The 219299-nt window shown below is 72.4% G+C and carries 204 protein-coding genes, 3 tRNA genes and 1 pseudogene (2 of these 208 running past the window's edge); 86 read left to right on the top strand and 122 right to left on the bottom strand.

Translation table 11 applies throughout. The features are described 5' to 3' along the window. Positions 1-1183, bottom strand: partial view of an alpha/beta hydrolase domain-containing protein gene (locus Q7A36_RS01800; protein WP_305101920.1) — the 5' portion only. 716 nt of this gene lie to the left of the window's left edge; only the first 1183 of its 1899 coding nucleotides appear in the window; the start codon lies at positions 1181-1183; its stop codon lies off the left edge, out of view. Between the two features lie 157 nt (positions 1184-1340). Between Q7A36_RS01800 and Q7A36_RS01795 the strand changes: the two genes are divergently transcribed. Next, positions 1341-2516 carry a M20 aminoacylase family protein gene (locus Q7A36_RS01795; protein ID WP_305101919.1) on the top strand — a complete coding sequence of 392 codons (1176 nt, stop codon included), beginning with the start codon at positions 1341-1343 and terminating at the stop codon, positions 2514-2516. Positions 2517-2727: 211 nt separating this feature from the next. On the opposite strand, the gene Q7A36_RS01790 is transcribed toward Q7A36_RS01795, so the two are convergent. Both Q7A36_RS01790 and Q7A36_RS01785 read right to left on the bottom strand, forming a co-directional pair. Continuing rightward, positions 2728-3843, bottom strand: a complete 1116-nt coding sequence (locus tag Q7A36_RS01790) for an MFS transporter (protein WP_305101918.1) — start codon at positions 3841-3843, stop codon at positions 2728-2730. Positions 3844-3864: 21 nt separating this feature from the next. Further along, entirely contained in the window at positions 3865-4677 is an 813-nt protein-coding gene (locus tag Q7A36_RS01785; RefSeq protein ID WP_305101917.1) for an aspartate dehydrogenase, read from the bottom strand. 150 nt (positions 4678-4827) lie between these two features. Here Q7A36_RS01785 and Q7A36_RS01780 point away from each other — a divergent pair, with 150 nt between their 5' ends. Beyond that, positions 4828-5181 (top strand): hypothetical protein, encoded by a 354-nt coding sequence (locus Q7A36_RS01780; protein ID WP_305101916.1) that lies wholly within the window; start codon positions 4828-4830, stop codon positions 5179-5181. A 57-nt stretch (positions 5182-5238) separates the two neighbouring features. Here Q7A36_RS01780 and Q7A36_RS01775 read toward each other — a convergent pair whose 3' ends face one another. The 3 genes from Q7A36_RS01775 to Q7A36_RS01765 all read right to left on the bottom strand — a co-directional run bounded on the left by Q7A36_RS01775 (position 5239) and on the right by Q7A36_RS01765 (position 7404). Then, entirely contained in the window at positions 5239-6024 is a 786-nt protein-coding gene (locus Q7A36_RS01775) for an SDR family oxidoreductase (RefSeq protein ID WP_305101915.1), read from the bottom strand. A 64-nt stretch (positions 6025-6088) separates the two neighbouring features. Further along, positions 6089-6164 (bottom strand) — tRNA-His (locus Q7A36_RS01770). A 43-nt stretch (positions 6165-6207) separates the two neighbouring features. Next, positions 6208-7404 (bottom strand): aminotransferase, encoded by a 1197-nt coding sequence (locus tag Q7A36_RS01765; RefSeq protein WP_305101914.1) that lies wholly within the window; start codon positions 7402-7404, stop codon positions 6208-6210. Positions 7405-7751: 347 nt separating this feature from the next. Here Q7A36_RS01765 and Q7A36_RS01760 point away from each other — a divergent pair, with 347 nt between their 5' ends. The 4 genes from Q7A36_RS01760 (at position 7752) to Q7A36_RS01745 (ending at position 10979) form a co-directional block, all read left to right on the top strand. Next, positions 7752-8090: a P-II family nitrogen regulator gene (locus Q7A36_RS01760; protein ID WP_305101913.1), complete on the top strand. Its 339-nt coding sequence runs from the start codon at positions 7752-7754 to the stop codon at positions 8088-8090. Positions 8091-8293: 203 nt separating this feature from the next. Next, positions 8294-9715, top strand: coding sequence for a type I glutamate--ammonia ligase (gene glnA, locus Q7A36_RS01755; RefSeq protein ID WP_305101912.1), 1422 nt, complete (start codon positions 8294-8296; stop codon positions 9713-9715). A 762-nt stretch (positions 9716-10477) separates the two neighbouring features. Next, positions 10478-10777: a hypothetical protein gene (locus Q7A36_RS01750; protein ID WP_305101911.1), complete on the top strand. Its 300-nt coding sequence runs from the start codon at positions 10478-10480 to the stop codon at positions 10775-10777. Between the two features lies 1 nt (position 10778). After that, the gene (locus Q7A36_RS01745) at positions 10779-10979 is read left to right on the top strand and encodes a hypothetical protein (protein ID WP_305101910.1); all 201 of its coding nucleotides are present in this window, start codon (positions 10779-10781) and stop codon (positions 10977-10979) included. 7 nt (positions 10980-10986) lie between these two features. Here Q7A36_RS01745 and dinB read toward each other — a convergent pair whose 3' ends face one another. The 3 genes from dinB to Q7A36_RS01730 all read right to left on the bottom strand — a co-directional run bounded on the left by dinB (position 10987) and on the right by Q7A36_RS01730 (position 14980). Beyond that, entirely contained in the window at positions 10987-12240 is a 1254-nt protein-coding gene (dinB, locus tag Q7A36_RS01740; RefSeq protein ID WP_305101953.1) for a DNA polymerase IV, read from the bottom strand. Positions 12241-12745: 505 nt separating this feature from the next. Then, entirely contained in the window at positions 12746-13765 is a 1020-nt protein-coding gene (locus tag Q7A36_RS01735) for a phosphotransferase (protein WP_305101909.1), read from the bottom strand. 9 nt (positions 13766-13774) lie between these two features. After that, on the bottom strand, positions 13775-14980 hold the full coding sequence (locus tag Q7A36_RS01730; protein WP_305101908.1) for an acyl-CoA dehydrogenase family protein: 1206 nt from the start codon (positions 14978-14980) through the stop codon (positions 13775-13777). A 200-nt stretch (positions 14981-15180) separates the two neighbouring features. On the opposite strand from Q7A36_RS01730, the gene Q7A36_RS01725 reads away from it, so the two are divergent. Then, positions 15181-16107 carry a polysaccharide deacetylase family protein gene (locus Q7A36_RS01725; RefSeq protein WP_305101907.1) on the top strand — a complete coding sequence of 309 codons (927 nt, stop codon included), beginning with the start codon at positions 15181-15183 and terminating at the stop codon, positions 16105-16107. Here the strand turns inward: Q7A36_RS01725 and Q7A36_RS01720 are convergent. Beyond that, positions 16040-17374: a cytochrome P450 gene (locus Q7A36_RS01720; protein ID WP_305101906.1), complete on the bottom strand. Its 1335-nt coding sequence runs from the start codon at positions 17372-17374 to the stop codon at positions 16040-16042. The two genes, Q7A36_RS01725 and Q7A36_RS01720, sit on opposite strands and share 68 nt — an antisense overlap. 108 nt (positions 17375-17482) lie before the next feature. Between Q7A36_RS01720 and Q7A36_RS01715 the strand changes: the two genes are divergently transcribed. The 6 genes from Q7A36_RS01715 (at position 17483) to Q7A36_RS01690 (ending at position 24063) form a co-directional block, all read left to right on the top strand. Further along, positions 17483-18949, top strand: coding sequence for an FAD-dependent oxidoreductase (locus tag Q7A36_RS01715; protein ID WP_305101905.1), 1467 nt, complete (start codon positions 17483-17485; stop codon positions 18947-18949). A 61-nt stretch (positions 18950-19010) separates the two neighbouring features. Further along, complete coding sequence (locus Q7A36_RS01710) at positions 19011-19925, top strand: DMT family transporter (protein WP_370655622.1); 915 nt, start codon at positions 19011-19013, stop codon at positions 19923-19925. Positions 19926-20071: 146 nt separating this feature from the next. Then, a complete protein-coding gene (locus Q7A36_RS01705; RefSeq protein WP_305101903.1) occupies positions 20072-20863 on the top strand; it encodes an SDR family NAD(P)-dependent oxidoreductase in 792 nt (263 codons plus the stop codon). Beyond that, positions 20856-21620: an SDR family NAD(P)-dependent oxidoreductase gene (locus Q7A36_RS01700; RefSeq protein WP_305101902.1), complete on the top strand. Its 765-nt coding sequence runs from the start codon at positions 20856-20858 to the stop codon at positions 21618-21620. Before Q7A36_RS01705 ends, Q7A36_RS01700 begins: the two co-directional genes overlap by 8 nt. A gap of 4 nt (positions 21621-21624) precedes the next feature. Beyond that, complete coding sequence (locus tag Q7A36_RS01695) at positions 21625-22455, top strand: polysaccharide deacetylase family protein (protein ID WP_305101901.1); 831 nt, start codon at positions 21625-21627, stop codon at positions 22453-22455. A 12-nt stretch (positions 22456-22467) separates the two neighbouring features. Next, the gene (locus Q7A36_RS01690) at positions 22468-24063 is read left to right on the top strand and encodes an ABC transporter substrate-binding protein (protein ID WP_305101900.1); all 1596 of its coding nucleotides are present in this window, start codon (positions 22468-22470) and stop codon (positions 24061-24063) included. Positions 24064-24112: 49 nt separating this feature from the next. On the opposite strand, the gene Q7A36_RS01685 is transcribed toward Q7A36_RS01690, so the two are convergent. The 3 genes and pseudogenes from Q7A36_RS01685 to Q7A36_RS01675 form a co-directional block, all read right to left on the bottom strand. Then, on the bottom strand, positions 24113-24577 hold the full coding sequence (locus Q7A36_RS01685; RefSeq protein WP_305101899.1) for a cupin domain-containing protein: 465 nt from the start codon (positions 24575-24577) through the stop codon (positions 24113-24115). 128 nt (positions 24578-24705) lie between these two features. Continuing rightward, positions 24706-25575, bottom strand: a complete 870-nt coding sequence (locus Q7A36_RS01680) for a metal ABC transporter permease (protein WP_305101952.1) — start codon at positions 25573-25575, stop codon at positions 24706-24708. Further along, positions 25572-26243: pseudogene (locus Q7A36_RS01675) on the bottom strand (metal ABC transporter ATP-binding protein); the annotation flags it as partial. The pseudogene Q7A36_RS01675 and the gene Q7A36_RS01680, both read right to left, overlap by 4 nt. Before the next feature lie 366 nt (positions 26244-26609). Between Q7A36_RS01675 and Q7A36_RS01670 the strand changes: the two are divergent. Further along, positions 26610-29012: a hybrid sensor histidine kinase/response regulator gene (locus tag Q7A36_RS01670; protein WP_305101897.1), complete on the top strand. Its 2403-nt coding sequence runs from the start codon at positions 26610-26612 to the stop codon at positions 29010-29012. A gap of 3 nt (positions 29013-29015) precedes the next feature. On the opposite strand, the gene Q7A36_RS01665 is transcribed toward Q7A36_RS01670, so the two are convergent. Further along, a complete protein-coding gene (locus Q7A36_RS01665; protein ID WP_305101896.1) occupies positions 29016-29960 on the bottom strand; it encodes a DMT family transporter in 945 nt (314 codons plus the stop codon). Between the two features lie 51 nt (positions 29961-30011). On the opposite strand from Q7A36_RS01665, the gene Q7A36_RS01660 reads away from it, so the two are divergent. The 4 genes from Q7A36_RS01660 to metC are packed head-to-tail and all read left to right on the top strand — an operon-like array spanning position 30012 to position 33450. Next, on the top strand, positions 30012-30650 hold the full coding sequence (locus Q7A36_RS01660; protein WP_305101895.1) for an NUDIX domain-containing protein: 639 nt from the start codon (positions 30012-30014) through the stop codon (positions 30648-30650). Continuing rightward, positions 30650-31372 (top strand): alanyl-tRNA editing protein, encoded by a 723-nt coding sequence (locus Q7A36_RS01655; RefSeq protein ID WP_305101894.1) that lies wholly within the window; start codon positions 30650-30652, stop codon positions 31370-31372. Before Q7A36_RS01660 ends, Q7A36_RS01655 begins: the two co-directional genes overlap by 1 nt. Before the next feature lie 6 nt (positions 31373-31378). Continuing rightward, positions 31379-32224 (top strand): sulfurtransferase, encoded by an 846-nt coding sequence (locus Q7A36_RS01650; RefSeq protein ID WP_305101893.1) that lies wholly within the window; start codon positions 31379-31381, stop codon positions 32222-32224. After that, entirely contained in the window at positions 32224-33450 is a 1227-nt protein-coding gene (gene metC, locus Q7A36_RS01645) for a cystathionine beta-lyase (protein WP_370655621.1), read from the top strand. The genes Q7A36_RS01650 and metC overlap by 1 nt, the downstream gene beginning before the upstream one ends. Positions 33451-33479: 29 nt before the next feature. On the opposite strand, the gene Q7A36_RS01640 is transcribed toward metC, so the two are convergent. From Q7A36_RS01640 to Q7A36_RS01630, 3 genes are read right to left on the bottom strand one after another with little or no spacing between them, the layout of a single operon-like run. Further along, entirely contained in the window at positions 33480-34001 is a 522-nt protein-coding gene (locus Q7A36_RS01640; RefSeq protein ID WP_305101892.1) for a GNAT family N-acetyltransferase, read from the bottom strand. Continuing rightward, a complete protein-coding gene (locus tag Q7A36_RS01635) occupies positions 33998-34273 on the bottom strand; it encodes a glycine zipper domain-containing protein (RefSeq protein WP_305101891.1) in 276 nt (91 codons plus the stop codon). Before Q7A36_RS01635 ends, Q7A36_RS01640 begins: the two co-directional genes overlap by 4 nt. A gap of 14 nt (positions 34274-34287) precedes the next feature. Further along, positions 34288-34689, bottom strand: a complete 402-nt coding sequence (locus Q7A36_RS01630) for a Rap1a/Tai family immunity protein (protein WP_305101890.1) — start codon at positions 34687-34689, stop codon at positions 34288-34290. 166 nt (positions 34690-34855) lie between these two features. On the opposite strand from Q7A36_RS01630, the gene Q7A36_RS01625 reads away from it, so the two are divergent. Further along, positions 34856-35122, top strand: coding sequence for a type II toxin-antitoxin system ParD family antitoxin (locus Q7A36_RS01625; protein WP_305101889.1), 267 nt, complete (start codon positions 34856-34858; stop codon positions 35120-35122). Further along, positions 35119-35424, top strand: coding sequence for a type II toxin-antitoxin system RelE/ParE family toxin (locus Q7A36_RS01620; RefSeq protein WP_305101888.1), 306 nt, complete (start codon positions 35119-35121; stop codon positions 35422-35424). Before Q7A36_RS01625 ends, Q7A36_RS01620 begins: the two co-directional genes overlap by 4 nt. Before the next feature lie 12 nt (positions 35425-35436). Here Q7A36_RS01620 and Q7A36_RS01615 read toward each other — a convergent pair whose 3' ends face one another. After that, on the bottom strand, positions 35437-35943 hold the full coding sequence (locus tag Q7A36_RS01615) for a Fur family transcriptional regulator (RefSeq protein WP_305101887.1): 507 nt from the start codon (positions 35941-35943) through the stop codon (positions 35437-35439). 18 nt (positions 35944-35961) lie between these two features. On the opposite strand from Q7A36_RS01615, the gene hisI reads away from it, so the two are divergent. Continuing rightward, positions 35962-36390 carry a phosphoribosyl-AMP cyclohydrolase gene (hisI, locus tag Q7A36_RS01610; protein WP_305101886.1) on the top strand — a complete coding sequence of 143 codons (429 nt, stop codon included), beginning with the start codon at positions 35962-35964 and terminating at the stop codon, positions 36388-36390. Further along, a complete protein-coding gene (locus tag Q7A36_RS01605) occupies positions 36387-37469 on the top strand; it encodes a CobW family GTP-binding protein (RefSeq protein ID WP_305101885.1) in 1083 nt (360 codons plus the stop codon). The genes hisI and Q7A36_RS01605 overlap by 4 nt, the downstream gene beginning before the upstream one ends. Before the next feature lie 24 nt (positions 37470-37493). Here the strand turns inward: Q7A36_RS01605 and Q7A36_RS01600 are convergent, their stop codons facing one another. Continuing rightward, positions 37494-37742 carry a DUF3072 domain-containing protein gene (locus tag Q7A36_RS01600; RefSeq protein WP_305101884.1) on the bottom strand — a complete coding sequence of 83 codons (249 nt, stop codon included), beginning with the start codon at positions 37740-37742 and terminating at the stop codon, positions 37494-37496. Between the two features lie 162 nt (positions 37743-37904). On the opposite strand from Q7A36_RS01600, the gene Q7A36_RS01595 reads away from it, so the two are divergent. The 5 genes from Q7A36_RS01595 (at position 37905) to chrA (ending at position 43333) form a co-directional block, all read left to right on the top strand. Continuing rightward, positions 37905-39206, top strand: a complete 1302-nt coding sequence (locus Q7A36_RS01595; RefSeq protein ID WP_305101883.1) for an extracellular catalytic domain type 1 short-chain-length polyhydroxyalkanoate depolymerase — start codon at positions 37905-37907, stop codon at positions 39204-39206. A gap of 44 nt (positions 39207-39250) precedes the next feature. Further along, complete coding sequence (locus tag Q7A36_RS01590) at positions 39251-40228, top strand: aldo/keto reductase (protein WP_305101882.1); 978 nt, start codon at positions 39251-39253, stop codon at positions 40226-40228. A gap of 103 nt (positions 40229-40331) precedes the next feature. After that, positions 40332-40874 carry a YciE/YciF ferroxidase family protein gene (locus Q7A36_RS01585; RefSeq protein ID WP_305101881.1) on the top strand — a complete coding sequence of 181 codons (543 nt, stop codon included), beginning with the start codon at positions 40332-40334 and terminating at the stop codon, positions 40872-40874. Positions 40875-40995: 121 nt separating this feature from the next. Continuing rightward, complete coding sequence (locus Q7A36_RS01580; protein ID WP_305101880.1) at positions 40996-41883, top strand: manganese catalase family protein; 888 nt, start codon at positions 40996-40998, stop codon at positions 41881-41883. A gap of 100 nt (positions 41884-41983) precedes the next feature. After that, positions 41984-43333 carry a chromate efflux transporter gene (gene chrA, locus Q7A36_RS01575; RefSeq protein WP_305101879.1) on the top strand — a complete coding sequence of 450 codons (1350 nt, stop codon included), beginning with the start codon at positions 41984-41986 and terminating at the stop codon, positions 43331-43333. A gap of 118 nt (positions 43334-43451) precedes the next feature. Here the strand turns inward: chrA and Q7A36_RS01570 are convergent, their stop codons facing one another. Further along, positions 43452-44669 carry an ABC transporter substrate-binding protein gene (locus Q7A36_RS01570; RefSeq protein WP_305101878.1) on the bottom strand — a complete coding sequence of 406 codons (1218 nt, stop codon included), beginning with the start codon at positions 44667-44669 and terminating at the stop codon, positions 43452-43454. A gap of 161 nt (positions 44670-44830) precedes the next feature. Between Q7A36_RS01570 and Q7A36_RS01565 the strand changes: the two genes are divergently transcribed. From Q7A36_RS01565 to Q7A36_RS01550, 4 genes are read left to right on the top strand one after another with little or no spacing between them, the layout of a single operon-like run. Next, positions 44831-45619, top strand: a complete 789-nt coding sequence (locus Q7A36_RS01565; RefSeq protein WP_305101877.1) for an alpha/beta fold hydrolase — start codon at positions 44831-44833, stop codon at positions 45617-45619. Between the two features lie 14 nt (positions 45620-45633). Continuing rightward, a complete protein-coding gene (locus Q7A36_RS01560) occupies positions 45634-46875 on the top strand; it encodes an LLM class flavin-dependent oxidoreductase (RefSeq protein WP_305101876.1) in 1242 nt (413 codons plus the stop codon). A 60-nt stretch (positions 46876-46935) separates the two neighbouring features. Then, positions 46936-47175, top strand: a complete 240-nt coding sequence (locus Q7A36_RS01555; RefSeq protein WP_305101875.1) for a FitA-like ribbon-helix-helix domain-containing protein — start codon at positions 46936-46938, stop codon at positions 47173-47175. Continuing rightward, positions 47172-47588, top strand: coding sequence for a type II toxin-antitoxin system VapC family toxin (locus tag Q7A36_RS01550; RefSeq protein WP_305101874.1), 417 nt, complete (start codon positions 47172-47174; stop codon positions 47586-47588). The genes Q7A36_RS01555 and Q7A36_RS01550 overlap by 4 nt, the downstream gene beginning before the upstream one ends. Here Q7A36_RS01550 and der read toward each other — a convergent pair. The 3 genes from der to Q7A36_RS01535 form a co-directional block, all read right to left on the bottom strand. After that, positions 47567-48910 (bottom strand): ribosome biogenesis GTPase Der, encoded by a 1344-nt coding sequence (der, locus tag Q7A36_RS01545; RefSeq protein WP_305101873.1) that lies wholly within the window; start codon positions 48908-48910, stop codon positions 47567-47569. The genes Q7A36_RS01550 and der overlap by 22 nt on opposite strands. Before the next feature lie 147 nt (positions 48911-49057). After that, positions 49058-50410: an outer membrane protein assembly factor BamB family protein gene (locus Q7A36_RS01540; protein ID WP_305101872.1), complete on the bottom strand. Its 1353-nt coding sequence runs from the start codon at positions 50408-50410 to the stop codon at positions 49058-49060. A gap of 14 nt (positions 50411-50424) precedes the next feature. After that, complete coding sequence (locus Q7A36_RS01535; RefSeq protein ID WP_305101871.1) at positions 50425-51069, bottom strand: tetratricopeptide repeat protein; 645 nt, start codon at positions 51067-51069, stop codon at positions 50425-50427. A gap of 78 nt (positions 51070-51147) precedes the next feature. Here Q7A36_RS01535 and Q7A36_RS01530 point away from each other — a divergent pair, with 78 nt between their 5' ends. The 4 genes from Q7A36_RS01530 (at position 51148) to Q7A36_RS01515 (ending at position 54180) form a co-directional block, all read left to right on the top strand. Beyond that, positions 51148-51528, top strand: a complete 381-nt coding sequence (locus Q7A36_RS01530; protein ID WP_305101870.1) for a hypothetical protein — start codon at positions 51148-51150, stop codon at positions 51526-51528. 49 nt (positions 51529-51577) lie between these two features. Beyond that, positions 51578-51949, top strand: coding sequence for an SPW repeat domain-containing protein (locus Q7A36_RS01525; protein ID WP_305101869.1), 372 nt, complete (start codon positions 51578-51580; stop codon positions 51947-51949). Positions 51950-52040: 91 nt separating this feature from the next. Further along, on the top strand, positions 52041-53114 hold the full coding sequence (locus tag Q7A36_RS01520; RefSeq protein WP_305101868.1) for an amidohydrolase family protein: 1074 nt from the start codon (positions 52041-52043) through the stop codon (positions 53112-53114). A 196-nt stretch (positions 53115-53310) separates the two neighbouring features. Beyond that, positions 53311-54180: an oxygenase MpaB family protein gene (locus Q7A36_RS01515; RefSeq protein WP_305101867.1), complete on the top strand. Its 870-nt coding sequence runs from the start codon at positions 53311-53313 to the stop codon at positions 54178-54180. Here Q7A36_RS01515 and Q7A36_RS01510 read toward each other — a convergent pair. Continuing rightward, entirely contained in the window at positions 54173-55945 is a 1773-nt protein-coding gene (locus Q7A36_RS01510; protein WP_305101866.1) for an aminopeptidase P family protein, read from the bottom strand. The two genes, Q7A36_RS01515 and Q7A36_RS01510, sit on opposite strands and share 8 nt — an antisense overlap. Before the next feature lie 249 nt (positions 55946-56194). On the opposite strand from Q7A36_RS01510, the gene Q7A36_RS01505 reads away from it, so the two are divergent. Beyond that, on the top strand, positions 56195-56491 hold the full coding sequence (locus Q7A36_RS01505; protein ID WP_305101865.1) for a DUF1127 domain-containing protein: 297 nt from the start codon (positions 56195-56197) through the stop codon (positions 56489-56491). Positions 56492-56656: 165 nt separating this feature from the next. On the opposite strand, the gene Q7A36_RS01500 is transcribed toward Q7A36_RS01505, so the two are convergent. Further along, positions 56657-56803: a hypothetical protein gene (locus Q7A36_RS01500; RefSeq protein ID WP_305101864.1), complete on the bottom strand. Its 147-nt coding sequence runs from the start codon at positions 56801-56803 to the stop codon at positions 56657-56659. Between the two features lie 161 nt (positions 56804-56964). Between Q7A36_RS01500 and Q7A36_RS01495 the strand changes: the two genes are divergently transcribed. Next, positions 56965-58158, top strand: a complete 1194-nt coding sequence (locus Q7A36_RS01495; RefSeq protein ID WP_305101863.1) for an MFS transporter — start codon at positions 56965-56967, stop codon at positions 58156-58158. A 30-nt stretch (positions 58159-58188) separates the two neighbouring features. Here Q7A36_RS01495 and Q7A36_RS01490 read toward each other — a convergent pair whose 3' ends face one another. The 11 genes from Q7A36_RS01490 to Q7A36_RS01440 form a co-directional block, all read right to left on the bottom strand. Further along, positions 58189-60153: an acetyl/propionyl/methylcrotonyl-CoA carboxylase subunit alpha gene (locus Q7A36_RS01490; protein WP_305101862.1), complete on the bottom strand. Its 1965-nt coding sequence runs from the start codon at positions 60151-60153 to the stop codon at positions 58189-58191. Between the two features lie 5 nt (positions 60154-60158). Further along, entirely contained in the window at positions 60159-61766 is a 1608-nt protein-coding gene (locus Q7A36_RS01485; protein ID WP_305101861.1) for a carboxyl transferase domain-containing protein, read from the bottom strand. Then, positions 61763-62938 carry an isovaleryl-CoA dehydrogenase gene (locus tag Q7A36_RS01480; RefSeq protein WP_370655620.1) on the bottom strand — a complete coding sequence of 392 codons (1176 nt, stop codon included), beginning with the start codon at positions 62936-62938 and terminating at the stop codon, positions 61763-61765. The genes Q7A36_RS01485 and Q7A36_RS01480 overlap by 4 nt, the downstream gene beginning before the upstream one ends. Further along, complete coding sequence (locus Q7A36_RS01475) at positions 62938-64563, bottom strand: acyl-CoA synthetase (RefSeq protein WP_305101859.1); 1626 nt, start codon at positions 64561-64563, stop codon at positions 62938-62940. Before Q7A36_RS01475 ends, Q7A36_RS01480 begins: the two co-directional genes overlap by 1 nt. Then, the gene (locus Q7A36_RS01470; RefSeq protein WP_305101858.1) at positions 64563-65807 is read right to left on the bottom strand and encodes a phenylacetate--CoA ligase family protein; all 1245 of its coding nucleotides are present in this window, start codon (positions 65805-65807) and stop codon (positions 64563-64565) included. The genes Q7A36_RS01475 and Q7A36_RS01470 overlap by 1 nt, the downstream gene beginning before the upstream one ends. Then, on the bottom strand, positions 65798-66571 hold the full coding sequence (locus tag Q7A36_RS01465) for an ABC transporter ATP-binding protein (RefSeq protein ID WP_370655619.1): 774 nt from the start codon (positions 66569-66571) through the stop codon (positions 65798-65800). The genes Q7A36_RS01470 and Q7A36_RS01465 overlap by 10 nt, the downstream gene beginning before the upstream one ends. 106 nt (positions 66572-66677) lie before the next feature. Next, complete coding sequence (locus Q7A36_RS01460) at positions 66678-67964, bottom strand: ABC transporter substrate-binding protein (RefSeq protein ID WP_305101857.1); 1287 nt, start codon at positions 67962-67964, stop codon at positions 66678-66680. Positions 67965-67984: 20 nt separating this feature from the next. Then, the gene (locus Q7A36_RS01455) at positions 67985-69052 is read right to left on the bottom strand and encodes a branched-chain amino acid ABC transporter permease (protein WP_305101856.1); all 1068 of its coding nucleotides are present in this window, start codon (positions 69050-69052) and stop codon (positions 67985-67987) included. After that, the gene (locus Q7A36_RS01450; protein ID WP_305101855.1) at positions 69052-69945 is read right to left on the bottom strand and encodes a branched-chain amino acid ABC transporter permease; all 894 of its coding nucleotides are present in this window, start codon (positions 69943-69945) and stop codon (positions 69052-69054) included. The genes Q7A36_RS01455 and Q7A36_RS01450 overlap by 1 nt, the downstream gene beginning before the upstream one ends. A 5-nt stretch (positions 69946-69950) precedes the next feature. After that, positions 69951-71852 (bottom strand): long-chain fatty acid--CoA ligase, encoded by a 1902-nt coding sequence (locus Q7A36_RS01445; protein ID WP_305101854.1) that lies wholly within the window; start codon positions 71850-71852, stop codon positions 69951-69953. After that, the gene (locus Q7A36_RS01440) at positions 71849-72697 is read right to left on the bottom strand and encodes an ABC transporter ATP-binding protein (protein WP_370655618.1); all 849 of its coding nucleotides are present in this window, start codon (positions 72695-72697) and stop codon (positions 71849-71851) included. The genes Q7A36_RS01445 and Q7A36_RS01440 overlap by 4 nt, the downstream gene beginning before the upstream one ends. 202 nt (positions 72698-72899) lie before the next feature. On the opposite strand from Q7A36_RS01440, the gene Q7A36_RS01435 reads away from it, so the two are divergent. Continuing rightward, entirely contained in the window at positions 72900-73496 is a 597-nt protein-coding gene (locus Q7A36_RS01435; protein WP_305101853.1) for a TetR/AcrR family transcriptional regulator, read from the top strand. Here the strand turns inward: Q7A36_RS01435 and Q7A36_RS01430 are convergent. From Q7A36_RS01430 to ltnD, 17 genes are all read right to left on the bottom strand, one after another. Beyond that, positions 73493-74380 (bottom strand): NAD-dependent epimerase/dehydratase family protein, encoded by an 888-nt coding sequence (locus tag Q7A36_RS01430; protein ID WP_305101852.1) that lies wholly within the window; start codon positions 74378-74380, stop codon positions 73493-73495. The two genes, Q7A36_RS01435 and Q7A36_RS01430, sit on opposite strands and share 4 nt — an antisense overlap. Then, on the bottom strand, positions 74373-74900 hold the full coding sequence (locus tag Q7A36_RS01425) for a dTDP-4-dehydrorhamnose 3,5-epimerase family protein (RefSeq protein ID WP_305101851.1): 528 nt from the start codon (positions 74898-74900) through the stop codon (positions 74373-74375). Before Q7A36_RS01425 ends, Q7A36_RS01430 begins: the two co-directional genes overlap by 8 nt. After that, a complete protein-coding gene (locus tag Q7A36_RS01420) occupies positions 74897-76144 on the bottom strand; it encodes a class I SAM-dependent methyltransferase (protein ID WP_305101850.1) in 1248 nt (415 codons plus the stop codon). Before Q7A36_RS01420 ends, Q7A36_RS01425 begins: the two co-directional genes overlap by 4 nt. Then, the gene (gene rfbG, locus Q7A36_RS01415) at positions 76141-77199 is read right to left on the bottom strand and encodes a CDP-glucose 4,6-dehydratase (RefSeq protein WP_305101948.1); all 1059 of its coding nucleotides are present in this window, start codon (positions 77197-77199) and stop codon (positions 76141-76143) included. Before rfbG ends, Q7A36_RS01420 begins: the two co-directional genes overlap by 4 nt. A gap of 5 nt (positions 77200-77204) precedes the next feature. Next, a complete protein-coding gene (gene rfbF, locus Q7A36_RS01410) occupies positions 77205-77975 on the bottom strand; it encodes a glucose-1-phosphate cytidylyltransferase (protein ID WP_305101849.1) in 771 nt (256 codons plus the stop codon). Further along, a complete protein-coding gene (locus Q7A36_RS01405; RefSeq protein WP_305101848.1) occupies positions 77972-80353 on the bottom strand; it encodes a tetratricopeptide repeat protein in 2382 nt (793 codons plus the stop codon). The genes rfbF and Q7A36_RS01405 overlap by 4 nt, the downstream gene beginning before the upstream one ends. 197 nt (positions 80354-80550) lie before the next feature. Continuing rightward, the gene (locus Q7A36_RS01400) at positions 80551-81285 is read right to left on the bottom strand and encodes a glycerophosphodiester phosphodiesterase (protein ID WP_305101847.1); all 735 of its coding nucleotides are present in this window, start codon (positions 81283-81285) and stop codon (positions 80551-80553) included. A gap of 144 nt (positions 81286-81429) precedes the next feature. Further along, positions 81430-82374, bottom strand: coding sequence for an L-histidine N(alpha)-methyltransferase (egtD, locus tag Q7A36_RS01395; RefSeq protein WP_305101846.1), 945 nt, complete (start codon positions 82372-82374; stop codon positions 81430-81432). Further along, entirely contained in the window at positions 82371-83576 is a 1206-nt protein-coding gene (egtB, locus tag Q7A36_RS01390; protein ID WP_305101845.1) for an ergothioneine biosynthesis protein EgtB, read from the bottom strand. Before egtB ends, egtD begins: the two co-directional genes overlap by 4 nt. Positions 83577-83713: 137 nt before the next feature. Further along, entirely contained in the window at positions 83714-84859 is a 1146-nt protein-coding gene (locus Q7A36_RS01385; RefSeq protein ID WP_305101844.1) for a hypothetical protein, read from the bottom strand. Positions 84860-84919: 60 nt separating this feature from the next. After that, positions 84920-87250: an O-linked N-acetylglucosamine transferase, SPINDLY family protein gene (locus tag Q7A36_RS01380; protein WP_305101843.1), complete on the bottom strand. Its 2331-nt coding sequence runs from the start codon at positions 87248-87250 to the stop codon at positions 84920-84922. After that, positions 87234-88682 carry a tetratricopeptide repeat protein gene (locus Q7A36_RS01375; protein ID WP_305101842.1) on the bottom strand — a complete coding sequence of 483 codons (1449 nt, stop codon included), beginning with the start codon at positions 88680-88682 and terminating at the stop codon, positions 87234-87236. Before Q7A36_RS01375 ends, Q7A36_RS01380 begins: the two co-directional genes overlap by 17 nt. A gap of 5 nt (positions 88683-88687) precedes the next feature. After that, positions 88688-89050 carry a flagellar biosynthesis regulator FlaF gene (locus Q7A36_RS01370; protein ID WP_305101841.1) on the bottom strand — a complete coding sequence of 121 codons (363 nt, stop codon included), beginning with the start codon at positions 89048-89050 and terminating at the stop codon, positions 88688-88690. 124 nt (positions 89051-89174) lie between these two features. Continuing rightward, positions 89175-90011 (bottom strand): flagellin, encoded by an 837-nt coding sequence (locus Q7A36_RS01365; RefSeq protein ID WP_305101840.1) that lies wholly within the window; start codon positions 90009-90011, stop codon positions 89175-89177. Positions 90012-90179: 168 nt separating this feature from the next. Next, entirely contained in the window at positions 90180-91580 is a 1401-nt protein-coding gene (locus Q7A36_RS01360) for a hypothetical protein (protein WP_305101839.1), read from the bottom strand. A gap of 151 nt (positions 91581-91731) precedes the next feature. Next, entirely contained in the window at positions 91732-91953 is a 222-nt protein-coding gene (locus tag Q7A36_RS01355; RefSeq protein WP_305101838.1) for a hypothetical protein, read from the bottom strand. Positions 91954-92139: 186 nt separating this feature from the next. After that, positions 92140-93033, bottom strand: coding sequence for an L-threonate dehydrogenase (ltnD, locus tag Q7A36_RS01350; protein ID WP_305101837.1), 894 nt, complete (start codon positions 93031-93033; stop codon positions 92140-92142). Positions 93034-93150: 117 nt separating this feature from the next. On the opposite strand from ltnD, the gene Q7A36_RS01345 reads away from it, so the two are divergent. Beyond that, entirely contained in the window at positions 93151-94482 is a 1332-nt protein-coding gene (locus Q7A36_RS01345) for an NAD(P)H-dependent oxidoreductase (protein ID WP_305101836.1), read from the top strand. Positions 94483-94546: 64 nt separating this feature from the next. Here Q7A36_RS01345 and Q7A36_RS01340 read toward each other — a convergent pair whose 3' ends face one another. Continuing rightward, positions 94547-95824, bottom strand: coding sequence for an MmgE/PrpD family protein (locus Q7A36_RS01340; RefSeq protein ID WP_305101835.1), 1278 nt, complete (start codon positions 95822-95824; stop codon positions 94547-94549). An 85-nt stretch (positions 95825-95909) separates the two neighbouring features. Then, positions 95910-97775 (bottom strand): bifunctional sugar phosphate isomerase/epimerase/4-hydroxyphenylpyruvate dioxygenase family protein, encoded by a 1866-nt coding sequence (locus Q7A36_RS01335; RefSeq protein ID WP_305101834.1) that lies wholly within the window; start codon positions 97773-97775, stop codon positions 95910-95912. Between the two features lie 192 nt (positions 97776-97967). Between Q7A36_RS01335 and Q7A36_RS01330 the strand changes: the two genes are divergently transcribed. Then, entirely contained in the window at positions 97968-98984 is a 1017-nt protein-coding gene (locus Q7A36_RS01330) for a glycosyltransferase family 2 protein (protein WP_305101833.1), read from the top strand. A 43-nt stretch (positions 98985-99027) separates the two neighbouring features. Here Q7A36_RS01330 and Q7A36_RS01325 read toward each other — a convergent pair whose 3' ends face one another. The 4 genes from Q7A36_RS01325 to Q7A36_RS01310 all read right to left on the bottom strand — a co-directional run bounded on the left by Q7A36_RS01325 (position 99028) and on the right by Q7A36_RS01310 (position 104204). Further along, on the bottom strand, positions 99028-100449 hold the full coding sequence (locus Q7A36_RS01325; RefSeq protein ID WP_305101832.1) for an oligosaccharide flippase family protein: 1422 nt from the start codon (positions 100447-100449) through the stop codon (positions 99028-99030). 146 nt (positions 100450-100595) lie between these two features. After that, the gene (locus Q7A36_RS01320; protein WP_305101831.1) at positions 100596-101360 is read right to left on the bottom strand and encodes an SDR family NAD(P)-dependent oxidoreductase; all 765 of its coding nucleotides are present in this window, start codon (positions 101358-101360) and stop codon (positions 100596-100598) included. After that, complete coding sequence (locus Q7A36_RS01315; RefSeq protein WP_305101830.1) at positions 101357-102733, bottom strand: FAD-binding oxidoreductase; 1377 nt, start codon at positions 102731-102733, stop codon at positions 101357-101359. Before Q7A36_RS01315 ends, Q7A36_RS01320 begins: the two co-directional genes overlap by 4 nt. Positions 102734-102740: 7 nt before the next feature. Beyond that, complete coding sequence (locus Q7A36_RS01310) at positions 102741-104204, bottom strand: UbiA family prenyltransferase (RefSeq protein WP_305101829.1); 1464 nt, start codon at positions 104202-104204, stop codon at positions 102741-102743. A gap of 267 nt (positions 104205-104471) precedes the next feature. Here Q7A36_RS01310 and Q7A36_RS01305 point away from each other — a divergent pair, with 267 nt between their 5' ends. Further along, on the top strand, positions 104472-105608 hold the full coding sequence (locus tag Q7A36_RS01305) for a glycosyltransferase family 2 protein (RefSeq protein ID WP_305101828.1): 1137 nt from the start codon (positions 104472-104474) through the stop codon (positions 105606-105608). Positions 105609-105614: 6 nt separating this feature from the next. Here the strand turns inward: Q7A36_RS01305 and Q7A36_RS01300 are convergent, their stop codons facing one another. Next, positions 105615-105911, bottom strand: a complete 297-nt coding sequence (locus Q7A36_RS01300; RefSeq protein ID WP_305101827.1) for a hypothetical protein — start codon at positions 105909-105911, stop codon at positions 105615-105617. A 311-nt stretch (positions 105912-106222) separates the two neighbouring features. Here Q7A36_RS01300 and Q7A36_RS01295 point away from each other — a divergent pair, with 311 nt between their 5' ends. Both Q7A36_RS01295 and Q7A36_RS01290 read left to right on the top strand, forming a co-directional pair. Further along, positions 106223-107053, top strand: coding sequence for a TauD/TfdA dioxygenase family protein (locus Q7A36_RS01295; RefSeq protein ID WP_305101826.1), 831 nt, complete (start codon positions 106223-106225; stop codon positions 107051-107053). Between the two features lie 84 nt (positions 107054-107137). Continuing rightward, positions 107138-107725 carry an NAD(P)H-dependent oxidoreductase gene (locus Q7A36_RS01290; RefSeq protein ID WP_305101825.1) on the top strand — a complete coding sequence of 196 codons (588 nt, stop codon included), beginning with the start codon at positions 107138-107140 and terminating at the stop codon, positions 107723-107725. On the opposite strand, the gene Q7A36_RS01285 is transcribed toward Q7A36_RS01290, so the two are convergent. The 8 genes from Q7A36_RS01285 to Q7A36_RS01250 form a co-directional block, all read right to left on the bottom strand. Next, on the bottom strand, positions 107722-108867 hold the full coding sequence (locus Q7A36_RS01285) for an aminotransferase class V-fold PLP-dependent enzyme (RefSeq protein ID WP_305101824.1): 1146 nt from the start codon (positions 108865-108867) through the stop codon (positions 107722-107724). The genes Q7A36_RS01290 and Q7A36_RS01285 overlap by 4 nt on opposite strands. A 26-nt stretch (positions 108868-108893) precedes the next feature. Next, positions 108894-110246: a cytosine deaminase gene (locus Q7A36_RS01280; RefSeq protein ID WP_305101823.1), complete on the bottom strand. Its 1353-nt coding sequence runs from the start codon at positions 110244-110246 to the stop codon at positions 108894-108896. After that, the gene (locus Q7A36_RS01275) at positions 110243-111097 is read right to left on the bottom strand and encodes an ABC transporter permease (RefSeq protein ID WP_305101822.1); all 855 of its coding nucleotides are present in this window, start codon (positions 111095-111097) and stop codon (positions 110243-110245) included. The genes Q7A36_RS01280 and Q7A36_RS01275 overlap by 4 nt, the downstream gene beginning before the upstream one ends. Continuing rightward, positions 111094-111855 carry an ABC transporter ATP-binding protein gene (locus Q7A36_RS01270; protein WP_305101821.1) on the bottom strand — a complete coding sequence of 254 codons (762 nt, stop codon included), beginning with the start codon at positions 111853-111855 and terminating at the stop codon, positions 111094-111096. Before Q7A36_RS01270 ends, Q7A36_RS01275 begins: the two co-directional genes overlap by 4 nt. A 117-nt stretch (positions 111856-111972) precedes the next feature. After that, positions 111973-113997: a glycogen debranching protein GlgX gene (gene glgX / locus Q7A36_RS01265; protein WP_305101820.1), complete on the bottom strand. Its 2025-nt coding sequence runs from the start codon at positions 113995-113997 to the stop codon at positions 111973-111975. After that, on the bottom strand, positions 113990-115420 hold the full coding sequence (gene glgA / locus Q7A36_RS01260; RefSeq protein WP_305101947.1) for a glycogen synthase GlgA: 1431 nt from the start codon (positions 115418-115420) through the stop codon (positions 113990-113992). The genes glgX and glgA overlap by 8 nt, the downstream gene beginning before the upstream one ends. Before the next feature lie 2 nt (positions 115421-115422). After that, a complete protein-coding gene (glgC, locus tag Q7A36_RS01255) occupies positions 115423-116688 on the bottom strand; it encodes a glucose-1-phosphate adenylyltransferase (RefSeq protein ID WP_305101819.1) in 1266 nt (421 codons plus the stop codon). Positions 116689-116723: 35 nt separating this feature from the next. Then, entirely contained in the window at positions 116724-119168 is a 2445-nt protein-coding gene (locus tag Q7A36_RS01250) for a glycogen/starch/alpha-glucan phosphorylase (RefSeq protein ID WP_305101818.1), read from the bottom strand. 310 nt (positions 119169-119478) lie between these two features. Here Q7A36_RS01250 and Q7A36_RS01245 point away from each other — a divergent pair, with 310 nt between their 5' ends. From Q7A36_RS01245 to Q7A36_RS01235, 3 genes are all read left to right on the top strand, one after another. Continuing rightward, a complete protein-coding gene (locus Q7A36_RS01245) occupies positions 119479-120549 on the top strand; it encodes a sensor histidine kinase (protein ID WP_305101817.1) in 1071 nt (356 codons plus the stop codon). A gap of 245 nt (positions 120550-120794) precedes the next feature. Beyond that, positions 120795-122000: a CaiB/BaiF CoA transferase family protein gene (locus tag Q7A36_RS01240; protein WP_305101816.1), complete on the top strand. Its 1206-nt coding sequence runs from the start codon at positions 120795-120797 to the stop codon at positions 121998-122000. A gap of 83 nt (positions 122001-122083) precedes the next feature. Continuing rightward, positions 122084-123043 carry a Bug family tripartite tricarboxylate transporter substrate binding protein gene (locus Q7A36_RS01235; protein WP_305101815.1) on the top strand — a complete coding sequence of 320 codons (960 nt, stop codon included), beginning with the start codon at positions 122084-122086 and terminating at the stop codon, positions 123041-123043. Positions 123044-123129: 86 nt separating this feature from the next. Here the strand turns inward: Q7A36_RS01235 and Q7A36_RS01230 are convergent, their stop codons facing one another. From Q7A36_RS01230 to Q7A36_RS01195, 8 genes are all read right to left on the bottom strand, one after another. After that, the gene (locus Q7A36_RS01230) at positions 123130-123504 is read right to left on the bottom strand and encodes a response regulator (protein ID WP_305101814.1); all 375 of its coding nucleotides are present in this window, start codon (positions 123502-123504) and stop codon (positions 123130-123132) included. Positions 123505-123610: 106 nt separating this feature from the next. Beyond that, positions 123611-124078, bottom strand: a complete 468-nt coding sequence (locus Q7A36_RS01225) for a surface-adhesin E family protein (protein ID WP_305101813.1) — start codon at positions 124076-124078, stop codon at positions 123611-123613. Positions 124079-124097: 19 nt separating this feature from the next. Next, positions 124098-124652, bottom strand: coding sequence for a DUF882 domain-containing protein (locus Q7A36_RS01220; protein WP_305101812.1), 555 nt, complete (start codon positions 124650-124652; stop codon positions 124098-124100). A 22-nt stretch (positions 124653-124674) separates the two neighbouring features. Continuing rightward, complete coding sequence (locus Q7A36_RS01215; RefSeq protein ID WP_305101811.1) at positions 124675-126204, bottom strand: L,D-transpeptidase family protein; 1530 nt, start codon at positions 126202-126204, stop codon at positions 124675-124677. Between the two features lie 301 nt (positions 126205-126505). Then, the gene (locus tag Q7A36_RS01210; RefSeq protein ID WP_305101810.1) at positions 126506-127852 is read right to left on the bottom strand and encodes a (2Fe-2S)-binding protein; all 1347 of its coding nucleotides are present in this window, start codon (positions 127850-127852) and stop codon (positions 126506-126508) included. Further along, positions 127849-128208 (bottom strand): (2Fe-2S)-binding protein, encoded by a 360-nt coding sequence (locus tag Q7A36_RS01205; protein ID WP_305101809.1) that lies wholly within the window; start codon positions 128206-128208, stop codon positions 127849-127851. Before Q7A36_RS01205 ends, Q7A36_RS01210 begins: the two co-directional genes overlap by 4 nt. Beyond that, on the bottom strand, positions 128195-129316 hold the full coding sequence (locus Q7A36_RS01200) for an NAD(P)/FAD-dependent oxidoreductase (protein WP_305101808.1): 1122 nt from the start codon (positions 129314-129316) through the stop codon (positions 128195-128197). The genes Q7A36_RS01205 and Q7A36_RS01200 overlap by 14 nt, the downstream gene beginning before the upstream one ends. Positions 129317-129503: 187 nt before the next feature. Beyond that, positions 129504-130103, bottom strand: coding sequence for a DNA-3-methyladenine glycosylase I (locus Q7A36_RS01195; protein WP_305101807.1), 600 nt, complete (start codon positions 130101-130103; stop codon positions 129504-129506). An 82-nt stretch (positions 130104-130185) separates the two neighbouring features. Between Q7A36_RS01195 and Q7A36_RS01190 the strand changes: the two genes are divergently transcribed. Next, positions 130186-131517 carry an aspartate aminotransferase family protein gene (locus Q7A36_RS01190; RefSeq protein WP_305101806.1) on the top strand — a complete coding sequence of 444 codons (1332 nt, stop codon included), beginning with the start codon at positions 130186-130188 and terminating at the stop codon, positions 131515-131517. Between the two features lie 41 nt (positions 131518-131558). Next, positions 131559-132338: an SDR family NAD(P)-dependent oxidoreductase gene (locus Q7A36_RS01185; RefSeq protein ID WP_305101805.1), complete on the top strand. Its 780-nt coding sequence runs from the start codon at positions 131559-131561 to the stop codon at positions 132336-132338. Between the two features lie 51 nt (positions 132339-132389). Here the strand turns inward: Q7A36_RS01185 and Q7A36_RS01180 are convergent, their stop codons facing one another. Then, positions 132390-133127 carry an SDR family oxidoreductase gene (locus tag Q7A36_RS01180; protein ID WP_305101804.1) on the bottom strand — a complete coding sequence of 246 codons (738 nt, stop codon included), beginning with the start codon at positions 133125-133127 and terminating at the stop codon, positions 132390-132392. A gap of 257 nt (positions 133128-133384) precedes the next feature. Here Q7A36_RS01180 and Q7A36_RS01175 point away from each other — a divergent pair, with 257 nt between their 5' ends. The 3 genes from Q7A36_RS01175 (at position 133385) to Q7A36_RS01165 (ending at position 136749) form a co-directional block, all read left to right on the top strand. Continuing rightward, a complete protein-coding gene (locus Q7A36_RS01175; RefSeq protein ID WP_305101803.1) occupies positions 133385-134341 on the top strand; it encodes a Bug family tripartite tricarboxylate transporter substrate binding protein in 957 nt (318 codons plus the stop codon). Beyond that, entirely contained in the window at positions 134338-135483 is a 1146-nt protein-coding gene (locus tag Q7A36_RS01170) for an iron-containing alcohol dehydrogenase (protein WP_305101802.1), read from the top strand. Before Q7A36_RS01175 ends, Q7A36_RS01170 begins: the two co-directional genes overlap by 4 nt. 150 nt (positions 135484-135633) lie before the next feature. Then, positions 135634-136749, top strand: a complete 1116-nt coding sequence (locus Q7A36_RS01165; protein ID WP_305101801.1) for an LLM class flavin-dependent oxidoreductase — start codon at positions 135634-135636, stop codon at positions 136747-136749. Between the two features lie 25 nt (positions 136750-136774). Here the strand turns inward: Q7A36_RS01165 and Q7A36_RS01160 are convergent, their stop codons facing one another. Then, positions 136775-137305, bottom strand: a complete 531-nt coding sequence (locus Q7A36_RS01160) for a DUF4188 domain-containing protein (RefSeq protein ID WP_305101800.1) — start codon at positions 137303-137305, stop codon at positions 136775-136777. Between the two features lie 102 nt (positions 137306-137407). Between Q7A36_RS01160 and Q7A36_RS01155 the strand changes: the two genes are divergently transcribed. Beyond that, positions 137408-137617, top strand: coding sequence for a hypothetical protein (locus Q7A36_RS01155; RefSeq protein ID WP_305101799.1), 210 nt, complete (start codon positions 137408-137410; stop codon positions 137615-137617). Here the strand turns inward: Q7A36_RS01155 and Q7A36_RS01150 are convergent, their stop codons facing one another. Genes Q7A36_RS01150 through Q7A36_RS01135 form a run of 4 tightly spaced genes read right to left on the bottom strand, consistent with a single transcriptional unit; the run spans position 137618 to position 140557 of the window. Then, a complete protein-coding gene (locus tag Q7A36_RS01150) occupies positions 137618-138016 on the bottom strand; it encodes a type II toxin-antitoxin system VapC family toxin (protein ID WP_305101798.1) in 399 nt (132 codons plus the stop codon). Next, positions 138013-138264 carry a type II toxin-antitoxin system Phd/YefM family antitoxin gene (locus Q7A36_RS01145; protein WP_305101797.1) on the bottom strand — a complete coding sequence of 84 codons (252 nt, stop codon included), beginning with the start codon at positions 138262-138264 and terminating at the stop codon, positions 138013-138015. The genes Q7A36_RS01150 and Q7A36_RS01145 overlap by 4 nt, the downstream gene beginning before the upstream one ends. Before the next feature lie 32 nt (positions 138265-138296). Beyond that, positions 138297-139604 carry an NAD(P)/FAD-dependent oxidoreductase gene (locus Q7A36_RS01140; protein ID WP_305101796.1) on the bottom strand — a complete coding sequence of 436 codons (1308 nt, stop codon included), beginning with the start codon at positions 139602-139604 and terminating at the stop codon, positions 138297-138299. Further along, a complete protein-coding gene (locus tag Q7A36_RS01135) occupies positions 139601-140557 on the bottom strand; it encodes a Bug family tripartite tricarboxylate transporter substrate binding protein (protein WP_305101795.1) in 957 nt (318 codons plus the stop codon). The genes Q7A36_RS01140 and Q7A36_RS01135 overlap by 4 nt, the downstream gene beginning before the upstream one ends. Positions 140558-140664: 107 nt before the next feature. Here Q7A36_RS01135 and Q7A36_RS01130 point away from each other — a divergent pair, with 107 nt between their 5' ends. The 4 genes from Q7A36_RS01130 to Q7A36_RS01115 all read left to right on the top strand — a co-directional run bounded on the left by Q7A36_RS01130 (position 140665) and on the right by Q7A36_RS01115 (position 144621). Continuing rightward, positions 140665-141546 carry a TauD/TfdA dioxygenase family protein gene (locus Q7A36_RS01130; protein ID WP_305101794.1) on the top strand — a complete coding sequence of 294 codons (882 nt, stop codon included), beginning with the start codon at positions 140665-140667 and terminating at the stop codon, positions 141544-141546. Between the two features lies 1 nt (position 141547). Further along, complete coding sequence (locus Q7A36_RS01125; RefSeq protein ID WP_305101793.1) at positions 141548-142459, top strand: fumarylacetoacetate hydrolase family protein; 912 nt, start codon at positions 141548-141550, stop codon at positions 142457-142459. Beyond that, complete coding sequence (locus Q7A36_RS01120; RefSeq protein ID WP_305101792.1) at positions 142456-143436, top strand: Bug family tripartite tricarboxylate transporter substrate binding protein; 981 nt, start codon at positions 142456-142458, stop codon at positions 143434-143436. Before Q7A36_RS01125 ends, Q7A36_RS01120 begins: the two co-directional genes overlap by 4 nt. A 69-nt stretch (positions 143437-143505) precedes the next feature. Beyond that, positions 143506-144621, top strand: coding sequence for an Ldh family oxidoreductase (locus tag Q7A36_RS01115; protein ID WP_305101791.1), 1116 nt, complete (start codon positions 143506-143508; stop codon positions 144619-144621). A gap of 33 nt (positions 144622-144654) precedes the next feature. On the opposite strand, the gene Q7A36_RS01110 is transcribed toward Q7A36_RS01115, so the two are convergent. The 3 genes from Q7A36_RS01110 to Q7A36_RS01100 form a co-directional block, all read right to left on the bottom strand. Beyond that, on the bottom strand, positions 144655-145638 hold the full coding sequence (locus Q7A36_RS01110) for a Bug family tripartite tricarboxylate transporter substrate binding protein (RefSeq protein WP_305101790.1): 984 nt from the start codon (positions 145636-145638) through the stop codon (positions 144655-144657). Positions 145639-145830: 192 nt separating this feature from the next. Next, positions 145831-146385: a carboxymuconolactone decarboxylase family protein gene (locus Q7A36_RS01105; protein ID WP_305101789.1), complete on the bottom strand. Its 555-nt coding sequence runs from the start codon at positions 146383-146385 to the stop codon at positions 145831-145833. Positions 146386-146457: 72 nt separating this feature from the next. Next, positions 146458-147447: an LLM class flavin-dependent oxidoreductase gene (locus tag Q7A36_RS01100; RefSeq protein ID WP_305101788.1), complete on the bottom strand. Its 990-nt coding sequence runs from the start codon at positions 147445-147447 to the stop codon at positions 146458-146460. A gap of 242 nt (positions 147448-147689) precedes the next feature. Between Q7A36_RS01100 and Q7A36_RS01095 the strand changes: the two genes are divergently transcribed. From Q7A36_RS01095 to Q7A36_RS01085, 3 genes are read left to right on the top strand one after another with little or no spacing between them, the layout of a single operon-like run. Next, entirely contained in the window at positions 147690-148475 is a 786-nt protein-coding gene (locus Q7A36_RS01095) for an alpha/beta fold hydrolase (protein ID WP_305101787.1), read from the top strand. A gap of 12 nt (positions 148476-148487) precedes the next feature. After that, complete coding sequence (locus Q7A36_RS01090; protein ID WP_305101786.1) at positions 148488-149462, top strand: Bug family tripartite tricarboxylate transporter substrate binding protein; 975 nt, start codon at positions 148488-148490, stop codon at positions 149460-149462. Next, on the top strand, positions 149459-150205 hold the full coding sequence (locus Q7A36_RS01085) for an SDR family NAD(P)-dependent oxidoreductase (RefSeq protein ID WP_305101785.1): 747 nt from the start codon (positions 149459-149461) through the stop codon (positions 150203-150205). The genes Q7A36_RS01090 and Q7A36_RS01085 overlap by 4 nt, the downstream gene beginning before the upstream one ends. A 42-nt stretch (positions 150206-150247) precedes the next feature. Here the strand turns inward: Q7A36_RS01085 and Q7A36_RS01080 are convergent, their stop codons facing one another. After that, on the bottom strand, positions 150248-150637 hold the full coding sequence (locus Q7A36_RS01080) for a lipocalin-like domain-containing protein (RefSeq protein ID WP_305101784.1): 390 nt from the start codon (positions 150635-150637) through the stop codon (positions 150248-150250). A 192-nt stretch (positions 150638-150829) separates the two neighbouring features. Between Q7A36_RS01080 and Q7A36_RS01075 the strand changes: the two genes are divergently transcribed. Beyond that, the gene (locus Q7A36_RS01075; RefSeq protein ID WP_305101783.1) at positions 150830-152491 is read left to right on the top strand and encodes a flavin-containing monooxygenase; all 1662 of its coding nucleotides are present in this window, start codon (positions 150830-150832) and stop codon (positions 152489-152491) included. 62 nt (positions 152492-152553) lie between these two features. Then, on the top strand, positions 152554-154143 hold the full coding sequence (locus tag Q7A36_RS01070) for an ABC transporter substrate-binding protein (protein WP_305101782.1): 1590 nt from the start codon (positions 152554-152556) through the stop codon (positions 154141-154143). On the opposite strand, the gene trhA is transcribed toward Q7A36_RS01070, so the two are convergent. After that, positions 154127-154843, bottom strand: coding sequence for a PAQR family membrane homeostasis protein TrhA (gene trhA / locus Q7A36_RS01065; protein WP_305101781.1), 717 nt, complete (start codon positions 154841-154843; stop codon positions 154127-154129). The genes Q7A36_RS01070 and trhA overlap by 17 nt on opposite strands. Positions 154844-154982: 139 nt before the next feature. Here trhA and Q7A36_RS01060 point away from each other — a divergent pair, with 139 nt between their 5' ends. Further along, positions 154983-155516 (top strand): metallophosphoesterase family protein, encoded by a 534-nt coding sequence (locus Q7A36_RS01060; RefSeq protein ID WP_305101780.1) that lies wholly within the window; start codon positions 154983-154985, stop codon positions 155514-155516. 6 nt (positions 155517-155522) lie between these two features. Here the strand turns inward: Q7A36_RS01060 and Q7A36_RS01055 are convergent. After that, a tRNA-Ile gene (locus Q7A36_RS01055) sits at positions 155523-155595 on the bottom strand. Between the two features lie 124 nt (positions 155596-155719). On the opposite strand from Q7A36_RS01055, the gene Q7A36_RS01050 reads away from it, so the two are divergent. The 8 genes from Q7A36_RS01050 (at position 155720) to Q7A36_RS01015 (ending at position 162203) form a co-directional block, all read left to right on the top strand. Then, the gene (locus tag Q7A36_RS01050) at positions 155720-156466 is read left to right on the top strand and encodes a maleate cis-trans isomerase family protein (protein ID WP_305101779.1); all 747 of its coding nucleotides are present in this window, start codon (positions 155720-155722) and stop codon (positions 156464-156466) included. Positions 156467-156523: 57 nt separating this feature from the next. Continuing rightward, positions 156524-156943, top strand: a complete 420-nt coding sequence (locus Q7A36_RS01045; protein WP_305101778.1) for a CoA-binding protein — start codon at positions 156524-156526, stop codon at positions 156941-156943. Between the two features lie 122 nt (positions 156944-157065). Next, on the top strand, positions 157066-157896 hold the full coding sequence (locus Q7A36_RS01040) for a DUF2076 domain-containing protein (RefSeq protein ID WP_305101777.1): 831 nt from the start codon (positions 157066-157068) through the stop codon (positions 157894-157896). Positions 157897-157940: 44 nt separating this feature from the next. After that, complete coding sequence (locus Q7A36_RS01035) at positions 157941-158828, top strand: LysR family transcriptional regulator (RefSeq protein ID WP_305101776.1); 888 nt, start codon at positions 157941-157943, stop codon at positions 158826-158828. 2 nt (positions 158829-158830) lie between these two features. Next, positions 158831-159361 carry a DUF29 domain-containing protein gene (locus tag Q7A36_RS01030; protein WP_305101775.1) on the top strand — a complete coding sequence of 177 codons (531 nt, stop codon included), beginning with the start codon at positions 158831-158833 and terminating at the stop codon, positions 159359-159361. A gap of 105 nt (positions 159362-159466) precedes the next feature. Next, positions 159467-160699, top strand: coding sequence for an MFS transporter (locus tag Q7A36_RS01025; RefSeq protein ID WP_305101774.1), 1233 nt, complete (start codon positions 159467-159469; stop codon positions 160697-160699). Between the two features lie 22 nt (positions 160700-160721). Continuing rightward, the gene (locus Q7A36_RS01020; protein WP_305101773.1) at positions 160722-161369 is read left to right on the top strand and encodes a trimeric intracellular cation channel family protein; all 648 of its coding nucleotides are present in this window, start codon (positions 160722-160724) and stop codon (positions 161367-161369) included. 81 nt (positions 161370-161450) lie between these two features. Then, complete coding sequence (locus Q7A36_RS01015) at positions 161451-162203, top strand: SDR family NAD(P)-dependent oxidoreductase (protein ID WP_305101772.1); 753 nt, start codon at positions 161451-161453, stop codon at positions 162201-162203. A 135-nt stretch (positions 162204-162338) separates the two neighbouring features. Here the strand turns inward: Q7A36_RS01015 and Q7A36_RS01010 are convergent, their stop codons facing one another. After that, complete coding sequence (locus Q7A36_RS01010) at positions 162339-164018, bottom strand: M3 family oligoendopeptidase (protein ID WP_305101771.1); 1680 nt, start codon at positions 164016-164018, stop codon at positions 162339-162341. 198 nt (positions 164019-164216) lie between these two features. Between Q7A36_RS01010 and Q7A36_RS01005 the strand changes: the two genes are divergently transcribed. Further along, a tRNA-Lys gene (locus Q7A36_RS01005) sits at positions 164217-164292 on the top strand. Positions 164293-164310: 18 nt separating this feature from the next. Here the strand turns inward: Q7A36_RS01005 and Q7A36_RS01000 are convergent. From Q7A36_RS01000 to Q7A36_RS00965, 8 genes are all read right to left on the bottom strand, one after another. Continuing rightward, positions 164311-164754: a PaaI family thioesterase gene (locus tag Q7A36_RS01000; RefSeq protein ID WP_305101770.1), complete on the bottom strand. Its 444-nt coding sequence runs from the start codon at positions 164752-164754 to the stop codon at positions 164311-164313. Between the two features lie 64 nt (positions 164755-164818). Beyond that, a complete protein-coding gene (locus Q7A36_RS00995; RefSeq protein ID WP_305101769.1) occupies positions 164819-165646 on the bottom strand; it encodes an SDR family NAD(P)-dependent oxidoreductase in 828 nt (275 codons plus the stop codon). An 84-nt stretch (positions 165647-165730) separates the two neighbouring features. Then, positions 165731-166510 carry an enoyl-CoA hydratase-related protein gene (locus tag Q7A36_RS00990; protein ID WP_305101768.1) on the bottom strand — a complete coding sequence of 260 codons (780 nt, stop codon included), beginning with the start codon at positions 166508-166510 and terminating at the stop codon, positions 165731-165733. Continuing rightward, complete coding sequence (locus Q7A36_RS00985) at positions 166507-168012, bottom strand: acetyl-CoA acetyltransferase (RefSeq protein WP_305101767.1); 1506 nt, start codon at positions 168010-168012, stop codon at positions 166507-166509. The genes Q7A36_RS00990 and Q7A36_RS00985 overlap by 4 nt, the downstream gene beginning before the upstream one ends. Beyond that, positions 168012-170120 carry an acetate--CoA ligase family protein gene (locus tag Q7A36_RS00980; protein ID WP_305101766.1) on the bottom strand — a complete coding sequence of 703 codons (2109 nt, stop codon included), beginning with the start codon at positions 170118-170120 and terminating at the stop codon, positions 168012-168014. Before Q7A36_RS00980 ends, Q7A36_RS00985 begins: the two co-directional genes overlap by 1 nt. A gap of 166 nt (positions 170121-170286) precedes the next feature. Beyond that, positions 170287-171423 (bottom strand): methyltransferase domain-containing protein, encoded by a 1137-nt coding sequence (locus Q7A36_RS00975; RefSeq protein ID WP_305101765.1) that lies wholly within the window; start codon positions 171421-171423, stop codon positions 170287-170289. Between the two features lie 18 nt (positions 171424-171441). After that, positions 171442-172602 (bottom strand): glycosyltransferase family protein, encoded by a 1161-nt coding sequence (locus Q7A36_RS00970; RefSeq protein ID WP_305101764.1) that lies wholly within the window; start codon positions 172600-172602, stop codon positions 171442-171444. Positions 172603-172612: 10 nt separating this feature from the next. Beyond that, positions 172613-174895 carry a rhamnosyltransferase WsaF family glycosyltransferase gene (locus tag Q7A36_RS00965; protein ID WP_305101763.1) on the bottom strand — a complete coding sequence of 761 codons (2283 nt, stop codon included), beginning with the start codon at positions 174893-174895 and terminating at the stop codon, positions 172613-172615. Positions 174896-175657: 762 nt separating this feature from the next. Here Q7A36_RS00965 and Q7A36_RS00960 point away from each other — a divergent pair. The 5 genes from Q7A36_RS00960 (at position 175658) to Q7A36_RS00940 (ending at position 181582) form a co-directional block, all read left to right on the top strand. After that, entirely contained in the window at positions 175658-177700 is a 2043-nt protein-coding gene (locus tag Q7A36_RS00960; RefSeq protein WP_305101762.1) for an NAD(+) synthase, read from the top strand. Between the two features lie 54 nt (positions 177701-177754). Beyond that, the gene (locus Q7A36_RS00955) at positions 177755-178360 is read left to right on the top strand and encodes a cysteine hydrolase family protein (protein ID WP_305101761.1); all 606 of its coding nucleotides are present in this window, start codon (positions 177755-177757) and stop codon (positions 178358-178360) included. 173 nt (positions 178361-178533) lie between these two features. Beyond that, complete coding sequence (locus Q7A36_RS00950) at positions 178534-179820, top strand: cystathionine gamma-synthase family protein (protein ID WP_305101760.1); 1287 nt, start codon at positions 178534-178536, stop codon at positions 179818-179820. A gap of 294 nt (positions 179821-180114) precedes the next feature. Further along, positions 180115-180327 (top strand): hypothetical protein, encoded by a 213-nt coding sequence (locus Q7A36_RS00945; RefSeq protein ID WP_305101759.1) that lies wholly within the window; start codon positions 180115-180117, stop codon positions 180325-180327. Between the two features lie 91 nt (positions 180328-180418). Then, complete coding sequence (locus Q7A36_RS00940; RefSeq protein ID WP_305101758.1) at positions 180419-181582, top strand: aminotransferase; 1164 nt, start codon at positions 180419-180421, stop codon at positions 181580-181582. A gap of 100 nt (positions 181583-181682) precedes the next feature. Here Q7A36_RS00940 and Q7A36_RS00935 read toward each other — a convergent pair whose 3' ends face one another. Continuing rightward, complete coding sequence (locus tag Q7A36_RS00935; RefSeq protein WP_305101757.1) at positions 181683-182111, bottom strand: organic hydroperoxide resistance protein; 429 nt, start codon at positions 182109-182111, stop codon at positions 181683-181685. Between the two features lie 229 nt (positions 182112-182340). Between Q7A36_RS00935 and Q7A36_RS00930 the strand changes: the two genes are divergently transcribed. Both Q7A36_RS00930 and Q7A36_RS00925 read left to right on the top strand, forming a co-directional pair. Further along, positions 182341-183405, top strand: coding sequence for an NAD(P)H-dependent flavin oxidoreductase (locus Q7A36_RS00930; RefSeq protein ID WP_305101756.1), 1065 nt, complete (start codon positions 182341-182343; stop codon positions 183403-183405). Positions 183406-183519: 114 nt separating this feature from the next. Then, the gene (locus tag Q7A36_RS00925; protein ID WP_305101755.1) at positions 183520-183723 is read left to right on the top strand and encodes a hypothetical protein; all 204 of its coding nucleotides are present in this window, start codon (positions 183520-183522) and stop codon (positions 183721-183723) included. A gap of 3 nt (positions 183724-183726) precedes the next feature. Here the strand turns inward: Q7A36_RS00925 and Q7A36_RS00920 are convergent, their stop codons facing one another. Both Q7A36_RS00920 and Q7A36_RS00915 read right to left on the bottom strand, forming a co-directional pair. Beyond that, complete coding sequence (locus Q7A36_RS00920; protein WP_305101754.1) at positions 183727-184677, bottom strand: Bug family tripartite tricarboxylate transporter substrate binding protein; 951 nt, start codon at positions 184675-184677, stop codon at positions 183727-183729. After that, on the bottom strand, positions 184674-185330 hold the full coding sequence (locus Q7A36_RS00915; RefSeq protein ID WP_305101753.1) for a polysaccharide deacetylase family protein: 657 nt from the start codon (positions 185328-185330) through the stop codon (positions 184674-184676). The genes Q7A36_RS00920 and Q7A36_RS00915 overlap by 4 nt, the downstream gene beginning before the upstream one ends. Before the next feature lie 166 nt (positions 185331-185496). Between Q7A36_RS00915 and Q7A36_RS00910 the strand changes: the two genes are divergently transcribed. After that, positions 185497-185637 (top strand): hypothetical protein, encoded by a 141-nt coding sequence (locus Q7A36_RS00910; RefSeq protein WP_305101752.1) that lies wholly within the window; start codon positions 185497-185499, stop codon positions 185635-185637. A gap of 13 nt (positions 185638-185650) precedes the next feature. Here the strand turns inward: Q7A36_RS00910 and Q7A36_RS00905 are convergent, their stop codons facing one another. Beyond that, positions 185651-186871: a polyhydroxyalkanoate depolymerase gene (locus Q7A36_RS00905; protein WP_305101751.1), complete on the bottom strand. Its 1221-nt coding sequence runs from the start codon at positions 186869-186871 to the stop codon at positions 185651-185653. Between the two features lie 127 nt (positions 186872-186998). Here Q7A36_RS00905 and Q7A36_RS00900 point away from each other — a divergent pair, with 127 nt between their 5' ends. After that, a complete protein-coding gene (locus Q7A36_RS00900) occupies positions 186999-187709 on the top strand; it encodes a glutathione S-transferase (RefSeq protein ID WP_305101750.1) in 711 nt (236 codons plus the stop codon). Positions 187710-187784: 75 nt separating this feature from the next. Here Q7A36_RS00900 and Q7A36_RS00895 read toward each other — a convergent pair whose 3' ends face one another. Further along, positions 187785-188270 (bottom strand): cupin domain-containing protein, encoded by a 486-nt coding sequence (locus Q7A36_RS00895; protein WP_305101749.1) that lies wholly within the window; start codon positions 188268-188270, stop codon positions 187785-187787. A 68-nt stretch (positions 188271-188338) separates the two neighbouring features. On the opposite strand from Q7A36_RS00895, the gene Q7A36_RS00890 reads away from it, so the two are divergent. Both Q7A36_RS00890 and Q7A36_RS00885 read left to right on the top strand, forming a co-directional pair. Then, a complete protein-coding gene (locus Q7A36_RS00890; protein WP_305101748.1) occupies positions 188339-188926 on the top strand; it encodes a cysteine dioxygenase family protein in 588 nt (195 codons plus the stop codon). Positions 188927-189086: 160 nt separating this feature from the next. Further along, positions 189087-190214: an alpha/beta fold hydrolase gene (locus Q7A36_RS00885; RefSeq protein ID WP_305101747.1), complete on the top strand. Its 1128-nt coding sequence runs from the start codon at positions 189087-189089 to the stop codon at positions 190212-190214. Positions 190215-190285: 71 nt separating this feature from the next. Here Q7A36_RS00885 and Q7A36_RS00880 read toward each other — a convergent pair whose 3' ends face one another. From Q7A36_RS00880 to Q7A36_RS00825, 12 genes are all read right to left on the bottom strand, one after another. After that, positions 190286-191281, bottom strand: coding sequence for a branched-chain amino acid ABC transporter permease (locus tag Q7A36_RS00880; RefSeq protein WP_305101746.1), 996 nt, complete (start codon positions 191279-191281; stop codon positions 190286-190288). Positions 191282-191285: 4 nt separating this feature from the next. Then, a complete protein-coding gene (locus Q7A36_RS00875; protein ID WP_305101745.1) occupies positions 191286-192170 on the bottom strand; it encodes a branched-chain amino acid ABC transporter permease in 885 nt (294 codons plus the stop codon). A 17-nt stretch (positions 192171-192187) separates the two neighbouring features. Next, positions 192188-193417 carry an ABC transporter substrate-binding protein gene (locus tag Q7A36_RS00870; RefSeq protein WP_305101744.1) on the bottom strand — a complete coding sequence of 410 codons (1230 nt, stop codon included), beginning with the start codon at positions 193415-193417 and terminating at the stop codon, positions 192188-192190. Positions 193418-193442: 25 nt separating this feature from the next. Further along, positions 193443-194672: an ABC transporter substrate-binding protein gene (locus Q7A36_RS00865; RefSeq protein WP_305101743.1), complete on the bottom strand. Its 1230-nt coding sequence runs from the start codon at positions 194670-194672 to the stop codon at positions 193443-193445. 62 nt (positions 194673-194734) lie between these two features. Continuing rightward, on the bottom strand, positions 194735-195964 hold the full coding sequence (locus tag Q7A36_RS00860) for an ABC transporter substrate-binding protein (protein WP_305101742.1): 1230 nt from the start codon (positions 195962-195964) through the stop codon (positions 194735-194737). A gap of 85 nt (positions 195965-196049) precedes the next feature. Further along, a complete protein-coding gene (locus Q7A36_RS00855; RefSeq protein ID WP_305101946.1) occupies positions 196050-197276 on the bottom strand; it encodes an ABC transporter substrate-binding protein in 1227 nt (408 codons plus the stop codon). A 144-nt stretch (positions 197277-197420) separates the two neighbouring features. Further along, positions 197421-198113 (bottom strand): ABC transporter ATP-binding protein, encoded by a 693-nt coding sequence (locus Q7A36_RS00850; RefSeq protein WP_305101945.1) that lies wholly within the window; start codon positions 198111-198113, stop codon positions 197421-197423. A gap of 47 nt (positions 198114-198160) precedes the next feature. After that, positions 198161-198937, bottom strand: coding sequence for an ABC transporter ATP-binding protein (locus tag Q7A36_RS00845; protein ID WP_305101741.1), 777 nt, complete (start codon positions 198935-198937; stop codon positions 198161-198163). A 261-nt stretch (positions 198938-199198) separates the two neighbouring features. Continuing rightward, a complete protein-coding gene (locus Q7A36_RS00840; RefSeq protein WP_305101740.1) occupies positions 199199-199783 on the bottom strand; it encodes an amino acid synthesis family protein in 585 nt (194 codons plus the stop codon). Between the two features lie 31 nt (positions 199784-199814). Further along, positions 199815-200924 carry a radical SAM protein gene (locus Q7A36_RS00835; protein ID WP_305101739.1) on the bottom strand — a complete coding sequence of 370 codons (1110 nt, stop codon included), beginning with the start codon at positions 200922-200924 and terminating at the stop codon, positions 199815-199817. A 97-nt stretch (positions 200925-201021) separates the two neighbouring features. Then, entirely contained in the window at positions 201022-202008 is a 987-nt protein-coding gene (locus tag Q7A36_RS00830) for a lysylphosphatidylglycerol synthase domain-containing protein (RefSeq protein WP_305101738.1), read from the bottom strand. Positions 202009-202073: 65 nt separating this feature from the next. Beyond that, positions 202074-203273 (bottom strand): amidohydrolase family protein, encoded by a 1200-nt coding sequence (locus Q7A36_RS00825; protein WP_305101737.1) that lies wholly within the window; start codon positions 203271-203273, stop codon positions 202074-202076. Between the two features lie 163 nt (positions 203274-203436). Between Q7A36_RS00825 and Q7A36_RS00820 the strand changes: the two genes are divergently transcribed. From Q7A36_RS00820 to Q7A36_RS00805, 4 genes are read left to right on the top strand one after another with little or no spacing between them, the layout of a single operon-like run. Beyond that, positions 203437-204300 (top strand): FAD binding domain-containing protein, encoded by an 864-nt coding sequence (locus Q7A36_RS00820; protein ID WP_305101736.1) that lies wholly within the window; start codon positions 203437-203439, stop codon positions 204298-204300. Next, the gene (locus Q7A36_RS00815; protein WP_305101735.1) at positions 204297-207119 is read left to right on the top strand and encodes a molybdopterin-dependent oxidoreductase; all 2823 of its coding nucleotides are present in this window, start codon (positions 204297-204299) and stop codon (positions 207117-207119) included. Before Q7A36_RS00820 ends, Q7A36_RS00815 begins: the two co-directional genes overlap by 4 nt. Then, entirely contained in the window at positions 207116-208600 is a 1485-nt protein-coding gene (locus Q7A36_RS00810) for a 6-hydroxynicotinate reductase (RefSeq protein WP_305101734.1), read from the top strand. The genes Q7A36_RS00815 and Q7A36_RS00810 overlap by 4 nt, the downstream gene beginning before the upstream one ends. Then, the gene (locus Q7A36_RS00805) at positions 208585-209448 is read left to right on the top strand and encodes a UPF0280 family protein (protein WP_305101733.1); all 864 of its coding nucleotides are present in this window, start codon (positions 208585-208587) and stop codon (positions 209446-209448) included. Before Q7A36_RS00810 ends, Q7A36_RS00805 begins: the two co-directional genes overlap by 16 nt. A gap of 16 nt (positions 209449-209464) precedes the next feature. On the opposite strand, the gene Q7A36_RS00800 is transcribed toward Q7A36_RS00805, so the two are convergent. The 8 genes from Q7A36_RS00800 to Q7A36_RS00765 form a co-directional block, all read right to left on the bottom strand. Next, positions 209465-210166 (bottom strand): ABC transporter ATP-binding protein, encoded by a 702-nt coding sequence (locus tag Q7A36_RS00800; protein WP_305101732.1) that lies wholly within the window; start codon positions 210164-210166, stop codon positions 209465-209467. Continuing rightward, the gene (locus tag Q7A36_RS00795) at positions 210166-210909 is read right to left on the bottom strand and encodes an ABC transporter ATP-binding protein (RefSeq protein WP_305101731.1); all 744 of its coding nucleotides are present in this window, start codon (positions 210907-210909) and stop codon (positions 210166-210168) included. The genes Q7A36_RS00800 and Q7A36_RS00795 overlap by 1 nt, the downstream gene beginning before the upstream one ends. After that, a complete protein-coding gene (locus Q7A36_RS00790) occupies positions 210896-212743 on the bottom strand; it encodes an ABC transporter permease (RefSeq protein WP_305101730.1) in 1848 nt (615 codons plus the stop codon). Before Q7A36_RS00790 ends, Q7A36_RS00795 begins: the two co-directional genes overlap by 14 nt. 10 nt (positions 212744-212753) lie before the next feature. Then, on the bottom strand, positions 212754-213956 hold the full coding sequence (locus Q7A36_RS00785; RefSeq protein ID WP_305101729.1) for an ABC transporter substrate-binding protein: 1203 nt from the start codon (positions 213954-213956) through the stop codon (positions 212754-212756). A 279-nt stretch (positions 213957-214235) separates the two neighbouring features. Beyond that, positions 214236-215381 carry an acyl-CoA dehydrogenase family protein gene (locus Q7A36_RS00780; protein WP_305101728.1) on the bottom strand — a complete coding sequence of 382 codons (1146 nt, stop codon included), beginning with the start codon at positions 215379-215381 and terminating at the stop codon, positions 214236-214238. A gap of 7 nt (positions 215382-215388) precedes the next feature. Beyond that, positions 215389-216591 carry an acyl-CoA dehydrogenase family protein gene (locus Q7A36_RS00775; RefSeq protein WP_305101727.1) on the bottom strand — a complete coding sequence of 401 codons (1203 nt, stop codon included), beginning with the start codon at positions 216589-216591 and terminating at the stop codon, positions 215389-215391. A gap of 13 nt (positions 216592-216604) precedes the next feature. Continuing rightward, positions 216605-218299, bottom strand: coding sequence for an AMP-binding protein (locus Q7A36_RS00770; RefSeq protein ID WP_305101726.1), 1695 nt, complete (start codon positions 218297-218299; stop codon positions 216605-216607). Next, positions 218299-219299 carry the 3' portion of a 3-hydroxyacyl-CoA dehydrogenase NAD-binding domain-containing protein gene (locus tag Q7A36_RS00765; protein WP_305101725.1) on the bottom strand. The gene runs 1084 nt beyond the window's last position, so only the last 1001 of its 2085 coding nucleotides appear in the window; its start codon lies off the right edge, out of view; the stop codon is at positions 218299-218301. The genes Q7A36_RS00770 and Q7A36_RS00765 overlap by 1 nt, the downstream gene beginning before the upstream one ends.

Below are 219299 nucleotides of genomic sequence, written 5' to 3'. Positions count from 1 at the left end.
TGCCGGCCGGGTCGGCGTGGATCAGGCTGGCGCCCTTCTGCCAGTATTCGGTCGAGCTGTTCACCTGCATCAGCAGCGGGTCGCTGCCGTCGCCCTTGAGCAGCGCGGCGCGCCGGCCGGTCATCGGGTCCACCACCTCCGCCGCGGCCATGGGGAACCAGACCTCGGGGAAGCCGAGATCCTCGTGCCAGGTCGCGGTGCGGTCGGGCTGGGCGAAGCGCTCGTTGCCGAAGACCCGGCCGGCGCCGGCGACATGCGTCAGCACGCCGTCGAAGACGCGCTGCCCCGCGAGGTCGGCATTCATCCCGAGATCGACGAGGTGCCGCAGCCAGCGCCCGGCCTGCGAGATGCCGAGGGCGATGGTGGTCCTGAGCGCGATGCCGCCGAGCGCCGCCGGCGCGCCGTGGCGGAGGTGGGAGACGACGTCGCGCGTCGCCGCCCAGCCCATGCCGAGCGGCCGGGCGCCGGTCGCGGGATAGCGGAAGTCGTAGATGCTGCCGGGCTCGAAGCGGGTGCCCTCCGGCTCCAGCCGTATCGCGCGCTCGCCGGCATAGGCGAAGGCGACCGGCCGCGGCGGATCCCCGCGGTGCCGCCGCACCGTCAGGCTGGCCCTAGCCGGATCGCGGTCCGCCACGGGGTAGGAGAGCGGCGCGGTCGGCCGGTCCGCGGGCGTGATGCGGGTGCCGAAGACGAACTCGTCGCGCACGAGGCCGGTGACGCCGGGCAGCACGGGGAGGTCGATCCGGAGCCCGTCATTGGCGCGCGGCGCCTCGGGGTCCCAGCCGCTCCAGGCGAGCGTGGTGCCGGCACGCAGGGGCAGCGCCAGCCCGACCGAGGCCGGGCTGCGCAGCGCGTTCAGCTCCGCCTGGCCGCCGGGCGCGTCGAAGACGCTGCCGAAGAGCATCTTCCGGCCGCGGTTGGTGACGTCGTAGAGGAGGCGGCCATTGGCCCGGGTGGGGTCGGCGGGGCGCAGCAGCACGACCTCGGTCGCATACTCCACCAGCCTCTCGGCATTGCGCGGCGCGAGGCCGAGGTCGGCGATGACGGCGTTGCGCGGGTCGGCCGGGTCCAGCGCCCCGCGCGCGATGGCGGCGATGCGACGATAGGGGCCGGCGCCGAAATCCTGGCCGCCGGCGAAGGGCTCCTCGGCCGTGACCTCGAGGGTGATGGCGGTCTGGTGCATGGCGGATCCTCCCGCCGGCAGGCTAGGACCCGGCTGCGGCCGGGCACAGGGGGGGATCGACGCCCCCTCCGCCCCCATGTCCGCCCTGCCCCGGCGCGGCCCTTGCACCGCATGCCGCAACGCCCAATACCCCAACGACCTCAGCCGGACGAACCCCATGCCCATCCTGAATCGGATCGCCGAATTCCACCCGGAACTGACCGCCTGGCGGCAGGACTTCCACGCCCATCCCGAGACCGCCTTCGAGGAGGTCCGCACCAGCGGCATCGTCGCGCAGAAGTTGCGGGAGTTCGGCTGCGACGAGGTCGTCACCGGCATCGCGAAGACCGGCGTCGTCGGCGTCATCCGCGGCCAGGGCAATAGCGGCCGCGCCATCGGCCTGCGCGCCGACATGGACGCCCTGCCGATCGAAGAGGCGACCGGCCTGCCGCATGCCTCCACCATCCCGGGGAAGATGCATGCCTGCGGCCATGACGGCCACACCACCATGCTGCTCGGCGCCGCGAAGTACCTGGCGGAGACCCGCAATTTCGACGGCACGGTCTATGTGATCTTCCAGCCCGCCGAGGAGATCGGCGGCGGCGGCAATGTCATGGTGCGGGAAGGCCTCTTCGACCGCTTCCCGATGGAGCGCGTCTTCGGCCTGCACAACTGGCCCGGCGCGCCGGAGGGCACCTTCCTCTGGCGCGAGGGCCCGGTCATGGCCGCGACCGCCAATATCCGCGCCACCATCACCGGGAAGGGCGCGCATGGCGCCATGCCGCACCAGGGGAACGACCCGATCGTCATCGCCTCCCAGATCGTCACCGCGCTGCAGAGCATCGTCGCCCGCAACGTCGAGCCGGTGGAGGCGGGCGTCATCACCATCGGCCACATCCAGGGCGGCGACACCTGGAACGTCATCCCGCAGAGCGTCACGCTGCGCGGCACCGCGCGCTGGTTCAAGCCGGAGGTCGGCGACCTGCTGGAGGCGAAGTTCACCTCGCTGGTCACCGGCATCGCCGCCGCCTTCGGCGCGACGGCCGAGGCGGTGTTCGACCGCGGCTATCCCGCGACGGTGAACGAGGCGGAGAGCACGCAACTCGCCGCCCGCGCCGCGCGGGCGGTCGCCGGCGAGTCGCGCGTCGTCGAGATGGTCGTGCCGACCATGGGCGGCGAGGATTTCAGCTTCATGCTGAACGCCAAGGCCGGCAACTACATCATGCTCGGCACCGGCCGGACGGCGGAGGATCCGCAGGTCCACCACCCCCGCTACGATTTCAACGACGAGATGCTGCCGGTCGGCGCCAGCTACTGGGCGACGCTGGTGGAGCAGTTGCTGCCGCGGCGCTAGGGCGCGTCGCCGCGGGGCGGAAGCGCCCGGCGGCGGGCCTCTGGCCTGCACGCCGAGGTCCTGGAGCAGGCGGCGCCCGGGTGGACCCAGGCGGGTGCCGCGATCCGCTCGGGAATGCAGGCCGGGGCCGCGGGCCATGGCGGGCCTCGGCCGGATCGCCGCGGGAGGCTCTCAGGAAACTCACGCCGGAAGCGGCGAGCCCCGGGAAAGCTCACGGCGCGCCGGCGATCCGCAGCACCAGGACGGCCAGCAGCACGGCCAGCCCCAGCAGCAGCCATGGCACCAGCGCGAGCGGCGCGAGGCCGAGCAGCGCCGGCAGCAGCCCCGCGCCGAGCGTCGCCGCCGCCACCTGGAACCCCACCGCGTGCATGGCCGCTGCGGCGCCCAGCCGGGCCGGCGTGCGCGCCATCAGCGTGGGGTAGAGCGGCGCCAGCGCTACGGCGAGCAGCGCCGCCGAGGCCAGGTCGAGGCCCGCCGGCGCCAGCGCGAAGCCGGCCGAGGCCGGCACCGCGGCGAGCACCGCGAGGCGCAGCATCGGGTCCGGCCCCAGCCGGTCCACCACGAAGCCGAGGCCGACCCGCCCGGCGGCCAGCGCGGCCCAGAACAGCGTCGTCGCCGCGCCCGCCAGCGCCGGATCGGCGCCGCGCGCCTCCACCAGCACCGTCGCCAGCCACTGGCCGGTGCCGGCCTCCACCCCGCAATAGGTGAAGAAGGCCAGGATCTGCAGCCGCGCCAGGCGGTTCCGCAGCACCGATGCGGCGGAGAGCCGCGGCCCCTCCGGCGGCTGCTTCCCGCCCCAGCGCGCCCGCGTCAGCAGGAAGCCCGCGGCGAGCGCCGCGAGCATGGCGCCGGCCACGCCATAGCCCGCCCGCCAGGAAGCGCCGGCCGCCAGCAGGCCGGTGGCGATGGCCGGGCTCAGCGTCGCGCCGATGCCCCAGCAGGCATGCATCCAGTTGAGGTGCCTCGGTGCGAAGCGGGCCGCGGCGAAGAGGTTCATGGCCGCATCCACCGCCCCGGCGCCGAGGCCCGAGAGCAGGGCGAGCGCGACGAGCAACGGCCAGGGCGGCGCCGTCGCCGCGCCGAGGGCGGCCAGCGCCGTCAGCGCCACGCTGCCCGCCAGCACGCCGCCGGTGCCGAAGGCGGCGATGGCGCGCCCGGCCAGGATGCTGGCGGCCATGGTCCCGGCCGAGACCGCCAGCAGCAGCGCGCCCAGTGCCCCGACCGGCAGCCCATAGGCGGCATGCATCGCCGGCCAGAGCGTGCCGGGCAGCGGGTCCGGCAGGCCGAGGCCGATGAAGGCGATATAGGCGAAGGCGAGCAGCGGCATCCCGGCGGCGCCACCCGCCGCTCAGGTGCCGACCTTCAGCGTGCTCGTCAGCCCGCGCAGGCAGGCGAGGATCGAGAGCGGCGTGATCTTGCCCGTGCGCGGGTTCTCCTCGCTCGGCACGTTCTCGATCGTCATGGTCAGCCGCGCCGCCGCGGCCTCGACCCGGATGGTGTGGGTGTTGCGCGTGACGGTCGGGTCGCCCCAGATCTCCACCATCGTCCGCTCCGGCCCGATGCCGGCCAGGGCCAGCGCGGCGGCGACGTTCACGTTCGCGGGGAAGCCGCGCGCGGCGTCGAAGGCATTGCCCTTGAAGACGACGGTCGGCTGGGTGATGGCGAGGACGTCGATGGCATTCGCGACCAGGTAGGGCGCGCCCTCGAGGCCGCGCGGCGGCTTGCGGGTCTGGATGGTCACGCTCTCCACCTCGCCCTCCGCCGCGGCGCGCACGGCATCCAGCCCGAGCAGCGCGCCGGTCGGCACCACGATGCGCGCGCCCGTCTCCTTGGCGCGGGCGACGAGGTGCATGCGCGGCAGCAGCGCGCCGACGCTGGAGGGGACGAAGATTCGGCCGCGGGCGATGGCGGATTCGGCGATCTGCTCGAAGACCGCGGCCGGCGCCGCCTCCACCACCACATCCGCGTGCTCCGCGAGCTCCGCCAGCCCAACCAGCGCCGGCGGCGTCCGGAAGCCGGCGATGGCCTGCCGCGCCTTGGCCTGGTCGCGCGCCGCGACCGCGACCAGGCGCAGCCCCTCCACCCCCGCATCGAGCGACCGCGCGAGATGCCCGCCGATCGCGCCGAGGCCGCCGATCCCGACCGTCAGTTCCCTCGCCATGCCCCGTCCTTCCACCATGTCGGAAAAGCCGCGGTTAGCAGAAGCCGTGCCCGGGGACGAGGTCCCGGCGGAACCCGTGCCATTCCCCTGCGCTATGCGGAACGACCGGCCTAGACGCGGGTCCGTAACAGATCGAGGAGCACGCCTTCCATGCACGCCAAGCCCCTGCTGCGGGGCCTCGCCGCCGCCACGCTGCTGACCGCCCTCGCCGCCTGCGGCGGCCCGCCGGACGGCACCCGCGGCAACCCGCCGAGCACCGCCCTGCAGCGCGCCTATGACCGCGCGACCGACAGCCCGCGCACCAGCGCCGATGGCCGCGGCAACAACCCCTCCGGCACGGCGGCCGAGCGGGCCTTCGACCGGACGGCGGGCACCAACACCTCGGGCGCCTATCCGTCGCAGTCCGACGGCACGCGTGCCAACCCGCCGGGCACGGCGGCGGAGCGGGCCTATGACCGGACGACCGGGTCGGATACCTCGGGCGCCTATCCGCGGAACAGGTGAGAGGAAGAGTCCGGGGGAAGGCACTTCCCCCGGGCCCCCTTCGTTTTCTCTAAGTCTTTACACCACCGGGCTGCGGCCGCCGTCCACGTTCAGCGCGACGCCGGCGATGTAGCTGCCCGGCTCGCTGCACAGGAACAGGGCGGTCGCGGCGAATTCCTCGGCCTTGCCGTAGCGGCCGAGCGGGAGCGAGGCGCCGAGCTTGGCCAGCCATTCCTCGTAGCTCTCGTTGGTGCCGCTGGCCGCGTGCCGGCGGCGGTGCTGGTCGCTGTCGATCAGGCCAACCAGCAGCGCATTCACCAGGATGTTGTGCTTCGCGCCCTCGTTCGCCTGCACCTTGGTCAGCGCCATGCCGGCGGCGCGGCTGACGGCGGTCGGCGCGCCCTCGGCCGGCGGGGCCTTCGCGCCGGTGTTCAGCACATTGATGATCCGCCCCCAGCGCCGCGCCGCCATGCCCGGCCAGACCAGCCGGCCCAGCCGGATGGCGGCGAAGAGCTTGAGGTCGAGGTCGTTCTGCCAGAGCGCGTCGGTGACCTCGAGGAAGGGGCCGCGCTGGCTGGTCCCGGCATTGTTCACCAGGATGTCCACTTGGCCGAGCGCCTTCTCCGCCCCGGCAAAGGCCGACTCGCAACCGGCCGCGGTGCTGATGTCGGCGGCGATCGCCGCGACCTTCGCGCCCGGCGCGGCGGCGCGGATCGCGGCCTCGGCATCCGCCAATTGCCCGGCATTGCGGGCCACGATCGCCACCGCGCCGCCGGCACCGGCGAAGGCCTTGGCGATGGCGAGGCCGAGCCCCTTGGAGCCGCCGGTGATCAGCGCCGCGCGGCCATCCAGTCTCAGGTCCATGAGGACGTTCCCCCTTGCATGCCGGGCCATCCTGCCGGGGGCGCGCTGCGGGGGAAAGGGAGGGTGGGGCGACCAACGGGACTCGAACCCGTGACATCCAGGACCACAACCTGGCGCTCTACCAACTGAGCTATGGCCGCCACACGGCCCGGGCGGCAACCGCCCGGGCGGCGGGTCATAGGGCTAGCCGGCGGCTGCCGTCAACTGCCTGCCCCCGCGGGACGCCACCCAGGCGCGGAGCCGGTCCAGCGCCTCGTCCAGCACCGCCTCCCCCTTGCAGAAGGCGAAGCGGGCATAGTGGCTCGGCGCCTCCTCCGAGGCGTAGAAGGCGGTGACGGGGATCGCCGTCACCTTCGCCTCCTCGGTGATGGTCCGGCAGAAGGCCACGTCGTCGCCGTTGAAGCCGAGCGGGCGGAAATCGGTGGTGATGAAGTAGCTGCCGCGCGTCTCGAGCACGCCGAAGCCGATCTCGGCAAGGCCCGCCGCGAGCCGGTCGCGCCGCGCCTGCAGGCGGGTGGAGAGCCCCTCGAAATAGGCGTCGTCCTTCATCAGCCCGACGGCCACGCCCCGCTGCAGGTTGGGCGGCGTGGTGAAGGTCAGGTTCTGGTGCGCCTTGGCGACATTCGGCGCGAGCGAGCGGTCGCAGGTGATGTAGCCCACCTTCCAGCCTGTCAGGCTGAAGGTCTTGCCGGCGCTGCCGATGCGCAGGCTGCGCTCCCGCATCCCCGGCAGGGTCATCAGCGGGATGTGCTTCCAGCCGTCGAAGGTCAGGTGCTCGTAGACCTCGTCGCAGATCGCGTAGCAGTCGTGCTTCTCGATCAGGCTGGCGATGAAGGCGAGTTCGGCATTGGTGAAGACCTTGCCGGTCGGGTTCATCGGAGTGTTGAAGAGGATCGCCTTGGTCTTCGGCCCGAAGGCTGCGGCCAGCTCGGCCCGCGGCAGCGCCCAGTCCGGCGGGTTCAGCCGCACCAGCTTCGGCACCGCGCCCAGCATCTTCACCACTGGCAGGTAGGTGTCGTAGAGCGGCTCGATCAGGACGCATTCGTCGCCCGGGTTCAGCACCGCCATCAGGCAGGCGGTGATCGCCTCGGTCGCGCCGGAGGTGACGACGACCTCGGCATTCGGGTCCACCTCCAGGCCGTAGAAGCGCCGGTTGTGGGCGGCGACGGCCTGGCGCAGTTCCGGCACGCCGGTCAGCGGCGGGTACTGGTTGCGGCCGTCCTTCAGCGCCGCGGCCGCGGCCTCGATGACGTCCTCCGGCCCGTCGTAGTCGGGAAAGCCCTGGCCGAGATTGATCGCGCCATGCTGCACGGCCAGCGCCGACATGACGGTGAAGATGGTGGTGCCGGTGGCCGACAGCAGGCTGTTCTGGGGCTGCATTCCCGCCCTTGCCCTTTTCGCGTGTGGAGGAATCGGGCGTTCGGGCGCCGGCCGCTGCCGGCGCCGCGGCCGCCCGGAAATCCCGGCCATAATGGGTTCCCGCCCCCTTCGCCGCAAGGCGCAGGCGGAACGGGATTTGCTCCAAACTTGGGCAGACTGCCGATCGGGCAGGCGCTCGCGGACCAGATTCCGGTGGATTTCCGCCCGTGGCCCGATTGAACCCTTGGCACGGGCCGTGCAAAACAGCCGCGGCCGGCACCGCCGGAACGGGCGGAGAGGTCAGGAGGAAGCGTCATGCCGGGACTGCTTCGGAACGAAGGCCATCCCCGGAACGCAAAGCGGAGCCGATGAAGAAGATCGAGGCCATCATCAAGCCCTTCAAGCTCGACGAGGTGAAGGACGCCCTGCACGAGATCGGTCTGCAGGGCCTCACCGTGGTCGAGGCCAAGGGCTTCGGGCGCCAGAAGGGCCACACGGAACTCTACCGCGGGGCCGAATACGTCGTGGACTTCCTCCCCAAGGTGAAGATCGAGGTCGTCTGCACCGACGATCTCGCCGAACGCGCCGTCGAGGCGATCCAGCAGGCCGCCCGCACCGGCCGCATCGGCGACGGCAAGATCTTCATCTCCGACATCCAGGAGGTGATCCGCATCCGCACCGGCGAACGGGGCGAGGACGCGGTCTGAGGTGAGCGTGGGTGGCCTGCCGGGAGCGGGCCACGCGTAACACGCCGCGGCCGGGACAAGCCCACGGCCTGCGGCGGCAAGCCCGGGTCCCGCGCCGCCGGGGAGGCGGTGCAGGGCACGGGTCGCGGCGTGCGCCGCGTCAGGGGGCGACGTGGGATTCCGCAAGGAATCCCGGGACCAGTCAGGGGTACAGGATACAGCGCATGTCAGATAAGGCAGCGGCCGTCTCCAAGGTCATGGAGATGATCAAGGAGCACAGCGTCGAGTACGTGGACTTCCGCTTCACGGATCCCCGCGGCAAGTGGCAGCACACGGCGCAGCACGTCTCGACGGTCGAGGAGGACACCTTCACCGACGGCATCATGTTCGACGGCTCCTCCATCGCCGGCTGGAAGGCGATCAACGAGTCCGACATGATCCTGATGCCGGACCCCGAGAATGCCTGCATGGATCCGTTCTCGGCCAAGCCGCAGTTGATCCTGTTCTGCGACATCATCGAGCCCTCGACCGGCCAGATGTACTCGCGCGACCCGCGCTCCACCGCGAAGCGCGCCGAGGCCTACCTGAAGAGCACGGGGATCGGCGACACCGCCTTCTTCGGCCCGGAGGCGGAGTTCTTCGTCTTCGACAGCGTGAAGTTTGGCACCGGCGGCAATTTCGGCAGCTATGAGCTGACCTCCGTCGAGGGCCCGGGCGCGAACCTGAAGGACTACCCCGAGGGCAACATGGGCCACCGCCCCGGCGTCAAGGGCGGCTACTTCCCCGTCCCGCCAGTGGATTCCGAGCAGGACCTGCGCGCCGAGATGCTCTCGACCATGATCGAGATGGGCGTCCCGGGCGAGAAGCACCACCACGAGGTGGCGCAGTCGCAGCACGAGCTCGGCACCAAGTTCGGTCCGCTGGTCCAGCAGGCCGACTTCATGCAGATCTACAAGTACTGCATCCACAACGTCGCCCACAGCTACGGCAAGACCGCGACCTTCATGCCGAAGCCGATCTACGGCGACAACGGCAGCGGCATGCACGTTCACCAGTCCATCTGGAAGGACGGCAAGCCGGTCTTCGCCGGCAACGGCTATGCCGACCTGTCGGAGACGGCGCTCTACTACATCGGCGGCATCATCAAGCACGCCAAGGCGCTGAACGCCTTCACCAACCCGCTGACCAACAGCTACAAGCGGCTGATCCCGGGCTTCGAGGCGCCGGTGCTGCTGGCCTATTCCGCCCGCAACCGCTCGGCCTCCTGCCGCATCCCCTACGCGACCAGCCCGAAGGCGAAGCGCGTCGAGGTCCGCTTCCCGGATCCGGGCGCGAACCCCTACCTCGCCTTCGCCGCCATGCTCATGGCCGGCCTCGACGGCATCAAGAACCGCATCCATCCGGGCGACCCGATGGACAAGGATCTCTATGACCTGCCGCCCGAGGAGCTGAAGGGCATCCCGACCGTCTGCGGCTCGCTCCGCGAGGCGCTCGGCGCGCTCGAGGCCGACCACGAGTTCCTGCTGTCCGGCGACGTCTTCACCAAGGACCAGATCGAGTCCTACATCGAGCTGAAGTGGGCCGACGTGTATCGCTTCGAGCACACGCCGCACCCCGTCGAGTTCGAGATGTACTACTCGGTCTGAGGCTTCGCCTCGGGGTCCTGGCGCGTGCCGGCCGTGGCGGTCCGCCGCCCGGCCGGCATCGCTGGGCCACCGGGATTGCCAGGAGCCGCCGATGCGCACCGGGCGCGTCGGCGGCTTTCCTTTTCTGCGCCGGGCCGGGCGCTGCCCAGAGACGTCGCGCCGCACCAGTCAGGGGCGGTCTTGCCCAGGCCGGCGCCCCTGGTCATGAAGCCGCGGATGGCTGCCAAGCGCGACCGCAGGCCGAGACGTAAGGCCACTCCGAAAGCCCCTGTCGTCGACGAGAGAAGGATCCTGCGGCTTCTCTGCACGAGCCTTGCCGCAACCGACCTCTTCCTCCTCTATCACTTCCTCTGCCGGGGAGCCTTCGGCGCCGCCATGCTGACGGCGGCCATCGGCCTCCCCCTCCTGGTCGCGACCCTGGGCCTGTGGTCGCGGAAGGTCGATGCCAGGCGCCGCAGCGCGGCACGGCGCGGCGCCAAGCGGCCCCGACCCGCGGCCGGGTCGGAGGGCCGATCCGCGGCACCGGGCGGGGCCGGCCGGCGCAGCCCCCGGATCCGGTCGGAGCCATCGGCGATGCCCGAGCGCCTCCACCCTGCCGGGCGGCAGGCCGAGGATCTCCGCCCCTAGCGCCGGCCCGGGGCAAGGCGGCGATGGCGGCGACGGGAGGGCGCCCTCGGCCCACGCCGCGGGCGCGGCGGGCTGCGCCAGGGCGCCCGGGCCCCCCTGCCAGAGGCATTGCCGGCAGGCCTGCCGGCGCCTGTCATGGCAGCGCGCAACCTTCGCCGCGCGGGGTCGTTCCGTCTCGTGATGTATCTGCTCGCCCTTCTTCTCCCGCCCCTCGCCCTGCTGCTGGCCGGCCGGCCCTTCCAGGCCGTGTTCAATGCCCTGCTCTGGCTTTCCGGCCTCGTGCTGATCGTGCTGCCCTTCGTCCCGGGGCTGATGACCTGGGGCCTCGCGGTGCTCTGGGCCGTGCTGGCCGTGCGCAACCGGAAGCAGGAGGCGCGCGACCGCCGGCTGGTCGAGGACGCGCTGGCCCGCGACCGCGCCGGGCGCCTGGGCTGAGATGGCGCGCTGGCTCTCCGCGCTCGGCAGCCTGCTGGTGCTGCTGGGCCTCGCCGCCGCCTGGGTCGGCTGGGACGCGCTGCTCTGGATCCCGGAGGAGGCGGTCGCCGCGGTGCGCCGTAATCCGGAGACCTATGGCGTGGTCGCGGCCGGCCTGGTGCTGATGCTGCTGGCGCGCATGATCGGGCGGCGCGGCGGCTGAGCGCGCATCAGAACTCGAAGGCCGCCTGCGCGGACTGGCGTTCCTCGCCCTCGGCCTGTGCCACCGTCACGCCGAGCAGGCGCACGGGCCTGGCCAGCGGGAAGACGCCGCGCACCAGCTCGGCCGCGATGCCCGCCAGCTCCGCATGCCCTGCGATGGGGAGGGGCCGCGTGCGGCTGCGGGTGATGGTGCGGAAATCGCTGTAGCGCAGCTTCACCGTCACCGTCCGCCCGGACCAGCGGTGCCGCTCGCACCAGTCCCAGACCTCGGCGGCCAGCGCCGCGATGCCGGCCTCCACCTCCGCCGGCGTCGCCAGGTCCTTCGCATAGGTCGTCTCGCTGCCCGAGGACTTGCGCGGCCGGTCGGGCCGCACGGGGCGGTCGTCCTCGCCGCGGCTGATGGCGTGGAAATGCGCGCCGGCCTTGCCGAAATGCTGCTGCAGGAAGGCGAGGCTGCAGGCGCGGAGATCGGCGCCGGTGCGGATGCCGAGGCGCTGCATCTTCGCCGCCGTTGCCGGCCCAACGCCGTGGAAGCGCCCGACCTCGAGCCCCGCGACGAAATCGGGGCCCATGTCCGGCGTGATGACGAACTGCCCGTTCGGCTTGCGGTGGTCGGAGGCGAGCTTGGCGAGGAACTTGTTGTAGGAGATGCCGGCCGAGGCGGTCAGCCCGGTCTGCGCCAGGATGGCGGCGCGGATCTCGGCGGCGATCCGGCTGGCATAGTCGATGCCCTTGCGGTTCTCGGTGACGTCGAGATAGGCCTCGTCCAGAGAGAGCGGCTCGACCAGCGGGGTGTAGTCCTCGTAGATCGCACGGATCTCGCGGGAGATGGCGCGGTAGACCTCGAAGCGCGGCTTCACGAAGACCAGCTCCGGGCAGAGCCGCGCCGCCTGCAGCGAGGGCATGGCGGAGCGGACGCCGTACTTCCGCGCCTCGTAGCTCGCCGCCGCCACCACGCCCCGCTCGCGCGAGCCGCCGACCGCGACCGGGCGGCCGCGGAGGGCCGGGTCGTCGCGTTGCTCGACGCTGGCATAGAAGGCGTCGAGGTCGATATGGCAGATCTTGCGGATCGGGGTGGTCACAGGTGGCGGCTCCGGCCGCCACAGGATGACTGTGCCGAGCACGGCGGCAAGCTTGATTACCTGAGGCACGGATTGGTCCTGGATCTGCGTCAACGGCTGCAGAAGGCTGACGGCATGCCCGACCGGGGCGGCCACGCCCAGGGCGGGCAATGAAAATTTTAGAAGTAAAAAAAGCCGGATGATCTGAATGAAACAGAAGCGTTATTGTGAAAGAAGTTATTGCATGAAAAACAAAATCTGCAAAAGGTCAGCTAAACTCGCTGTCACATGTAGATAACATCATGGCAAAACAAGCCTAAATTCATACGCGTCATACGCATCGCTCAGCTCATTTTGAAGTCGGTGCAAAAGCTCGACTCCTTTTTGTCGGAACGCTTCTTCGGTGGCCGCATCAGCAAATCCGGAGGATGGTGGGTCATCCATGTTAAGTGAAGCTGTGTATTGCTCCGCCTATTTGTATAGATCGTCTCTGAGTTCATCTGTTATTGGCAAATCGGCCGGATCAACATTATCATAGGAGTCTGGAGTTGACTCCCATAACGGGAAGCAATAGTAATCCGCCATAAGCTTGATATATCGCTTCTGCATTTCGCTCTGATTTGTCATCTCTCATTAGATCCTATGACGAAGCCATTCGCGCGGACAGTGATAGCAAGTCGCCTGGTGATGTAACATACCGCCTCCGTCAGGCGCCCGCGCGTTGTGCCGTCTGCCAGCCGAGCTCGGCGATGGGCGCCGCCTTGCGGCCGTTCTCCTCGGCATCCGCCCCGGCCGCCGTGCCGTCCAGCACCCGGCGGGCGATTCCCTGCATGATGGCGGCCAGCCGGAACAGGTTGAAGGCGAGGTAGAAGTCGAGCGCCGGGAAGGCCTCCCGGCCGGTCCGCCGGCAATAGGCGGCGACATAGTCCGACTCGGCCGGCAGGCCGAGCGCGGCGAGGTCGCTGCCCGCCATGCCGCGGAAGAGCTCGGGCGTGATTCGCCAGGCCATGACGTTGTAGGCGAAATCGGCCAGCGGGCTGCCGAGGGTCGAGAGTTCCCAGTCCAGCACGGCGACGACGCGCGGCTCGGTCGGGTGGAAGACGAAGTTGTCCATCCGGCAGTCGCCATGCACCACCGAGACGGCGCTGTCGTCCACCGTGGCGAGGCGCCGGGGCAGCCACTCGATCAGCCGCTCCATAGCCTCGATCCGCTGCGTCTCGGAGGCGCGGTACTGCTTCGTCCAGCGCTCGATCTGCCGCGCCATGTAATTGCCGGGGCGGCCATAGTCGCCGAGGCCGATGGCCGTGGGATCGAGGCTGTGCAGCCGCGCCAGGGTGTCGTTCATGGCATCGAAGAGCGCCGCGCGGTCCTGCCGCGGCACCTCCGGCAGGCGCGGGTCGAAGAAGATGCGCCCCTCGACGAACTCCATGACGAAGAAGGGCGTCGGCACGACGGCGGGGTCGTCGCCATAGCCGAAGACGCGCGGCATCGGCAGGCCGGCCGCGTGCAGCGCGCCGATCACCCGGTACTCCCGGTCCACCGCATGGGCCGAGGGCAGCAGCTTGCCGTCGGGCTTCCGCCGAAGGACGTAGTCGCCCGAGGCGGCGCGGATGCGGTAGGTCGGGTTGGACTGGCCGCCGGAGAGGCGGTCCATGGCGAAGGGCCCGCGGAAGCCCTCGACATGCCGCGCGAGCCAGGCGCCGAGCGGCGCGAGATCGAATTCCATCGCTCCCTCCTACCGGTGCTTGCGCAGCTCGAGCCGGGCGACCTGGGCGCGGTGCACCTCGTCCGGGCCGTCGGCGAAGCGCAGCGCGCGGGCCAGCGCATAGCCATAGGCCAGCGGGAAGTCGTCCGACATGCCGCCGCCGCCATGCGCCTGGATCGCCCAGTCCAGCACCCGGCAGGCCATGTTGGGCGCGACCACCTTGATCATGGCGATCTCGGCCCGTGCCTCCTTGTTGCCGGCGGTGTCCATCATCCAGGCGGCCTTCAGCGTCAGCAGCCGCGCCTGGTCGATCAGGATGCGCGATTCCGCGATGCGCTCGAGCGTGGTGTCGAATTCCGCGACCCGCCGGCCGAAGGCGGTGCGCGACTGGGCGCGGCGGCACATCAGCTCCAGCGCCCGCTCGGCCAGGCCGATCAGCCGCATGCAATGGTGGATACGCCCGGGGCCAAGCCTCCCCTGCGCGATCTCGAACCCCCTGCCCTCGCCCAGCAGCATGTTGGCGGCGGGGACGCGGACATTGTCGAAGATCACCTCGGCATGGCCATGCGGCGCGTCGTCATAGCCCATGATGTTGAGCATGCGGACGACGGTGATGCCCGGCGCGTCGCGCGGCACCAGGATCATGCTCTGCTGGCGGTGGCGGTCCGGGTTCTCCGGGTCACTCTTGCCCATGAAGATGATGATGCGGCAGCGCGGGTCGCCGATGCCGCTGGTCCACCACTTCCGCCCGTTCAGCACGTAGTGGTCGCCGTCGCGGGTGATCCGGCTCTCGATGTTGGTGGCGTCGGAGGAGGCGACGGCCGGCTCGGTCATGGCGAAGGCGCTGCGGATCTCGCCGGCCAGCAGCGGCTCCAGCCACTGCCGCTTCTGCTGTTCCGTGCCGTAGCGGACCAGCACCTCCATGTTGCCGGTATCGGGTGCGGAGCAGTTGAGCGCCTCCGGCGCGATCATGCTGCGGCCGAGGATCTCGCAGAGCGGGGCATATTCCAGGTTGGTCAGGCCGGCGCCGTACTCACTCTCCGGCAGGAAGAGGTTCCAGAGGCCGGCGGCGCGCGCCCTGGCCTTCAGCTCCTCCATGACCGCGGTCGGCTGCCAGCGGTCGCCCTTCGCCACCTCGGCGGCGAAGCGGGCCTCGGCCGGGTAGATCTCGTCCTGCATGAAGGCCTGCAGCCGGGCCTGCAAGTCCCGGACGCGGGGCGAATGGTCGAACTCCATGCTGGCGCTTCCCCCGTTGCGGCCCAAGCGGCCGGAGGACCGCAGGATGCGCCAGCCAGGGCCGGGCCGCCAGACCGGGCGCGGCAGGGCTTCCGACATGCCGCGGCAACGCCGAGCGCCGGCCGGGGATCGGGCCAGGGATTGGCCACGTCTGCGCCATTGCGGCTGCTCGCCGCGCAAGGAGGCCCCATCTCGGCGGCATGACGGCATCCTCCCCGCTGGCGGCGCGGCTCGGGCTCGCGCGCGCCGCCATCCCGCATGTGGACGACCTCGGGATGTGCCATGCCGGCAACCGGGCCTTCCTCGACCTCGCCGCGCGCGGCCTCGTCACCTGCGGCGCCGTCATGGTGCCCTGCCCCTGGTTCGCCGGGATGGCGGAGGCCGCGGCGGCCGATCCCGCGCTCGACCTCGGCGTCCACCTGACCCTGACCAGCGAGTGGCGGCACTACCGCTGGGCGCCGCTGACGACGCGCAGCCCCGCTTCCGGCCTGGTGGATGCGGACGGGTATTTCTGGCGCGACCTCGACTCGCTGCGCCGGCACCTGGTGCCGGAGGCGGCGGAGGCGGAGCTGCGCGCGCAGGTCGAGCGCGCGCTGGCGGCGGGGCTGCGGCCGACGCATCTCGACGCGCATATGGCCGGCGCCATGCTGCCGGAATTGCTGCCCTGCCACGTCGCGCTGGCGCGGGAGATCGGCGCCGTGCCAGTGCTGCCGCGCCGCATCCGCTTCGCGCCGGACCCCGCCGCCTATGAGCGCTGCGTCGCCGCGCTGGAGGCGGCCGGCCTGCCGTTGCCGGACGGCATCCACGGCACGCTGGCCGTGCCGGCCGAAGAGGCGCGCGCCGGCTACGAGCGCATGATCCGCACCCTGCCCGAGGGCGTCACGCACCTCGCCCTGCATGCCGCCACGCCCGGCGACATCGAGGCGATCGCGCCCGATCATGCCGGCTGGCGCATGCGCGAATACGCCCTCCTCGCCGAGGGCGCCGTCGCCGCCTGGTGCCGGGAGGCCGGCGTCGCGCTCCTCGGCTACCGCGCCATCCAGCCCTTCTGGCCGGCGCTCAGCGACGCTCCAGCCGGAAGAGCGGCCGGTGGTCCGGCACCGTCGTCGTCACCGCCAGCGGCATGACGGGCCGCTTGCCCGGCAGCGCCAGGCGGAACCGCCCGAGAATGGCCGAGAGCGCCAGCGTCGCCTCGGCCAGCGCGAAGGGCGCGCCGATACAGACCCGCGGCCCGGCGCCGAAGGGCAGGTAGGCGAAGCGCTCCGGCGGCGGCGCGGGGGGCAGGAAGCGGCGCGGGTCGAATTCCTCCGGCCGCTCCCAGAGCCGCCGGTGGCGGTGCAGCACCCAGGGCGCGATCAGCACCGCGTCGCCGCGCCGCAGCGTCACGCCCGCCACCTCGTCCGGCTCGCGCGCCAGCCGCGCCAGGGTGAAGGCCGGCGGGTAGAGCCGCATCGCCTCCTCCACCACGGCGCGCGTCAGCGGCTGCTGCGCCGCGCCCGCTTCCGCCGCCACCCGGTCCTGCCAGGCCGGCGCCTGGGCCAGCAGCACCAGCGACCAGAAGATCGCCAGCGAGGTCGTCTCGTGCCCCGCCAGCAGCAGCGTGGCGACCTGGTCGCGCACCTCGCGCGGGGGGAAGGCGCGGCCGGTCTCCGGGTCGCGCGCCGCGAGCAGCATGTCGAGCAGGTCCGTGGCCTCGCCCTGCCGCCGCTCCGCCTGGCGCGCCGCAACGATGCGCTCGATGAGCGCCATCCAGCGCGCGCCGTGCCAGCGGCGGCGCAGGTCCCAGGGCGTCGGGATGGCGGGCGGCAGCATCAGGTCGAACAGGTGCAGCCCACCGGACTGGCCGTAGCGTTCCAGCCGCCCGCGCATCTCCGCCCGCCAGCGCCCCATGCCGAGCGAGATCATCGTCCGCCCCGCCACCTCCAGCGCCAGCATCTGCATGGCGCCCAGCAGGTCGAGCGGCCGGTCCACGGGCAGCGCCGCGACCGAATCGTCCACCGCGGCCCGCATCAGCGGCAGCAGCGTGGCGATGGCGCGCGGCGCGAAGGCCGGCGCCAGGGTGCGGCGCTGGTGCCGCCAGGCGGCGCCCTCGGCCAGCACCAGCCCCTCGCCCAGCAGGGGCCGCAGCACGCGCAGCGTCGCCGGCGTGCGGCCGTAACGCTCGGTCGCCTCCACCAGCACGTGGCGGATGGCCTCCGGCGCGTTCAGCAGCAGGGTGCGGCGGCCGAAGAAGGGCCGCTCGAAAACCATCTCCTCATAGGCGCGGCGGGGCCAGGTGCCGATGACGTTGCGCCGGTAGCCGCGAAGCTGCCCGAGGAAGGGCGGGCTCTGCTCCGGCGGCTCGGGCGCCGGCGGGACGAAGGGCGCGGGCAGCACGGGGGAGAGGAGGGTCATGGGCGTGCCTCCGACCAGCATCCGGGCAAGATGGGGCTGCAGCGGCGGCGGCGCCATGCCGGCGGGCACAACTGGCCGTGCCGCCGGCGCTTTGGCAAAGTGCCCGGCATGGATGCCATCGACCACCTTGCGGTGCATGAGCGCCGCGTCGCGCGCGACCTCGCGCTGCTCGGCTTCCCGCCCACGGCCTGGACCGCCGCGGTGACGGGGCCGGAGGGTGTGCCGGCGCTGGATGTGCTGGTGGTGGGCGCCGGGATGTATGGCGTGGCTGCGGCCGCGGCGCTGCTGCAGAAGGGCCTGCGCAACATCCAGGTGGTGGATGCCGCGCCGGCGGGGCTGGAGGGGCCATGGGTCACCTATGCGCGCATGGAGACGCTGCGCAGCCCGAAGCACCTGCCGGGCATCCCGCTCGGCATCCCCTCCCTCACCTTCCGCGCCTGGTACGAGGCGCGGCACGGCGAGGCAGGCTGGGAGCGGCTCTACAAGATCCCGAATGCGGACTGGCAGGACTACATCCTCTGGGTCCGCCGCATGCTCGGCATCCCCGTGCGCAACGGGGTCGCGGTCCGGCGGCTGGTGCCGTCCGAGGGGCTGGTCCGCGCCGAGCTGGCGACGCCGGCGGGCGAGGAGGTGCTTCATGCCCGCCGGGTGGTGCTGGCGACCGGCCGCGCCGGCACCGGCGGGCCCTTCGTCCCGCCGGGCATCGCGCGCGACCTCTGGCCCGACCGCGCGGCGCATACGATGGAGGCGATCGACTTCGCGCGGCTGCGCGGCCGCCGCGTCGCGGTGCTCGGCGCCGGCGCCTCCGCCTGGGACAATGCCGCGACGGCGCTGGAGCAGGGTGCGGCCAGCGTCGAGATCTTCGCCCGCCGGCCGCACCTGCCGCAGGTCAACAAGGGCCGCGGCTCCGCGCATATGGGCTTCTTCGAGGGCTGGGCGGAGCTGCCGGCCGAGGAGAAATGGCGGCTGCTGGTCTATATGCACGACCTGCAGTCGCCGCCGCCGCACGAGACGGTGCTGCGCACCATCCGGCATGCCGGCTTCCGCATCCGCTTCTCGACGCCCATCCTCGCGGCGGTGCGGGACGGCGCCGGGGTGCGGCTGACCCTGCCCGGGGGCGGCAGCACCACCGCCGACTTCCTGATCGTCGGCACCGGCTTCGTGGTGGATGCCGCGCGCATCCCGGAACTCGGCGATCTCGCCGCCGCGGTCGCCACCTGGGCCAACCGCCACGACCCGCCGCCGGCGCTGCGCCGGCCGGGGCTGGCGCGCGCCCCCTGGCTCGGCCCGGGCTTCGAGCTGGAGGCGCGCGAGCCCGCCACCTGCCCCGGCCTCTCGCGCATCCACCTCTTCAGCCATGCCGCGATGGCGAGCCTCGGGGCCATCGCCTCCGACATCCCGGGCGCCTCGGTCGGCGCGGAACGGCTGGCGCAGCGCATCGCGGCGCGTTTCTTCCGCGAGGACATCGTGGCGATGCGCGAGCGGCTGGAGGCCTTCGCCGAGCCGGAGTTGGAGAGCACGCCCTTCTTCGTGCCCGCTTCCCTGCGGGGCGCATGGCAGACGGGCGCGAAGTGATCGCCGCCCCGCGCGACGCGGCGGCGCCGGGCCGCTAAGGTCCGCGGCCGCAGCCGGCGGGATGGGATCATTGAGCGCGACCAGGACCGAGGCGGCACCCGACCGGGTGCTGCAGGGCATCCTCCTCATCCTCGCCTCGGTGGTGCTCTTCTCCGTCTCCGACGCCATGGCGAAGCTGATGCGGCTGCAGGGCCTGCCGGCGGTCGAGGTGGCCTGGCTGCGCTACCTCGTCTTCATCGCCCTCGCCGCGACGCTCGCCGGCCGCGCGCGCGTGCTGCTGCAGCGGCCGAAGCGGCTCGGGCTGCAACTGCTGCGGGGCGTGACGCTGGTCGGCTCCGCCGTGCTCTTCGTCGCCGGGCTCGGCTTCCTGCCGATCGCCGAGGCGACGGCCATCACCTATGTCGCGCCCGGCTTCGTCACGGCGCTCTCCATCCTCTTCCTCGGCGAGCAGGTCGGCATCCGGCGCTGGAGCGCGGTCTTCGTCGGCTTCGCCGGCGTGCTGATCGTCATCCGGCCCGGCACCGGCGCGCTGTCGCTGGCCGCCCTCTTCCCCGTCGCCTCGGCGCTGTGCTGGGCGGCGACCATCGTCATCACCCGCCGGATGGGCGCGGGCGACCGGACGGAGACGACGGTGCTGTGGTCGGCCGGCACCGGCCTCGTCCTGCTGAGCCTGCTGGTGCCCTTCGGCTTCGTGCTGCCGACATGGGGGCAGCTCGGGCTCGGCCTCGCGCATGGCCTTTGCTCCTCCGTCGGGCAGTACCTCGTGATCCTGGCCTATCGGCAGGCCGCAGCCTCGCTGCTCGCGCCCTTCTCCTATGTGCAGCTCCTCTTCTCGACCACGCTGGGCTGGCTGATCTTCGCCGCGGTGCCGGACCGCTTCACGCTGCTGGGCGCCGCCGTGATCATCGGCAGCGGGCTCTATACCGTGCATCGTGAACGGGTGCGGGCGCGCGAGCGGGTTGCGGCGCGCGTCTGAGGCGCGCCGATGACCGCAGGGCCGGATGGCCCGGAGACCTGAATCGGACCGCGCGACATGCGAGGCGGTCCGAATCGATTGGCCGGAAACACGGGGCGCGGGGTTGCCGGTCCCGCCGACTCGCCGCACCATCGCCGCATTGCAGCATGCGGGGGCGGGCGATGGCCGAGGGCGCGACGGCAGGGCGGTTCCATGGCCGGGTCGGCTTCGTCACCGGCGCCGCCTCCGGCCTCGGCCGCGCGACCGCGATCGGCCTGGCGCGGGAGGGGGCGAAGCTGCTCCTCTTCGACCGCGACGCGGCCGGGCTGGCGGAGACCGCCGCGGATTGCCCGGGTGCGCTGACCTTCGCGGGCGATGTCACCGCCGCCGCGGATCTCGATGCGGCGACGGAGGCCGCCGCGCGGCTCGGCCCCGTGACGCTGCTGGCCGCCGCCGCCGGCATGCTGGGGCCGGCGAAGCCCGTCGAGCAGGTGACGGAGGCGGAGTGGGACCGGCTCTTCGCCGTCAACGTCAAGGGAAGCTGGCTGACGGTGCGCGCCCTGCTGCCGGCCATGCGCGCGGCCGGGGGCGGCGCCATGGTGCTGTTTGCCTCGACCGCCGGCCTCGCCGGCTCGGCCACCCTGCCCGCCTATTCCGCCAGCAAGGGCGCGGTCGTCATGCTGACGCGGAGCCTGGCGCTGAGCCATGCGCCGGAGGGCATCCGCGTCAATTGCGTCTGCCCCGGCTCCATCGAGACGCCGATGCTGGAGGCGACCTTCGCCTCCGCCGGCGACGCCACGGCGCGCGCGACGCGCGAGGCCGCCTTCCGCGCCCGCCACCCGCTCGGCCGCTTCGGCCGGCCAGGGGAGGTGGCGGAGGCGGTGCTCTACCTGCTCTCGGACGGCGCCGGCTTCACCACCGGCGTCGCCCTCCCCGTCGATGGAGGCCGGCTTGCCTGATCCCCAACGCTTCGCAGGCCGCGTCGCCATCGTCACCGGCGCGGCGCGCGGCATCGGCGCCGCGACCGCCGCGCGCCTCGCGCAGGACGGCGCGCGGGTGCTGCTGGCCGACCGGCTGCCGGAGGTGGCCGAGACCGCCGCCGCGATCGGCGGCGCGGCTGTCGCGACCGACCTGCTGGAGCGCGGCGCGCCGGAGCGGCTGGCGCAGGCGGCGCTCGATACCTTCGGCCGCATCGACATCCTGGTCAACAATGCGGGCATCGGCGGCTCGAAGCCGCTGGCGGAGTCGGACGACGCGCTGATCGACCGCTTCGTCGACACCAACCTGAAAGCGGTGCTGCGCATGACCCGCGCCGTGCTGCCGCACCTGCCGCGGCCGGGCGGGCGGATCGTCTCCGTCTCCTCCACCTTCGGCATCGCCGGCGTCCCCGGCACCACGGCCTATGCCGTCGCCAAGGCCGGCGTCGCGCAGATGACGCGCCAGCTTGCGGGCGAGCTTGGCTCGGCCGGCATCCTGGTGAATGCCGTCGCGCCCGGCGTCATCGAGACGGCGATGACCGAGGGGCACCTGCAGAACGACTACTACCGCCGCGCCGTGCTGGCGCCGACACCGCTGCGCCGCGCCGCGAAGCCGGAGGAGGTGGCGGCGGTGATCGCCTTCCTCGCCTCGGACGACGCGTCCTTCGTGACGGGCCAGGTGATCGGCGTGGATGGCGGCTGGCTGGCGGCGCGGCATGCGCCGAGGGATGGGGAGTGATCCGATGATCGACATGCGCGTGAACTGGCCGAACGGCGCCCGGGTCGCCGTGGCGCTGACCTTCGACTTCGATGCCGAGACGCTCTGGATGGCGCGCGACCCGGACAACATCCGCCGCCCCGGCATCCTCAGCCAGGGCAAGTACGGCGCCAAGGTCGGCGTGCCGAAGATCCTCGAGACACTGAAGGACGCCGGCGTCCCCGCCACCTTCTTCATCCCGGGCTGGACGGTGGAGAACCACACCGACCGCTGCGAGATGGTGCTGAAGGAAGGCCACGAAATCGGGCATCACAGCTACTCGCATGCCTGGATCGACCCCGCCTTCCCCGACAAGGAGGTGGAGGAGATGGAGCGGGGCCTCGACAGCCTGAAGCGCATGCTCGGCGTGGTGCCGAAGGGCTACCGCTCGCCGGCCGGCGAGACCAGCGACAACCTGATCCGCCTGCTCGACAAGCACGGCTTCTTCTACGACTCCTCGCTGCTCGACGACATCAACCCCTATCGCCACGCGATGCCGGACGGCCGCCCGGGCCCGATCGAACTGCCCTGGCACTGGAGCCTCGACGACGCGCCCTATGCGCTCTTCTCCGTCAAGAGCCCCCGCCCGATCTTCACCAACAGCCACATGAAGGAGATCTTCCAGGCCGAGTTCGCCGAGATCCATCGCTGGGGCGGGCTCTACAACCTGGTCATGCACCCGCAGGTCAGCGGCCGCCCGAGCCGCATCGCCCTGCTGCGGGAGATGATCGCCTGGATGCGCGACTTCCCCGGCGTCTGGTTCGCCACCTGCAGCCAGATCGCCGAGGCCTGGGCCGCCAATCACGAGTCGCGCTGAGGGAGACCGGGGATGATGATGCGACGCTCGCTGCGCGGCCTGCTGGCCGCCTCCGCACTGGCGGTCCTGGCGACGAATGCCGGGGCGCAGCCGCGCGACCGGCCGATCCGGCTGGTGGTCAATGTCGGGCTGCAGAACCTCGACCCGATCAGCAGCCCGAGCTTCGTCACGCGCAATTTCGCCTACATGGTCTTCGACACGCTCGTCGCCATGGACAGCAAGGGCGAGTACCGGCCGCAGATGCTGGAGTCCTGGCAGCCCAGCGCCGACCGGATGAGCTGGACATTCAAGCTGCGCCCGGGCCTCGAATTCCATGACGGCACGGCCGTCACGGCGGAGGACGCGGTCGCCTCAATCAGGCGCTGGGGTCAGCGGGACGCCATCGGCCGGCAGCTCATGGCGGCGACGAAGGAGATCCGGGTCGTCGACCCCGCCACCTTCGTCATCGACCTGGCGAAGCCCTTCGGCCATGTGGTGGAGGCGCTGGGCAAGCCGAGCGTCCATGTCCCCTTCGTCATGCCCGCGCGCATCGCCAATGCGACGCCGCCGACCCAGCCGGTGAAGGAGATCATGGGCAGCGGCCCCTTCCTCTTCGACAAGGACGCCTGGGTCCCCGGCGAGCGCACCTATTTCCGCCGCAACCCCGCCTATCGCCCGCGGGAGGAAGCGGCGGACGGCCTCGCCGGCGGCAAGCGGCCGCTCGCCGAGCGAGTCGAGTTCCTGACCATGACCGACGTCTCGCTGCGCGCCGCGGCGATCACCCAGGGCGAGGTGGACTACCTGGAATACGCGCCCTTCGACTACATCCCACGCCTGAAGCGGGACAGGAACCTGGTGCTGTCCCAGGCCGGCGGCATCGCGCAGATCACCGGCGGCCTGTCCATCAACCATTACCTGCCGCCCTTCGACCGGCTGCCGATGCGGAAGGCGGTGCAGGCGGCGCTCGACCGGGCGGAGATCGTGGCGGCGCATGGCCTCGGCGAAGGGATGGCCTCCCCCGACTGCACCAGCCTCTACATGTGCGGCACGACCTACAGCAACGATGCCGGCGCCGGCATCCTGCGCGACGCCAGCCTCGACCGCGCCCGCGCCCTGCTGAAGGAGGCCGGCTACAACAACGAGCGCATCGCCATCCTGCAGCCCGCCGACAGCGCGCTGATCAACCCGATGGCGCTGGTGGTGATCGACCGCCTGAAGCGCGCCGGCTTCAACCTCGATGTGCAGGCCGCCGACTGGTCGTCGATCGCCGGCCGCTGGGTGGGGCGGGAGCCGATCGACCGCGGCGGCTGGAACCTGGTGCCGGTGGTCTATACCGGCTTCGACATGGCGGATCCGCTGTCCAATGTCGGCATCGGCTACAACTGCTCCAACAACCAGCCCTGGGGCTATTGCGTGGAGGCGATGAAGCCGGTGCTCGATGCCTATGCCGCCGAGGGCGATCCCGCGAAGCGCAAGGCGCTCGCGGCGGAGCTGCAGAGGCTGGCGATCGAGAACGTCACCTTCCCGCTCACCGGCCAGTTCCGCAGCCCGGCGGTCTGGCGTGCCGAGCTGAAGGGCGTGATCGACTTCGGTTTCCCCGTGATGTGGAACATCGAGCGGGCGAAGTAGCCACGCCTCCCGGCGCGGAGCCTCCTCCGCGCCGGCGCGGAGGGGTGGCTCACCCCTCCAGCGGCGGGCCGAGGAAGTCGAGGCCGTACTTCGCCCCGATCGCCGCGGCCGCCGCCGGGTCGCTCACCCCCGCGGCCGCGACCTCCACGAAGAACTCCTCGAAGCCGCCCGGCGTGACGCCGACCAGGATCTGCGCCGCCTCCGCGCCGATGTTGCGGAAGGCATGCGGCACGCCGCGCGGCAGGAGCGCGGTGCTGCCCGCCCCGCCCTCCCATACCCGGTCGCCGCAGCGGAAGCGGAGGGTGCCGGCCAGCACCTGGAAGAACTCGTCCTCCCGCGTATGGACATGCAGCGGCGGGCCCCAGCCGGGCGGCACCGGCTCCTCCCACAGCGCGAAGCGTCCCGCGGTCTCGGCCGCGCGGATGCGAATCAGCCGCTCGCCGAAGGCGAGGTTGCGCAGCCCCTCCCCGGGGGCGCGCAGGATGGGGGCGAAGTCGGGCAAGGTCTCGGTCATGGGCGGGTCCCTCCGCCCCGAAGGCTACGCCGCGGCGCCTTGGTGCCGGAACGCAATCCTTCGCCGTAGCTCCTTGTTCGTATGACAGAGTCACGCGTCCGGGCGTTCACGCCCTCCCACGATCCGCTCTACCCCGCCAGGTGCGGCCGCCGCCACCAGCGCACCAGCAGCCCGTCCACCGGCCCCGCCAGCACCGACACCGCCCAGGCCAGGCCCGCCGCCAGCACGACCGCCGGCCCGCTCGGGACATCGGCATGGAAGGAGAGCAGCAGCCCGCCATAGGCGCTGGAAGCGGCGATGGCGACCGCGGCATAGGCCATGCCGCCCACCTGCCGCGCCCAGTGCCGCGCCGCGATCGCCGGCAGCATCATCAGCCCGACGGCCATCAGCGTGCCCAGCGCCTGGAAGGCGGCGATCAGGTTCAGCACGACGAGCGCGAGGAACCCCATGTGCCACCAAGCGCCGCGCGCGCCGACCGCCTGGGCGAAGCCCGGGTCGAAGCATTCCAGCACCAGCGGCCGCCAGGCCAGCGCCAGGGCAAACAGCGTGACGGTCGCGGTCCCGGCCATCAGCAGCAGCGCCGGGTCGTCCACCCCGAGCACGCTGCCGAAGAGCAGGGTCGTCAGTTCCACCGCCCCGCCGCGCCAGGAGACCAGCGCCACGCCCGCCGCCAGCGCCACCAGATAGAGCGCGGCGAGCGAGGCATCCTCCCGCCCGCCGGTCGCGCGCGACAGCGCCCCCGCCCCGACCGCGACCGCGAGGCCCGCGACCAGCCCGCCCAGCGCCATCGCCGGCAGCGACAGCCCGGCCAGCAGGAAGCCGGTGGCGACGCCGGGCAGGATGCCATGCGCCAGCACATCGGCCGTCAGGCTCATCCGCCGCAGCATCAGGAAGAGGCCGAGCGGCGGCGCCGCGACCGAGAGCGCGAGGCAGCCGACCAGCGCCCGCCGCAGGAAGCCGTAGTCGAGGAACGGGCCGAGAAGGAAGTCGAGGATCAGGCCGCGTCCCGCCGCCCGCAGGCCTCGGCCTCCTCGGCCCAGGCCTCCGCCATCATCCGCGCCCGCAGCCGGTTGGCCGCGGTCAGGACCTCCGCGGTCGGGCCCCAGCCCAGGCAGTCGCGGGCCAGCAGCAGCGTCTCGGGGAACTCGCGCCGCACCAGCTCCAGGTCGTGCAGCACGGCGATCACGGTCCGGCCCTCGCCATGCCAGCGATGCACGAGGGCCAGCAGCTCGGCCGCGGTCTTCGCATCCAGCGCGTTGAAGGGCTCGTCCAGCAGGATCACCGGCGCGTCCTGCAGCAGCAGCCGGGCAAAGAGCAGCCGCTGGAACTGCCCGGCGGAGAGGCTGCCGACCGGCCGCGACTCGAAGCCCGAGAGGCCGACGGCGGCCAGCGCCGCCCGCGCCCGCTCCCGCCCCGCCCGGGAAATGGCGCGGAAGGGCCCGGTCTCGGCCCAGAGGCCGAAGAGGACCACGTCGAGACAGGCGATCGGGAAGGCGCGGTCGAGCGCCGCGGCCTGCGGCAGCAGCGCGACCTGGCCGGCCGCGCCCTCGATCCGGCCGCCATCCGGCCGGTGCAGCCCGGCCAGCGCCCGCAGCAGGGTGGACTTGCCGGCGCCGTTCGGGCCGACCACGGCGGTCAGGCTGCCCGGGGCGAAGCGGCCGGAGACATGGTGCACCGCCGGCCGGCGGGCATGCGCCAGCGTCAGGCCGGTGACGCGGATCTCGGCCGGGGTCATGCCGCCATGGCCCAGGCGACGGCGGCCCAGAGCATGGCCGCGACCGCGCCCGCGAGGATCAGCCGGGCGCCGGCACCGGCGGAGAGGGCCAGCGGATCGGTAGGGGTCCAGGGCATGATGTTATTACATAACATCGCCCGACAGGCTGGCAAGCGTGGTGCCGGATCCATGATCTGCATACGATTCGGTGACAGGGCTGTCGGATGGCACCGGCCTCCTGTCTCGCTGCCGCGAAGCTCACTATAGGTGCGGAAGAGTACCGTATCACCCCGTTTCAACCTGGAGGATTGCTGCGCCATGCCGCAGGGCCCGGGCGCCGCCGCGCCGCCGCCTTCCCGCCGCGCCTGGCGCGGCTGGCGGCTGACCCCGGGCCATATGCGCCTGTCCACCCGCCTCATCCTCATCATCGGAACCTCCCTGCTGCCGATCCTGGCGATGCAGGCGGCGGTGGGCTGGAGCCAGTGGTCGGAACGCAAGGCGCAGGTCGGCGCCATTGCCGTGCAGCAGGCGCAATTGCTGGCCGGCAACCTCGAGGGCATCGCCCAGGGCGCGCGCATCCTGCTCGGCGCCGCCACCGAGAGCCCGGAGGTGCGGCAGATCGCGCCTGGCTGCGACCGGCACCTCGCGCGCCTGCGGCGGCATGCGCAGGGCTATGCCTTCATCGCCCTGGTCGATCATGGCGGAAAGATCGCCTGCAGTTCCGATCCCGGACCGGCGCTGCAGGGCGACGAGGGGGGCTGGATCACCGCGGCGCGGGCAGCGGACCGCTTCACCGCCGGCCGCTACACCCGGATCCCTGGCTTCCAGGATGCCGTCCTGCCCTTCTACCTGCCGGTCGAGGTCGCCGGGCCCGCCGCCGGCGCGACCCTGGTCGCCGCCCTCGACCTCGCCTGGCTCGAGCAGGCGCTGCAGCGCATGAAGCGCGCCGGCTCGCCCTTCCTCGCCGGCGGCATCCTCACCCTGGCGGATGCCGAGGGCGTCGTCCTGGCACGCGACATCCGCAATGCCGAATTCGTCGGCCAGCCGCTGCCGTCCGCGGCCGCACCGATGCTCTCGGCCACCCGGCCCGGCACGTTGCAGTTGCGCAGCATCGACGGCACGACGCGTCTCGTCGGCTATACCCCGCCGACGCCGGAGAACCACCACATCGCCACCGCGGTCGGCTTCGAGGAGCATGAGCTGCTCCGCGACATCGAGCGGGCCCTGACCCGCGGCACGCTGATCCTCCTCGCCGGCGCCCTGCTCGCGCTCGGCCTGACCCTGCTGGTGGGGCGGCGCTTCATCACCCGCCCGACCGAGGGGCTGCTGCAGGCGGCGCAGCGCTGGCGCGGCGGCGACCTCGCGGCGCGGGCCTCCGGCGCCGATGCGCATTCCGAATTCGGCCAGCTCGCCGGCGCCTTCAACGGCATGGCCGCCGCCCTGCAGCAGCGGGAGGAGGAGTTGCGCCAGCACGCGCTGGTGCTGGAGGCGCGGGTCGCCGAGCGCACCGCCGCGCTGCAGCACGCCAATGCGCGGCTGGAGGCGGAGATCCAGGAGCGCCGGAGCACCGAGGCGGCGCTGCTGCAGGCGCAGAAGCTGCAGGCGGTCGGCCAGCTCGCCGGCGGCATCGCGCATGACTTCAACAACGTGCTGCAGGCCGTGCTCGGCGGCGTCGCGCTGATCGGCAAGCGCGCCGGCGACCCGGAGGCGGTCGCCCGCCTGACCGGGATGGTGGAGGAGGCGGCCAAGCGCGGCCAGTCGATCACCCGCCGCCTGCTCGCCTTCTCCCGGCGGGAGGAACTGCGGGCGGACCGGCTGGATGTCGCCGCCCTGCTCGCCGGCCTGCGCGAGGTGCTGGCGGCGACCCTCGGCGCCCGCATCCGCGTGGAGATCCGGGCGCCGGCGGGCGTGCCGCCCGTCCTCGCCGATCGCGGCCAGCTCGAGACGGTGCTGGTCAACCTCGCCACCAATGCCCGCGATGCCATGGAGCAGGGCGGGCGGCTGACCCTCTCGGCCGAGCCGGTGACGGTCGGTCCGGAGGATCCGGGCGGGCTCGCGCCCGGCGACTACGTGCGGGTCGCGGTGAAGGATACCGGCAGCGGCATGGATGCCGCGACGCTCGCCCGCGCCGGCGAGCCCTTCTTCACCACCAAGCCGGCCGGCAAGGGCACCGGCCTCGGCCTCGCCATGGCGCGCGGCTTCGCCGAGGGCTCGGGCGGGCGGATGCGGATCCAGAGCGCGCCGGGCCAGGGCACCTGCATCGCGCTCTGGCTGCCGCGGGCGGCGGAGGCCGAGGCATCGGCGCCGGGACCGGTCCCGCGGGCCGCGCCGGCGCCGTCGAGCGCCGCCGTGCTGCTGGTGGATGACGAGCCGGCGGTGCGGGCGGTGCTCTCGGAGCATCTGGCGGAGGCGGGGTACCGCGTCACCGCGCTCGCGGACGGCGCCGCGGCACTGGACCGGCTGCGGGCGGGGCAGCGCTGCGACCTGCTCGTCTCCGACCTCGCCATGGAGGGGATGGACGGCGTCACCCTGATCCGCGAGGCGCGCCGGCTGCGGCCCGGCCTGCCGGCCATCCTGCTCACCGGCTATGCCGGCGACGCGGCGAGCCTCGCGGTGGGGCAGGAGGTGGATGGCGGCTTCACGCTGCTGCGCAAGCCGGTGACCGCGGCGCAACTGACGGACCAGGTCGCCGCGCTGCTCGGGGCGCAGCAGGTCGGGTGACCCTCAGCGCCGGAGGCCGAGCGTGACCTCCCGGTGCCAGATATAGAGGCCGCTCGCGACCAGCACCGCCATGCCGGCGAAGTCCCAGCCATCCGGCAGTTCCGCCCAGACCAGGGCGCCGAGCGCCGTGGTCCAGAGGATGGCGGAATACTCGAAGGGGGCGAGCAGCGTCGCCTCGCCGCGGCGGTAGCCCTCCGTCATCATCAGTTGCGCGACGGCCGAGACCAGGCCGATGCCGGCCAGCAGCGCCCATTGCCCTGATGTCGGCCAGACCCAGACGGGCAGGCTCGCCAGGCCCGAGACGACCATGGCGCCGAAGGCGAACCAGAGCACGATGGTCACGTTGCTCTCGCCCGCATCGCCCATGCGGCGGATGGAGATCATGGCGAGCGCCCAGCCGACCGCCCCCATCAGCACGGCGCCGAGGCCGAGGAGGTTGCCGCCCCCCGCCCCGCCCGGCAGGGTCATCAGCAGCACGCCGGCGAAGCCGACCAGCACCGCCGCGCCGCGCCGCGGCCCGACCCGCTCCCCGAGCAGCGGGATGGAGAGCAGCGTCAGGAAGAGCGGCATGGTGAAGCCGAGCGCGGTGACGGTCGCCAGCGGCAGCACGGCATAGCCGTAGAAGGCGCCGACCATGCCCATCAGCCCGCCGGCGAGGCGGAGCGCGTGCAGGCCGGGATTGCCGCTGCGCAGCGCGGCGAGGCCGCCGGCCCGCCAGAGCAGCGGCAGCAGGGCCGGGATGGCGAAGAGGTTGCGGCAGAGCACGACCTGGGCGAGCGGCACCTGCCCGCTCAGCGCCTTCACCAGGGCACCGGCCACCGAGAAGATGCCGGCCGCGCCCAGGATCATGAGGATCGCCCGCCGGCGGGCTGCCCCGCGCCCCTGCGGATCCTGGGCGCGATCGGGGATCGGCGCCGTCCCGGGCGGGGCGGCGGGCGCGTCAGGCATTGCTTCGGGTCCATGGACGGCGTTCGGGGCCGAGGGTAGGGTCCGGGCCGCATGAAAGCCAGACCAGCGAAGGCGCCGCCCATTCCGGCGCATCCCGGCGTGACGGTGCTGGAGGACGAGGTCGTCTGGGACGGCCGCTTCCCGCTGCAGCGCGTGCGCTTCACCTATACCCGCTTCGACGGCTCGCCCTCCGGCGTGCTGACCTGGGAACTCTGGCGGCGGCATGCCGGCGTGGCGGTGCTGCCCTACGACCCCGTCGCCGATGCCGTCGCGCTGATCGAGCAGTTCCGCCTGCCCGCGCTCGCCGCCGGCATCGAGCCGGTCATGGTCGAGTGCCCCGCCGGCCTGCGCGAGCCCGGCGAAACGCCGGAGCAGGTGGCGCGGCGCGAGACGCGGGAGGAGACGGGCCTCGCCACCGACCGCCTCGAGCCGATCTGCCGGACCATGCTGATGCAGGGCGGCTGCGACGAGATGATGCACTACTACGCCGCGCGGGTGCGCCTGCCGGAGCCGGAGAAGGCCGGCGAGCACGGGCTGGTCGAGGAGCACGAGAATACCCGCGTCCTGATCGTGCCGGCGGAGGAGGCCTTCGCCATGCTGGACGCGAACCGGATCATGAACGCGACGGCGATGGTATGCCTCTGGTGGCTGCGGCACCACCGGGCGCGGCTGCGGCAGGAATGGGCGTGATGGCGACGGAGCTTCTGTACCGGGACGATGCCTATCTGCGGGAGGCGACCGCGACCGTGCTCGCCGCCGGGCCGGAGGGCGTGCTGCTGGACCGCACGCCCTTCTACGCCCAGGCCGGCGGCCAGCCCGGCGATGCCGGGCTGCTGCGCTGGGAGGGCGGCGAGACGCCGATCCTGAAGGCGGTGAAGGGGCCGGAGGACACGGTGCTGCACCTGGCCGCCGAGGGCGCGGCGCTGCCGCCGGTGGGCGCCGCCGTCAGCGCCTCGCTCGACTGGACGCTGCGGCACCGGCACATGCGCATGCACACCGCGCTGCACCTGCTCTGCAGCCTGATCCCCGGCGCGGGCGTCACGGGCGGGCAGATCGGCGCCGACCGTTCGCGGCTCGACTTCGACCTCGCCGCGCCGCCGGCGAAGGATTGGCTGACCGAGCAGCTCAATGCGCTGGTCGCGGCCGACCACGCGGTCGGCGAGCGCTGGATCGCCGAGGCGGAGCTCGACGCCAATCCCGGCCTCGTCCGCACCCTCTCCGTCCAGCCGCCGCGCGGCGCTGGCCGCATCCGCCTGGTGCGCATCGGGCCGGAGGCGGCGCCGGTGGACCTGCAGCCCTGCGGCGGCACGCATGTGCGCGGCACGGCGGAGATCGGCCGGCTCGAGGTCACCAAGCTCGAGAACAAGGGCAAGCAGAACCGTCGGGTCTATCTCGTGCTGGCAGGGGAGTAGCCGTCCATGGACAATCTCGTCACCACCGCCTGGCTGGAAGCGGCGCTGGGCAGCCCAGACCTCCTGGTCTTCGACTGCTCCACCTACCTGCCCGGCGAGCCCGGCAACAAGCATGACGCCTTCCGCGCCGCGCATATCCCGGGCGCGCGCATCTTCGACATCGACCGCATCGCCGATCCCGACACCGACCTGCCGCATATGGTCCCGACGCCGGCGCGCTTCGCCAGGCTCGCCGGCGACCTCGGCATCTCGAACGATGCGCGGATCGTCTTCTACGACCAGCACGGCCTGCGCTCCTCCGCCCGCGGCTGGTGGATGATGCGCCTGTTCGGGCATGAGCGCGCGGCGGTGCTGGATGGCGGCCTGCCGAAATGGCAGCGCGAGGGACGGCCAATCGAGACCGGCGAGCCGCCGCCGCCCGAGCCGACCAGCTTCTGGTCGGATTTCCAGGCGGAGAAGCTGCGCGGCATCGGCGACGTGAAGCGCATCGTCCGCCAGGGCGGCGGCGGGGCGCTGATCCTTGATGCCCGCTCCAGCGGCCGCTTCCACGGCACCACGCCCGAGCCGCGGGAGGGGCTGCCCGCCGGCCATATGCCGGGTGCCGCCAATGTTCCGGTCAGCGAGTTGGTGCATCCGGACCTCACGATGAAGAACCCGTCCGAGTTGCATGCCCTCTTCACTGCGGCAGGCGTGACGGCGGAGCGGCCGGTCGTGACCTCCTGCGGCTCCGGCGTCACCGCCTGCGCCCTCGCCCTCGGCCTGGTGCGGGCGGGCTTCCCGGAGCCGGCGGTGTATGACGGATCCTGGACAGAATGGGCCTCCCGCCCCGAGACGCCGAAGGTGCAGAGCTGATGCCTGAAGATCATGCCCACGCGCAGGCGCGCGATGCCTCCCCGAAGACCAGGAGCCTCGGCTTCTCCACCCGGATGAGCCATGCCGGCCGCGCCGGCACGCATGTGCATGGCTTCGTGAACCCCGCGGTGCATCGCGGCTCCACCGTGCTGTTCCCCAATTGCGAGGCGCGGCGCGAGGGCGCGAAGCACCGCTTCGAGCAGTACATGACCTACGGCACGCAGGGCGGGCCGACGCATTACGCGCTGGAGGATGTGATCGCCGAGATCGAGGGCGGCACGCGCTGCCTGATCGTCGGCACCGGCCTCGCCGCCTGCACCGTGCCCCTGCAGGCCTGGCTGAAATCGGGCGACCACTGCCTGGTGCCGGACAGCGTCTACGGCCCCGTCCGCAATTTCTGCGAGGGGCTGCTGAAGGGCTGGGGCGTCGAGACCACCTATTACGACCCGGTGGTGGACGAAGCCGGCATGGCCGCGCTGATCCGGCCGAACACGAAGGTGGTCTATACCGAGAGCCCCGGCAGCCACAGCTTCGAGATCCAGGACATCCCCGCCATCGCCCGCGCCGCGCATGCCCGCGGCTGCACGGTCATGACGGACAATACCTGGGGCATCCACCACTTCATGCCCTTCGAGAAGGGCGTGGACGTCTCCATCCAGGCACTCACCAAGTATGTCGGCGGGCATTCCGACGTGCTGCTCGGCAGCGTCACCGTCAACAACGAGGCCGACTGGAAGACGCTGCGCGCCGCCGCCTCGCAGCTCGGGCAATATGCCTCGCCGGACGACTGCTGGCTGGCGCTGCGCGGCGTGCGCACCATGGCGGTGCGGCTGAAGCGGCAGGAGCGGAGCGGGATCGAGGTCGCGCGCTGGCTCTCGGCGCGGCCGGAGGTGCAGCGCGTCATGCACCCGGCGCTGCCGGAGCATCCGCAGCACGCCCTCTGGCAGCGCGACTTCAGCGGCGCCTGCAGCCTCTTCGGCGTGGTGTTCCAGCCGCGCTACAGGCTGGAGGACGTCACCCGCTTCATCGACAGCCTGGCGCTCTTCGGCATCGGCGCGAGCTGGGGCGGGTTCGAGTCGCTCTGCATCGCCACGACCGGCAACATCACCCGCACCGCCGGCACCGGCGAGTTCGGCGGGCCGATGTGCCGCATCCATATCGGGCTGGAGGAGCCGGCCGACCTGATCGCCGATCTCGAGCAGGCGCTCGCGCGGCTGGCGGGCTGACCCCGGGCGGCCGGAGCGGCGCGGCGCCGTCATGGCGGCGCGTCGCCGGCCGGCAGCGCCAGGCCCAGCCGCCGCTCCGTCACCGGCCGGCCCCATTGCGTGCCGGTGACCTCCTCCTCCAGCGCGAAGCCGGCCTCGGCATAGAGCCGCTCGGCCGCCGGGAGGCCGGCGAGGGTCCAGAGATAGACCCGGGCGAAGCCCACCGCGCGGGCATGCGTCAGTGCCTCGGCCAGCAGGCGCCGGCCGAGGCCGCTGCCGCGCAGCGCCGCGTCCAGGATGAACCAGCGGAGATGCGCGGTGCCGGCGGACAGGCCCGGCTCGCCGCCATCGAGCGCGATGGAGCCCAGCAGGCGCCCATCCGCTGCCACCACGCCGCGGAACAGATCGCGCGCCGGGTCGAGGCGCGCGAGGAACTCGCCGAGCTCGCGCGCCACCTTCGCCTCGAAGACCGGACCGAAGCCGTGGCTCTCCGCATAGACCCGCGCATGCAGGGCGGCGATGTCGCCGATGGCGCCCGGGACCCAGCCGGGCTCCAGGCGCCAGCCGCTCATCGCCGGCTCGCCCGGCCTTCGTAGTAGCCCTGCTGGTAGGCCCGCTGCTGCGATTGCTTGCTCTGGTCGAAGAGGTAGCCGCCGCCGGCGCCGAGGCCGCCGCCGATCAGCGCGCCGAGCCCGGCATTGCCGGCAATGGCGCCGATCAGTGCGCCGCCCGCCGCGCCGGCCGCGCCGCCGGTCAGCGTCCGCTGCTGGGTGGTGTTCAGGTCGGCGCAGCCGGCGAGGCCGAGCGGGAGGACGACCGCGAGGGGGAGAAGGGTCTTGCGCATGCTCTCGTCTCCTCTCAGCGGCGTGGCCTGCGCGGCGACTCGGCGCGCGGGCAGGGCCAGGTCTCGGCGGCGAAGCGGGTGAGGCCGTCCACCGCGCGGTCCTGCGCGTATTGCGGGTTCTTCGCCGCCCAGGCGACGAAGGCGAGGCGCGCCTGCTCCAGCGTCGGCTCCGGCGTGGGCAGGCAGAAGACGCGATGGGCATCGCCATGCGCCGCGGCGACCGAGCGGTGGTACTGCCCGGCGCCGACCATGAAGCCCTGGCACCAATTGACCGCGGCGGTGTGCATCGGGTCCTGCACCGGGGCGCCGCAGAGCGCTGCGAGGTCGCCGGTGCGGCCGCTGCGGAATTCCTGCTCGGTCACCTCGGCCGCGGCCGGCCCGGCGAGCAGCACGGCGGCGAAGGCCGCGAGAAGCATGTGTCGTGGCATCCTGTGTCCTCTCCCAGCGGGCCTTGCGGCCCGGCGGGCGGATGAGACACCGCAGCGCCCGGGGGGAGCAAATGGCGTTTCGTGACGCCATCGGCTGTGATTGCGGCAGGCGAGGGTGGGATGATAACTGTTATCACCCGCTGGAGACTCCCGCATGCCCCGCAGCTTCGCCCTGGGCGACCATTTTGAGACCATGATCGACACGCTGGTGCAGGGCGGGCGCTACAACAACGCCTCCGAGGTGGTGCGGGCCGCGCTGCGGCTGCTGGAGGACCGGGAGACGGAGCGGCGGCAGAAGGTCGAGGAGATCCGGCGCTCGATCGAGGAGAGCCGGCGGAGCGGACAGGTCCATAGCGAGGACGAGGTCTTCAGCCGGCTGGAGGCCCGCTACGCCGCCATGGCGGAGCGCGCCGGGGAGTGACGGCCGCTCCGGACTACGCGCGGCAGGCACTGCGCGATCTGGAGCAGATCGGCGACACGATCGCGATCGACAATCCGAGGCGGGCCATCAGCTTCGTCAGGGACATCCGCGAGCATTGCCGCCGCCTGGCCGCCCGCCCACGGATGCACAGGCCGAGGCTCGAATTCGGCGACGGGATCCGCGTCGCGCCGCACGGCGCCACCCTGATCTTCTACGCCGAGCGTGCGGAGGGGCTGGTCGTCATCGAACGGGTCCTGCACGGCAGCCGCGACCTCGGCCCGCTCCTCGATCCGCCGGACTGAGCGCCCCGCGCGTCACGCCGCCGCGCAGCGCGCGCAGGTCCCCTCCACCTCCACCGTCGCCCGCCCGGGCGTGAAGCCCGCCGCCCGCGCCGCCCGCGCCAGGGCCAGTGCCACGCCGGGATCGCTGATCTCGGCCGTCGCGCCGCAGCGGCCGCAGATCAGGAACTGATGGGGATGGTCGTGCTGCTCGGCGCAGCCGCAATCCTCCGGGTGCTCGAAGGCGTCGGCGCAGCCGATGAAGGCGTTCAGCCGTTCCACCTTGTGGATCAGCCCCTGCTCCACCAGGAAGTCGAGCGCGCGGTAGACCGTGGGCGGCGCCGCCCCGGCCCGGCTCGCCTTCAGCCGGTCGAGCAGCGCATAGGCGCCAACGGGGTGCTCGGCCTCCAGCACCAGCCGCAGCACCTCCCGCCGCAGGGCCGTCAGTTGCGCGCCGCGTCGGGCGCAGAGGGCGGCGGCCTGGTCCAGGCTGGCCCCGAGGTTTGCCGTGGTCGGCAGGGCGGGATTCTCGGTTGCGGGCATCGGCCCCTATATTGGGGCATGACCGCTCCGCCCGCGACCCTTTCCGTGGCCGACCCCGCCGCCCGCGCCCGGCTGCTGGACGCCATCCGTTTCGATGCGCGGGGGCTCGTCCCCTGCATCGCCCAGCAGCACGACACCGGGGAGGTCCTGATGATGGCCTGGATGACCCGGGAGGCCGCCGAGGAGACGCTGGCGACCGGCCGGGTCTGCTACTTCTCCCGCAGCCGCGGCGGGTTGTGGCGGAAGGGCGAGACCTCCGGCCAGCAGCAGCGGCTGGTGGACCTCAGGCTCGACTGCGACGGCGACACGCTGCTGGCGCTGGTGGACCAGACCGGCGTCGCCTGCCACACCGGGCGGCGGTCCTGCTTCTATCTCGCGCCGCGCGACGGCGGCCTCGCCGAGATCGCCGCGCCGCTGGTCGCGCCGGAGGCGCTGTACGGCCGATGACCCCTCCCCCTACTCCTCGCCCCGAGCCGGTTCCCGTCACCGTCCTCACCGGCTTCCTCGGCGCCGGCAAGACGACGCTGCTGAACCGGCTGCTGAAGCACCCGGCGCTGCGGGACACCGCCGTGCTGATCAACGAGTTCGGCGAGATCGGCCTCGACCACCTGCTGGTCGAGCGTCTCGACGGCGACACCGTGCTGCTGAATGCCGGCTGCCTCTGCTGCACCGTGCGCGGCGACCTGGTGAAGGCGCTGCGCGATCTCGCGGTGCGGATCGAGCAGGGCCATGCCATCCGCCGCGTCGTGGTGGAGACCACGGGGCTGGCCGACCCGGCGCCGATCCTGCAGACGCTGATGAGCGACCCGCTGGTGCTCTACCGCTACCGCCTCGACGGCGTGGTGACGCTGGTGGACGCGGCGACCGGCATGGCGACGCTCGACAGCCAGGGGGAGGCGGTGAAGCAGGCCGCGGTCGCGGACCGGCTCGTTATCACCAAGTCCGACCTGGCGACGCCCGAGCAGGTCTCGGCGCTCTGGGCGCGGCTGCGGGCGCTGAACCCGGGCGCGCCGCTGCTGAACGCGCTGCATGGCGAGATCGAGCCGGAGGCGCTGTTGGATTGCGGGCTCTACGACGCGACGCGCAAGCACCCGGACGTCACGCGCTGGCTGGATGCGGAGGCCTGGCACGCCCATGACCATGACCACGGGCACGACCATCACCACCACGACGCCAACCGCCACGACGCCCGCATCCACAGCTTCTGCCTGACCTTCGACGAGCCGCTGCCCTGGGACGGCCTCGCCACCTGGCTCGAGGTGCTGACCATGACGCGCGGCGAGAGCGTGCTGCGCATCAAGGGCATCCTGAACCTCGCGGGCGAGGCGCGGCCGGTCGCCATCCATGGCGTCCAGCACCTCTTCCACCCGCCGGTGAAGCTGGAGCGCTGGCCCGACGGCGACGACCGCCGCTCCCGCCTCGTCTTCATCCTGCGCGACCTGGACCGCGCGACCGTCGAGAAGGGCTTGCGCGCCTTCGCCGAGAGCGCCCGGCAGCAGGCCGAGATTGCCGCCGGCCAGGGCTGACCCCAGCCCTGGCCGCGGCTGGCCTCAGTCGCGGCCGCGTCCCGTCTTCGCCTGCAGCTCGTCGATGCGCTTGCTCGCATCGGCCTTGCTGAGGTTCGGATCGAACGCCTCGCCCGCCTCCTCGCTGAGCGTCTTGAGGTAGCTGGCCTGGGCGCCGGTCATGGCCTCGTCGCCCGTGGTCCAGTCATCCGGGTCCTTGATGGTGTTGGAGCCGGGCTCGGGGTCGCGCTTGGGGTTCTCCGAGGGCTCGTGGTGCTGCGGCTGCTTGGCCATGGATCTGGCTCTCCTGCGGTTGCGTGTTCGCTCAACGTTCACGGCGCGCGGGCGTTGCTTCAGAAATCAGGTGAAGGCAATGCTGCGTTGCAGCGAAACCCGCACCCCCTCGCCCACGCTGGTCATGCTGCCGCCCTCGCGGCCCCCGGAAGGACCACTGCCTTGAAGCAGCCGCATATCGACATCGCCGAGCTCGTCCGCCGCGGCCAGGCCATGGCGCAAGGCGTCGGCCTGGGCGGCCCGCCGGGGGATGGCGCGCTGACCGAGGTGACGGGCGTCGGCAGCAATCCCGGCCAGCTCCGCATGCTGGAGTTCGTCCCCGACCGCCTGCCCGCCGGCGCGCCGCTGGTCGTCGCCCTGCATGGCTGCACCCAGACCGCCGGCGGCTATGACCGCGGCAGCGGCTGGTCCACCCTCGCGGCGCGGCTGGGCTTCGCCCTGCTGCTGCCGGAGCAGCGTCCGGGCAACAACGCCAACCGCTGCTTCAACTGGTTCGAGCCGGGCGACACTCGCCGCGAGCATGGCGAGGCCCTGTCGATCCGGCAGATGGTCGCATACGCCGTGGCCCACCATCGCCTCGACCCACGGCGCGTCTTCCTCACCGGCCTCTCGGCCGGCGGCGCAATGGCGAGCGTGATGCTGGCGACCTACCCGGAGGTCTTCGCCGCCGGCGCCATCATCGCCGGCCTGCCCTATGGCGCCGCGCATTCCATGCCCGAGGCCTTCGAGGCCATGGCGACCGCCCGCCCCCGGTCGGGCCATGTCTGGGGCGAGGCGGTCCGCCGCGCCTCGCCCCATCACGGCCCCTGGCCGCGCGTCTCGGTCTGGCAGGGGGAGGCCGACGGCACGGTCCGCCCGGACAATGCCGAGGAGATCCTGAAGCAGTGGCGCGACCTGCACGGCCTGGCGGGCGCGCCGCAGCCGGGGAAGAGCCTCGGCCCGGCGCATCACCACCGGGTATGGCGGGGACGGGACGGCACGCCGCTGCTGGAGCACCACGCCATCGCCGGCATGGGCCATGGCGTCCCCATCGCGCCGCGCGGCGGCCCGGACGCACTGGGCGAGGCGATGCCCTACATGCTGGATGTCGGCATTCCCTCCACCGCGCTCATCGCCGGGTTCTTCGGCCTCGGCGGCGCGGCGGCGCGCGCGGGGCAGGCCACCGGGCCGGTCATCAGCGTCGGCCGCGACGGCGGCGCGCGCGTGGCGCCGGCAGCCGCATCGCCAGCGGAGGCCGCGGCCGCGCCGGCGCCGCAGCCCGCCGCCGCCGAGGCGGCGCCGCGGCAGGAGGCGCCCAGGGCGGCCACCACGGCGGGCGCGACCGAGGCCCCGCCCCGGCCGGAACCCCGCCGCGACGCGCCGCCCCCGCCGCACCCCGAGGCACCGCCGCGGGCCGGGCGCCGCTTCGATCCCGGCCACATCATCCGCAAGGCGCTGCGCGCCGCCGGCCTGCTGGACCGCTGAGCCCGCCGCCGGCATCCTGCCCGGCCTCGAGGAGGAGGATCCCCATGGAACAGCGCCAGCTCGGCCGCTCCGGCATCGCCGTGCCGCCCATCATCTTCGGCGGCAACGTCTTCGGCTGGACCCTCGACAAGGAGGTGTCCTTCCGCATCCTCGACCGGCTGCTCGATGTCGGGCTGACCTGCATCGATACGGCGGATGTCTATTCCGCCTGGGCGCCGGGCCACCAGGGCGGCGAGAGCGAGACCATCATCGGCGAATGGCTGGCCGCCCGCGGCACCCGTTCCAGGATGACGATCCTGACCAAGGTCGGCATGCAGATGGGCCCGCGCGACGCGCAGGGGAACGGCCCGAAGCATGCGGTCGGCCTCTCCCGTCGCTGGATCATGCAGAGCGTGGAGGACAGCCTGCGCCGGCTGAGGACCGACGTCATCGACCTCTACCAGGCGCACAAGGACGATCCCGAGACGCCACTCGAGGAGACGCTGCAGGCCTTCGCCGAGCTGATCAAGGCGGGCAAGGTGCGGGCCATCGGCGCCTCCAACTACAGCGCGCCGCGGCTGAAGCAGGCGCTGGAGACCAGCGCGAAGCTCGGCCTGCCGCGCTACGAGACGCTGCAGCCGCTCTACAACCTCATGGACCGTGCGGTCTTCGAGGCCGAGCTCGGCCCGCTCTGCGCCGCCGAGGGGGTGGGCGTGATCAACTACTACGCCCTCGCCTCCGGCTTCCTGTCGGGCAAGTACCGGTCGGAGGCGGATTTCGGGAAGAGCAAGCGCGGCGGCGGCATGGCGAAGTACCTGACGCCGCGCGGCCATGCGGTGCTCGATGCACTCGACGCGGTGGCGAAGGAGGTCGCGGCGACGCCGGCGCAAGTCTCGCTCGCCTGGCTGCTGGCCAAGCCGGTCGTCACCGCGCCGATTGCCAGCGCCACCAGCGACGCGCAGATTGACGACCTGGTGAAGGCGGCGGCGCTGCGCCTGCCGGCCGCGGCGGTGGCGCGGCTCGACGCTGCCAGCGCCGAATAAGTTAGACCGGCGCGAGCCGGAACGGGCGGCAACCGCCGCCCGTCCCGCCCCGTTCCCGCGGCAGCGCGGCCATTCCCGGCCGCGACGCACGGGGACGCAGGACATGGAAGACCTGAACAAGCTGCTGATCGAGATGCTCCGCGACGCCCACAGCGCGGAGAAGCAGGGCGTGCGCGCCATGCCGCGGCTGGCGAAGAAGGCGCAGAGCCAGGCACTGAAGGATGCGCTGCAGGCGCACGCCGAGGAAACCGAGACGCAGATCGAGCGGCTGGAGCAGGCGCTGGAGCAACTCGGCGGCAAGCCCGGCCGCAAGGTCTGCGAGGCGATGCGCGGCATCATCGAGGAAGCCCAGCACGAGCTCGGCGACCAGGAGAAGGGCCCGGTCTACGACATGCTGCTGACCGCCGCGATCCAGAAGGTCGAGCATTACGAGATCGCCACCTACGGCACGCTGGCGACGCTGGCGAAGTCGGCCGGGCAGAAGGAGCTGGGCGACCTGCTCGGGCAGACGCTGACCGAGGAGAAGAAGACCGACGAGCTGCTCACCCAGCTCGCCGAACGGGAGATCAACGGGGCGGCGATCCAGGCCATGCAGCAACCGGAAGCGGCAAACGAGCCGCGCGGCAGCTCGAAGAAGTCGGCCTGACGTGAACCAAGGCGGCGTCTCCGCACGCTTTCGGGAGACGCCGCCCTCGTTGCCGCGGCGCGCCTGAACCGGCGCCGCGGCAGGTCTTTCTGCTCCCGACCACCAGCAACCGGGAGACCCCATGTTCTACAGCGACGGCAAGCTGCAGTACCCCGTCCGCGTCGAGACGCCGAACCCGATCTTCGCCCGCGCCCTGCAGCAGGCGATCGGCGGTGTCGAGGGCGAGATCCGCGTCATGATGCAGTACATGTTCCAGGCCTGGGGCAGCCGCGGGCCGAAGAAGTACCGCGACATGATCCTCAACACCGCGACGGAGGAGATCGGCCATGTCGAGATGCTGGCGACGGCCGTCGCGCTGAACCTCGAGGGCGCGCCGCTCTCGATGCAGGAGGACGTGGCGAACGACGGCGTCGCCGGCGCGGTGCTGGGCGGCATGAACCTGCGGCATATCCTGAGCACGGGCCTGGCCGCGACGCCGGAGAACTGCAACGGCGTGCCCTTCAATGCCAGCCATGTCTATGCCAGCGGCAACATCGCCGCCGACATGTACGCCAACGTCGCCGCCGAGGCGACCGGCCGGGCGCTGGCGGTGCGGCTCTACGGCATGACCAACGATCCCGGCATGAAGGACATGCTGAGCTTCCTGATCGCCCGCGACACCATGCACCAGCAGCAATGGCTGGCGGTGATCGAGGAGCTGGGCGGCCAGACCGAGCAGCTTCCGATCCCGAACAGCTTCCCGCAGGAGCAGGAGGCGCGGAAGTTCTCCTATGCCTATTTCGGCCACCGCACCGACAAGCAGGTCCCGATGGGCCGCTGGGCCGAGGGCCAGTCGCTGGACGGCAAGGGCAAGTTCGAGCCGATGATCAGCGAGCCGCTGGGCCAGGAGCCGGTGCTGGCGCCGCCGCGCCCGGATGGCGGCGCGCAGGTCGAGCAGGTGAAGGGCGGCAAGGCGACGCCCTCGGCGGCCAACGACCCGGCGGCCGGCTCCTCCCCGAACGTCGCCTGAGCGCGGTCCGAAGGCCGGAGAGCCCGACCCGCAAGGGCGTCGCCCCTCCGCAATCCTTGCCGCCTCGCCTATGCTCGGGCGGCAGCGGCAGGGGTAGGGCATGGACGGCAATCTGGCAGGGCCCGGCGCTTTCCCAAGCTTCGGCGAGGCGCTGCGCGTCTGGTTCCGCATAGGCTGCCTCTCCTTCGGCGGCCCGGCGGGCCAGATCGCGCTGATGCACCGGGAGGTGGTGGACGAGCGGCGCTGGGTCTCGGATGCCCGCTTCCTGCATGCGCTGAACTTCTGCACGCTGCTGCCGGGGCCGGAGGCGACGCAGCTCGCCACCTATCTCGGCTGGCTGCTGCACGGGGTGAAGGGCGGCGTCGCCGCCGGGGTGCTGTTCGTGCTGCCGGGCGCGCTGGTGATGCTGGCGCTCTCGGCCATCTATGCCGCCTTCGGCGCCGTGCCGGTGATCGCCTCGCTGTTCTTCGGCCTGAAATGCGCCGTGCTGGTGCTGGTGGTGGAGGCGCTGCTGCGCGTGGCGAGGCGGGCGCTGAAGGGACGGGTGCCCTGGGCGGTCGCCATCCTCGCTTTCGCAGCGCTCTTCCTGCTGAACCTCCCCTTCCCCGTCGTGGTGCTGGCGGCGGCGCTGCTGGGCTATGCGCTGCCCGCCGCCTTCGCCGGCGGCGGGCACGGCGCGGCGCAGGATGGGCCGCCCTCGCTGCTCGACGCGCTGCTGGCGGCGGATCCCGATCACGTCACGCGGCTGACCGGCGCGGCGCGGCGGGCGGGGCTGGTCGCGCTCGCGCTCTGGCTCTGGCCGGTGGCGATGCTGCTGGGCACGCCCGTCTGGGGCGACCTCGCCTGGTTCTTCTCCAAGATGGCGGTCGTGACCTTCGGCGGCGCCTATGCGGTGCTGGCCTATGTGGCGCAGGAGGCGGTGGAGCATTACCGCTGGCTCTCGGCCGGGCAGATGCTGGCGGGCCTCGGCCTCGCCGAGACCACGCCCGGGCCGCTGATCCTGGTGCTGCAATTCGTCGGCTATTTGGCCGGCCATGCCCAAGGCGGTTTCCTCGGCGGCGTGCTCGGGTCGCTGCTGGTGCTCTGGGTGACCTTCGCGCCCTGCTTCGCCTGGATCTTCCTCGGCGCCCCCTATGTGGAGCGGCTGCACGACGCACCGAGGCTGAAGGGCGCGCTGGCCGGCGTGACCGCCGCGGTGGTCGGTGTCATCGCCAACCTCGCGGTCTGGTTCGGGCTGCGCGTGCTGTTCGCGGAGATGCGGCCGGTGCCGCTCGGGCCGGCGACGCTCGACCTGCCGGTGCCGGCGAGCCTCGATGCGCTCGCCGCGCTGCTGGCGGTGCTGGCCGCGGTCTGCCTGTTCCGCATGAAGCTCGGCGTGGTGCGGACGTTGGCGGTGGCGGCGGTCGCGGGCCTCATCCTCGGCAGCGCGCGCGGCTGGCTGCTCGGCTGAGGCCCCGGGGCTCGCCTTCTATGTCGGGCGAGCCGATTCAGACCTCCGGGCCATCCGGGGCGCCCCACGAAGCGCCGCTTCTTGGGGACCCCTCCGGCCCTTCGGTCATCGGCGCGCCTCACGCCTTGAGGAAGGGGCAGCCGCCCTCCGCGACCGGGCGGAAGGCCTGCTCCGCCGGCGTGGTCGCCACCAGCTTCAGCAGGTCCCACTCGCCGCGGCTCTCGGCCGGCGCCTTCGCCTCCATCAGGTAGGTCGGGTGGATCTTGCGGCCATCCTCCCGCACCCGGCCCGGGCCGTGCACGTCGTCATCCGTCGGCAGGCGCTTCATCGCCTGCACGGCCTCAAGCCCCGAGGCCTTAGCGCGGGCGAGGCCGATCGCCTCGACCGCCTTCAGGTAGTGCAGGGTGCAGGAATAGGCCTGGCCCTGCACGCTGGTGACCATGCGGTTGTTGGCGAGCTTGCCCTTCAGCCGCTCCGCGAAGGCGCGCGTGCGGTCGCTGAGGTCCCAGTAGTAGCTCTCGGTCATGGTCAGCCCCTGCGCGGTCCGGAGGCCCATGGACCAGACATCCACGGAGAAGCCGACCATCGCCGCGACGCGGATCCCCCGCCCCGCAAGCCCGAACTCCTGGCCCTGCTTGACGCAGTTGATCATGTCCGTCCCGGCATTGCAGAGCGCGATGACATCCGGCTTCAGCGCCGCGGCAGTGACGAGGAACGAAGAAAAATCGGTGGTCTGCGGGAAGGGGTAGACGCTGCTGCCGACGACCTGGCCGCCCTGCGCCTGCACCACCCGCGTCACCTCCCGCTGCACGGAATGGCCGAAGGCATAGTCGGCAGTGATGCAGTACCAGCGCTTCGCCCCGGCGCGGGAGAGCGAGCCGCCGGTGCTCTGCGCATTGGCCCAGGCATCGGTGGTCCAGTGCACCATGTTCGGTCCGCAGCCCGGCCCGGTGAGGTCGGAGGAAGCGCCGCCGCTGTTCAGGTGGACCTTGTTCTTCTCCTGCGCGAGCTTGGTGACGGCCAGCGCGATGGCGCTGTTGTTCACCTCGAGGATCGCGTCCACGCCCTGGTCGAACCACTGCCGGGCGATGTTGATGCCGATATCCGCCTTGTTCTGGTGGTCGGCCTGGATGATCTCGACCGTGAGGCCGCGGGCGGCGGCGCCGAAATCCTGCACCGCCTGCCGGGCCGTCGCGACGCAATTCGGGCCGCTGATGTCGCGATAGGGTCCGGACATGTCGGTCAGCACGCCGATGCGGAGCGTCTGGCCCTGCGCAAGGGCGGGGCGCAGTCCTGCGGCGGCGCCGAGCGCGGCGCGCCTCGTCATCTCGATCATGGGACCTCCCTCCCTGCGGCCGCTTCACGCGGCTTCCGAACCGAATGCTACGGCAAAGCCCGGTCCCGAACAGGGGAAATCGGCGTGGCGGCATTCGCCCTGGATTGACACCTGTATCGGCCGGCTGCGAGCGTCCGGGAAAACCACGGGGAAAACGTCCCATGTCGGATCCCATCGCCTGGCAGGAGAGCCTCCTGCCCATCGCCGGCCTGCAGCTACGCCTGCGCCGCGCGGGCAAGGGCCCGCCGCTGCTCGTCCTGCACCGCGACACCGGCACGCCCGACCAATTGCCGGCCTATACCGGCCTCGCGCGGCATTTCGAGCTGCTGCTGCCCGAGCATCCCGGCTATGGCCAGTCCGAGCGGCCGGCCTGGATGCGCTCGGTCCGCGACCTCGCCATCGCCTATCGCTGGCTGCTGGCGGAGCTTGGCCTGTCCCGGGCGGCGCTGCTCGGCCTCGGCTATGGCGGCTGGGTGGCGGCGGAGATGGCGAGCATGGCGCCGGCGGATCCGGCGCAGGTAATGCTGGTCGGGCCCATGGGCATCAGGCCCGCCGAGGGCGAGATCCTGGACCAAGCGCTGGTCAGCCATATCGACTATGCCCGCGCCGGCTTCCACGACCAGGCAGCCTTCGAGGCGGTCTATGGTGCCGAGCCCAGCACCGACCAGTTGGTGGAATGGGACATCTGCCGGGAGATGAACTTCCGCCTGGCCTGGAAGCCTTACATGCACAGCCTGACGCTGCCGCACCTGCTGGGCGGCGTGCGCGCGCCGACGCTCATCCTCTGGGGCGCGGAGGACCGGGTCGTCCCGGTGAGCGCGGCGGAGGCCTGGGCGAAGGCCATGCCGCAGGCGCAGCTCGAGCGCCTGCCCGACTGCGGCCATTGCGTCGAGATGGAGAAGCCGGCGGAGCTGCTCCGCCTCGTCACCACCTTCGCACGCGTCGCCTGAGCGGGAGGAACACGATGCACATCATGTACTTCACCGAGCAGCCCATGTCCGCCTATCCGGCTGATGAGGGCCTGAAATTCGGCGCCACGGCGCTGATGTTCCCCAACACGCATTTCGACCCGGTCGCCGGCTCGCGCCTCTACAACGAGTTCATCGAGCAGTACCGGCTGGCCGAGGCGGTGGGCTTCGACGGCATCATGCTGAACGAGCACCACAACGCGCCCTTCTGCATGCAGGCCAAGGCCAACATCTTCGCCAGCATCCTCGCCGCGATCACCGAACGGGTGAAGATCGTCATCCTCGGCAATCCGCTGCCGCTGGCGGAGAACCCGGTGCGCCTCGCCGAGGAGCTGGCGATGATCGACATGATCTCGAAGGGGCGCCTCGTCTCCGGCTTCGTCCGCGGCGGCGGGCAGGAGCAGCTCGCCGCCGGCGTGAACCCCGCCTACAACCGCGAGCGTTTCGAGGAGGCGCACGACCTCATCGTCCGCACCTGGACGCAGCCCGGCCCCTTCCGCTTCGAGGGCAATCACTACCACAACCGCGTGGTGAACCCCTGGGCCGTGCCGCTGCAGAAGCCGCATCCGCGCATCTGGATCCCGGGCGTCATCAGCAAGGAGACGGTGATCTGGGCGGCGCGCCACCGCTACCCCTATATCGCGCTCAACACGACGGTGGAGCAGACCAACGCCATCTGGAAGCTCTATGACGGCGTCGCGGAGGAGGTCGGCTTCAAGGGCGGGCCCGAGTACCACGGCTACCTCAAGCAGGTGCATGTCGCCGAGACGGACGAGAAGGCGATCGAGAATGCCCGGCAATTCACCTGGATGCAGGGCGAGTTCACCGGCCTCGCGCATCCCGTCTGGTCCACGCCCTCGGGCTATTCCTCGCCCGACAACCGGCGCGGCTTCGTGGAATTCTCGACCGGCCGCGGCAGCAGCCCGCGCCGCCGCCCGACCTTCGACGAGCAGATCCGGAACAACATGATCATCGCCGGCCGGCCGGAGACGGTGATCGCCAAGCTGCGCGAGGTGATGGAGCAGACCCGGCCCGGCATCATGTCGCTCTGGGCCAATGACGGCTTCATGTCGCAGCAGGACAGCCTGACCTGCATCCGGCTGATGGGGCAGGAGGTGCTGCCGGCGCTGCGCGAGACCGCGAAGGCGCTGGACCTGAAGAGCCCCTTCGAGGCGGAGACGCCGGTGAGCCTGCAGTTCAGCACCGACCTGCAGCCGCGCGCGGCGGCGGCAGAGTAGCGGCCTTGCCCCGGCCGGAACGGGTTTGCTATCATCGTGATAGCAGGCGGGGTCCCGGCCATGGCGCAGGTGCTGGTGCGCAACCTGGATGACGAGGTGGTGGAGCGGCTGAGGGCCCGTGCCGTGAAGGCCGGGCGGTCGCTGGAGGCGGAATTGCGCGGCATTCTCGAAGCCGCCGCGCGCGAGGAGCGCGACGCCTGGGTGCGCCGCGCCGCCGCCATCCGTGCCAGGACGCCATCCCGCCCGCCCGGAGTACCCCTGGCGGAGGACCTGATCCGCGAGGATCGCGATTCCCGATGACCCTCGTCGTCGATGCGAGCATCGTTTTGAAGCTCTATCTCGACGAGGCGGGCAGTGCCGAGGCGGAAGCCCTGCTGAGCCGACCCCTGCTTTTCGCCGCGCCGGAACTGCTGCTGGCCGAGGTAGGCAACGCGGCCTGGAAGGCTGTCCGGCGCGGCGGCATGACCCGCGACCAGGCGCGCGACGCGCTCCGCGAACTCTCGAACGGTCCCATCGTCCTGACGCCGCTGGCGGAACTCGCTGCCGCGGCGACCGACCTCGCCCTCCGCCGCGACCACCCTGTCTACGACTGCTTCTACGTCGCCCTCGCCCAGCGCGAGGGCGCGCCACTGGTCACGGCCGATGCCCGCCTCGCCAGCGCCTTCGGCAGCGACGCCGAGATCCGCCTGCTCTACCCCTCCGCCTCGGCATAGGGGTTGCTGGTCCCGCGCAGGTTCAGCCGGATCGGCACGCCGGGCATGCCGAAGACCTCGCGGAAGCCGTTGACGAGGTAGCGGCGATAGTCCTCCGGCAATTGCTCCGCCCGCGTCCCGAAGACCGCGATGGTCGGCGGCCGCGCCTTCGGCATGGTGGCGTAGCGCAGCTTGATCCGGCGGCCCTCGGCCAGCGGCGGCGGGTGGCGGGCGATCGCCGCCTCGAACCAGCGGTTCAGCTCGCCGGTCGGGATGCGGCGGTTCCAGAGGGCATAGGCCTCCCGCACCGCCGGCATCAGCCGCTCCACCCCCCGCCCGGTCTGGGCCGAGAGCGGCACCACTGGCAGGCCGCGAAGCTGCGCGAGGCTCGCCGTCAGCACGTCCTCCAGCCTCCGGCGCGCGGCGGCCCGGTCCTCGACGGCGTCCCACTTGTTGAAGGCGAGGACGACCGCCCTGCCCTCCCGCTCCGCCAGCCGCGCCAGGCGCAGGTCCTGCTCGTCCATCCCCAGCAGGGCATCGACGACCAGGATCGCCACCTCACATTCCTTCAGCGCGGCGATCGAGGCGGCGGTCGACATCTTCTCCAGCGCCTGCTCGATCCGCGCCTTCTTGCGCAGGCCGGCGGTGTCCACCAGCCGGACCTTGCCGCCGGTCGGGTCGGTCCATTCCACCGCCACCGCGTCGCGGGTCAGGCCGGGCTCCGGCCCGGTGATCATCCGCTCTTCGCCCAACAGGGCGTTCAGCAGGGTGGATTTCCCGGCATTGGGGCGGCCGATGATGGCCAGCCGCAGCGGCCGGTCGGCCCCCTCCCGCTCCTCCTCAATCTCCTCCGGCAGGTGCTCCCGCACCGCGTCGTGCAGCTCGCCGATGCCGTCGCCATGCTCGGCCGAGACCGCGACGGGATCGCCGAGGCCGAGCTCATAGGCCTCCATGGCGGCATAGCCGCCGAGCCGCCCCTCGGTCTTGTTCGCCACCAGGATGACCGGGATTGTCTGCCGCCTCAGCCATTCCGCGAAGGCGCGGTCCGAGGGGGTGAGGCCGGCGCGGACATCGACCACGAAGAGGACGAGGTCGGCCTCCCGCACCGCCGCCTCGGAGCTCGCGCGCATGCGGCCCTGGACGGTCTCGGGCGCCGCCTCCTCGAGGCCCGCGGTATCGAGCAGGCGCACGGCGCGGCCGGCGATGCGGGTCTCGGCCTCCTTCCGGTCGCGGGTGACCCCCGGGGTATCGTCGACGATGGCGATCTTCCGTCCGACCAGGCGGTTGAACAGCGTCGACTTGCCGACATTCGGCCGGCCCAGGATGGCGATGGTGGGGAGCATGATAGGCCCCCGATAGCCGAAAGCGGCCGGCAGGGCCAATGGCCGCGCCCCGCGGCGCCCGCCCTGCTGCCATGCCGCGCCGGCGGCCGGCCTCCGGGGACCGGCGTTGGCGCGCCCCCGGCAACCGGCACCGATGCCGGCGGAGGGTCAGGCCGCCCCGGCCGACCCGCGGAAGGCCACGACGGAGCCGTCATCGGTCAGCAGGTAGAGCGTCCCTTCTGCCACCGCCGGCTCCAGCGTCGTCCCGCCGGGCAGGCGGATCTCGGCCAGCTTCTCGCCCTCGGCCGGGTTGACCTCGACCATCCGGCCATGGCTGCCCGCGACCAGCAGCCGCCCGCCGGCCAGCACCGGCGGCCCCCAGGTGATGGGGTCGCGCCGCTTCTCCGGATTCTCGAACCGCCCGAGCGAGCCGATCCAGCGCACCCGGCCATCCTCGCGGCCGAGGCAGGCCAGCTCGCCGCCGGTGGTGACCAGGAAGACCCAGTCGCCGGCGACCCAGGGCGTCTCGCCCACCGCCACCTCGCGCTCCCAGAGCCGCCGGCCGGAGCGGAGGTCGAGCGCGATGGTGATGCCGCCGAGGCCCGCCGCGATCACCCGGCCGCGGTCGATCACCGGCATGGCGGCGATGGCGGCGATGTCGGCCAGGCTGCCGCCGCGCGCCGAGGCCAGCGTCTCGCTCCAGATCATCCGGCCGTCCTGGGCGCGGACCGCCACCAGCTCGCCCGAGGCGAATCCGGCCACGACCACCTCGCCATCGACCGCCGGCGCCGGCAGCCCGAGCACCATGGTGGTCACGGACTGGCCGCGATAGGTCCATTGCCGCTGCCCGTCGTCGGTCGAGAGCGCGATGAGGTGGTTCTCGGTGGTGACGACGAAGAGCCGCCCGCCCGCGACGGTCGGCGCGCCGCGGGTCGGCGCCGGCAGCGCCACGCGCCAGCCGACCTTGCCGGTGGCCGGGTCGATGGACATCGCCTCGGCCAGGCTGGTCACGGCATAGAGCGTCCCGCCATCCCAGGCGAGGCCGGCGCCGAGCGCGCCGTCCCGCTCCTCCTTCGGGCGGGTGTCGAGCGACCAGCGCTCCCGGCCCGTCGCCGCGTCGAGGGCGGTGACTTCGCCATAGGCATCCACCGCGAAGACCGTGCCGCCGGCCAGGATCGGCGGCGCGATCAGGCGGCGGCGATAGGCCGCGCCGGTGCCGATGGAGGTGCTCCAGACCTGCCGCAGCCCCGGCCCCAGCGCCGGATGGCCCGGCGCATGGCCGATGGTCCCGCCGGCCTGCGGCCACTCCGCCGCCATGGTGGGTGGCGGCAGCGTGACCGGCCGCGTGTCGCCCGCATCGACGTCGAGCGGCTTCTCCGCCGCGAGGATCGGCTTGCGGTCGCCCTTCAGGGGCACCTTCCGCTCGCCGAAGATGCGGTCGAAGCTATCGGTGATGGACTCGCAGCCGGCGAGCAGGCCGGCCCCGCCCAGCAGGACGGCCCTTCGGGTGAGGCCCCGCATCGGATCTCCTTGCATCAGCCGCCGAGTTCCGCGAGCAGGCGCCCGGCCCGGTCCCGCACCCCCTGCGGCGCCTGGATGTCGCCCCGCAGCCCGGTCAGCAGCCGCTTCGCCGTCGCGGTGTCGTTGCGCTGCATGGCGGCGAGCGCCCGCACCTCCTCGACCGAGGCGCGCCAGGGCCCCTCGGCCAGCGGCGCGAGGCGGGATTCGATCGCGGCCGCATCGCCGCCGTCGAGCGCGTGCAGCGCCCAGAGCAGCGTCGCCAGCCCGCGGTAGAGGGCATCCGTCCCGCCGTCGCGCGCGACCGCGTCCCAGTCGGCCAGCGCGCCGGCGCGGTCGCCCCATTCGGCCTTCAGCGCCGCGGCGCGCAGCCGGGCGAGCGTCCGGTAGCCCTCCGGCGCCCCGGCGGCGAGGGCGTCGTAGCGCTGGGCGATGGCCTTGGTATCGGCATTGGGCTGGGCGGCGTCGCGGCCGGCGGCGAGATAGGCCCCGGCCGCCTGCGCCGCGCCACGGGCCTCGTACCAGCGCCAGCCCTGCAGCCCGGCGACGCCGAGCAGGACGAGCAGCGCGGCGCCGATGAGGAGGCTGCCATAGCGGGACAGCAGCCGCCGCATCCGCTCGGCGCGGAGGTCCTCTTCCACCTCGTCGAAGATATCGGCCACGCAGTGATCCCTCCGCGAGGCGCGGTGCATAGCAGCCCCTTCGCGGGGCGTTAAGCCCGACCGGCGGAGGATGCGGGCATGATCCTGCGCATGCTGGTTGGGCTGCCGGTCCTGCTCGCGGCGGGCTGCGAGTCGGCGGTGCCGCTGACCGGCGGCCTGGCCGCGGCCAATATCGGCAGCGTCATGGTGATCGGCCGGACGCCGGTGGACGCGGTGGTCTCGGTCGCGACCGGGCGGGACTGCTCGGCGGTGCGGCTGGACCGGGGCCTCGGCTATTGCGCGCCGGAGGAAGCGCCGCCGGCGCCGCCCCCCTACTGCACCCGCTCGCTCGGGCGCGTCGATTGCTGGCGGCAGCCGCCGCTCGCGATCCCGATGCAGGCTGGCGTCGCGGAGGGGCGGACGGCGCTGACCGCGGCGCAGGAGGCGCAGCGGACCCGCCGCTGGCCGGGTCTCTGGTGACGCTGCCTCCCCGCGGCGAACGCCGCGCCCGGCGCCGCGTTGGCCGGCGATGCGCGTCATCCCCACCCGCCTGCATGGCCTCGTCGACTATCTCTGGGGCGCGCTGCTGCTCGCCGCGCCGCGGGCGCTGCGCCTGCCGCCCGGCTCGCCCGAGGCGCGCGCCGCGCGGGCCGCCGGGGCCGGCGCCATCGCCTATGCCGCCTTGACCGATTACGAGCTTGGCCTCGCGCCGGTGCTGAGCATGCGCCAGCACCTCGCGCTCGATGTCGCGGGCGGCGCGGCGCTCGCCGCCTCGCCCTGGCTGCTCGGCTTCGCCCGCCGCGGCGGCGGGCCGCACCTCGCCTTCGGGCTCTTCGCCATCGCCGCCGGGCTGCTGACGACGGACCGGCCCGCCCATGGCGCGCGGCGGCTCGTGCGCTGAGGCTGCCGCAGCGCAGCAACGAATTGCGGTTGGCAGCCCGGCCGCTTCCTTCCAGCCTTCCGCCAACCCACACCAGGAGGGAAGATCGTCCATGACCTCGCGCAGGGAATTCCTCGGCGCCGCCGGCGCCCTGTTCTGCGGTTGCGGCCTGCTGCGCTCGGCGCATGCCCAGGCGCAGCGGCGGGTCGCCGTCGCGGTGAACGGCAAGCCGGTCAAGACCATCGACGTGCACGCGCATTGCGCCTTCGCCGAGACCCTGCCGCTGCTGGACAACGACCGCTCCGTGCTGGTGAACAATGTCCGCGGCGCGGAGGAGGCCTTCGTCGACATCAACCAGCGCTTCGCCGCCATGGACCAGCAGAAGGTGGACATGGAGGTGCTCTCCGTGAATCCCTTCTGGTACCGGCGCGACCGCGACAACGCGGCGCAGATCGTCAAGGTCAACAACGAGAAGATGGCCGAGCTCTGCGCGAAGCATTCTGACCGCTTCGCCGGCTTCTGCTCCCTCACGCTGCAGGACCCGCAGCTCGCGGTGCAGGAGCTCGAGACCGCGATCCGGCGGCAGGGGCTGAAGGGCGCCGCCATCGGCGACAGCGTGGCGGACTGGGAGTTCTCCGACCCGCGCTTCCACCCGGTCTGGCAGAAGGCGGAGGAGCTCGGCGCCGTCCTCTTCATCCACCCGCAGGGCGTGGCGGAGCTGAACCGGCGCCTGCGCGGCAATGGCTGGCTGGCGAATGCCATCGGCAACCCGCTCGGCACCACCATCGCGCTGTCGAAGATGATCTTCGAGGGCACCTTCGACCGCTTCTCCGGCCTCAAGGTGATCGCCGCGCATGGCGGCGGCTTCCTGCCGAGCTATGCCGACCGCTCCGACCATGCCTGCCTGGTCGGGCCGGCCAATTGCGACCCCAACGTCAAGCTGGCGAAGAAGCCGACCGAGTACCTCAGGCAGATCTGGTTCGACTCGCTGATCTTCTCGCCGGAGGCGATCCGCCACCTGCAGGCGCAGGTCGGCGCCTCGCAGATCGTGCTGGGCAGCGACTATCCCTACCCCTGGGCCATGGCGCCGGTGGACCACATCTTCGCCTGCGATTCGCTGAACGACGAGCAGAAGCTCGACGTGCTCGGCCGGACCGCGGCGAAGCTGCTGAACATCGCCGCCTGAGCAGCCTTTCGCGGTCCGGGCCGCAGGTCCTGCGGCCCGGACCCTTGAGTCGAAAGCCTGCTCAGGATCTTGTCGGAGCGCAAACCCCGAGGGGTTTGCGCGGCCTCCCGTTCCGGGCATGGCGTTGACCCCGTGCGGGCCGACGCCACATCCGGGAGGTGAGGACAATCGACCTAATCCCGGGCCGGGGGCGCTGATGGCCTACCCCGCCCTTCCCGACCCTGCCTCGCTGGGCGACCTGGTCGCCCGGCCGCTGAAGCAGGCGATCGCCGACCAGATCGTCGGCCTCTTCAACGACCGCACCCGCGGCGAAAGGCCCGTCATGCGCCGCGGCGACGGGCTCTTCGGCCCGCGCTCCGTCGCCTGGCGGGTGCATGGTGACGTCACCTCCATGATGGTGGGCGGCATCGCCGGGCTGATGCTGCAGATGCTCTACCCGGCCGTGCTGGCCGGCGTCTGGGACCATTCGCGCTTCCGCCACGACCTGGCGGGACGGCTGCGGCGGACGGCGCGCTTCATCGCGCTGACCACCTATGGCAGCCGGGAGGAGGCCGAGACGGCCATCGCCCGGGTGCGCGGCATCCACGACAAGGTCCGCGGCACCCTGCCGGACGGCACCCCCTATGCCGCCAGCGACCCGGAATTGCTGGCCTGGGTGCATGTGACGGAGGCGACGACCTTCCTGCAGGGCTGGATCCGCTATGCCGAGCCGCGCATGTCCGCCGCCGACCGCGACCGCTACTTCGCCGAGATGGCGGTCGTGGGCGGCCTGCTCGGCGCCGACCCGCTGCCGCGCAGCGCGGCGGAGGCCCGTGCGGTCATCGCCGCCATGCGGCCGAAGCTGCGGGTGGACCACCGCACGCGGGAGACGGCGCGCATCCTGCTGAGCCGCGAGGCCGAGGCCCCCTGGCTGGAGCCGCTGCAGCGCCTGACCCAGGAGGCCGGGCTGGACCTGCTGCCCGCCTGGGCGCGGCGCATGCACGGGCTGCCGCCGCCGCTCGGCCGGCCGGTGATCCGCGCCGGCACCTTCGGCGTGGCGCAGACGATCCGCTGGGCCTTCAGGTGAGCGGCGCGCAGGCCGCGGCCAGCCAGGACGCGGTCGCCGGGTCGCAATGCGGCCCGACCTCCGCCAGCACCCGCGCCTGGTAGGCATCCACCCATGCCCGCTCGGCCGGGGAGAGCAGCGCCGCCTCGATCAGCCGCCGGTCATAGGGCGCGAGGGTCAGGGTCTCGAATTCCAGGAAGGGTTTGACCTGGTCGGGCCGCTGCCCGGCCTCCCGGACCAGGAGAAGATTCTCGATCCGGATGCCGTACTGCCCCGGCAGGTAGTAGCCCGGCTCGTCCGAGAGGATCATGCCCGGCGCCAGCGGCACCGGCCGGGCGGCGCGGCTGAAGGCCACCGGCCCCTCATGCACCGAGAGGTAGCTGCCGACGCCATGGCCGGTGCCGTGGTCGTAGTCGAGCCCCGCTTCCCACAGCGCCCGACGGGCGAAGGCATCGAGGTGCGGGCCGGCGACGCCCTTCGGGAAGCGCAGCGTGGCGAGCGCGATGTGGCCCTGCAGCACGCGGGTATAGCGCTCCCGCAGCGCGGCCGGCGCCGGGCCTGGGCCGGTCCAGAGGGTCCGCGTCACGTCGGTGGTGCCGTCCAGGTACTGCGCCCCGCTGTCGATCAGGTAGCACTCGTCGAGGCGGATCGGCCGGTCGCTGGCCTCCGTCGCGCGGTAGTGGATGACGGCGCCATGCTCCCCGGCGCCGCTGATGGCCGGGAAGCTCTCGGCCTTGAACAACGGCACCTCCCGCCGGAAGGCCAGCAGCCGGTCGGCGGCGCTGACCTCCGTCTCCCGGCCCGTCGGCGCCGCGGCGGCGAACCAGGCGAGGAAGCGGGCGAGGGCCACCGCGTCGCGCCGGTGGGCGTCGCGCGCGCCCTGCTGCTCCACCGGATTCTTGCAGGCGCGCGGCAGCCGCACCGGGTCGTCGCCGGCCGCGACGGTGGCGCCGGCGGCGCGCAGCGTCTCGGCGAACCAGGCGGGCGTCGCCTCCGGATCGACCCGCACCGTCCGGCCCGCCAGGGCCTCGAGCGCGCCCGGCAGCGCCTCCCGCGGCCGGACCGTGACGGCATTGCCGAGATGCGCCCGCGTCTCCGGCGGCACCTTGCCCGGCTCCATGAAAAGCTCCGCCGAGCCGTCGTCGCGCAGCAGCCCGAAGCCGAGGGCGAGCGGCGTATGGTCCAGGTCGCCGCCGCGGATGTTGAACAGCCAGGCGAGGGAATGGCTGTCTGCCAGCACCGCCGCGTCCTCCTTCGCCTCCCGCAGGAGCGCCGCGGCGGCGCTGCGCTTCTCCTCGGCCGCGAGGCCGGCATGGCGCAGCGGGTGCGGCACGGCGGCTGCCGCGGGCGGCGCCGGGCGGTCGGCCCAGATGGCATCCACCGGATTGGTGGGCAGCGGCACCAGCGTGATCCCCGCCGGCTCCAGCCGCTTCAGCGCGGCCTCCGGGTGCAGCCAGGGGTCGTAGCCGATGCGCCGCCCGGCCGCGTGCTCCTTCAGCCAGTCCACCGCCGGCTGGTCGACGATGTGCCGCAACTCCCAGAGCGCGGGGTCGAGCTGCTGCTGCGCCTGGGTGGTGTAGCGGCCATCGGTGAAGAGCGCGGCGCGGTCCGGCAGCACCAGGGCGAGGCCGGCGCTGCCGGTGAAGCCGGTCAGCCAGGCCAGCCGCTCGCCCGAGGGCGGGACGTATTCGCCGAGATGCTCGTCGGCGCGCGGGACGAGGAAGCCCTGCACCCCGGCCTTCTCCAGGGCGGCGCGCAGCGCGGCGAGGCGTTCGGCAGGGCTCATGGGGAGGGGTCCTTCGATCAGGGGCGGGCGGCCGGGGCGAGTCTTGCCGCATCGGGGGGCGCCGGAAAGTGGCGAAGATTACCCGAAAACGCACGCTTCCACAGGAAGACCTGCTTCTGTTGCATGGCTTGGCTGTCCGGTTCGCGCGCCAAACGCTGCACCACCGGACCTATGTTGCACCTGCGAAGGCGGCGACCCGCCGCCCACCGTGCCGGGCGACCCCGGCAGCATAATCTGGATACCCAAACCATGGACGCCCGTCTTTCCGCGGCGGAGGCTTCCTACCTCCTCCCCGCCGCCACCAATGCCCAGCAGGAGCGCGCCCAGGCGCTGCGGCTCGAGGCCGCCGAGGCGCATCAGGCGCAGCTCGCGCAAGCCGGCCGCCGGATGCTGGCCCGTCTCGGCGACACGGTCTTCGGCTGGGTCGCGCGCGCGCGCATCCGCGCCGAGCTCAACTCGCTGAGCGACCGCGAACTGGCCGATATCGGCCTCAGCCGCGGCGATATCGAGCACGTCCTGCACCGCCAGGGTTCGCAGGCGGCCTGACGCCGCAAGGCCGGGCGCCCGGGGCGGACCGCTGACCGCGGCGCCGCAGGGCGCGGCGGCCCGGATCGGCCTGCCGGAACGCGCGGCGCCCTGCAGGTCGCCGGTCGGGCAAGTGGCGCAGGCCCGATGCCTGCGCCGGAGCCCGTCACGGCGGATGCTTTGCCGTCACGCCTCCCGCCCGCCCAGGCCGGGTCGGCCCAGGCGGATGATGCGGCTGGACCAGGCGAGCGTCAGGCCGACGCCGCCCACCACCGTGCCCTGGTAGATCTCTTGCAGATGGGCCAGGAGCCAGGCCCAGGTCTCGGGCTGCACCGCGCGCCTCCGATTCCCCGTCGAGGTGATCCGCAAGCCTCGCGCGCTGCGGGTTAAGACCCGATGAAGACCGGCGCCGGGCCGAGATATCGCCGGCGAGCATGGCAGGGTCGGCGCAGCGCGCGCTTGTTGCCGCCGCGGCGCTTCCGTCTCATTGCAGCATGCGCCCTGCCCTCTGGACCATCGTCGCCGCAGCGGCCGCCTCGATCAGCCTCGCGCTGGGCATGCGGCAGACCTTCGGCCTCTTCCTCCTGCCGCTCTCGGCGGAGGCGGGGATCTCGCCCGCCGTGCTCGGCACCGCGGTCGCCATCCATAACCTGGTCTGGGGCCTGTCCCAGCCGATCAGCGGCGCCATCGCCGACCGGCACGGCGCCGGGCGCGTCATGGCCGGCGGCGCGCTGCTGCTGGCCGCCGGCGTCGGGCTGCCGGCGCTCTGGACCTCGGCCCCCGCCATCCTCATCGGCATCGGCCTGCTGACCGGCATCGGCGTCTCCTGCTGCGGGACCGGCGCGGCGCTGGCCGCGGTCGGCCGCGCGGTGCCGCCGGCGCGGCGGGGCGAGATGATCGGCCTCGCCTCCGCCGGCGGCTCGCTGGGCCAGGCGGCGATGGTGCCGCTGGCGCAGAGCCTGATCGGCGGCGTGGGCGCCATCGCCACCCTCGGCATCCTCGCGCTGACGCTGCTGGTCATCGTGCCGATCTCCCGCGGCATCGAATGGGGCGCGCCGGAGCAGGTGCCGGGCCGCGCGGCGACCGGCCTCGCCGGCCTGCCGGCGCTGGCGCGGCAGGCGCTGGCCGACCGCGACTTCGCGCTGCTGACCGCGGGCTTCTTCGCCTGCGGCTTCCAGCTCGCCTTCCTGACCATGCACCTGCCGAGCCACATCGCGCTCTGCGGCCTGCCGACGGGGCTCGGCGCCATGGCCCTGATGACCATCGGGTTGTTCAACATCCCCGGCAGTTGGCTCTGCGGCAAGGTGAGCAACCACCTGCAGCCCGAGCTCGCGCTGGGCGCCATCTACGCCCTGCGGACGGTGGCGATCGCCTGCTACGCCTTCACCACGCCGACCTATGCGGGGACGCTGGTCTTCGCCGCCGTGATGGGCTTCGTCTGGCTCGGCACCATCCCGCTGACCAGCGCTGCCATCGCGCGCCGCTTCGGCGTCGCCGATCTCGGCGCGCTCTACGGCGTCTGCTTCCTCAGCCACCAGGTCGGCGGCTTCCTCGGCGCCGCCGCGGGCGCGGTGCTGCTGGAGACGGCGGGCAGCTACGAGGCCTTCTGGCCGGTGATGGTCGCGGTCGGCATCGCGGCGAGCGTGATGAACTGGATCGTGCGCCCGCCGCGGGTGGCGATGGCCTAGGGCGGTCCTCGGCCCGCCCGACGCCGCCGCCTACTCGGCGGCGGTGAGGGTGACGATCTCCGTTCCCTCCTCCACCGTGTCGCCGGCGGCGCAGCCGATATGGGCGACGACGCCATCGGCCGGCGCGGTGATGCGGAGCTCGGTCTTCATGGCCTCGAGCACCGCGAGCACCTGGCCGCGCGAGACAGCCTCCCCCTGGGTGACCAGCACCTGCACGACGCGGCCGGGGATGGGCGCGGAGAGGCGGCCCTGGGCGGAGGCCTCCCCGCCCGGCGGCGCATGGGGATCGAGCAGGCGGAGCGTCCAGCCACCCTCCGGCAGCAGGACCTGGATGGCATCGCCGTCGCGCAGGACCGGGATGCGGTGGACGGCCTCGCCGAGCGTGACCTGCAGGCCGCCGTCGAGGCGGCGTCCCGACAGCGCCGTCTCCGCGCCGTCGAGCGCCAAGCGCCAGCCGGCGCCGGCATGGGACAGGCGCAGCCGGTGCAGCGCCTCGCCATCGGCGAGGTGAACGAGTTGCGACCCGGCGCCCTGCAGCCGCCAGCCGTCGCGGCGGTCCCAGGGATCGGCGGGCGGCGCGGCCGTGGCGGGCAGGATCGCCTCCAGCGCCGCTGCGGCCAGCGCCAGGGCGGGCGCGGGGCGCGGTGGCGGCTGGAGGTCGGCCGCGAAGCGGCCGGCGAAGCCGGTGTCGAGTTCCGCCGCGCGCATGGCGGGATGCGCCACCAGGCGCTGTAGGAAGCCGAGATTGCTGGTGATGCCGGCGATCCGGCATTCCCCGAGCGCCGCGCCGAGCCGCGCCAGCGCCGCCCCCCGGTCCGGTCCCCAGGCGACCAGCTTGGCGATCATCGGGTCGTAGAAGGGCGTGATGGCATCGCTCTCCACGACGCCGCTCTCGATCCGCAGGTCGGGTGCCGGCGCCGGCAGCGCGAAGCGGCGGAGCGGGCCGGTGGAGGGGCGGAAGTCCTGCGCCGGGTCCTCGGCATAGAGCCGTACCTCGACGCTGTGGCCCTCCGGCGCCGGCGCCTCGCGCAGCGGCAGGGGCTCGCCCGCGGCGACGCGGATCTGCCACTCCACCAGGTCGAGGCCGGTGACCATCTCCGTCACCGGGTGCTCCACCTGCAGGCGGGTGTTCATCTCCATGAAGAAGGCGTCCTCGCCCTCCACGATGAACTCCACCGTGCCGGCCGAGACATAGCCGACGGCGCGGGCGGCGGCGATGGCGGCCGCGTGCAGCCGGGCGCGCAGGGCGGGCGAGAGGTCGGGGGCGGGCGCCTCCTCCAGCACTTTCTGGTGGCGGCGCTGCACGGAGCAGTCCCGCGTGTGCAGGTGGATGGCGTGGCCCTGCGTATCGGCGAAGACCTGCACCTCGACATGGCGGGGCTTCTGCAGGTAGCGCTCGAGCAGCACGCGGTCGTCGCCGAAGGCCGCCTTGGCCTCCCGTCGCGCGCCGGCAAGCTGCGCGGCGAAGTCGGCGGCGGCCAGGACGGGCCGCATCCCCTTCCCGCCCCCGCCGGCGCTGGCCTTGATCAGCACGGGGAAGCCGATGCGCGCGGCCTGGTCGGCGAGGAAGGCCTCATCCTGCTGCTCGCCGTGGTAGCCGGGCACGACGGGGACGCCGGCCTGCTCCATCAGCCGCTTGCTCTCGGCCTTGCTGCCCATGGCGCGGATGGCGGCGGGCGGCGGGCCGAGGAAAGCGATCCCGGCCGCGGCGCAGGCCTCGGCGAAATCGGCGTTCTCCGAGAGGAAGCCGTAGCCGGGATGGATCGCCTCCGCCCCGCTGGCCCGCGCGGCGGCGAGGATGCGGTCGATGCGGAGATAGCTGTCGGCGGCGCGGGCGGGGCCGATCGGGTAGGCCTCGTCGGCCAGGGCGACGTGCTGCGCCCGGGCATCGGCCTCGGAGAAGACGGCGACGGTGCGGATACCCATGCGCCGCGCGGTGCGGATGACGCGGCAGGCGATCTCGCCGCGATTGCCGATGAGGAGGGTGCGGAACATCGCCGTCACATCCGGAAGACGCCGAAGCGGGTGGGCGCAATGGGCGCATTGGCCGCGGCGGCGAGGCCGAGGCCGATGACGTCGCGCGTCATGGCGGGGTCGATGATGCCGTCGTCCCAGAGCCGGGCGGTGGCGTAGTAGGGCGAGCCCTGCGTCTCGTACTGCGCGCGGATCGGCGCCTTGAACGCCTCCTCCGCCTCGGCCGGCCAGGCCTTGCCCGCGGCTTCCAGGTTGTCGCGGCGGACGGTGGCCAGAACGCTCGCCGCCTGCTCCCCACCCATGACGGAGATGCGGCTGTTCGGCCAGGTGAAGAGCAGCCGCGGGCTATAGGCGCGGCCGCACATGCCGTAATTGCCGGCGCCGAAGCTGCCGCCGATGATGACGGTGAACTTGGGTACGCTGGTGGTGGCGACGGCGGTGACCAGCTTGGCGCCGTCCTTGGCGATGCCGCCCGTCTCGTATTTCCGGCCCACCATGAACCCCGCGATGTTCTGCAGGAAGAGCAGCGGGATGTTGCGCTGGCTGCAGAGCTCGACGAAATGCGCGCCCTTCAGCGCGGATTCGGAGAAGAGGATGCCGTTGTTGGCGAGGATGCCGACCGGGCGGCCCCAGATGCGGGCGAAGCCGCAGACCAGCGTGGTGCCGTAGCGCGCCTTGAACTCGTCGAGCTCCGAGCCGTCGACGATGCGCGCGATCACCTCCCTGACATCATAGGGCTGGCGGACGTCCTGCGGGATGATGCCGTGCAGCTCCGCCGGGTCGTAGCGCGGCGGCACGGGCGGGGCGAGGTCGTCGCCCGGCGGCCGCGTCGGCGCCAGATGCCCGACGATGCGCCGGGCGAGGCCGAGCGCATGCATGTCGTCCGCCGCGAAATGGTCGGCGACGCCGGAGAGGCGGGTGTGGACATCGGCGCCGCCGAGATCCTCGGCGGAGACCACCTCGCCGGTCGCCGCCTTCACCAGCGGCGGGCCCGCGAGGAAGATGGTGCCCTGGTTGCGGACGATGATCGCCTCGTCGCACATGGCCGGCACATAGGCGCCGCCGGCGGTGCAGCTTCCCATCACCACGGCGACCTGCGGGATGCCGAGCGAGGACATGGTGGCCTGGTTGTAGAAGATCCGGCCGAAATGGTCGCGATCAGGAAAAATCTCGTCCTGGTTCGGCAGGTTGGCGCCGCCGCTGTCCACGAGATAGAGGCAGGGCAGCCGGTTCTGCTGCGCCACCTCCTGCGCCCGCAGGTGCTTCTTCACCGTGATGGGGTAATAGGTGCCGCCCTTCACCGTCGCATCATTGGCGACGATGACGCATTCGCGGCCCGCGACGCGGCCGATGCCCGTCAGGATGCCGCCCGCCGGCACCTCGCCGCCATACATGCCGTGTGCCGCGAGCGGCGAGAGTTCGAGGAAGGGCGCGCCGGGGTCGAGCAGCCGCTCCACCCGCTCCCGCGGCAGGAGCTTGCCGCGGGAGAGGTGGCGCTGGCGCGAGGCCTCGGGCCCGCCCTGCGCCGCCTCGGCCGTGCGCTCGGCGAGTTCCGCCAGCAGGGTGCGCATATGTGCCGCGTTTGCGCGGAACCCGCTGCCGCGCGTGTCGATGCCTGACGTGAGCGCGCTCATGCGGTCTCGCGGAACAGCTCGCGGCCGATCAGCATGCGGCGGATCTCGCTGGTGCCGGCGCCGATCTCGTAGAGCTTGGCGTCGCGCAGCAGGCGGCCGGTCGGCGTCTCGTTGATGTAGCCCATGCCACCGAGGATCTGGATGGCGTCGAGCGCGATCTTCGTCGCCGCCTCCGCGGCATAGAGGATGGCGCCGGCCGCGTCCTTCCGCGTGGTCTGGCCGCGGTCGCAGGCGCGCGCCACGGCATAGACATAGGCGCGGCAGGCATTCAGCGCCGTGTACATGTCGGCCACCTTGCCCTGGATGAGCTGGAACTCGCCGATCGACTGGCCGAACTGCTTCCGCTCATGGATGTAGGGCACGACGACATCGAGCGCCGCCTGCATGATGCCGAGCGGTCCCGCCGCCAGCACCGCGCGCTCGTAGTCGAGGCCGGACATCAGCACGCGCACGCCCTCGTTCAGGCGGCCGAGCACGTTCTCCGCCGGCACCTCGCAATCCTCGAAGACCAGCTCGGAGGTCGGGGAGCCGCGCATGCCGAGCTTGTCGAGCTTCTGCGCCGGGCGAAACCCGGAAAAGCCCTTCTCGATCAGGAAGGCGGTGATGCCGCGCGGGCCGGCTTCCGGCTCGGTCTTGGCATAGACCACCAGCGTCTCGGCGTAATGCGCATTGGTGATCCAGAGCTTGGTGCCGTTCAGGACGTAGCGGTCGCCCCGCTTGTCCGCCCGCAGCTTCATGGAGACGACATCGGAGCCCGCGCCCGGCTCGCTCATCGCCAGCGCGCCCAGATGCTCGCCGCTGATCAGCTTCGGCAGGTAGCGGCGCTTCTGCTCCTCCGTGCCGTTGCGGCGGATCTGGTTGACGCAGAGGTTGGAATGCGCGCCGTAGGAGAGACCGACCGAGGCGCTGGCGCGGCTCACCTCCTCCATCGCCACGCAATGGGCGAGGTAGCCCATATTGGCGCCGCCCCACTCCTCCTCCACCGTGATGCCGTGCAGGCCGAGAGCGCCCATCTCCGGCCAGAGATGCCGGGGGAATTCGTCGGTGCGGTCGATCTCGGCGGCGATCGGCGCGACTCGCGCATCGGCGAAGCCCTTCACGCTGTCGCGGAGCATGTCGATCTCGTCGCCGAGCCCGAAATCGAGGCTGGGGATGGTGACGTTGCCGGGCATCATGGCCCTCCCTGCGTCATGCGGCGGCGCAGCTCGCCCCGCATCACCTTGCCGGTGGCGGTCAGCGGCAGCGCATCCTGGAAGATGACCTGCCGCGGATAGCTGTGCGCGGCGAGGCGGGTTTTCACGTGGTCCTGCAATTCGGCGGCCAGCGCCGGGCCGGCGACCGCACCGGGCGCGGGCACGACGATGGCGGTCACCGCCTCGGTCCGCAGCGGGTCGGGCAGGCCGATGACGGCCACCATGGCGACGGCGGGATGGCGCAGCAGGCAATCCTCGATCTCGCCGGGGCCGATGCGGTAGCCGGCCGAGGTGATGACGTCGTCGTCGCGGCCGACGAAGCGGAACCAGCCATCCTCGCTCATCACCCCCTGGTCGCCGGTGAGCAGCCAGTCGCCGGCGAATTTCGCCGCCGTCGCCGTCGGGTTGTTCCAGTAGCCCAGGAACATCACCGGGTCCGGCCGGCGCACGGCGATGGTGCCGATGGCGCCGGGCGGCAGCGGCGTGCCCTCGGCGTCCACCACCGCGACAGCATGGCCCGGCACGGCACGGCCCATCCAGCCCGGCCGCGCCGGCATGATCGTGGCGCAGGAGGAGACGACCAGGTTGCATTCGGTCTGGCCGTAGAACTCGTTGATCGTGACGCCGAAGGCGCTGCGGCCCCAGTCCAGCAGCTCCGCCCCCAGCGTCTCGCCGCCGCTGCCGATGCTGCGAGGATGCGCGCCGTATTGCGCCGCGCGAGGCAGGCCGCGCATCATCTTCAGCGCGGTCGGCGGCAGGAAGGCGTTTCTTACGTTGTGCCGCGCCATCAGGCGGAAGGCGAATTCGGGGTCGAATTTCGCCATGCGGTGCGCCAGCACCGGCACGCCGTGGTGCAGGCTGGGTAGCAGCACGTCGAACAGCCCGCCGACCCAGGCCCAGTCGGCCGGCGTCCAGAACAGGTCGCCGCGCTGCGGGAAGAGGTCCTGCGGCATCTCGACGCCCGGCAGGTGGCCGAGCAGCACGCGATGCGCATGCAGCGCGCCCTTCGGCGCGCCGGTCGTGCCGGAAGTATAGACGATGATCGCCGGATCGTCGGCCGCCGTGTCCACCGGCGTGAAACCATCCGAGGCGCGCGCCATCTCGGCATGCAGGTCGAGCGCGCCCTCCCCCGCACCATCGGCGCTCAGCACCAGGCGCAGATCGGGCAACCGGTCCCGGATGGCGGCGAGCTTCGCCAGCCCGACCGCATCCGTCACCAGCGCCGCCGCGCCGCTATCGGACAGGCGGAACTCCAGCGCCTGTTCCTGGAAGAGCTGGAACAGCGGCACCGCGATGGCGCCGAGCCTGTAGATGGCGAGATGCGCAAGTGCCGCCTCCGGCACCTGCGGCAGCAGCACGCCGACGCGGTCGCCGCGCCCGATCCCATGCGCCCGCAGCGCATTGGCCAGCCGGTTGCTGTCGGCCTTCAACGCGTCGAAGCTGATGCGGTCCAGCCGCCCATCGGCATGCAGGTGCAGCAGCGCCGGCCGGCCGCTGCCATCCGCCCAGCGATCGCAGCAATCGACGGCCATGTTGTAGCGATCCGGCACCCGCCAGCGGAAGGCGGCGCGGATCGCCTCGTAGCTACGTCCCTTGGGCAGCATCAGCCCGGCACCGGTCGCGTGTCGTCGATGACCTTGCCGTCGTTCGGCAGGGTTCCGGGCGGCACCAGCTCCACCAGGCCGCGCAGCTTGGTGGCGTTCTGCAGCGCGAGGCCGAGCTTCTCCACCAGCGCCTCGTCCCGCTCCGTCGCCTCGGCCCGCAGCAGCATGACGTCGCGCTCGCCCTCCAGCGAGACGACCAGCCGTGCCTTCGCCACCGCGGGCACGGCGCGCAGCACCTCGGCCACCTGCTCCGGCCGGACGAACATGCCGCGCACCTTCGCCGCCTGGTCGGCGCGGCCCATCCAGCCACGGATGCGGCGATTGGTGCGGCCGCAGGGCGAGGCGCCCGGCATGATGGCCGAGAGGTCGCCGGTGGCGAAGCGGAGCAGCGGATGATGCGGGTTGAGGGTGGTCACCACCACCTCCCCCACCTCGCCATCCGGCAGCGGGTCGCCGGTGCCGGGGCGGAGGATCTCCACCACCACGCCCTCGTCGAGGATCAGCCCCTCGCGCGCCTCGCTCTCATAGGCGATGAGGCCGAGATCGGCGGTGCCGTAGCTCTGCAGCACGGTCAGGCCGCGCTCGGCATACCAGGCCCGCAGCGTCGGCAAATAGGCGCCACCGGTGACATGGCCGAGTTGCAGCGAGGAGAGATCGAGGCCGAGCTCGTCCCCCTTCTCCAGGATCGTCTTGAGGAAATCGGGCGTGCCGCTGTAGCACCGCGGCCGGAGCTGCGCCGCCGCGCGCGCCTGCATCTCCGTGTTGCCCGTGCCAGCGGGGAAGACGGGGCAACCGAGCGCGCGGGCGCCACCTTCCAGCATGCTGCCGGCCGGGGTGAAGTGGTAGGCGAAGCAGTTGTGCAGCAGCTCGCCGCCGCGCAGGCCGGTGGCGTGCAGGGCGCGGGCATAGCGCCAGTAGTCCGGCACGGCCGCCTCGGGCTCCGCGATCGGGCCGGGCGAGACGAAGACGCGGGCCAGCGCGCCGAGCGCCGTGGCGACCACGCCGCCGAAGGGCGGATCCTCCGACTGCTGCGCGATCAGCGCCGACTTGCGCGCCACCGGCAGCGCGGCGAGCGCGGCACGGGAGGCGATGGCCGCCGGCTCCACATCGGCCAGCGCGCGCGCATAATGCGGTGCGCGGGCCCTCGCATGCGCCACCTGCCCCGGCAGGGCCCGCGCCAGCGCCGCCTCGCGCTCGTCCGCGCTGCGCGTCTCCAGCGCGTCGTAGAACCGATCTAGAGCCACCGCTTCCTCCGCTTGTAGCTCTTGAGGTTGCGAAAACTCTTCCGCTCGGCGCCGTGGCCGCCGAGGTAGAACTCCTTCACATCCTCATTCGTTGCGAGCGCCTCCGCGGTGCCGTCCAGCACCACCTTCCCCTGCTCCATGACATAGCCGTAGGAGGCGACGGAGAGCGCCATGCGGGCATTCTGCTCCACCAGGAGGATGGTGATCCCGAGGTCCTCGTTCAGCTTGCGGATGATGGAGAAGACCTCCTTCACCAGCAGCGGGGAGAGGCCCATCGAGGGCTCGTCCATCAGGATCAGCTTCGGCCGCGCCATCAGCGCACGGCCGATCGCCAGCATCTGCTGCTCCCCGCCCGAGAGATAGCCGGCAAGGCCGGTGCGCTCCTTCAGGCGCGGGAAGTAGGTATAGACCATGTCGATGTCGCGCTTCACCTCGCCGTCGGAGCGGGTGAAGGCGCCGAGCCGGAGATTCTCCAGGCAGGTCATGTCGGCGATGATCCGCCGACCTTCCATCACCTGGAAGATGCCCTTGCGCACGATCATGTGCGCCTCCGCCCCGTCGATCCGTTCGCCGTTGAAGCGGATCTCGCCGCGGGTGACCTCGCCCTCCTCCGTGCGGAGGAGGCCGGAGATCGCCTTCAGCGTCGTGGACTTGCCCGCGCCGTTGGCGCCGAGCAGGGCGACGATCCTGCCCTGCGGCACCGAGAGCGACAGGCCGCGCAGCACCAGGATGACGTCGTTGTAGACGACCTCGATGTTGTTCACCTCGAGAAGTGGCGGGCTGACGCCCGCATGCAGCCGATTCAGACCTTCGGGCCTTTCGGCCCTCTGGTCATCGGATGCATCAGCCGTGCCCGCCGCGGTCATCGCCTCACCAGCCCAGCCAGTCCGCGCGGCGGTCGAGCGTGACGGTCTTCACCGGCTCGAGCTTCATGGTGCCGGCCTGCATCAGCTCGGCGACGCTGCCCTGGCTGGTGTCGCTGCCCACCCGCGCGCGATAGATCGAGACGCTGAGCTGGCCGCGATGATCGGCCGGGGTGAAGTTGGACGGCGCGCAGACGCCCTCGAAGCCCCTCGGCACCCAGTCCTTGCGGGCGTAGAAGCCGTCGCGGATGCGCTCGCCGGTCACCTGGCCGCCATTGGCCGCGGCGGTCTCCATCGCCTCGGCCAGCAGCATGGCGCTGCAGATGCCGGAGAGGTAGTGCACAGGCCGATAGGCATTGCCGGCCTGGTCGGAGATGCGGCTGATCGCCTGCACATTCGCCATGCCCGGCGCCTGCTGGCCCCAGACGGCGGCGGTGCGCACCGGGAAGACCACGCCATTCGCCGCCGTGCCGGCGGCCTTCATCGCATTCTCGTCCATGCCCCAGACATTGCCCATGAACTGGACATTCGCGCCGGCGGTCTGGCAGGCCCGCAGGACGGAGATGTTGGAGCCTGCGGTATTGCCGAGATAGGCGTAGTTGGCGCCCTGGTTCTTCAGCGTCAGGCACTGCGCGGTATAGTCGCCGGGCGTCAGCGCGAAGACGATGGCGGGCAGCACCTCGAAGCCGAGTTCAGCCGCCAGCGCCTCGCCGGCCGCCTTGGGCGAGTTCGGATAGGGATGGTTGCCGCCCATATGGACGTATTTCGGCTTGCCCTGCCCGCCCTTCGCCTTCCAGTCCTCGGCGGCCCAGATCAGCATGGCGCGCAGCGCATCCGAATAGGAGGGGCCGTAGAAGAAGTTGTAGGGCGATGCCTCGACCCCCTGCCGGCCGGACTTGCCGCCGGCATCCGTCAGCGCGGCGGAGTAGGAGCCGGAGACATAGGGCACCTTGTCGCGGGTGACGAAGCGCACCAGCGCCTCGGTATCCGCCGTGCCCCAGCCATCGATGGCGACGACGCGGTCGCGGCTCCAGGCCTGGTACTGGCTGACGGCGCGCGGCGCCTGGTAGCCGTAGTCGAAGGCCAGGACATTGACCTGACGGCCGGCGACGCCATTGCGCGTGCGGTTGACCCAGGCCCAGGCGTCGTTCACGCCCTGCGCGAAGGGCGTGCCGACATCGCTGGTCGCGCCCGACAGGTCCATGAGGTGTCCGACCGGGATCGGCTGCGCCGCCGCCGGCAGGGTCAGCGCGGCAGCGGCCGCAAGGCCGAGCATGGTTCTCCGCAAGGGCATGTCGTTTCCTCCCGATGTGGCTAGTGCGAGTAGGGATAGAGCTTCCAGTAGGCCTTGATCAGCCGCCAGCGGTGCGCGAGGCCGTCCGGCTCGAAGATCAGGAAGAGGATGATGACGGCGCCGACCGCCATCTCCCGCAGGAAGGAGATGGAGTTGCCGAGGCGCAGCGCGCGGTCGATGGCACCGCCGGAGAGCGCGTCGGCCATGGCCTGCACCACCTCGGGCAGCAGCACCATGAAGGCGGCGCCCATCAGGCTGCCGGAGACGCTGCCGAGCCCGCCGATGATCACCATGCCAAGGAACTGGATGGAGAGCAGGATATTGAAGGCCTCGACGCTCACGAAGAGCAGGTAGTGGGCGTAGAGGGCGCCGGCGATGCCGGCATAGAGGCTGGCGATGCCGAAGGAGAGCGTGCGGTAATAGGCGAGGTTGATGCCCATGACCTCCGCGCTGAGATAGTGGTCGCGCACCGCCACCAGCGCCCGCCCGTCGCGCGTGCGCATCAGGTTCGACGCGCCGACGAACATGATGACGACCCAGGCGAGGACGACGTAGAGGTAGCTCTCCTCCCGGTCCGCGCGCCAGCCGAAGGCCTCGAAGGGCTCCGTGATGCGGCCGGCGACGCCGCCGGTGAACCACTGCGCCCGGGCGAAGAAATCCTCCAGGATGAACTGCGCGGCGAGCGTGGCGATGGCGAGGTAGAGGCCCTTGAGGCGCGCCGCCGGCGCCCCGAAGACGAGGCCGACCAGCGCTGTGGTAAGCCCCGCGAGCGGGATGCAGAACGCGACCGGGATATGCCAGGTCTCGTGCAGCCAGGCGCTCATGAAGGCGCCGAAGCCGAAGAAGGCGGCATGGCCGATGCTGATCTGGCCGGTGAAGCCGACCAGGATGTTCAGCCCGAGTGCCGCGATGCCCATGATGCCGATATTGACCAGCAGGCCGAGTTCGTAGCGGCCGAAGGCGAAGGGCGCGGCGCAGACCAGGGCGATGCCGAGCCAGAGGGCGAGACGGCTGTTGCGCGTCTCGAGGATCGTCATGTCCTCGTGGTAGCTGGTGCGGTAGACACCGGCCGGGATCATCGTGGCCATCAGACGCGCTCGATGTTCTTCGTGCCGAACAGGCCATAGGGCTTGACCAGCAGTATGAGGATGAGCGCGTAGAAGGGCGCGACACTGTACATGTTGCCCCAGTTCAGCCACTGCGCGTCGAGGTACTGCGCCCAGTTCTCCAGCAGGCCGACGATCAGCCCGCCGAGAACCGCGCCGACCACGCTGTCCAGCCCGCCGAGGATGACCGCCGGGAAGACCTTGATGCCGTAGAAGGAGAGCGCGGAGGAGACGCCGTTCACAACGCCCACCACCACACCCGCGACGGAGGAGACCATCGCCGAGATCGCCCAGGACATGGCGAAGACCTTGGGGACGGAGACGCCGAGCGATTGCGCCACCTGCTGGTCGAAGGCCGTCGCGCGCATCGCCAGACCATGCTTGCTGGCGGTGAAGAACCAGGCGAAGCCCGCCATGATGAGGACGGAGATGCCGAGGCTCATCAGATAGACCGTCTGCACCTGCAGGCCGAGCACGCTGACCTGGTCCACCGCGAAGATCGGCGGGAAGGGCTTGGCGAAGACGCCGAAGATCCACTTCATCAGCGCCTGGAAGAAGATGCCGAGGCCGATGGTCGCCATGATGACGCTGATCACCGGCTCCCCGATCAGCGGCCGCAGCACCACCACCTGCAGCACGATGCCGAAGACCGTCATGAAGGCCAGGGTGAAGAGGAAGCCGGCCCAGAAGGGAAGCTGCCAGTCCGTCAGCATCCACCAGCAGACCCAGGCGCCGACCAGCAGGAACTCCCCTTGCGCGAAGTTCACGACCTGGGAGGCCTTGTAGATGAGCACGAAGCTCATCGCCACCACGCCGTAGAGCGCGCCGACGATCAGGCCGTTGAGCGTGAGCTGCAGCAGCAGCGACCAGTCCATGCGCCCTACTCCGCGGCTTGCGCCAGGGGCGCCGCGCGCATGGAGACCACCTTCAGCGTGGTCCGGATGCGCTGCTTCGTGCCGTCCTGGAAGGTGATGGTGGTGTCCACCGGGATCGCGCCGTCGCCGCGATACATGGCCGCGATGATGTCGCCGTATTTCTGGTTGATGACGCCGCGGCGGACCTTGCGGGTTCGGGTCAGCTCCTCGTCATCCGCGTCCAGCTCCTTGTAGAGCAGCAGGAAGTCCCGGATGCGCTGCGGCTCCGGCAGGGTGGCGTTCACCTTCTCGACCTCCTTGCGCAGCAGCTCCGTCACCTCGGGCCTGGAGGAGAGGTCGGTATAGGTGGTGAAGGCGATCCGGTTGCGCTCCGCCCATTTGCTCACGATGGGGAAGCGGATGCAGATCATGGCCGCGAGGTGCGGCCGGCCATCGCCCAGCACCACCGCTTCCGCGACATAGGGGCTGAATTTCAGCTTGTTCTCGATGTACTGTGGGCTGAATCGGTCGCCGCGGCTGGTGGTGGCGATGTCCTTGATGCGGTCGATGACCACGAGGTGCCCGGCCTTGTCGACATAGCCGGCATCGCCGGTGTGCAGCCAGCCCTCCCGCAGGTCGCCCGTCTCCGTCATGCCGAAATAGCCGGCGAACATGTTGGGATGGCGCGTCACGATCTCGCCGAGGCCGTTCTGGTCGGGATCGACGATGCGCGTCTCGATCTCGTCCGTGAAGGCGATGCCGACCGTGTCCTGGTTCACCTCGCCCGGGCGGTGGACGGTATAGGCGCCGAGCGTCTCGGTCTGGCCGTAGATCTGCCGCAGCGGCACGCCCATGGCCTGGAAGAAGCGGAAGGTGTCGGGGCCGAGCGCGGCGCCGCCGGTGGCCGCGCTCCTCAGGTTGGTGAAGCCCAGCCGGTCGCGCAGGGCGCGGAACAGCAACTGGTCTGCCTTGAAGGACCGCTCGCCCTTGTCGAGCGCCGCCAGGCCCCACTGCATGCCGAGGTCGAACATGCGTCGCTTCAGCGGGCTGGCATCCATCACCTTGGCGCGCACCTCGGCCGCCAACGCCTCCCAGACGCGCGGGGCGAAGAGGACGAAGCTCGGGCCGATCTCGCGGAAATCGGCCATCATGGTCTCCGGCTCCTCGACGAAGTTCACCTTCATCCGGGCCAGCAGTCCCCAGCCGAGGGCGTAGATCTGCTCCATGATCCAGGGCAGCGGCAGGACGGAGACATACTCGTCCTCCGGCCCCTTCGGATCCGCCTTGAGATAGGCCGCGCAATGCCGCACCACGGCGCCGGCCGTCAGCATGGCGAGCTTTGGCCGCGCGGTGGTGCCGGAGGTGGTGCAGAGGATGGCGACGTCCTCGCCCCGGGTCGCCGCGACCATGGCGTCCCAGGCGCCGGGCTGCTCACGATGCGCCGCCTCGCCCAGCGCGACCAGCTCCGTCACCGGCAGCAGGCGCGGGTCCTCATGCTTGCGCATGCCGCGCGGGTCGCAATAGACGATGTGGCGCAGCGCCGGCAGCCGCCCGCCGATATTGAGCAGCTTGTCCACCTGCTCCTCGTCCTCGGCGATCACCGCCCTGGCGGAGGCGAATTCCAGCAGGTAGGCGACCTCGTCCTCCAGCGCGTCGCGGTAGACGCCGAGGCTGCGGGCGCCGATGGCGTGCGCCGCGATCTCGCCCATCACCCAGTCGGGCCGGTTATCGCCGATCAGCCCGACCACGTCGCCGGCGCCGAGGCCGAGGCGCCGCAGCCCTAGGGCGAAGGCGCGCGTCCGCGCCTCGTAGTCAGACCAGGTGATACTGCGCCAGATGCCGAACTCCTTCTCGCGCAGCGCCACGTCGCGCGGATGCGCCCTCGCGTTCCGGACCAGCAGCTTGGGAAATGTATCGGCGTCGCTCATGCCGTCACCGGCTCGTCCACGTCGCGCACCACCTCGTCGGCCTCGCCGAGATAGGCGCGCCGCACATGCGGATCGGCCAGGACCTCCTCCGGCCTTCCCTCGGCGATCCTGCGGCCGAAATCGAGCACCATGACGCGGTGGGAGATGTCCATCACCACGCCCATGTCGTGCTCGATCATCAGCACGGTCATGCCCCATTCCTCGTTGAGGTCGAGGATGAAGCGGGCCATGTCCTCCTTCTCCTCGAGGTTCATGCCCGCCATCGGCTCGTCCAGCAGGATCAGCTTCGGCTTCAGCGCGACCGCGCGCGCCAATTCCACGCGCTTGCGCAGCCCGTAGCTGAGCGTGCCGGCGGTCGCCTTCCGGACATGCTGGATCTCGAGGAAGTCGATGATCTCCTCGACCTCGCGTCGATGGGTGATCTCCTCCCGCTGCGCGCCGAAGAGCCAATAGGGCATGCCGGTCCAGAAGCCGTGCTTCAGCAGGTGGTGCCGGCCGACCATGATGTTGTCCAGCACCGTCATGTGGCCGAAGAGCGCCAGGTTCTGGAAGGTGCGGCCGATGCCGATGGCGGCGCGTTTGCGCGTGGGCAGGCGGGTGATGTCCTGGCCGTCGAAGCGGATGCGGCCCTCGGTCGGGCGGTAGCGGCCGGAGATGCAATTGACCATGGAGGTCTTGCCGGCGCCGTTCGGGCCGATGATGGAGAAGACCTCGCCCCTGCGGATCTCGAAGGAGACGTCGGTCAGCGCCCGCACCCCGCCGAAGCGAAGCGAGACATGCTCGGCCGAGAGGATGGGCGTGCCCGTGCGGGCGGCGGAGGCACCGTGCGACGCGTCAGCGGTCACGGCCGGCACTCCTGCCGGGAGCCGGACCGCGGCGATACCGGCCTCATGCGGCGGACATGCCTGTCCTGTCGTCGCATCATCCGTCACCTCCCCGCGGGAACGTGCCGCCCCGCTGCGAACGAACCTACGTTAGTTTCAGGATTGACCGCAAGTCCCCATTCGTCGAAGCCTAGCGCGGAGAGGGAGCGGTACAGGAGAGTGCATGGCCCGCATCACGGGCTCGAATGGCGCGCGCACCGCGGCGGCGATCCGGCAGGCCGCGCTCGGGCTGATCTATCGCCAGGGCTTCGCGGCCATGAACCTGCGCGACTTGGCGGCCGAGGTCGGGATCCAGCCCAGCTCCCTCTACAACCACATCACCAGCAAGCAGGCCCTGCTCTTCGACCTGATGCAGGAGCACATGCAGACGCTGCTGGACTCCACGGATGCGGCGCTGGCCGCGGCGGGGCCGGGGCTGATGGAGCGGCTGCGCGCCTTCCTCGCCCACCATGTGCTCTACCACATGGAGAGGCGGCAGGAGGTCTATATCGCCAATTTCGAGTTGCGCGCCCTGGACCCGCCCAACCATCGGCAGATTGTCGCGATGCGGCAGGACTACGAGGCGCGGCTGATGGCGCTGCTCGAGGAAGGCGTCGCGCTCGGCGAACTGGTGGTCGGCGACATCCCGGTCACGGCCTATGCGATGCTGGCCATGCTGACGGGCATCTGCACCTGGTACCGGCCGAGCGGCCGGCTGGAGAAGGCCGAACTTGTCGCGCTGCACACGGAACTGGCGCTGAACGGCATCCGGCGGCGCTAGGCCGGGAGCAGGAGACGCAACTCGGCTTCCAGGTCGAAGGGTTCGGCGAAGCCGACTTCCTCGCGCAGCCGGGTGGTGTCGGCGGCGATAAAGGGTGGCTCGCCCGCGCGGTCCGGCAGCGAGCCGAGGCGCAGCAGGTCGGGGCGGCCGGCGATGCGCGCGATGGTCTTCACCACGGCGCGGATCGCCACGGGCCGGCCGGATGCCAGGTTGACCGGCCCGGTCACGCCGCTCGCCGTCAGCGCGGCAAGGGCGCGGCCGAGCCAGGGCGTGCTGGCGAAGTCCCGCACCGGGCGGCCGGAGCCGGTGGCGGCCTCCCGGCCCTCGAGCAGCGCGCGCATCACCGCGGGCACCAGCCGCTCCGGATGCTCGCCGGGGCCGAAGAGGTGGAAGAGCCGCGCCCAGGCGACCGACGGGCCGCACCGCACGCCGAGCGCCAGCCAGCGCGCACAGAGTTCCGCCTTGGCGCGGCCATAGGGCGTGGCCGGCGCGATGCGGCGCGATTCCGCCCAGGGCGCCCTGCCCTCGCCGTTCCAGTCATACTCAGCGCAGGTGCCGAGGCCGATCAGCCGACGGCCGCCGAACTCGGCAAAACTCTCGCCCAGGGCGGTGGAGGCCTCGACCCAGTCGGCATTCTCCGGCGCGGTCCAGAACCTGCCATGCGTGACATACCAGGCCGCATGGACCAGGACGGCAGGCCGGACATCGCGCAGCAGCGCGCGCATCGCGCCCTCATCCATCAGGTCCGCCGAGTGCCAGGTCGCGGCGCCCTCGCCCGCATGGCGCGCCACCGCGTGAAGCTCGAAGCCCCGCGCCGCGAGCGGCGCCAGCAGCGCACGCCCCACGAAGCCCGTCGCGCCCGTCAGCAGCAAGCGCTCAGCCATGGTCCGGCCAGTCGCGGTCGCGGTCGGAGATCACTGCCGGCGCCGCGGGCCAGGCGATGCCGAAGGCGGGGTCGTTCCATCGCAGGCCGCGCGCCGTGCCGGGCCGATAGGGCGCATCGATCAGGTATTCCAGCCAGGCATCCTCGGTCAGCGAGAGGAAGCCATGCGCGCAGCCATGCGGGACGAAGAGCGCATTGTGCTGCGCCGCCGTCAGTTCCACCCCGACCCAGCACCGGTAGCTCGGCGAGTCCGGCCGCAGGTCCACCGCCACGTCGAAGACCGCGCCGCGCAGGCAGCGGATCAGCTTGCGCTCCTCGGCCGGCGCGACCTGGAAGTGCAGGCCGCGCAGCGTGTGCCGCGCGCGGTTCTCCGAGATGCTGACCTGGTGCGGCCGGAAGTCGAGGCCCGCCGCGGCGAATTCGTCGGCGCACCAGGTCCGGATGAAGCGGCCGCGCGCATCCGCGACCGGCTCGGCCAGGACCTCGACCACGCCGGCGATCGCGGTCGGGCGCAGGATCACGCCGGCGCGTCCTGCAGGCGCATGGTCGGCACCGCCACGGCCAGGCGGCCGCGATAGCCGGCCTCGCGCAACTGGCGAGAGACCTCGGCCTCGATATTCCAGGGCAGGATCAGGATGTCGTCCGGCGCCAGGGCCAGCATCGCCTCCGGCGAGACCACGGGGATATGGCTGCCCGGCAGCAGGCGGCCCTGCTTCGCGCTGCTGCGGTCGGCGACCGCCAGGATGTCGCCGGCGCCGACACCCGCGGCGTTCAGCAGCGTATTGCCCTTGGCGGCGGCGCCATAGGCGCAGACGCGGCGTCCCTCCGCGCGCGCCGTCGCCAGCCAGGCGCGCAGCCCCTCCAGCACCGCCTGCACGCGGGGACCGAAGCCCTCGTAGAAGGCATCGCCGTGAAGGCCGCGCGCCGCCTCCTCCGCCCGCAGCGCCAGCAATGCTGCGGACGGGGCACGCACCTCGGCCGAGGCGAGCACGCGCAGCGAGCCGCCATGGGTCGCCAGCCGCTCCACGTCGAAGACGCGCAGCCCGTGCCGCGCCAGCGCCGCCTCCATGGAGAGCAGCGACCAGTAGGCATAGTGCTCGTGGTAGATCGTGTCGAACTGCACGCCATCGACCAGCGCGACCAGGTGCGGCGCCTCGATCGAGACCACGCCCCGGGTGCCGGCCATCAGCGCCAGGCCGCCGGTGAAGTCGTCGAGGTCCGGCACATGCGCGAGGACGTTGTTGGCAACCACCAGGTCGGCCGGCTTCCCCTGCGCGGCGAGGATATCGCGCGCCGCCGCGCGGCCGAAGAAGCGTGCCTCGGTCGGTACGCCGGTGGCACGGGCGATCGCCGCCACATTGGCCGCCGGCTCGACGCCGAGGCAGGGGATGCCGACGGCGACGAAGTTGCGGAGGAGGTAGCCGTCGTTGCTGGCGACCTCCACGACGAGGCTTTCCCGGCCGAGGCCGAGCCGCGCCGTCATGTCGGCGCAGAAGCGCGCGGCATGCTCCAGCCAGGTCGAGGACATGGAGGAGAAATAGGCGTAGTCGGTGAAGATCCCGCGCTCATCCACCACGGTGTCGAGCTGGACGAGGCGGCAGGACTCGCAGACGACGCAGCGCAGCGGGAAGACCGGCTCCGGTTCCTGCGCACGCTCGGGCGGCACATAGGAATTGGCGACCGCCATGGTGCCGAGGTCGCAGAAGACCAGGCCGAGCCGGCCGCCGCAGGCGCGGCAGGCGGTGACGGGGCGGGAGCCGCTCATGCCGCCAGCACCCGGTCAATCGCGGCGAGCGCCTGGGCACGGGTGTCCTCGCCCGCGCGCCAGGCGGCGTACCAGCGCGCCGTCTCGGCGATCGCCTCCGGCGTCGGGAAGGCCGGCTGCCAGCCGAGGACCCGTGCCGCGAGCGTCGAGTCGAGGCCGAGCCGCGGCGCTTCCGCCATGACGGGCCCGGTCTCCTGCCGCCAGGCGACCGGCCTGCCGGTCGCCGCACCCCAGCGGTCCAGCAATTCGCGCACCCGGATCTCCCCGTCCAGCGGGCCGAAATTCAGCGCGGCCGGCGCCTGCCGCGGTGCCTCCGCCAGCCGCTCGGCCAGCAGCAGGTAGCCGCGCAGCACGTCCAGCACATGCTGGAAGGGCCGCGTCGCATCGGGGCGGCGCACCAGCAGCGCCTCGCCCGCGACCTCGGCCCGCACGAGGTCCGGGATGATGCGCTGCTCGCCGAAATCGCCGCCGCCGATGACGTTGCCCGCGCGCGCGGTGGCGATCGGCGGCAGGTCCGCGGCGAAGGAGGCGCGCCAGGACTGCACCGCCATCTCCGCCGCGGCCTTCGAGGCGCTGTAGGGATCATGGCCGCCGAGCGGGTCGTCCTCGAGAAAGGCGCGGCCGGCGCCGTCGTTGCGGTAGACCTTGTCTGACGTGATGAAGACCGCCGCGGCGATGCCGCCGAGGCCGCGCAGCGCCTCCAGCAGATGGATCGTGCCGGTGCAATTGGTGGCGAAGGTCGCCTCCGGCTCGCGGTAGCTGCGGCCGACAAAGGGCTGCGCCGCCAGCTGCAGCACCAGCTCCGGCCGCGCCGCCCGCACCAGCGCGGCCAGCCCCGCACGGTCGCGGACATCGGCGCGGTGGTCGGCCGCCAGCGCCCCACCGATGCGCATGGCGGCGAAGGCGGTCGGCCCGGCATAGGGGTCGAGCGCGATGCCCGTCACCTCGGCGCCCAGCCGCTGCAGCAGCAGGCAGAGCCAGCTTCCCTTGAAGCCGGTATGGCCGGTGACCAGCACGCGCCTGCCACGCCAGAAGCCCGGCCGGGGATGGACCATGGCGCTCACCAGAGCCTCCAGGGCGCCCGGCCCCCCTGCCACATCCGTTCGAGCTGGTCGCGGTCGCGCAGCGTGTCCATCGCCTGCCAGAATCCCCTGTGGTCATAGGCCATCAGCTCGCCGTCGCGGGCCAGCGATTGCAGCGGCTCCTCCTCCCACATCGTCGCGTCGCCCTCGATGCGCTCCAGCACCCGGGGCGATAGGACGAAGAAGCCGCCATTGATCGTGCCGCCGTCGCCCGCCGGCTTCTCGACGAAGGCCCGGACCGCGGCGCCGTCGCGCGCCAGCGCGCCGAAGCGGCCGGGCGGCACCACGGCCGTCACCGTCGCCTGCCGCCCATGCCCCCTGTGGAAATCGATCAGCGCGCGGATGTCGATATCGCCGACCCCGTCGCCATAGGTCATGCAGAAGGCCGGCTCGTCCACCACATGGGGGGCGATGCGCCTGAGGCGCCCGCCGGTCATGGTGTCCTCCCCGGTATCGACCAGCGAGATGCGCCAGGGCTCGGCCGAGGGCCGCACCACCTCCACCCGGCCGGAGGCGAGGTCGATGGTGAGGTCGGAGGCATGCAGCCTGTAGTTCAGGAAATACTCCTTGATCTGCCAGCCCTTGTAGCCGAGGCAGATCACGAAGTCGGTCACGCCATGCGCGGCGTAGATCTTCATGATGTGCCACAGGATGGGCCAGCCGCCGATCTCGACCATCGGCTTCGGGCGGAGCTGCGTCTCTTCCGACAGCCGCGTGCCGCGGCCGCCGGCCAGGATCACCGCCTTCATCGCCGCGCAACCTCCAGCGCCCTGTCGTAGAAGCCCTGCACGAAGCGGTCCGCCTGGCCCAGCGGGTTGCGGCGGATCATGTCGCGCAGCCCGTGCCGCAGCAGGCGCCGCCGCGCCCGGTCCCCGGCCAGCGCCACGGCGGTGCTCACGTAGTCCTCGAGGCTGAAGACCGCGAGGTCGCCGAGCCCGGCATTGCTGAGGTTCGAGTAGCTCAGCCGCTCCGGGAAGCCCGGCCCGACCAGGGAGACGCAAGGCACGCCCATCCACAGCGTCTCGCAGGTGGTGGTGCCGCCGACATGCGGCAGGCTGTCGAGGGCGATGTCGATGGCATTGTAGTGCGGCAGGTGCGCGCCGCGCACGCCGACATAATCGAGCCGGTCCGGATCGACGTCGCGCGCCGCGAAGGCGGCCCGGGCATTGGCGACGAAGGCCGCACTGCGGGCCTCCGGCCGGACGAAAAGGAAGCGCGACCCCGGCACGGCCCGCAGCACCGCCGCCCAGGCATCGAGGCAGGCGCGGGTGAACTTGTAGGGGTTGTTCATGGTGCCGAAGGTCAGGGCGCCGCGCCGCTCCTCCGGCAGGCTCTCCTCGATCGGCACCGGGCGGAAGCCGAGATTGCCGAGCGTCACCCAGGTCTCCGGCATCTCGAAGGGCTGCTCGATCAGCAGGCCGGGCTCGCTCGGCTTGATGTAGGGATCGACCAGGATAGTGTCGATCTGCTCGAGGCCGGCGGAATGCGGGTAGCCCAGCCAGCTCGCGCCGATTCGCGCCGGGCGATAGGCCATGACCGAGAGCTTGTTCATCGCCGTGGTGCCGCCGAGCTCGAAGAGGATGTCGAGCCCGTCCCGCGCGATCCCCTCGGCGATCTCGCCCACCGGCCGGCGCGGCCACCAGCGGAAGCCGGTGACCTGCCCCTCGATATGCGCCTGCACCTGGTCGCGCGCGCGTTCGTAGAAGGAGTAGCAGTAGACCTCCACCCGGTCGCGGTCGTAGCGCTCCAGCAGCGGCAGGGCGAAGTAGCTGACGGGGTGGTCGCGCAGGTCGCTCGACATGAAGCCGATGCGCAGCTTGCGGCCGGTCTGGATGGCCGGCATCGCCGGCCGCGCGACCGGAGCGATCAGCCGCGCCTCCCGCTGTCCCCATTGCCGGTGCCACTCGACGATACGGAGGCGGTCCTCCAGCGTCTCGACATGCCCGAGTTCGTAATGCAGCGCCGCGATGTCGCCATCGCCCATCCAGCGCGGCGCCAGGTCGGGCAGCGCGCCGGTCTGCTCCAGCCGGTCTAAATCGAGGCAGCGCATGAACACCGTGCGCAGCGGCTTGGCATGGCGCCGCGCCTCGCCCGGCATGGTGCGGAGCATGGCGCAGGCGCGCTCATAGGCCTCTTGCAGATGCGCTGCCTCGTCGTCGTAGCGGCTGCGCGCCAGGCTCTCAATCAGCAGCGACTGGAGCTGGCCGTGGCGCGGATTCGCCGCCACCCCCTTGCGCAGCGCCGCATTGCCCGCCCGCAGGTCGGCATCCCCGTGGATGCGGGCGATCAGCATGCAGAGGATGGCATCGCCGGGCCGCTGCTCCTCGGCCCGGGCGGCGATGGCCAGCGCCTCCTCCCGGCGGCCGAGCCGCAGATAGACCCGGGCGCGGAGGATCTGCACATCGAGGTTGCCGGGCGTCAGCGCCTCCAGCCGCTCCAACGCCGCCAGCCCCTTCTCCACCTGGCTGGCCTCGATCAGCGTGCCGATCAGGTCGGTCCAGCCGCCGAGCAGCCCGGGGGTGATGGCGATCGACCGCTCGAAGGCGGCGATCGCCGCCTCGACCTCGCCGCCCGCCCGCAGCGCGCGCCCCTGCAGGCAGACGAGGTAGCCGTTCCGCGGCTCCAGCTTCGCGCCGGCGGCATAGGCCGCCGCCGCCTCCCGGAACCGCCCCATCTGGTCATGGACATTGCCGAGGTTCTGCCAGGCGGCGGCGGCGCGGGGATCGAGCCGGCGGGCGGTCTCGAGCGCGCGGATCGCCTCCTCGAGCCGTCCGGCGCGCTTGAGCATGACGCCGAGCAGGTTGGCGAAGGCGAACTCCTTCGGGCGCCTCGCATGCGCCGCCGCGGCGACGGCCACGGCCTCCTCCGCCCGTCCGGCCGCGCTCAGGGCGCTGGCATGCGGCAGGGCGAGCGCGGTCGCCGAGGCGCCGGCCGCGATCGCCCGCGCGAAGGCCTCCACCGCCTCGGGGGCGCGGTCGGTCTCGGCGCAGAGCAGGGCGAGCTGCTGCCAGAGGGAGGCATTGCCGGGCTCCGCCTGCAGCCGCCGGCGCAGCTCCAGCTCGGCGATCCTGGCCGGGGCGGGCGCGGCGGCGGGGGCACGACGGGGCGGGCCTTTCTGGGGTCTCATCGCAGGGTCTCGTGACGCGGGCGGTGCGCGCGGGGTGCGGCCGTTCTGGCCCCCCGTCGGCTGCCAGCGTGTCGGGGCCTTCTGGGGCAGCCTGGTTGACGGTGACTTACGAGCACTCCCCAGGCGTAACGTCCAGAGGCTACGAAACCGATACAGCGAAGCCCAGCGGTCCCGGATCGCGTTGAAGTGGCGGCCCGTCAGCCCCGCAACCGGAGCGCCAGCGGCGGGTCGTCGGTCGCGATGGCATCCAGGCCGAGGGCGAGGCCGTGCCGGATCGTCGCCTCGTCATTGCCGCCCCAGGCGCCGACCGCGAGCCCGGCGGCGCGGAAGCGCGCGACATCGGCGGCCGCGAGCTCCGTCACCGGCAGGCCGATCTCCTCTGCGCCGCAGGACCGGGCGAGCGCGATGGCGCCGGGCAGGCCCATGCCGCGCCAGGGCCTCGCCTCCAGCAGCAGGACCAGGCGCTGCAACCCGCCGGCCGCGGCGAGCTCGGCGACGGTCAGGGGCTCGAAGCTCATCGCCACCGTGCGGCCGCGCAGGCCCGCAGCGTCGAGCACGGCGAGGCAGGCGGGGACGATGCCGGGATAGGGTCGGCCCTCCCCATCCGCCTTGACCTCCAGCCGCAGGATGCGCCCGGAAGCGCGGACCATCGCCGCGGCCTCGGCCAGGGTCGGCGGCGGCTCGCCGCCGGTGCCCATCACCCGCACCTGCCGCAGTTCGGCCAGGGTCCGGGCCCGCACCGGCCCGCGCGCATCGGTGGTGCGGTCGAGCGTCGCGTCATGCATCACCACCACCTCCCCATCGGCGGAGAGATGGACGTCGAGCTCGAGCTGCTCGGCCGGCAGGGCGAGCGCCTGGCGGAAGGCGAGCGCGCTGTTCTCGGGCCAGAGGAAGGCGCCGCCGCGATGGCTGGCGATGTCGGTCCATTGCATGGGCGCGGGTGTAGCAGCCCTGCCGCGGGGCGCGGAGGGCCCGGAGCATCCTCGCGCTGCACGATCAGCGCGAGGATGCTCCAGGCTCCTGATCTGGGGAACAGATTCACGCCGCCGGGCGGGTCCGCCCTGCGGCAATCGGCGCTACCCCTCCAGCAGCCAGACGGAGAAGAGCCGCGCCGGGTCGGTCCACATCGCGGCCGCCCGCCAGCCCGCCGCCGCGGCCAGGGCCGGGAAGCGTTCCGGACGGTATTTGTGGCTGCTTTCGGTGTGGATGGTCTCGCCCTCGGCGAAGGCGAATTCCCGGCCGCCCAGGCGCACCCGCTGCGGCCGGAGCGAGACGAGGTGCATCTCGACCCGCTCCCGCTCCGTGTTCCAGACCGCGCGGTGGCGGAAGCCGGCGAGGTCGAAATCCGCCCCCGCCTCCCGGTTCAGCCGGCGCAGCAGGTTCAGGTCGAAGGCGGCGGTGACGCCGGCGGCGTCGTCGTAGGCGGCCTCCAGCACCGCCCGGTCCTTCACCAGGTCGGCGCCAAGCAGCATGCGCGACCCGGCGCCCAGCGTCTCCCGCGCACGGCGGAGGAAGGCGGTCGCCTCGGCCGGCTCGAAATTGCCGATGGTGGAGCCGGGGAAGAAGCCGAGCCGCGGCGCCGTGCCGAGCCGCCGCGGCAGGGCGAAGGGTTGGGTGAAGTCGGCGACCACCGGCAGCACCGGCAGGCCCGGGCGGGCGGCGGCGATGCGGCTCGCGGCGCCCTCCAGCCATTCCGGCGCGATATCGACCGGGACATAGCAGGCCGGCGCGCGCAGGGCGGCGAGCAGCAGTTCCGCCTTGGCGCCGTCGCCCGGGCCGAATTCCACCACCGCCGCGCCGGGGCCGATGGCCTCGGCGATCGCCTCGGCCTGGCCGGTCAGGATCGCGACCTCCGTCCGGGTCGGGTAGTATTCCGGCAGCCGGGTGATCTCCTCGAAGAGCCGCGCGCCCTCGGCGTCGTAGAGCCATTTGCAGGGCAGCGTCTTCGGGCTGGCCGAGAGGCCGGAGACCGCATCCGCCAGCAGGGCCGCGCGCTGCGACGCCTCCGTCGTCCCGCTCACGCCGCATCCTCCGCCAGGCGCAGCGCCGTGAACTGCCAGCGGGCGCCGGGCGGGAAGAAATTGCGGTAGCTCGGCCGGGTATGCCCCGGCGGCGTGGCCAGCGAGCCGCCGCGCAGGACCATCTGGTTGATCATGAACTTGCCGTTGTACTCGCCGACCGCGCCCTCCCAGGGCCGGAAGCCGGGATAGGGCAGGTAGGCGCTGGCGGTCCATTGCCAGCCGATCCCGGTGGCGTCGCGGAAGCCCGGCAGGGCCGAGGCCACCTCCCACTCTGCTTCCGTAGGCAGCCGCTTGCCGGTCCAGCGGGCGAAGGCCTCGGCCTCGTACCAGGAGACATGCCGGACCGGCGCCGCGGGGTCGAGCGGGCGGAGGCCGCCGGGTGTGTAGTGCATCCAGGCCTCGCCGCGGCGGTGCCAGTGCATGGGCGAGTCCCAGCCCTCGGCGGCGCAGGCGGCCCAGCCGTCGCTCATCCAGAGGGTCGGGGTGCGGTAGCCGCCATCGGCCATGAAGGCGAGCCAGTCGGCATTGGAGACCAGGCGGTCCGCGATGCGCGCGCCGGCGATCCAGCTGCGGTGGCGCGGTGCCTCGTTGTCGAAGGCGAAGCCGGGGCCGGCATGGCCGATCTCGGCCAGCCCCTCGGGCAGCGTCAGAAAGCGGGCCTCCCCGCGGGCGGCCGGCGGCTCCCGCCAATCCGGGTCATAGGCCGGCAGCAGCGGGTTCTGCGACAGGGCGTGCAGGATGTCGGTCAGCAGCAATTCCTGATGCTGCTGCTCGTGCTGCAGGCCGAGCTCGACCAGCGGCGCGGCCTCGGGCGGCAGGTCGCGCAGCAGCGCCGCCATGCCGGCATCGACATGCGCGCGGTAGTCGGCGACCTCGGCGGCGGAGGGGCGGGTCAGCATGCCGCGCCGCGGCCGGGCATGGCGCGGCCCGGCGGCCTCGTAATAGGAGTTGAAGAGGAAGCCGAAGCGTTCGTCGAAACGGCGGTAGCCCGGCAAATGCGGGACCAGCAGGAAGGTCTCGAAGAACCAAGTCGTATGCGCCCGGTGCCACTTGGCGGGGCTGGCATCCGGCATGGACTGGATGCACTGGTCCTCGGCGGAGAGCGGCGCCGCCAGCGCCTCGGTGCGGCCCCGGATGGCGGCATACCGCGCCTCGGCCGGCATGGGGCTGCCCGTCGGGCCGCGGGTCTGGATCAGGTTCATGCCCCCTCCTGGTGGTTCCGGCCCTGGTGGCAACAGAAGCCCTGCGGCCGCCGATGGTTCCGGCGCCCGCAGGGGGCTTCGTTGCCATCCTCGGCGACGTTACCGCCGGCGGCGAGCCTCGGCGTGATGAATTTCCGTCAGGCGAGGTGCAGGCTGGGCAGGGGCACCGCCACCCGGCCCTGCCAGGCGCAAGGCCCGGCCAGGCTCGCGCGCACCTGCCCCGGCGGCGTACCGTCCAGCACCAGCAGCAGGTCCGGCAGCGCCTGGTCCAGCGCCGCCGGCGGCAGGACGGGGATCAGGCTGCCCGGCAGTTCGAGACCGGCCTCGCCGGTTTCGGGGTGGACGGTGAAGGCCAGCAGGTCGGGCCCGAGCCCGGTCGCCGCGACCAGGGTCGCCGCGGCCGGCCCGGCGCCGAAGCCGGCGACGAGGCGACCCTCCCGCCGGGCGGCGACGAGCAGTTCCAGCACGGCCAGCCGTGCCTCGGCAACCGCGACGGCCGCCTGCCGGTAGGCCTCATCCCCCTCCAGCCCGGCGGCGCGTTCCTCCGCCCGGCGCGCCAGCACCGCCTCCGCGACCGGCTTGGTGCCGTCCTCGGCATGCCGGACCAGCAGGCGGAGCCAGGGGCCGGGGCCCGGGACCGGCTCCACCTCGAAGGGCACCAGGCCATGCAGGCCGAGCAGCATTTCGGCGACCAGAAGGGAGGGCAGGCAGGGCAGCGCATGGCTCAGCAGGTCGAAGCGGTTGCCGCAGAGCCGCGCCAGCAGGTCCGGGATGTCGAAGACCGCGACGCCGCCCGGGGCGAGCAAGGTGCGCACGCCGGCCAGCACGTCGCCGATATCGGGCACCGTCGCCATGACGGGGCCGGCGAGCAGCAGCACTGGAGGCATTCGCGTCTCGCGCAGGCGGATGGCGGTGAGCACCCCGGTCGGCACTGATGAGGCCGGGATGTCGCGGTCGCGGAAGGGCGCCAGCAGGCCGGGATCGAAGGCCGCGACCGGCGTGCCGGGGCCGAGCCTGAGGCGCGCCGCGATCACCCCGGCGAAGCCGTCCGGGGGCTGCGATGGCGGATCGCGCGGCGCGATGCCGATGCTGCCGAGCTGGACCAGGCGGCAATCGCGGCAGACCAGGGCCCGGAGCGGCGCGCAGGCAACCGGGCGCAGGCCGGCGCCGGCCCGCACCGGGTCCACCGAGAGCGGCACCAGGCCGAGATCGGCCACCACCGCCTCCAGCGCCGCCCCGCACCCGCGGCACAGGGTCGCCTGCCCCCGCTGGAACGCGACCAACCGGCCCGTCTCCCGTCCAAGCTTTCGGTCCGATAAGGCGCGCCGGCGGGCTCCGTTGCATCACAGCGGCGTTGCCGTATCGCACCAATTGCGCCAGGCACGCCGCAGCGCAGCAGAGAGCGCCCGACCGAAGCGCGGCGCATCGGTCAGCGGCGAGGCTGCGACCCGCGCCCGCAGCCCCGCGCGCAGCGCCGCCAGCCCCGGCAGGTCCCGTGCGCGGTCGATGGCGAGCGCGACATAGGCCGCCTCGTCCGCCGCCGCCCAGTCCGCCAGGCCCGTATTGCTGAGATGGCTGAGGGCATGCCGGCCGCAGAAGCTGTCCCCCGCCAGGGTCACCACCGGCACGCCCATCCACAGCGCCTCGCAGACCGTGAGGCCGCCGGTATAGGGGAAGGGATCGAGCGCGATGTCGATGCCGCCATAGGCGGCGAGCAGTGCCTGGTGCGGCACCCCGCCCTCCAGCGCCACGCGGTCGCTCGGCAGCCCGTGGCGGGCGAGACGGTCCCGCACCCGGGTGGCCGTCGCCCGCTCCCCGAGCGCATGGGTGCGCAGCACGAGGCGCGCCTCCGGCAACGCGGCCAGGATGCGGGCCCAGGCATCGAGCACGCGCGGCGTCACCTTGGCGAGGTTGTTGAAGCAGCCGAAGGTGATATGGCCGCGGGCGAGCGCGGGCAGCGGCACGACCTCCGGCGCCGCGGGCGGCGGGGCATAGCAGACATAGCCGTCCGGCAGGCGCAGCAGGCGCTCGGTGTAGAAGCGCTCGTAGCCCGACGGCGTCTCCCATTGATCGGTCAGCATCCAGTCCAGGCCGTCGAGGCCCATGCTGGCATTCTGCATGCCGACCCATTTGACGATCACCGGCGCGGGCTTGCGCGGGACGAGGCCCGGCCGCCCGCCATCGCCATAGCCGCCGAGGTCGAGCAGGATGTCGATGCCATCCGCGGCCATGCGCGCGGCGAGCACTGCGTCGTCGAGCGCCGCGACCTCCCGCCAGAGGGCGCAGCGGGCGCGGAAGCGTGCCGCCATGGCGTCCTGTCGCGGCTTGAGGCTATAGGCGAGAAGTTCGAATTCCGGCTCCGGCAGCGCCTCCAGCCCCGCCAGCGTCAGCCAGCCCACCGGGTGCTGGCCGAGGCCGCCGGAGAGGAGCCCGATGCGCAGCGGCCGGTCCGGGTCGCGCGGCCGCGCCGGCGGCGGGGCGGCCGGGCCGAGCCGGTCACCGACCGCGCGGGCCGCGGCGAGCAGCGCCGCGGCATCGCCCTGATAGGGCAGCACCGACATGCGCGTCATCAGCGCCGCCGGGCCGCCGGCCGGATGCGCGACCGCCGCCTCGGCCGCCTCGAGCGCCGAAGCCTGCTCGCCGAGCGCGTTCAGGGCGAGCGCCCGGTTCATCAGCAGGATGGGCTGCGGGCCGAAATCCGCGACCGCCGCCTCCAGCACCTCGAGCATGGCGCAGAGCCGGTGCTGCTTCCACAGCACGGTCGCCAGGCGGTTGCGCAGGTCGAGATCGGTCGGGCGGGCGGCGATGGCGGCGCGCAGCAGCGGCTCGGCCTCCTGCCCCCGGCCCGCATCGGCGAGCGCGAGGCCGAGGGCCGCCTGGATCTCGGTCTCTTCGGGCGCCAGCGCGGCGGCGGCGCGCAATTCGGCGAGGGCCGCGGCCGGCCGGCCGGCCGCCGCATGGATCCCGGCCGCGGCCAGCGCCCAACCGGCGGCCGCGGGATCGGCGGCGGCCCGGCCGGCGAGGGCGCGCAACGCCTGCTCCTCCCCAGCCTCCCGCAGCAGGGCCTCGGCCAGCAGGCGGGCGGCGCCGGCATGCGCTGGGCGCCGGGCCAGCACCGCCTCGGCGCGGCGGATCGTCTCGGGCAGGTCGCCCTGGCGCAGGGCGAGGCGGGCGGCGGCGACGTCCAGTTCCGGCTCGTCCGGGTCGAGGGCACGGGCGGCGGATATGCCGGCCGCAGCCGCGGCGATCCGGCCGGCCTCCTCGTCGAGCGCGGCGAGCGCCGCGAGGGCCGGGACATGCCCGGGATCGCAGGCGAGGGCGCGGCGGAAGAGCGCTTCGGCGCGCCCCGCCTCCCCGCGCAGGCCGGCGATGGTGGCGAGGCGGAAGGGCGGCTCGGCATGGGCGGGCAGCGCCCGGGCCGCCGCCTCCAGCGCCGGCACGGCCTCCGCCAGCCGGCCGAGTTGCATGAGCGCGAGGCCGAGATTGAGCGCGGCGAGGCCGCCCCCCTCCCCGGCTGCCACGGCCGCCTGCAGCAGGGGCACCGCCGCCGCCGGCGCGCCGGCGGCGAGCGCGGCGAGGCCGGCGCGCCAGGACGCCGCGCCCGCCGGCACCGCGGCGACCGGTGCGTCAGGGACCGGCGCGTCAGGCACCGGCGCGTCAGGGATCGGCGGCATCGGCCACCACCAGCAGGCCGGGCACCTCCTGCTCGGCGTCGCGGCGCAGCGCTTCCTCCCGGCACTCCAGCGCGCGCAGTCCGGCACCGGCGAGGCAGGCGGCGAGGTAGTCCGGCGCATGGGCGTAGCGGCCCTGCGGCCCCAGCCGCCAGGCGGCGCCGGGCTCGGCGCGCTCCAAGCTGAAGACCAGCAGGCCGCCGGGCGCGAGCCGGGCGCGGCAGAGCGCCAGCACCGGCTCGAGCGCGCCGAGGTAGCAGAAGACATCGGCCGCGATGATGAGCGCATAGGCGCCGGTGTCCTGCCGCAGCGCATCGACGATGTCGGCCTGGCGCAGGCCGGCATAGAGCCCCTTCGCCGCAGCCTGCTCCAGCATGGCGGCGGAGAGGTCGATGCCGGTCAGCGGACCGCCGGGCAGGTCCGAGAGCGCGACGCCGACCAGGCCGGTGCCGCAGCCGAGATCGAGCACCGGGCCGAGTGCCGCCTGCCCCGCGGCGATCGCCGGCCGGCGCCGCTCCAGCGCCCGCCGCACCAGGCCGGGCACGCGGTAGCCGAGGCCGAGCAGCGAGGCCTCGAAATGCGGGGCATAGCCGTCGAAGAGCGTCGCGACATAGGCGGCCGGCGCGCGGTCCGCGGCCGTCCCGCCCGCGGCGGCGGCGAGATGCGCGAGGTAGTCGCTGCCCGGGGCGAGGCGGGCGGCGGCGGCGAAATGCGGCCCGGCCTCGGCCAGCCGGCCCTGCTGCACCAGGGCATGGGCGAGGAGGCTGTGCAGCGCGGCCTCCGCCACGCCGCGGGCGAGGGCGGCGCGGGCGATGGCCTCGGCCTCCCCCGCCGCGCCGGCCAGCAGCGCGGCCTGGGCGCGCAGCGCGGCGATGCCCGGCGTGCCGGGGGCCGTCGCCTCGCACTGCGCCAGAATCTCGGCCGCCGCCGCGTGCCGGCCGGCGCGCAGGAAGGCCTGGCCTAGGCGGAGCTGCAGCGTCGGGTTGCCGGGATCGGCCCGCCAGGCCTCGCCGAGGAACCAGATGGCCTCGTCGTGCCGGCCGGCCTCGAGCAGGGCGGCGGCGAGCAGCAGCCGGCCGGCGAGGTCGCCGGGCTCGGCCATGACGGCGGCGGCGGCATCCTCGGCGGCGGGGGCGTGGCGGCCACGGGCGAGGCGGATGCGGGCGCGCAGCCGGCGGAGCGGCGCGGCCTCCGGCAGCCCGGCCATGGCGGCATCGGCCGCCTCCTCGGCCTCCTCCGGCCGGCCGAGCTGGAGCAGCGCCTCGGCCCGCAGGGCGGCGGTGGACTTGGCATCCTCGAGGGCGCCGAGGCGGTCGAGCATGGGCAGCGCCTCCTCCGCCCGCCCGTCGCGCAGCAGGGTGCGGGCCGCAGCGGCGAGGCGGGCGGCGGCGGCCCCGGGCATGGGCGGCGGCGCGGGCGGCAGGCCGGGCTGCATGGCGGTCAGCGCCACAGGCCGGCGGCGAAATGCTCGTTCATCTCGGCGATGAAGCCGAGATCCGGCTCGGGCCGGTCGAATTCGCGCAGCACGGCGAGGGCGACGCCCGCGATCTGGCCGCGCAGGGCCGGCGGCAGGACATTGGTGGGATCGAGCACCAGGGCATGCACCACGTCCCAGAGGCGCCGGTTGTCGGCGAGCGCGCGGGCGCGGGCGAGCGGCCCCTCGGCCTCGGCGGCGCGGATCGAACGGGTGGCGCGGGCGAAGACCTCGGCCTCCATCTGCTTCGGCGTGAGGCGGCGGCGATAGGCGGCAGCGCCGGAGAGGGCGGGCTGCGGGGAATCGGGTGCGGGATTCGGGTTGGTCATGCGCAGCATTCCTTGCTGGAGTGCCGCTCGGGCTCGGCCGCGACGGCGATACAGGGAGCGTCGGCCGGCCTCCTGCCGGCGGTGCCGTGGCCCGCGCGCGGTGCGGGGCGGACGACGCGGCGGATCAGCGGAAGAGGCTGAGCAGGGTCTGCGGCGCCTGGTTGGCGATGCCGAGCGCCTGGGTGCCGAGCTGCTGGCGGATCTGCAGCGACTGCAGGCGGGCGGATTCCTTGGCGAGGTCGGCATCGACCAGCGCGCCGAGGCCGCTTTCCTGCGCGTCCATCTTGGCCTTGTTGTAGGTGATCTGGCTGTCGACGTATTTCGAGTAGCTGCCGAAATTGTTGAGCTGGGTGAGGGTGTTGCTGATGGCAGTGGAGAGCGCGCCGGTCGCCGTCAGCGCCGCCGAGGCGGAGGCCTGGTCCCAGGTATTGGCGGTCGAGATGCCGTCGAAGATGTTGGTCAGCGCGGAATAGCCGCTGAAGGTGTAGGTCACGCCGGCGCCGTTGCGCACCACCGTATTGGCGAGGGTGCTCACGCTCTCGTCGAGGATGTTCTTGCCGTTGTAGCTGGCGTCCTCGATGAAGGCTTTGACGTTGTTGGTCAGCTCCTTCACCTGGGTCTGGTACTGGGTGCGCTGCTCGGTCGTGATGGAGTCGTCGGCCAGCTTGACGACGAGTTCCTTCATCTTCTTCAGGGTGTCGGAGACATTGCCGAGGCTGGCCTGGGTGACGTCGAGCAGGCCCTTCATGCCGCCGAGCTGCTCGTTCGCGGACTGGGTGGCCGCGATCTCGCCGCGCACGCGCTCGGCGACGGCGAAGGCGGCGCCGTCGTCCCTGGCATCGGCGACGCGATAGCCGGTCGAGATGCGCTTCTGGGTCGCGGCCAGTTCGTCCGATGTCCGGTTCAGGGACTGCAGCGCCACCATGGCGCCGTTGTTGGTGTTCACGGAATTCAGGGCCATGCGGGTTTTCCCTCGGGTTGCCGGGCCCCGGTTCGTTCGGGACCACGGCTCCCAGTCTCCCGCAGCGGCGGTGAAGGCGGCGTTAAGCCGCCCGGTCGGGCCGGCTTGCATGGTGGGCGAGCCGATTCAGACCTCCGGGCCATCCGGCCCTTCGGTCATCGGCACGCGTCAGGCGATCAGGACGTGACTGTCCGGCACGGCGGATACGCCCGGCAGGATCACCCCGCCCTGCGCCCCGGTCCAGGTGACGCCGAGGCCGGCGAAGCCGAGCGGGGCGGTGTCCCAGTAGATCAGGTGGTCGCCGGGGATGCCGCTGAAGGACAGGTTGTCCTGCGTGGGATCGAAATTCGCGATGGTCGTGGCGCCGGAGCCCTGGCTGAAGACCCAGGTCTCGGCCGCCGCCGTCCCGGTGAAGCTGCCGCCGGCGGCGCCGACCTGCACCGCATTGCCGGTGGCGGTGTCCGGCCCGGCGACCGCAGCGCCGCCGACCGCCAGGCCATGCGCATCCACCCAGATCGGCAGCCCGGCATTGTCGTAGACCGCGTGCCCTTCCCCGGTACCGTCCGCGCCGGCGAGCCGGCCATAGCCATAGCCGTAGTAGAGCTTGGCGCCGGCCGGGATGAGGCCGTTGAATGAGACGTAGAGCGTGTCCGGCCCGCCGATGGCGAGCGCGGCGGCGCCGCCGCTGATCTTCGTCCCGTCGGCGCCGATGAGGGACCAGCCGACGCCCTGCGCCGCGCTGGCATCGAGCGCCGCGAGGCTGCTGGCGGCGTCGAAGGCGACCTTGAGCATGAGCTGGTTGGGGGCCGAGACGGTGGCGGAGATCACCTCCGGCCCGAGATTGTCGACCTGGCCGCCGGCCAGCGCGACCGCCGAGCCGGGCTTGGCATAGGCGGCGAAATCCTGGGCGATCGAGAGCGCGATGCGCGTCGCCAAGATGTCCTGGTCCTGCCAGGACATGTGCGACCCGCCATAGGTGCCGTTGATGTCCCAGTCCATGTTGGCGTCCTGGATGCGCGCCGCGATGCTGGCATTGAAGGCTGGGTTGTCGGCGAGCTCCTCCATCCCGATCCGGATCGCCTGGTGGCCCGCATCGGTGCCCGAGCCATAGGGGATGGCGCTGACGAAGAGATAGGGCAGCGAGGCGGCATCCTTGCCGAAGGCCTGGCGGACCAGCGCGGCGTCGTATTGCACGGCGCTTTCCCAATAGGCCGGCGTGAGGGTGCCGAAGCCGCTGTCGTATTCGCTGTGCAGCCAGACCACCGCGGTCGGCTCGGCCTTCTGCGCCGCGGGCAGGGCGTTGATGTAGTTCAGCAGGCCCTGCTCGAGCTGGCCGACCTGCCAGCCGCCGGTCGAGGTCGGGTTGAGCCATTCGTTAAGGAAGGAGGTCCCGCTATAGACCGTATTGCCCGCGGCGTCCGGCTGGTCATGGGCATATTCCAGCGTCACCTTGTCGGTCACGCCGTCGAAGCCGAGCAGTTGCTGGGCGCGCGCGACGATGTCGTTGCCGTGGAACAGCCCGGTCAGGAAGGCATTGGACTGGCCGCGCAGCAGGACGTTCAAATCCACCGAAGAACCTCGCATCTGGGAGCCGGCGCGGTCGCCGGCGAACCTCCCGATCATGCGAGAAGCTAAGGATCGAACCTAAACGCGAGCGTGTGAACAACCATACAAGTGCCTGGAGAAGTCTTCATCAACCATTGCGGGAATAGCCGAGCCCTCAGAACCCCTGCAGCCACAGGGCAAGCTCCGCGAGGCCCCAGCCGGCGAGCAGGCCGAGGATGCCAAGCAGGCTCGCCTCCTGCAGCGCGCCGAGGCCGGTGACCCAGCCCCGTGCCGCGCGGGCGGTGCGGCGGGCGGCGGGGGTGAAGGAGACGGCCCTGGCCCCGGCGGGGCGCGGCGGGATGGCGAAGCCGGCATCGGCGAAGGCTGGGGTGTGCATGACCCCTATAGGAACAAAGTGCGAACAGGGGCGCAAGAGGGAAAGTTCACCCTCTGTTCATGACATCGTGCCTCGGTCCAAGGCGCCCGCGCAAGCGGAACGCACCGCTCTGGGCGTGGCCGCTTGCATGTTGGGCGGGCCGATTCAGGCCTTCGCGCCCTCCGGCGCTCCGGCCATCGGGCCGACTCAGTCCTTCGGCAGCCGGATGCCCGTCAGCGCCTGATAGGCACGGATGACAAAGGCGTCGTCCTTGCCGCCATGCCCCTGGGCGCGGGCCGAGACGAAGAGCTGGTGCGCCTGCGCGGCCAGCGGCGCCGGAAAGGCAACGCTGCGGGCGAGGTCGCCGACCAGGCCGAGATCCTTGACGAAGATGTCGACCGCCGAGCGCGGGGTCTCGTCGCCCTCCAGCACATGCGGCATGCGGTTCTGGAACATCCAGGAATTGCCCGCGGCCGTGGTGACGATGTCGAAGACCGCCTGCGCCTCGAGCCCAGCCTTGAGGCCGAGCGCCATGGCCTCCGCCGCGACGGCGATGTGCACCCCGGCGAGAAGCTGGTGCACCACCTTCATGGTGGAGCCGAGGCCGGGTTCCTCGCCCAGCCGCCAGACCTTCTTCGCCACCGCATCCAGCAGCGGCTTCGCCTTCGCCATGGCGGCGGGGCTGCCGGAGGCCATGACGGTCATCTCCCCCGCCCGGGCCGCGACCGCGCCGCCGGAGACGGGCGCGTCCACGTAGAGGAACCCGGCCGCCCCGGCCTTCGCCGCGAGCCGCCGCGCCTCCTCGGGCGCGATGGTGGAGGAGTTGACGATGACGGCGCCGGGGGCGAGGCGCGGCGCCGCGCCCTCCGGCCCGAAGAGCGCCGCCTCGCATTGCCCGGCATTCACCACCAGGACCTGGACGGCCTCGGTGCCCTGCGGCAGGTCGGCGGCACGACCGACCGCGGTGCCGCCGGCGCCGGCGAACTCCGCCTGGGCGCCCGGCCGCGGGTCGCAGCCCGCCGCCTCCAGCCCCGGCGCCTTCAGGAGGCTGAGCGCCGCCCCCATCCCCATGCTGCCGAGCCCGATCACCGCGACGCGCATGCGTCCCCTCCCCCGTTCCGCTCTCCGGCCAGCATCCGCCGCGGGCCCGGGGCGTCAAGCCATCGCCCGGCGCGCGGCCCTGGGCTAGCCTGCCGGGACAAAGGGAAGGAAACGCGCATGAACCTCCACAGGATGCTGCAGGCGCGGGCGGCAGCGGGGAAGCCGGTCACGGTCGGGCTGATCGGGGCGGGCAAGTTCGGCTCCATGTTCCTCGCGGCCTCGCAGCGGACGGTCGGGATGCATGTCGCCGGCATCGCCGACCTGGCGCTGCCGCGGGCGCGGATGGCGCTGGCGCGTGTGGGCTGGCCGGAGGCGAAGTACGCCGCGCCCGACATCGACGCCGCCTGCCGCACCGGCGCGACGGCGCTGACCGAGGATGCGATGGCGCTGATCGCCGACCCGCGCATCGAGGTCATCGTGGAATGCACCGGCCACCCGGCCGCCGGCATCCGCCATGCGCTCGCCGCCATCGCGCATGGCAAGCACATTGTCATGGTGAACGTGGAGGCCGATGTGCTGGCCGGCCCGCTGCTCGCGGAGAAGGCGCGCGCCGCGGGCACGGTCTATTCCATGGCCTATGGCGACCAGCCGGCGCTGGTCTGCGAGATCGTGGACACGCTGCGCGCGGAGGGCTTCACGGTCGTGGCGGCAGGCAAAGGAACAAAGTACCTGCCGGACTACCATGCCAGCACGCCGGCCACCGTCTGGGGCCATTACGGCCTGACGGAGGAGCAGGCGAGGCTCGGCGGCATGAACCCGCAGATGTTCAACAGCTTCCTCGACGGCACCAAGTCCGGCATCGAGATGGCGGCGATCGCCAATGCCACCGGGCTGCAGCCGCCCGAGGATGGCCTGGCCTTCCCGCCCTGCGGCACGCAGGACCTGCCGCGGGTCTTCGCGGGCGCGACGGGCCGGGTGGAGGTGATCTCCTCGCTCGAGCGCGACGGAAGGCAGGTGGTGGGCGACCTGCGCTGGGGCGTCTATGCGGTCTTCGAGGGCGAGACGGACTACATCCGCCGCTGCTTCTCCGAATACGGCGTGGCGACGGACCCCTCCGGCCGCTACGCCGCGCTCTGGCGGCCCTACCACTTCATCGGGCTCGAGCTCGGCATCTCCGTCGCCAGCGCCGCGCTGCGCAAGGAGCCGACCGGCAGTTCCGAGGCCTGGCGCGGCGACGTGGCGGCGACGGCGAAGCGCGACCTGGCGGCGGGCGAGGTGCTGGATGGCGAGGGCGGCGCCATGGTCTGGGGCAAGTGCATCCCGGCCGAGCGCTCGCTCGCGGCCGGCGCGCTGCCGATCGGCCTCGCGCATGGCGTGCCGCTGAAGCGCGCGGTGAAGGCGGGCAGTATCGTGAGCTACGCCGATGTGGCGCTGGACGAGGCGAGCGAGGCGGTGCGCATCCGCCGCGCGATGGAAGCGGCGGCGCGGCCGGCGAAAGCCGCGGAGTAGCGAAGGGGGCGCTGCCCCCTTCACCCCCGCCAGGGGTCAAGCGACCCCTGGACCCGGCCTGAGTCTAGGGGCGACAGGCGGCGAGGAGCGCCGACGCCGAAGGCAGCCGGTCGGGACGGCGCGCCATGTCCCAGAGTTCCGTCCATCGGCCACCGAAACCGGGTTCCACGCAGCGGCGGAACTTGTCGCGCAGCGCGGCCTCCGGATGCGGCCGGTCGGGGTCGCCGGGGGTGCCGATGATCTCCTGCCGGCGCACCGTGCCGTCCCGCAGCCGCAGCGTCAGGCGGCAGACGCGTTCCGCGGGTTGGCGCGCGGTCAGCGCCGGGTCGTGGCGGACCGCGACCTTCGCCGCCAGGGCGCGGGTCGCCGGGTCGGCGATGGCGGCGGGCGAGAAGGCCTCGATCCAGGTGCCGCCGGAGACGATGCGCGTCGCGACCGTGAAGGGGATGGAGAAGCGGCCGGCGATCGGCGCCGCCGGCGCGCGCTCGGACAGCAGGGAGGCGGAGTGGAAGGTCTCGACCTCGATCGCGTCCACCGCCTCCGGCGCGACCGGCGCCCCGGCGAGCAGCAACTCGATCGCCTCCAGCGCGCCCTGGGTCTCGCGGCAGCAGGAATGGAGCTTGAGGAAGCTCTCCAAGATGAACCAGCGGCCGGCGCCGGCCTCGTAGGCCGCCTGGTCCCAGCCCTCGCCGATCACCTGGCCGAAGACGACCGGGATGCCGTCGGGCTCGCCGGTAATGCCGGCCTCGGCGAGATCGACCGCGAGCAACCCGTTCTGCGCCGCGGCGCCGGCATAGACGTTGCGGACGGAACCGCCGCGGAGGGAGGCGGTGGCGCTGGTGGCGAGGCCGAGGCTGGCCGCGACCTCCATCGCGCGCTGCGTCGCCGCGGCGTCGAGACCGCGCAGGCTGGCGACCGCGGCGGCGGCGCCGATCACGCCCCAGGTGCCATGCGGATGCGCTGCGGCGCGCAGGCGCATGGCGTGGCCGACGCGCGAGCCGGCCTCGTAGCCGGCGATGCAGGCGGTGAGCAGCGCCTCGCCGCTGCAGTCGCGCGTCGCGGCCTCGGCCAGAGCGGGGGCGATGGCGTGGATCGCGGGATGGCCGCCGCCGGCATAGTTGCCCTCGTCCAGTTCGGCGGCGGTGCCGGCGAGGCCGGTGAGGAAGGCGGCCATGGGCGGCGGCGCGCTGGCGGCGGCCCCCAGCAGCGGCACGCCGCCGGTCGCGTGGCGCGCGGTCATGGCCCGCACCTCCGCCTCCCGGTGGCCGGCGACGATGGCGGCGATGGTGTCGGCGAGGATCAGGCCCGCATGGTCGCGGACATGGTCGGGGATCGGAAGCATGGTGGTGAGCCTCGCCGGTCGCACCCGCGGGTGCAAGACTCGGAGAATTAGAAGGGGGGCTCGGGGGGAATACCTTCCCCCCGTCTTACTTCTTCTGCCGCCTGGCCTGCGCCGCCATGCGCACCGCGGCGTTGGGCGCGCCGTACTGGTCGTAGCCGCCACGCCGCTCGACCACCTCGAAGAAGAAGCGGTCCTGGAAGGCATGGGTATAGGCATGCACGAAGCTGCCGCCCTGCGCGTCCCGGTCGTAGAGCAGGTGCCCCACCTGCAAGGCCGCAAGCTCCTCGTCCGGCAGGCCGAAGCGCGCGGCGAGGTCGTCGTAGTAGTTCTCCGGGATCTCCAGCATCGGCGCGTCCGGCGCCGCCGCCACCAGCGCCGCAGCATCGGGCGCGGCGAAGGCGATGTGATGCACGCCGGCGCCGGCATAGGCCGAGACGAAGCGCCCCGTGCCGGTCTGCCGGCTCTCCGAGACGTTCAGCGGCAGTCGCAGGCTGCGCTCGGGCGAGGCGAGCGTGCGGCTGCGGACGATGCCGAAGGGGTCGGGCAGTTCGAAGACCGGCTCGGGCTCCAGGCCGAAGACGGCGCGGTAGAAGAGCACGAATCCGTCGAGATGGCCGGGTGCGAGGGCCTGCACGACATGGTCGATGCCGGCAAGCGGCGGCACAGCGGGGGCCGCGCCCGGCAGCAGGTGGAAGTCGTCCGCCCAGATGTCGCTGCCGCTCTGCACCAGGTAGATCAGCGTGCCGTCCGGGGCGCGGATGGCGGGGATGCGCTGCTCGCCCTCCCCCACCCGTTCCTGCCAGGCGGGGCTGAGGAGGGACTGCGCGCGGGCCAGGGCGCGCGCCGGGTCGTCCACCCGCAGCGCCATGGCGCAGACGGCGGGGCCGAACATCTCGAAGCGCTCGGCGGCGGCGCTGTCCGGCTCGCTGTTCAGCACGAGGTTCACGCCGCCCTGGCGCAGCAGTTCCACGGCTTTGGAGCGGTGCTGGCCGGCGCGGCGGAAGCCGAGCGTGCCGAGGAAACCGCCGAGCTGCTCGCGCGCCGCCTCGTCCACCGCGAATTCCACGAACTCCAGGCCGGAGAGCATGGGCGCGGCCGGCAGCGGCTGCGCCGGGACGGTCTCGGGCGGCGCCTCCGCCCGCACGGCGTCGTCGAGCAGGATCAGGCTGCGCAGCGCGTCGCGGGCGATGCGGCGGACCGGCGCGGCGCGGAACTCGTCGTTGAAGATCTCGAGCGAGACCGGGCCGCGATAGCCGGCGCGCAGGATGTCGCGGAGGAAGCCGGCGACCGGCAACTCGCCCTGGCCGGGGAAGAGGCGGAAATGCCGGCTCCAGGAGAGCACGTCCATGGAGAGCTTCGGCGCATCGGCGAGTTGCAGGAAGAAGAGCTTCTCCGCCGGCACCCGATCGAGCCCCGCGAGGTCGTCGCCGCGCGAGAGGCTGTGGAAGCTGTCGAGGATGAGCCCGAGCGCGGGGTGGTCGGCCAGGCGCACGATGTCCCAGGCTTGGCGCCAGAGGCTGACCTGCTTCCCCCAGGCCAATGCCTCGTAGCCGACGCGCAACCCGCGCTGCGCCGCGCGCTCGGCCATCTCGCGCAGGTCGGCGGCGGCGCGCTCGGGCTCCGGCAGGGTCGCGGGCTGGGTATTGCTGCAGACCAGGATCAGGTCGGTGCCGAGCGCCTGCATGGTGTCGAACTTGCGCTCGGCGCGGTCGAGGTTGCGCCGGCGTTGCGGCTCCGGCATCGCCTCGAAGTCGCGGAAGGGCTGGTAGATCGCGACATCCAGGCCGAGGTCGCGGCACATCCGGCCGACCTCCTCCGGCGAGCCGTCATAGGTCAGCAGGTCGTTCTCGAAGATCTCGACGCCCTGGAAGCCGACCAGGGCCGCGGCCTCCAGCTTGTCTGGCAGGGCGCCGCTCAGGCAGACGGTGGCGATCGACTTCGGCAGCGGCATGGCGGCGTCCTGCGGCTCGGGTGGAAGGCCGGAAGTCCTCTTCTAGGCCGGCCCGCGTGGCGGATGAACGGTGGACAAGCGCGGCAGTGCCAAGCTTGTGAGGCGGCTGCATGGCCACCGCGCCGGGCGCGCCACGTTCCCGCCTTGGTTGGGCATCGAGCCCGATCGTTTCGCCATTTCAGCCGGTGTGCCATGGACGATCTGCCGCTTTGGCGGGACCCCTCCGATGCCGTCTCCCTGGCGACGCGCCAGCGGACGGGCGTGCCGGCCTTCTCCGTCGTCGTGCCGGCCTACAACGAGGCCGCGGTGCTGCCCGCCTTCCAGCAGCGGCTCGCAGCGGTCATGGACCGGCTCGGCGCGGCCTGGGAGGTCGTCTATGTCGATGACGGCTCCGCCGACGGCACGGCGGAGATCGTGCGCGGGCTGAAGGCGACGCGGCCGGAGGTCGCGCTGCTGGCGCTGAGCCGGAATTTCGGCAAGGAGGCGGCGCTCACCGCCGGTCTCGACCATGCCCGCGGCAGCGAGGCGGTGATCGTCATCGATGCCGACCTGCAGGACCCGCCGGAGGTCATCCCCGCCCTCGTCGCCGCCTGGCGGGAGGGCGCCGAGGTGGTCTATGCCCAGCGCCGTTCGCGCGCCGGCGAGACCTGGCTGAAGCGCGCGACGGCGCATGCCTTCTACCGCGTGATGGGCCGCATCGCCGGGCCGGTGAAGCTGCCGGCCGACACGGGCGATTTCCGGCTGATGAGCCGCCGCGCGGTGGATGCGCTGCTGCGCCTGCGGGAGCGGCACCGCTTCATGAAGGGCCTCTTCGCCTGGGTCGGCTTTCCCTCCCGCGCCGTGCTCTACGACCGGGAGCCGCGGGCGGCGGGCTCGACGAAGTGGAACTACCGCAAGCTCTGGGCCCTGTCGCTGGAGGGCATCACCAGCTTCACCACCCTGCCGTTGCGGGTGGCAACCTGGCTCGGCCTCGGCACCGCGGCCTTCGCGCTGCTCTTCGGCGGCTGGGTGGTGCTGAAGGCGCTGCTCTACGGCGATGCGGTCCCCGGCTATCCCAGCCTGATGGCCGTGGTGCTGATGCTGGGCGGCGTGCAGCTGATCACCCTCGGCGTCATCGGCGAGTATCTCGGCCGGATCTTCAACGAGACCAAGGGGCGGCCGCTCTACATCGTCGGCCGCCACCTGCCGAGCGGGGCGGAGCGCGAGTAGCGCCAGGCAGGCATTGTTGCCGCGCAAACCCCGAGGGGTTTGCTCAGGCCTCCTGCAGCGCCCGCGGCCAGCGGAAGCCGAGCGCGGGCAGCACCACCAGCGCATAGGCGAGCGCGCCGGCGAAGCCGATGGCGAGCAGCGCGGTGATCGCGGGCTGGCCGGCCATCTCCCGCGCCACGCCCATTGCGACCAGCGTCATGACCAAGGTGCCGAGCAGCGGCGCAACCTGCCGCCGCAGCAGCCAGGAGACGGGGCGGCCCAGCGCCCGCAGCACCAGCAGCACCTGCACCGGCGGCACGATGACGCTGCCGAGCGCCCAGCAGATGGCGGCGCTGCCGGCATCCTGCGGCCGCAGCAGCACGAGGCCGAGCAGCGGCGCTGCGAAGGCGATCAGCGTCATCCAGAGATTCATCCGCGTCCGCCCGAGCGCCAGCCAGAGCGAGGGCGCCGGCCCGACCAGGAAGATCGGCAGCGCGGCGAGCGCGACCAGCCGCGCCGGCTCCGCCGCCGCCTGCCAGGGGCCGCCCATCAGGATCTCGATGAGTTGCGGCGCCGTGATGGCGAGGCCGGCGGCCATGGGCAGGCCGATCAGCGCCTGCAACTGCGCGAGGTCGCCATAGGCCTCGGCCAGCGCCGTCCGGTCGTGCTGCAGCGCCGCCAGCCGCGGCGCGGCAAGGCGCATCGCCGCGCCGTTGATGGCGGCGAGCGCCACGTCGAGCAGGCGGAAGGCGACATGGGTGACGGCGACCACCGCCTCCGTCACCAGCATGCCGAGGCCGATGATGAAGAGCCTGTAGCGGCCGTAGAAGACGGTGACGGCCAGGACCTGCGGGCCGGCCACGGGCCAGAGGTCGGCCATGGCGTCCCGCCGCAGCAGGCGGCGCGGCCGCCAGCCGGCGCGCCAGGCCAGCAGGAGGAAGACGGAGAGCGTCACCGCCGCCTGCTGCGCCGCCATGGCCCAAGGGCCCGCCCCGGCCAGCGCCGCGCCGACGCCGGCCGCGACCGCCAGCGGCTGGCAGAGCAGCACGCGCAGCGCCAGCAGGCGGTAGCGGCGGTCCTTCAGGGCGAGCGCCGAGAGCATGCCGCCGGCGGCCGAGACCGGCAGCAGCAGCGCGAGCGCCCGGATCATGTCGGCGACCGGCATCGCCGTCGCCCGCGCCACCAGCGGCGCCAGCAGCCAGAGCGCCAGGGTGCCTGACACGGCGACGAGCATCGTCACCCAGAAGGCGGAGGAGCGGTGCCGCTCCTCCAGCCCCTGGCGCTGCAGCAGGCTGTCGCCGAAGAGCGCCGAGATCGGCACATCGGCCGTGAGGAAGGCGCTGGAGGCGACGGCGCCGATGCCGGCGGCCTCAGGCCCGATGATGCGGGCGACGAAGAGCAGACCGATCAGCGCCGCGAGGGCGGCGCCGAGCGTCTCGGCGGCGACCCAGGCGGGCGAGGCCGGGCCGGGCAGCAGGCGACGCATTCAGCGCGCCCCCGCGCAGGTCGGCGATCGAGCGTCCATGCGGTCCTTCCAGATGACGGTCGGCCCGAGCCGGGCGCAAGGCGAGGCACGCCCCGCCCCCAACCGGCACGACCCGCGCCGGTTGCAGCGCCGCTCGCGGCGCCGGCTCAGAGATCGAGCTTGTTGAAGATCCGCGTCGGGATGTTGCGGATGATGGTCATGATCGGCCACCAGATGCCGGGCAGATAGGCATCGCCGCCGCCCTTCCGCGCGCGCTTCCAGGCGGCGGCGGCGAAGGCGCGCGGGCTGGCCATGAAGGGCAGCTTCGGCAGCGCCCAGGTCATGGCGGTATCGACCGGCCCGGGCCGGATGCAGAGCACGCCGACGCCCACCCGCGAGAGCCGCGCGGCATAGCCCTGCAGGAAGGTGTGCAGCGCCGCCTTGGTCGCGCCATAGGTGTAGTTGCGCGGCCGGCCGCGATCGCCGGCGACGGAGCCGAGGGCGACGACCATGCCCTGCCGCTGCGCCTCCAGCACCGGCGCGAAGGCGGCCAGCAGCGTGGCCGCGCCGGTGAAATTGGCGTCCACCATCGCCGCCGCGGCGGCCGGGTCGGCATCGAGTTCCGCCTGGTCGGGCATGCTGCCGAAAGCGAGGAAGAGGTTCAGCGGCCCGCCCGCCCGCGCCGCGCAGTCCCGGGCGAAGGCGGCATGGCCGGCATGGTCGCGCGCATCGAAGGAGACCGGCGCCGCCGGCACCTCGTAGCGGATGGCGAGGTCGGCCGCCTGCCGTTCCAGGTCGTCCATGTCGCGGCCGGCGAGCAGGACGCCATGGCCATGCGCGGCGGCCTCCCGCGCGAAGGCGCGCGCGACGGCGGAGGAGGCGCCGAGCATCAGCCAGGTCGGGGCGCCCGTCGCGGTCTGGGTCGCGCTCATGCCAGGGCCAGCCGCTTCGCCATGTCGGAGGAGAGCCGCCCCTGCGGATCGACCGAGGCGCGGATCTCCATGAAGCGCTGCGCTTCCGGGTACATCTGCCAGAATCCCTCCGCCGAGAGCAGGCTGTCCTTCGCCAGGTAGATCCGGCCGCCGGCATCGCGGGTGATGCGCTCGAGCGCCGCATAGAGCTCGCGCACCCCGGGGCGGCTCGGGATGTCGAGGGCGAGGGAATAGCCGGGGAGGGCGAAGGAGAGCAGGCCGCGCCCCGGCCGGCCCATCACCTTCAGCACCGCGAGGAAGGAGGCATTGCCCGAGGCCGCGATGGTCTCGAGCAATTGGCGCAGCGCCGCCTCGCCCGGGCCGAAGGGCAGGACGCACTGGAACTGGTGGAAGCCGCGGCGGCCGTACATGCGGTTCCAGTGCAGGATCGCGTCCAGCGGGTAGAGGAACTTGCCGTAGTGCTGGGTCTGCACCCGCCCGCCGGCCGGCACGCGCCGCCAGTAGAGCGCATTGAAGGCCTTCACCGTCGCGCGATTGAGCAGCCAGCCCGGCGCCTCCAAAGGGAAGGTCCTGGACTTCGCCGGCGGCGCCGGCACACCGCGCTCGGCGGGCTCCGCGGTCTCCAGGATGCCCCGCCCCAGGGCGCGGCCGCTGGCCAGCGCATCGATCCAGCCGACCGACCAGGTCGCCTCGGCGCTCTCGGCGAAGCCGGCGAGGAAGCTGTCGAGGTCGCGCACCCGCCGGCTGCGCACCTGCAGCGCATTGGAGGGCACCGGCTGCAGGCGGAAGCAGACCGTGGTGACGATGCCGGTCAGGCCCATGCCGCCGATGGTGGCGCGGAACAGCGCCGGCTCCTCCTCGTCCGAGATGCGGAGCGTCCGGCCATCGGGCAGCAGCAGGTCCAGCCAGAGGACGTGGTCGCCGAAGCTGCCCGCCCTGTGGTGGTTCTTGCCGTGGACGTCGTTCGCCACCGCGCCGCCGATGGTGGCGAAGGCGGTGCCCGGGGAGGTCGGCGCCAGCCAGCCGCGCGGCAGGAAGGCCTCCAGCAGGTCGGCGAAGGTCACCCCCGGCTCGGTGATGACGACGCCGGTCTCGGGGTCGAAGGAGAGGATGCGGTCGAGCCGCGTGGTCAGCAGCGCCGCGCCGCCGCTGTTCAGCGCCTGGTCGCCATAGCTGCGGCCGCCGCCATGGGGCAGCAGCGTCCGCCCCTCCGGCACCTCGAGCGCCGCGGCGAGGTCGCGCATGCGTTCGGGCCGGGCGGCGAGGCAGGGTGCCGTCACGCTGCGGCCCCAGCCCTGCAGGCTGGTGTCCTTCCAGGCGGCGGTGCGGGGCGCGACGGCCAGCGCGCGATGCTCGGTCATGGTGTCGGGCATGACGGCCTCAGAGCGCCGCGACAATGGCGGCGGCGATCACGGCCCCGATGCCCCAGCTCCAGGGATCGCGCAGCGCGAAGACCACCGGGTCGTCCTTCAGGATGCGGCGATGCGAGAGCATCCAGATGCGCACCACCCAGACGGCGAGCGCGGCCGGCGCGACATAGAGCCAGGCGGCATGGTGATAGAGGCGCGAGGGCGCGGCCTCGTTCGCCACGTAGAGGATCATGATCTGCAGCGCCGCCATGGCGGAGGCAGCGCCGAAGCCGAGGGTGAGCGGCCAGTCCTCGACCTCGTAGCCGCGGCGGGCGAGGCCGCCGCCCGGCATGTCCCTGGCCTCGATCAGCTCGCCATGCCGCTTGGCCAGCGCGCAGGAGAAGAAGAAGAAGCCGGCGAAGGCCATCAGCCAGGGCGAATAGGGCACGCCCGCGAGTTCGACGCCGAGGGCGAGGCGCAGGGTGAAGAGGCCGCCGATGGTCAGCGTATCGAGCAGCGCGATGCGCTTGAGGAAGGCCGAATAGGTCAGCGACAGGCAGACATAGCCGAGCAGGCCGAGCGCGAAGGCGGGGTTGAGCACGGCCGCGCCGATCAGGCCCATCGCCACCAGGGCGATCGCGCCGGCCAGCCCCTGCAGCGGCGGGATCCGGCCGGCGGCGACCGCGCGGTTGCACTTCGTGCGGTGCAGGCGGTCCGACGGCAGGTCGGCGATGTCGTTCAGCAGATAGGTGCCGGAGGCGGTGAGGCCCATCAGGATCAGGCCGAGCAGGCAGTCCAGGATGGCGGAGGGATCGCCGAGCTTGTGGCCGAGAACCAATGGCACGAAGAGCAGCGCGTTCTTCGACCACTGGTGGATGCGCATGGCGCCGATCCAATCGCGGATCGGCGAGGCCTGCGGCGGGAACTCGGCGAGCACCTCGGCATGGCCGAGTCGCCGGGCCTTCGCCGCGACATCCGGCTTCGCGCCGACCAGCACGATCTCTTCGGCCTCGGCGAAGACGGCGAGGTCGGCCCGGCTGTCGCCGGCATAGGCGAAGCCCTCCGGGAAGCGCTCGCGCAGCCAGGCGGCCTTCTCCGGCCCCTTCAGGTTGCGCGTGCCGTCGCTGCCCGTCGCGCTATCGAAGATGTCGAGGTGCTGCGCGATCGCGTCCGCGACCGACTGGTCCGCGGCCGTCACCAGGTGCAGCCTGCGGCCCTGCGCACGCTGGTCCTCCAGCCATTCCACGAAGGGCTGGCGGAGCGGCAGGACGGCCGCATTGGCGGGCGCCGCCTTGCTGACATGCCGCTTGAAGGCGGCGCGGCCCTTCGGCAGGCTGGCCAGCAGGCCGGGCAGCGAGGCCGGGTCGCGCAGCAGCGCGGCCACCAGCCCCTCATGCAAGGTATCCGTCGTCAGCAATGTCCCATCGAGATCGACGGCCAGAGGCAGGAGCCGCGATTCGCCCTGCGCCGCCGACGCGAATGCCGCGTCCTGCATCACACCCTTTGTTCCCGGTACCGCTGCCGGAAAATCACATCGCACCTGCGAAGAGGGTAGTGCCATTGGCGTGAGACGCCGCTGCGTGACGGAAAGATGCATTGCCGTGGGACCCAATCACTTGCAGCAAAGACACACTGACGCGCGCCGCCGGGGCCGCAAGCCAACGTGAATATGAGTTGTCATGCTGCCTCACCTTCGCGGTTCAACGCGTTGCTGCCGCAACCTAAGTTCCGCGCCCTCAAGCCGGTTGGTGATCAACGAGCGATGCGTGACAATTCCAACATTCCCACGGACCTCGCACCGCGCCGACAATCGGGCGACGGCCTGGCCGATGCGGGCCGGCGCGGGGTTTCGCCCAGCATCACCGTCTGCGTCGTCACGCATGACCGGCCGCATTACGTTCGTACCTGCCTCGAGAGCCTGCGCGTGCAGACCGTCGGGCTCGATGCCTTCGACATCATCGTCGTGGACAGTTGCGGCATGCCGGGAACCAGCGCGGAGTTGCGCGCCATGGTTGCCACCCTGCCGAATGCGCGCCTCTTCCGGCTCGACCGTCCCGGGGTCAGCATCGCCCGCAATCTCGGCGCGGAGGAATCGCGCGCCGATTTCGTCGCCTACCTCGATGACGACGCGCTCGCCACGCCCGACTGGGTCGAGCAGATTCGCCTCGTGCTGGAGGAACGGCGGCCCTGGCCAGGGGTGATCGGCGGCCGCGTCCTGCCGGTCTGGGAGCGGCCGCTGCCCGACTGGTGGCCGCGCTCGCTGCGCGGCGTGCTGTCCATCATCGAGTGGCAGGGCCGCGGCGAGTTCCGCACCGAGGCGCTGCCGCCGGACCTCGAGCCCTATGGCGTCAACATGGTGGTGCAGCGCCAGCCATTGCTCGACATCGGCGGCTTCTCGGATGGCCTCGGCCGCTTCGGCAGCCTGCTCCTCTCCGACGAGGACGTCCAGGTCGGCTGGCGGCTGCAGGATGGCGGCTACTCCGCCTGGTACGACAGTCGCGTCGTGGTGATGCACCAGATCCAGGGCACCCGCATGAACCCGGACTGGCTGCTGAACCGGCTCTACTGGCAGGGCGCCTCCACGGTCATGACGCGCCGCATCCTGGGCAGTCCGGACCAGGTCTGGCGCGACTTGCCGCGCCGCCTGCTGGTCGAGGCGCTGACCAGCCCCGCCTGCCTGGTGCCCCGCCGGAGCACGCGCCTGCTGGCGCTGCGCTGGCGCCATGCCTATGCCAAGGGCTTCACCCGCATGGCGCTGGCCGGCGAGGGGCGGAAGAAGCGCTTCCTGCCCTTCCACCTGCTCGCCGCCTGGCTGCAGCGCCGCCCGGCCCCGGCGTCGCCGGCCTTCGAGGCCGGAGCCCAGGCCGGCATCGTCGCCCGCCCGCCGGGCCCGCCCTGACGGCGCTCAGGCGCCGGGCAGCAGGGCCGCCGCGATCGCCGACCATTCGGCGTCCAGGCTGAGATCGGGCCGGCGGCGGCCGGCGCGCCGGTACCAGTAATCGGCATTGGCGAGGTCGCCCTCGCGGCGGTGGAGATGGGCATGGACCCAGGCGCTCTCCGCGTCCTCCCCGGCCTGGGCGGCGGCATGCGCCGCGTCCCAGTCGCCCCGCGCCTCCCACCACAGGGCCTGCAGCGGGCCGGAAAGCCCGGCCGGCGGCGCGGCGCCGTCCCGGGCGGCAAGGCGCAACTCCTCCGCGGTCATGCTCCGCTCCTCGCCTCGGTGCGGCGGCACTCTCGGACGGCGCCGGGCCGCTGGCAAGCCGAGGCGCAGCGGATATATACGATTTCTATTCGCATATTGTCGCCGCGGCCGGTTTCGCCCGCGTGCCGCGCAAAAACCACGCTTGGCCGCCGTCGCAGCCCGAGGACCAGCCGCAACAACGCCCACCGCACGTTATTTTCCAAATTTACGCTTGCATACGGGAATAAAAGGGCCATCCTCCCGGATGCGGCGTGAAACTCGGACGGTTCCACGCCGGATTTCCTCACCCGGTCCGTCCGGAGCCGCAGGCCATGGTCACCACGCTCACCCCTGCCCGCCTCACCCGGCAGGCCGCCGGCATCGGCCTGCGGCCGCTGCATCCGGCCATCGGCGCCGAGGTCACCGGCCTCGACCTCGCGGCCCCTCTCGCCGCGCCGGTGCTGGACGTGCTGCACGACGCGCTGATCGAGCACGGCGTGCTGCTGCTGCGCGGCCAGCGCGCCCTGCCGGAGGCCCTCGCCCGCGGCCTCGCGGCGGCGGAAGCCCCGCTGCTCGGTCAGGCGATGCACCAGGCGCCGCCCCCCCTGCCGCTCGCGGTCGGGCCGACGCCCGACCTGCCGCCGCCCGGGGCGGCGCCGGATCCCTTCTGGCATGCCGACCGCAGCTATGCCGCCGAGCCCGCCCTCGCCTGCCTGCTGCGGGCCGAGGCCGCCGGCGGGACGATCGCCTTCATCGACCAGCGCCGCGCCCTGGCACGCCTGCCGGCCGGGCTGCGCGGGCGGCTCGAGTCGCTGCGCGCCGTGCATGCCAGCCCGCTCGACCCCGCGCAGCGCAGCGAGCATCCTGTCCTGCGCCAGCATCCCGTCACCGGCGAGGCCTCGCTCTACGTGAACCCGGCCTTCGCCACGCGCATCCTGAACCTGCCCGCGGCCGAGAGCCGCCGGCTGCTGGACCTGCTGCTGGCCGCGGCGACCGAGGAAGCGCTGGCCTGGCGCCATGCCTGGCAGCCCGGCGACGTGCTGGTCTGGGACAACCGCAGCGTCCTCCACACCGCCTGCGGCGGCCCCGGTTACGAGGCGCTGCGGATCGGCGGCGACCATCCGACCGGCTTCGACGCGCCGTCCTGGGTGGTCGCGGGCTGAGCCTGTGGCGGAACGCCTTCCGGTCGCTCGCGGATTTGGCCCGGAAAATGCTTGTGGCGTGGCGGCATCGGACTGGATCCGCCCATGCGAGTATTGATGATCGCCTGCCACCCATGCGCAGACAGCTTCTCGGCCGCGCTGCGGGATGCCGCATGCGCCGGGCTGGATCTGAGCGGACAGGAGGTGCGGCTGCGCGACCTGCATGCCGAGGGCTTCGTCCCCGTCATGTCGGCCGAGGAACACCAGGTCACCAACATGCCGGGCACGAACGAGGCCTTGGTCGCGCGTGACGCCGATGATCTGCGCTGGGCGGAGGCGCTGGTCCTGGTCTACCCGACCTGGTGGTACGGCATGCCGGCCATGCTGAAGGGCTGGTTCGACCGCGTCTGGCTGCCCGGCATCGCCTTCCGCATCGGCGAGGGCGCGATCGAGCCGATGCTGACCAATATCCGCCGCATCACGGTGGTGACCACCTATGGCTCGCCGCCCTGGCTGCTCTGGTATCTCGGCTGGCCGGACTTCAAGGTGATGAAGCGTGGCCTGCGCCGGCTCTGCGCCAGGGGCTGCCGAGTCGACTGGCTCTACCTGACGCGCATGGACCACCGCAGGCGGCCGGACCTCGAACGCTTCCTCGTGCGCGTCGGCAGCTTCTTCGCGGCCTGGATGGCCTAGCCCAGGCAGCGCCGCAGCGCCGCGAGGAAGGCGTCCACATCCGCCTCGTCGTTGTAGACATGCGGACTGATGCGCATGCGGCCGAGCCGTGGCGCGACATGCACGCGCTCCGCCGCCAGCCGCTCGATCAGTCCGGCCGGCATGCCCTGCGGGAAGCCGAGGCTCAGCACATGCGGCGCCCGCACCCGCGCCGCCGGCACCTCCACCGGCAGCCCTTCGACGCCCGCCGCGATGCGCTCGTTCAGCATGGCCAGCCGCGCGGCGATGGCCGCCTGTCCCCAGCCCGCCATCATCTCCATCCCGACCGCGGCCATCTCCAGCGAGATGAAATGGTCGCGCTCCCCCATGTCGAAGCGCTTCGCGCCCTCGGCGAAGGCGAGGTCGGCGAAATAGGGCGCGCTCTCCGCCGCGACCGCCTTGCGCGAATAGCTCGTCTGCTCCAGCGGCACGCCCTGCTGCCAGCGCTTGGCGACGTAGAGGAAGGCGCGGCCATAGGGGCCGAGCACCCATTTGTAGGTCGGAAAGACCAGGACATCCGGGTCGAGCGCCGCGACGTCGATCGGCAGCACACCGGCATGGTGGGTGGCATCCACCAGCAGCGCCGCCCCCTGGCGCTTCAGCGCCGCGCCGATGGCGGCGAGGTCCACCAGCCCGCCATCCGACCAGTGGACGGAGGAGATGGAGGCGAGCGCCAGCGGCAGGCCGGGCCGCGCGATCGCCTCCAGGACAGCCGTGGTCCAGTCGCCATCGGCCGGGCGATGGACGATCTCGACCGCGAAGCCGCCCTCCGGCGCGCGCTGGATCCATTCGAGGGTCGGGGAGCTGTGGTCGTCCGCCAGCAGCAGCACGCGGCTGCCCTTCGGCACCGGCAGGTTCTTCGCCGCCGTCGCCACGCCGTAGCCGACCGAGGAGACGAGGGCGATGTCCTCCGGCGCCGCGCCGATCAGCGCCGCCGCGGCCCGGCGCGCGCGCGCGAATTGCGCGGCATGGTCGGGTGCGTTCCAGGTCCAGGGCTGGCCCTTGCGCGCGACGCCGCGATGCCCGGCCTCCTGCACCGCCTTCGGCAGCGGGCTCCAGGAGGCGGCGTTGAGGAAGCAGATGTCGCGCGGGATGTCGAAGGCATCGCGCTGGCAGGCGAGCATGGCGGTTCCCCCCTTTGGAGCGTCGCCTAGCCTGGACCGGTCCCCAGCACCGCGTCCAGATCCCGCCAGTCCGGCAGCTCGGCCTCCAGCACCCGGCCGTTGCGCAGCACGATCCGGTCGCTCTGCGGCCGGCTCAGCAGCTCCGTCATGCCGCGGGCGCGGAAGAGCAGCAGGTCGGCCGGCGCGGCCGGCTTCAGCCAGCCGGCATCGGTGAGGCCCATGGCCGCCGCCGGCGTCGCACCGGCGGCGCGCGGCCAGTCGCCGATGGGGTGGTCGAGCTGCAGGATGCGCGTCGCCTCCCGGTAGACCTCCACCATGTCCATGTCGCCATAGGCATAGAAGGGATCGCGGGTATTGTCGGAGGCGACGGAGACCGGCACGCCCGCCGCCCGCAGCTCGTGCACCAGGGTCACGCCGCGCCAGCGCGGGGTGCGGCCCGGCACGCGGTCCTGCAGGTACATGTTGCACATCGGCAGGACGATGATGCCGATGCCCGCCTCGGCGCAGGCCGCGATGGTCGCCCGGGCGAAATCCTCCGGCTGGATGGAGAGCGAGCAGCAATGGCCGCACTGGATGCGGTTCCTGAAGCCGCGGCGGATCGCGGTGCGGGCAATCTCGATCAGCGCCCGCGCGCCGGTCTCGCCGCTCTCGTCCACATGGATGTCGAGCTCGAGCCCGCGCGCCTCGGCGAGCGAGAAGAAGTGGTCCAGCATGGGCTGGAACTCGTCGGGCAGCCTGTCATGCACCCCGCCCGTGAGGCGCGTGACCATCCCGAGCACGCTGCCCGACTCGGCGACGACATCGGCCAGCAGCGCGCCATCCTCGCCCTGGAAGCGGTCGAGCGGCGCGATGGAACTGGCCTGCAGCGTGATCCGTCCGGCCCAGCGGTCCCGTAGCCGGCGGAAGACCCGCCAGGAGGCCGGGTCGCGCGGCGCGAAGCTCTCGAGATGCGTGCGGATGGCGACGGTACCGTGCGCATGGGCGGCGCGCAGGCTCCACTCGAACCGCGCCTCGATGTCCTCGTCGGTCCAGCCCTCCCGGTCCTCGGCGCAGGCGGTCAGCGCGCCGTGGAAGTCGCCGGTCGGGTTGCCGTGGCGCGGCCAGATATGGCCCTTGTCCAGGTGCGTGTGCCCGTCCACCGGCCCGGGCCAGACCTGCCCGCCATCGAGGCTCGGGCCTTCCGTCGCCGTGCCGAGCGGCGCAATGGCGGCGATGCGGCCCTGCGCCAGCTTCAGGTCGAAGCGCACCAGCCCCTGCGCATCCACCGGGCCGGGCGCCTCGCCCGCCAGCAGCGCCGCCGGCGCCCGGGCGTCGCGCAGCCAGTACTCCGTCCCGCCGGCGGCGATCGTTGCCCGCAGCCTCGTCATCGCGGCGCTCATCCGCGGTCTCCCCTGGTCATGGCGCTCTCGTGCCAGCGGCGCAGCAGCAGGTGCGACAACAGGCTGAGCAGCAGAAAGATGGCGACGCCGGTGCCCGAGATGAGCACCAGCGCGGCGAACATGCGCGGGATCTGCAACTGGTAGCCGGATTCGAGGATCCGGTAGGCGAGGCCGGAGGCACGGCCGCCCGTCCCCGCGACGAATTCCGCGACGATGGCGCCGATCAGCGCGAGCCCGCCGGAGATCCGCAGGCCGGCGAGGAAGAAGGGCATCGCGGTCGGCAGCCTGAGCCGCCAGAGCACCTGCCAGCGGCTCGCGCCATAGAGGCGGAAGAGGTCCAGCAGGTTGTGGTCCGTGCTGTTCAGCCCGACGGTCGTGTTGGAGAGGATCGGGAAGAAGGCGACGATCCAGGCACAGATCAGCAGCGAGAGGGTGACGTCGTCCACCCAGATGATGATCAGCGGCGCGATGGCGACGATCGGCGTCACCTGCAGGATGACCGCATAGGGGAAGAGCGACAGTTCCACGATGCGCGATTGGGCGAAGAGCACCGCCAGCACCAGGCCGAGCGAGGCGGCGATCAGCAGCGCGAGCGCGGTGATCTTCAGCGTGACCAGCAGGGAGGCCGAGAGCACCGCCCAGTCCCGCACCATGGCCTGCGCGATCGCCACCGGCCCGGGCAGGACATAGGGCGGGATCTCCCGCGCCCGCACCAGCCATTCCCAGCCGCCCAGCACCAGCAGGCCGATCGCGACCGGCGCCAGCAGGCGCAGCCAGGCCTCCCGCGTCAGGGCGAAGGCCGGGCGTGGCGGCGCCAGTGGCGCGGCGCCCTCCTCCACCGCCTCGCTCACGCGGCCTCTCCCGCCATGGCGAGGCCGAGCGCCTCCGACACCTCCCGGCAATGCGCGGCATAGTCGGCCGAGGTGCGGAAGGCCTCGCCCCGCCGCGCCGCCGCCACCGCCAGCTCGGCATGCATGCGGCCGGGGCGCGGCGCCATGACCACGATGCGGCGGGCGAGGTAGACGCTCTCGAAGACGGAATGGGTCACGAAGACCACGGTGAAGCGCTCGGCCTCCCAGAGCTCCAGCAGGTCGTTGTTCAGCCGGAAGCGGGTGATCTCGTCGAGCGCCGCGAAGGGCTCGTCCAGCAGCAGCAGGCGCGGGCGCGTCACCAGGGCGCGGGCGATGGAGACGCGCATGCGCATCCCGCCGGACAGGGCGCGGGGATAGGCCTGCTCGAAGCCCTGCAGGCCGACCCGCGCCAGCATGGCGGCGGCGCGCGCCTCGGCCTCCCGCCCCGGCACGCCGGCGAGGTCCAGCGGCAGGGCGACATTGGCCAGCGCCGTCGCCCAGGGCATCAGCGTCGGCTCCTGGAAGACGAAGCCGATGTCGCGCGGGCCGGGCGTGCCGCCGGGCCAGTCGATGCGGCCGGCGGTCGGCTCCGCCAGGCCGGCGATCATGCGCAGCAGGGTGGACTTGCCGCAGCCGGAGGGGCCGAGGAGCGCGAGGAAATCGCCGGGCCGGATGTCGAGCTCGATCCCCCGCACCGCGAGGGTTCCGGTCGCGTAGCGCTTGGCGACGCCGCGCAGCGAGACCAGCGGCGCGGTCACCGGCCCGCCCTTCCCCGTCGCCCGATCTCCTGTCCCGCGCGCATGCTGTCCCCTGTCCGGCCCCCTGTCTGGCCGCAGCGCAGCATGGGGCCGCGGGCCGCGGGCGACAACCGCGGCTCAGACCGCCGGCGTCTCCGCCAGCAGCAGCACGCTGCGCGGGGCGAGGAGGAGCGGTTCCGCGACGGGCCCCTCCCGCTCAGGCCCAACACTGTCAGCCAGCACCTGCCAGACGAAGCCCGGGCGCGGCGCCGGCAGGGCGAGCGGCAGCGCCTCCGCCCCGCCCTGCAGGGCGACCAGCACCCGGTCGGCCGCCTGCCCGCCGCGCGGCGGCTCGTAGAGCACCGCGACCAGGCTGCGCCGGCCTGCCTCCGCCCAGTCCGCCGGTCCCATCGCCGCGCCATCCGGCCGCAGCCAGGCGACGTCCGGCAGCCCGCCGCCATCCTGCGGCAGGCCGGTCAGCACCCGGTCGGCATGCAGCGCCGGATGCTCGAGCCGCGCCCGCACCAGCCGCGCGGCGAACTCCATCAGCCCGCGGTCCATCCCCGCCCAGTCGAGCCAGGAGACCGGGTTGTCCTGCGCATAGGCGTTGTTGTTGCCGCCCTGGCTGCGGCCGCATTCGTCGCCCATGGAGAGCATGGGCGTGCCCCGCGCCGCCAGGAGCGTCGCCAGCAGGGCCCGCACGTCGCCGGCGCGGCGGGCCAGCACCGCGGGATCCTCGGTCGGCCCCTCCACCCCGCCGTTCCAGGAGTGGTTCTCGTTGTGGCCGTCATGGCCGTGCTCGCCATTGGCCTCGTTGCGCTTGCGGGTGAAGGCGACCAGGTCGGCGAGGGTGAAGCCGTCATGCGAGGTGACGTAGTTGATGCTGTCGGAGACGCGCCGACGCGCCGGGCCGAAGAGGTCGGCCGAGCCGGCCAGCCGCGTGGCGAGGTCCGGCACCATCCCGGCATCGCCGCGCCAGAAGCGGCGGACCGTGTCGCGGAAGCGGTCGTTCCATTCGCCCCAGCCCGGCGGGAATTCGCCGAGGCGATAGCCGCCCCAGCCGATATCCCAGGGCTCGGCGATGACGATCCTCTCGCGCAGCAGCGGGTCCTGCCGCATGGCCTGCAGCAGCGGGGCATGCGGATCGAAGCCGCCCTCGCGCCGGCCGAGCACGGTGGCGAGGTCGAGCCGGAACCCCTCCACGCCCGCCGCCAGGACCCAGTGCCGCATGGCATCCATGGCCAGGCGCAGGGGCCAGGGCCGGTCCAGCGCCAGGGTATTGCCGCAGCCGGCCTCGTTGGCGTAGCGGCCGTCCGGCGCGAAGCGGTGGAAGGCGCGGTTGGCGAGGCCGCGGAGGGAGAGCGTCGGGCCGTCCTCGTCCCCCTCCCCGCTATGGTTGTAGACGACATCGAGGATTGCCCCGATGCCCGCGGCGCGCAGCGCGGCGATGGCGGCCCGCACCTCCTCCATCCCGCCGGGCGCCAGGCGCGGGTCGGGCGCGAGGAAGAGCACCGGGTTGTAGTTCCAGTGGTTGTTGAGGCCGAGCGGCGGCAGGTGCCGCTCATCGATGCCGGCCGCCGCCGGCATCAGCTCGACATGGGTGACGCCGAGCGCGCGCAGATGCGCGATCGCCGCGGGATGGCCGAGGCCGGCGAAGGTGCCGCGCAGCTCCTCCGGTACCTCCGGATGCAGCCGCGTGAAGCCGCGCACGTGCAGCTCGTAGATCACGCGGGGTCCGGGCGAGGCGGGCGGCGGCGGCGCGGGCGCCTCCGGCACCGGGACGACGGCCTTCGGCACGAAGGGGGCGCTGTCGGCGCCGTGGCGCAACTGGCTCTCATGCAGGCGGAAGGGCCGGTCGATGCGCCTGGCCCAGGGATCGAGCAGCAGCTTCGCGGGATCGAAGCGATGGCCGGCCCACGGCTCCCAGGGTCCATGGGCGCGCAGGCCGTAGCGCGCCCCCGGCCCGATCCCCGGCACATGGCCGTGCCAGACATCGCCCGTCCGTCCCGGCAGGGGGTGGCAGGCGATCTGCACGTCGCGGATGGCGTCGAAGAGGCAGAGCTCGATTGCGGTCGCATCCGGCGCGACCACGGCAACATTCACGCCGGCCGCATCGGCGGTGGCGCCGAGCGGCTCCGGCCGGCCTTCCCCGATCTCAGCCATGCGGGGCCGCGATCTCCCGGAACAGCGCGGCATAGCGCGCGGCGGAGCGGCGCCAGGAGACGTCGCAGGCCAGCGCATTGGCCTGGATGCGTGCCCAGGCCGCCCTGTCGCGGACCAGCGCGGCGGTCCGCTGGATCGCCGCGGCCAGCATCGCGGCATCGCCCGGGGCCGATTGCAGGCCGGTCGCGCAGCCGGCGGCCAGCGCCATCTCGTTGGCATCGATCACCGTATCCGCCAGCCCGCCGGTGCGGGCGACCAGCGGCGGCGCGCCGTAGCGCAGGGCGCAGAGCTGGGCGAGGCCGCAGGGCTCGAAGCGCGAGGGCACGAGCACGCAATCGGCGCCGCCATAGGCCAGCCGCGCCAGCCCCTCGTCGAAGCCGATCACGGCGCCGACCCGGCCGGGATGCGCGGCGGCCGCGGCGCGGCAGCGCGCCTCCAGCGCCGCCTCCCCGGTGCCGAGGAGGGCAAGCTGCCCGCCGGCGTCGAGCAGCGCCGGCAGCGCCTCCAGGATCAGGTCCACGCCCTTCTGCCAGGCCAGCCGGCCGACGAAGGCGAAGAGCGGCGCCGCGGGATCCTCGGCGAGGCCGAAGCGCGCCTGCAGCGCCGTCCGGTTGGCCGCGCGCGGCGCCCGGTCGGCAGCCGAGAAGCGCGCCGCCAGCGCCGGGTCGGTCGCCGGGTCCCAGGCCGCGACGTCCAGCCCGTTCAGGATGCCGGAGACCTCGCCGGCGCGGCCGCGCAGCAGCCCGTCCAGCCCCATGCCGCCCTGCGGCGTGCGGATCTCCTCGGCATAGGTGGGGGAGACGGTGGTGATGCGGTCGGCATACCAGAGGCCGGATTTCAGGAAGCCGACCGAGCCGAAATACTCGAGTCCCTCGAGGCTCCAGGCGCCGGGCGGCAGGCCGAGGCGCGGCAGCAGCGAGGGCGGGAATTGCCCCTGGAAGGCCAGGTTGTGGATGGTGAAGACGCTGGGCACGCGCCGCGGCGCGCCGAGCCGCAGATAGGCCGGCGCGAGGCCCGCCTGCCAGTCATGCGCATGCAGCGCATCGAAGCCGAGCGCGAGGGCGGCCTCCGCCGCGGCGAAGCCGAGGGCGGCGAAGCGGAGGCCGTTGTCCTCCCAGGGCTCGCCATCCGGGCCGTTATAGGGATTGCCCGGGCGGTCGAAATGCCTTGGCGCGTCCAGCACCAGCACATCGAGGCCGCCGGCTCGCGCCCGCAGCAGCCGCGCCGGGCCGAAGCGGTCGGGCAGGACCAGCGCCTCCGCCGCGCCCGAGACCGCGCGCATGACGGCCGGGTAGCCCGGCAGCAGGGTGGTGACCGCGATGCCCTCCGCCGCCAGCGCCGCCGGCAGCGCGCCCGCCACATCGGCGAGACCGCCGGTCTTGACCAGCGGGAAGGCTTCCGAGGCCGCCGCGAGCACCCGCAGCGTCATGCCGCGAGCTTGTCCAGCATGGCCTGGGTGATCAGGCAGACGCCCTTCTCCGTGCGGCGGAAGCGCCGCGCATCCGCCACCGGATCCTCGCCCACCACCAGCCCGGCCGGGATACGGACGCCGCGGTCGACGACGACATTGGCCAGCCGCGCATGCCGGCCGACATCGACCTGCGGCAGCAGCACCGCGCCATCCACCCTGGCATAGGAGTGCAGGCGCACGCCGGTGCAGAGCAGCGAGCGCCTGGCGGTCGCGCCGGAGACGATGCAGCCGCCGGAGACGAGGGAGCTGATCGCCTCCCCCCGCCGTCCCGCGAGGTCGTGGACGAACTTGGCCGGCGGCACCACCTCGGCATAGGTCCAGATCGGCCAGTCATGGTCGAAGATGTCGAGTGGGGGCACGACATCGGTGAGGTCGATATTCGCCTCCCAATAGGCATCCACCGTGCCGACATCGCGCCAGTAGGGCGCCGTCTCGGCGGCGGAGCGGACGACGCTCGCCTCGAAGCGGTGCGCCTGGGCCTGGCCATCGGCGACCATGCGCGGGATGATGTCCTTGCCGAAATCATGCGCCGAGGCCGGGTCGGCCGCGTCGCGGCGGAGCTGCGCGACCAGCATCCGCGTCTCGAAGACATAGATGCCCATGCTGGCGAGCGACCGCGCGGGATCGCCGGGCATGCCGGGCGGATCGGCGGGCTTCTCGAGGAATTCGGTGATCCGGCCGGAGGCATCGACCGCCATGACGCCGAAGCCCCTCGCCTCCTCCCGCGGGACCGTCATGCAGCTCACGGTCACGCCGGCGCCGCTGTCGAGGTGCTGCTGCAGCATCACCTCGTAGTCCATCTTGTAGACGTGGTCGCCGGCGAGGATGACGATGTGCCGCGGCGCCAGGTCTTCGATGATGTCGATGTTCTGGTACACCGCATCGGCCGTGCCGAGATACCAGTTGTGCTCCGACACCCGCTGGCTGGCCGGCAGGATGTCGAAGCTCTCGTTCCGCTCGGGCCGGAGGAAGTTCCAGCCGCGCTGCAGGTGGCGGATCAGGCTATGCGCCTTGTACTGCGTCGCCACCGCCACGCGGCGCACGCCGGAGTTGAGCGCGTTCGACAGGGCGAAGTCGATGATGCGCGACTTGCCGCCGAAGAAGACCGCCGGCTTGGCCCGCTTGTCCGTCAGTTCCATCAGCCGGCTGCCGCGCCCGCCCGCCAGCACGAAGGCCATGGCGGTGCGAGCGAGCGGGCCCTCGGTCCGGGTCCTCGACATCGGCATCGTCCCATCCCCCCGGTGCCCGCCGGGCCTCAGCCCCCGACCGGCACCCGCCAGATCTCCGCCGCATATTCGGCGATGGTGCGGTCGGAGGAAAACCAGCCGACCTGCGCCGTGTTGAGCACCGCGCTGCGCCACCAGGCAACGGGGTCCTGCCAGCGCGAATCGGCCCGGCGCTGGGCATCGAAGTAGCTGTCGAAATCCGCGCCGACCATGAAATAGTCGTGACCGCGGATGGACCCCATCAGGTCGCGGTAGCGGCCGCGATCGTCCGGCGAGAAGACGCCCGACTCGACCGCCTCCAGCACCTCGCCGAGTCGCGGCGAGGCCTGGACGGCCCCGGCGCCATGCGACCCGTCATGGCGGCGGGCCTCCACCTCCTCGGTCGTCAGGCCGAAGATGAAGATATTGGGGTCGCCCACCCGCTCGCGGATCTCGACATTGGCGCCGTCGAGCGTGCCGATGGTCAGCGCGCCGTTCAGCGCCAGCTTCATGTTGCCGGTGCCCGAGGCCTCCATGCCCGCGGTCGAGATCTGCTCGGACAGGTCGGCGGCCGGCACGATCATCTCGGCCAGCGAGACGTTGTAGTTCGGCAGGAAGGCGACGCGCAGCAGGTTGCGCACGGTCGGGTCGCTGTTCACCACCCGCGCCACGTCATGCGCCAGCTTGATGATCAGCTTGGCGCGGTGATAGCTGGCCGCCGCCTTGCCGGCGAAGATTTTTACCCGCGGCACCCAGTCGAGGTGGGGCTGGGCGCGGATCGCATCGTAGAGCGCCACTGTCTCCAGGATGTTCAGCAACTGGCGCTTGTATTCGTGGATGCGCTTGATCTGGACGTCGAACATGGCGCCGGGATCGACCCGCAGGTCGAGCTGCTGGCGGATCAGCGCCGCCAGCGCCTCCTTGTTCGCGCGCTTCACCGCGGCGAAGCGGTCCCGGAAGGCCGCGTCCTCGGCCAGCGGGATCGCCGCCTCCAGCCGCCCGGCATCGTCGAGCACCGCGGGTCCCACCGCCTCCACCAGCAGCCCGGCCAGCCCGGGATTGGCCTGGTGCAGCCAGCGGCGGAAGGTGATGCCGTTGGTCTTGTTGGTGATCCGCTCCGGCGCCAGGGTGTGGAAGTCGCGGAAGACGGTCTTCTTCAGCAGGTCGGAGTGCAGGGCGGAGACGCCGTTGACCTTGAAGGAGCCGACGAAGGCGAGATGCCCCATGCGCACGCGCCGGCCATGGCTCTCCTCGATCAATGAGACGCTGGCGAGCAGCCGGACATCGCCCGGATGCGCCGCCCGCACCGCGTCCAGGTGGTGCGCGTTGATGAGGTAGATGATCTGCATGTGGCGCGGCAGCAGCCGCTCCATCAAGGGCACCGCCCAGCTCTCCAGCGCCTCCGGCAGCAGGGTGTGGTTGGTGTAGTTGATGCAGCCGCGGGTGACCGCCCAGGCCTCCTCCCAGGACATGCCGTGCAGGTCGACGCAGATGCGCATCAGCTCGGCGACCGCGATCGCCGGATGCGTGTCGTTGAGCTGGATCGCCACCTTCTCCGGCAGGCCGGTGAGGTCGCCATAGACGCGCAGGTGCCGCCGGACGAGGTCCTGCAGCGCGGCCGAGGTGAAGAAGTATTCCTGCCGCAGCCGCAGTTCCTGCCCCGCCGGCGTCTCGTCAGAGGGGTAGAGGACCTTGGAGATCGCCTCCTGCCGCATGCGGTCGGCCAGCGCGCCGACATGGTCGCCGAAATTGAAGGCCTCGAGCTTCAGCGGGTCGAGCGCCCGGGCGGACCAGAGGCGCAGCGTGTTCACATGCTTCCCGCGCCAGCCAACCACCGGCGTGTCATAGGCCACGGCCTGCACTGTCTCGGCGGGGTGCCAGACATGCCGCACCTCGCTCTCGGAGACGCGCACCGCCTCCACCGAGCCACCAAAGCCGATGTCGTGCGCGATCTCCGGCCGGGCGAATTCCCAGGGGTTGCCGAAGGTCAGCCAGTCCTCGGGGTATTCGTGCTGCCAGCCCTCGCGCAGGATCTGCCGGAACAGGCCGTGCTCGTAGCGGATGCCGTAGCCGAAGGCGGGGATGGCGAGGCTCGCCAGGCTCTCCATGAAGCAGGCGGCGAGCCGGCCGAGGCCGCCATTGCCCAGCGCGGCATCGGATTCCGCCTGCCGCACCGCGTCGAAATCGACCCCGAGCGGTGCCAGCGCCTCCCGCAGCGTGTCCATCATGCCGAGATTGCTGACGCTGTCGCGCAGCAGCCGGCCGACGAGGAATTCCAGGCTGAGGTAGTAGACCTGCTTCTGCCCCGTCTCGTAGGCGGCGCGGGTCGCATCCAGCCAGCGGTCGATGACCCGGTCGCGCACGGCGAGTGCGGTGGCGAGGAACCAGTCGCGGTCACGCGCGCCGCTTCGGCTCTTCCCCAGGTCGTAGGTGAGCTTGCGCACGATCGCATCGCGCAGCGCCGCCGCATCCTCGGCCGCGTCGAGGGGTTCCATCACATCCGTCACTGAATCGCGTGCCCTTTTTGGAAAGCGGCCCTGCTGCCGGGCCGAGGCCCTATCTGCCCGAAGGTGCCGTCCATTTGAAGCAAAAGCGATGCCCGGACGGCGCGCGATGGCGCCGCCCGCGGCCGGCCCGGCCTGCCGGGATCGGTCCGCATGTCGAATGCGGGTAAGCGGGCCTGTTTGTCCATTTCAAGACATAACCGAAAGTGGGAGCACATCTTGCAAGACATGGTCTCACATTTTCCTTTACATCCACCGGCGCAGACCCGAAAAGATTCGACAACAAATCGCCTGACTGGACATGCTCGCGACCGAAACCAGGGAAAGCCTGGGCCCGAGTGACGCCAAGGACGGCCCCTCCCAACCGGCGCAGGGCCTGCCCGCGCCGTCCGACGGCGGCTCGGGCGCAGCACTGCTCCGGGCCAGGGCCGATCTGGCCCGGAGCATCGCCTGCGACCGGCTGGACGTCCTTGCCGCCGGACCCGAGCTCGGGCCGGCCGGGCCGGACGCGCCGCTGCCGGTTCGCCTCGCCGCCTGGCTGGACCGCGCGGCGCCGGGCGGCCTGATCGCCCTCGACCGCCTGCCGCCCGAAGCGCCGGCCGCGGGCCGCCTCCTCAGCATCGCCCTGACGCGCGAGCGCATCCTGTGGCTGCGGGGCGCGGCGGCGCCGCCCTGGAGCGAAGCCGAGCGCGCCACGGCCGCGGCACTCCGCACCGCCTGGCTGGAAGCCGCGCTCGAAGAGGCCGAGAGGGAGGCCGCGCGGAACGCCGCCGCCTCCCAGCAGGCCTTCCTGATGGCCGAGCTCGATCACCGGCTGAAGAACATCATGGCGAATGTCCAGGCTCTGGTGCGGCTCAGCCGGCATGGCGCGACCAGCGTCGAGGACTTCATCAGCGATCTCGAGCAACGGCTGCGGGCGCTGGCCGCAGCGCATGGCCTGCTCCACCGCAGCCGCCGGCAGGGCGCGCAGCTCCGCGCCCTGGTCGCGCTGGAACTCGGGCCGCATGCCGCCCGGGCCGGCGGGCGTGTCGCCACCCGCGGGCCGGACATGCTGCTGCGGCCGCCAGCCGCCCTCGCCCTCAGCCTGGCGCTGCACGAGCTGGCGACCAATGCCGCCAAGCATGGCGCCCTTTCGGTTCCGGAGGGCCGGGTCTGGCTGTCCTGGCGGCAGGGGTCGGCGGGGCTGCTGCTCCGCTGGCATGAGTCGGGCGGGCCGCCGGTGCGCGCCCCGCAGCGGCGCGGCTTCGGCCTGACGGTGATCGAGCGCAGCATGGCGCATGGCCTGGGCGGGACCAGCCGACTGGAATTCGCAGCATCGGGCCTGCGCTGCACCATCGGCATCCCGGCAACGCAACTCGCCCCCGTCGCGTAAGCAAACCCCTCGGGGTTTGCGCTGCAACAAACTCCTGAGCAGCCTTTCGCGGGTTGGGCCGCGAAAGGCTGCTCAGGCGCGCAAGCGCCTGCGCGCGCCGCGGCGGCATGGCGCTGGCCCCGGGGCCTCCCCGCCCCGGCGCGCCGGTTTCCGCCCCGCGGCGAACTGCTCTAGGCTTCCCGCAAGCAGGCAGGGGAGAGAAACGGCATGCCATCGACCGACCGCGCCGGACGGGGCCGCCATCGGTGAGCGGGACGCCGCCCGCGACCGGCCCGCTCGCCGGCATCCGCGTGCTCGACCTGACCGCGGTGGTCCTCGGCCCGCTCGCCACCCAGACGCTGGGCGACTGGGGCGCCGAGGTGATCAAGGTCGAGACGCTGGCCGGCGACCTCCTCCGCAATTCCGGCCTCTTCCGCAACCGCGGCATGGCCTCGGTCTTCCTCGGGGCGAACCGCAACAAGCGCTCGGTCGCGCTCGACCTGAAGACGCCGGAGGGGGCGGAGGTGCTGCGGCGGCTGATCCCGACCGCCGATGTGCTGGTCACCAATATCCGCCCGGCCGGCATGGCGCGGCTCGGCTTCGGGCCGGAGCATTGCCGCGCGCTGAACCCGCGCATGGTCTTCGCTGTCGCGACGGGCTTCGGCCAGGACGGGCCGCACCGCGCCCGCCCGGCCTTCGACGAGATCATCCAGGCCGCCTCCGGCCTCGCCGACATCGTCGGCGAGGAGGATGGGCGGCCGCGCTTCGTCCCTTCGCTGGTCGCCGACAAGATCACCGGCATGGCGCTGGTGCAGGCGGTGCTGGCGGCGCTGTTGCACCGCGAGCGGACCGGCGAGGCGCAGCTCGTCGAGGTGCCGATGCTCGAGACGCTGACCGCCTTCGTCGCCGTCGAGCACCAGGGCGGCCATGGCTTCGACCCGCCGATCGGCGAGCCCGGCTACAAGCGCCTGCGGCACAGGAAGCCGGTGGCGACGAAGGACGGCTGGATGACGCTGCTGCCCTATACGGCGGCGCATTGGCGCGCCTTCTTCACCGCGGCCGGGCGGCCGGAGCTGATCGAGCAGCTCTCGGTGGACGACCCGGTGAAGCGCAACGCGCAGATCGACCAGGTCTATGCCGCGGTCGCCGAGATCGCGCCCGGGCGCAGCACCGCCGAATGGCTCGCGCTCTGCGAGGAACTCGACATCCCGGCGACCGCCTTCTCCACCGTCGGCGACATCGCGGAGCACCCGCATCTGCGTGCGGTGGAGATGTTCCAGCCGATGCAGCACCCGACCGAGGGGCAGCTCCGCATGGCGAAGCCGCCGACCCGCTTCGCCGCGACGCCCGCCAGCATCCGCCGGCCGCCGCCGCGGCTCGGCGAGCATACCGACGAGGTGCTGGCCGAGCTCGGCTATACGGCGGAGGAGATCGCCGCCATGGCCGGGCGCCGGGCCATCCGGCGGGGCTGATGCCGAGCGGCGTCGCGGCCGCGCCAGACGACAGGCCATGCCGGCCAGCAGGTGTGCCGGCCGGCATGAGGAGAGAGCACGCGATGCAGAGACGCCACCTGATCGCCGCGGCATTCGCGGCACCCGCCTTCGCCCGCGCCCAGGGCTTCGACCGGCCGCTGCGCATCATCGTCCCGAACGCGCCGGGCGGCACCAGCGACATCCTCGCCCGCCTCGTCGCCGGGCCGCTCGGGCAGCGGCTCGGCCAGGCGGTGATCGTCGAGAACCGCGCCGGCGCCGGCGGCAATATCGGCGCCGACTATGTGGCGAAGAGCGCGCCGGACGGCACCACGCTGCTGCTGCTCGATGTCAGCGTGCTGGCGACCAATCCCTTCCTCTTCAGCCGCCTGCCCTTCGACGTGGAGAAGTACTTGGCGACGGTGACCATGCTGGTCTACGCGCCCTATATCCTGGCGGCGGCGAACCGGCTGCCGGTGCAGGACGCGGCGGGCCTGGTCGCGCATGCGAAGGCCAATCCCGGCGCGCTCAACGTCGCCAATTCGGGCACCGGGACGCTGTCGCACCTCGTTGCCGTGGCGCTCGGCGCGGCCTGGGGCACGGAGATGACGCATGTGCCCTATCGCGGCGGCGCGCCGGCGCTGCTCGCGGTGGCGAGCGGCGAGGCCGACCTGACCATGGCGGGCGCGACGCAATCCATGCCCTATGTCACCGGTGGGCAGATGCGCGGCATCGCCGTCTCCGGCCCGCGGCGCCTGCCGACCCTGCCGGCGCTGCCGACCTTCGCCGAGCTGGGCTGGCCGCAGGCCGATGCCGGCACCTGGCAGGGCGTGCTGGTGCAGGGCAACACGCCCCCGGCCCTGGTGGCACGACTGGAGGAGGCGCTGCGCGCGGCGATGCAGGAGCCGGTGGTGCGGCAGCGCGTCGCGGAACTCGGTGCCGAGCTGCGCACCGACGGCGCCGCCGCCTTCCGGGACAAGCTGCGCGCGGATACCGCGAGCCTCGGCCAGGTGATCCGGACGCACGACATCCGGCTCGACCAGTAGGGTTCGGCCTGCGCAAAACCACCGAACTTGCGACGGAAGGCCCGTCTGCCCGCTTCCCGTGCTGACAGGCCTTCCTTCGCAAACTCTCAGGGCGAGCGGTCCGGCCCTTCCGCCCCGGCTTCCCGGATCTTGGCCGCAAGCTGTTCCGGCGCGAAGGGCTTCTGCAGGAAGCGCTCGCGTCGCCGGTTGGCACGGCCGGGCAGGTCGGGGGTGGTCCCGCTGATCAGGATCACCTCCACATCCGGATGCCGCTGCCGCGCCAGGTCCGCCAGGTCGAAGCCATTCAGCCCGGGGCCGAGATTGACGTCGGTGACCAGCACGTCCGGCACCTGCCCGGCGCCGAGCAGGATCAGCGCATCCTCGGCATTGGCCAGCCCATCCACCTCGAAGCCGTCGCCGTCCAGCGTCTCCGACAGCACGCTTCGCACCAGGGCGTCATCCTCGATCAGCAGCACCCGCATGGCGTTCCCACCCCCCGCATCGGCCTATAACGCGCCACGCGGGGATGGGTTCGCCCGGCCTCAACCATTGGACATAAAGCCTGCGGGGGTTGCGACGCCCTACGGCTCAGAGCGAACAGGCCGCCTCGAGGAAGACGGCGACCAGGGTGCCCGGCTGCACCCCGCGCTCCTCCGGCGGGCGGGGCTTCTCCTCGAGCTCGAGGCCCTGAGCGTCCGGCGCGCGGTACCAGGTGCCCTCGATCGGCCGCCAGGACTGCGCCTCGCAGCGGTAGTCCGCGAGGAAGGCAACGCTGCGCGCCCGGCCGCCGGTCTCGGGCAGGCGGATCGGATCGACGAGGTTCAGCACGATCCAGACCCGGCGCAGCCCGTCCTCCCAGTGCACCGCCTCGGAGGCGGCGAAGGCCGCGGCATAGCCGCCGCGGCGGTCGAGCGGGATCCGCCGCCAGGCCTCCCGCGGCGCCAGGGCGACCTGTGGCGGGACGGGCTCGGCCGGGGCGGCGACGGGCGGGGCCTCGGGCGCCTGCGCGCAGCCGAGCAGCAGCAGGAACGGCAGCACGCCGCCGGGCACGCGCATCAGCGTCCTTTCCAAACCGTCACCAACGCCGTGCCGGCCCGCAATCCAGGTGCACGAAGCCGTCGCGGCGGTACAGCCCGACGCCGCCGACCTGCATCCCGGCGGCCAGCCGCGCCATGCCGAAGCTGTCCCGGCCGATCAGCCGCACATCGGCCGCCATGCCCGACATGTGCAGCGAGGCGCGCGAGACCCGGCGCGACTCCCGTGCCCGCGCCTCGTTGGTCTCGGGCGAGCGATAGCCGCTGATGACCTCGAAGCCCTCGCTCGCCTCCATCTGCCGCGCCACCGTGTGGAGGACATCGAAGAGCCGCGGATCCATCGGCGTCGCCTCGTCCCGCGCCGGGTCGCGCAGCACCCAGTCGAGCCGGCGCAGCGCCTCGCGGTCGTAGCGGCCGTCGCGCCAATAGACGCCGTCGAAGCTCTCATTGGTCTGCAGGCGATGGATGGTCAGGCTGCGCGGCTCCCCGCCGGTGGCGAGCGCCAGCGCCTCCCCGCCGCCCGCCGCCGCGCCGACCAGCGCCGCGCCGGCGGCGAGCGCGCTCCGCAGCAGGCCGCGGCGACCAAACGCGGGCACCCCGCAGCAGGCGCAACGCATCTCAGCGCAGCCGGAGCTCGGCGACGCGCGGCAGGCGCGGCGCGTCGAGGGCGCGGGCATAGGCCTCGTCCAGGCCATAGAGGTCCTGCCGGACGCGCACCTCCGCCCCCTCCACGGTCACCGTGGTGTAGTGCAGCCGCACCGGGACCGGCCGGGCGACGGTGACCGCGGTGGTCTGCCGGCCCTCCAGCACCTGGTCGATCCGCGCCCGGTCCCAGCCCGCCATGCCCTGCAGCGCGATGTCGAGCAGCTCCATCGGCTTCTCCAGCCGGATGCAGCCCGAGGAGAAGGCGCGCTCCGCCCGGCGGAAGAGCTGGCGGTCGGGCGTGTCGTGCATGAAGATGTCCTCGGTGTTCGGGATGACGAACTTGATCCGGCCGAGGGCATTGGCCTCCCCCGCATCCTGGCGGATGAGGTAGGGGAAGCGTTCCGGGGTCACGCTGCGCCAGTCGATGGTGGTGGGGTCGATCTCGATCCGCTGGCCATCGGCGAAGCCGAAGACGCGGAAGCCCTTCTCCATCATCGCCCGGGCATTGGTCCGGAATTTCGGCAGCAAATCCTCCCGCGCGTTGCGCTCCGGCACGCCCCAGGGCGGGTTGAACATGACCGCGGCGAGGCGCGTGCGCAGCACCGGCGTGGCGCGCGCCGGCTTGCCGACGATGACGTTCATGTCGAGCAGCACCCGGCCGGCCTCGATCACCTGCAGGCGCTGGTGCGGGATGTTCACCTCGATCCGCCGCTCCGCCCCCGGCGCCGCCGCGGCGCGGCGCATGTCGAGGGCGACGCGGAGCTGGCGGATCGTCACCTCGGCCGGGCGGTTGAGGGCGGCGAAGGTCATCCGGCCGATGCGCCCGTCGGGCTCCAGCGCCTCGGCCGCCTGGAAGCGGCGGAGGGCCGCGACCAGCGCCTCGTCATAGACCAGCGGGTCCTCCGGATGCATGGCGGCGACGGCGGGGTCGGTCGCGGCCAGGCGGGCGCGGAGCGCGGGGACGCGGACCGGGTCGACGGTGCCGGGCTCCAGCGCCTCCGTCCCCGGCATGGGCGGGACTGTCGGCAGCCCGCCCGCGGCGGCCCGGGCACGGGCGGCGGCCAGCGCGCGCTTCAGCGCCGCCGCCTCGGGCGGCAGCAGCGCGGCGCGGTCGATCACCGTGGCCGGCTCCGGCGCGGTCGAGAGCTCGGCCATCCAGGGGGCGAGCGGCAGGGCGGCGGTGTCGCGGCGGAGATCGACCCGGCCCGGCAGGTCCCGCACCTTGCCGTGCAGCAGGTCCGACACCGCGGCCCCGGCGGCCTGCTTCAGCGCGGCCCGCCAGGCCGCCGGATCGGCCTCGGCCAGGGTATCGGCAGGGATGGCGTAGTCGCGCGGGTCCAGCCCGTCCTCGGTGAGGCGGCGGAGGCGCGCGGCCAGGCGCAGCAGCGCCTCCGTCCCCTGCACGGCATGCATGACCGCCTGCGAGGCCGGGACCTTCGCATGCGCCGGGGGAAGCGCCAGCCCGGCGGCGCCGAGCAGGGTCAGGGCCAGGAGCGTTCGCACGGATTGGTGATACAGGGCCGCGGGCCGCCGCGCCAAGCCTGAGCGCGAGTCGCGCGCGCCGATAAATCCGGCTCAAGCCGGCTCAATCCCCCCGAATTCCCATAAATTCCTCTGAGTCCGATCCGGTCCCATCGGGCGCCAGGCCCTTGCTTTGCCAGCAATCCCGGCCGCCGCGACCATGGGAATTTTAGAATTTTACGGCCTCCCGCCCGGGGCCCGCGGCACGCCGCGGACATGCCTACGGCGGTGACGATATTCCTATACCGGACGGCCGGGGTGTCTGGCAAGGCCGCAGTCCCCCCTATCCGCCCGCGAGTTCCGCAACCGTCAGCGGCTTGTAGGGCGCGCGCGGGCGGAGCGTGCCGACCGCCTCGGGCGTGGTGCCGCGGGCCTCGGCGATGAGGGCGGCGACGGTCGCGCCGCAGATCCGGCCCTGGCAGGGGCCCATGCCGGCCCGGCAATAGGCCTTCACCTGGTTCGGCCCGGTCGCGCCGAGGCGGGCGGCGGCGCGCACCTGGCCTGCCGTCACCTCCTCGCAGCGGCAGACCAGGGTGGCGTCCTCGGGCGGCGCCAGCACCCAGCCGGGCGGGGCATGGAGCGCATCGAGGAAGGGCCGCAGCGCGAGTGCGGCGCGCCGGGCGGCGAGCAGCGGCGCGGTGCGGCGGGCGAAGCCCTCCTCCGTCAGGCGGCCGAGGCGGCGCGCCGCGTCGCAGGCGGCCAGCCGCCCGGCGGCGACCGCCGCCTGCCAGCCGCCGATGCCGGCGCCATCGCCTGCGACGGCGACCCGCGGGTGGGAGGCGGCGCCGAAGGCATCCACCCGCGGCCGCCAGCAGCGCTGCGCCGCGTCCCAGGCGTGGTCGAGGCCGAGGGCGAGCGGGATGTGGGTCGCCGGCACCACGCCCTCATGCAGCAGCAGCGTGTCGCAACCGGTCGCGCCGCCCTCCCAGGTCACGCGGGCGACGCGGCCCTCGCCCTCCGCGCGCAGGCCGGCGACGGCGGGGCGGCGCGGGATGCGGCGGGTCTCGGCCAGCAGGGCGAGGCCCTTCGCCAGCAGGGGCAGGCCGGCGACCAGGCCGCCGGCCCGCAGGGCGGCGCCGAGGCGGCCCTTCGGCGTGGTCTCCAGGATCAGGGCCGGCGGCGCGCCGGCGCGCTGCAACTGCGCCGCCAGCAGCCAGAGCAGCGGCCCCTGCCCCGCCAGCACCGTCCGTCCCCGCGGCACCGCGCCCACCGTCTTCAGCAGGATCTGCGCGGCGCCCGCCGTCATCACGCCCGGCAGGGTCCAGCCGGGGATGGGCACCGGCCGCTCCTGCGCGCCGGTCGCCAGCAGGATGCGCCCGGCGGCAAGCTCAGCGGTGCGGCCGCCGGCGAGCAGCGAGAGGAGGCCCGCCTCCGGCTCGAGGTGCCAGAGCGTCGTGCCCGGGCGGTAGTCGATCCGGGCGGCGCGGAAGGCGCGGACCAGCGGCAGGCCGGCGGCGTAGTCCGCGCCGAGCGCGCGGTCGGCGGACGCGGCCTCGACGCCGCGGAAGACCTGGCCGCCGGGGGCCGGGTTCTCGTCGATGACGGCGACCGAGAGACCGAGATCGGCGGCCTCCACCGCCGCGGCCATGCCGGCCGGGCCGGCGCCGATGATGGCGAGGTCGACGCTCATGCCCCGAGGGCCACCCGCGCGCCGCGCTGCGGCGCGATGCGCATGCCGGGCGCGACCGGGACCATGCAGGCCTGGCGGTTGGGGATGCCGTCGATCTCGGCGAGGCAGTCGAAGCAGACGCCCATCATGCAGTAGGGGAGGCGCGGTGCGTCGGAGACCGGCGTCTCCCGGATCAGCGGCGCATCCGCCAGCAGCACCGCCGCCGCGGCCGAGGCGCCCTCCGGCACGCGCAGCGCGACGCCGTCGACGAAGACCTCGACGGTGGCGGCGCGCGCCGCGGGCGGGTCCGATTCACGCCTCCGGTGCTCGGCTTCGCCTCCGCCCTGCGGCGATCGGACCCGGTCAGGACGCAGCACGAACATCGAAGCGCCCGGCGGTGAAGGGATCGAGCATGGGGTCGAGCCGGCCCTCGGCGATCATCGGCGCCAGCAGACGCGCATGCGCGCCGGCGAGAGTGACGCCGGAATGGCAGTTGGCGGTGAAGGCGCCCGGGAAGCGCGTGGATTCGTCGTAGATCGGCAGCCCGTCCGGCGCCATGACGCGCAGCGCCGACCAGGCGCGGACGATGTTGAGCCGGCCGATCCAGGGGAAGCACAGCACCGCGCGGTCGGCGATCTGCCGCATGACCTCGGGCGACTGGCGGAGGTCGAAGCCCACCTCTTCCATGCTGTCGCCCAGCATCAGGCTGCCCTCCTGCGTCTGGCGGATGGTTGTCGTGGGCATGGGCATCAGTTCCGCCGCGCGCTTCGTCACCAGCACCTGGCCGCGCTGCGGCCGCACGGGCGCCGAGAGGCCGAAGCGCGGCGCGAGATCGGCATTGCCGAGCCCGGCCGCCAGCACGATGCGGGGCGCCGCGAACCGCCGGCCGCCGGCGGTGACGGCGAAGTCGCGCGGGGCGGCCTGCCCCGCCTCGACCCTGGCATTCGGCACATAGGCGCCGCCCGCCTGCGTGAAGGCGCCGTGCAGGGCATGCAGCAGGCGGAGCGGATTGGCATGGCCGTCATAGGGGGTCCAGGAGGCGCCGACGACCCGCGGGCCGAGGCCGGGCAGCATTGCCCGCAATTCCGGCGCCTCGATCATGCGGTACTCGAAGCCGTGGTTCCCGGCCTCGGCCTGCATGCGCGCCATCCGGGCGGCGCGGTCGGCCATCTCGGTGTCGGAGAGGCAGAGATGCACCCCGCCGGGCTGGCGCAGGCCGAGATCCTCGCCGGTTCGGGCGCCGAGGTCCTCGGCCAGCGCCGGCCATTCGGCGGCCGAGGCGCGGGTCCAGCGCTGGTACCAGGGCGCGCCGAGGCCCTTCGATTGCACCCAGACCAGGCCGAAATTGCCGCGGCTGGCGCGGTAGGCGGTGTCGCCCTCGTCCAGCAGGGCGGTGGCGAGGCCCCGGCGCTGCAGCCCCCAGGCGATGGCGGCGCCGACCAGGCCGCCGCCCACCACGATCGCGTCGAAGGAGTCGGAGCGCATGGGGGGAGGAGACGGCCTGGTGGCGTGGGCGTCAAGGAAGGCCGGGGAGGAAGTATCCTCCCGTTGGACGCCCTCGGCGTCCAACCCACCTCTATTTCTGTGGGTTTGCGCTCGCCGCGCGGCGGCACCCGACTCAGAAAAGGCAAAGGTGGGGTTTGGGGAGGAAATGCTTTTTCCTCCCCAATCTTCACTCCGGCCGCCGGAACGCCGCGCGCGCCGCCGCGGCCTCGGCGCGGATGGCGCAGCCCTCGGCATGGTCGTTGATCAGCCCCATGGCCTGCAGGAAGGCATGCACGGTGGTCGGGCCGACGAAGGCCCAGCCGCGGCGCTTCAGGTCCTTCGACAGCGCGACGGAGGTCTCGGAGGTCGCCGCGCCGGGCGGCGGCGGCGTCTCCGGCTCGAACCGCCAGATGTAGCGGGCCAGCGAGCCCTCCTGCCGCACCAGCTCCTGCGCCCGGCGGGCGTTGTTGACCACGGCCTCGATCTTGCCGCGGTGGCGGACGATGCCGGCATCGCCGAGCAGGCGCTGGACATCGGCCTCGGTGAAGGCGGCGACGCGGTCGATCTCGAAGCCGTGGAAGGCGGCGCGGAAATTCTCCCGCTTGGCCAGGATCGTCCGCCAGCTCAGGCCGGACTGGAAGCCCTCGAGGCAGAGCTTCTCGAAGAGGCGCGTGTCCTCGGCGACCGGGAAGCCCCATTCGCGGTCGTGGTAGGCGAGGTAGTCCGGCGTCGCCACGCACCAGTGGCAGCGCGGGTGGCCATCCGGGCCGGGGAGTGTCCTGCTCATCCTGTCGCCTCTCCGTGCATCGGGCGTGTTGACCCCGCCCCCCGGCCGCGCGAGCCTTCGCGGCCCCCGGGAGGATCGTTGCATGAGCCCGCTGGATACCGCCGCCGCGCCGCCGCGCAACAGCGACCTCGAGGCCGCGCTGGCCGAGGCGCGCGAGGCCTATGCCGCGAAGCGCCCGAAGAGCGCCGCGATCCATGCGGAAGCGCGGGCGGTGATGCCGGGCGGCAATACCCGGACCGTGCTGTTCTACACGCCCTTCCCGACCGCCATGGTGCGCGGCGAGGGCTGCCGGCTCTGGGATGCCGACGGGAACGAGTACCTCGACCTGCTCGGCGAGTATTCCGCAGGCCTCTTCGGCCATTCGGAGCGGCGCATCCTGGATGCGGTGAAGGCGGCGCTGGACGCGGGCATCAACCTCGCCGCCGTCGGGGAGAAGGAGAGCCGGCTCGCCCGGCTGATCGCGGGGCGCTTCCCCTCGGTCGAGATGGTGCGCTTCACCAATAGCGGGACCGAGGCGAACCTGATGGCGCTCGCCGCCGCCCGCGGGTTCACGGGCCGGGTGAAGACCATGGTCATGCGCGGCGGCTACCATGGCGGCGTGCTGACCTTCGCCACCGAGGCATCGCCGGTCAACGTCCCGATCCCGCTCGCCTTCACCGACTACAACGACCCGGAGGCGGCGACGCGCGACATCCTGGCCGAGGGCGACGGGCTCGCCGCGGTGCTGGTCGAGCCGATGCTGGGCTCCGGCGGCTGCATCCCGGCGAGCGTCGAATTCTTGCAGGCGCTGCGCGAGGCGACGCGCAGGACGGGCGCGGTGCTGATCTTCGACGAGGTGATGACCAGCCGCCACGGCCCCGCCGGCCTGCAGGGGCTGACCGGCGTGACGCCGGACATGACGACACTCGGGAAATACATGGCGGGCGGGATGAGCTTCGGCGCCTTCGGCGGCCGCGCCGACATCATGGCGGTCTTCGACGGCCATAGGCCCGGCGCCCTGCCGCATGCCGGGACCTTCAACAACAATGTCTGGTCCATGGCCGCGGGCTGCGTCGCGATGGGCGAGATCTTCTCGGCCTCGGCCGCCGAGGCGCTCTACGAGCGGGGTGAAAGGCTGCGGGAGGCGCTGAACGCTGCCTGCGCCCGGGCCGGGGTGCCCATGCAGTTCACCGGCCGCGGCTCCATGCTCTGCCCGCATTTCCGGGCGGGGCCGGTCACCGCGCCCTACAGGGCCACACCCGCCGAGGACAGGCTGCGGGAGTTGTTCTTCTTCGACATGCTGGCGGCGGGGATCTACCTGGCGCGGCGCGGGATGGTCGCGCTCTCCCTGCCCGTCTCCGAGGCCGATTGCGACCGGACCGTGGCGGCGGTCGAGGAGTTCATCGCCGCGCGGCGGCCTCTGCTGGCGGGATAGCCGTCCCGGGACTACCCTGGCGGCGGACCCAGGAGACCGCCATGGCCATCCCCCCCATTCCGGAGCGCCGCCTGTCGAACCAGGCGCGCCGGGTCATGCTGCTGACCGGCGCCTCCCGCGGGATCGGGCATGCGACGGTGAAGGTCTTCTCGGCCGCGGGCTGGCGCGTGCTCACCGTCTCCCGCCAGGCCTTCCCGGAGGAATGCCCCTGGGATGCCGGCCCGGAGGACCATATCCAGTGCGACCTGGCGAGCCCGGTCGACACGCTGCGCGCCATCAAGGAGATCCGGCTGCGGCTGGAGCCGGAGGGCGGCCGGCTGGATGCGTTGGTGAACAATGCCGGCATTTCGCCGAAGGGGCCCGGCGGCGCGCGGATGGGGGCGATCGAGACCTCGGTCGAGGACTGGACGACCGTCTTCCAGGTGAATTTCTTCTCCTCCATCATGCTGGCGCGCGGGCTGATCGAGGAACTGCGCCGCGCCTCGGGCGCGGTGGTGAACGTGACCAGCATCGCCGGCGGCCGGGTGCATCCCTTCGCCGGCGCGGCCTATGCGACGTCGAAGGCCGCGCTGATGGCGCTGACGCGGGAGATGGCGCACGACTTCGGGCCCTTCGGCATCCGGGTGAACGCCATCTCGCCGGGCGAGATCGACACCGCCATCCTCTCGCCCGGGACGGAGAAGATCGTGGAGGAGCAGATCCCGCTGCGGCGCCTCGGCAAGACCTCCGAGGTGGCGAAGGCGATCTACTTCCTCTGCACCGATGCCTCGTCCTATGTGAACGGGGCGGAGATCCACGTGAATGGCGGGCAGCACGTGTGATACCGTCCGGCAGACGTCCCGACGTCTGCCGGCGGGCCGGTATGAGGGGGGCTATCGCCCCCCGCTGACCGGCACCAGGGCCCCGGTGACGTAGCTCGCGCCATCGGAGAGCAGCCAGAGCACCGCCTCCGCCACCTCCTCCGCACTGCCGGCGCGGGCCATGGGGACGCCGGGCGACATGCGCGCCACGCGGTCCGGCATGCCGGCCGCGGCGTGCAGTTCCGTCTCGATCAGGCCGGGATTGACCGCATTGACGCGGATGCCCTGCGGCGCCGCCTCCTTGGCGAGGCCGATGGTCAGCGTGTCCACCGCACCCTTGCTCGCGGCGTAGTGGATCCACTCCCCCGCCCCGCCGAGTTCGGAGGCGCGGGAGGAGACGTTCACGATCGCGCCGCCCTGCGGCAGCACGTCCAGCGCCTGCCGGCAGCAGGCGACCAGGCCCAGCACATTGGTGCGGAACACCGTCTCCCAGATCGCGTCGGTGCTCTCGCGCAGCGTCGATTTGGGGCCGGTGATGCCGGCATTGTTGACCAGCGCGTCGAGGCGCCCGAAGCGCTCCTTCACCTGCGCGAAGGTCGCGGCCACCGCCTGCGGGTCGGCAACGTCGGCCTGCAGCGCCAGGGCCTGTGCGCCCGCGGCCTTCGCCGCCGCCTCGGTCTCCGCCGCGCGGGCGGCATTGCCGGCATAGGTGAAGGCGACGTCCCAGCCGCGCGCCGCCGCCAGCCGGACCACCGCCGCGCCGATCCCGCGCCCGCCGCCGGTCACCAGCAGCACCTTCCTCTGGGCCATGGCCCTCCCCTTTTTCCTGCGTTCCGGGCAGCATAGGCGGGAAACGCCATGGGAGGGAGCGATGTTCGGGGCGGACCTGGCGGCCGGACGCCGCGTGCCGGTCACCGGCGGCGGCCGGATCGTGGCGGGGATCCGGGGCCGCCGAGGCCGTGGATACCGAGACAGCGGTCTTTGCCCGGGACGATGCGGCCTGGCCGAGGACGCGGGCGAGGATCCGCGCGCGCAACCCCGCCGTCACGGCAGGGCGGGGGCGTGAGATGCACCGCCGCAGCCTGATCGCCGCGACGCTCGCCGTCCCCGCCCTCGCCCATGCGCAGCAGCAGCGCGTGGTGCGCCTCGTCCTCGGCTTCCCGCCCGGCGGCTCGGCCGATTTCATCGGGCGGGCGATGATGGAGACGATGGGCCGGGCGCTCGGTGCCACCATCGTCATCGACAACCGCCCCGGCGCCGGCTCGAACATCGCCACCGAACACGTGGCACACGCGGAGCCGGACGGCACCACGCTGCTGCTCGGTGGCAATTTCAGCCATTGCGTGAACCCGGTGATGTACCGGCGCGTGTCCTTCGACCCGGTCGCCGATTTCACGCCCATCGGCATGGTCTGCGACCTGCCGACCATCATCGCGGTCAGCGCGGACAGCGGCATCAGGACCTTGCCCGACCTGCTGGCGCGCATGCGGGCGCGGCCCGGCCGCTGGAACTACGGCACGCCCGGCATCGGCACGCCGAGCCACCTCGCCGGCGCCATGTTCAGCCGCGTCACCGGCCTCGACTGGACGCATGTACCCTTCCGCGGCGGCGCGCCCTCCCTCGCCGCGCTGCTCGCCGGCGACATCGAGGCGATCGTGGCGACGCCGCCGGTCGTGCTGCCGCAGCTTCGCGCCGGCAAGGTCACCGCCCTGTCGCTGACCACCGCGAAGGCCTCCCCCGTGATCCCCGGCATTCCCGGCGCGGCGGCGGCCGGGCTGCCCGGCCTCGACATCGCGGGCTGGTACGGCGTCTGGGGCCCGGCGCGGCTGCCCGCGCCGATCCGCGACCGCAGCGTCGCCGCGCTCGACGCGGCGCTGTCGGACCGCCTGGTGCAGGAGCGCTTCGCCACCGAGGGGCTGCAGGCCTTGCCGAGCGAGAGCCCGGAGGCCTTCGAGGCCTTCATCCGCCGGGAGATGCCCTTCTGGGCGCAGGTCGTGAAGGACGCAGGAGCAACCGCGGAATGAGCACGAGCATCCATCGCTGGCCGGCGCAGCAGCGCGTCCGGACCGGCCCCCTGGCGGAGACGCTGCCGCCCGAGATCGCCGACTGCACGCGCGTGCTGCTGGCGACGACCCGCTCCCTGGCGAAGAGCGAGATCGCGGCGGCGGTGCGCGCCGCGATCGGCGCGAAGCTGGCCGGCGAGCACGCCACCATGCGCGCCCATTCGCCCTTCGAGGACGTGCTCGCCCTCGCGCAGATGCTGCGCGAGACGCGGGCGGAGCGCGTCGTCGCCCTCGGCGGCGGCAGCGTCATCGACGGCGCCAAGGTCGCCTGCCGCGCGGTCTGGGCCGGCGCGACCGACCGGGCGGCGCTGGCCGGCCTCGCCGTCTCCCGCGGCGCCGAGCCGGAGGACTGGGATGCGCAGGAGCCGAGCCCGCGCATCGTCGCCGTGCCGACCACGCTCTCGGCCGCGGAATTCGCGCCGCATGCCGGCTATACCGACCTCGAGGCCGGGCGGAAGATGCGGGCGGTGGAGCCGAGCCAGGTGCCGCGCGCCGTGATCCTCGACCCCGCGGCGACGCTGGAGACGCCGGCGGAACTGCTGCTCTCCTCCGGCATCCGCGCGGTGGACCATGCGGCGGAGCGGCTCTGCGCCACCCGGCGCGCACCCTTCTCCGACGCCGTCTCCCGCCAGGCGCTGCTGATGCTGGCCGAGGCGCTGCCGGCGATCCACCGCGCGCCGCGCGACCTCCCGGCGCGGGCCGCGGCGCAGCAGGCCATGTGGCTCTCCGTCATGGGCGGCTGGTCCGGCGTTCCGGTCGGGGCGAGCCATGGCATCGGCTATATCCTGGGCGGCGCGCGCGGGGTGCCGCACGGCATCACCTCCTGCCTCGGCCTGCCGGCCGTCATGCAGTGGAACGAGCCGGTGAACGGGGAGGCCCAGGCCGAGGTCGCGCGCCTGCTGGGCGGCACGCGCGGGCACGAGGCGCTGCGGGGCTTCATCCGCGGCCTCGGCCTGCCGACGACGCTGGCCGAGGTCGGCATCGCCAAGGACGAGATCGAGGGCCTGGCCGCGCGCTGGGACGGCGGCCCGCCGATCGCCACCAATCCGCGCAAGGTGGAGGGGCCGGCGGATGTGGCGGCGATTTTGCGCCTGATGCGGTAGGCACCGTCGCGGCGGCAGCGCCTGCCGCCGGACGTCACGCGGCCGGGACGTTGCGCCCCGGCTTTTCCGGCTTGCGCGCCGGCCGCAACCGGCGCGAGCATCCCTCCGCAACCGGGGCCGGACCCCGGGCCGATCAGGAGGATGTCCACAATGGAATTCGGCTATTTCTCCATGCCCTCCCACCCCCCTGAGAGGGGGCTGAAGGAGGGGCATGACTGGGACCTCCAGACCATCCGCTGGCTGGACGAGCTCGGCTTCTCCGAGGTCTGGATCGGCGAGCACCACACCGCGCCCTGGGAGCCGCATCCGGCGCCCGACCTGCTGCTGGCGCAGGCGATGCTGCAGACCAGCCGCATCCGCCTCGGCCCCGGCGGCTTCCTGCTACCCTATCACCACCCGGCCGAGCTGGCGAACCGCGTCGCCATGCTCGACCACCTGTCGAACGGGCGGCTCAATTTCGGCATCGCCGCCAGCGGGTTGCCGAGCGACTGGGCGATGTTCAACGTGGACGGCATGTCCGGCACCAACCGCGAGATGACGCGGGAGGCGCTGGACATCATCCTGAAGATGTGGTCGTCCGACGGTCCCTTCCACTACGACGGCAAGTACTGGAAGGTGGACAAGCCGGACACGATGTTCGGCTTCCTCAAGCCGCACCTGAAGCCGCTGCAGCAGCCGCATCCGCCGATCGGCGTCGCCGGCCTGTCGAAGAACTCCGACACGCTGAAGATGGCGGGCGAGCACGGCTTCCTGCCGATGTCGCTGAACCTCAACCCGGGCTACGTGAAGAGCCACTGGGAGAGCGTCGAGGCCGGCGCCCGCAAGGCCGGCCGCACCGCCGACCGCAAGGACTGGCGGCTGGTGCGGGAGATCTTCGTCGCCGACACGGATGAGGAGGCGTGGCGGCTCTCGGTCGGCTCCATGATGGGCCGGATGATGGGCGAGTACTTCCTGCCGCTGCTGTCGAATTTCGGCTTCAAGGAATACCTCAAGCACAGCCCGGAGGTGCCGGACAGCGACGTCACCGTGGAGTATTGCGCGAAGCGGAACTGGCTGGTCGGCTCGCCCAGGACGGTCGCCGAGAAGATCGAGAAGATCTACGAGGATGTCGGCGGCTTCGGGCAGCTCCTGGTCTTCGGCTTCGACTACCAGGAGAACCCGGGCGCCTGGCGCCACTCCCTGGAGCTGATCCAGCAGGAGGTGATGCCGCGGGTGAAGCACCTGGTGCCGAAGGCGCCCGGCGCGACGCTGGCCGCGGCGCAGTAGCGCCGCTGCTCTCGGGCGGGCCGGGTCAGACCGTCCCGCCCTGCGGCGCCCCGGCCATCGGGCCGCCGCCTTCCGCCCCGGCCGTGGCGGCGAGCCTGCCGCGGCCGGTGGCGCGCGGGCCGGTCGCCTCCTGTAGCGCACCGGCCCGGCCGAGGCCGAAGGGGGGCATGTTCACATAGACGCTCTCGTACCGGCCGGAGCCGACCAGGTAGGTCTCGTGCCAGATCCCGACATCGCCATTGGTCCCGATGGCCTGGTTGAAGGCCCGCCAGGCCGGCAGATGCGCCCTCTCGCGCGCCGTCGCATAGGCGTCGAGCTGCGCATGGCTGCGCCAGTACTGCACCACCATGGCCTCCCGCAGGCCGACATGCGTGCGGTGGTGCAGCAGGCCGAGCTCCGGCTGCGCCTCCAGCTCCCGCAGCATGCGCGGCATGGCGCGCAGCACGGGCAGCCAGCGATGCAGCTTCCAGGGGCGGTTCAGCCGCATGCCGATGAGGAAGAGGACGAGCTCGCCCTCGACCTCGGCGCAGACGCGCTTCGGGATGATGGGGGCCACGGCCGGTTCTCCCGTGATGCCGGCGTGATGTAGCACGCCAGGGCACGCGCCGCCCGCGCCGGCGTTGGAGTTGGTGGACAATCAAGGACCGGGAAACCCCAGATGCGATCGATCCTGACCGCCGCCGCCCTCTGCCTGGCGATCCTCGCGGGCTGCGGCCCCGGTGGCCTGCGCGCCGGCGCGCAGTATTCCGGCATGCCGGACACGCTGATCGGCGACCCCCAGCGCAACCGGGTGACGGGCACGATCAGCACGGACGGGACGGTCTGGTCCCGGCAGCAGGGCTACCTGACCACGCCGCGCGGCTACTGATCACCAGAGCAGCGGCAGGCCATAGGCGCGAAAGGCCGCATCCTCCGTGAGGATGATGCGGCCGGTCAGGCGGGCCGTTGCCAGCAGCATGCGGTCCATCGGGTCGGCGTGGTGCGGCGGCAGGGCATTCGCCTGCTCGGCCGCCAGGACGTCGAGCGGCAGCAGGGTATAGCCGGCATCCCGCAGCCAGCCGGCGAAGCTGCCCTGCACCGCCGGCAGCAGCGGCAGCTTGCCGAGCGCCACCTTGCGCGTGATCTCCCAGACCGTGATGGCGCTGACCGCGACATCGCCGCCGCGCATGGCGGCAAGGGCGGCGGCGCTCATTCCGCGCCCGCCCGCGGCATGGAAGACGATCAGCGCGCAGGCATCGGCGAGGTAGCCGCTGCCTGCCTCGCTCACCCGTCCCAGCCTTCGGCGGCGGCCTGTTCGGGCGTCAGCGGGGCGAAGGCGGCGGGGTCGTAGCGGAAGCCCTCCCAGCCCGGCAGACCGGCCCAGTCGCCAGGCAGCCGCGCGGCCGCCGGCGCGGCGGCGGAGAGCCGGGCGACCGGTCGGCCATGCCGGGTGATCAGCACCTCGGCCCCCGCCTCCACCTCCGCCAGCAGGGCGGAGAGGTGGGTCTTCGCCTCGTAGACGGTCACGCTCTTCATGGCCCAAGGCTAGCTTTTGACCAATCTTCTGGTCAAGCGAACCGCTCCACCCCAAAGGGCGCGAGGTCGAGGTTGGGCGCCGGCCCCAGCATCGCCCGCGCCAGCAGCGCGCCGGTCGGGGCGGAGCCGGTCAGGCCGAGATGCCCGTGCCCGAAGGCGCACCAGAGGCCGGGCCAGGCCTGCACCGGGCCGATGACCGGCAGGCTGTCCGGCAGGCAGGGGCGATGGCCCATCCAGAAGCCCTCCGCGCCCGCGGTCCGCGCCTGCGGGAAGGCGCGCCGCAGGTCCTCCAGCAGCAGTTCGGCGCGGCGCGGCGTCGGCGGCGCCTCCAGCCCGCCGAACTCGACCGTGCCCGCGACGCGCAGCCCGCCCTCCATGGGCGAGATGAAGGCCTTGCGGTCGGCCGGCACCACCGGGCGCCGCAGCGTGATCCCCGGATCGGGCAGCATGACGTGGTAGCCGCGCTGGGTCTCGAGCGGCACGCGGATGCCGAGCGGCGCCAGCAGCCGCGCCGACCAGGCGCCGGCGGCCAGCACGACATGGTCGGCGGTGATGGTCTCCGCCGCTGTCGCGGCGCCGGTCACGCGCCCGCCTTCGGTCGCCAGCGCCCGCACCGCGGCGCGGCGGATGGTCCCGCCCAGGCGCTCCACGCCGCGCGCCACCACCTGCGCCTGGCGCAGCGGATTGACGCTGCTGCCCTGCTCCGGGATGAAGAGGCCGAGCGCGTAGTCGCCCCCGATGTCGGGCTCGAGCGCCCGGATCGCCTCCCGGCCTTCGAGGAACTCGATCCGCATGCCGTGGCGCTGCCGCAGCGTCCAGCCCTCGGCATCCTTGGCGTAGTGGTCGTGGTCCCGGTAGAGGTAGAGTTGCCCCGTTTCCTGGATCAGGTCGGGGGCGCCTTCCTCCGCCAGGATCTGCCGGTGCTGCTCCATGGCATTGGCCAGCAGGCCGGAGAGGGCCTCGGCGATCCCGGCCACGCGCGCGGGCCGCGCGCTGGCGACGAAGCGCAGCAGCCATGGGGCGGCGCGGAGCGCATAGCGCGGCGGGATGTGCAGCGCGCCGGCGGGGTCGAGCAACATGCCCGGCACCTGCTTCAGCACGCCCGGCATGGCGAGCGGCGCGACCGACCCGGCGCTGATCGCCCCCGCATTGCCCGAGGAGGCGCCGCTGCCCGGCGCCTCGCCATCCAGCACCGTGACACGCGCGCCGGCCCGCGCGAGGTGCCAGGCCACGCAGAGCCCGACGATGCCGGCGCCGACGACCAGGACGGATGGCGCATGTTCGCGCGGCCGATTCAGACCGCCGCGCTCTTCGGCGCTGCGGTCATCGGACGCGCTCACTCCGGCTGCACCCCCGCGCGCTGCGCCATCTGCACCCATTTCGCCTGCTCCGCCGCGATGAAGGCGCGCGCCGCGGCGGCATCGGCGCCGACCGGCTCCAGGCCGCGCTCGCGGAAGGCCTCCGCCAGCCCGTCCCGCATCGCCGCCTGCACCGCATCGCCGATCCGCGCCAGCACCGACTCCGGCATGCGCGCCGGCGCGACCAGGGTGGCCCAGGTGCTGCCGGTGAGGAAGGGGAAGCCCGCCTCGGCGGTCGTCGGCACCTCCGGCAGCACGGCGCTGCGCGTGGCGCGGCAGAGCGCGAGCGCCCGCACGCGGCCGGAGGCGAGATGCGGCATGGCCGAGGGGATGACGTCCAGCAGCATCGGCACGTTGCCGGAGACGAGATCGGTCATCGCCGGCCCGCCGCCCCGATAGGGGATGTGAGTGATCGCGACGCCGGTCTCGACCTTCAGCAATTCCGCGAGCAGGTGGTTCGCCGTGCCGTTGCCGTGGGAGGCATAGTCGAGCCGCCCGTTCCGCTCGCGCGCCAGGGCAACGAGGTCGCCGAGGCTCCGTGCCGGCAGCCCGGCATGGACCAGCACCAGGAAGGGCTGCTCGGTAAGCCAGGCGATCGGCGCGAAGTCCGCGGGCTGGTAGGGGATGCTGCGCATCACTGCGCGCGCCACCGCCATCTCGCCGGAGGCGCCGACCAGCAGCGTGTATCCGTCGGGCGCGGCCTTGGCGACCAGGTCGGCGCCGAGCGTCCCGGCCGCGCCGGGCCGGTTCTCCACCACGACAGGCTGGCCCCAGGCGCGGGATAGGCGCTCGGCCAGCAGCCGCGCGACCAGGTCGGTGCTGCCGCCCGGCGGGTAGCCGACCACCAGCCGCACCGGGCGGGCCGGGAATTCCGGCTGGGCGAGCGCCGGCGCCGCCAGCATGGTCCCGAGCACCGCCCGCCGCCCGATCCGCATCGCGTCCCTCCCCATTTTGTTCCCGCGATGCTGCGGCGCGGCCCGGTGCCGCGCAAGCTTGACCGCGGCCGGAGGCTGCCCGAGTCTTGCGGCCGGAGGAAACCGCGATGCGCATCACGCCCAACAATGCCGGGCTCGGCGCCCGGGTCGAGGGGATCGACCTGCGGCAGACGCTCGGCGATCCGGCGTTCCGCACGGTGCTGCGGGCGCTCGGCCAGTACGGCGTGCTGTGCTTCCCGGGCCAGGACCTCGAAGCCTCGCACCTCTCCGCCTTCGGCTCGCGCTTCGGCGAGCTGGAGGTGAACGTCGCCAACATGTTCCATGCCCCGGGCCATCCCGAGGTGATGATCCTGTCGAACATGCGGGACGAGGCGGGGAAGCCCATCGGCCTCTCCGATGCCGGCCAGGGCTGGCACACCGACATGTCCTATTCGCAGGAGATCGCGCTGGCGAATGCGCTGCACGCGAAGCAGGTGCCGCTGCGCGACGGACGGCCGCTGGGCGACACGCAGTTCCGCAACATGCACGCCGCCTATGACGACCTGCCGGCCGAGGTGGTGGCGCGGCTGGAAGGGCGCGTCGCCATCCACGATTTCGAGAAGTTCTGGGAGGTGATGCGGACTCGTCCCGGCAGCATCCGTAGGCCGCTGACGCCGGAGCAGCGCGCGAAGAAGCCGCCGGTGCCGCAGCCGATCTTCCGCGTGCATCCGATCACCGGCCGCCGCGTGCTCTACTGCAATCCCGGCTATGCCATGCGGATCGAGGGGCTGGAGCCGGCCGAGAGCGACGCGCTGCTGGAGTTCCTCTTCCGCCACCAGGCGCAGGAGAAGTACCTGTACAGCCATGCCTGGACGCCGGGCGACCTGCTGATATGGGACAACATCGGCACGGTGCACAATGCGGTCGCCGATTACGGGCCGGAGGAGCCGCGCTTCATCCTGCGGGTGCAGGTGATGGCGACGCGCGACTACGCCGCCCTGGCCGCCTGAAATGAAGCTCGTCAGTTTCGAGGCCGATGGCGCGCCCCGCATCGGCGCCATCCTCGGCGAGGCGGTGGTGGAGTTCCAGCCGGCGCTGGACGCGGCGCGGAAGGCGGCGGGCGAGCCGCCGCTGGCCCTGCCCCCCGACATGACCGGGCTGCTGGCGGCGGGCGAGGCGGCGATGGTGCAGGCGGCCCGCGCGCTTGCCTTCGCCGCCCGGCCGGAGAGCATCGCGCTGCGCCGCCCCCTTTCCGCGGTGCGGCTGCGGGCGCCGCTGCAACCCGGAAAGATCCTCGGCGTCGGCCGCAACTATGCCGACCACGCGAAGGAGGTCGGCGGGCCGAAGCTGGCGGCGCCGCGCATCTTCCTCAAGCCGACCTCCTCGGTCAGCGGGCCGGGCGATGTCGTGCGCATCCCGAAATCGGCGCTGAAACCGGACTGGGAAGTGGAACTCGCCGTCATCATCGGCCGGCCCGCCCGGGAGGTGAGCGAGGGCGCCGCGCTCGACCATGTCGCCGGCTACACCGTGCTGAACGACCTCACCGACCGCGCCCTGCAATTCGACCATCCCATCGGCATGACCAGCTTCGGCAAGGGCCTCGACGGCTTCTGCCCGATGGGCCCCTGGATCGCCACGCCCGAGGAGGTGGGCGAGCCATGGGCGCTGGACCTGCGCTGCATCCTGAACGGCGAGGAGGTGCAGCACGGCAATACGCGCGACCTGATCTTCCCGGTCGCCACACTGATCGCCTGGTTGTCGCGCTTCGTCACGCTGCAGCCGGGCGACGTCATCGCCACCGGCACGCCCGCCGGCGTCGGGCATTTCCGCGATCCGCCGCGCTATCTCAGGCCCGGCGACCGGTTGCGGCTGGAGGTGGAGAAGGTCGGCGTGCTCGAGCATTCCATGGGAGGCGAGGCATGATCGCCCGCGCCCTCGCCCTGCTCCTGGCGCTCGCCGGCACAGCCGCCGCGCAGCCGAAGGCGCCCGGCATGGATTACCCGAACCGTCCCGTGCGCATCGTCGTGGCCCTCGCCCCGGGCGGCAATGCCGATCTCAACGCGCGGCTGGTGGCGACGCAGCTTTCCGCCCAGCTCGGCCAGCAATTCGTGGTGGAGAACCGGCCGAGCGGCGGCGGCACCGTCGCCTTCGAGACGGTCGCGGCGACGCCGCCCGACGGCTACACGCTGCTGGTCGGCGCGCTCGGCAGCCATACGCTGAATGTCGGCCTCTATGGCGACCGGTTGCGCGTGCATCCGCTGACCGGCGTGGACCACATCACCATCAGCAGCCATTCCGCCATCGCCGTCGCGGTGCATCCCTCGCTCGGCGTCAGGACGCTGGCGGAGTTCCGCGCGCTGCTCGCGGCCAATCCCGGCAAGTACGACTACGGCTCCTCCGGCAACGGCACCACGGGCCATATCGCCGGCGCGATGCTGGTGCACCTGCTCGGCGTGCAGGCGCAGCACGTGCCCTATCGCGGCTCGGCCGCGGCCTATACCGACCTCGCGGCGGGGCGGACCGCCTTCCAGGCGGACACCATCTCCTTCCTCTCCGAGCACCTCAAATCGGGCGAGGTGCGCGGCATCGTCATTGCGACGCCCGAGCGCTCGCCCATGGCGCCGGATGTGCCGACCAGCGCCGAGGCCGGTCTGCCGGAATACCAGGCGACGACCTGGACGCCCTGGAGCGCGACGCTCGGCACGCCGCTGGTGATCCGGCAATTCCTCTACGAGCAGATCAGCGCCGCCCTGCGCGTGCCCGCGGTGCGCGACCGCCTGGTCCAATTGGGCAATACCATCCCGGAGGGTATGACGCCCGAGCGCACCCGCGCCTTCATCGCCAGCGAGATCGAGCGCTGGGTGCCGATCGTCAAGGCGACCGGCGCGCGCGTCGACTGACACGAAGCGCATGCCCGGGCGCGCCAGCGGCGCGCGGGCCGGGCACCGAAGCAGGGAACTCACAGAAACATGGCCAAGAACGTCACCTCCGGCCGCCCCGTCCCGGCCGATGCCGTCCGCCAGCAGATCCATGCCATCCTGACGGCCTGGGGCATGCCGGAGGAGCATGCGAAGACCACCGCCGAGGTCATGGTCGAGACCGACCTGATGGGCGTGGACAGCCACGGCCTGTCGATGCTGATGACCTATGAGCAAGGGGTGCAGGCCGGACGGCTCAAGCTCGCGGCGCAGCCGCGGGTCGCGCGCGACACCGGGCCGACCGCGCTGCTCGATGCCGGCAATGGCCTCGGGCATCCCGTCTCGGCGCTCGCCATGAACATGGCGGTGGACAAGGCCCTGCAGCACGGCATCGGCATGGTCGGGGTGGTGAACAGCCATCATTTCGGCGCCGCCGGCGCCTATGCCCGCATCGCCTCGGCGCGCGGCGTCATCGGCATGGTGACGAGTTCCGCGCAGGGGATCAGCATGGTGCCGACCCGCGCCGCCCTGCCGGTGCTGGGCACCAACCCGCTGGCCTTCGCAGCACCCGCGAAGCGCAACAAGCCCTTCGTCCTGGACATGGCGACCACCACGGTCGCGGCGGGCAAGGTGAAGGTGCACCACCTGAACGACGCGCCCCTGCCCGCCGGCTGGGTGGTGGACGGCAAGGGCCAGGCGGTGACCGACCCGCATGAGGGCAATGCCTATGTCTTCGAGCGCAAGGAGGGCGGGATCACGCCGCTCGGCGGGACGGAGAATCAGGGCAGCGCCAAAGGCTATGGCCTCGCCATGATGGTGCATATCCTGGGCGGCGCACTGGTCGGCGCCGCCTTCTCGCCCGTGCACAAGCGCACCTGGACGCCGGACAAGCCGCAGAATATCGGCCATTTCTTCCTGGCCATCGACCCGAAGGCCTTCCGCGAGGAGGGCGAGTTCGAGGCCGAGATCGACACCATCCTCGACGTGCTGCATGCGACGCCGCCCGCCGATCCGGCCGAGCCCGTGCTGGTCCCGGGCGAGCCGGAGGACATCATGAAGGCGAAGCGCCTCGCCGAGGGAATCCCGGTGCCCGACTCGCTGGACGCGCTGATCCGCGGCATCTGCGAGCGCTGCGGCGCGCCCTATCTGCTGCGGCCGAACGGCTGAGGACGGGGGAGGCCGCGCCTCCCCCAGGCCAACTCAATCCGCCTTGATGCCGGCGTCGCGGATCACCTTCTCCCACTTCTCGACCTCGGCCTTGAGGAAGGCGGCGGTCGAGGCCGGGGTGGTGTCGGCGCGCGGCTCCATGGTCAGGTCGGAGAGACGCTGCTTCACGCTCTCCATCGCCATGACCTTGTTGATCGAGCCGCTGATCTGCTGCTGCAGCGGCTCCGGCGTGCCGGCGGGGGCGAAGACCATGTGCCAGGTATAGGCCTCGTAGCCCGGCAGCCCGGCCTCGGCGAAGGTCGGGACGCTCGGCGCCTGCGGCAGGCGGTGGGAGGCGGAGATGGCCAGCCCCTTCACGTCGCCGCGCTGGACGAAGGGCAACGCGTTGTTGGCGACGTCGAGCATGACCGACACCGTCCCGCTCAGCAGGTCCGGCATGGCGGCGGCGGAGCCGCGATAGGGCACATGGTTGGCCTGCACGCCCGCCTGCTTCAGGAAGAGCTCCGTCGCCAGGTGCAGCGCCGCGCCATTGCCGGTGCTGGCATAGTCGTACTTGCCTGGGTTCTTCTTCAGCAGCGCGATCAGCTCCTGCAGGGAGGAGACGGGCAGGTCCTTGTTCACCATCATCAGCATGGGGATGGTGCCGGTCAGCGCCACGGGCGCGAAGTCGCCCAGCGGGTCAAAGGGCAGGCGCGGGAAGATGGCGCGCAGCGCCGCATGGGCGATGGTGGTGTAGAGCAGCGTGTGCCCGTCCTTCGGCGCCTTCGCCACGACGTCCGAGCCGACGACGACGCCGGCGCCTGTGCGGTTCTCCACGATCACGCGCTGCGGCAGTTGCTTCGACAGCTCGTCGGCCAGCAGCCGCGCCGGGATGTCGGTGGGGCCGCCGGCGGCGAAGGGCACGATCAGCCGCACTGGCTGGGTGGGCCAGCCGGCCTGCGCCCGGCCGATGGCGGGCATGGCGAGGCCGGTGAGGAGGAGGGCGCCCCCCTGCAGGAGGCGGCGACGATCGGTCATGCGGAGATCCCTGCTCGTGGCGCCGGGCGGGTCCGTGCCCGCCGCGGCGCGAGGCGTTGCGGCCGGTATACCCGGGCCACGCGGCGCATCCAAGACCGGGGCGTTCACCGGGCAAGGCCGCGTCGCGGGCAGGTTGAGGCCGCGGTCGAACTGGTAACGCCCCGTGGTCCCGCAGGGTTCTGCCGCCCGGCCCTACCCCGCCCAGGGCGCCCGGAAGGGCGGCGGCGGCGCGACCTGGAAGACGTTGAGCTGCATCGCCAGCAGGCTGTAGTAGCCGACCAGACCGGTCAGCTCGACCGTGCCCTTCTCGCCCAGCAGCGCCTTCGCCGCCGCATAGGCGGCGTCGCCGACCTGGCCGGTCCGCAGCAGCGCCCGCACGAAATCGACGGTGATGCGATCGGCTTCGGCATCGAAGGGGATCTCGGCGGCGCCCGTGCCGATGGCCTGGATCACCGCCTCCGGCACGCCCTGCTTGGCCGCGATCGGCGCATGCGCGTACCACTCGTACTCCGCCTTCCAGTGCTGGCCGACGCAGAGGATGGCGATCTCCCGCAGGCGCATCGGCACGCTGCACTCGTAGCGGATGAAGACGCCGAGCTGCTCGACGCGGGCGCAGAGCTCCGCGCTCTCGATCAGCGCGGTGAAGGGTCCGCCGACGCCGCCGCGGGCGCCGGAGGCGATGCGGTCCCAGACCGCCTGCTGCGCGGCATCGAGCGTCTCGCGCGTCCTCGGCGCCAGCCTGGCCATGCTCGTCCTCCCCTGAATTGAAAACGGCCCGCAGCCTGCGGCGCGGGCCGTCGCCTGTCCAGGCGTGCCGCCCTACTCGGCGGCAGCCTTCAGCGCCGGGGCGAATTCCGGCATCACCTCGCGCGCGAAGGCGCGCAGGTTCTCGACCGAGGCATTGGGATCGACCAGCAGGATATTGCTGGCGCCCACGGCCTCGAGCTGCCGGAGCCGCGCGACGATCTCCGCCGGCATGCCGAGCAGCGGCGCGGTGTCCTCCTCCACCCGGTCGGCCAGCTTGCCGCGGGCGAGGTCGCCGATGACGCCGACCACACGCCGGCGCGTCTCGTAGGCGGCGGCGCGCTCTTCCTCGGAATGGATCATCTGCAGCGCCCGGGCGGTGCCGACCATGGTGGGGCGGTACTCGCGGCCGGCCTTCTCGCATTCCGCCTTGTAGAGCGCGATGCGTTCGCCGATCTGCTCCACGCTGGCGAGCTGGTCGAGCAACAGGCAGAAACCCTCCCGCGCCGCGCGGCGGATGCTGTCGGCGCTGCCGGCGGCGAGCCAGAGCGGCGGATGCGGCCGCTGCAGCGGCGCCGGCTCGACCAGCATGTTCTCGTAGTGCCAGCGCTTGCCGTGATGCGAGAACCGCTCCTCGGAGGTCCAGGCCTTGCGGATGACCTCGATCGCCTCGTCGAAGCGCTCAGTGGCTTCCTCGATGGGGATGCAGAAGGCGTCGAATTCCGGCTTGCGGTAGCCCTTGCCGACGCCGAAATCGAAGCGCCCGCCGCTCAGCAGGTCGAGCGTCGCGGCCTGCTCGGCGACCAGCACCGGGTTGTGCCAGGGCAGGACCACGACCGCGGTGCCGAGGCGGATGGTCTGCGTCTTCGCGGCGAGATAGGCCAGCAGGGTCATGGAGGCCGAGACCTGGCCCTGACCGGTCGAGTGGTGCTCCACCATGAACATATGGCGGAAGCCGAGCCGGTCGGCCTCCATCACGTAGTCGATGAAGCTCTGGTAGCCCTGGCTGTCCTCGATGCCGACGCTGCGCCTGGTCCGGGCGCCCCCGAACAGTCCGAATTGCATGTCCTGGCTCCCTGGGACCGTTATCCTTCCTCTCGCCTAGTCTGGGGATGGGGGCGCCGGATGGGAAGGCCGCAATCGGCAATTCACCCGTGCCGGGCTGTCCGAAATCCGGCCGCGTCATTTCGGACGCACGGGAAAGACTCTTGTGCTGCGCAGGGGAGGATGACGGCCCGCCGCGGCTGCCGCATCCTGGCGGCCAGGCAAGGCGCCCGCGCAGCGGCGCCGCAGGGCAGGAGACCTCCATGGACTGGAATCCCAGGCCGCTCGAGAGCGGCAACGTCACCGTCCACCGCCGTGGCCGGGGCCAGCCGCTCGTGCTGCTGCACTGCCTCGGCCAGAGCTGGCGCTTCTGGGACGTGCTGGAGCCGCTGACGGATCGCTACGAGCTGATCGCCTATTCCCTGCCCGGCCATGCCGACACGCCGCTGCCCGCCGGGCAATACGACCAGGAGGCGACGACGCGGCAGTTGAAGGAACTGGCGGAGCGGGAGGGGCTGACGCGCTTCCACCTCGCCGGCATCTCCATGGGGGGCAGCCTCGCGCAGCACTTCGCCGGCACGCATCCTGACATGGTGGAGAAGCTCATCCTCTGCGACTGCACGCCGCGCTACAACGAGGAAAGCCGCGCCAACTGGCCGGTGCGCGCGAAGATCGCGCGGGAGCAGGGCGTGACGGCGCTGATCCCCATGCTGCTCGGCGTCTTCTTCACTCCCGGCAGCGTTGCCGGGAACGGCCCCAATGTCCGCCACGTCGTCGAGACCTTCGAGGCCTGCAGCGGCGAGGGCTATGCGCTGGCCTGCGAGTGGCTGGCCATGGTCGATGCGCGGGAGCAGGCGAAGCGGATCGAGGCGCCGACGCTGATCATGCTGGGCTCCGAGGAGCGCGAGGCCTTCAAGGAGGCCGCGGCCTGGATGCAGGCCAATATCCCGGGCAGCCGAGGGATCGTGGAGGTGCCGGCCGCCGGCCATGCCTCGGTGCGCGAGCGGCCGGAGTTCTGCGTCGCGCAGTTCCGCGACTTCCTGGGCTGAGCGGGAGGCACGATGCGGCGACGGACCCTGATCGCGGGGGCGGGGCTGGCGCTGGCGGCGCCTGGCCTCGCATGGGCGCAAGGCGACTGGCCGGGCAGCCGGCCGGTGCGCCTGATCCAGCCGAGCCAGGCCGGCAGCCCGGCGGATGTCTATGCCCGGCTGCTGGCCGAGCATTTCTCCCGCGCCTTCGGCGGCACCTTCGTGGTGGAGAACCGCGTCGGCGGCACCGGCACCATCGGCACGGCGGAGGTCGCGCGCTCGGCGCCGGATGGCTGGACGATCATGTTCACCTCCAACACCTCCCATGTCGTGGCGCCGCTGGTGCTGAAGGGGCTGCCCTATGACCCGGTGAAGGATTTCGTCGCCATCGCCGGGCTCTACCACTACCCCATGCTGCTGATCGTCAATCCGCGCATCCCGGCGCGCAGCACGCGCGAGTTCGTGGACTGGGCGAAGGCGCGGCCGGGCGGCGTGAACATGGCCAGCGTCGGCATCGGCAGCGTCGGCCATATGATGGCGGAGCGCTTCCACCTGCGCGCCGCCTTCCAGCGCGTGCACATCCCCTATCGCGGCGGCCCCTCCGCCGTGCTGGCGGTCAGCCAGGGCGAGAGCGACTACATCTTCGACAATATCGGCAATTCCGGCGCACTGCTGCGGGAGGGGCGGCTGCGCGGCCTGGCCGCGACCGGCCGCGCCCGGCCGCGGCCGATGCCGGAGGTGCCGACCCTGGCCGAGGAGGGCTTCCCCGGCATGAACGAGGATGTCTGGTTCGGCCTCTGGGGCCATGCCGCCCTGCCGCGGCCCTTCGTCGAGCGGATCAATGCCGAGGCCAATCGCTGGCTGAACACGCCCGACATCCGTCGCCGGATGGCGGAAGCCGGGCATGAGAGCCTGGAAGGTCCGCCGGAGGCGATGCAGGATTACTGGATGGAGGATCGCCGGGCCTGGGTGGCGATCGTGCAGGAGACGGGGGTGACGGTGGAATGAGGGTCGCGGTCGTCACGGGCGCCTCGCGCGGCATCGGGCGGGATACGGCGCTGGCGCTGGCGGCGAAGGGCCTCGCGCTCTTCCTCGTCGCCGAGGGCACGCCGGAGGAGCTGGCCTCGGCCGAGGCGGAGTGCCGCGCCGCCGGCGCGCCGGAGGCCGCGCATGCGGTCTTCGACCTCGGCACGCCCGGCGCGCCGGAGGCGATGGTGCAGGCGGCGCTGGCCCGCTTCGGCCGGGTGGACGTGCTGGTCAACAATGCCGGCATCCGCTGCCGCAAGCCCTTCGGCGCCTTCACCCGGGCCGAGTTCGACGGGCTGATCGCCGTGAACTTCGCCGCCGCCTTCTTCGCCAGCCAAGCGGTGCTGCCGGCCATGCGCGCGCAGGGCGGCGGGCGGATCATTCATGTCGCCAGCCAGACCGGGCGCGTGGCGATGGAGGACAACTCCCTCTACGGCCCGATGAAGGCGGCGCTGATCCAGCTCACGAAGAACATGGCCTTCGAGCTGGCGAAGGAGGGCATCCAGGTGAACTCCGTCAGCCCCGGCCCCATCGCCACCCAGTTCAACATCGAGAGCTATGGCCGCATCCCCGGCCGGGTCGAGCAGCTCGAGGGCAGGCTGCCGGTGGGGCGGCTGGGCAGGCCCACGGAGGTGGCGGAGGCCATCGCCTTCCTCGCGACCTGCGAGGGCGGCTTCATCCAGGGGCACGATCTGGTTGTGGACGGGGGCTACACCATCATCTAGCGGTGGGTGCCGCATGCAGGACGCGCGGCATCACCCGCGCGCTCAGCCCACCCTCTCCCACACGAATACCAGACCGCCGGTCCTGCCGAGCAGGCTGTTCCTCGGTGTCACGACCAGGCGTGTCGCGCCCTCGAACCGCATCTCCCGCACCTGCTCCATCATCAGGTCGGGCCGCGACGCAGCATCCGTCGCCGTGACGAGTTCCGACCCGTCGAAGCGATAAGTCCCGGTATAGGACACGAGCGCCCGTGCCGGCGCATCCTGCAGCGCCGCCGCGGGGCGGGCATCGGCCACGGCGACCAGCATGCGGTCCTCGCCGAACATCACGAAGCCCAGGGGGTGCGAACCGATGGGCGAGGGCACCTCCTGCCCTGCCGCGTCCACGGCCGTCACCTCGAGCAGCTTCCACATCGTTCCCGCCAGCGCTGTCACGGTCGTCCTCCCCTCCCGCTGCCCGAGGATAGGCGCTCGAGGCGCACAGATGCGGGCATTCCGGCCTCGATCCGCGGTCCGCGGGAGCGCGGATGGTCGGGAGCCGTCCCTGGTCGGCCGACCGTCCAGGGGGCTGCACCGCCGCCCCACCCCTGCTAACCTCCGCCCCAACAGGACGGAGGATACGAGCCCATGCCCGACACCATGGTCCGGGAGGCACCGCGTGGCGCCTCCGGCACGCCGGATGTCGATGCCATCGTGATCGGCGCCGGCCTCGCCGGCATGTACCAGCTTCACCTGCTGCGCGACCGCCTCGGCCTGAAGGTCCAGGTGCTGGAGCAGGGCGGCGGCGTCGGCGGCACCTGGTACTGGAACCGCTACCCCGGCGCCCGCTGCGATTCCGAGAGCCATTCCTACTGCTTCTCCTTCTCCCGGGAGATCTACACGGAATGGGAATGGACCGAGCGCTATCCGGGCCAGCCCGAGATCATGCGCTACATGAACTGGGTCGCCGACCGGCTCGACCTCAAGCGCGACATCCGCTTCGACACCCGCGTCACCGCCTGCACCTACGACGCCGCGGCGAACCTCTGGCGCGTGACGACCGAGGCGGGCGAGACCCTGACCGCGACCTACCTCGTCACCGCGGTCGGCTGCCTCTCCACCGCCAATGTGCCGAAGATCCCGGGGCTCGAGAGCTTCGAGGGACGCTGGTACCACACGGGACAGTGGCCGCATAAGGGGGTGGACTTCTCCGGCGCGCGCGTCGGCCAGATCGGCACCGGTTCCACCGGCATCCAGGCCGTGCCGGTCATCGCCGAGCAGGCGAAGCACCTCACCGTCTTCCAGCGCACCGCCAATTACAGCGTGCCGGCGCGCAATGCCCCGCTCGACGAACCGTTCAAGGCCTGGGTGAAGCAGAACTACGAGGCGGTGCGGGAGACCATGCTCTCCACCCCGAACGGCCATCCCTTCCGCATCGAGGACCGCTCCTGCTGGGAGGTGACGGAGGAGGAGCGCCGCAAGCTGTATGAGGCCGCCTGGGAGAAGGGCGGGCTGCAGTTCCGCGCGACGTTCCGCGACCTGCTGGTGGACAGGAAGGCCAACGACACGGCCGCGGATTTCCTCAAGGCCAAGATCCGGGAGATCGTGCAGGACCCGGCGACGGCGGCGAGGCTGGCCGATATCGACCATCCCTATGCCGCCAAGCGCCCGCCGATCGACACCAACTACTTCGAGGCCTTCAACCGCGACAACGTCTCGCTGGTCGATGTCCGCGCCAACCCGATCGAGCGCATCACGCCGAAGGGCATCCGCCTGCGCGACGGCACCGAGCACGAGCTCGACATCATCGTCTTCGCCACCGGCTTCGACGCCATGACCGGCCCGCTGCTGCGGCTGAACATCACCGGCCGCGACGGGCTGACGCTCGCCGAGGCCTGGGAGGCAGGGCCGCGCAGCTATCTCGGCCTGCAGGTCGCGGGTTTCCCGAACATGTTCACCATCACCGGCCCCGGCAGCCCCTCCGTGCTCTGCAACATGCCGATCGCGATCGAGCAGCATGCCGAATGGATCGCCGACTGCATCGGCCATCTCCGGCGCAACGGCATCGCCCGCATGGAGCCGCGGCCGGAGGCGGTGGAGCGCTGGGTCGAGCACGTGAACGAGGCGGCGAATGCCACGCTGCTGCCGCAGGCCGGGCATTCCTGGTATCTCGGCGCCAACGTGCCGGGCAAGCCGCGGGTCTTCATGCCCTATGCCGGCGGCATGGCGCGCTATCGCGAGATCTGCGCCGACATCGCCGCCCGGGGCTATGAGGGCTTCGTGCTGGAGGAGGCCGCGGCCGCCGCCTGAGCGGGCTTGCGGCGGGCGCGGGGCTCGCCTTCACTCGGCCCCCGCCCTGCCGGAGGCCGAGCATGTCCCTCCCCCTGCCCCGCCGCGCGCTGCCGGCGCTCGGCGCCGCGCTGGCCGCGCCGAGGCTCGCCGCGGCCCAGGCGCCGCGCGTGCTGCGCTTCGTGCCGCAATCGGATCTCGGCGTGCTCGATCCGATCTGGTCGGCTGCCTATGTCACGCGCAACCACGCGCTGATGGTCTTCGACACCCTCTACGGCATGGATGCGGACTACCGTATCCAGCCGCAGATGGCCGAAGGCCACACGGTATCGGATGACGGCCTCGCCTGGACCATCCGGCTGCGCGAGGAGCTGCGCTTCCACGACGGCATGCCGGTGCTGGCGCGCGACGCCGTCGCCAGCATCCGCCGCTGGGGCGCGCGGGACGGGCTCGGCCAGTCCCTGCTTGCCGCGACCGAGGCGCTGGAGGCGGTGGACGATCGCACCTTGCGCTTCCGCCTGAAGCGCCGCTTCCCCCTGCTGACCTATGCGCTGGGCAAGCCGGGCTCGCCGGTCTGCGTGGTGATGCCGGAGCGGCTGGCGCTGACCGATCCCTTCCGGCAGGTGACGGAGATGGTCGGCAGCGGCCCCTTCCGCTTCCTGGCGGAGGAGCGGGTCTCCGGCGCGCGGGTCGCCTATGCCCGCAACGCCGACTACCTCCCGCGCAGCGGCGGCGCGGCCAGCTTCACCGCGGGACCGAAGCGCGTGCATCTCGACCGCGTGGAGTGGATCGTCATGCCCGATCCCTCCACCGCCGCGGCGGCGCTGCGCGCCGGCGAGGTGGACTGGTGGGAGAATCCGAGCTTCGACCTGCTGCCCATGCTGGCGCGCGACCGCCGGCTGGCGCTGACGGTGCAGGACCCGCTCGGCTTCATCGGCTGCCTGCGCTTCAACCACCTGATCCCGCCCTTCGACAATCCGGCGATCCGCCGCGCCGTGCTGCCGGCGCTGTCGCAGGCCGACTACATGGCGGCGGTGGCGGGCGACTTCCCCGGCGGCTGGAACCAGGGCATCGGCTTTTTCGCCCCGGGCACGCCGATGGCGAACGACGAGGGCATGGCGACGCTGACCGGCCCGCGCGACCTCGAGGCCGCGAAGCGGGCGCTGGCCGCCGCGGGCTACCGGGGCGAACGCGTCGCGGTGCCGGCGCCCTCCGACTTCCCCACCCTGAAGGCCATGGCCGATATCGGCGCCGACCTGCTCCAGCGCATCGGCTTCGCGGTGGACTACCAGGCCGCCGACTGGGGCACGGTGGTGCAGCGCCTGGCCAAGATGGACCCGGTGGACCAGGGCGGCTGGAACGTCTTCCACACCTTCTGGTCCGGCCAGGACATGCTGGACCCCGCGGTGCACCAGTATCTCCGCGGCAACGGCCGCGCCGCCCGTAGCGGCTGGCCGACCAGCGCCGCGCTGGAAGCAATGCGGGAAGCCTGGATGGCGGCGGAGGCCGAGACCGATCGCCTGCGCATCGCCCGGGCCATGCAGGCCCGGGCCTTCGAGGACCTGCCCTATATCCCCGTCGGCCAGATCCTGCCGCGCTTCGCGCATCGGCGCGAGGTGACCGATGTGCCAGGCGGCTTCGCCATCTTCTGGACCGTCAGGAAGGCGGCGTGACGCGCGCCAGGTCCAGCACCACCAGATAGTGGCAGGCGGCCGCGGCGACCACGCAGGCATGCCAGAGGGCGGTGTGGAAGCGCAGCCCCTCCGCGACATGCAGCATCACGCCGAGGCTGTAGACCAGCCCGCCGGCCAGCAGCATCGACAGGTCCCAGTGCGACAGCGAGCGCATCAGCGGGTCGAAGGCGGCGATGCCGCACCAGCCCAGCAGCAAGTAGAGCAGCAGCGAGAGGCGCTCGATCCGCGCCGGCGCCAGCAGCTTCAGCGCGACGCCGCCAACCGCGCCGGTCCAGACCAGGCCCAGCAGCCCGAGCCCCCAGCTTCCGCCGATGCCGATGCCGGCGACCGGCGTATAGGTCCCGGCGATCATGGCGAAGATGGCGGAATGGTCCAGCCGCTGCAGGACGGCGCGCCGCCGCCCCTCCCCGGACATGTTGTAGAGCGCGGAGCAGCCGAGCATGGCCAGCAGCCCCGCGGCATAGACCAGCAGGGCGAGCATGCGCGCGGCGCCGGCCTCCGGCGGCACCGCCGCGGCGAGCACGCCGCAGGCGATGACGGCGGCGGCGAGGCCGAGGATATGCACCGCCGCATCGGCGAGGCGTTCGGGCGGGGTATCGCGCCGCGCCGCGAGCAGCGGACCGGCAAGCCACCAGGCAAGGCAAGGCTGCAACCGCGTCGGCATCGAAGGCCTCGGCATCCCTGTGTCCGGCGGATCGGATCGCGCCGGGTACCATCACAACGCCGGAGAGGTCCCGGCGCTTCGCCCCTCCGGCAGCCACACGCGGATTCGATGAGGAGGGCCGGGTCCCGCGCCACTTCTGCGACAGGACGATGACATGGCGGTCTTCTTCACCAGCGACACGCATTTCGGCCATGGCGGCGCCCTCGGCCTCTACGGGCGGCCATTTGCCTCAATTGCAGCCATGGATGCGGCGATGGTCGAGCGCTGGAACGCCACGGTCGGGCCGGAGGACGAGGTCTGGCACCTCGGCGATGTCGCGCTCGGCCGCGCCGTGGCGGGACTGGAGAAGACGCTCGCCGGCCTCGCCGGCCGCAAGCATCTCGTCACCGGCAACAACGACGGAACCGGGACGACCGCCCTGCCCGGCTGGGCCAGCGTGCAGCCCTATGCGGAGCTGGACCTCGAGGGCACCGGCCTCGTCCTCTGCCACTATCCCTTCCGGAGCTGGCGCAACATGCAGCGGGGCTGGCTCAACCTGCACGGCCATAGCCATGGGCGGCTGGCGCCCATGCCGCGGCAGGTGGATGTCGGCGTGGATGCCTGGGACTTCCGCCCGGTGCCGCTGGCGGAGATCCTGGCGCGGCTCGCCGCGCGGCGGCGCAGGCCGGCGGCGGGAGGGCAGCGGTAGCGGGAATGGGCCCGGCAGGACTCGAACCTGCAACCAAACCGTTATGAGCGGTCCGCTCTGACCATTGAGCTACAGGCCCATCGCCATGGAGTGATGACCGGAGAATTGGGCTGAGGCAAGCGGCAGGCGGCCCCCTCCGGACGGCTGGCCGGCCTCCTCCGCCGTGGCAGGATGGCGGGGGCGAGGCGAAGGGGACGGGGCCGATGCGCGACGTGCTGGGCTGGCGGCGGAAATTCGGGGTCATGGGCCCCTCCACCAATACCGTGGTGCAGCCGGATTTCGACGCCATGCGCCCGGTCGGCGTCACCAGCCACTACAGCCGGATCTTCACCCCGGACGCCGATGCGGTGAGCAACGAGAGCTTCCGGGCGGGGGTCGAGGTCATCGGCGGCAATGTGCTGGACGCCGTCCGCAGCGTCATGACCTGCGCGCCGGACCATCTCGTCATGGGCATGTCGGCCGTCACCTTCTTCGGCGGCGCCAAGGGCGCGGATGCCTTCATCCGCTCGGTCGAGGATGTCGCGGGCATCGGCGTCACGGTCGGCAGCCATGCCTGCGCGGCGGCGCTGGAGGCCCATGGCGGCGTCCGGCGAATCGCCGTGCTCTCCCCCTACTGGCCGGTGATGAATGCCGAGGTCGCACGGTATTTCGGCGACAGGGGCTTCACCGTGGTGCGGGACATCGCGCTGCAATGCACCTCCTGGACCGGGATCGCGGCGGTGCCGCCGGCCCGCTGCCGCGAGGCCATCAAGGCGCTGGACGGCGACGACGTGGAGGCCATAGTCCAGGTCGGCACCAACCTCTCCATGGTGCGGCTGGCCGCCGCGGCGGAGCTCTTCCTCGGCAAGCCGGTGATCGCCATCAATGCCGCGACCTGGTGGCACGCGCTGCGACGCAATGGCATTGCGGACCGGCTGGCGGGCTTCGGCCGGCTGCTGGAGGAGTTCTGAGCGCGCAGCGCCGGGCCTGGCTGCCGCGTTGCGTGCGGAGCCGAGGGAGCCACAGCCATGACCGATGACGAGATCCGCGACATCCTGCTGGGCACGCGCCGCATCGCGGTGGTCGGCGCCTCCGACCGGCCGGACCGGCCGAGCTTCGGCGTCGCCCGCTTCCTGGTGGACCGCGGCTATGCCGTGACACCGGTGAACCCCGGCATCGCCGGGCGGAGCCTGCACGGTGCCGCGGTGGTGGGGCGGCTCGAGGAGGCCGGGCCGCTCGACATGGTCGACGTCTTCCGCCGCAGCCAGGATGCCGGGGCGGTGGTGGATGAGGCGATCCGCCTCGGCGCCCGGACGGTCTGGCTGCAGCTTGGCGTCCTGGACGACGCGGCCGGGCAGCGGGCGCGCGCCGCCGGTCTGCGCTTCGTCCAGGACCGGTGCCCCGTCATCGAATGGCGGCGCCTCGGCCTGCCGGGGAAGATTGCCTGAAATTCATTTTTGCTGTCGATGCGGCTTGAAAGCCCCGGCGGTCCGGGCCACCTGCCTGCGCGCAGGGCCCCGGGCGGTTCCGCCACGCGCCGCCGGACGGGCCCACGGGAGATGCAGGACCCATGAACGACGAAGAGCGCCGGATCATCACCCAGTATGTGGAGCGGGTCGCCGGCGCGGCCCCCGCTCCGGCGCCGAGCAGCCCCAGCCCCTGGGGCGGCAGCGTGCCCTCCACCCAGGCCCGGCCGAACCTGCCGCCGGTGGACCGGGAGGCCGATGCGCTCATCGCCGACCTCTTCGCCCGCTACCCGGAGGCGCGCTACCGCATCACCCAGACCGCCTTCGTGCAGGAGGCGGCGCTGGTCGAGGCGCAGAACCGCATCCGCCAGCTCGAATGGGAGGTGGAGAATGCGCGGCGCCAAGCGCAGTCCTCGCAGCAGTCCCGCGGCGGGCTCTTCGGCGGCATGTTCGGCGGCGGTGGCGGGCGCCCTGCCCCGCAGCCCATGTCGCCGCCGCCGCAGCCGGTCTATCCGCCGGGCTACAACCCGGGGATGCTGCAGCCGCAGCGCGGCGGCTCGGGCTTCCTCGGCACGGCGCTGACCACGGCGGCCGGCGTCGCCGGCGGCATGGTGCTGGGCAACATGCTGATGGGCGCCCTCTCGGGCCATGGCGGCGCGGCCCATGCCGCGGCCTTCGAGAGCGGCGGCGGCGACTTCGCGCAGGAGGCGGTGCCGACCTCCTCCCCCTGGAGCGACCCCGGCGCGGCCGCGGCCTCCCAGGGCTGGGGCAGCACGCCGGATGCGCCGCAGAACGACGCGACCGGCGCCGGCTATGACGATCCGGGCTATGGCACGGACAACGTCAACTACAACCCGAACGATGCCGGGTACGACCAGGGCAATGCCGGGTATGACTCGAACGATGCCGGCGGCGACTACGACGACGAGGTATGACCCCCTGCCGTCCATGAAGGCCGCTCATTGAAACGGCGCATGGCATGACCGATCATCATGCCATGCGCATCCCCGACCTCGATCTCGACCTGCTCCGCGGCTTCGTGACGGTGGCGGAGCGCGGCGGCTTCACCGCCGCGGGCCAGGCACTGGGTCTGACGCAGTCCGCCGTCAGCCTGAAGGTGAAGCGGCTGGAGGACCTGCTGCAGCGCCGGGTCTTCGAGCGCACCAGCCGCAGCATCGCCCTGACGCGGGACGGCGAGACCCTGCTGGCCTATGCCCGCCGCATCCTGGCGCTGAACGACGAGGCGGTGCGGCGGCTGGTCGCGCCGCCGGTCGCCGGGCGCTTCCGCCTCGGCGTCGCCGATCATTTCGTGCCGCGCAACCTCGCCCCGCTCCTCGCCCGCTTCGCCCGCACCTGGCCGGAGGTGCGGCTGGAGGTGGAGGTCGGCCGCAGCCACGAGCTGCGTGCGGCGCAGGAGCGGGGCGCGCTGGACCTGGTGCTGGGCAAGCGCCGCGACGGCGAGACGGAGGGCCGGCCGATCTGGACGGAGAGCGTGGTCTGGGTGGCGGCGCCCGACTGGCAGGCGCCGGAGGGGCGGCCCCTGCCGCTCGCCATGCTGCCGCCGGGCTGCATGTTCCGCGACCGGGCGCTGGCGGCGCTGGCCCGCGCCGGGCTGGCCTTCGAGGTCGTCTATGCCTCGGCCAGCCTGCTCGGTGTCGCCGCCGCGGCGCAGGCCGGCTTCGCGCTGACGGTGCTGGGGCGGAGCGGCCTGCCGCCGGGGCTCGTCGAGGTGCCGGGCCTGCCGCCGCTCGGCACGGTGGAGATGTGCCTCTTCGGCGATGCCGGGGGGCAGAACCCGCTGGCCGGTCCGCTGGTACGCTTCCTGCAGGAAAGCCTGGCCGATCCCGGCTTGGCCGCCGCGGCCTGAGCGTGGCAACCGCCGCCGGCACGCCCTATCCTGCCGCCATGTCCGAGGCCGCCGATCTCCACGAACATGACTTCTACGCCTGGACCCAGGCCCAGGCGGCGCTGCTGCGCGCCTGGCCGGAGGCGCTGCGGCCGAATGCGCTCGACATTGCCAACCTCGCCGAGGAGATCGACAGCTTGGGCCGGTCCGAGCGTGGCGCCATCGAGAGCCATATCGAACTCGTCGTCCTCCACCTGCTGAAGCTGCGCTGCCATCCGGACCAGGCCGCGCGGCGGGCCTGGCAGAAGGAGATCGCGGCGTTCAGGACCAGGCTGGCAAAGCTGCTCCGCGACAATCCCTCCCTGAGGGCCGCGCGCGCCGCGATCGCCGCCGGGATCTGGGCACCAGCCGCGCGGCAGTTCGGCGAGGAGCTCGTGATCGACGGTTTCGACGCCCGCGCGGCCCTGGCCTGGCTGCCCGACCCGTCCGAACCCTATTTCGACCTGGACCGCGAGGTCCTTGCCGACGGCTGGTACCCGCCGCCGCCCGCCTGATCCCCCTCCCCGGCCGCGCCCGGAACACATGAACCACGCGCGCATTGACCCTGGCGGCCCCGGGGCGCAGTTTGCCCGCTTCGCAATCCCGGAGACCCGCCCGGCATGCCGCCCGAGCAGTCCACCGGCCGCGACGCCCGCATCTGCGCGCTGATCGGCACCGGTCATTTCCTCTCGCATTTCTACATGCTCTGCCTCGCGCCGCTCTTCCTGACCTGGCGGCAGGAATTCGGCGTCTCCTACGCCACCCTCGGCCTCTCGGTCGCCCTGATGAGCGCGACCACCGCCGTCCTGCAGACGCCCGTCGGCTTCTGGGTGGACCGCTGGGGCGCCCGGCCCTTCCTGGTCGGCGGCACGCTGCTGATGGCGCTCTCCGTCTCCGCCATGGCCTTCGCGCCGAGCTTCTGGGTGATCCTGCCGCTCGCCGTGCTCTCGGGCATCGGCAACAGCGTCATCCACCCCGCCGACTACGCCATCATGGCGGGCTCGATCAGCAAGGGCTTCATGGGCCGCGCCTTCGCGCTGCACACTTTTACGGGTAACCTCGGCTTTGCGCTGGCGCCGCCGGTGATCGCCCTGCTGCTGACCCTGATGGACTGGCGGCATGCATTGCTGACCGTCGGCCTGCTCGGCGTGCCGGTGGTCGCCGCCATCCTGCTGCAGAGCCGGGTGCTGCACGACCAGTCCAAGCCGAAGCAGAAGGAAGCCGGGCCCGGCGGGCGGGAGCTGCTGCTGAGCCGGCCGATGCTGCTCTTCTTCGCCTTCTTCCTGCTGAGCTCCATGGCCGGCTCCGGCGTGCAGGCCTGGCTGGTGACGGTGCTCGGCAAGCTCTGGGGCACGCCGGTGCTGGCGGCCTCCACGGCGCTGACCGGCTACATGGTGGGCGCGACCGGCGGCACCCTCATCGGCGGCTGGATCGCGGACAAGAGCAAGCGCAACCTACTCGGCATGGTGACGGTGCTGACCATCGTCGCCATGGCGCTGCTGCTGGTCCTCGGCATGGTGCCGCTGCCGGAGGTCGCGCTGCCCATGGTCGCGCTGCTGGGCGGGCTTGCGCTCGGCACCTCCCGCACCCCGCGCGACGTCATGCTGAAGGATGCCTGCCCGCCGGGGCAGATCGGCAAGGTCTTCGGCTTCGTCTCCGCCGGCCTGCCGCTCGGCTCCGCCATAACGCCCGTGCCGCTCGGCTTCCTCATCGACATGGGCTATCCCTGGCTGGTGCTGCCGGTGGTCGCCGGCTTCCTCGGCCTCTCGCTGCTCTGCGCCGGCTCCGCCCGAGGGGCAGCGGACCGCTCGGCCAGGACGGCACGGGCGTCCCAGGCGGTGCCGGCCGAATAGCCCGGGCGCGGGGCGTCCGGGCGTGCTGGCGCTCGACGCCCTGCTGCGCTGGCTGGACATCGCCGGCATCGCGGTCTTCGCCGCCTCCGGCGCGCTGGTCGCCTCCCGCAAGCGGATGGATGCGGTGGGCTTCGTGCTGATCGCGGCCGTCACCGGCTTCGGCGGCGGCACGGTGCGGGACCTGCTGCTGGGCCGCACCCCGCCCTTCTGGCTGCGGGACCCGACCTGGCTGGCGGTCGCCAGCAGCGTCGCCATCCTGGTCTTCTTCACCGCCCACCGGGTCGAGAGCCGCTTCAAGGCGCTGCTCTGGGCCGATGCGGTCGGCCTCGCGCTCTACGCCGTGCTCGGGGCGGAGATCGCGCTGCTGGCGGGGGCGCGGCCCTGGGCGGCGGTGCTGCTCGGCGTCGTCACCGCCACCTTCGGCGGCGTCGCCCGCGACGTCATCTGCAACGAGGTCCCGCTGCTGCTGCGCAAGGAGATCTATGCGCTGGCGGCGCTGGCCGGCGCGGCGGCCTTCGTCGCGCTGCGGGTCAACGGCACCTGGCGGGACCCGGCGCTGCTGGCCGGCATGGCCGTCGCCTTCGCCATCCGTGCCGTGGCGATCGCCCGCGGCTGGTCCCTGCCCGCCTACAAGCCGCGGCCCGGACGGGACTATCCCGACCGGGAGTGAGCCGGACGGCCGCGGCGCGGCACGTTGCCTTCCCGCCGCCGCCCGGCGACCATCGCCGCGACGAAGGGTTGGGGGGAGAGGATGGCAGGCAGCCTGGATGGCAAGGTCGCGCTGGTGACCGGCGCGGGGAAGAATATCGGCCGCGCCATCGCGCTGCGCCTGGCGCGGGACGGGGCGACGGTGGTGGTGAACGGCCGCGCCGACCGCGCCGCAGTGGATGGCGTGGTGGCGGAGATCGCCGCCCTCGGCGGCCGCGCCATCGCCCGCATGGCCGATGTCGCGGATGCGGAGGCGGTCGCGCGCATGGCGGACTCGGTCGCGGCGGAACTCGGCGGGGTGGACATCGCCGTCTGCAATGCCGGGCTGCGGCGGCAGACGCCCTTCCTCGAGATGGGCTTCGCCGAGTGGCGCGAGATCCTCTCGGTCGCGCTCGACGGCGCCTTCCTGCTGGCGAGGGCCGTCGCGCCGCAGATGGTCGCGCGCGGCGGCGGGGCCGTCGTCGCACTGTCCGGCATCTCGACGCATCTCGGCACGCCGCAGCGCGCGCATGTCTCGGCCAGCAAGGCGGGGCTGGAGGGGCTGATGCGCGCCCTCGCGGTCGAGCTTGCGCCGCATGGCATCCGCTGCAACTGCGTCGCGCCCGGCACCATCGATACGCAGCGCGGCGCCTCGGCCGGTGCGCTGCCGCGGCAGCTCCTCGGCAGCGGCATCCCGCTGGCCCGGAAGGGCCAGCCGGAGGAGATCGCCGAGGTGGTGCGGCTGCTGGCCGGGCCGGAGGGCGGCTACGTCACCGGCCAGACGATCCACGTGAATGGCGGCGCCTTCCTCACCTGACCACGGCGCCTTGCATGTCGGGCGGGCCGCTCAGACCTCCGGGCCTTCCAGCCCTTCGGTCATCGGGCCGCATTGCATGTCGGGCGGGCCGATTCAGACCTCCGGGCCATCCGGCCCTTCGGTCATCGGGCCGCGTCAGTCGGCGAGCGCCGCCTCGGCCTCCTTCACCACCGCTTCCAGCGCGCCGGGCGCGAAGGGGCTGGCGAGGCCCGCCGAGGCGACGAGCTGCGTGAAGGGCATGGAGCCGCCGCGGCCGCAGAGCGCGACATAATCGGCCAGCGCGCCCTGCGGATCGCGCCGCGACCGCACCCAGAACTGCAGGGCGCAGCACAGGGCGAGGGTATAGTCGATGTAGTAGAAGGGCGAGCGGTAGATGTGCGGCTTGGCCTGCCAGCGCCCGCCCTTGGCCGGCCAGGCGAGGTCGCCGTAGTCGGTCCAGGGCATGTAGAGGCGTTCCAGCCGCTGCCAGATCGCGTGCCGCTCCGCCGGCGTCGCCTCGGGGTTGGCATAGACCTCGTGCTGGAAATGGTCGACGCAGACGCCATAAGGCAGGAAGGCGAGCGAGGTCTCGAGATGCATGCGGCGGAAGCGCTCCGCCGCCGCCTCGCCGACCAGCAGGCCAATCTGCGGATGGGTCAGGAATTCCAGCGACATGGAGTGGATCTCGGCCGCCTCCATGGTCGGCCAGAGCAGGTCGATGCCGGGCAGGCCGCGGCTTTCCCAGTTCTGGAAGGCATGCCCCATCTCATGCGTGAAGACGCCGATGTCGTTGTGGGTGCCGTTGAAATTGGCGAAGATGAAGGGCGCGCCGACGCTCGGGAAGCTGGTGCAGAAGCCGCCGCCGGACTTGCCCGGCCGGTTCTTCAGGTCGGTGAAGCCGCCCTCCTCCAGCAGCCGCCAGAAGCTGCCGAGGCGCGGGTCCATCCGGTCGAACATGGTGCGCGCCGCGGCGCAGAGCGTATCGTGGTCGCCGACGGGCTTCGGGTTGCCGAGCGGGTCGACCAGCGCCTCGTCCCAGAAGCGCAACCTGTCCCAGCCCTGGCGCTGCCGCCGCCGCTCCAGCAGGCGCGCGACCAGCGGCACGACATGCGCCAGGACCTCCGCGCGGTAGCGGGCGACATCCTCGGGCCCGTAATCGGTGCGGCGCATGCGGCGGTAGCCGAGCGGCGTGTAGCTCTCATAGCCCAGCTTGCGCGCCATGCCGTGCCGCAGCCGGACGAGCTCGTCGTAGAGGCCGTCGAGCTCGGCGCCGTTCGCCGCGAAGAAGGCCCAGCGCTGCGCCTCCGCCTCGTGCCGCGTCGCGCGGTCCGGGTCCTCGGCGAAGGGCGCGAGGCCGGAGAGGTTCACCTCCTGCCCCTTCACCCGCAGCTTCGCCCCGGCGAGCAGCGCGGTGTAGCGCGCGCCGAGGCGGCTCTCCTCCTCGAGGTCGGCGGCGATCGCCGGCTCGAAGGTGGTGACGTCCATCTCCCACAGCCGCACGGTGAAGCCGCCGACCGCGGCCTCCAGCGCCGCGCGGTCTGACCAGGCGAGCAGGCGGCGCTTCAGCGCGGTCTCGTGCTCCGCCGCGACCGGCGCCAGGGCATCGGCGTATTCGCGGGCGGCGCCGGCGGCCGCGTCCGTCGTGTCCTGCGCGAAGCGGAGATGCACCAGCGCCGACCAACTGTCATGGACGCGCCGCTGGCCGTCCCAGGCGGCGAGCGCGGCGGGAAGGTCGCCGGCATCGAGCAGCGCATCCACCGCCGCGCGATCCGTGGCCAGGCTCTCCCGCGTCGGCTGAGGAAAGGCGAGCGAAGCGAAATTCGGGACGGCGGTCATGCGCTGGGCCTGCCGTTGCCGCTCGTGCTGGTCATGCGGTGGTGCTCCCCTGCTCGGCCCAGCTTCTCTGGCGCCCCGGCGGGCGGGCGGCAAGCACCGTGACGAAAAGCGGCATTTAGGGGGTGGACAAAGCGGCGACGGGCGCTAAAACGCGCCTCCCGGACGCGGCGGCAACCTCAGGCGGCCACCGTGGACAGGGGGCGCATAGCTCAGTTGGTAGAGCAGCTGACTCTTAATCAGCGGGTCCAAGGTTCGAGTCCTTGTGCGCCCACCACCCTGTCCCGTTTAGGTCCTACTTTCTCTCCTGCATGGCGAAGACGGCGCTGACCCGCGCCACCGGTTTCCCATCCGCCAGCATGCTGCCCTCGGCGAAGGCCATGCTGCGGCCGAGGCGCGTCACCCGCGCCTGCACCTCCAGCCAGCATCCCTCCCGCGGCCGGCCCAGGTAGTCGACCGAGAGCGTCACCGTCGCCAGCGCGGCGCGCGGCAGCCCGGCCTTCTCCCGCGCGACAGCAACCGCATGCACCAGCGCCAGGTCGGCGAGGGTCGCAATGAAGCCGCCATGCGCGCCGCCCATGGAATTGCTGTGCCGGTGCGCGACCCGCACGCCGAGCGCGGTGTGGTCCTCCGCCCGGCGCGACCAGAACGGCCCCAACTCGCGGGCATAGGGGCCGCCATGGGTCGCGGGCACGAAACCCTCCGGCACGTCGGCGGAGGGCGGGAGAGGCTGGTCCATGCATCGATCCGTTGCTGCGTCGCGGCACCCTCCCCCGCCCGCCGCCGCAGGTCCAGGGGCGCCGCTACGGCCGCCCGCCGCTGACCACCAGGGTCTGCCCCGTCACGTAGTTCGATTCCGGGATGCAGAAGAGGAAGACGGACCCCGCCGCCTCCTCCGGCCGTCCGCCGCGGCCGAGCGGGATCAGCTTCTCCGCGGTCTGCAGCACCTCCGGCCGCACGCCGACCGGGATCTCCCGCCCCGAGATGTCGATGGTCGCGCCCCCATGCGCCGGCGCCTCGGTCAGCCGCGTCATGATCAGGCCGAAGGCGACGGCATTCACGTTGACCTTGTAGCGCCCCCATTCCTTCGCCATGGCGCGCGTCAGGCCCTGGATGCCCGCCTTGGCGGTGGAGTAGTTCGCCTGGCCGGCATTGCCGAAGACGCCGGAGGTGGAGGAGATGTTCACCACCTTGCGGAAGACCTCGCGGCCCTCCTCCTGCTCCCGCCGTGCCGCTTCGCGGATGAAGCGCGACGCCGCGCGCATGATGCGGAAGGGCGCCGTCAGGTGGACGTCGAGGATGGCGTGCCACTGCTCGTCCGTCATCTTCTGGATGACGTTGTCCCAGGTATAGCCGGCATTGTTGACGATGATGTCGAGCCCGCCCCAGGTGTCGATGCCGGCCTGCACGAAGCGCTCCGCGAAGCCCTCCTTCGTCACGTCGCCGTTGCAGGCGATAGCCTCGGCACCCAGCGCCTTGATCTCGGCCACCGTCTCCGCGCCCGGGCCGTCATCGAGGTCGTTGACCACGACGCGCGCGCCCTCGGACGCGAGCTTGAGCGCGATCTGCCGCCCGATGCCGCGACCCGAACCCGAAACCAGGGCGACCTTGCCGTCCAGCTTGCCTGCCATTCCACCGTCTCCAGCATCCCGGGGAAGGCGCTGCCTTCCCCGGACCCCAACCGCCAAGGGCTCAAGGCCCTTGGATCCCATGAGTCAGCGACCGGTCCAGCGCGGCGCGCGCTTCTCGACGAAGGCGCGCGGGCCCTCCTTGAAGTCCTCGGTCGCGCGCACGCGCCCGCTCGCCTCGCCGCTCAGCCGGCAGAGCTCGGCCTCCGGCAGGTCGGCGGCGCGGCGGGCCACGCCCAGGCTCTCCCGCACCGCGACCGGCGCATTGGCACAGACGCGGCGGGCGAGGTCGAGCGCGGTCGGCACGACCTGCTCCGCCGGCACCGCCGCATTCACCAGCCCGAACTGCGCGGCGCGCGCGGCCGGGATCGGCTCGCCGGTCGCGATCATCTGCAGCGCGATAGCCTTGGGCAGCGCGCGCGGCAGGCGGAACACGCCGCCCGCGCCCGCGACCAGGCTGCGCTTCACTTCCGGCAGGCCGAGATTGGCCGTCTCCGCCGCGACCGCCAGGTCGCAGGCCAGCAGCAGCTCGAGCCCGCCCGCCAGCGCATGGCCCTGCGCCGCGGCGATCCAGAGCTTCGTGCGCGGCGCCCGGACGAAGCCGCCGAAGCCGCCCTTCTCCGTCGCCAGCGCGCGGCTGTTGCCGGCCGAGACCTCCTTCAGGTCGGCGCCGGCGCAGAAGGCATGTGGCCCGGCGCCGGTCAGCACCGCGGCCCAGAGGTCCGGGTCCGCCTCCACCCGCTCCACCGCCGCCTCCAGCCCCACGGCGACGGCGCCGTTGACGGCGTTGCGCGCCTCCGGCCGGTTGATGGTGACGAGGGCGATGTGGGGTTCCACCACCTCGAAGAGGACGGCATCGGTCGTCATGCGGGGCTCCAGTCCTGCAGTCCATCCGCGGCGCGGCGCAGCACGCCCGGCATGCCGATGGGCGTGCGGTCGGGGCGCTTCAGCAGTGCGATCGTCCCGGCCTCCGTCCCCGGCACGCGGCCGAGCGTGCGACGGCCGTCCGCGGTGCGCAGGATGACCACGCCATGGTGCGGTGCGCCGTCTCGGTCGTGCAGGACGGTGAAGGTCTCGACGGTCGCGGCCCCCTCCGCCGCCTCGGCGAACTCCGGCACCGGGCCGCGGCGGCCATCCGCCTCGGCCTGCACGCTGTAGTCCTGCGGCAGGCGCCAGGACGCTGGCGGCCGGCTGGCCAGGACCACGGCATGATGCTTGGTCACGAACTCGCCCTGGCCATAGAGCAGCGCGGCGCTGCCCGGCTTCTCCCGCAGCGCCCGCGTCATCGCCGCCGCCGCATGCGTCATGTAGTTGTTGAGCGGCGCGCCGAAGAAGGTCAGGCCGCCGGTCGTGGTCGGCGCCATGCCGCGCGGCAGGCCGAGCCGCCGCGCCGCCATCTTCGGCACGCAGGGGAAGCAGGAATAGAGCTCGCAGGTCTCGAACGCCGCGCCCTCGTCCTCCGCGATCCGGGCGCAGGCATCCAGCACGGCGTTCTGCGCGTGGCTCTCGTGGTAGTGGTCGCGGTTGAGGTAGTCGCGCGGCTCCACCGCCGCGGCGCCGCCCCAGAGATGCACCATCCGCTCCTCCGGCACACCGGCGGCGCGGGCGCGCGCCAGGCTCGTCAGCAGGATGGCGCCGCCCTGGTTCACCATGGGATTGGCGACCTGCAGCTTGGTATAGGGGTAGGCGATCGGGCGGTTGGCAGGGCCGGGCGTGCCGATCTCGTCAGGCGAATACTCGCGCTTCAGCCAGGCCGCCGGATTGCGCGCCGCGACGGCGGAGAAGCGCGACCACAGCGCCGCCGATTCCGCCTGCCCCTCCGCCGGCGTCTGGCCGAGGAAGGCCTCCACCGCATTCTCGTAGAAGGGATAGACCGAGACGGGGTCGGCGACGCCGAGCCGCACCGAGAGCGGATGCAGGAAGTCGCGCCCGCGCGTGCGCGTCCAGTTCGGGTCGGGCGGCGTCCAGGGCAGCGTCACGCCCTGCTTCTGCGCCTGCGCCACGGCATGCGTCGCCTCGGCGCCGACCACCGCCGCGACCGCGCTCTCGCCGCGGGCGATGCGGTTGGCGGCCTCGTGCAGGTGCCGCACCGGGCTCTCGCCGCCGACCGGGCCATAGACCAGCCGGCGCGGCCGGAAGCCCAGGAAGCCCGCCAGCGCCGATGGCAGGTCGCCATAGGGCCAGGAGACGGAGTTGACGATGTCGAGGCTGTCGAGTGCCGGCAGCAGGTCGGGCGCGCCGGCATCCTCGGCGGCGCGCTGCAGCGCCTCGGCCATCAGCGCCGCGGGCTCATGCGCCTGCAGCAGGTCGGCGGGGCGCTCCGTGACCTCGCCGGCACCGATGATGACGGGGATGCGGTCGGCCTCCATCAGCCCTCCTCCTCGAACAGCGCGAGCGCGTCCAGCGCCTCGGCGCCCTCCGCCGTCGCGCGCAGCGGGTTCACCTCCAGCGAGGCGAGCGCGGGGCCGAGCGCCAGCGCGGCGTCGCCGATGCGCGCGACGGCCTCCGCGGCCGCCTGCCGGTCGATCCCCGGCATGCCGCGGTAGCCGTCCAGCAGCTTCGCGCCGCGCAATTCGGAGAACATCTCCAGCACCTCGGCGGGTGCGACCGGCAGCAGGCGGATGGCAGTGTCGCGCAGCGCCTCCACCCAGATGCCGCCCAATCCGACCGCGATGGCCGGTCCCCAGAGCGGGTCGCGCAGCACGCCGACGAAGAGCTCGACGCCCTCCTGCGCCCGCATGGGCGCGACCAGCACGCCGTCGATCGTCGCCTGCGGCTTCGCCAGGCGCACCGCGCTCATGATGCGCTCGAAGCCGGCGGCAACCGCTTCCTCCCCCGAGAGGTTCAGCAGCACGCCGCCGATATCGGATTTATGGGCGATGTCGGGCGAGGCGATCTTCAGCACCGCAGGCCCGCGCAGCTCCCGCGCCGCGGTCACCGCCTCCTCGGCGCTGCGGGCCAGGCGCATCGGCACGACAGGGACGCCGCGGGACTCGAGATAATCGAGCGTCGCATGCTCGCTGCGCGGTCGCTCCGTCGCCGGCGCGGGCGGCGCGGCGCGCGCGGGCAGGCCGCGCTCCTGCCGCTCCGCCCAGGCGACGGCGCGGCCGAGGGCGCCGAGGCCATGCAGCACGCCGCTGCCGAGATAGGCGATCCCCGTCTCCTCCAGCAGCGCCCGGCCGGCCTCCGTTACCGGCCGCGCCATGACGCTCAGCATGACCGCGGGCTTGCCGGCGGCGCGGAAGCCCTCGCCGATCTGGCGGACGATGGTGCCGCGATAGCCCGCGATCTCCTCCGGCGTGTCGGGCACGTCCATGAAGCAGGCGACCAGCCCCACCGCGGGATCGGCGGCGAAGGCGGGCAGGCTGCGGGCGAAGAGCGCGGGGTCGAGCATGGCGCCGCCGGTCACGTCCAGCGGGTTGTTGGCGGTGCCGAAGGCGGGGAGGATGTCTTTGAGGGCTGTCTTCGTCCCCTCCGCCAGCCGCGGCACGGCGATGCCGTTGGCCTCCGCATGGTCGGCCGCCATTTCGCAGATGCCGCCGGAGATGGAGACGAGGCCGAGCCGCCGGTCGCGGAGATGCCCGACCTTGGCCAGCAGCCCGGCGGTGAAGACCAGGTCCTCGATGCAGGAGACGCGGAGGATGCCGAGTTGCCGGCACACCGCCTCGAACACCCGGTCGTCGCCGACGAGCGATCCGGTATGCGCCTCGGCCGCGCGGGCCGCCGTCTCGCTGGCGCCGATCTTGATCGCGACGATCGGCTTGTCGGCTGCCAGCGCCCGCCGCGCCGCCTCGGCCAGCAGCGGCGCGTCGTGCACGGTCTCGAGGAACAGGCCGATGACCTTGGTTGCGGGGTCATCGACCAGGAAGTCCACCACGCGGGCGACGTTCACGTCGGCCTCGTTGCCGGTGGAGACCTGGTAGGAGAGGCCGATGCCCTGCCGCTGCGCGAAGGCGGCGAGGAACCCCGCCGTCGCGCCGCTCTGCGAGACGATGCCGATGGCGCCGCCCGGGATGACCGGCAGGGGCGGCTGGGTGGTCCAGATCGGCACCCGGTCGGCATAGTTGATGAAGCCGAGGCAGTTGGGGCCGAGCAGCGTCACGCCCTCCGCCCGCGCCGCGGCCAGCAGCGCCTCCTGCTTGCGCGCGCCCGCCTCGCCGATCTCGGCGAAGCCGGAGGTGAGCACCACGGCATTGCGGATGCCGGCGGCATTGAGGTCGGCGAAGGCCTCGGCAATGGCGCCTTCCGGCACCATCAGCAGGGCGGCGTCCACCGGCTCGCCGATGGCGGCGCAGGAGGCCGCGGCGGGCAGGCCGTGCACCAGGCCGCCCTTGCGGCTGACGGGATGGACGCGCCCGGTGAAGCCCAGCCGCTCGAAATTGGCGAAGGCGGCGGTGGACCAGATGGAACGGTCGGTCGCGCCCACCAGCGCGACCGAGCGGGCACGGAACAGGCTGGCGAGGGTGGCGGCGCTCATCGGCGCGCCCCGGCCCAGCAGGCGGCTCGGTCCATGGACGTCCTCCGTATTGCGCGGGATTCCCCGCGTCATGGGACCGGCACCGCGCCCGGTGGCCGGCCCTGATCACCGGGCCAGCCAAGCGCGATCCGGGGCGGATGTCCATGCGGGGCGGGCCAGGCCCGCCTCAGCCGCGGCCGCGCAGCCGGGCGATGGCGCGGCGCACCGGCAGCATGGCCGCCATGGCGGCGCCGACCGGGCGGAGTTCCTCCAGCGCGCCGCGCATCGGCGCCAGCGCCGCCCGCGTCGCCTCGATCTCGGCGGCGATGCGGGCGGCCTGGCTGTCCTGCACCTGCCGCGCCGCTTCGATCTCGGCGGCGATGCGGGTGGCCTGGCTGTCCTGCGCCTGCCGCAGCGCCGCCTCCAGTGCGCCGAACCGCGCCTCGGCCCAGGGCGGCGGCTCATGGCCGAGCAGCCGGTCGGCCTGGTCGCGCAGTTCCAGCACGAGGCGCTTCAGCAGTTCCAGCCGCCGCGCCTCCCGCGCCCCGGCATTGGCGAAGCTCTCCCGCCCCCGCACCAGGCGCACCAGGAACTCCACCGCGGGCTGCGGCTCCAGCCACTCGACGCGCCAGTCCGTCAGGCCGAGGGCGCCGAACTCCAGCACCGCCAGCTCGAAGCTCGCCGGGGTGAATTGCCAGCCATGGCAGTCGGTATAGTCCTTCGCGGCTTCCGCGCCCTCCATCTCCGCCATCGCCTGGTCCAGCCGGTGCTCCAGCCGCAGGCCGGTGAGCTGCCGCGCGCTCCAGCCGGCCTGGCCGGCATCGGTGGCGCTATAGGCGACATGGTCGAACATGGCGGCGGGCGTGTGCAGGCGGCGGCCGGCCCGATGCGCCGCCAGGAACTGCCCGGTGGTGGAGGGTGGGCGGAAGAAGTCGAAGCAGAAACGCTTGTCCGGCACGGCCAGCAGCAGGGCGCCGCGCCCGGGGTCCAGCAACGTCTCGGCCGAGCGCAGGAAGCCGAGGAAGTCCGGGAGATGCTCGATCACGTGGCAGGCGATCAGCGCGGCGAAGCGGCCATGCAGCTCCTCCGGCACCGCCTCCGGCAAGGAGCCGCCTGTCCAGACCACGTCCACCGGCTCGATGCGCGCGGTGTCGACCGCGCCGCCCGCATATTTCGTGACGAGGTCCTGCTGGCTCGCATGATCGACGATGGTGACGCGCCAGCCCTCGGCTTTCGGCGCCACGGGGTTGAAGCTGGGACCGATCTCGATCAGCTCGTCATCGCGGCCGAGCCCGGCCAGCAGCCGCGTGTTGCGATGCGACATCCGCTTGCCTTCCCCGGCTCAGCCGCCGAAGACCGCGGCCATGATCGCCTTCGCCTGGCGCGCCGGCGCGTAGCGTTCCTCGGCCGCGGCGATCGCCGCCTCGCCCATGCGCGGGTAGTCGGGCAGCGCCTCGATCGCCTCCAGCAGCACCTCCTCCCAGCGATGCGCCGGGGCGATCCAGCCGGTCTCGCCTTCCGTGACGGCACGCTTCAGGGTGAAGCCGGGCGAGGCGACGCTAAGGGTGCCGACGATCCCGGCCTCGAAGACCTTCAGCTCGGACTTGCAGTTGGTGAAGGTATTATCCTGCAGCGGCACCAGGTTCAGCTCCACCTCGCCGATCAGGCGCTGCAGGTTCAGGAAGTCCTGCAGCGGGAAGCGGTCGATCCGGTCGGCCATGCCGGCGAGCCGGCCGCGCGGCTCGAGGAAGCCGACGATCCGCAGCACCAGCCGCCGGTCGCGCTGCAGCAGCTCGGCCAGCGTGTCGGCGATGATGGCGAAGTCCCGGTTGTGGGAGGGGGTTCCGGAGAAGTAGCCGAGATGGATGCGCCCGTCCCGCCGCCAGCCTGAGGCACGCTTGCGCTCCACGATCCGGGCCGAGGCGTCGAGCTGCAGGCCGTTCAGGAAATTCGGCACGATCCAGGTCGGCAGGCCCGAGAAATCGGTCACCCGCTGCGCCAGGTATTCGTTGGTCAATATGGCGCCGTCGCAGAGCCGGAGGGTTTCCCCGATCCGCGCCATGACGCCGAACCAGAAGTCGAGATCGTTCTCGGCCGTGTTCGAGTCGAGCGTGTCCATCACCATATGGGTGAAGCGCGTGTCGAAGATGAGGTCGTCCACGTCGAACAGCACGCGCCGGCCGCGGGACTTCGCCATCGCGATCAGCCGCCCGATGGCCGGCGTGTAGCGCACGCGGCAGATGACGATGGTATCGGCCCGGTCGATGATGTGGTCGGCATAGGCCAGGTCCTCCCCGCTGAACCAGGCGGCGCCGACGGAGGGCTCGGCGAGGCCCAGGGCCTCGATCATGTTGAAGCAGCGGTAGCGGAAGGTGCTGGTGTCCGGCCGCTCGTAGAAATAGGCCACGCGCGGCGCGCCGGTCGCCAGGGCAGCCAGCCGCGAGGCCAGGCTCTGCGCCCAGGGGTCGCTGTAGCGGAAGGGGCCCGGGCCGTTCGGGAACATCGCTCGGTGCTCAGGCGGTGAGGTGGTCGAGAACGGGGGCGAAGGCGGCCTCCCAGTCGCGGTCGATGCGCGCGGCCTTGAAGTTCGCCTCGCGCTGCGGCTCGTCACGCGCCAGCCTCGCCGCTTCGCCGAGCGCCGCGACCAGCGCCTCGACGGAGGACTCGGCGCAGAGGATGTTGCGGCAGTACTGGTCGAGCGTGACCTTCGGCCCGAAGCGGTTGGTCACCACCACCGCGCCGCTCGCCGCGAGGTCGAGCGGCGGGTAGCTCGGATGCGGGGTGAACATGAGGGAGAGGCCGACATCGATGCTGCGGATCAGGGCGGCATAGGAGGCCCAGGGCAGGTTCTGCGACACCTCCGGCTCGATGCCGCCGGGCAGCAGGATGCGCGGCACGTCCTTGCCGACAAAGTGGTAGCTCCACTCGCGTGCCGGCAGCACGCCCTGCTCGATGGCCGCCGAGACCGCCTCCAGCCCGCGCAGGAAGAGGTTCCGGTCGTTGTTCGGCCTGGCATAGAAGAAGAAGCGGCGCTTCTCGCGCGCCGGCTGGCGCTCCCGGTGGTAGATCCTCTCGGGGAAGGCCGGCTCGAAGGCCACGCTGTCATGCGCGACGCCGCGCACGCCCTCGGCGATGAGGTGGTCGCGCAGCGCGGCGGTATTGACGATGAAGCGGACGCGGGTGTCGTCCAGCACCTCGCGGCAGCGCAATTGCTCGTCGCCCGCGGGATAGAACATCCGCTCATCCTCCTGCAGCAGGTAGAGGATGCGGTCTGGCCGCACGGCGCGCAATGCCGCCCAGGTGCTCCACCAGGAGGTGGTCAGCACCAGGTCTTCCGCCCCCATCGGGACGCCGCGGCCATTGCCGCCATGCAGGAACTCGACATTGGCGTCGTGGCGGATGCCGTGCGCGGCCAGCACCGTGCCGAAATTGCGCGGCTCCGGCGCCTCGGTGCGGGTGACGACGCGCAGCGGCACCGCCATCCGCCGCGCCAGCAGCGCCGCCAGCACGACGGCGGTGCCGACGCCGCCGAAGAGGTGCCCGGCATTGATGCTGTCCGTCACCAGGGTCAGGCGGCGCGGCGCGGCGGTCTCGGGGAAGGTGACCATGGGCGCGGGCAGCTTTGCCGCGACATAGGCGAGCGCATCGGGTGCCGCGGCAGCGGTGCCGGGCAGCAGGGCCTCCAGCAGCGGGACCGCCGGCGCCGGCAGGGCGCCCGCGACGGGCGCGGCGCGGCCGAGCGCATGCTTCAGGCGGGCGACATAGGCCGGCTCCCGTCGCGCCAGGCCGATGGCGATGCGCATCGGCCTGGTGATCCGCCAGGAGGTGGAGCGGAGCATCGCATCCTGCAGCGCCCTGGCATGCCGCATCTCGCCCTGCATGGCATCGCGTTCCGACCGCAGCGCGGCGCATTCGGCGGCGAACCGGTCGCGCTCCGCGGCGGCGCGGTCGGCCCGGCCGCGCGCCTCGTCGCGCTCCGCCAGGGCGGCCCCGCGATCGGCGAAGGCGGTCTCCTCGGCCTCCGCCCAGCGCGCCTGCAGGGCCCGCAATTGCAGGCGGTCGCGCACGGCCGCGCCGCGCGCGGCGAAGAAGCGACGGATGGCGAAGGCGTCCTCCGCCTCGGCGCTGGCCGCGAAGAGGCGCCGCAGCGGCTCCGGCAGCGCCGTGCCGAGCCCGAGCACGCCAAGGCCCTGGCCGTGCAGGAATTCGAAATGCGGATGCGCGGCGCGCAATTCGCGCCACAGCCGCCAGACGCCGAAGCGGCGCTCCCGCAGGTTGGTGTCGTCGAACAGGACGACGCCGCGGTCGGACAGGGCGTCGCGCCAGGTGCGGAAGGCTGCGGCCGCGCCCTCCTCGTCCCGCAGGCCGCCGAGATGCAGGAGGTCGAGTTCGCCCGGCTCGAACTGCGCCCGCGCCTCCTCCGGCGCAAGCTGGATCAGGGTGGAGAAGCCGTGGCCGCCCGGCCCCGGCGCATCCGGGCGGGGCGCCGCGTCGCGCAACCGGCCGGTCGCATCGCCGCCCCGGCCGAGCGCGTAGCAGCGGGTCGGCAGGCCGAGACGTTCCACGGCCTGGCAGAACACCGCATAGGGGATGCCGGCCGGCGCCCCGAGCTCGAGGATGCTGCGCGGCCGCAGCGCGCGGACCAGCCAGAAGGCGAAGGGAAGGTGCTCATGCCAGACGGCCGGCGGCTGCGGATCGGGCATCCAGTCCACTTCGGGACCGATCGCGAGACCCCGCAGGGCCAGGTCCATCCGGTGTTGGTCGGAGGCGTCGACCGGCGGCAGCGTCATGTCCATTGCGATGTCTCCGCCAGGCGGGTCGTCGGGCACAGGGGATGCCGGATCGGGGCGGCGCGTTTCACCCGCGGGGGCAGGCCCGACTGGCCAGCCTGGCCTTGCGCCGCGGAAGACTTGCACCGTGCAAGAATGGCCTCCCGCCGGCACGCGTGCTGTTCGGAAGTCCTGGACGCCAAGTCGAGCCCATCTATGACCGCCTGGACCGCCGTCCCGGGCGCTTCCTGATCTCACAACATCTTGAGCACATTACCCGACCGGCACCGTCCTCGGCACGTTCTCTAGTCGGGCCGGCGGCGATGTGTCCAGGTATTGCCGATCAGCAAGTCGCGTAACTCACGCCAGTATTACATTGGAGGCGCGCATCGATTGCGGCGATACGTGACCGGGACGCCAAGGCGATGCGGTGTGCTCGCGATCGCGCCGGGTGCGGCTTTACCGCTTCGCAGGATCGTGCGAGGTTCCGCGCGCCTGTTCGCGCGGACGAAAAAAAAGGCGGCACCGGAGGTGCCGCCGAGTTTAGGGAGGAAACGTCCAAGAAAGGCAGCATGCGGCGAACCGCCTTGCTGCGACGCACAAATTAGGGCGTCCGGGTGAAAGTGCAAGGAAATTATCGGCCCCTCCCCGCCTTTCCTGGTCGGGGGGTGCGCCGGCGCACAGGAGACACCAGCGGATCCCTGAATCGCGGGTGGGAGGACCCTGTCCCCGGGCCGACCGCTCCCATCCTCATATCGCCCTCCCAGCAACTCCAGGATCGGGCCCCCGATGCGCTTCGAGTCCCTCTACCGCCACGGCTTCGCCCGCATCGCCGCCTGCACCATCCGCACGGCGCTCGCGGACCCGGCGGCGAATGCCGCCGAGATCCTCCGGGTCGCGCATGAGTGCGACGCCCGGGGCGCCGCGGTGGCGGCCTTCCCGGAACTCGCCCTCTCCGGCTACTCGATCGAGGACCTGCTGCTGCAGGATGCGCTGCTCGACGCGGTGGAGTCGGCGACGGCGACCCTCTTCGACGCCTCCCGCGCCTTGCGGCCGGTGCTGGTCGTGGGCGCGCCGCTGCGGCATGCCGGGCGGGTCTACAACACCGCCCTGGTGATCCATCGGGGCCGGCTGCTCGGCGTGGTGCCGAAGACCTACCTGCCGACCTACCGCGAGTTCTACGAGAAGCGCCAGGTCGCGCCCGGCGACTCGATCCCGCCCGGCGAGATCCGCTTCGCCGGCGAGCAGGCGCCCTGGGGCGCCAACCTGCTCTTCGCGGCGGAGGACCTGCCCGGCCTCGTGATCCATACCGAGATCTGCGAGGATTTCTGGGTGCCGATCCCGCCGAGTTCGGCCGCGGCGCTGGCCGGCGCGACGGTGCTGCTCAACATCAGCGGCAGCCCGATCACCATCGGCAAGGCCGAGACGCGGCGGATGCTCTGCCAGTCGCAATCCGCCCGCTGCCTCGCCGCCTATGTCTACACTGCCGCCGGCGCCGGCGAATCCACCACCGAGGTCTCCTGGGACGGCCAGGCGGAGATCTGGGAGAACGGCGCCCTGCTGGCCGAGACCGGGCGCTTCCCGCGCGGTGCCCAGATGGCGGTCGCCGACGTGGACCTCGACCTGCTGCGGCAGGAGCGCATGCGGCAGGGCACCTTCGACGACAACCGCCGCAACACGCCGGCCGCCCAGGCCATGCGCCATGTGCCCTTCCGGCTGGAGCCGCCGGATGCCGATCTCGGCCTGCTCCGCCCGCTCGAGCGCTTCCCCTTCGTGCCGGCCAACCCCGAGCGGCTCGCGCAGGACTGCTACGAGGCCTACAACATCCAGGTCGCCGGCCTGACCCAGCGGCTGGAGGCGGCGCGGATCAGGCGCATCGTCATCGGCGTCTCGGGCGGCCTCGATTCGACCCAGGCGCTGATCGTCGCCGCCAAGGCGATGGACCTGCTGGGCAAGCCGCGCACCGATATCGTCGCCTATACCATGCCGGGCTTCGGCACCTCGGAAGGCACCAAGGGCAATGCCCATCGGCTGATGGCCGCCCTCGGCGTCACCGCGCATGAGCTGGATATCCGCCCGGCCGCCCGGCAGATGCTGGCCGATCTCGGCCACCCCTTCTCCCGCGGCGAGCCGGTCTACGACATCACCTTCGAGAACGTGCAGGCCGGGCTGCGCACGGACTACCTGTTCCGCGCCGCCAATTCCGTCGACGGCATCGTGCTCGGCACCGGGGACCTCTCGGAGCTCGCGCTCGGCTGGTGCACCTATGGCGTCGGCGACCAGATGTCGCACTACAACGTCAATGCCGGCGTGCCGAAGACGCTGATCCAGCACCTGATCCGCTGGGTGATCCATTCGGGCCAGTTCTCGGACGAGGTGGGCGAGGTGCTGGAGTCGATCCTCGCCACCGAGATCTCGCCGGAGCTGATCCCGGCGACCGAGGGCCAGGAGATCCAGAGCACCGAGGCCAAGGTCGGCCCCTATGCGCTGCAGGACTTCCACCTCTACTACACGCTCCGCTACGGCTTCCGCCCATCCAAGATCGCCTTCCTCTGCTGGCGGGCCTGGGGCGATGCGGCGCGCGGCACCTGGCCGCCGCATTTCCCCGCGGAGAAGCGCGGCGCCTTCCCGCTGAAGGACATCCGGCACTGGCTGGAGGTCTTCCTGCAGCGCTTCTTCGGCTTCAGCCAGTTCAAGCGCAGCGCCATGCCGAACGGCCCGAAGGTCGCCGCCGGCGGCTCGCTCTCCCCGCGCGGCGACTGGCGCGCGCCGTCCGACGGCAATGCCCGCGCCTGGCTGGAGGAGCTGCGGCGGAACGTGCCGGAGGGCTGAGCATCCCGCGCCGCGCTCGGCCGTTGCCCCGGGAAGACCAGGGGAGCGGCCGGGATGGCGGGACAGGGTTTGCAGAATGGTGGGCTGACGGAGAGCTGCGTCCATCTCTGCGTCGACATGCAGAACCTGTTCTGCCGGACGGACTGGCACACGCCCTGGTTGGAACGGGTGCTGCCGGTGGTCGAGCGCATCGCCAGCGCCTGGCCGCAGCGCACCATCTTCACCCGCTTCATCCCGGCCGAGCGCCCCGGCCAGGGCGAGGGCACCTGGCGCCGCTACTGGGAGCGCTGGTCGAGCATGACGCTGGAGGCGCTGCCGCCGGAGGCGATCGAGCTCCTGCCGCCGCTGCGACGGCTGGTGCCGCCGGCGGAGCTGCTGGACAAGACGGTCTACAGCCCCTGGGTCGGCACCGACCTGCAGGAGAGGCTGCAGCGGCGGCGCATCGACACGCTGGTGGTCAGCGGCGCCGAGACGGATGTCTGCGTGCTCGCCGCCGTGCTCGGCGCGGTCGATCGCGGCTACCGCGTGGTGGTGCCGACGGATGCGCTCTGCTCCTCCTCCGACACCACGCATGACGCGCTGCTGACGCTGTATCGGGAACGCTACGGCCAGCAGGTGGAGACGGCGACGGCGGCGGAGATCCTGGAGGCCTGGCGCTGATGTCATGACGCCGTGACGCCGGCGGGACCGGTGCGTTGGGCATGCTCATGCCGGACGGCATGATGATCCGTCGGCGCGCAGCCGCCAGACCGGCCCTGCGCGCCTGATGCCCGGCGGCGGACACCGGGAGGTCCGCGGCCGGGCGTCGCAGCGCAGGCATCCGGAGACGCGCCATGGCGAAGGACCGCAGCCACCACACCACCATCGGGAACCACCGGCTGAGCCCGGAGACGCTGATGCTCGGCTATGGCTACGACCCCGCCCTGTCGGAGGGCTCGGTGAAGCCGCCGGTCTTCCTGACCTCCACCTTCGTCTTCCGCTCGGCCGAGGAGGGCCGCGACTATTTCGACGTGGTCGCCGGGCGGAAGGAGGCGCCAGAGGGCGGCGCCGGCCTCGTCTATTCCCGATTCAACCACCCGAACAGCGAGATCGTGGAGGACCGGCTCTCGCTCTGGGACGGGGCGGAGACGGCGCTGCTCTTCAGCAGCGGCATGGCGGCCATCGCCACGACGATCATGGCGCATGCCCGCCCGGGCGACGCCATCCTCCACAGCCAGCCGCTCTATGGCGGGACGGAGACGCTGCTGGCGAAGACCTTCCGCGATTTCGGCATCGCCGCGGAGGGCTTCCACGATGGCAGCAATCCGGAGGCGATCGAGGCCGCGGCGCAGCGCGCTATGGACAAGGGAAGGGTCAGCCTGGTGCTGGTGGAGACGCCCTCCAATCCACTGAACACGCTGGTGGACCTCGCCGCCGTGCGCGCCGCCGCCGACCGGATAGGGCAGGTGCAGGGCCACCGTCCCTTCATCGCCTGCGACAACACCATGCTGGGGCCGGTCTTCCAGCAGCCGCTGCGGCATGGCGTCGATGTCGTGCTCTACTCGCTCACCAAATATGTGGGCGGGCACAGCGACCTGGTCGCCGGGGCCGCGGTCGGCAGCCGGGCGCAGCTCCGCGCCATCCGGCTGCTGCGGGGCGCCATCGGCACGCAGCTCGACCCGCACTCCTGCTGGATGCTGGGGCGGTCGCTGGAGACGCTCTCGCTCCGCATGCGCGCGGCGGCCCGCAACGCCGAACTGGTGGCGGAGTTCCTCGAGCGCCATCCGCGCATCGCCACGGTCCATGCCCTGAACCACCTGCCGGAGGGCGGCCCGGCGCGGCGGGTCTATGAGGCGCAGTGCAGCGGCCCCGGCTCGACCTTCAGCATCGCGCTCGCGGGCGGCCAGGCGGAGGCCTTCCGCGTGCTGAACGCGCTGCGGATCTTCAAGCTGGCGGTCAGCCTGGGCGGCACGGAGAGCCTGGCGAGCCACCCGGCCTCCACCACCCATTCCGGCGTGCCGGAAGAGGTCCGGGCGCGGATCGGCGTGACGGACGGGCTGATCCGCCTCTCGATCGGGATCGAGAACCCGGACGACCTGATCGCCGACCTCGCCCAGGCGCTGGGCAGCCTGGACGCGTGAGGCCGGGGGCCGCCGCCGGCGGCCCGGCGACGCCGACGCGATGCCCCGGTGTCCCTGCCGCGGGCGCTGCCGGGGAGGGGACCCGGCGGGCGCGGCGCGATGCCCCGTGCCGTCAGCAAGGTGTGCCGCGACACAGCCCGCGGCTGCTCCCCTGGCCTATGCCATGTCCCGCCCGCATCCCGTGGGCGCTGCGGCACTGCCGCGGTTCACTGTAACACTTTTGATTTTCACATTTTCGTGTTGACGCGACGCACGCAAAGTTTATTGTATACTCATTCCAGTCGAGGTTGCGCGATGTCCGCGACGCTTTCTCCCGCCCCTGGCATTTCCATCCCGTCGCGGGCTCGCAACTCCCTCCCCGCCACGCTGCGGCGCAGCGTGGCGGGGCTGGTGGCCTGGGCCGGCCCAAAGGGCTATCGGCCGGAGCGCCACTACATGCGCGGCGGCAATACCGAGGGCTCCCGCAGCCTGGCCGCCGCCCGGGCCCGCATCGCCACCCAGCGCTGAGGCCGGTGCGCGCCGGCCGCATCGGTCGGCCTCCCGGGCAGAGCTCCGGAGCGCCTGGACGGCGCCCGCCGGGGGTGGAAGGGTCCGGCGCATGCCCGCCCTGTCACCCCGCCTGCATGCCACCGAGTCGCCCCCCATCCCCGCCGCCCGCGCCTGGGCGGCCCGCTATGCCGGCGGGGCCGGGCCGGCCATCGACCTGACCCAGGCGGTGCCGGGCTATCCGCCGCATCCGGACCTTCTGGCGAAGCTGGCCGAGGCCGGCGGCAGCCGGGCCGCCGCGGGCTATGGCCCGATCGACGGCGACCCGGCGCTGCGGGAGGCGCTCGCGGCCGAGGCCGCCGCCTTCTACGGCGCGCCGATCACGGCAGCGGATGTGGCGATCACGGCAGGCTGCAACCTCGCCTTCTCCATGGCCATGGCGGTGATCGCCGGCGGCGGGCCCGGCGGCGTCATCCTGCCGACGCCCTGGTACTTCAACCACCGCATGGCGCTGGAGATGCAGGGCATCCCGGCCATCCCCCTGCCCTGCCGCGCCGAGGACGGCTTCGTCCCCGATCCCGCGCGGCTGGAGCCACTGCTGGCCGCGGGTGCGCGCGCGCTGGTGCTGGTCACGCCGAACAACCCGACCGGCGCGGTCTACTCGCCCGCGGTGATCGAGGCCTGCGCCGCGCTCTGCCGCCGGCACGGCGCCTGGCTGGTGCTGGACGAGACCTATCGCGACTTCCTGCCGGCGGCGCCCACCCCGCCGCATGCCCTGTTCCGCAATCCCGGCTGGCGGGACGGCCTCGTGCATCTCTACAGCTTCTCCAAGGCCTATTGCGTGCCCGGGCACCGGGTCGGCGCCATCCTGTCCGGCCCGGCCTTCCGGGCGGAACTGATGAAGGCGCTGGACACCTGGCAGATCTGCGCGCCGCGGCCGGCCCAGGCGGCGCTGGCCTGGGCGGTGCCGGCGCTGGCGGCCTGGCGCGCGGCGAACCGTGACCTGATGGCGGAGCGCGCCGCGACGTTCCGCGAGGCGGTGGCGCAATTGCCGGGCTGGCGGCTCGACGCGCTCGGCGCCTATTTCGCCTATCTCCGCGTGCCCGAGGATGGACCGGGGGCGCTGGCGGTCGCGGAGCGGCTGGCGGCGGAGCGCGGGCTGCTCGGCCTGCCCGGTCCCTTCTTCGGGCCGGGGCAGGAACGCCACCTGCGCCTCGCCTTCGCCAATGCGGGGGCGGAGGCCATCGCCCAGGTGCCCGGCCGCCTCGCCGGCTGAGGCCCGACCGGCGCGCCTGGCTGCGTCGAGCGCCCCCGGAGCACCGGACCTGGTCGCCGCCGGGGGCGCGGCCTGCGCCCCCGACGTGATGGCGCGCCGTTCAGGCCACGTGCAGCCGCACCGGCACGTTGTTCCGCGTGGCATTGGAATAGGGGCAGACCTGGTGCGCCTTCTCGACCAGGGCCTCCGCCTCGGCCTTCGGCACGCCCGGCAGGGCGATGTCGAGCTGCACGTCGATCCCGAAGCCGCCCTCGCTGCGCGGCCCGATGCCGACCGTCGCCGTCACCGTCGTGTCGTTCGGCACCTTTGCCGTGCCGCCCTGGGAAGCCACGAATTTCATGGCGCCGAGGAAGCAGGCGGCATAGCCGGCAGCGAAGAGCTGCTCCGGGTTGTTGCCCGGCCCGCCGCCCCCGCCGAGTTCCTTCGGGGTCGCGAGCTTCACGTCCAGGCTGCCATCCTTCGTCGTGGCGCGGCCGTCCCGGCCGCCATTCGCCGTGGCGCTGGTGGTGTATTTCACGTCGACCGGCATGGCGCTCTCCCTCCGTGCTTCGGGCCCTGAGCGTCCCGTGCCCCAAGGTTTCGTATGTCTAAGTCGCAACACAAGCCCCGGGGGATGACGGGCAGCGCGCCACCGGCGCGGACGGGGTCACGCCGTCGCGACACACCGATGGCCGCATGACGGCCCCGCGCCCGCGGCGGCTTCGCACCCGTTGCCGACCGGCGCAGCATCCCGGCCTCGCCATCCCAGGAGATTCCCGATGACCGCCCGCAGCCGCGCCCAGGCCTTCTGCGACCGCTTCGGCCTCCGCGCCCCGATCCTCCAGGCGCCCATGGCCGGCGCCAATCCGCCGGCGCTGGCCGCCGCCGTCGCCTCGGCCGGCGGGTTGGGCGGCTTCGGCGCGCTGATGTCCTCGCCGGCGCAGATGCGCGACTGGGCCGCGCAATTCCGCAGCGCCAGCAACGGCGCCTTCCAAATCAACCTCTGGGCGCCGGAGCCCGAGCCGCTGCGCGACCCGGCGCATGAGGCCCGGGTGCGCGAGGCCCTCTCCCGCCTCTCCGGCATCGAGGTGCCGGAAGCCGGGCCGGGCCCCTTCCTGCAGGACTTCGGCGCGCAATGCGACGCGCTGCTCGAGGCCGCGCCGGCCGTCGCCTCCTCCATCATGGGCCTCTTCCCACCCGAGATGGTCGCGCGGCTGAAGGCGCGCGGCATCGCCTGGTTCTGCAACGCGACCACGGTGGCGGAGGCGCGCGCGGCCGAGGCGGCCGGCGCCGATGCGGTGGTCGCCCAGGGCGCCGAGGCCGGCGGGCATCGCGGCAGCTTCGAGAATGCCGCGGCCGAGCGCAGCCAGGTCGGCCTTTTCGCGCTGCTGCCGCAGATGGCCGATGCGGTGCGCATCCCGGTCATCGCCGCCGGCGGCGTCATGGACGGGCGGGGGATCGCGGCGGCGCTCATCCTCGGCGCCAGCGCGGTGCAGATGGGGACCGCCTTCCTGCGCAGCCCGGAGGCCGCCATCCACCCGGCCTGGGCGGCCGAGATCGCCCGCACGGCGCCGGAGGACACGGTGCTGACCCGCGGCTTCTCCGGCCGCCTCGCGCGCGGCATCCGCAACCAGGTGACGGAGCTCTTCGCCGGCGGGCTGCCGCCCGCCCCCTATCCCGTGCAGCGCGTGCTCATGGCGAAGGTCCGCGCGGCGGCGGAGGCGGCGAACGAGATCGGCCGCATGCAGGCCTGGGCCGGCCAGGGCGCGGCGCTGGCGAAGGCCGAGCCGGCCGGCGAGATCCTCCGGCGACTCTGGGCCGAGGCGGAGGCCCTGCTCTTCTGACCCGGCTGGGGCGCAACGGTCGCCTGACAAGGGGATGACATTGTCGCGCAGCCGACGAACGATGACGCCACGGGCTGGTTCCTCCGGCGACGAGCAAATTGGAGGCGAACCGTCATGATGTCGTCGGAGGATCGTCGCCATGAGGACAATGGACAGGGCCGGGTCAAGGACCCGGAGCATGACGGCCGGCTGAAGGCGAACCGCGACCGTGGCGTCTCCCTGGGCACCACCGCCCGGCGGGAGGACAGCGAGCCGACCGGCAAGGGCCGGGTGAAGGACCCCAGCCGCGACCGGCGGCTGAAGCAGAATCGCCTATAGCCGTCAGTCCGCGGTGATGTTGGCGGCCTGCGCCACCTCGCGCTGCCGGGCCAGTTCGGTCCGCGTGTGGTCGGCCAGCCAGTCCGGCGTGCCGCCCATCACCTCCAGCCCCTGGCGCGCAAGCTCGGCGCGGGTCTCCGCCTGGGCGAGGCTGTCGTTCACCAGCCGGTTCAGCCGCGCCAGGACCGGCCCGGGCGTGCCGGCCGGGGCATAGAGCGCCCACCAGCCCTCGACCACCGCATCCGCCAGCCCGCCCTCCGCCAGGGTCGGCACCGCGGGGAAGAGCGCATGGCGGCTCTCCCCGGTCACTGCCAGCGGCAGGATGGCGCCGGACTGGATATGCGGCAGGAACCCGAGGGGGTGGTAGACCATGGCGTCCAGCGTGCCGTTCAGCAGGTCGGCGATCGCGCGCGACCCGTCGCGATAGGGCACATGGGTCAGCGCCACGCCGCTGCGGAGCGCGATCAGCGCCGTGGTGAGATGGCCGGTGGTGCCCGTCCCGGCCGTGCCGACCGAGAGAGGCTGCCGCCGCGCCAGGGCCAGGAACTCCGACAGGCTCCTGACGCCGAGCTGCGGCCGAACGCCGAGGATCACCGAGGTCCGGGCATAGGCCGCGACCGGCGCGAAATCCCGCAGCGGGTCGTAGGGGATGGCCCGCATGATGACCGGGTTGGTCGCCATGGTGCCGCTGGTGCCGAAGAGCAGCGTATTGCCGTCCGGCGCCGCCTGCGCGACCGCGAGGGTGCCGACCGTGCCGCCGGCGCCCGCCCTGTTGTCCGGCACCACCGGCTGGCCGAGACCTTGCGCGAGGGCGCTGCCGCAGAGCCGGGCCAGGATGTCGGTGGTGGTGCCGGCGGCGAAGGGCACGACCAGCCGGATCGGGCGGTCGGGCCAGGCGGCGGCGCGGGCAACCAGGGGCAGCGCTGCGGCGGCGAGGAGAGCCCTGCGCCTCATGGCGCGGCATCCGGCGAGACGCAGGCCTCGAGCCCCGGCAGCGCGACCCCACGGCGCATCGGCACGCAGGCCTCCGGCGGCTCGGCGAGGAAGACGGCGCCGCGGTCCTGCAGCGTGCCGAGCACCCGGTCGAGATGCCGCATGGCGCCGTTGGGCAGGTCGTGCAGCACCATCAGCACCGGCGCCGTCGCCTCGGCATGCATCGCCAGGGCGCGGTCCGGCCAGCCCTCGGGATCCTCGAAGTCGCGCGGGATGGCGTTCCAGAGCACCACCGTATGGCTGCCCGCCTGCAGGCGCCGCGCGGCGGAGGCGTTCAGCAGATGCGGCCCGAGCGTCCCGCCGCCGCCATTGGGGCGGAACAGGCGCTCCGGCGCCTGCAGCCCGGCGAGCAGCGCCTCGCAGGCCTCGATCTCGGCGACGGCCTCGGTGCCGCCGCGGCGGCCGAGCGGCGTGCCATGCGTCAGGGTATGGTTGCCGACCGGATGCCCCTCGGCCCGCGCCCGGGCGGCGAGGGCATGCCGCGCCGGGTCGCGCAGCTTCTCCCCGACGACGAAGAACATCGCCGGGATGCGGCGGCGCGCCAGGGTCTCGAGGACGCCGGGGGTGACCTCCGGCTCCGGTCCATTGTCGAAGGTGAGGCAGATCGGCTGCATGGCGGCAGCCTGCCAGCCTGCCCCGCGGCGTCAACCGTGGTGCGCCGGCAGCGCCCCGCACAGTCCGCGCTGCCGATCACGCCTGCGTTCGCGCCGGCGCCGGCGCTGCCTGACGCGCTATCCTCGCCGTAACGCCGGGACGGACAAGCGCGGGAGACGGCGCGCCATGGCTCGGGCCATCCTGATCATCGGACTCATCGCCCTGCTGCTGGTCGGCGGGCATGCCGCGCTGGTCGGCGCGACCCGGCTGGAGGGTGCGCCGGCACGGCTGGCCGGCAGTACCTGCGGCGCCTGCCACGGGCCCTGATCGGCCTTCGCCATCAGCCCTCGTTCACCTGGATCATCTCCCGCACCCGCGGGTAGATCTGCTGCGCCCAGCGGCGGCCGCTGAAGACGCCGTAATGGCCGACGCCGGTCTGCAGGTGGTGGCGCTTCATCGTCACCGGCACGCCGCGGCAGAGGTCGAGCGCCGCCATGGTCTGGCCGATGGCGCAGATATCGTCCTTCTCGCCCTCCACCGTCAGGATGGCGGTGCGGCGGATGGCCTGCGGCCGCACCGGCCGGCCGCGCCAGGCGAGGCTGCCGAGGGGCAGCGCATGCTCCTGGAAGACGCGGCTGACGGTCTCCAGGTAGAACTCCGCCGGCAGGTCCATGACCGCGAAATACTCGTCGTAGAAGCGGCGGTGCAGCATCGCCTTCGCCAGGTCGCCGTCATGCAGGGCCCAGAACTGCTCGCGGTGCGCCTTCAGGTGCCGGTCGAGGTTCATGGTCATGAAGGCGGCAAGCTGCACCGCGCCGGGATAGACGCGCCGCCCGCCGCCCCGGTGGCGCCAGGGGACGTTGGAGATCAGCGTCCGCTCGAACCAGTCGATCGGCTTCGAGCGGGCGAGGGCATTGACCGTGGTGGGCCGCACCCGCGTGTCGATCGGTCCGGCGAGCAACGACATGCTGCGCGGCGAGCAGCGGTCGTGGTCCTCCGCCATGATCGCCACCGCGGCGAGCACCGCGACCACCGGCTGGCAGACCGCGAGCACATGCGCGCCGGGGCCGATGGCGCGCAGGAAGTCCATGACATGGGCGGTGAACTCGTCGAAGCCGAAGCGCCCGGCCGAGAGCGGCACGTCGCGCGCATTGTGCCAGTCCGTGATGTAGACGTCGTGGTCCTGCAGCAGCACCTGCACGGTGTTGCGCAGCAGCGTCGCGAAATGGCCCGACATCGGTGCCACCACCAGGACGCGCGGCAGGCGGATCTCCACGTCCTTGCGGAAATGCAGCAGGCTGGCGAAGGGCGTGGCGGCGACCACGACCTCCTCCACCTCCACCATCCGGTTGCCGACGCGGACGGGGCCGATGGCGTAGTCGGGCCGGGCATGGGTGATGCGGGCATGGCCGAAGACCTCGAGCCCCGCGCGCCAGGGGCGGACGGGGTAGAGGGCCGGATGCCGCCCATCGACCCGGCCGAGGATGCCGCTGCCGCCGCGCGCCAGCCGCCGCACCGGGTTCAACAGGTCCTGGCTCGCCTGCAGCATGGAATAGATCATCCGGACCGCCCGCTCCCCGTGCCTCGCCGGCCGGCGAGGCTTTGCACGCATCGTGCCAGCGCACCGTCTTTTCGCAACCGCGAAGGCGCTGCTAGGCTGCGATATCGTTGCAGCACGGGGATCGCGCATGGCCGTCCAGTCCCGCCGCCGGAATGCCGCGACCACGGCCGGGGCCGAGCCGGCGGTGCTGCGCATCAGCAGCCGCAACTACTCCTCCTGGTCGATGCGCGGCTGGCTGCTCTGCCGCATGGCGGGGATCGCCTTCCGGGAGGAGATCGTCTCGGCCGACGATCCGAACTCCAGGGCGGAGCTGCTGCTGCAGTCCTCCTCCATCCTGATCCCGAGCCTGCGGCACGACGGGGCGGAGCTCTGGGACACGCTGGCGATGGCGGAGTACCTGAACGAGCAATTCCCCGCCGCGCGCATGCTGCCGGAGGACCGCATCGCCCGCGCCCGCTGCCGCGCCATCAGCGGCGAGATGCATGCCGGCTTCGCCGCGCTGCGCAGCACCCTGCCCTTCAACCTGCGCGGCTTCGTGCCGAATTTCACGGTCTGGTCGGCCGCGCGGGCGGATATCGAGCGGATCCTCTGGATCTGGCGCGACTGCCTGGAGCGCTGGGGCGGCCCCTGGCTGCTCGGCGCCGAGCGGAGCGTGGCGGATGCGATGTATGCGCCCGTCGTGATGCGGTTCCGCACCTATGACGTGAAGCTCGACGGCGCCGCGGCGGCCTATGCGCAGGCGACCCTCGCCTGGCCCGAGGTCGCGGAGTGGATCGAGGCGGCGAAGCGCGAGCCGGAGCCGGCGATCGTCGAGCTGGACCTCGAAGCGGAGTTCTGAGGACGGATGCGGCCATGGCCGCGGCCCCGGGGGCACTCCGCGCCGCGCGCCCCGCTCAGGGCACCCGCGGCGAAGTCAGAGCGGCCAGGCGCGGCCGCGCACCGGCTCGTTCGGCGGGTCCGGCACCTGGGTGATCTGCGGCACCGCCCTGGCGTGCTCGCCCGGCCGGCCGCGATACTCGGTCGGCGACTGCCCCTCCGGATAGGCGCCGACCACCAGCAGGTCCGGGCTGGCGCCGAGGTTGCGGTGGCCGGTGCCGGCCGGCAGCACCGCCACGTCGCCAGCCGCAAGCTCCAGCACCTGGCCACCCTCCCCGCCCAGCATCACGCGGACCTGCCCGCGGGCGATCGCCAGCGCCTCATGCGCATCCGGGTGGTAGTGGTGGTAGGGGTAGATCCCATCCCGCCAGGCGGGCGGCCAGCCATGCCGGGCGAAGAGCGCCTCGGCCGCCGCCGGGTCGCCCGCCGGGACCGCGCCGCGGAAGACCAGGGCCGGCAGCCGCGGGTTGTTCGGGATGGTGCCGTCATCGGCCAGGAAGAGCTGTTCCGGTGCTTCGCTCATTTGCGCCTCCGCAACCCCGCAACGGCGCGGGCATGCCATGGTTCGCCGGACTCTGCGGGAGGGACAGGATGACAGGCATCGCCAGGCTGCGCGACTTCGTCCAGGCGATGACGCGCATCGCCGAGGCCGGCGGGGAGGAGGACCGCTTCCTGACCGAGGGCGCCGAATTGCTGGCGGCGCTGGTCGCCAGGGACGACTGGCTGCCGCCCGCCTTCGCCCTCTCCGGCCCCTGCTACCGGCAATACCTGCTCCACTGCGACCCGCTCGAGCGCTTCTCCGTCGTCAGCTTCGTCTGGGGCCCGGGGCAGCGGACGCCCATCCACGACCACCTCGTCTGGGGCCTGGTCGGGCAGTTGCGCGGCGAGGAGATCTCGACCGAATACGTCCTCGGCCCGCCCGGCACGCCGCCGCGGCCCGGCCGGCGGGACCGGCTGCGGCCGGGCGAGGTGGCGAGGGTGAGCGCCCGGACCTACGACATCCATGTCGTGGAGAATGCGGTGCCGGAGGCGCCGAGCATCAGCATCCATGTCTATGGCGGCAATATCGGCGCGGTCCGCCGCCACGCCTTCGACCGCGACACCGGCGAGGCGCGCAGCTTCGTCTCCGGCTATTCCAGCGACGCCCTGCCCAATCTCTGGGACCGCAGCGGGGGATAGGGCGCGACGGATCGGACCCTGCCGGAGCAGATCGCCCGAGGGCGGAACCGCCCGAAGGCGTGAATCTGCTGTGAAACTCAAGGGCCTGGAGCATTCTCACGCTGCCCAGTCAGCGTGCGAATGCTCTAGACTTCCCGGCAAGACGTAACGGGAGGGGTCCATGTCCACGCTGCCGCCCTTTGACGCCGCCACGCTGCCGGCCGGCATCCGCGCCCGGATCATCCCCGGCATCAACGGCCTCTCGATGCATGTGCTGGAGGCGGGCGAGCCCGGGCGGCCCTGCCTGCTGCTGCTCCACGGCTTCCCGGAGCTCGCCTGGTCCTGGCGGCGGGTGATGCCGGCGCTGGCCGCCGCCGGCTTCCACGTGGTCGCGCCCGACCAGCGCGGCTATGGCCGCACCACCGGCTGGAGCGCGGATTACGACGGCGACCTCGCGCCCTTCCGCATGCTGAACCTGGTGCGCGACCAGCTCGGGCTGGTCGCGAGGCTCGGCTACGGGCATGTCGAGGCGGTGATCGGCCATGATTTCGGCTCGCCGGTCGCGGCCTGGTGCGCGCTGATCCGGCCCGATGTCTTCCGCCGCGTCGCGCTGATGAGCGCGCCCTTCCCCGGCCCGCCCGACCTGCCGGAGGAGGATCCGGACCGCGCCCCGGCGCCCGACATCCATGCCGCCCTCGCCGCCCTGCCGCGGCCGCGCAAGCACTACCAGTGGTACTATTCGGAGCGCGGCGCCAACGAGAACATGTGGCGCTGCCCGCAGGGCCTGCACGCCTTCCTCCGTGCCTACTACCACATGAAGAGCGCCGACTGGCCGGCGAACAGGCCCCACCGCCTGGCCGGCTGGACCGCCGAGGCGGTGGCTGAGATGCCGACCTACTACATCATGGACCGGGACAAGGGCATGGCGGAGACGGTGGCGCCGGAGATGCCCTCGCCCGCCGCGATCGCCGCCAACCGCTGGCTGCCGGAGTGCGACCTCGCGGTCTATGCCGCGGAGTATGGGCGCACCGGCTTCCAGGGCGGGCTGCAATGGTACCGCTGCCGCACCACCGGGCGGTTCGAGGCGGAGGCGCAGGTCTTCGCCGGCCGCACCATCGACGTCCCCTCGGTCTTCATCGCCGGCGCGAGCGACTGGGGGATCGAGCAGGTGCCCGGCGCGCTGCGACGGATGCGGGAGGTGGCCTGCACGCGCATGAGCGACGTGCACCTGGTGGAGGGCGCCGGCCATTGGGTGCAGCAGGAACAGCCGGAGAAGGTGGTGGACCTGCTGCTGCGCTGGCTGGGCTGAAGGAGGCCCGAGGTCCAGGGGCCTCGGGCCCCTGGTGAGCGGTGAAGGGAGGGCAGCGCCCTCCCCCGATCCTACAGCTTCACCTTCAGCAAGTTGCCGATCTCGCCGACCAGGCCGCGGCGGAAGGCGAGCACGCAGGCGACGAAGATGACGCCCTGGATGACGGTGACCCAGGCGCCCATCTCCGCGAGGTAGTTCTGCATGGTCACGATGACGGCGGCGCCGACCACCGGCCCGAAGACCGTGCCGAGGCCGCCGACCAGCGTCATCAGCACCACCTCGCCGGACATGGACCAGTGCACGTCGGTCAGCGTGGCGATGCCGAAGACGATGGACTTGGTCGCGCCGGCGACGCCGGCGAGCGTCGCCGAGAGCACGAAGGCCATCAGCTTGTAGTCGTCCGTCCGGTAGCCGAGGGAGGTCGCCCGCGGCTCGTTCTCCCGGATCGACTTCAGCACCATCCCATAGGGCGAGTGGATGATGCGGTGGACCAGCAGGAAGCAGCCGAGGAAGATCGTCGCCACCACCCAGTACATGGACATGTCGCGGTCGAGCGGCACGGCGCCGAAGAGGTTGCCGCGCGGGATGGCCTGGATGCCGTCCTCGCCGCCGGTGAAGGGCGCCTGCACGCAGAAGAAATAGACCATCTGCGCCAGCGCCAGGGTGATCATGGCGAAGTAGATGCCCTGCCGGCGGATGGCGATCCAGCCCGCGACGGCGCCGAGCAGCCCGGCGGTGATCGCGCCCACGATGATCGAGAGCTCGGGCGTCAGGCCCCAGACCTTCGCCGCATGCCCCGCGAGATAGCCGCCCATGCCGAAATAGGCGGCATGGCCGAAGCTCAGCAGCCCGACATAGCCGATCAGCAGGTTGAAGGCGCAGGCGAAGAGCGCGAAGCAGAGCAGCTTCATCAGGAAGACGGGGTAGAGCACGAAGGGCGAGACCGCGAGGAAGACCACGAGGACGCCCAGCGCCACGATCTGCGCCCGGGTGAAGCCCCAGGCGCCATGCGATTCCTGCCCGGCATCCGGAATGGCGCCGGCGGTGATGGAGGTGGTGTCGGCCATGGTCTCAGGCCCTCCCGAAGAGGCCGGCGGGACGCGCCAGCAGGACGATCGCCATGATGACGAAGATGACGGTGGCAGAGGCTTCCGGCCAGAAGACCTTGGTCAGCCCCTCCACGATGCCGAGCGCGAAGCCGGTGAGGATGGAGCCGAGGATGGAGCCCATGCCGCCGATGACGACGACGGCGAAGACCACGATGATGAGGTTCGAGCCCATCTGCGGGTTCACCGAGTAGATCGGCGCCGCCAGCACGCCGCCGACGGCCGCCAGCGCCACGCCCGCGCCATAGGTCAGCGTGACCATGCGCGGGACGTTCACGCCGAAGGCCTGCACCAGCGCGGCATTCTCGGTCGCGGCGCGGAGATAGGCGCCGAGCCGCGTCTTCTCGATCAGCAGCCAGGTCGCCAGGCAGAGCACCAGCGCCGCGATGACCACCCAACCGCGATAGACCGGCAGGAACATGAAGCCGAGGTCCCAGGCGCCAGAGAGCTCCGCCGGGATGCGGTAGGGCAGGCCGGAGGAGCCGAACTCGTTGCGGAAGACGCCCTCGATGATCAGCGCCAGGCCGAAGGTCAGCAGCAGGCCGTAGAGGTGGTCGAGCTTGTAGAGCCGACTGATGAAGGCCTTCTCCAATATGACGCCGGTGATGCCGATGATGATGGGCGAGAGGATCAGCGCCCACCAGTAGCCGATGCCGGCCCAGGCCAGCAGCATCCAGGCGGCGAAGGCGCCCATCATGAACTGCGCGCCATGCGCCATGTTGACGATGTTGAGCAGGCCGAAGATCACCGCCAGGCCGAGCGAGAGCATCGCGTAGAAGGCGCCATTGATCAGGCCGAGCAACAGCTGCCCGAAGAGCAGCGGCGCGGGAATGCCGAAAATCTCGTCCATGCGGGTCGTCCCGGTCCTCAGGTCTGGATGAAGGGGCAGCCGCCTTCGGCGAGCGGCCGCGCCGCCTGCTCCGCCGGGGTGGTCGCGATCACTTTGTGCAGGTCGAGCGGGCCGGTGGATTCCGCCGGCGTCTTCACCTGGAACAGGTAGGCCGGCGTGAGCTTGCGGCCGTCCTGGCGTATCCTGCCGGGGCCGAAGGCGTCGTCGTCGGTCGGCATGGCCTTCATCCGCTCGACGACCGCGAGGCCGGAAGCGCGGGCCTGCGCCACGCCGAGGGACTGCACGGCCTTCAGGTAGTGCAGCGTGCCGCCGTAATTGCCGGCGACGGCGGTATTGGTAATCCGGCCCGGCAGCTTGCCCTTGACGCGTTCGCTGAAGGCCCGGGTGCGCGGGTTCAGGTCCCAGTAGAAGCTGTCGGTCATCAGCAGCCCCTGCGCCTCGGGCAGGCCGAGCGAGAGCGTGTCCATGACCGTCATCAGCAGGCAGGCGAATTTCACGCCCTGATTCGCCAGGCCGAATTCCCGCGCCTGCTTGATGCAGTTCACCAGATCCGCCCCGGCATTGGCGAAGCCGATCACCTTCGGCCGCGTCGCCTGGGCCTGCAGCAGGAAGGAGGAGAAATCGGTCGTCGCCGGGAAGGGATAGCGCGCGGCGCCGAGCACCTTGCCGCCGGCTGCCTCGACGAAGCGCGCGGTATCCGTCTGCAGCGCATGGCCGAAGGCATAGTCGGCGGTGACGAAGTACCAGCTGTCGAAGCCCTGCTTCACCAGAGCATCGCCGGTGCCCTTGGCCAGCATGTAGGTGTCGTAGGTGAACTGCACGCTGTTCGGGCTGCACTGCGCGCCGGAGAAGGCGGTGGAGCCGACGCTCGAGCCGACCACCACCTTGTTCTTCTCCCGCGCCACCTGGGAGACGGCGAGCGCCACCGCGCTGTTCGGCAGGTCGGCGATCATGTCGATGCCGTCCCGGTCGAACCATTGCCGGGCGATGTTCACGCCGAGATCCGGCTTGTTCTGGTGGTCGCCGGCGATCACCTCCACCGCGATGCCGGTGGCGGCGGAGAACTCCTCCGCCGCCTGCTTCGCCCCCGCGAGGCTGCTCGGCCCCGTCAGGTCCCGGTAGGGGCCGGACATGTCGGTGAGGACGCCGATGCGGATCGGCGCCGTCTGGGCGCGGGACGCGCGCGGCAGCCCGCCGAGCGCCGCAGCGGTGCCGGTGGCGAGCAGTGCGCGCCGGTCGATGGCCATGTCCGGTGTCTCCCCCGCCCGCGCCTCAGGCCTTCACGATGCTGCAGCCGCCTTCGTTCAGCGGCCGGTAGGCCTCCTCGGCCGGCGTGGTCTGCAGCAGCTTGTAGTAGTCCCAGGGGGCCTTGCTCTCCTCGGGCTTCTTCACCTCGAAGAGGTAGGAGGGGCAGAGCTTGCGGCCATCCTCGCGGATGCGGCCGGGACCGAAGGCATCGTCGTCGCAGGGGATCGCCTTCATGCGGTTCACCAGGTCGATGCCCGAGGCCTTGGCCGCCGGCACGCCCATATCCGCCACGGCCTTCAGGAAGTGCAGCGCCGCCGAGTAGTTGGCGATGGACGCCATGTTCGGCTTGATGTCCTTCAGCCGCGGCTTCAGGCGCTCGCTCACCGCGCGGGTGCGGTCGTTCAGGTCCCAGTAGAAGCTCTCGGTCAGCACCAGGCCCTGTGCGGTCTGCAGGCCGAGGGCATGCACGTCCGGCAGGAACATCAGCAGCGCCGCGAGCTTCACATTGCGCTTCATCAGGCCGAACTCGGCCGCCTGCTTGATGCTGTTGACGGTATCGGCGCCGGCATTGGCGAGGCCGATGACCTTCGCGCGGGAGGATTGCGCCTGCAACAGGAAGGAGGAGAAGTCGGAGGTCGCGGGGAAGGGATACTTCACGCCGCCGAGGACCTTGCCGCCGGCCTCCTTGACGAATTTCGTGGTGTCGCGCTCGAGCGCATGGCCGAAGGCATAGTCGGCGGTGATGAAGAACCAGCTATCGCCGCCGGCCTTCACCATGGCGCCGCCGGTCGACTTCGCCAGCATGTAGGTGTCGTACATCCAATGCACCGTGTTCGGGGTGCATTGCGCGCCGGTCAGGTCGGAGGTCGCCGAGCCGGTGTTGATATAGGCCTTGTTCTTCTCCTTGGCGACGTTGTTCACGGCGAGGCCGACCGAGCTGGTCGGGACGTCGAGCACCAGGTCCACACCCTGGTCGTACCACTGCCGCGCGATATTGGCGCCGACATCGGGCTTGTTCTGGTGGTCGGCGAAGATGACCTCGACATTGAAGCCCTTGTTGCCGAACTCCTGCACCGCTTGGCGCGTGCACTCCACGCCATAGGGGCCGCTGATGTCGCGGTAGGTGCCGGACTGGTCGTTCAGCACGCCGATGCGGATGGTGTTCGCCGCCTGCGCGCGCGACAGGCGCGGCAGGGCCGGCACCAGCGTGGCACCGACGGACGCGGCGATCAGGCCGCGACGGGTAAGCGACATTCGGACTTCTCCTCGGTCACGCGCGGCGCGGGATCCTTCCCCGCGCCGCGAAACGCATTGCCTCAGCTCCGCACCAGCGGGCAGTTGCCTTCGGCCAGCGGCCGGAAGGCCTCCTCCGCCGGCGTGGTCTGCAGCGGCTTGTAGTAGTCCCAGGGGCCCTTGCTCTCGGCCGGGGCCTTCACCTCGAAGAGGTAGGAGGGATGGATCTTCCGCCCATCCGCCCGGATGCTGCCGGCGCCGAAGCAGTCGTCCTCCGTCGGCATGGCCTTCATGCGCGCCGCCACCTCGCTGCCCGGGCCCTTCGCCGCGGCGACGCCCATGTCGGCCACGGCCTTCAGGTAGTGCAGCGTGGCCGAGTAGCAGCCGGCATGGATCATGTTCGGATAGAGGTTCGGCATCTTCGGCAGCACGCGCCTGGTGAAGGCGCGGGTGCGGTCGTTCAGGTCCCAGTAGAAGGTCTCGGAGCAGACGAGGCCCTGCCCGGTCTGCAGCCCGATGGAGTGCACATCGGTGATGAAGAGCAGCAGGGAGGCGAGCTTGATGCCGCGCTTGGTCAGGCCGAACTCGGCAGCCTGCTTGACGCAGTTGATGGTGTCGGAGCCGGCATTGGCGAGGCCGATCACCTTCGGCCGGGTCGCCTGCGCCTGGACGAGGAAGGAGGAGAAGTCGGTCGTCGCCGGGAAGGGCGTGCGCACCGTGCCGAGGATCCTGCCGCCGGCGGCGCGGATGAAGTTGCTCGCGTCCCGCTCCAGCGCATGGCCGAAGGCATAATCGGCGGTGATGAAGAACCAGGTATCGCCGCCGGCCTTCACCGTCGCGCCGCCGGTCGAGCGCGCGAGCTGGTAGGTGTCGTAGGCCCAGTGCAGCCCGCTCGGGCTGCATTGCGCGCCGGTCAGGTCGCTGGTCGCCGAGCCGACATTGATGGCGAGCTTGTTCTTCTCCTTCGAGACGTTCTGCACGGCCAGCCCGACCGAGCTGGTCGGGATGTCGAGGATCATGTCGACCCCCTGGTCGTACCACTGGCGCGCCAGGTTCACGCCGATATCGGGCTTGTTCTGGTGGTCGGCGAAGATCAGCTCGACATTGAAGCCGCGCTGGCCGAATTCCGCGATGGCCTGCTGGGCGCAGGCGACGGAGCCGGGGCCGGTATTGTCCCGGTAGGTGCCCGACATGTCGTTCATGACGCCGATGCAGATGGTGTTCGCCGCCTGCGCGCGCGTCAGCCGCGGCAGGGCCGTCACCAGGCCGGCGGCGGCCCCCGTCGCCAGCACTCTCCTGCGTCCCAGCTCCATCTCCTGGTCCCTCGCCTTCCCTGTTGGCGGCCGGGTTTTCCCGGTCCGTATCGCGGCGGGGCGGCCCTGGCCGCCCCGCGGTGTCTCAGCTCCGCACCAGCGGGCAGGCGCCCTCGGCGAGCGGCCGGAAGGCCTCCTCCGCCGGGGTCGTCTGCAGCAGCTTGTAGTAATCCCAGGGTCCCTTGCTCTCGTTCGGGGCCTTCACCTCGAAGAGGTAGGAGGGATGCAGCTTGCGCCCGTCGGCGCGGATGCTGCCCTGGCCGAAGCAGTCGTCATCGGTCGGCATGGCCTTCATGCGCGCCACCGCCTCGGCGCCGGAGGCCTTGGCCTGCGCCACGCCCATGTCCTGCGCCGCCTTCAGGTAGTGCAGCACCGCGGCGTAGCAGCCGGCATGCGACATGGCCGGCATGTTGCCCGCGAGATGCGGCTTCACCTTCGCGCTGAAGGCGCGGGTGCGGTCGTTGAGGTCCCAGTAGAAGGTCTCGGTGCAGACCAGCCCCTGCGCCGCCTGCAGGCCGAGCCCGTGCACGTCGTTGATGAACATCAGCAGCACGGCGACCTTGGTGCCGCGCCGGGTGACGCCGAACTCGGCCAGCTGCTTCACCGCGTTGATGGTGTCCGCGCCGGCATTGGCCAGGCCGATCACCTTGGAGCGGGAGGACTGCGCCTGCATGAGGAAGGAGGAGAAGTCGGTATTGCCCAGCGGGTGCCGCACGCCGCCGATCACGCGGCCGTTCTGCGCCTTGACGAAGTTGGTCGTGTCGCGCTCCAGCGCATGGCCGAAGGCATAGTCGGCGGTGATGAAGAACCAGCTGTCGCCGCCGGCCTTCACCATGGCGCCGCCGGTGCTGCGCGCCAGCATCCAGGTATCGTAGGTCCAGTGCACCGTGTTCGGCGTGCATTGCGGCCCGGTCAGATCGGCGGTCGCGGCGGTGCTGTTGAGATAGACCTTGTTCTTCTCCCGCACCACGCCGTTCACCGCCAGCGCGACCGCGCTGTTCGGCACGTCGACGATGACGTCGACGCCGTCCCGGTCGATCCATTGCCGGGCGATGTTGGAGCCGACATCAGGCTTGTTCTGGTGGTCGGCGGTGACGACCTCGACCGCGAAGCCGAGAGTGCCGAGGTCCTGGACGGCCTGCCGCACGCAGGCGACCGAGGTCGGGCCGGAGATGTCGCGATAGACGCCGGACTGGTCGTTCAGGACGCCGATCTTGATGCTGCCGGCCTGGGCGCGCACGCCGCGCCAGGGCAGGCCGGAGAGGGCGACGCCGGCGGCGCCGGCCAGGATGCTGCGTCGGTCTGGGGTCAGGTTCGCCATGGGTCTTTCCGTGTGCAGGGCGCGGCGCACCGGCGCGCGCGCGGCGGGCGGCAGGCTGGCCGCGCCGGATCTCTTCGCCGTCCGGCTTGCGTTGCCCGCCTCGTCCGCATGGCCATTCCCCTCCCCCTACCCCGCTCAGACGCCGAGGTATTCGTGCAGCCGGTCCATGCTGGCGGCGAGGTCGGCATTCGCCACCATGTCGACGACGCGGCCATGCTCCATGACGTAGTGGCGGTCGGCGACCGTCTGGGCGAAGCGGAAATTCTGCTCGACCAGCAGCACGGTGAAGCCGCGCTGCTTCAGCTCGCGGATCGTCCGGCCGATCTGCTGCACGATGACCGGGGCGAGGCCCTCGCTCGGCTCGTCGAGCAGCAGCAGGTTGGCGCCGGTGCGCAGGATGCGGGCGATCGCCAGCATCTGCTGCTCGCCGCCCGAGAGCTTGGTGCCCGGGCTGTTGGCGCGCTCCTTCAGGTTCGGGAAGAGCTTGTAGATGGTCTCCAGGTCGAGGCCGCCGGACTTGACCACCGGCGGCAGCAGCAGGTTCTCCGTCACCGTCAGGCTGGCGAAGATGCCGCGCTCCTCCGGGCAGTAGCCGATGCCGGCGCGGGCGATCAGGTCGGAGCGGTCGTTGATCGTCTCCCGCCCGTCGAAGCGGATGCTGCCGGCGCGCCGGCCGACCAGGCCCATGATGGCGCGCAGCGTCGTGGTCTTGCCGGCGCCGTTGCGGCCGAGCAGGGTGACCACCTCGCCCGGCCGGATCTCGAGCCCGACGCCGTGCAGGACGTGGCTCTCTCCATACCAGGCCTCGAGGTTCTTCACCTCCAGCATGGCCTGCCCGGCCGCGGCGGGGCGGGTCGCTTCCAGGGTTGCGGACATCAGACCGGCACTCCCTCGGTGACCGTATGCGCCTCGCTGCCGAGATAGGCCGCGATGACTTCCGGGTTCCTCGCCACGCTCTGGTAGTCGCCCTCCGCCAGCACGCGGCCGCGCGTCAGGACCGTGATGGTGTCGCAGAGGCCGGAGACGACCTTCAGGTTGTGCTCCACCAGCAGCACGGTGCGGCCCGCCGCCACGCGCTTGATCAGCGCGACGATGCGGTCCACGTCCTCATGCGTCATGCCGGCGGTCGGCTCGTCGAGCAGCATCATCTGCGGCTCCATGGCGAGCGTCGTGGCGATCTCGAGCGCCCGCTTGCGGCCATAGGGCAGCTCGCCGGCCGGCAGCGCCTCGTAGCCCGTCAGCCCGACATCGGCGAGCAGCCCGCGCGCCCGGTCGTCGTATTGCCGCAGCAGCGAATCGGAGCGCCAGAAGTCGAAGCTGCCGCCGCGCTGGCGCTGCAGCGCCACGCGGACATTCTCCAGCACCGTCAGGTGCGGGAAGACGGCCGAGATCTGGAAGCTGCGCACCAGCCCCAGCCGCGCCACCTGCGCCGGCTTGAGCTTCGTGATGTCGCGGCCGTCATAGTGGATGGTCCCGCGGGTCGGCTGCAGGAATTTGGTGAGAAGATTGAAGCAGGTGGTCTTCCCGGCGCCGTTCGGGCCGATCAGGCCATGGATGCTGCCGCGGCGGATCTTCAGGGAGACGTCGCCGACGGCGACGAAGCCCATGAATTCCTTGGTCAGCCCGTTCGTTTCCAGGATGGTGTCGGACACCCGGATCGTTCTCCCCGTAGCGGCAACGCCATGCGACCCGGGCCGAACGCCCGATCAGCCCCAGTTCCGGAATGCGCATGGGCGGTTTCTGACGCGGCCCGCGGCCCCGGCGCCGTCATGGCGCGGCAAGGGGCGCGGATCGCCGTCCGTCGTTGCGGGAAGGTATGCCCATGCAACGCCCGCAATGCAAGGGAGGGGGCGGGATTCGGCGTGCCGCCCGAGGCCGCCGGGCGGCACGAAGCCGCTACCGGCCGATGGCGGTCACCGCAGGCCGTCGCGGCCTTCGATCTGGTCCTTGGCGAGCCCGCCGATGCGGGGCAGCGGCCGCCCGCCATCGGTCAGCGCCAGGCAGAGCAGGATCTCGTGCGCGCGCGGCGCATCGGGCACCCGCGCCTCTATGGCGTCGAAATGGCTGCGCACGAAGGCGGCATCCTTGTGGCCGAGCGGCACGTCGATGCCGGTGCCCGGCCCGCCCGACTTCTTGGCCGAGGGGATCAGCGCCGGCCCCTTCCCGAGCGCCGCCCGCACCGGCGCGCCCATCTTCGGATGAAGCAATGCCGCGGCATGTTCCAGCTCGCCGGCCTCGCCCACGACGGCGGCCTTGCCGAAGCTCTCCACCCGCTCGCCGGGGATGCCGAGGGCGGCGATGGCGCGCGCCGCCAGCAGCGCGCCGAGTTCCTCGCCCTGGGCGATCAGCTCCGATAGGTCCTCCGCGAAGCGGCCGGCGAAGGGATTCTCGATGACTGCGCATGCAACCACGCGGCGGATGGGCAGATCGAGGTCCCGGCGCATCTCGCGCCGCGTCTCGTCGAGGATGGTGACCAGCTTGCGGATGACGGCGGGCATGGCGGGCTCCTTCCCGGCCAGTCTGCCGCGCTCAGCCCGCGCCCGCCAGCCGGGCCAGCCGGCTGCCATGGCCCATGACGGCGCCGATCGAGCCCGCGACGCGGCGATCCGCCAGCGCCCGGAAGGCGGCCGCCGGCCGCCCCTGCTTCAAGGAGGCGAAAGCGTCGCCGATGGCGACCGGGAAATGCAGCATGATGCTGGCGTCGCGGTAGCAGTCCGTCGTGCAGGCCTGGCAGCCGTCGCGCACCATCCGGTCCGGCGTGAAGTCCCAGACCGAGGACATCGGCTCCGCCCAGTCCTCGCAGCGCCAGACGTCGTAGTTCCAGTCCATGTAGAAATACTTGTAGCCGGCATGGCAGACGAAGCGCTCGCCCTGGCCGGAGAGGCGGCGGCGCATGTCGGCGATGCCGGCGCGCGGGTTGTGCACGGGGATGATGGCGCGCGCCGCCTCGGCGCCGTCGAAGGCGGCGAGCAGCTCCTCGGTGGTCATGTCCACGAGCTCGCTGTCCTCCGACCAGACCAGCGAGTTCGAGGAGAGCGCCGCCTTGCGCGGATAGGAGAAGGTGATGGCGGAGAAGCCGAGCTCCTTAACGAAGCGCGCCAGCGCCGCATAGTCCGTCACCAGCCGCGTCATGGCGCAGGAGGCGATGACGGTCACGCCGCGCGCCTGCAGCCTGGCCGTCGCCTCCCGGATGCGCTCGCAGACGCCGCGGAGGCCGCGGTTCTTCTCGTGCACCGCCGCCTCGGCCGCGTCGATGGAGATGAAGAGCGTGGTGATGCCGGCATCGGCCAGGGCATCCACCTTGGGCGGCAGCAGCCAGCCATTGGTGACCATGGTCGGCTGCACGCCCAGGGCGGTGGCGCTACGGACCATGTCCAGGATCTTCGGGTGCAGCAGCGGCTCGCCGCCCATGAAGGTGGCGAAGCGGACCCCGGCCTGCTCCTTCAGCCGCGTCAGCGCCGCCTCGAAGCGGCTCGCGTCCAGGGACCGGCGATCCGTCACGAAGCCCTTGTCATGGGCGAAATTGCAGAAGTCGCAGGTGGCGTTGCAGAGATTGGTCACGGAGACGTTGACGATCGCCGGCCCGCCCTTCGGCACCAGCCGCAGAAGGTCCATGACGCCCGAACGCGTGCTGCCCATGTCGATCAGTCCCCCGGCCCTGGCGCCGAGGCGCCCCTTGGTAGCGGAGCGGGGTCACGCCTGCGGCGATCCGCTCCAAATGGCTCTCGAAGCGGATTCACGCCTGCGGGCGCCCGCGGGCGCCCTCCGGCGATCCGCTCCGGCCGGCTGCCATAGCCGCCCCTTCCGCCCGCTGCCAAGCCAGAAGCCCCGGCAGGCTCATCAGCACTTCCCGCGCGCGGCGTGCAAGCGCCATCGCCAGCGCCGGCCCAGGCGGCACCCCAACCAGGGCGGCCGCGCCGATGATCGCGCCCTCCTGCACCGCCAGCGCGCCGGGCAGCATGAAGCCGGCATTGCGCAGCGCCTGGGCCAGGCTCTCGATCACCATGGCCTCGGCCAGCGTCACGGGCTGGCCGAGCAGCCAGAGGATCCCGGCCACCTCGACCACGCCGGAAAGCCAGGCCGCGGTGTGCCAGAGGCAGGCGCCCGCCAGCCGCGGCCAATCGGCATGCAGGTCGAGGATCGCCGCCTGGAATTCATGGATCGCGCGCGGGTTGATGGCCGGCCAGCGCCTCGCCAGCCGCGCCAGGCCACGCTCCAGCAGGGTCAGCGGCAGGCGGCGCTGCACCAGCACCATCGCGGCCGCGCCGCCGAGGGCGATGCCGAGGCCGGCCGCGGCGAAGCCCAGCAGTCCCTTCCCCTCCCCCGCCCCCAGCAGCAGGGCGACGCCGGCCAGCGTGAAGAAGAGCTGCGAGACCGCCTCCAGCGTCAGGTCCACCGTCGCCGTGGCGCCCGCCAGCCTGCCCGGGACACCCCGGCGCGACAGCAGCCGCGCCGCCGCCGCCTGCCCGACCAGGGCGCCAGCGGGCAGCAGCGCATTGGCCGATTCGCGGTACCAGCGCAGCAGCGCCATGGCGCCGACCGGGGCGCGCAGGCCGGGCGGCAGCAGCGTCCGCCAGGACATGGAGGTCAGGAAGATCTGCGGCACATGCACCGCGACGGAGATGGCGATGGCGAAGGGCGCCTCCGCCAGCATGCGCCGCAGGCCCTCCAGGTCGCCGAGATTGAGGCCGATGGCGGCGGCGAGGACCAACGCCCCCAGCACCAGCCCGTTGCGGATGCCCCGCCGCCACCAGGGCGCGCGGGCGAAGGCCGCCTGTTCGGTCGCGCTCAGTGGCCCAGCACCTCGGGAACCCGCTCGGCCGGCGGGGTGTTGCGGCTGCGGCCGCAGCGCATCACGCCATCGATCATGACGGCGCCGATGCCCGGGATGTCGCCGAGCTCGATGCTCTGCAGCAGGTCCCGCCCGGCCGTGTGCTGGGCGCGGTCGAGGAAGACCAGGTCGGCGGCGCGGCCCGGCTCGATCAGCCCGGCATCGAGGCTGCGGATGCGGGCGGTATTGCCCGTCGCCAGCGCGATCGCCTGCGCCGCCGGGATGCCGCCGAGCGAGGAGAGCAGCGAGATCAGCCGCAGGATGCCGAGCGGCTGCACGCCCGAGCCGGCCGGGCTGTCGGTGCCGAGGATGACGCGGTGAAGCTGCTTCAGGTCGCGCGCCGCCTGCACCGCCGCGATCGCCACGCGCTCATTGCCGTTGTGGACGATCTCGATGGCGCGGCTGCTGCGCTCGCAGAGCTCGCAGACATGCCCCTCCGGCAGGCTGGTATGGCCGCCATTGATGTGGCCGATGATGTCGGCATCGGCCTCCAGAACCGTGTCCTTGTCGATCAGCCCGCTGCCGGGGATGGAGGGACCGCCGGTATGGATGGTGCTCTGGATGCCGTGCTTGCGGGCCCAGGCGACCATCTCCCGCGCCTCGTAGCCGGCCTTCACGCTGCCGAGGCCGACCTCCCCGAGGAGCGTCACGCCGGCGGCGGCGAGGTCGGCGAAATCGCTCTCGACCATGCCCTTCTCGAGCACCGGCGCGCCGGCCAGCACCTTCACGCCCGCCGGCCGGGCCTTGTGGAAGGCGCGCTGCGCGGTGATGGCCAGCGCCTTCAATCCGACGATGTCCTTGGGGCGGCCGGGCAGATGGACCTCGCCGGCTGAGATCATGGTGGTCACGCCGCCGTTCAGGAAGCTCTCCACCCAGCCGATCTGGTTCTGCCGCGGCGTCCAGTCGCCGAAGACCGGATGCACATGGCTGTCCACCAGCCCGGGCGAGACGGCGCAGCCATGCGCGTCGATGACGGAATCGACGGGGCCGCGGTCCGCCAGCTCCACGCCGCGGCCGATGGCGGCGAGCCGGCCGTCCTCGACCAGGACGGCGTCCGCCTCCAGCACCGGCCGGTCGAGGTCGCCCGAGAGCAGCAGCCCGATATTCCGCACCAGGGTCCTGCCCTTCGCGGGCCCCGCCGCCTGCTCCACCGCCATCGAAGGTCCCTCCTGCGGCGCGGAGCCTAGCGAGGGCGCCGCCGGCAGGATAGCCCGCGCCCCCGCGACCCGATGGTTTGCCGGTGGGCGGCGGCCCGTGGTTTGCTAAACCCCGTCGCGCCGCGGGGCTGGTTCCGCGACCGGACCGATGACTGCAGAGGGCATGAGCGCCTACCGACGACCGACGAGCCTGAGGGAGGCGCTGGGCCTGCTGGCCGAGTCCCCCACCCCGCCCCTGCTGCTGGCGGGCGGGACCGATATCTTCCCGGCGCGCGCCGCCGGCGAGGCCTGGATGCGCCCGGAGGCGCGGCCGCTGCTCGACCTCTCGGCCCTGCCGGAGCTGGCGGGACTCGAGGACCGCGGCGACCACCACCGCATCGGCGCGCTGGTCACCTGGGCGGCGCTGCGCAAGGCGGCGCTGCCGCCCTGGTTCGACGCGCTGCGCCAGGCCGCGGCGCAGGTGGGCGGGGCGCAGGTGCAGAATCGCGGGACGCTGGTCGGCAATCTCTGCAACGCCTCCCCGGCCGCGGATGGCGTGCCGCCGTTGCTGGCCCTGGATGCCGAGGTGGAACTGGCGAGCCCGCGCGGCTTGCGGCGGCTGCCGCTCTCCGGTTTCATCCTGGGCAACCGCCGCACCGCCCTGGCGCCGGACGAGATCGCCACCGCGGTGATCGTCCCGAAACCCACGCCCGGCGCGACGGCGCGGTTCGAGAAGCTGGGCGCGCGCGCCTATCTCGTCATCTCCATCGTGGCGGTGGCGGCGGTGATCGAGGCCGAGGCGGGCGCGATCACCCGGGCGCGCATCGCGGTCGGCGCCTGCTCCCCGGTCGCGCAGCGGTTGCCGGCGCTGGAGGCGGCGCTGGCGGGCCTGCCGCCGGCGGCCGCAGCCGGCGCCGTCCGGGCGGAGCACCTGGCGGCGCTCGCGCCCATCGACGACGTGCGCGCGACGGCGGAGTACCGGCGGCAGGCGGCGCTGGTGCTGGTCCGCCGCGCCCTCGCCATGCCGGCGGAGGCGCGCGCGGCATGACCGGCCAGGCAATCCTGCTGACGGTGAACGGCGCGACGCAGGCGGTCGCCGCGCCGCCGGGGACGCGGCTGTCCGCCGCCCTGCGCGACCATCTCGGCCTGACCGGGACCAAGATCGGCTGCGACGCCGGAGATTGCGGCGCCTGCACCGTGCTGCTGGACGGCGCTCAGGCCTGCGCCTGCCTGGTGCCGCTGGCCCAGGCGGCCGGGCGCAGCGTGACGACGGTGGAGGGGTTGGCGGCGACGCCCATGGGCGCGGCGCTGCAGCGGGCCTTCCTGCACCATGGCGCCGCCCAATGCGGCATCTGCACGCCGGGCATGCTGATGGCGGCGAGCGAGTTGCTGGCCGCGACGCCGCGCCCCTCCAAGGCGGAGGCGATGGCGGCGCTGGGCGGCGTGCTCTGCCGCTGCACCGGCTACCGCAAGATCCTGGAGGCGGTCTGCGCCGCGCATGCCTTCCTCGAGGGCGGGCCGGCGCCGGCACTCCCCGCCTCCGGCTGCGCCGTGGGGGCGCGCATGCCGCGCGCCGATGGCGAGGCCAAGGTCACCGGCGCCGACCTCTTCGGCGCGGATGCGGCGCCGGCGGAGGCGCTCTGGCTGCGTGCCGTGCGCAGCCCCCACCCCCGCGCGCGCTTCGCCTTCGGCGACTGGGCGCCGCTGCTGGCCAGGCACCCCGGCCTGGTGCGGGTGCTGACCGCGGCCGACGTGCCGGGCCGCAACGGCTACGGCATCTATCCCGACATCAAGGACCAGCCGGTCTTCGCCGAGGGCGAGGTGCGCTATCGCGGCGACTGCCTCTGCGCCCTGGTCGGCGACCGCGCCACCCTGGCGGCGATCCGCGAGGAGGACCTGCCCATCGCCTGGGAGAGGCTGGATCCGGTCACGCTGGACGCGGCGCTCGGCGGCCCGGCGCTGCACCCGCGCTGGCCCGAGAATGTCCTGACCACCGGCCGGCTCGTCTCCGGCGATGCCGCGGCGGCGCTGGCGGCCAGCGCGCATGTCGCCGAGATCGCCATCGAGACCGGCTTCGTCGAGCACGCCTATATCGAGCCCGAGGCTGGCTGGGCGCGGCGGGTCCGCCCGGAGGGCGGCGGGCAGGACAACTCGGACCGCATCGAGGTCTTCGGCTGCACCCAGGCACCCTATATGGACCTGGAGGAAGTGGCGGGCGTCCTCGGCATCCCGCATTCCGCCGTCCGCATCATCCCCTCGGCCTGCGGCGGCGGCTTCGGCGGCAAGCTGGACGTGCTGCTGCAGCCCATGCTGGCCATCGCCGCCTGGCTGCTGGACCGGCCGGTGCGGGCCGTGCTGCCGCGGGCCGAGAGCATGGCGGCCAGCACCAAGCGCCATCCCGCGCGCATCGCCGCCCGCGCCGGCTGCGACGCGACGGGCCGGTTGACCGGCTTCGCCTTCGAGGGGCTCTACGACACCGGCGCCTATGCAAGCTGGGGCCCGACCGTCGCCGGCCGCGTGCCGGTGCATGCCACGGGTCCCTACCGCGTCCCGGCGGTCGCGACCCGGGCGCGCGCGATCTTCACCAACAACCCGCCGAGCGGCGCCTTCCGCGGCTTCGGCGTGCCGCAGGCCGCCATCGCGCAGGAGGCGCTGTGGGACCGCCTGGCCGATGCGGCGGGGCTGGACCGGCTGGAACTCCGCCTGCTGAACGCGCTGCGCGCCGGCGATACCACCGGAACCGGGCAGGTGCTGGAGCATTCGGTGGGGCTGGCCGCGTGCCTTGAGGCGCTGCGGCCGCGCTGGCAGGCGCTGCGGGCCGAGGCGGCGGCGGCGAATGCAGAGGAATCTGGCGGGTCCGATTCAGACCTGCAGGCTTCGCCCTTCGGTCATCGGACCCGCGGCGCGAGGCGGCGCCATGGCGTCGGCATCGCCTGCATGTGGTACGGCATCGGCAATACCGGCATGTCCAACCCCTCCACCATGCGGGTCACGCTCGGGCCGGAGGGGCTGGTCTTCCACAACGGCGCCGTCGATATCGGCCAGGGCAGCACCACCGTGCTGCTGCAGATCGCCGCCGATGCGCTGGGCCTGCCGCCCTCCACCTTCCGCCTGGTGCTGGGCGATACCGACCTGACGGCGGATGCCGGCAAGACCAGCGCCTCCCGCCAGACCTTCGTGAGTGGCCGCGCCGCGCAGGAGGCGGGCAAGTCGCTGCGGGACGCCATCCTGCTGCGCGCCAATGCGGGGCCGGAGGCGCGGCTGGATTGGCGCGACGGCACGCTGTTCGTGGACGGGCGCCCGCTGGCGCTGGAGGCGCCGCTGGAGGGCATCGGCCGCTTCGACCCGCCGACCGTGCCGCTGGATGCCGAGGGCCAGGGCATCCCCTATGCCACCTACGGCTTCGCCGCCCAGGTCGCGGCCCTGTCGGTGGACATGGACCTCGGCACGGTGCAGTTGCAGCGGATCGTCGCGGCGCATGACGTGGGCCGGGCCATCAACCCGACCCTGGTGGAGGGCCAGATCCATGGCGGCATCGCCCAGGGCATCGGGCTCGCGCTGATGGAGGAATACCTGCCCGGCCGGACCGAGAACCTGCACGACTACCTGATCCCGACGGTCGGTGACGTGCCGGCGATCGAGTGCATCCTGGTCGAGGACCGCGAGCCGCTCGGCCCCTACGGCGCCAAGGGCATCGGCGAGCCGGCGCTGGTGCCGACCGCGCCGGCGATCCTCTCGGCCATCCGCGACGCGACGGGGGCCGGCATCACGCGCATCCCCGCCCTGCCCCACCGCGTGCTGGAGGCGTTGCGCGAAGGCGCACGGGAAAACGCGCGCGAAGGCGCACGGGAAGGTGCGCGCGCATGAGCACCGACAGGACCGCCATCTTCGGCGCGCGCGAGGGCAATGAGGGCATCGTCCGCTGCGATGCCTGCCCGGTGCTCTGCCGCATCCGCCCCGGCCGCGCCGGCGCCTGCAGCCGCTACGCCAACCGCGACGGCGAGCTGGTGCGCACCGACCCGCTGGTGCTGATGCACCGCACGGTCGAGGCGGGCGGCGAGACCGTGCCCTTCCTCGAGAACGCCGAGGACTGGGACGGCGGGATCACGCCCGCGAAGCAGACCTTCGTCACCGCTATCGGCGCCGGCACCACCTACCCCGACTACAAGCCGGCGCCCTTCATCGTGGCGTCGAAGCATGCGGGCCTGGACACGGTGACGGTCGTAACCGAGGGCATCTTCAGCTATTGCGGGCTGAAGGTGAAGATCGACACCGACCGCCACCTGGGTCCGGAGACGGCGGCCGTGCGGGTGGATGGCGAACAGATCGGCCATGTCACCACGGCCGAATACGGCAGCCAGATGCTGAGCCTCGGCGGCGTGCGGCACCTGACCGGCGGCAGCAAGCGCGAGGGCAACGTCACCTGCGCCGCCATGCTGAAGCTCTGCGAAAAGCAGGCGGTGGAGGTGACGATCGACGGCGGCGCCCGCCTGGTGCTGCAGGCAGGTCAGGCGCCGATCGTCAACGGCACGCCGGAGCAGCGCATGCGGGTCGGCTGCGGCAGCGCCGCCATCGGCATCTTCGCGCAGCAATGGCACGGCCATGTGGACGAGGTGATCGTGGTGGACGACCACATCACCGGCGTGCTGTCCGAGCATCAGGCGGGCAAGTGCCTGGACGTGCCGCCCACCGGCATCCGGGTGCGCGGCCGCCGCTCCACGCCCGGCCGCTACTTCCAGGTGGCGCATCCCGGCACCGGCTGGGGCGGGACGGACATCACCGACCCGCTCTCCGTCATCGAGAGCATCGACCCGAAGCTAGCCTGGCCCGGCCTGCGCCTGCTGCTGACCAGCACGACGGGCGAGGACCACCTCTATGTCGAGCTGGACGAGGCGCTGCGCCCGGTCCCGGCGAAGACGCCCGAAGCGGTGCTGAAGACCGTCGAGCGGATCGGGGAGAATTGCGAGCCGGCGCTCACCTCCATCCTGTTCATGGCCGGCGCCGGCGGCAGCCTGCGCGCGGGCGTCACGGAGAACCCCGTGCTGCTGACGCGCGAGGTGCAGCGCAGCCTGGTGCGCGTGACGATCGGCGGCGCGCCCTGCACCCTCTGGCCCGGCGGTGGCATCACCATCATGGCCGATGTGCTGCGCGTGCCGGACGGCGCCTTCGGCTATGTCCCGACGCCGGCGCTCGTCGCGCCCATCGAGTTCACCCTGCGCGCCGACCTCTATGCCCGGCTCGGCGGCCATGTGGACCATGCCGTGCCGCTGGAGCAATTGCTGGCCGCCTATGGCGACGGGGCGCGGCACGACCCCTGGATGGAGCCGAATCCATGGCCGGCGCCATGAGTTCCCCTTGGGCGGCCGCGCTGCCGGACGGGCGCCTGCACCTGCAGGAAGGCCCGATCGACCTGGTGATCGGCCTGGACGGCACCCGCGGCGCCATGGCGGAAGCCCGCGAGCGTGCCTGCGCCGCCTTCGAGGGGCTGCTGGCCGGGCTGGTCGCGGAACTGCCAGTGCTCCGCACGCCGGTCGGTGTCGATCCGCCGCCGCTGCAGGGCCGCGTGGCGCGCCGCATGGCGGCCGCCGTCTGGCCCTTCCGGCGGGACACCATCACGCCCATGGCCGCCGTCGCCGGCGCCGTGGCGGAGGAGGTGCTGGAGGCGATCGCCGGCATCCCCGGCCTGCTGGCGGCGCATGTGAACAATGGCGGCGACATCGCGCTGCACCTCGCACCCGGCCAGTCCCTGCGGGTCGGCCTGGTGCCGAGCCTGGAGCGCGCCGTGCCGGAAGGCATGGTGCGCGTGCGGGCGGAGGATCCGGTGCGGGGCATCGCCACCTCCGGCTGGCCCGGGCGCAGCTTCTCCCGCGGCATCGCCGATGCGGTGACGGTGCTGGCGGGCACCGCGGCGCAGGCCGACGCCGCGGCGACCGTCATCGCCAATGCGGTGGACGCGGAGCATCCGGCGGTGCGGCGGGCACCGGCCGACTCGCTGGATCCGGACAGCGATCTCGGCGCGCTGTCGGTGACCGTCGAGGTCGGCGCATTGCCGCCAGGGATCATCGAGGCCGCGCTGGATGCCGGCGAGGCGGTGGCGGAGGCGCTGCTGCAGCGCGGGCTGATCCAGGGCGCGCTGCTGGTGGTGCAGGGTGCGACGCGCGTGGTGGGGGAACCGCGCCTGCTGCCGGGCGCGTGACGCGCGCGCGCTCCGGCTAGACCGACAGGTACTGCTCCCGCACCTCCTCCGCCGCCATCAGGTCCGGGATCGTCCCGCTCCAGCGGATGCGCCCCTTCTCGATGATGGTCGCGCGGTCGCTGACGGCGCGGGCGAAGTGCAGGTTCTGCTCCGAGAGCAGGATGGACAGGCCTTCCGCCTTCAACGCGAGGATCGCCTCCGCCATCCGCTCCACCACGACCGGCGCCAGGCCCTCGCTCGGCTCGTCCAGCAGCACCAGGCGCGGATTGCCCATCAGGGCGCGGGCGATGGTGAGCATCTGCTGCTCGCCGCCGCTCATCCGCCCGCCCGGCCGGTCCTTCATGGCGCCGAGGCTGGGGAAAAGCGCGAAGAGACGCTCCGGCGTCCAGGCGCGCATCCCGTCGGGCGCCGGCTTCCGCCCCACCTCCAGGTTCTCCATCACGGTCAGTTCGGAGAAGACCCGCCGCTCCTCCGGCACGTAGCCCAGGCCGAGGCGGGCGATCTCGAAGGGCTCGCGCCTCGCGATCTCCTGGCCGAGGAAGCGCAGGCTGCCGCCGCTCGGCGAAACGAGGCCCATGATGGCCTTCATGGTCGTGCTCTTGCCCGCGCCGTTGCGGCCGAGCAGCACGACGACCTCGCCCGCCCCGACCTCGAGCGTCACCCCGTCCAGGATATGCGCGCGGCCGTAATGCGCCGAGAGCCCGCTGACCGAGAGCATCAATGCGAGCCCCCGAGATAGACCTCGCGCACCCGCGGGTTCGCCCGCACCTCGGCCGGCGCGCCCTCGGCGATCAGCGTGCCGCGGTCCAGCACCAGCATGCGGTCGGCATGGGTGAAGACCACGTCCATGTCGTGCTCCGTGAACAGCACGGCGATGCCCCTCTCCCGCGCGATGCCGGCGGTCAGCGCCATCAGCGCCACGCGCTCCTGCGGCGCCATGCCGGCCGTCGGCTCATCCATCAGCAGCAGCTTCGGGTCGTTGGCCAGGGCGATGGCGAGTTCGACGCGCTTCAGGTCGCCATAGGCCAGGATGCCACAGGGCCGCTCCGCCTGCGCCGCCATGCCGAGGCGCGCCAGCAGCGCCTCAGCATCGGCGCGATCCAGCCGCCGCACCGGCGTCCAGAGCCCGCCGAGGCGGCGGTGGTGGGAGAGCAGCGCCATCTGCACGTTCTCCAGCACCGTCATGGAGCCGAAGGTCGCGGTGATCTGGAAGGTCCGGCCGACGCCGAGGCGCCAGACCTTCCGCGGCGCCAGGCCGGTGATGTCCCGGCCGAGCAGGCGGACGCGCCCCGCATCCGGCCGAAGTTGGCCGTTCAGCATGTTGAAGCAGGTGGACTTGCCCGCGCCGTTCGGGCCGATGAGGGCGAGCATCTCGCCGGGGCGCACCGCGAAAGAGACGCCGCGCACCGCCTGCACGCCGCCGAAGTTTTTTGCGAGTCCCTCGACCTCAAGCGTCGCCACGGCGGGCCTCCCACTGCGCGCGGGCGGCGCCGGCCAGGCCCTGCGGGAAGAACAGGACCAGGGCGATGATCACCAGGCCCAGCACCAGCCGCCAGTACTCGGTCAGGCGCACGAGTTGTTCCTGCAGGCCGGTGAAGGCGAGCGCGCCGATGATCGGGCCGCTCAAGGTCTGCACGCCGCCGAGCAGCACCATCAGCAGCGCGTCCACGCTGCGCGGGATGCCGAGGAAGGTCGGGAAGACGCTGCCCTTGGCATAGGCGAAGAGGCCGCCCGCGATGCCCGCCATGACGGCGGCCAGGGCGAAGGCCAGCCAGCGGATGCGGAAGGCATCGATACCGATCGCCTCCGCTCGCAGCGCGCTGTCCCGCTGGGCGCGCAGCGCATAGCCGAAGGGGGCGTGGATGATCCGCCGCAGCAGCAGCGTGGCGCCGAGGCAGAGCGCGAGCGTCAGGTAGTAGTAGGTGAGCTTCGGCGCCGCCCAGGCGTCCGGCCAGACGCCCAGTATGCCGTTGTCACCGCCGGTCACCTCGACCCATTGGAAGGCGACCGACCAGGCGATCTGCGCGAAGGCCAGCGTCAGCATGGCGGCATAGACGCCGGAGAGACGCACGCAGAACCAGCCGAAGACCAGGCCGAAGAGGCCGGCGGCAACGGGCGCGAGGACGAGGCCGAGTTCCATAGGCGCCGCCAGCCACTTCGTCGCCAGCGCCGCGCCATAGGCGCCGAGGCCGAAATAGGCGGCATGGCCGAAGCTCGCCATCCCGCCGGGACCCATGATGAGGTGCAGGCTGGCGGCGAAGAGGACGAGGACGGCGATCTCGGTCAAGACCGACAGCGCATAGTCGCCGGCGAAGGGCGGCAGCAGCACCGCCGCGGCGAGGGCGAGGAGGCCGAGCCAGAGCAGCGGCCGTGGCGCCGGGCGGATCACCGGCTCCGCAGCCCCAGCCCCGCCATGCGCCGGTCCCGGCGCCTTGCCCATCAGGCCATAGGGCCGCACCACCAGCACCGCCGCCATCACCAGGAAGACCAGCACCAGGGTGATCTTCGGCAGCACCAGTATGCCGAAGGCGTGCAACTCCCCGATCAGCAGCGCCGCCAGCGCCGCGCCCGTCAGGCTGCCGAGGCCGCCGACCACCACCACCACGAAGGTTTCCGTGATGATGGAGAGGTCCATGTGCAGGTTCACGCTCTCCCGCGGCAGTTGCAGCGCGCCGCCGAGTCCGGCGAGCAGGCTGCCCAGGAAGAAGACGCTGGTGAAGAGCATGCGCTGGTTGACGCCGAGCGCGCCGACCATCTCCCGGTCCTGCGTCGCGGCGCGCACCAGCGTGCCCCAGCGCGTCCCGCGGAACAGCAGCACCAGCAAGCCGAGCACGACCGGCCCGACGCCGATCAGGAACAACTCGTAATCCGGGAAGCGCAGGCCGAGGATCTCCGTGCCGCCGCGCAGCCCCGGGGCGCGCGGGCCGAGCAGGTCCTGCGCGCCCCAGGTCAGCAGCGCCAGGTCCTGCACCACCAGCACCACGCCGAAGGTGGCGAGAAGCTGGAAGAGCTCCGGCGCGCGGTAGATGCGGCGTAGCAGCAGCACCTCCACCGCCACGCCGATCAGCCCGACCAGCAGCGCCGCCGCCAGGATGCCGCCCCAGAAGCCGAGATGCCCGCGCGGCAGGGCAGTGACGAAGCTCCAGGCGATGTAGGCCCCCAGCATGTAGAAGGAGCCATGCGCGAAATTGACGATGCGGCTGACGCCGAAGATGACCGTCAGCCCGCTCGCCACCAGGAAGAGCGAGGAGGCGCTCGCCAGGCCGCTGAGGGCCTGGAGGACCAGGTTCTCCAAGGCGGGGCGGTCAGCTCTGCGGCCGCAGCGCGCGCACCACGTCGTCGGGCGGCAGGTAGCCCCTGCCATCGGCATAGCGCCAGTCCGCCATGGTGCCCTTGCCGTTGCGCAGCACGGTGCGGCCGACGAAGGCGCCCATGGTGGACTGATGGTCGATGCCGCGGAACTCCACCGGCCCGAAGACCGAGGCGAATTGCAGCCCCTGCATCGCTTCCACCATGGCCTCGGTATCGAGCGAGGGCGACTTCCGCAGCATGGCGGCGATGGCCATGACCGTGTCGTGGCCGACGACGCTGCCGAGGCGCGGATAGTCGTTCCAGCGCTTGCGATAGGCGTCGCGGAAGGCGGTGTGCTCCGGCGTGTTGATCTGCTCCCAGGGATAGCCGGTGACGATCCAGTTCTCCGGTGCCTCGTCCTGCAGCGGGTCGAGGTATTCCGGCTCGCCGGTCAGCAGGGAGACGACGCGCCGCCGCTCGAAGAGGCCGCGGGTCAGGCCCTGGCGGACGAAATTGGTCAGGTCGGCGCCGAAGGTGACGTTGAAGATCGCCTCCGGATTCGAGGCGGCCAGCGCCTGCACGGTGGCGCCGGCATCGATTCGTCCGAGCGCCGGGAACTGCTCGGCGACGAAGGTGACGTCGGGGCGCGCGCGGGTCAGCAGCTCCTTGAACCAGCGGACCGCGGACTGGCCGTATTCGTAGTTGGGCGCGACGGTCGCCCAGCGCTTCGCCGGCAGCTTCGCCGCCTCCTCCACCAGCATGGCGGACTGCATGTAGGTGCTGGCGCGCAGGCGGAAGGTGTAGCGGTTGCCGCGCGACCAGACGAGCGCATCGGTCAGCGGCTCGGAGGCCACGTAGAGCCTGCGGTTCTGGTTGGCGTAGTCGGCGATCGCCAGGCCGACATTGGAGAGGAAGCCGCCCGAGAGGAGCGCGACCTTCTCGGCATTCACCAGCTCGCCGGCCATGCGCACGGCGTCCTCCGGCTTGCCGGCATCGTCGCGGTGGATGGTCTCGATCCGGCGGCCGTTGATCCCGCCGGCGGCGTTCACCTGCTCCAGCGCCAGGGTCCAGCCATTGCGATAGGGCAGCAGGAAGGCGGGCTGGGCGGTGTAGCTGTTGATCTCGCCGATCCGGATCGGTTCGGCCTGCGCCCGCCCGATCGCCGGAATCGCCAGTGCCGCCCCGGCACCGGCCAGGGCCTGGCGGCGCCCGATCACCCAACCCGTCATATCCGCCCCCGGTCGCGTCTTTGCTGCGATGCACCCATGCAACCGCAACGCCCCGGTGCGTGCAAGACCCGAAGGGCCGTTACTTGACTTCAACGTAGCGGGGACAGGGCATTTTCGCCTCCCACCCCTGGGGGAAGAGCGTCCGCGCCTGCACGTCCCCTGGAGGACGGCATGCTGCCGCGCTCGCCCACGAGGGTGCGGCAGCGGCGCGTGGCATGTGGGGGATGACGCTCCGGCCGGCCGCGGAATGCCGGCCGGAGCCTGGGATCAGGCCGCCTGGACGAGGCCGCCGGTATTCGCCAGGAAGCGGACCCAGTAATCGGCATCGCCGAACATGGCGTCGTTCACCGTCAGCCGCTTGAAGTAGTGGCCGGCGGCATACTCCATCGTCATGGCGATGCCGCCATGCAGCTGGATCGACTGCTGTCCGACGAAGCGGGCGGAGCGGCCGATCTGCACCTTGACCGAGGCCATGTTCTTCCGCCGCTCGACCGGGTCGCGCTCCTCGACGCCCATGGCGGCGAAATAGGACATGCTGCGCGCCTGCTCGAGCTGAACGAGCATGTCCGCGGCCCGGTGCTGCAGCGCCTGGAAGCTGCCAATCGGCCGGTCGAACTGCTTGCGGGTCTTCATGTAGTCGATGGTCATGTCGTGGGCGACCTGCATGCAGCCCACGGCTTCCGCGGCGAGCGCGACGATGGTCTCGTCCACCACCTGGTCCACCAGCGGCAGCCCGTCCTCCGGGTTGCCCAGCACCGCCTCGGCGCGGGCACCGGAGAGCTCGACCTCCGCCGCGCGCTGGCCGTCCACGGTGCGGTAGCCGCGGCGGGTCACGCCGGGGCCGTTCGCATCCACCAGGAAGACGCCGATGCCCTTCGCGTCGCGCTGGCCGCCGGCGGTGCGCGCCGTGACCACCAGCTTCCCGGCGCTGTCGCCATGGATGACCATGCCCTTGCGGCCGCTGATCACCCAGCCGCTGCCGTCCTTCTTCGCGGTCGTCGTCACGTCGTTCAGGTCGTAGCGCGACTGGCGTTCGGTATGCGCGAAGGCCAGGATCAGCTCGCCGGCGGCGATCTGCGGCACAAGCTCGGCGCGGACCGAGGCCTCGGCGCCGGCGCGGAGGAAGCCGCCGCCGATGACGACGGTCGGGATCCAGGGCTCCAGCGCGATCGCCTTGCCGAGCTGCTCGGCGACCAGCATGGTCTCCACATGGCTGCCGCCGAAGCCGCCCTCGTCCTCGGCGAAGGGGAGGCCGAGCAGGCCGAGCTCGGCATATTGCGCCCAGACCTCCCGGCTCCAGCCCTCCGGCGTCTTCATGGCGGCCTTGCGCTGCTCGAAGCCGTACTTGTCGCCCAGCAGGCGGGCGACGCTGTCCTGGAGGAGGCGCTGCTCTTCCGTCAGATCGAAGTCCATTGTTCCCTCAGAGCCCCAGGAAGGCTTTCGCCATGATGTTGCGCTGGATCTCGTTGGATCCGCCGTAGATCGACTGCTTGCGCCAGTTGAAATAGACCCCCGCGAGGCCGAAGGCCCAATCGGGCGCGACGTCGATGTCGTTGCTGCCCTCCGCCTCCGGGTCGCCATCCACCCAGGCATAGGGCCCGGCCGCCCTCATCAGCAGCTCGGAGCACATCTGCTGGATCTCGGTGCCCTTGATCTTGAGGACGGAGGTGGCGGGATCCGGCTTCTTGTCCTTGCGCTTGGATTCCGTGGCGATGACGCGCATCACCGTCATCTCCAGCGCCTTCAGCTCGACCTCGATCTCCGTCACCTTGCGGGCGAAGTCGGGATCTTCCATCAGCGGACGACCACCGTCCATGCTCTCGGTGGCCGCGATGGCCTTCAGGCGGCGGATTCGCTCGCGGCTGGCGCCGACGCGCGCCTGGCCGAAGCGCTCATTGCCCAGCAGGAACTTGGCGCAGTCCCAGCCCTTGTTCTCCTCGCCGACCAGGTTCTCCACCGGCACCTTGACGTCGTCGAAGAAGACCTCGTTCACCTCGTGCCCGCCCTCGATGGTGATGATCGGGCGCACCGTGATTCCAGGGGTTTTCATGTCGCAGAGCAGGAAGGAGATGCCCTCCTGCTTCTTCGCGTTGGGATCGGTGCGGACAAGAAGAAAAATCCAGTCGGCGTGCTGCGCCAGCGTGGTCCAGGTCTTCTGACCGTTGACGATGTAATGGTCGCCCTGCTTCACCGCGCGGGTCTTGAGGCCGGCGAGGTCGGAGCCGGCGCCGGGCTCGGAGAAGCCCTGGCACCACCAGTCGTCCAGGTTCGCCATGCGCGGCAGGAAGCGCTTCTTCTGCTCCTCCGTGCCGAACTCGGCGACCACCGGCCCGCACATATTGGTATTGAAGGCGAGCGGCTGCGGCGCCGGCGCCATCTGCAATTCCTCGCGGAAGATGTAGCGCATGCCGAGCGTCCAGTCCGGCCCGCCCCATTCGCGCGGCCATTCCGGCACGGCCCAACCCTTGGCGTTCAGCTTGCGCTGCCAGTCCACCACCATCTGCTTGGTCGGCGACTTGCCGGCCAGCATGCGCTGGCGGGTCTCCTCCGGCAGTTCCCTGGCGATGAAGTCGCGGACCTCCTGCCGGAAGGCACGCTCGGCTTCGCTGAAGCGCAGTTCCATGGCGTCTCTCCGTTCAACCTACGTTGCCGATCGGCGTCACGCCGATCGTGGCGGCGCCGCGGCGCCGCTCCTCCTCGATCAATTCGAGCTTCGCCAGCTTGCCCACCGGCGTGCGCGGCAGCGCGTCGCGGATCTCGAGCGCCGCCGGCATCTCGTGCTTCCCAAGTCGGTCGGCCAGGAAGACCCGCAAGCCCTCCAGCGTGAAGGGCACCGCGCCCGGCTTCAGCGTGACAAAGGCCTTGGCCGCCTGGCCGCGATACTCATCGGCGATGCCGATCACGGCGCATTCCAGCACATCGGGGTGCTCGTGGATCGCATCCTCAATCAACCGCGGATAGACGTTGAAGCCGCCGGAGAGAATCATGTCCTTCTTACGGTCGGTCAGGACGAAATACCCGTCGGGCTCCATCCGGCCGATATCGCCGGTCAGGAAGAAGCCGTCCAGGAAGGCGCTCGCGGTCTCCTCCGGCCGGTTCCAGTAGCCCTGGAAGACATTGGGCCCGCGGATGGCGATCTCGCCGGTCTCACCGGGCGGCAGGACGCGTGTCGGGTCGTCCAGCGAGACCACGCGCATCTCGATCCCCGGCAGCGGCACGCCGATGGTCCCGCTGCGCGGCCCGGCGCCGTCCCAGTTCGGCTGGCTGGTGCCCGCCGGCGCGGTCTCCGTCATGCCCCAGCCGCCGCTGATGCGCTTGCCGGTGATGCGCTCGAAGCGCTGCGCCACTTCGGGCGGCAGCGCTGCGCCGCCCGAGGCGACGCCCTGCAGCGAGGAGAGGTCGGCCTCGTCGATCCGCGGATGGTTGGCCAGCGCGATCCACATGGTCGGCACGCCGCACATGTCGGTGGCCTTCTCGACCTCGATGTCGTGCAGCACGGCCTCGGCATCGAAGCGGGCGTGCAGCAGCATCTCGTCGCCGCGTGTCAGCGCCATCAGCAGGTCGACGGTGAAGGCGTAGATGTGGAACAGCGGCAGGACGCCGATGACCTTGCGGTGCCGCCGCGCCGCATCAGGCCCGCGGCCACCGTTCCAGGCGTCATACTGCGCGCAGGCCGCCGTCAGGTTGGCATGCGTCAGCATGGCGCCCTTGGGCAGGCCGGTGGTACCGCCGGTGTACTGCAGCAGCATCACGTCCTGCGGCCGCACCGCGGGCAGCGCCGCGGGCTCTGGCGCCCGCAGCCAGTCCTCGATCCGCAGCGCGCCTTCCGGCACGGGCGCGGAGGGCGGGCCGGCACCCCAATGCGCGTCGTCGCCGACCACCAGCACCTCCGCGAGCCCTTGCGCCCGCAGCGCGCCGGCGAGCGTCAGCAGCCCCTCATGCGCCAGCGTCACCAGCACCCGCGCGCCGCTGTCCCGCAGCTTGTGGGTGATGGTCCGCGGCGCGTCGATCGGCGAAAGCTGCGTCACGCGGATGCCGGCCAGCGCCGCGCCGAAGACCAGGCAGGGATGGAAGGCGGTATTGCCGAGCAGCAGCGCCACGCCGTCCCGTGCCGCCGGCAGCGCCAGCAACGCGCCCGCGACGCGCCGCGCCATCGCCAGCAGGTCGGCATAGGCGATGGCGGTGTCGCGGTAGCGGATCGCGATGCGCGGCCCGAACTCGGCCGCGCTGCGCTCGAGCAATCCGCCCAGCGTCCCGGTCCCGATGGCCAGGCCCCAATCGAGGCCGGGTGGGTAGACCGCCTCCCAGGGGAAGGGCCGACCGGGGCGCATCAGACCTTCGCCGGCCCCTTCAGCGTGGCGAAGCTGCCGCCCTCCTTCGCCAGTTGCTCGATCAGCGCCGTCGGCTGAAGGTTGCGGTCGCCCGTCACCTCGGCGTAGTGCGCCAGCTTGTCGCGCACCGCCTTCAGGCCCAGCCGGTCGGCGAAGAACATCGGCCCGCCGCGGAAGGCCGGCCAGCCGAAGCCGTTGACGAAGATGACGTCGATGTCGATGGGCCGGTAGGCGATGCCTTCCTCCAGGATGCGCGCGCCCTCGTTCACCATGGGCAGCAGCACGCGCTCCAGGATCTCCTGGTCCTCGATCTTCCGCCGGCGCACCTGCATCTTCTCGGCGAGGTCGAGGATGATCCGCTCGACCTCCTGCGACGGCAGGCGCTTCCGGTTCTCGTCGTAGTCGTAATAGCCCTTCGACGTCTTCTGGCCGAGGCGGCCGGCCGCGACCACGGCATCGGCGACGGGCGCCACCGTGCCGCGCGCCTTGCGCACCGCAGCCCCGATGTCGAGGCCCGCGAGGTCGCCGGTGGCGAGCGGGCCCATGGCCATGCCGTAGGACTCCATCACCCGGTCGATGTCCTGCGGCAGGCAGCCTTCCAGCAGCAGCTTCTCGATCTGCGGGCCGCGCTTGCCGGTCATGCGATTGCCGACGAAGCCGTCGCAATTGCCGACCAGCACGGGCAGCTTGCCGATACGCTTGCCGATCTCGGTCGCGGTGGCGATCGCGGCCGGGCTGGACGCCTTGCCCTTCACGTTCTCCAGCAGGCGCATCACGTTCGCCGGGCTGAAGAAATGCATCCCGACCACCAGTTCGGGCCGCTTCGTGGCCGAGGCGATCTCGTCGATGTTCAGCGTCGAGGTATTGGAGGCAAGGACCACGCCCGGCCGCGCCGCCTTGTCGAGCCGCCCGAAGACCTCCTTCTTCACCTCCATGTTCTCGAACACCGCCTCGATGACGAGGTCGGCCTCGCCGACGGCCTTCTCGAAATCGGTGGTGC

Origin of the sequence: Paracraurococcus lichenis, assembly GCF_030657435.1 — a bacterium.
Taxonomy (GTDB): domain Bacteria; phylum Pseudomonadota; class Alphaproteobacteria; order Acetobacterales; family Acetobacteraceae; genus Paracraurococcus; species Paracraurococcus lichenis.
Note: the sequence above shows the minus strand (reverse complement) of the source record. Positions and strands in the feature narration are given on the sequence as shown.

What these genes read in the sequence shown, in the direction of transcription:
- Q7A36_RS01100 (WP_305101788.1), bottom strand. Translation starts at nt 147,447, where the DNA reads ATGCAATTCGGACTGTTCGGGGGCGCCCGGACCAGGCGCAGCGTCGGC.
- Q7A36_RS01590 (WP_305101882.1), top strand. Translation starts at nt 39,251, where the DNA reads ATGGAACAGCGCCAGCTCGGCCGCTCCGGCATCGCCGTGCCGCCCATC.
- Q7A36_RS01785 (WP_305101917.1), bottom strand. Translation starts at nt 4,677, where the DNA reads ATGGCGAGGGAACTGACGGTCGGGATCGGCGGCCTCGGCGCGATCGGC.
- Q7A36_RS01435 (WP_305101853.1), top strand. Translation starts at nt 72,900, where the DNA reads ATGGCCCGCATCACGGGCTCGAATGGCGCGCGCACCGCGGCGGCGATC.
- Q7A36_RS00900 (WP_305101750.1), top strand. Translation starts at nt 186,999, where the DNA reads ATGGCCGTCCAGTCCCGCCGCCGGAATGCCGCGACCACGGCCGGGGCC.
- Q7A36_RS00965 (WP_305101763.1), bottom strand. Translation starts at nt 174,895, where the DNA reads ATGGACATGACGCTGCCGCCGGTCGACGCCTCCGACCAACACCGGATG.
- Q7A36_RS01195 (WP_305101807.1), bottom strand. Translation starts at nt 130,103, where the DNA reads ATGAGCAGGACACTCCCCGGCCCGGATGGCCACCCGCGCTGCCACTGG.
- Q7A36_RS01185 (WP_305101805.1), top strand. Translation starts at nt 131,559, where the DNA reads ATGGCCATCCCCCCCATTCCGGAGCGCCGCCTGTCGAACCAGGCGCGC.
- Q7A36_RS00865 (WP_305101743.1), bottom strand. Translation starts at nt 194,672, where the DNA reads ATGTCGCTTACCCGTCGCGGCCTGATCGCCGCGTCCGTCGGTGCCACG.
- Q7A36_RS01040 (WP_305101777.1), top strand. Translation starts at nt 157,066, where the DNA reads ATGAACGACGAAGAGCGCCGGATCATCACCCAGTATGTGGAGCGGGTC.
- Q7A36_RS01605 (WP_305101885.1), top strand. Translation starts at nt 36,387, where the DNA reads ATGACCCCTCCCCCTACTCCTCGCCCCGAGCCGGTTCCCGTCACCGTC.
- Q7A36_RS00820 (WP_305101736.1), top strand. Translation starts at nt 203,437, where the DNA reads ATGAGCGCCTACCGACGACCGACGAGCCTGAGGGAGGCGCTGGGCCTG.
- Q7A36_RS01355 (WP_305101838.1), bottom strand. Translation starts at nt 91,953, where the DNA reads ATGCACACCCCAGCCTTCGCCGATGCCGGCTTCGCCATCCCGCCGCGC.
- Q7A36_RS01615 (WP_305101887.1), bottom strand. Translation starts at nt 35,943, where the DNA reads ATGCCCGCAACCGAGAATCCCGCCCTGCCGACCACGGCAAACCTCGGG.
- Q7A36_RS01505 (WP_305101865.1), top strand. Translation starts at nt 56,195, where the DNA reads ATGGACGCCCGTCTTTCCGCGGCGGAGGCTTCCTACCTCCTCCCCGCC.
- Q7A36_RS01035 (WP_305101776.1), top strand. Translation starts at nt 157,941, where the DNA reads ATGACCGATCATCATGCCATGCGCATCCCCGACCTCGATCTCGACCTG.
- Q7A36_RS01130 (WP_305101794.1), top strand. Translation starts at nt 140,665, where the DNA reads ATGCGCATCACGCCCAACAATGCCGGGCTCGGCGCCCGGGTCGAGGGG.
- Q7A36_RS01745 (WP_305101910.1), top strand. Translation starts at nt 10,779, where the DNA reads ATGGCGCGCTGGCTCTCCGCGCTCGGCAGCCTGCTGGTGCTGCTGGGC.
- Q7A36_RS00875 (WP_305101745.1), bottom strand. Translation starts at nt 192,170, where the DNA reads ATGGACGAGATTTTCGGCATTCCCGCGCCGCTGCTCTTCGGGCAGCTG.
- Q7A36_RS00945 (WP_305101759.1), top strand. Translation starts at nt 180,115, where the DNA reads ATGTCCGCGACGCTTTCTCCCGCCCCTGGCATTTCCATCCCGTCGCGG.
- Q7A36_RS00935 (WP_305101757.1), bottom strand. Translation starts at nt 182,111, where the DNA reads ATGCCGGTCGACGTGAAATACACCACCAGCGCCACGGCGAATGGCGGC.
- Q7A36_RS01720 (WP_305101906.1), bottom strand. Translation starts at nt 17,374, where the DNA reads ATGACCCTCCTCTCCCCCGTGCTGCCCGCGCCCTTCGTCCCGCCGGCG.
- Q7A36_RS01175 (WP_305101803.1), top strand. Translation starts at nt 133,385, where the DNA reads ATGCACCGCCGCAGCCTGATCGCCGCGACGCTCGCCGTCCCCGCCCTC.
- Q7A36_RS01340 (WP_305101835.1), bottom strand. Translation starts at nt 95,824, where the DNA reads ATGCTTCCGATCCCCGACCATGTCCGCGACCATGCGGGCCTGATCCTC.
- Q7A36_RS01635 (WP_305101891.1), bottom strand. Translation starts at nt 34,273, where the DNA reads ATGCGCAAGACCCTTCTCCCCCTCGCGGTCGTCCTCCCGCTCGGCCTC.
- Q7A36_RS01320 (WP_305101831.1), bottom strand. Translation starts at nt 101,360, where the DNA reads ATGAGCGCGACCCAGACCGCGACGGGCGCCCCGACCTGGCTGATGCTC.
- Q7A36_RS01375 (WP_305101842.1), bottom strand. Translation starts at nt 88,682, where the DNA reads ATGCAGCCCGGCCTGCCGCCCGCGCCGCCGCCCATGCCCGGGGCCGCC.
- Q7A36_RS01305 (WP_305101828.1), top strand. Translation starts at nt 104,472, where the DNA reads ATGCGTGACAATTCCAACATTCCCACGGACCTCGCACCGCGCCGACAA.
- Q7A36_RS01420 (WP_305101850.1), bottom strand. Translation starts at nt 76,144, where the DNA reads ATGAGCGGCTCCCGCCCCGTCACCGCCTGCCGCGCCTGCGGCGGCCGG.
- Q7A36_RS01670 (WP_305101897.1), top strand. Translation starts at nt 26,610, where the DNA reads ATGCCGCAGGGCCCGGGCGCCGCCGCGCCGCCGCCTTCCCGCCGCGCC.
- Q7A36_RS01115 (WP_305101791.1), top strand. Translation starts at nt 143,506, where the DNA reads ATGGCCAAGAACGTCACCTCCGGCCGCCCCGTCCCGGCCGATGCCGTC.
- Q7A36_RS00860 (WP_305101742.1), bottom strand. Translation starts at nt 195,964, where the DNA reads ATGGAGCTGGGACGCAGGAGAGTGCTGGCGACGGGGGCCGCCGCCGGC.
- Q7A36_RS01525 (WP_305101869.1), top strand. Translation starts at nt 51,578, where the DNA reads ATGCGCGTCATCCCCACCCGCCTGCATGGCCTCGTCGACTATCTCTGG.
- Q7A36_RS01370 (WP_305101841.1), bottom strand. Translation starts at nt 89,050, where the DNA reads ATGACCAACCCGAATCCCGCACCCGATTCCCCGCAGCCCGCCCTCTCC.
- Q7A36_RS01600 (WP_305101884.1), bottom strand. Translation starts at nt 37,742, where the DNA reads ATGGCCAAGCAGCCGCAGCACCACGAGCCCTCGGAGAACCCCAAGCGC.
- Q7A36_RS01450 (WP_305101855.1), bottom strand. Translation starts at nt 69,945, where the DNA reads ATGGACTGGTCGCTGCTGCTGCAGCTCACGCTCAACGGCCTGATCGTC.
- Q7A36_RS01710 (WP_370655622.1), top strand. Translation starts at nt 19,011, where the DNA reads ATGGGATCATTGAGCGCGACCAGGACCGAGGCGGCACCCGACCGGGTG.
- Q7A36_RS01335 (WP_305101834.1), bottom strand. Translation starts at nt 97,775, where the DNA reads ATGCCGCTGCCGAAGTCGATCGCCACCGTCTGCCTGAGCGGCGCCCTG.
- Q7A36_RS00920 (WP_305101754.1), bottom strand. Translation starts at nt 184,677, where the DNA reads ATGAGGCGCAGGGCTCTCCTCGCCGCCGCAGCGCTGCCCCTGGTTGCC.
- Q7A36_RS00810 (WP_305101734.1), top strand. Translation starts at nt 207,116, where the DNA reads ATGAGCACCGACAGGACCGCCATCTTCGGCGCGCGCGAGGGCAATGAG.
- Q7A36_RS01655 (WP_305101894.1), top strand. Translation starts at nt 30,650, where the DNA reads ATGGCGACGGAGCTTCTGTACCGGGACGATGCCTATCTGCGGGAGGCG.
- Q7A36_RS01560 (WP_305101876.1), top strand. Translation starts at nt 45,634, where the DNA reads ATGCACATCATGTACTTCACCGAGCAGCCCATGTCCGCCTATCCGGCT.
- Q7A36_RS01735 (WP_305101909.1), bottom strand. Translation starts at nt 13,765, where the DNA reads ATGGAATTCGATCTCGCGCCGCTCGGCGCCTGGCTCGCGCGGCATGTC.
- Q7A36_RS01300 (WP_305101827.1), bottom strand. Translation starts at nt 105,911, where the DNA reads ATGACCGCGGAGGAGTTGCGCCTTGCCGCCCGGGACGGCGCCGCGCCG.
- Q7A36_RS01110 (WP_305101790.1), bottom strand. Translation starts at nt 145,638, where the DNA reads ATGACCGATCGTCGCCGCCTCCTGCAGGGGGGCGCCCTCCTCCTCACC.
- Q7A36_RS01285 (WP_305101824.1), bottom strand. Translation starts at nt 108,867, where the DNA reads ATGCTCGCCTGCCAGCGCGATGCCTTCGACATCCCGCGCGACATCTGC.
- Q7A36_RS01165 (WP_305101801.1), top strand. Translation starts at nt 135,634, where the DNA reads ATGGAATTCGGCTATTTCTCCATGCCCTCCCACCCCCCTGAGAGGGGG.
- Q7A36_RS00975 (WP_305101765.1), bottom strand. Translation starts at nt 171,423, where the DNA reads ATGTCGCATCGCAACACGCGGCTGCTGGCCGGGCTCGGCCGCGATGAC.
- Q7A36_RS01790 (WP_305101918.1), bottom strand. Translation starts at nt 3,843, where the DNA reads ATGCCGCTGCTCGCCTTCGCCTATATCGCCTTCATCGGCCTCGGCCTG.
- Q7A36_RS01120 (WP_305101792.1), top strand. Translation starts at nt 142,456, where the DNA reads ATGATCGCCCGCGCCCTCGCCCTGCTCCTGGCGCTCGCCGGCACAGCC.
- Q7A36_RS01795 (WP_305101919.1), top strand. Translation starts at nt 1,341, where the DNA reads ATGCCCATCCTGAATCGGATCGCCGAATTCCACCCGGAACTGACCGCC.
- Q7A36_RS01015 (WP_305101772.1), top strand. Translation starts at nt 161,451, where the DNA reads ATGGCAGGCAGCCTGGATGGCAAGGTCGCGCTGGTGACCGGCGCGGGG.
- Q7A36_RS01345 (WP_305101836.1), top strand. Translation starts at nt 93,151, where the DNA reads ATGAACCTCCACAGGATGCTGCAGGCGCGGGCGGCAGCGGGGAAGCCG.
- glgC (WP_305101819.1), bottom strand. Translation starts at nt 116,688, where the DNA reads ATGTCGAGGACCCGGACCGAGGGCCCGCTCGCTCGCACCGCCATGGCC.
- Q7A36_RS00930 (WP_305101756.1), top strand. Translation starts at nt 182,341, where the DNA reads ATGACCGCCCGCAGCCGCGCCCAGGCCTTCTGCGACCGCTTCGGCCTC.
- Q7A36_RS01315 (WP_305101830.1), bottom strand. Translation starts at nt 102,733, where the DNA reads ATGCCCGACACCATGACCGAGCATCGCGCGCTGGCCGTCGCGCCCCGC.
- metC (WP_370655621.1), top strand. Translation starts at nt 32,224, where the DNA reads ATGCCTGAAGATCATGCCCACGCGCAGGCGCGCGATGCCTCCCCGAAG.
- Q7A36_RS00870 (WP_305101744.1), bottom strand. Translation starts at nt 193,417, where the DNA reads ATGGCCATCGACCGGCGCGCACTGCTCGCCACCGGCACCGCTGCGGCG.
- Q7A36_RS01570 (WP_305101878.1), bottom strand. Translation starts at nt 44,669, where the DNA reads ATGATCGAGATGACGAGGCGCGCCGCGCTCGGCGCCGCCGCAGGACTG.
- Q7A36_RS01380 (WP_305101843.1), bottom strand. Translation starts at nt 87,250, where the DNA reads ATGCCGCCGATCCCTGACGCGCCGGTGCCTGACGCGCCGGTCCCTGAC.
- Q7A36_RS00970 (WP_305101764.1), bottom strand. Translation starts at nt 172,602, where the DNA reads ATGTTCCCGAACGGCCCGGGCCCCTTCCGCTACAGCGACCCCTGGGCG.
- Q7A36_RS00780 (WP_305101728.1), bottom strand. Translation starts at nt 215,381, where the DNA reads ATGGACTTCGATCTGACGGAAGAGCAGCGCCTCCTCCAGGACAGCGTC.
- hisI (WP_305101886.1), top strand. Translation starts at nt 35,962, where the DNA reads ATGACCGCTCCGCCCGCGACCCTTTCCGTGGCCGACCCCGCCGCCCGC.
- Q7A36_RS01090 (WP_305101786.1), top strand. Translation starts at nt 148,488, where the DNA reads ATGCGGCGACGGACCCTGATCGCGGGGGCGGGGCTGGCGCTGGCGGCG.
- Q7A36_RS01475 (WP_305101859.1), bottom strand. Translation starts at nt 64,563, where the DNA reads ATGCTGCCCAAGGGACGTAGCTACGAGGCGATCCGCGCCGCCTTCCGC.
- Q7A36_RS01580 (WP_305101880.1), top strand. Translation starts at nt 40,996, where the DNA reads ATGTTCTACAGCGACGGCAAGCTGCAGTACCCCGTCCGCGTCGAGACG.
- chrA (WP_305101879.1), top strand. Translation starts at nt 41,984, where the DNA reads ATGGACGGCAATCTGGCAGGGCCCGGCGCTTTCCCAAGCTTCGGCGAG.
- Q7A36_RS00835 (WP_305101739.1), bottom strand. Translation starts at nt 200,924, where the DNA reads ATGGGCAGCACGCGTTCGGGCGTCATGGACCTTCTGCGGCTGGTGCCG.
- Q7A36_RS01430 (WP_305101852.1), bottom strand. Translation starts at nt 74,380, where the DNA reads ATGGCTGAGCGCTTGCTGCTGACGGGCGCGACGGGCTTCGTGGGGCGT.
- Q7A36_RS01180 (WP_305101804.1), bottom strand. Translation starts at nt 133,127, where the DNA reads ATGGCCCAGAGGAAGGTGCTGCTGGTGACCGGCGGCGGGCGCGGGATC.
- Q7A36_RS01445 (WP_305101854.1), bottom strand. Translation starts at nt 71,852, where the DNA reads ATGAGCGACGCCGATACATTTCCCAAGCTGCTGGTCCGGAACGCGAGG.
- Q7A36_RS01540 (WP_305101872.1), bottom strand. Translation starts at nt 50,410, where the DNA reads ATGCGGGGCCTCACCCGAAGGGCCGTCCTGCTGGGCGGGGCCGGCCTG.
- Q7A36_RS00850 (WP_305101945.1), bottom strand. Translation starts at nt 198,113, where the DNA reads ATGCTGGAGGTGAAGAACCTCGAGGCCTGGTATGGAGAGAGCCACGTC.
- Q7A36_RS01530 (WP_305101870.1), top strand. Translation starts at nt 51,148, where the DNA reads ATGATCCTGCGCATGCTGGTTGGGCTGCCGGTCCTGCTCGCGGCGGGC.
- Q7A36_RS00980 (WP_305101766.1), bottom strand. Translation starts at nt 170,120, where the DNA reads ATGAGCGCCGCCACCCTCGCCAGCCTGTTCCGTGCCCGCTCGGTCGCG.
- Q7A36_RS01310 (WP_305101829.1), bottom strand. Translation starts at nt 104,204, where the DNA reads ATGCAGGACGCGGCATTCGCGTCGGCGGCGCAGGGCGAATCGCGGCTC.
- Q7A36_RS01555 (WP_305101875.1), top strand. Translation starts at nt 46,936, where the DNA reads ATGGCGCAGGTGCTGGTGCGCAACCTGGATGACGAGGTGGTGGAGCGG.
- Q7A36_RS01105 (WP_305101789.1), bottom strand. Translation starts at nt 146,385, where the DNA reads ATGGCCAGGCTGGCGCCGAGGACGCGCGAGACGCTCGATGCCGCGCAG.
- der (WP_305101873.1), bottom strand. Translation starts at nt 48,910, where the DNA reads ATGCTCCCCACCATCGCCATCCTGGGCCGGCCGAATGTCGGCAAGTCG.
- egtB (WP_305101845.1), bottom strand. Translation starts at nt 83,576, where the DNA reads ATGAACCTGATCCAGACCCGCGGCCCGACGGGCAGCCCCATGCCGGCC.
- Q7A36_RS01125 (WP_305101793.1), top strand. Translation starts at nt 141,548, where the DNA reads ATGAAGCTCGTCAGTTTCGAGGCCGATGGCGCGCCCCGCATCGGCGCC.
- Q7A36_RS01295 (WP_305101826.1), top strand. Translation starts at nt 106,223, where the DNA reads ATGGTCACCACGCTCACCCCTGCCCGCCTCACCCGGCAGGCCGCCGGC.
- Q7A36_RS00940 (WP_305101758.1), top strand. Translation starts at nt 180,419, where the DNA reads ATGCCCGCCCTGTCACCCCGCCTGCATGCCACCGAGTCGCCCCCCATC.
- Q7A36_RS00890 (WP_305101748.1), top strand. Translation starts at nt 188,339, where the DNA reads ATGACAGGCATCGCCAGGCTGCGCGACTTCGTCCAGGCGATGACGCGC.
- glnA (WP_305101912.1), top strand. Translation starts at nt 8,294, where the DNA reads ATGTCAGATAAGGCAGCGGCCGTCTCCAAGGTCATGGAGATGATCAAG.
- Q7A36_RS01685 (WP_305101899.1), bottom strand. Translation starts at nt 24,577, where the DNA reads ATGACCGAGACCTTGCCCGACTTCGCCCCCATCCTGCGCGCCCCCGGG.
- Q7A36_RS01550 (WP_305101874.1), top strand. Translation starts at nt 47,172, where the DNA reads ATGACCCTCGTCGTCGATGCGAGCATCGTTTTGAAGCTCTATCTCGAC.
- Q7A36_RS01245 (WP_305101817.1), top strand. Translation starts at nt 119,479, where the DNA reads ATGCTCGCGACCGAAACCAGGGAAAGCCTGGGCCCGAGTGACGCCAAG.
- Q7A36_RS00825 (WP_305101737.1), bottom strand. Translation starts at nt 203,273, where the DNA reads ATGGCGGTGGAGCAGGCGGCGGGGCCCGCGAAGGGCAGGACCCTGGTG.
- Q7A36_RS00805 (WP_305101733.1), top strand. Translation starts at nt 208,585, where the DNA reads ATGGCCGGCGCCATGAGTTCCCCTTGGGCGGCCGCGCTGCCGGACGGG.
- Q7A36_RS01585 (WP_305101881.1), top strand. Translation starts at nt 40,332, where the DNA reads ATGGAAGACCTGAACAAGCTGCTGATCGAGATGCTCCGCGACGCCCAC.
- Q7A36_RS01665 (WP_305101896.1), bottom strand. Translation starts at nt 29,960, where the DNA reads ATGCCTGACGCGCCCGCCGCCCCGCCCGGGACGGCGCCGATCCCCGAT.
- Q7A36_RS01405 (WP_305101848.1), bottom strand. Translation starts at nt 80,353, where the DNA reads ATGAGACCCCAGAAAGGCCCGCCCCGTCGTGCCCCCGCCGCCGCGCCC.
- Q7A36_RS00985 (WP_305101767.1), bottom strand. Translation starts at nt 168,012, where the DNA reads ATGGAGGCCGACCGCATCCCCGTCATCATCGGTGCCGGCGAGGTCACG.
- Q7A36_RS01490 (WP_305101862.1), bottom strand. Translation starts at nt 60,153, where the DNA reads ATGTTCCGCACCCTCCTCATCGGCAATCGCGGCGAGATCGCCTGCCGC.
- Q7A36_RS01330 (WP_305101833.1), top strand. Translation starts at nt 97,968, where the DNA reads ATGGACGATCTGCCGCTTTGGCGGGACCCCTCCGATGCCGTCTCCCTG.
- Q7A36_RS00895 (WP_305101749.1), bottom strand. Translation starts at nt 188,270, where the DNA reads ATGAGCGAAGCACCGGAACAGCTCTTCCTGGCCGATGACGGCACCATC.
- Q7A36_RS00955 (WP_305101761.1), top strand. Translation starts at nt 177,755, where the DNA reads ATGGCGGGACAGGGTTTGCAGAATGGTGGGCTGACGGAGAGCTGCGTC.
- Q7A36_RS00800 (WP_305101732.1), bottom strand. Translation starts at nt 210,166, where the DNA reads ATGCTCTCGGTCAGCGGGCTCTCGGCGCATTACGGCCGCGCGCATATC.
- Q7A36_RS01690 (WP_305101900.1), top strand. Translation starts at nt 22,468, where the DNA reads ATGATGATGCGACGCTCGCTGCGCGGCCTGCTGGCCGCCTCCGCACTG.
- Q7A36_RS01235 (WP_305101815.1), top strand. Translation starts at nt 122,084, where the DNA reads ATGCAGAGACGCCACCTGATCGCCGCGGCATTCGCGGCACCCGCCTTC.
- Q7A36_RS01705 (WP_305101903.1), top strand. Translation starts at nt 20,072, where the DNA reads ATGCGGGGGCGGGCGATGGCCGAGGGCGCGACGGCAGGGCGGTTCCAT.
- Q7A36_RS00950 (WP_305101760.1), top strand. Translation starts at nt 178,534, where the DNA reads ATGGCGAAGGACCGCAGCCACCACACCACCATCGGGAACCACCGGCTG.
- Q7A36_RS01045 (WP_305101778.1), top strand. Translation starts at nt 156,524, where the DNA reads ATGACCGATGACGAGATCCGCGACATCCTGCTGGGCACGCGCCGCATC.
- Q7A36_RS01460 (WP_305101857.1), bottom strand. Translation starts at nt 67,964, where the DNA reads ATGCCCTTGCGGAGAACCATGCTCGGCCTTGCGGCCGCTGCCGCGCTG.
- Q7A36_RS01050 (WP_305101779.1), top strand. Translation starts at nt 155,720, where the DNA reads ATGCGCGACGTGCTGGGCTGGCGGCGGAAATTCGGGGTCATGGGCCCC.
- Q7A36_RS01290 (WP_305101825.1), top strand. Translation starts at nt 107,138, where the DNA reads ATGCGAGTATTGATGATCGCCTGCCACCCATGCGCAGACAGCTTCTCG.
- Q7A36_RS01095 (WP_305101787.1), top strand. Translation starts at nt 147,690, where the DNA reads ATGGACTGGAATCCCAGGCCGCTCGAGAGCGGCAACGTCACCGTCCAC.
- Q7A36_RS01200 (WP_305101808.1), bottom strand. Translation starts at nt 129,316, where the DNA reads ATGCGCTCCGACTCCTTCGACGCGATCGTGGTGGGCGGCGGCCTGGTC.
- Q7A36_RS01760 (WP_305101913.1), top strand. Translation starts at nt 7,752, where the DNA reads ATGAAGAAGATCGAGGCCATCATCAAGCCCTTCAAGCTCGACGAGGTG.
- Q7A36_RS01280 (WP_305101823.1), bottom strand. Translation starts at nt 110,246, where the DNA reads ATGAGCGCCGCGATGACGAGGCTGCGGGCAACGATCGCCGCCGGCGGG.
- Q7A36_RS01485 (WP_305101861.1), bottom strand. Translation starts at nt 61,766, where the DNA reads ATGAGCGCGCTCACGTCAGGCATCGACACGCGCGGCAGCGGGTTCCGC.
- Q7A36_RS01250 (WP_305101818.1), bottom strand. Translation starts at nt 119,168, where the DNA reads ATGGAACCCCTCGACGCGGCCGAGGATGCGGCGGCGCTGCGCGATGCG.
- Q7A36_RS01660 (WP_305101895.1), top strand. Translation starts at nt 30,012, where the DNA reads ATGAAAGCCAGACCAGCGAAGGCGCCGCCCATTCCGGCGCATCCCGGC.
- Q7A36_RS01730 (WP_305101908.1), bottom strand. Translation starts at nt 14,980, where the DNA reads ATGGAGTTCGACCATTCGCCCCGCGTCCGGGACTTGCAGGCCCGGCTG.
- Q7A36_RS01775 (WP_305101915.1), bottom strand. Translation starts at nt 6,024, where the DNA reads ATGGACCTGAGACTGGATGGCCGCGCGGCGCTGATCACCGGCGGCTCC.
- Q7A36_RS01715 (WP_305101905.1), top strand. Translation starts at nt 17,483, where the DNA reads ATGGATGCCATCGACCACCTTGCGGTGCATGAGCGCCGCGTCGCGCGC.
- Q7A36_RS01230 (WP_305101814.1), bottom strand. Translation starts at nt 123,504, where the DNA reads ATGCGGGTGCTGCTGATCGAGGATGACGCCCTGGTGCGAAGCGTGCTG.
- rfbF (WP_305101849.1), bottom strand. Translation starts at nt 77,975, where the DNA reads ATGAAGGCGGTGATCCTGGCCGGCGGCCGCGGCACGCGGCTGTCGGAA.
- Q7A36_RS01400 (WP_305101847.1), bottom strand. Translation starts at nt 81,285, where the DNA reads ATGCAATGGACCGACATCGCCAGCCATCGCGGCGGCGCCTTCCTCTGG.
- Q7A36_RS00885 (WP_305101747.1), top strand. Translation starts at nt 189,087, where the DNA reads ATGTCCACGCTGCCGCCCTTTGACGCCGCCACGCTGCCGGCCGGCATC.
- glgX (WP_305101820.1), bottom strand. Translation starts at nt 113,997, where the DNA reads ATGGCTGAGATCGGGGAAGGCCGGCCGGAGCCGCTCGGCGCCACCGCC.
- Q7A36_RS01640 (WP_305101892.1), bottom strand. Translation starts at nt 34,001, where the DNA reads ATGAGCGGCTGGCGCCTGGAGCCCGGCTGGGTCCCGGGCGCCATCGGC.
- Q7A36_RS01155 (WP_305101799.1), top strand. Translation starts at nt 137,408, where the DNA reads ATGCGATCGATCCTGACCGCCGCCGCCCTCTGCCTGGCGATCCTCGCG.
- rfbG (WP_305101948.1), bottom strand. Translation starts at nt 77,199, where the DNA reads ATGGTCCATCCCCGGCCGGGCTTCTGGCGTGGCAGGCGCGTGCTGGTC.
- Q7A36_RS00775 (WP_305101727.1), bottom strand. Translation starts at nt 216,591, where the DNA reads ATGGAACTGCGCTTCAGCGAAGCCGAGCGTGCCTTCCGGCAGGAGGTC.
- Q7A36_RS00840 (WP_305101740.1), bottom strand. Translation starts at nt 199,783, where the DNA reads ATGCCCGCCGTCATCCGCAAGCTGGTCACCATCCTCGACGAGACGCGG.
- Q7A36_RS01085 (WP_305101785.1), top strand. Translation starts at nt 149,459, where the DNA reads ATGAGGGTCGCGGTCGTCACGGGCGCCTCGCGCGGCATCGGGCGGGAT.
- Q7A36_RS01495 (WP_305101863.1), top strand. Translation starts at nt 56,965, where the DNA reads ATGCGCCCTGCCCTCTGGACCATCGTCGCCGCAGCGGCCGCCTCGATC.
- Q7A36_RS00995 (WP_305101769.1), bottom strand. Translation starts at nt 165,646, where the DNA reads ATGGCAGGCAAGCTGGACGGCAAGGTCGCCCTGGTTTCGGGTTCGGGT.
- Q7A36_RS01170 (WP_305101802.1), top strand. Translation starts at nt 134,338, where the DNA reads ATGAGCACGAGCATCCATCGCTGGCCGGCGCAGCAGCGCGTCCGGACC.
- Q7A36_RS01515 (WP_305101867.1), top strand. Translation starts at nt 53,311, where the DNA reads ATGGCCTACCCCGCCCTTCCCGACCCTGCCTCGCTGGGCGACCTGGTC.
- Q7A36_RS01695 (WP_305101901.1), top strand. Translation starts at nt 21,625, where the DNA reads ATGATCGACATGCGCGTGAACTGGCCGAACGGCGCCCGGGTCGCCGTG.
- Q7A36_RS00905 (WP_305101751.1), bottom strand. Translation starts at nt 186,871, where the DNA reads ATGATCTATTCCATGCTGCAGGCGAGCCAGGACCTGTTGAACCCGGTG.
- Q7A36_RS01630 (WP_305101890.1), bottom strand. Translation starts at nt 34,689, where the DNA reads ATGCTTCTCGCGGCCTTCGCCGCCGTGCTGCTCGCCGGGCCGGCCGCG.
- Q7A36_RS01520 (WP_305101868.1), top strand. Translation starts at nt 52,041, where the DNA reads ATGACCTCGCGCAGGGAATTCCTCGGCGCCGCCGGCGCCCTGTTCTGC.
- Q7A36_RS00960 (WP_305101762.1), top strand. Translation starts at nt 175,658, where the DNA reads ATGCGCTTCGAGTCCCTCTACCGCCACGGCTTCGCCCGCATCGCCGCC.
- Q7A36_RS01725 (WP_305101907.1), top strand. Translation starts at nt 15,181, where the DNA reads ATGACGGCATCCTCCCCGCTGGCGGCGCGGCTCGGGCTCGCGCGCGCC.
- Q7A36_RS00880 (WP_305101746.1), bottom strand. Translation starts at nt 191,281, where the DNA reads ATGGCCGACACCACCTCCATCACCGCCGGCGCCATTCCGGATGCCGGG.
- Q7A36_RS01750 (WP_305101911.1), top strand. Translation starts at nt 10,478, where the DNA reads ATGGCAGCGCGCAACCTTCGCCGCGCGGGGTCGTTCCGTCTCGTGATG.
- Q7A36_RS01070 (WP_305101782.1), top strand. Translation starts at nt 152,554, where the DNA reads ATGTCCCTCCCCCTGCCCCGCCGCGCGCTGCCGGCGCTCGGCGCCGCG.
- Q7A36_RS00815 (WP_305101735.1), top strand. Translation starts at nt 204,297, where the DNA reads ATGACCGGCCAGGCAATCCTGCTGACGGTGAACGGCGCGACGCAGGCG.
- Q7A36_RS01455 (WP_305101856.1), bottom strand. Translation starts at nt 69,052, where the DNA reads ATGGCCACGATGATCCCGGCCGGTGTCTACCGCACCAGCTACCACGAG.
- Q7A36_RS01480 (WP_370655620.1), bottom strand. Translation starts at nt 62,938, where the DNA reads ATGCCCGGCAACGTCACCATCCCCAGCCTCGATTTCGGGCTCGGCGAC.
- Q7A36_RS00925 (WP_305101755.1), top strand. Translation starts at nt 183,520, where the DNA reads ATGATGTCGTCGGAGGATCGTCGCCATGAGGACAATGGACAGGGCCGG.
- Q7A36_RS01010 (WP_305101771.1), bottom strand. Translation starts at nt 164,018, where the DNA reads ATGACCGCCGTCCCGAATTTCGCTTCGCTCGCCTTTCCTCAGCCGACG.
- Q7A36_RS00770 (WP_305101726.1), bottom strand. Translation starts at nt 218,299, where the DNA reads ATGCGCCCCGGTCGGCCCTTCCCCTGGGAGGCGGTCTACCCACCCGGC.
- Q7A36_RS01765 (WP_305101914.1), bottom strand. Translation starts at nt 7,404, where the DNA reads ATGCAGCCCCAGAACAGCCTGCTGTCGGCCACCGGCACCACCATCTTC.
- Q7A36_RS01000 (WP_305101770.1), bottom strand. Translation starts at nt 164,754, where the DNA reads ATGGACCAGCCTCTCCCGCCCTCCGCCGACGTGCCGGAGGGTTTCGTG.
- Q7A36_RS01565 (WP_305101877.1), top strand. Translation starts at nt 44,831, where the DNA reads ATGTCGGATCCCATCGCCTGGCAGGAGAGCCTCCTGCCCATCGCCGGC.
- Q7A36_RS01075 (WP_305101783.1), top strand. Translation starts at nt 150,830, where the DNA reads ATGCCCGACACCATGGTCCGGGAGGCACCGCGTGGCGCCTCCGGCACG.
- Q7A36_RS01060 (WP_305101780.1), top strand. Translation starts at nt 154,983, where the DNA reads ATGGCGGTCTTCTTCACCAGCGACACGCATTTCGGCCATGGCGGCGCC.
- Q7A36_RS01225 (WP_305101813.1), bottom strand. Translation starts at nt 124,078, where the DNA reads ATGCGCGTGCCCGGCGGCGTGCTGCCGTTCCTGCTGCTGCTCGGCTGC.
- Q7A36_RS01190 (WP_305101806.1), top strand. Translation starts at nt 130,186, where the DNA reads ATGAGCCCGCTGGATACCGCCGCCGCGCCGCCGCGCAACAGCGACCTC.
- Q7A36_RS01135 (WP_305101795.1), bottom strand. Translation starts at nt 140,557, where the DNA reads ATGCGGATCGGGCGGCGGGCGGTGCTCGGGACCATGCTGGCGGCGCCG.
- Q7A36_RS01780 (WP_305101916.1), top strand. Translation starts at nt 4,828, where the DNA reads ATGCACGCCAAGCCCCTGCTGCGGGGCCTCGCCGCCGCCACGCTGCTG.
- trhA (WP_305101781.1), bottom strand. Translation starts at nt 154,843, where the DNA reads ATGCCGAGGCCTTCGATGCCGACGCGGTTGCAGCCTTGCCTTGCCTGG.
- Q7A36_RS01510 (WP_305101866.1), bottom strand. Translation starts at nt 55,945, where the DNA reads ATGAGCCCTGCCGAACGCCTCGCCGCGCTGCGCGCCGCCCTGGAGAAG.
- Q7A36_RS01365 (WP_305101840.1), bottom strand. Translation starts at nt 90,011, where the DNA reads ATGGCCCTGAATTCCGTGAACACCAACAACGGCGCCATGGTGGCGCTG.
- ltnD (WP_305101837.1), bottom strand. Translation starts at nt 93,033, where the DNA reads ATGCGCGTCGCGGTGATCGGGCTCGGCAGCATGGGGATGGGGGCGGCG.
- Q7A36_RS00915 (WP_305101753.1), bottom strand. Translation starts at nt 185,330, where the DNA reads ATGCAGCCGATCTGCCTCACCTTCGACAATGGACCGGAGCCGGAGGTC.
- Q7A36_RS01145 (WP_305101797.1), bottom strand. Translation starts at nt 138,264, where the DNA reads ATGAAGAGCGTGACCGTCTACGAGGCGAAGACCCACCTCTCCGCCCTG.
- Q7A36_RS01210 (WP_305101810.1), bottom strand. Translation starts at nt 127,852, where the DNA reads ATGAGCGTCGACCTCGCCATCATCGGCGCCGGCCCGGCCGGCATGGCC.
- Q7A36_RS01650 (WP_305101893.1), top strand. Translation starts at nt 31,379, where the DNA reads ATGGACAATCTCGTCACCACCGCCTGGCTGGAAGCGGCGCTGGGCAGC.
- Q7A36_RS01025 (WP_305101774.1), top strand. Translation starts at nt 159,467, where the DNA reads ATGCCGCCCGAGCAGTCCACCGGCCGCGACGCCCGCATCTGCGCGCTG.
- Q7A36_RS00990 (WP_305101768.1), bottom strand. Translation starts at nt 166,510, where the DNA reads ATGACGACCGATGCCGTCCTCTTCGAGGTGGTGGAACCCCACATCGCC.
- Q7A36_RS01325 (WP_305101832.1), bottom strand. Translation starts at nt 100,449, where the DNA reads ATGCGTCGCCTGCTGCCCGGCCCGGCCTCGCCCGCCTGGGTCGCCGCC.
- Q7A36_RS00910 (WP_305101752.1), top strand. Translation starts at nt 185,497, where the DNA reads ATGGCTCGGGCCATCCTGATCATCGGACTCATCGCCCTGCTGCTGGTC.
- Q7A36_RS01625 (WP_305101889.1), top strand. Translation starts at nt 34,856, where the DNA reads ATGCCCCGCAGCTTCGCCCTGGGCGACCATTTTGAGACCATGATCGAC.